The organism is Bacillus sp. PS217, assembly GCF_037963535.1.
Taxonomy (GTDB): Bacteria; Bacillota; Bacilli; order Bacillales; family Bacillaceae; genus Bacillus; species Bacillus subtilis.
In genome coordinates this window covers 2,300,052-2,526,924 of sequence record NZ_CP150157.1, presented here as the reverse complement: position 1 = coordinate 2,526,924, position 226,873 = coordinate 2,300,052, and the positions used below count along the sequence as shown (strand labels likewise).

The following is a 226,873-nucleotide window of genomic DNA, read 5'->3' as shown; positions in this document are numbered from 1 at the left end:
CAAGCAGCTGCTTTTGAACCAAAAGGCGGAGCAAGGAAATGGCACAACTCATATAACGATATTACAAGAGATGTGTCGAAGCGCCTGGATGTCCCTCTTGTAGATAACTGGAAGCATTTTATAGAAGCAGACGGCGGAAAAGCAACTGATGAAGCGCTTATCCAATCTGGTTTAATAGATCCTTCTGGAAATCATATGACACCTAAAGGGGCAAGGATCGTATATGAAGGAATACAAGATGGGCAGATCCTGCAGCGTTGAGCCGGACAACCGCCTAGTCCGATTTATTTCTCCTACATAGGCTGTTATAAAACCTTATTAAGGAGGCGCTTCACATGTATGGCGCAGGCAGAGCATATGGATACGCTTTTATTGTTGTTTTAGTTGTTGTTCTCCTGGTTGTGGGCGGCATATACTGGTTAGCATAATAACCGGCCCTTTAAAACACCTCTTTTTAGGGGTGTTTTTTGCTGAAAATAGTAGTAAAGCGCGCAGCCAAAGTGATATAATATCAGTCATCTGAGTAAAAAAAGGAAATACGCCCGGAAAAAATAGACAAATTCCTATTAAGAAGATACGGAAATAATATGTCCGAGCGATCTTCTTTTTATTTCGTTTTCAATTAACTCGATAAAGTCACGGTTTAAATTCATTTCGGTGGCTTTGAAATAAGATTCTATTAGTAATTCATCAGACAGTTTTCTCATGCTAGGAACCCAATTAATGGGAGAGGCACCTCCTTAAAAGTTGGAATCATTCATGATTTTAACGCATACAATGATAAGTTGCGTTCATCTGAGGTTGAAGTTATCTTTAATCTACCATGAAATGCATATAAGAACAATCGTTCTGTTATCCACACCAAAAAGTGGATAACTTGTGAGTATCGTGTTTATAATTTGTCTAAAGAGTGATGTAATAAGAGTGGATAGTGTGTGTAAATTTATCCACACCTGGTGAAGAAACCCAATTTTTGTCGAAATTTTTTTGCTCAGTTTTTCTTTAGGCGCAAGTTCGATTTTTTTCGACAATCATTTTGAAAGAAAGAAAAAGGGAAGGGTGCGGGTTTTGTTAAAAAAGTTTTTTTTACCTGACGAGTTTGTAAAAAATATTTTTCATATTACACCTGAGAAATTAAAGGAACGAAATGTAAAAGGAATTATTACTGACCTGGATAATACGCTTGTTGAATGGGACAGGCCGAACGCGACGCCGCGATTGATCGAGTGGTTTGAAGAAATGAAGGAACACGGCATTAAAGTGACAATTGTCTCTAATAATAACGAAAGAAGAGTGAAACTTTTCTCAGAACCGCTTGGAATCCCATTCATCTATAAAGCCAGAAAACCGATGGGTAAAGCCTTTAATAGAGCGGTGCGCAATATGGAGCTGAAAAAAGAGGACTGCGTTGTCATCGGAGACCAGCTGCTGACCGATGTACTCGGGGGAAACCGAAACGGCTACCATACGATTTTGGTCGTGCCAGTCGCTTCCTCTGACGGATTCATTACGCGCTTTAACCGCCAGGTCGAACGCAGAATACTGAGTGCTCTCAAACGAAAAGGGCACATTCAGTGGGAGGAGTAAGAAATGGAAAAGGTTGTTTGTATCGGGTGCGGAGTTACGATCCAAACCGAGGACAAAACAGGTTTGGGGTACGCGCCGCCTGCATCGCTTACGAAAGAAAATGTGATTTGCCAGCGGTGCTTCAGACTGAAAAACTATAATGAAATACAAGATGTCTCCTTAACTGATGATGATTTTTTGAACATTCTTCACGGTATTGGAGAAACGGACTCTCTTGTCGTAAAAATTGTTGATATTTTTGATTTTAACGGCAGCTGGATTAATGGGCTGCAGCGCTTGGTGGGGGGAAACCCTATCTTATTAGTTGGCAATAAAGCGGATATTTTGCCTAAGTCACTGAAAAGAGAGCGTCTGATCCAATGGATGAAGCGTGAAGCGAAAGAGCTTGGCTTAAAACCGGTTGACGTATTTTTGGTCAGTGCGGGACGCGGCCAGGGAATCAGAGAAGTAATTGACGCGATTGAGCATTACCGCAACGGAAAAGACGTCTATGTTGTCGGATGTACAAATGTAGGAAAGTCAACCTTTATTAACCGGATTATTAAAGAAGTGTCAGGTGAAGAAGATATTATTACAACATCCCAATTTCCTGGCACAACCCTTGATGCGATTGAAATCCCGCTGGATGACGGTTCATCGCTTTATGATACACCGGGAATTATCAACAACCATCAAATGGCGCATTATGTCAATAAAAAGGATCTGAAAATATTATCTCCTAAAAAGGAGCTGAAGCCTCGCACATTCCAGCTTAATGATCAGCAAACACTGTATTTTGGCGGACTTGCAAGGTTTGATTATGTGTCTGGGGAAAGATCTCCTTTTATTTGCTATATGCCGAATGAACTGATGATTCATAGAACAAAACTTGAAAATGCAGACGCGCTTTATGAAAAGCATGCAGGGGAATTGCTCACACCTCCGGGTAAAGATGAAATGGATGAGTTTCCGGAATTGGTCGCCCATACGTTTACGATAAAAGACAAAAAGACAGATATCGTTTTCTCTGGGTTAGGCTGGGTTACTGTCCATGACGCCGATAAAAAGGTAACTGCATACGCGCCAAAAGGCGTTCATGTATTTGTTCGGCGTTCATTAATTTAAGAAAAGGGGAGAGGAGTATGAAAAAGCTGTACGGGGTTATCGGAAATCCGATTGGCCATTCTATGTCACCTGATATTCATAACGCATCATTGAAAGACCTCGGGCTTGACGGACATTATCATGCCTTCAAGGTAGAAGAGAATGATCTGGAGGATGCGGTAAAAGGAATAAGAGCTCTAGGCGTACAAGGAATCAATGTGACTGTTCCGCACAAGGTTTCCATTATGGATTATCTGGATCATATTGATGAGAGTGCAAAAGTGCTCGGTGCCGTAAACACGGTCAGAAGAGAGGGAGATAAGCTTGTCGGATACAATACCGATGGGGAAGGCTTCGTGAAGTCATTAATGAAGGTATTAGACAAGCCCATCTCTGAACTGTCATTCTTAATGATCGGCGCTGGCGGAGCGGCGAGAGCCATTTTTACAACAATTGTCCGAAATACCCCGAAAAAATTTGACATTTGCAACCGGACGTTAGAAAAAGCAAAGCGGCTTACAGAAGCTACTCCCTCGTTTCACAATAAAGAAGTATTAAGCATAAAAGAAGCAGAAGAACGTCTTGAGCAGTATGATGTTATCATCCATACAACGTCTGTGGGCATGTATCCGAACGTGGACGATGTGCCGCTTTCATTACAGCGTGCCGCGAGCAGTGCCGTCGTATGTGATATCGTGTATAATCCAATACAGACGGCCCTTTTAAAGGAAGCAAGCCAAAAAGGCTTGAAAACACTCGACGGTGTGGGCATGTTTGTTGAACAGGCAGCATTGTCTTTCCAATTGTGGACTGGACAAGAGCCTGATATTGAAAAAATGAGATCCATTGTAATAGGAAAATTAGGAGGAACAGAATGTTAACAGGTAAACAAAAACGTTTTTTGCGTTCAAAAGCGCATCATTTAACGCCGATTTTTCAAGTAGGTAAAGGCGGAGTAAACGACAACATGATTAAACAAATTGCTGAGGCGCTTGAAGCGAGAGAGCTGATTAAAGTCAGCGTGCTTCAGAATTGCGAAGAGGATAAAAACGATGTAGCGGAAGCTCTTGTAAAAGGAAGCCGCTCTCAATTGGTGCAGACAATCGGCAATACGATTGTGTTATATAAGGAATCAAAGGAAAATAAACAAATCGAGCTTCCTTAAAGGTGGTTGAAATGAAGAAAATCGGAATTTTCGGAGGCACGTTTGATCCTCCGCATAATGGTCACCTCTTAATGGCGAATGAGGTGCTGTACCAGGCGGGGCTTGATGAAATTTGGTTTATGCCTAATCAAATTCCGCCGCATAAACAGAACGAAGACTATACCGACAGCTTTCATCGCGTGGAAATGCTAAAGCTTGCAATTCAATCTAATCCGTCCTTTAAGCTGGAGCTTGTTGAAATGGAAAGAGAAGGGCCATCATATACCTTTGATACCGTTTCTTTACTGAAGCAGCGTTATCCAAATGATCAGCTGTTCTTTATTATCGGCGCTGATATGATTGAATATTTGCCGAAATGGTATAAGCTGGACGAGCTGCTGAACCTCATTCAATTTATTGGAGTAAAGCGCCCCGGTTTTCATGTTGAAACCCCTTATCCGCTTCTCTTTGCAGACGTTCCGGAATTTGAGGTATCATCAACTATGATAAGGGAACGGTTTAAAAGCAAGAAGCCCACTGACTACTTAATCCCTGATAAAGTGAAGAAGTATGTAGAGGAGAATGGTTTATATGAATCGTGAGGAGGCACTTGCATGCGTGAAGCAGCAATTGACCGAACACCGATATATCCATACGGTTGGCGTGATGAACACGGCGATCGAACTTGCGGAGCGTTTTGGAGCCGATTCTAAAAAAGCGGAAACAGCGGCAATCTTTCATGATTACGCCAAATTCCGCCCGAAAGAAGAAATGAAACAAATTATTGCGCGTGAAAAAATGCCTGCGCATTTATTGGATCATAATCCGGAGCTCTGGCACGCTCCGGTCGGCGCTTATTTGGTCCAAAGAGAGGCAGGGGTTCAAGATGAAGACATTCTTGACGCCATTAGGTATCATACCTCAGGGCGCCCCGGCATGACACTTTTAGAAAAAGTCATTTACGTTGCCGATTACATTGAGCCAAACCGGGCATTTCCCGGTGTCGATGAGGTGCGTAAGCTTGCTGAGACAGATTTGAATCAAGCGCTGATTCAGTCCATTAAAAATACAATGGTTTTTCTTATGAAAAAAAATCAACCGGTTTTTCCAGACACATTTTTAACGTATAACTGGCTTGTGTCTGGCAGCTGAACAGGAGGAATTTGTGAATGAACCAAAAGTCCATTTTAAAGATCGCAGCTGCGGCTTGCGATGATAAACGGGCAGAGGATATTTTAGCACTGGATATGGAAGGTATTTCTCTGGTTGCTGATTATTTTCTGATCTGCCACGGAAATTCAGATAAACAGGTACAGGCTATTGCCCGTGAAATCAAGGATCAAGCTGATGAAAACGGCATTCAAGTCAAAAAGATGGAAGGCTTTGATGAAGCAAGATGGGTTCTCGTTGATCTAGGCGATGTGATTGTCCATGTCTTCCACAAGGACGAAAGAAGCTACTACAACCTTGAAAAGCTGTGGGGAGACGCTCCACTCGCAGATCTTGATCTTGGAATGAATCAATGATTTATCAAGGCTTTGCAAGCGTGTATGACGAGTTAATGTCACACGCGCCTTACGATCAATGGACAAAATGGATTGAAGCATCTCTCCCGGAAAAAGGCCGTATTCTCGATCTGGCATGCGGCACGGGGGAAATCTCCATCCGGCTTGCCGAAAAAGGCTTCGAGGTTACAGGCATCGATCTCAGCGAAGAGATGCTTTCTTTCGCCCAGCAAAAGGTATCGAGTAGCCAGCCTATTTTATTTCTTCAGCAGGATATGAGAGAGATTACCGGTTTTGACGGTCAGTTTGACGCTGTTGTGATATGCTGTGACTCATTAAATTATTTAAAAACAAAAAATGATGTGATCGAAACCTTTAAAAGTGTATTTCGGGTATTAAAGCCTGAAGGCATTTTGTTGTTTGATGTTCATTCATCTTATAAAATTGCGGAAGTCTTTCCGGATAGCACATTTGCTGACCAGGACGAAGATATCAGCTATATTTGGCAGAGCTTTGCCGGAAGTGGCGATCTTTCTGTCATTCATGATATGTCGTTTTTTGTGTGGAACGGAGAAGCGTATGATCGTTTTGATGAGACACACGAGCAAAGAACGTTCCCGGTGGAAGAATACGAAGAAATGCTTAAGAACTGCGGCTTTCAGCTCCATCGCGTGACAGCTGATTTTACGGATACCGAGCCATCAGCACAATCAGAACGCCTCTTTTTCAAGGCGCAGAAATCAAAAACCATCGTTTCCTAAAACGATGGTTTTTTAAAATGCTTTTTTATGCTTTTGCAGTACAGACGAACGTATGACATACTCGTCTACACATGAAACTGCTTTTTCACTGCGGAAATATCCTCCTCGTACTTCATATGAGTATTTTGAAATACCCGGTGAAACATATCCTGCACACCGCTTTCCAGCGCTTTAATGCCTTCTCCTGTTACACCGCCTTTAACGCAAACCTTTTCCTGTAATGCAGGCAGGGTATACAATTCGGTTTCTAACAGTTTTCCCATTCCGACAAGCATTTCCTTACACATCAAAATCGCGTCCTGTTTAGACACTGATGTTTCCGAAACAGCTGCATCTATAAACCGCTGAATCAGATAGCTCATAAAAGCGGGGCCGCAGCTTACGATGTCTGATGCAACCCTGGTGATGTCACTTTCAATTTGCAGCGGATGAGAGATATGCTGCATCAGCTCATTGATTTTCGTTTTTGCAGATTCGCCGCAGCTTGTGCCGAAAGTGACGAGAGAAACACCTGCCAGCGCTCTGTTCGTAATACTTGGGATCACTCGAGCCACTTGACACGGCACATATTGTTCGAGCTGTTCGGTTTGAACGGGGCTTGTAATTGAGATGAGAATATGATCTTTTCTTAAATAAGGTAACGCTCTTGCCAGTAAAGGATATATATCAAGCGGCTTAACACAAATAAAAATCATCTCGTTTTCAGAAACGAGCTTTTCGAGACTTTCGGTAACGTTTATGCTGTTGTAGCGGTTTTTTATGTGCAACGCTTTTTCAATTGTGCGGTTTGTGATTGTCATGTTTGAGGGATCGGCTGCTTTTGATTCAATAAATGATTCGATAAGGATCGTGCCCATATTTCCTGTGCCGATAAAGCCTATCTTCAATGGTTTCCCCTCCTTTGAGCTATTATCCTCTAAACCATATGTGTTATGAAAATAAAATATGACGAAAGCGGGGAACATGCACGATGAATTGGTTGAATCAGCATAAGAAAGCAATTATTTTAGCGGCTTCTGCGGCTGTTTTCACAGCGATTATGATCTTTCTGGCCACAGGGAAAAATAAAGAGCCGGTGAAGCAAGCTGTACCAACAGAGACAGAAAATACAGTGGTAAAGCAGGAAGCAAACAACGACGAGTCAAGCGAAACAATTGTGATAGACATCAAAGGTGCTGTTAAGCATCCAGGCGTTTATGAAATGCGTACAGGGGACAGAGTATCTCAGGCAATTGAGAAAGCAGGCGGGACCAAAGAACAAGCAGACGAAGCGCAAGTAAATTTGGCCGAGATTCTGCAGGACGGGACAGTGGTGTACATCCCGAAAAAGGGAGAGGAAACAGCAGTGCAGCAAGGTACCGGAGGGTCTGTCCAAAGCGATGGAGGGAAGGGACCGCTGGTGAATATCAATACAGCAACCTTAGAGGAGTTACAAGGCATCTCGGGGGTGGGGCCATCCAAAGCTGAAGCTATTGTTGCATACCGGGAAGAAAACGGGCGTTTCCAAACAATTGAAGATATCACTAAGGTTTCAGGAATAGGTGAAAAGTCATTTGAGAAAATAAAGTCTTCCATTACAGTAAAGTGATTTGACGGTTATGCATTATGATAGGTAAACTAAAGGTCAGGCAACACAACATTTGGAGGGAACAACGTGGAACGAATTTCATGGAATCAATACTTTATGGCTCAAAGCCATTTATTGGCGCTGCGCAGCACATGTCCGAGATTATCTGTCGGCGCTACTATAGTCAGAGACAAACGCATGATAGCAGGAGGCTACAACGGGTCAATCGCGGGCGGTGTACATTGTGCAGATGAAGGATGCTTAATGATAGATGATCATTGCGCAAGAACGATTCACGCTGAAATGAATGCGATTCTTCAATGCTCTAAGTTTGGGGTGCCGACTGATGGAGCCGAGATTTATGTGACGCATTATCCGTGCATTCAATGCTGCAAATCTATTATTCAAGCTGGTATCAAAACGGTTTATTATGCTGAGGATTACAAAACACATCCGTATGCGCAGGAATTATTTGAACAGGCGGGTGTAACTGTTGAACAGGTTGAACTCGATGAAATGATCGTTGATCTGAAAAACAGAGAAAAGCTTTCATTTGTAGCGGGTCTTATAGGGAAATTGGCCGATGCCGGTTTAGCGGAGGAAGAATTGAAAAAGATACATGAACAGGCGAATACACTTTTCACGAGCTACGTGTGATGAATGCGTAATTCGCGTTTGTTATTGCCTATGGCGGCAGCTTCGGCAACGGCTGGAATTACTGCCGCCGCTTATTTCCCCGCTATTTTTCTTTTCATCCTCTTTCTCCTCATCATTTTAATCAAAACGAGGCACGCTTTTCTTATTATTGTTTGTTTCTTCTCTTTTATATTGTTTTTTGTACTGTATGCAGTCACAGATTCTCAGAATGTCTCTTCCTATCGGCAGGGAACCTATCAATTCAAGGCAGTGATTGACACTATTCCCAAAATTGACGGCGACCGTATGTCTATGATGGTTAAGACACCTGATAAGGAAAAATGGGCTGCTGCGTATCGCATTCAGTCTGCTGGTGAAAAAGAACAGCTGTTATACATAGAACCAGGAATGTCATGTGAGTTGACTGGTACATTGGAAGAACCGAATCACGCAACTGTGCCGGGTGCATTTGATTATAACGAGTATCTTTATCGGCAGCATATTCATTGGAACTACTCTGTCACGTCTATCCAAAACTGCAGCGAACCTGAAAATTTTAAGTACAAGGTGCTCAGCTTGAGAAAACATATCATATCATTCACAAACAGCCTTTTGCCTCCTGATTCGGCAGGGATTGTACAGGCACTTACAGTTGGTGACAGATTTTATGTGGAGGATGAAGTGCTTACCGCGTATCAAAAGCTTGGTGTTGTCCATCTCTTGGCAATATCAGGACTCCACGTGGGGATTTTGACAGCAGGTTTGTTTTATATCATGATTCGCCTTGGTATAACTAGAGAAAAGGCGTCAATTCTGTTGCTGTTATTTCTGCCGCTCTATGTGATGTTGACCGGCGCTGCTCCTTCAGTGCTACGCGCCGCTCTCATGTCGGGTGTTTACTTAGCTGGAAGCCTTGTCAAATGGCGTGTCCACTCTGCAACTGCAATTTGTCTTTCATACATCGTCCTTCTGCTCTTCAATCCTTATCATCTCTTTGAAGCTGGTTTTCAGCTATCGTTCGCCGTCAGTTTTTCTTTAATTCTATCCTCTTCTATTTTTCAGCAGGTTAAAACCTCCTTGGGGCAGCTGACAATTGTATCACTCATCGCTCAGCTGGGCTCGCTTCCGATTCTCCTGTATCATTTTCATCAGTTTTCTATCATCAGCGTACCGATGAATATGTTGATGGTACCATTTTATACCTTCTGTATTTTGCCGGGAGCTGTAGCAGGTGTTCTTCTATTAAGTCTTTCCGCTTCGTTTGGGAGATTGTTTTTCAGCTGGTTTGATTTATTGATAAGTTGGACCAATAGGTTAATCACAAAAATTGCAGATGTTGATGTGTTCACGATTATGATCGCACATCCTGCACCTGTTCTGCTTTTTTTATTCACGGTCACGATCATCCTATTGCTTATGGCGATTGAAAAACGCTCCTTGTCGCAGTTGATGGTAACCGGCGGCATTTGCTGCACGGTGATGTTTCTGCTCTTTATATATCCGTGTCTTAGTTCCGAAGGAGAAGTGGATATGATAGATATTGGACAGGGTGACAGCATGTTTGTAGGTGCTCCGCATCAGCGGGGTCGTGTCTTAATTGATACCGGCGGCACTTTGTCTTACTCGTCAGAGCCTTGGCGCGAAAAACAGCATCCGTTTTCACTGGGGGAAAAGGTGCTGATTCCGTTTTTAACTGCTAAGGGAATCAAACAGCTTGACGCTTTAATTCTGACGCACGCTGACCAAGATCATATCGGAGAGGCGGAGACTCTGCTGAAGCATCATAAAGTAAAGCGCCTCGTGATTCCGAAGGGGTTCGTTTCTGAACCTAAAGATGAGAAAGTGCTGCAGACAGCCAGAGAAGAGGGAGTGACAATTGAAGAGGTGAAGCGAGGCGATGTATTGCAAATAAAGGATTTGCAGTTCCATGTACTGTCACCTGAAACACCTGATCCGGCAAGCAAAAATAATTCCTCTCTCGTTCTGTGGATGGAGACGGGCGTTCTGAGCTGGATTTTGACGGGTGATCTGGAGAAAGAAGGGGAACAGGAGGTGATGGACGTGTTTCCAAATATTAAAGCAGATGTCTTAAAGGTGGGGCACCATGGGAGCAAAGGCTCTACCGGTGAAGAATTCATCCAACAGCTTCAGCCGAAAACGGCCATTATCTCAGCCGGGAAAAACAATCGGTACCATCATCCTCATCAAAAAGTTCTGCAACTATTACAGAGACATTCTATCCGCGTGCTGCGAACAGATCAAAACGGAACGATCCAATATAGATACAAAAACAGAGTTGGAACCTTTTCTGTCTATCCTCCATATGATACATCAGATATAACAGAGACGAACTAAAAAAGACTGCCGAGAAATCAGCAGCCCGGGCAGTCGCTGTTATGAACCAACTAGGTGAATAACCGTTGCCATGACAAACAAGAAGGCGAAAAATCCGAAGGACACAACAAAACCAACAGCTGAATCTACAGCATCATTTCGTTTGCTTTGAACGTTTTTTTCAAAATCATTCAACTTTATCCCTCCTGACTGACTTAAGTATAATGGAATTGTTTTGAAAAATCTAGAAGCTAAGGTAACGTTTTCTGTTCTGGTGATTATCGCCTTTTTACAAGCTGTCCCGGGGGCTTGCGAACAGGCGTTTAATATAAATGGGGAAGCAGCAGTCAGGCTTCCTCTTTACTATTTTGCAAACTCAATTTAGGATAGAGGGGGATGATGAAAGAGAGGAAGTCGTACAACAATGGTATTTGATGTGTGGAAAAGCCTGAAAAAAGGAGAGGTCCATCCAGTTTATTGTTTATACGGAAAAGAGACATATCTGCTGCAAGAAACCGTCAGCAGGATCAGACAGACGGTCGTTGATCAGGAGACAAAGGATTTCAATCTATCCGTTTTTGATCTGGAAGAGGACCCGCTGGATCAAGCGATTGCAGATGCTGAAACGTTTCCGTTTATGGGGGAGCGGCGTCTTGTCATTGTGAAAAATCCATATTTTTTAACAGGTGAAAAGAAAAAAGAAAAAATTGAGCACAACGTCAGTGCGCTTGAATCATATATACAATCACCTGCGCCTTACACAGTCTTTGTCCTGCTTGCTCCGTATGAAAAGCTTGATGAGCGGAAAAAGCTGACGAAAGCGTTAAAGAAGCACGCGTTTATGATGGAGGCGAAGGAATTAAACGCAAAGGAAACGACGGACTTTACTGTCAACCTTGCAAAAACAGAGCAGAAAACAATCGGCACGGAAGCGGCGGAGCATTTGGTTCTGCTTGTGAACGGGCATCTGTCATCGATTTTTCAGGAGATTCAAAAGCTCTGCACGTTTATTGGAGATCGTGAAGAAATTACGCTGGATGATGTGAAAATGCTTGTTGCTAGAAGCCTTGAACAAAATATTTTTGAGCTGATCAATAAAATCGTCAACCGAAAACGAACAGAGAGTCTGCAAATTTTTTATGATTTGCTTAAACAAAATGAAGAACCGATCAAAATTATGGCGCTTATTTCGAACCAGTTCCGGCTGATTCTGCAGACGAAGTACTTCGCGGAACAGGGATACGGACAAAAACAAATCGCTTCTAATCTAAAAGTTCACCCATTTCGGGTAAAGCTGGCGATGGATCAAGCAAGGCTTTTTTCAGAGGAGGAGCTCCGTTTAATTATTGAACAGCTTGCCGTCATGGACTATGAGATGAAAACCGGGAAAAAGGACAAGCAGCTCCTGCTCGAACTGTTCCTTTTACAGCTGTTAAAAAGAAATGAAAAAAACGATCCCCATTATTGAGGATCGTTTTTATATTATGCAGAAAGTCCGTTCACTTTTTTCGCTAGTCTTGATTTGTATCGAGCTGCGGTATTTTTGTGTACAAGACCTGTTTTCACTGCTTTATCAATACGTTTAGCTGCTTCAGTAAGAGCAGTTTTCGCTTTGTCAGCTTCGTTGTTGGCAACAGAAGCTTCAACTTGTTTGATTGCAGTACGCATAGCAGATTTGATTGTCGCGTTATGAACGCGGCGTTCGTTGTTTGTTTTTGTACGTTTAATCGCTGATTTAATGTTTGGCATGTGTTTCACCTCCTAAGATACAACCTGTAGCACAGTGTCTTAAGGTTAAATCTTCTTCACAATAGAACAAATTGTATTCTATCAAACACACCTTTAGATTGCAATATAAATGTAAAGTATTTTTCATTGAAGGTTCTCTTTTTAGCATGATTCATTCAGCAAATGGCAACAATATAGGTACTTAATGTGAAGGAGGCCCCTGTATGAAAAAGAGTGAGCTGGATGTGAATCAGTATTTGATACGTACCGATTTGGCAGTGGAAACGAAGGAAGCAATGGCCAATCAGCAGGCTGTGCCGACAAAAGAAATTAAAGGCTTTATTGAAAAAGAGCGTGATCACGGCGGCATTAAAATCCGCACAGTTGATGTTACAAAGGAAGGCGCAGAGCTTTCGGGAAAAAAAGAAGGGCGCTATTTAACGCTTGAAGCACAGGGAATCAGGGAGAATGATTCGGAAATGCAGGAGAAGGTCTCTGCTGTCTTTGCGGAGGAATTCTCAGCTTTTCTTGAAAACCTTAATATCTCAAAAGATGCGAGCTGTTTGATCGTTGGGCTCGGCAACTGGAACGTGACACCTGATGCGCTTGGGCCGATGGCAGTAGAAAATCTGTTGGTAACAAGGCACTTGTTTAAGCTTCAGCCGGAAAACGTACAGGAGGGTTACAGGCCTGTCAGTGCTTTTGCACCGGGTGTAATGGGGATAACAGGAATCGAAACAAGTGACATTATTAAAGGTGTGATTGAGCAATCGAAGCCTGATTTTGTCATCGCCATTGATGCGTTGGCGGCGCGGGCGGTGGAAAGGGTCAACACAACCATTCAAATATCGGATACAGGCATTCACCCGGGGTCTGGAGTGGGGAATAAACGAAAAGATTTAAGCAAAGACACGCTTGGTGTTCCGGTGATTGCTATCGGTGTTCCGACAGTAGTTGATGCCGTGACAATTGCCAGCGACACGGTGGACTACATATTAAAACATTTTGGCAGAGAAATGAAGGATAACAGGCCATCAAGATCGCTTGTTCCGGCAGGCATGACGTTTGGGAAAAAGAAAGTGCTCACTGAAGACGATCTTCCCGATCAAAAGCAGCGCCAATCGTTCCTAGGTATTGTCGGAACCCTTCAAGAAGATGAAAAACGGCAGCTCATTCACGAGGTGCTTTCGCCTTTAGGGCACAACTTAATGGTTACACCGAAGGAAGTCGATTCATTTATTGACGATATGGCAAATGTTTTAGCGAACGGATTAAACACAGCGCTTCATGAAAAAGTGTCACAAGAAAACAAAGGCTCCTACAATCACTAAACAGTTCTACTTCCTCTAGCTTGTTCATAGAGTAATTACTAGACAAGCGCTGGAGGGATTCAATGAGAAATAAACGCAGAAACAGACAGATTGTTGTTGCGGTAAATGGAGGGAAAGCGGTAAAAGCCATCTTTCTATTTATCGTAAGCCTTATCGTGATTTTTGTTCTATCCGGTGTGCTGACGTCTCTCCGGCCGGAACTTAGGCCGTCGTCTGACTCTTTTTATGGGATTGCTGAAGAATTGCCGGGTGACGTATTTGCACATTTGCTGCGGATGGAAAACCATTATTTCGCTTCTGACCTCTCTCAAACAGACAGCTCATTTCATCTTTCTCGTCTTTCTTTAAAGCTGGCGACGAGCATTAACCTCGAAGATCCGCGGAGCTTTCTCGGTCGGGAGCTGCCGGGATTTGCACAATTTGATACCGAGATTTTGTTAGCTGGACAAGGAACGGATTATACGAATATGCCTGCGGAATCGCCGCCGCCGTCTAAGGTGATGGAGGAAGAAAGAGAAGCGAATTTGGCAGAGATTGAAAAACAGCAAACGCAATCAGATAATGCGCAAAAAGATCCGCCCAAACAAACAACAGGTGATAAAAAGGTCGTGTTTATCTATCACACGCACAATACGGAATCATATCTCCCTCTATTAAAAGGCGAGACCGATCCTGACATGGCGCGCCATTCTAAAGCCAACGTCACGCTTGTAGGAGATATGTTCGGACAAGCGCTTGAATCCCAGGGAATCGGAGCCACAGTGAATAAAACCGATATACAGTCAAAATTAAATAAAAAAGGCCTAAACTATGCCAGGTCCTATGATGAATCAAGGCCGGTTGTGAAAGACGCCCTTGCTTCAAACAAAAATCTGCAATATATCATTGACATCCACAGAGACTCACGGCGCAAAAAAGACACAACCGCAACGATTAAAGGGAAAAGCTATGCCAGGGTAGCCTTTGTCGTCGGGAAAAAAAGCAAAAACTTCGAAGAAAACTATAAAATTGCGAGTGAGCTTCATAAACTGATGGAGAAAAAATACCCCGGACTTAGCACAGGTGTCTTTTCCAAAGGCTCGCCAGGCGATAATGGTGTTTACAATCAGGATTTAACCGATAGAGCGCTTTTGCTCGAGTTTGGCGGAGTAGATAATAATCTCGAAGAGCTGCAGCGTGCGGCTAACGCGGCCGCGGACGTATTCAGCGAAATGTACTGGGATGCTGAAAAGGTCAACGCAGCGAGCGGGGAGACGAAAAAACAATAAGAAATAGGTGGTTGATTTGATTGCATACTTTGGGAAATGCTTACTGCTTGTCACGATCATGTTTTTAGGCGTTCTGTTCGGCATGCAGCAGGCAAACAACGGGATGCTGAGTATGAAAGGCTATCATGACCCTTCACTGAAGGGGGCGTTTACGCTCACCGACGGAAAAGATAATGAAAAAGAAGCCTCAATCCTAGGAGAAACAGTCACGGCAAAAGATTTAGAAGAAAAACAAAAAGAGCTGGAAAAGGTGGAGACATTCAATATGTTTTCAAAAGCCGGAAAAGCGCTTTCGGACACCGTAACCAATACTGCCCAGTCAATGTATGAATGGATACGGGATATGAATCAATAAGTACGTGAAAGAGAAAAGCAGCCCAGATATGATAGGGAACTTTTCTCTTTCTTGTTTTACATTGAATCTTTACAATCCTATTGATATAATCTAAGCTAGTGTATTTTGCGTTTAATAGTAGGAGTGATAGATTGTGACAGATAAAGAAAAGCGTTTAGAGAGGCAATCGAGAATACGGAATTTCTCTATCATTGCCCATATTGACCACGGAAAATCGACCTTAGCGGATCGTATTTTAGAAAAAACGTCGGCAATCACTCAACGAGAAATGAAAGAACAATTGCTCGATTCTATGGATCTTGAACGTGAGCGGGGCATAACCATTAAATTAAACTCTGTTCAGCTTAAATATAAAGCAAAAGACGGAGAAGAATATATCTTTCATCTAATCGATACGCCGGGACACGTCGACTTCACGTATGAAGTATCCCGAAGCCTTGCTGCCTGCGAGGGAGCGATTCTTGTCGTGGATGCAGCCCAGGGGATTGAAGCGCAGACGCTCGCCAATGTCTACTTAGCGCTTGACAACGATCTTGAAATCCTTCCGGTCATCAATAAAATCGACCTTCCGAGCGCCGAGCCCGAACGTGTGCGCCAAGAGGTAGAAGACGTTATCGGCCTTGACGCATCAGAAGCCGTGCTTGCTTCAGCAAAAGCCGGTATCGGGATTGAGGAGATTTTAGAACAAATCGTAGAAAAGGTGCCAGCTCCGACCGGAGATCCGGAGGCGCCGCTCAAAGCGCTGATCTTCGACTCGCTTTATGACGCCTACCGCGGTGTCGTGGCTTATATCAGAGTCGTTGAAGGAACGGTAAAGCCGGGACAAAAAATCAAAATGATGGCAACCGGCAAAGAATTCGAAGTAACAGAGGTGGGCGTGTTCACGCCGAAAGCAACTCCGACAAATGAACTGACGGTCGGTGATGTAGGCTTCCTGACTGCCTCAATCAAAAATGTTGGTGACACACGTGTCGGTGATACAATAACGAGCGCTGCCAATCCTGCAGAAGAAGCGCTGCCGGGATACCGCAAGCTAAACCCGATGGTGTACTGTGGTTTGTATCCGATTGATACAGCGAAGTATAATGATTTAAGGGAAGCTCTTGAAAAGCTTGAGCTGAATGATTCCTCCCTTCAATATGAAGCGGAAACTTCGCAAGCGCTTGGATTCGGGTTCCGCTGCGGATTTTTAGGCATGCTTCACATGGAGATCATTCAGGAGCGAATTGAGCGTGAGTTCAACATCGACCTGATTACGACAGCGCCAAGCGTTATCTATGACGTGTATATGACAGACGGCGAAAAGGTCGTTGTCGACAACCCGTCCAACATGCCGGATCCTCAAAAGATCGAAAGGGTTGAGGAGCCATACGTAAAAGCGACGATGATGGTGCCGAATGACTATGTCGGCGCTGTAATGGAGCTTTGCCAAGGAAAACGCGGCAATTTCATTGATATGCAGTATTTAGACGCAAACCGTGTCAGCATCATTTATGATATGCCATTAGCGGAAATCGTATATGAGTTTTTTGATCAGCTGAAATCAAGCACTAAAGGCTATGCGTCCTTTGATTATGAACTGATCGGCTACAAACCGTCCAAGCTTGTGAAAATGGACATTATGCTGAATGGTGAAAAAATCGATGCCCTTTCCTTTATCGTGCATCGTGATTACGCATATGAACGCGGAAAAGTGATCGTTGAAAAACTGAAAGAACTCATTCCGCGCCAGCAGTTTGAAGTTCCGGTACAAGCCGCAATCGGCCAGAAAATCGTGGCCCGCTCCACCATAAAAGCAATGCGTAAAAACGTATTGGCTAAATGTTACGGAGGGGACATCTCGCGTAAACGGAAACTTCTTGAAAAACAAAAAGAAGGAAAGCGCCGTATGAAGCAGGTCGGCTCAGTTGAAGTGCCGCAAGAAGCATTTATGGCAGTTCTGAAAATGGACGACAGTCCGAAAAAACAATAGAAGCCGCCGCAGTCTTGTACTGCGGCTTCTTTCTGTAAAGAAGGTGAATCCGTTGAAATCAGCTTATATCCATATCCCATTTTGTGAGCATATTTGCCACTACTGCGATTTCAATAAATATTTTATTCAAAGTCAGCCAGTCGACGAGTATTTAAACGCACTCGAACAGGAAATGATAAATACAATAGCAAAAACTGGGCAGCCTGATCTTAAAACAATCTTTATCGGAGGAGGCACGCCGACCTCCCTGTCTGAGGAACAGCTTAAAAAGCTGATGGACATGATCAACCGCGTGCTGAAGCCCTCAAGCGAATTATCGGAATTTGCGGTTGAAGCGAATCCGGACGACTTGTCCGCAGAGAAATTAAAAATATTAAAAGAAGCAGGCGTAAATCGCCTCAGCTTTGGTGTGCAAACGTTCGAAGACGATCTGTTAGAAAAAATCGGCCGAGTGCACAAGCAAAAAGATGTATTCACCTCTTTTGAAAGAGCGCGGGAAATCGGTTTTGAGAATATCAGTCTTGATCTCATGTTCGGGCTTCCGGGGCAAACCCTCAAGCATCTGGAACATTCCATAAACACTGCTTTATCACTGGATGCCGAGCATTATTCCGTTTACTCCCTTATTGTAGAACCGAAAACGGTATTTTATAATTTGATGCAAAAAGGGCGGCTTCATCTTCCGCCGCAGGAGCAGGAAGCTGAAATGTATGAAATGGTGATGAGCCAGATGGAAGCTCACGGCATTCATCAATATGAAATCAGCAACTTTGCTAAGGCAGGCATGGAATCTAAGCACAATCTAACGTATTGGAGCAACGAACAATATTTCGGTTTCGGAGCCGGCGCTCACGGATATATCGGCGGCACACGAACAGTGAACGTCGGACCTGTTAAGCATTACATTGACCTGATAGCTGAAAAGGGTTTTCCGTACAGAGATACACATGAAGTAACAACAGAAGAACAGATTGAGGAAGAAATGTTTTTAGGTTTGAGAAAAACAGCCGGTGTCAGCAAAAAACGATTCGCAGAAAAATACGGCCGTTCCCTGGATGGACTTTTCCCAAGCGTGTTAAAAGACCTCGCTGAAAAAGGGCTGATTCACAATTCGGAGTCTGCCGTTTATTTGACTCATCAAGGGAAATTATTAGGCAATGAAGTTTTTGGCGCTTTTTTGGGTGAGTTATAATTGACATTTTTCTTGTGGTTTGATACTTTTGTTATAGAATTAGCACTCGCTTATTGAGAGTGCTAACAGAGGTGATGATGATGTTAACAAATCGTCAGCTGCTGATCCTTCAGGTTATAATCAACGATTTTATTAAATCGGCACAGCCGGTGGGATCAAGAACTCTTTCGAAAAAAGATGAAATCACATTTAGCTCTGCAACAATAAGAAACGAGATGGCTGACTTGGAGGAATTGGGCTTTATTGAAAAAACCCATTCATCCTCAGGACGTGTTCCGTCAGAAAAAGGGTATCGGTACTATGTTGACCATTTGCTGTCACCCGTCAAATTGACGAAAAGCGACCTGGACCAAATCCACTCGATCTTCAAAGAGAAAATTTTCGAGCTGGAGAAGACAGTTCAAAAATCAGCGCAAATTTTGTCCGATCTGACGAATTACACATCCATCGTACTCGGGCCGAAGTTGAGTGAGAATTACCTTAAACAGATTCAAATCATTCCGATTCAGCCTGATATGGCGGTAGCGATTCTCGTTACCAATACGGGGCATGTGGAAAACAAAACGATTAACTTTCCGACCAAAATGGATCTGTCTGATATTGAAAAACTGGTAAATATACTGAACGACCGTTTAAGCGGCGTTCCAATGGATGAACTGAATGAGCGCATATTTAAGGAAGTTGTCATGTACCTAAGACAGCACATTAAGAACTATGACAATATACTCGACGCGCTTCGTTCAACCTTTCATTCCACAAATCATGTTGAAAAGTTGTTTTTTGGCGGGAAAATCAATATGCTGAACCAGCCTGAGTTCCATGATATCACCCGAGTTCGGTCGCTCCTTTCATTAATTGAGAAGGAACAGGATGTTTTAAAGCTGGTTCAATCCCCGCACACGGGAATTTCGATTAAAATCGGAAAAGAAAACGACTATGAAGAGATGGAAAATTGCAGTCTGATAACGGCTTCTTATTCCGTAGACCAGAAGCAGATCGGCTCAATTGCGATCATCGGCCCGACCCGCATGAATTATTCCAGGGTTGTCAGCCTGCTTCAGCATGTGACTTCGGACTTGTCAAAAGCATTAACAAGTCTGTATGATGAATAAGGGAATTTTGGCAAATTTTATCGAAGGGCAGCATCTGTCCTTCTCCTTACACTTTGAGGGAGGTGAACACAATGTCAGAAGAAAAACAAACCGTTGAACAAAACGAAACAGAAGAGCAAGAAATCATTGAAGAACAAGCTGCCGCTGATGAACAGCAGGAAGAAACAAATGAAAGCGAACTTCTTCAAAACCAAATTAACGAATTGCAAGGTTTGCTTGAGGAAAAAGAAAACAAACTTTTGCGTGTTCAAGCAGACTTTGAAAACTATAAACGACGCAGCCGTTTAGAGATGGAAGCGTCCCAAAAATACCGTTCTCAAAATATCGTGACTGATTTACTGCCGGCTCTTGACAGCTTTGAACGAGCGCTTCAGGTTGAAGCCGACAATGAACAGACGAAAAGTTTGCTCCAGGGAATGGAAATGGTCCACCGTCAGCTCGTAGAAGCCTTGAAAAAAGAAGGCGTCGAAGCCATCGAAGCTGTAGGGCAGGAATTTGATCCTAATCTGCACCAAGCTGTTATGCAGGCTGAAGACGAAAACTACGGCTCCAACATTGTTGTTGAGGAAATGCAAAAAGGCTATAAGCTGAAGGATCGCGTCATTCGCCCTTCCATGGTCAAAGTGAATCAATAATTACATAGCAGGAGGTTATTCAAGTGAGTAAAGTTATCGGAATCGACTTAGGAACAACAAACTCATGTGTGGCAGTGCTTGAAGGCGGCGAGCCTAAAGTTATTGCTAACGCTGAAGGAAACCGCACAACGCCATCAGTTGTTGCATTTAAAAACGGCGAACGTCAAGTAGGGGAAGTGGCTAAACGCCAATCTATTACAAACCCTAACACAATTATGTCTATCAAACGTCATATGGGTACTGATTATAAAGTTGAAATTGAAGGAAAGGATTACACTCCACAAGAAGTGTCTGCTATCATCCTTCAACACCTTAAATCATACGCTGAAAGCTATCTTGGCGAAACAGTATCAAAAGCAGTTATCACAGTTCCTGCATACTTTAACGATGCTGAGCGTCAAGCAACAAAAGACGCTGGTAAAATTGCAGGTCTTGAAGTAGAACGTATCATCAACGAGCCGACTGCAGCAGCGCTTGCATACGGACTTGATAAAACAGATGAAGATCAAACGATCCTAGTATACGACCTTGGCGGCGGTACATTCGACGTTTCCATCCTTGAGCTTGGCGACGGTGTATTCGAAGTTCGTTCAACTGCCGGCGACAACCGTCTGGGTGGGGACGATTTTGACCAAGTTATCATCGATCATCTTGTGTCTGAATTCAAAAAAGAAAACGGCATTGATTTGTCAAAAGACAAAATGGCGCTTCAGCGTTTGAAAGACGCAGCTGAAAAAGCGAAAAAAGATCTTTCCGGCGTATCTTCTACGCAAATTTCTTTACCGTTTATCACAGCTGGAGAAGCAGGACCGCTTCACCTTGAACTTACATTAACTCGCGCTAAATTCGAAGAGCTTTCTTCTCATTTAGTAGAGCGCACAATGGGTCCTGTCCGTCAAGCGCTTCAAGATGCAGGACTTTCTGCAAGCGAAATCGACAAAGTCATCCTTGTCGGCGGATCAACTCGTATCCCTGCCGTACAAGAAGCAATCAAAAAAGAAACTGGAAAAGAAGCGCATAAAGGCGTAAACCCGGATGAAGTTGTAGCGCTTGGTGCTGCGATTCAGGGCGGCGTTATCACAGGTGACGTAAAAGATGTTGTTCTTCTTGACGTTACACCGCTTTCTCTCGGTATCGAAACAATGGGCGGCGTGTTTACAAAACTGATCGACCGCAACACGACGATCCCAACAAGCAAATCTCAAGTGTTCTCAACTGCTGCTGATAACCAAACAGCTGTTGATATCCATGTTCTTCAAGGTGAGCGCCCAATGTCTGCCGACAACAAAACACTCGGCCGCTTCCAGCTTACTGATATCCCGCCAGCACCGCGCGGCGTGCCTCAAATCGAAGTTTCTTTCGATATTGACAAAAACGGTATCGTAAACGTAAGAGCAAAAGACTTAGGCACAGGAAAAGAACAAAACATTACAATTAAATCTTCTTCAGGTCTTTCTGATGAAGAGATCGAACGTATGGTAAAAGAAGCGGAAGAAAATGCTGACGCTGATGCGAAGAAAAAAGAAGAAATCGAAGTCCGCAACGAAGCAGATCAGCTTGTTTTCCAAACTGAGAAAACATTAAAAGATCTTGAAGGCAAAGTGGACGAAGAACAAGTGAAAAAAGCCAACGATGCCAAAGATGCTTTAAAAGCAGCGATTGAGAAAAACGAATTTGAAGAGATCAAAGCGAAAAAAGATGAGCTTCAAACAATCGTTCAAGAGCTTTCTATGAAGCTTTATGAAGAAGCTGCTAAAGCACAGCAAGCTCAAGGCGGAGCAAACGCTGAAGGCAAAGCGGATGACAACGTTGTCGACGCTGAATACGAAGAAGTAAACGACGACCAAAACAAAAAATAAGTTCTTTTTAGTGTCAGCCCCGCTTCCGGAGCTGACCGAAAAGAACACATTTCATAATCTGATTCAATGATTAGAAAGTCAAAGTCAGGCATCTCTTGGCTTTGACTTTTTTTCTTGCCCGGGATAAAAGGAATTGAAAAATCATAATTCAAAATGATACAATCTAATTTATGTGAGAAATTCGGGAGAGTGAAGCGAGATGAGTAAGCGTGATTACTATGAAGTGCTGGGAGTAAGTAAGAGCGCTTCAAAGGATGAAATTAAAAAAGCTTATCGGAAGCTGTCAAAAAAATATCATCCTGATATTAACAAAGAAGCCGGATCAGATGAAAAATTTAAAGAGGTAAAAGAAGCATACGAAACGCTGTCAGATGACCAAAAACGTGCGCATTACGATCAATTTGGTCACACTGATCCTAACCAAGGCTTCGGCGGCGGAGGTTTTGGCGGCGGCGATTTCGGCGGTTTTGGTTTCGATGATATTTTCTCAAGTATATTCGGCGGAGGCACAAGACGAAGAGATCCCAACGCTCCGCGCCAGGGTGCTGATTTACAGTATACGATGACCCTGTCGTTTGAGGATGCGGCTTTCGGTAAAGAAACAACCATCGAAATTCCCCGCGAGGAAACGTGCGAAACATGTAAAGGCTCAGGTGCGAAACCTGGAACAAATCCAGAAACATGCTCCCACTGCGGAGGCTCCGGCCAGTTAAACGTGGAGCAAAATACACCGTTTGGAAAAGTCGTTAACAGACGGGTCTGCCACCACTGTGAAGGTACAGGCAAAATCATTAAAAACAAATGTGCGGACTGCGGCGGCAAAGGAAAAATCAAAAAACGCAAGAAAATTAATGTGACAATTCCAGCCGGTGTAGATGACGGGCAGCAGCTTCGTCTCTCGGGACAGGGTGAACCAGGAATAAACGGCGGCCCTGCCGGGGATTTATTTGTCGTGTTCCATGTACGCGCACACGAGTTCTTCGAGCGTGACGGCGATGATATTTACTGTGAAATGCCGTTAACGTTTGCTCAGGCTGCTCTTGGAGATGAGGTAGAAGTGCCGACGCTGCATGGAAAAGTGAAATTGAAAATTCCGGCCGGTACACAAACAGGAACGAAATTCAGATTAAGAGGCAAAGGCGTTCAAAATGTCAGAGGCTATGGACAGGGTGACCAGCATATCGTCGTCCGCGTCGTTACGCCGACAAATCTGACTGATAAACAAAAAGACATTATCCGCGAATTTGCCGAAGTCAGCGGAAACCTGCCTGACGAACAGGAAATGAGTTTCTTTGACAAGGTAAAACGCGCGTTTAAAGGCGATTAATTATTGGATGAGGAGTTGGTAGTTTTGAAATGGTCCGAATTAAGCATTCACACAACACATGAAGCGGTCGAACCTATCTCAAATATATTGCATGAAGCTGGTGCAAGTGGGGTTGTGATAGAGGACCCGCTTGATTTAATTAAAGAACGTGAGAATGTGTACGGGGAAATCTACCAGCTCGACCCCAATGATTACCCAGATGAGGGTGTCATTGTCAAAGCATATCTGCCGGTTAACAGTTTTCTGGGCGAAACTGTAGACGGCATTAAAGAAACGATTAATAATCTCCTTCTTTACAATATTGATTTGGGCAGAAACCACATCACTATTTCTGAAGTAAATGAAGAAGAGTGGGCGACTGCCTGGAAAAAATATTATCATCCTGTGAAAATTTCTGAAAAGTTTACAATTGTGCCGACGTGGGAGGAATATACGCCGGTCCATACTGATGAACTGATTATTGAAATGGACCCGGGAATGGCTTTCGGCACAGGGACACATCCCACAACCGTACTCTGCATTCAGGCGCTTGAACGCTTTGTGCAAAAGGGTGATAAGGTGATTGATGTCGGCACTGGTTCGGGAATTTTAAGTATTGCGGCTGCAATGCTTGAGGCTGAATCGGTTCATGCCTACGATCTTGATCCCGTGGCTGTAGAAAGTGCACGCCTTAATCTCAAGCTGAACAAAGTCAGCGATATTGCTCAAGTGAAGCAAAACAATTTGTTAGACGGGATTGAAGGGGAACATGATGTGATTGTGGCCAACATTTTGGCTGAAGTCATTCTTCGCTTTACTTCACAAGCGTACAGCCTGTTAAAAGAAGGCGGCCACTTTATTACGTCAGGAATCATCGGTCATAAAAAACAAGAAGTAAAAGAAGCACTGGAACAAGCTGGCTTTACCATTGTAGAAATCCTTTCAATGGAAGATTGGGTCAGCATTATTGCGAAAAAATAACAGTTAGTAGGTGTCACAGCGTATGCAACGATATTTTATCGAGCTCACGAAGCAGCAAATAGAGGAAGCGCCGGCTTTTTCGATTACCGGCGAAGATGTTCATCATATTGTGAACGTGATGAGAATGAATGAGGGAGATCAGATTATCTGCTGCTCTCAAGACGGCTTCGAGGCAAAATGTGAACTTCAATCTGTTTCCAAAGATAAAGTGTCCTGCCTTGTGATAGAATGGACGAATGAAAACAGAGAGCTTCCGATAAAGGTCTATATTGCGAGCGGCCTTCCGAAAGGAGATAAGCTTGAATGGATTATCCAAAAGGGGACTGAGCTCGGAGCTCATGCCTTTATTCCTTTCCAAGCCGCGCGTTCTGTTGTCAAGCTGGATGACAAAAAGGCAAAGAAAAAGCGGGAAAGATGGACGAAAATTGCGAAGGAAGCGGCTGAACAATCGTACCGTAACGAAGTGCCGCGAGTGATGGATGTCCATTCTTTTCAGCAGCTTCTTCAAAGGATGCAGGATTTCGATAAATGTGTCGTTGCATACGAGGAGTCATCGAAGCAAGGGGAAATAAGCGCATTCAGCGCGATTGTAAGCAGCCTTCCGAAAGGATCATCTCTATTGATCGTATTTGGTCCCGAAGGCGGTTTAACAGAAGCGGAGGTTGAACGGCTCACAGAGCAAGACGGTGTGCCGTGCGGCCTTGGACCGAGAATTTTAAGGACAGAAACCGCTCCGCTATACGCGTTGAGTGCGATTTCTTATCAAACAGAGTTATTAAGAGGTGATCAGTAATGGCAACTGTTGCTTTCCATACGCTTGGCTGTAAAGTCAACCATTATGAAACAGAAGCAATCTGGCAGCTTTTCAAAGAAGCGGGCTATGAAAGAAGAGACTTTGAACAAACAGCTGATGTATATGTCATTAATACATGTACGGTTACAAATACGGGAGATAAAAAAAGCCGCCAAGTGATCAGACGCGCCATTCGTCAAAATCCTGACGGTGTCATCTGTGTCACAGGCTGCTACGCGCAAACCTCACCTGCTGAGATTATGGCGATCCCCGGTGTCGACATTGTAGTCGGAACACAGGACCGTGAAAAAATGCTTGGCTACATTGACCAATACCGAGAAGAACGCCAGCCGATTAATGGCGTCAGCAACATCATGAAAGCAAGAGTCTATGAAGAGCTAGATGTGCCTGCTTTCACGGACCGGACAAGAGCGTCATTGAAAATACAGGAGGGCTGCAATAATTTCTGCACATTCTGTATCATTCCGTGGGCGCGCGGCCTGCTCCGCTCCCGCGACCCTGAAGAAGTCATTAAACAAGCGCAGCAGCTTGTTGATGCCGGATATAAGGAAATTGTTCTTACGGGTATTCATACAGGCGGCTACGGCGAAGATATGAAAGATTACAACTTCGCGAAGCTTTTGAGCGAATTAGACACCCGTGTGGAAGGCGTGAAACGGATCAGAATTTCTTCAATCGAAGCCAGCCAAATCACTGACGAAGTGATCGAGGTCTTAGACCGCTCAGATAAGATAGTGAATCATCTGCATATTCCTATCCAATCCGGATCAAACACAGTGCTTAAACGGATGAGACGCAAATATACAATGGAATTCTTTGCAGACCGTTTAAATAAATTGAAAAAAGCACTGCCAGGCTTAGCTGTTACTTCTGATGTCATCGTCGGGTTCCCTGGAGAAACAGAAGAAGAATTTATGGAAACCTATAACTTTATTAAAGAACATAAATTCTCTGAGCTGCATGTTTTCCCTTACAGTAAACGTACAGGAACACCAGCTGCACGAATGGAAGACCAAGTGGATGAAAACGTGAAAAACGAACGTGTGCATCGCCTGATTGCTCTTTCTGACCAGCTTGCAAAAGAATACGCTTCTCAGTATGAAAATGAAGTGCTTGAGATTATCCCTGAGGAAGCGTTTAAGGAAACAGAAGAAGAAAATATGTTTGTTGGTTACACAGACAATTATATGAAGGTTGTTTTCAAAGGTACGGAAGATATGATCGGCAAAATCGTAAAAGTCAAAATCCTAAAAGCAGGTTATCCTTACAACGACGGACAGTTTGTCCGTGTGGTTGAGGATGAAATAACTGAACACATGCGTTTGTCTTCTTAACCTAAAAAATCGGTGCATTAAAATGTACCGGTTTTTTATTTAGCCGGGATAAGAAGGTGAATCAATCGGTAAAACAAGTTTGTTAGCGGAAGAAATAAAAGAGCTGTTACTACATTAAATAAAAGACTGAAATGAGCAATCCTTTGGGCGGGATCGGGTGATAACTGCTCTACAAAGCCGGTCGCTGCGGTCAGAAAAGGCAATACTAGAGCCACCCCTAGCACGTTAAATACCACATGCGCATACGCTGTCTGTTTCGCCGCATATCCCCCGGATACAGCAGCCATGACAGCTGTAATGCATGTCCCGATATTTGATCCGAGTACGACGCTCATCGCCTGTGTCAGTCCGATAATCCCTTCATTCATAAAACTCATCAAAATGCCGATACAGACAGAACTGGAGTGAATGATGGCAGTTAACACCATCCCGATGAGCAAAGCGGACCAGTTTGAATCGTTAACATGGTATAGAACGTCGGCTCCCGTTTTCAGCTTTGTCAGCGGCCCGGCAAGATGGCTGAATCCGCTGATGCAAAAGAAGATGATGCCCAGTCCAAGGAAGCTTGTTCCCAGCTGTTTCAAAGGATACCTGCCAGTCAGAAAAAACAATAAACCTCCTATTAAAAGAACCCAGATCAAAATATCCATTTTGATAGCAATAAATTCAGTTGTAAAAGTAGAGCCAACATTCGTCCCCAGAATCATTGGTATCGTCCGCTTAAAAGAAAGAACGCCCGCACTTACAAAGCCGATGACAATGACCATAAAAGCTGAACTGCTCTGAAGTATTCCCGTAAATACAATGCTGATAAGAAACGCTTTTAACGGATGGTCCGTAAATAAAAGCAAACGTTCTTCAATTTTTGAGTACGCCATAGAAATTAAGCCTTTTCGAAGCATGTTCATGCCTGCGAGAAAGAATAATATAAGAGCAGTAAAGCTAATCAGAATTAACATCCTATTCACCAACCCCTTTCTATCATTATATAGACAGGCAGTCGCACTCATGACGGAAAAGTGAACTCACTTAGTTGACCTGACTGATGGCTTATATTATAATGTCAAAGTACATGTTTATATGTGTAACTTAAAGGTAGTCGATTGGTGTATTCGGAGGGAGGGAAAGAGAATGTCAAAAACGGTCGTTAGAAAAAACGAATCGCTTGAAGATGCTCTTCGTCGCTTCAAACGCAGTGTATCAAAGACAGGTACTTTGCAAGAAGCAAGAAAGCGTGAATTTTATGAAAAACCTAGCGTAAAGCGCAAGAAAAAGTCTGAAGCTGCTAGAAAACGCAAATTCTAAAAGAGGGTGGATTTATGAGTCTTCTTGAGCGTCTCAACCAGGATATGAAGCTGTATATGAAAAACCGTGAGAAAGACAAACTGACTGTCGTTCGAATGGTTAAGGCTTCACTTCAAAATGAAGCAATTAAGCTTAAGAAAGACAGTTTGACCGAGGATGAGGAACTCACTGTCCTTTCTCGTGAACTTAAGCAACGTAAAGACTCCCTCCAGGAATTTTCAAACGCTAATCGTTTAGATTTAGTAGATAAAGTTCAAAAAGAGCTGGACATTTTAGAAGTTTATTTACCTGAGCAGCTGTCAGAAGAAGAGCTGCGTACAATCGTAAATGAAACCATCGCGGAGGTCGGTGCGAGCTCAAAAGCGGACATGGGCAAAGTGATGGGGGCAATTATGCCTAAAGTAAAAGGTAAAGCTGACGGAAGTTTAATTAATAAGCTTGTGAGCAGTCAACTGTCTTAAATGGCAAAGAAAAGGACATCTTTCTAAGAGAGATGTCTTTTTTTATACATAAAAAAATGAAACCTTTGATACATTTGTTACGTATGAAGAGAAGGCACTTATTATAAAAGGAAGGAGGGATACACCGCCCTTGCTTCAAATCAAAGGATTCCGTGCTGCTCTTTTGAGTATATTTTTGCTTTCTTTATTAGGCGTACAACTGAACGCAAAAGCAGAAAAACAAACTGTTTATGTGATTCCGGTTGAAAAAAATGTCGAACAGGGTCTTGCTTCGTTTTTGTCCCGTTCGTTACAAGACGCAAAGGATGCACATGCAGACCATATTATTCTTGATATCAATACCCCGGGGGGATTGGTCAAATCTGCTATTGATATGGCCGATTTGATAACGGAAAGCGAGATCCCCGTAACTGCATATGTCAACAAACGCGCGTTGTCTGCTGGTGCATATATTGCACTTCAAGCAGGTCACATTTATATGGCGCCTGGCGGAAAAATGGGAGCCGCCGCGATTGTTGATGGCCAAGGCAATGCCGCTGACCAAAAAGCTCAATCACTTTGGCTGGCAGAGATGGAAGATGCCGCAGTGAAAAATAACCGCGATCCAAAATATGCGCTCGCAATGGCTGACCCAGATATAGATGCCAAGGAAGTCGGCGCGCCTAAGGGAGATCTGCTGACACTTAACGCAGACAAGGCAATTGAGGTAGGCTATTCAGAAGGCACTGCTGACAATTTGTCCACGCTCGTAAAGAAGCTTGGGTTCGAAAAAGCGCAGATCAGCTACGCAAAGGAGAGCTTTGCGGAAAAGACGGCAAGGTGGCTGACGAATCCGGTCATTGTCCCTATTCTGCTGACAATCGCTTTTTTAGGTCTGACGGTGGAGCTTTTTTCACCGGGTGTCGGCCTCCCTGGAACGGCTGGACTCATTGCGTTATTGCTGTTCTTTTACGGGCATCTTGCAGCCGGCCTTGCCGGGTATGAGACGGTTCTCCTCTTTATAGCAGGGGTGATCCTCATCCTGCTTGAGATTTTTCTTCCCGGAGGAATCATTGGATTACTGGGCTTGGGAGCGATTATTGCGAGCCTGTTTTTAGCCGCGGGGAGCTTCACTGTAATGGCGGTTTCTCTCTTGATCGCCTCAGCTGTTTCGATTACAGCTTTTATTTTACTGACAAGGGTGTTGGGAAAGCGTATGAAATTCTTTAAGAAATTGATATTAAATGATTCTACAAACACGGAGAGCGGCTACGTTTCAAATCAAACGCGCACGGACTTAATGGGAAAAGTGGGTATAACCTTTACACCGCTGCGTCCTTCCGGTACCGTGATTATTGATGATGAACGCCTTGACGTTGTTTCGGAGGGATCGTTTACAGAAAAAGATAAAAAAGTAAAAGTGATTAAAGTAGAAGGCTCACGCATTGTCGTGAGAGAAATTTAAATAGAAACGAGGAGAAGTTATATGGATCCGTCAACACTTATGATTCTGGCAATTGTCGCAGTAGCGATCATTGTTTTGGCAGTATTTTTTACATTTGTGCCTGTAATGCTTTGGATTTCAGCTTTGGCAGCCGGAGTGAAAATCAGCATTTTCACTCTAGTTGGGATGAGGCTTCGCCGTGTCATTCCGAATCGGGTTGTTAACCCGCTGATTAAAGCCCATAAAGCGGGACTTAATGTTGGAACAAACCAGCTTGAAAGCCACTACCTGGCTGGAGGTAATGTTGACAGAGTCGTCAACGCGCTTATCGCCGCTCAGCGAGCTAACATTGAACTCACATTCGAGCGCTGTGCTGCCATTGATCTTGCAGGCCGGGACGTGTTGGAAGCTGTTCAAATGAGCGTTAATCCTAAGGTGATTGAAACACCGTTCATAGCCGGTGTCGCAATGGACGGGATTGAAGTCAAAGCGAAAGCGAGAATCACAGTAAGAGCGAATATCGAGCGCCTCGTTGGGGGAGCAGGGGAAGAAACCATTGTAGCTCGTGTAGGTGAGGGGATCGTTTCTACAATCGGTTCATCTGATAATCATAAAAAAGTGCTTGAAAACCCTGACATGATTTCTCAGACAGTCCTTGGAAAAGGATTGGACTCAGGAACTGCGTTTGAAATTCTCTCAATTGATATTGCAGATGTAGATATCGGCAAAAACATCGGTGCAATTTTACAAACCGATCAGGCTGAGGCTGATAAAAACATCGCGCAGGCAAAAGCGGAAGAACGACGTGCGATGGCTGTCGCTCAAGAACAGGAAATGCGTGCCCGCGTAGAAGAAATGCGCGCGAAAGTAGTAGAAGCCGAGGCGGAAGTGCCGCTTGCGATGGCAGAAGCTTTGCGTGAAGGGAATATTGGCGTCATGGATTACATGAATATCAAGAACATCGATGCTGACACAGAAATGCGTGATTCATTCGGCAAGCTGACGAAAGACCCTTCGGATGAAGACCGCAAATCATAATCTCTCTAAGAAGGGAGAACGCTGATGGAAGATTTACTGACCAATCCGCTTATTATTGCAGCGATCATCGGAATCATTTCTGCGATTTTCGGCAAAAAGAGCAAAGAAGAAAAGCAAAACAGCCAAAAAAGAAAAAAACCTCAACACGTGCAATCTGCTTCTCCTCAAAAGAAGCAGTCAAAAGAAGATGCCCCTGCACCTATCCCTAACCGTATGGAACAGGCAAGACGGGAAGCGGAAGAAAGACGCAGGGAAACAGCAAGAAACCTGAAAGGGCTGGAACGAGATCTTGCTGCTGCGAAACAAAAAACAGTATACACAAAACAAAAAATGCTTCAGGTGAATAAAGACACCGTCGTACAGGGGATCGTTCTAGGAGAGGTGTTCGGACCTCCACGGGCGAAAAAACCACACCGTACGATGCGCCCGGCCCGTAAAAATTAAAGTGTTAGAACCTCCTTTCAAATCATACATATGAGATGAAAGGGGGTTCTTTTTGTATGGGGCAAAGAAAGAATCGTATGAAAGCTTGGCTGACAAGAGCATTGGAAATTCCCCCGGACGTTATGATGGATCTGCCGAGGATTACAATGGTTGGCAGACTTCATATCTACATAGAAAACCACAGAGGCCTTTTGCTTTTCAGTGAGAATGAAGTGCGGCTGATGCTGAAGCAGGGCCAGTGCATCATATCTGGTAAAAATTTTGTCATCAAGGCGATTCTTCCGGAAGAGATACTTTTGGAGGGTACGATTGATGTCGTTCGATATGTTGAGTCATAAAGCCGAGGGGGAAATGTTGTGAAAAATAAATGGCTGTCTTTTTTTTCGGGTAAGGTCCAGCTTGAATTGACGGGAAGAGGGATTGAGCGGCTCCTTAATGAATGCACAAGACAGGGGATTCCGGTCTTTCATGTCAAAAAAAAGAAAGAAGCCGTATCGTTATATATACAGCTTCAGGATGTACATGCCTTTCGGCGGGTTAGAAGTAAATTTAAATGTAAAGCCCGATTTATCAATCGGAAGGGATTTCCCTTCCTGTTGCTGAAATCAAAGCTGAATATAGGGTTTACGATCGGTTTTGCGATTTTTTTCATCCTTTTGTTTTTGCTGTCCAATATGGTGTGGAAAATTGATGTGACAGGCGCTAAGCCTGAAACAGAACATCAAATGAGGCAGCATCTTAATGAAATCGGCGTCAAAAAGGGCCGTCTGCAGTTTTTAATGATGTCGCCCGAAAAAATACAGAAATCATTAACCAATGGAATAGACAATATCACTTGGGTCGGAGTTGATCTGAAGGGGACGACCATTCACATGAAAGTTGTGGAGAAAAATGAGCCCGAAAAAGAAAAATATGTTAGCCCGCGCAATATTGTCGCCAAAAAGAAAGCAACCATTACGAGAATGTTTGTGCAAAAAGGACAGCCCATGGCCGCCATACACGATCACGTTGAAAAGGGGCAGCTGCTTGTTTCGGGACTGATCGGCAGCGAAGACCATCAGCAGGAAGTCGCCTCAAAAGCAGAAATTTACGGAGAAACCTGGTATAGATCAGAAGTGACAGTCCCGCTTGAAACATTATTTAACGTCTATACGGGCAAAGTAAGGACAAAGCACAAGCTTTCTTTTGGTTCTTTGGCAATCCCGATCTGGGGGATGACTTTTAAAAAAGAGGAATTGAAGCATCCAAAAACAGAACAAGAAAAACATTCGCTTCATTTTCTCGGATTTAAGCTCCCTGTATCTTATGTCAAAGAGCAAACGAGAGAAAGTGAAGAGGCTTTGCGAAAATATACAAAAGAAGAAGCAGTTCAAGAAGGCATTAAATTGGGTAAACAGGATGTAGAGGATAAAATAGGCGAAAACGGCGAGGTGAAAAGTGAAAAAGTTTTGCACCAGACTGTTGAGAATGGTAAAGTAAAGTTGATTATTCTCTACCAAGTTATAGAAGATATCGTTCAAACCACACCTATTGTCAGGGAGACTGAAGAATGACAGAACATTTACTTGCGATGAATCAAAAACTGAAAAACCCGGACGAGGCGCTTTCACTCTTCGGGAACCAAGATTCTTTTTTGAAATTGATGGAGAAAGATCTGAATGTAAATATCATTACGCGCGGCGAGACGATTTATGTTTCAGGCGATGATGAATCGTTTCAGATTGCAGACAGGCTGCTGGGATCGCTCCTCGCTTTAATTCGCAAGGGGATAGAGATCTCTGAACGTGATGTGATTTACGCCATCAAAATGGCAAAGAAGAATGAACTTGAATACTTTGAAAGCATGTATGAAGAAGAAATTACAAAAAACGCAAAAGGCAAATCAATCCGTGTAAAAACAATGGGACAGCGGGAATACGTGGCCGCTATGAAGCGGAATGACCTTGTATTCGGCATTGGTCCGGCGGGAACCGGGAAAACGTACCTGGCTGTCGTAAAAGCAGTCCATGCTTTAAAAAATGGACATATCAAAAAAATCATTTTAACAAGACCTGCCGTGGAAGCTGGTGAAAGCCTTGGTTTTCTCCCAGGTGACCTAAAAGAAAAAGTAGATCCTTATTTGCGCCCGCTGTATGACGCTCTCCATGATGTGCTTGGGGCAGATCATACAGAACGTTTGATGGAAAGAGGCATCATTGAAATTGCTCCGCTCGCATATATGAGGGGACGGACGCTCGATGATGCTTATGTTATACTTGATGAAGCACAGAATACCACGCCTGCTCAAATGAAAATGTTTTTGACGAGACTGGGTTTTGGCTCTAAAATGATCATTACAGGTGACGTTAGCCAAATTGATCTGCCGAAAGGCGTCAAATCGGGACTTGCAGTAGCGAAGGAGATGCTGAAAGGAATAGACGGCATTTCTATGATTGAGCTAGACCAGACAGACGTGGTCAGACATCCGCTTGTTGCGAAAATTATTGAAGCATACGATAAGCAAAATTAATGCTGAATGACCCGATCGCGCGTTATCGGGTCATTTTTATGATTGCTTATGGGCTTGATGTTTCAAGAGGAGGTTCTTGTGTTGAAAAAGAAGGCTAAGACCAAAAGCAGCTCAAAAAAATGGAGCAGTTTTAAAAATGCCCGCTCCATGCATGTACTGCTGTATCTTCTGCTGGCTGCCATTATGTTTGCTTTGCTCTTTGTACATGTTAAGCCGGAAACACTTGATTTAGACCTGTTTTCAGTCAGCGACAAGACCATTTACGCTCCGGCAACCGTAGAAGATCAAAAAGCCACAGAGGAAAAAAAGCAAGCCGCTGAGGACGCGGTTGAAGATCAATATACATTAAAAAAAGAATACACAGATAATCGGATAGACCTAGTGTCATCAATATTCGACAGTATTAGTGAAGTGAAAAAATCATCGGAAGAAGGCAGCAAATCACCATCGGAAAAATCAATGGTCAAATCCGTAAAGGATAAATTGACGTCAGATGTGAATGATTCCATATCCGAGGATTCCATCAAGACATTGCTGAAAGCAGACAGTGAAGACTTTTCTTTTGTCAGAGATACGGTCATTACCGCGGTAAATACGGTTATGAGCAGTGAAATCCCTTCGGATAAACTATCTGATGCAAAGGATAAAGTAGAAAAAGAGCTAAAGAGCAATTCTATTCCGTCTAAATACTTGGGAGCCGCGACAGAAATCGGGCGTTTTGCTATTATTCCGAATTACGTCTTCGATCCGAAAGCAACAGAGGCAAAACGGCAGGAAGCCTCAGATAATGTCCAGCAGGTTCAAATCAAACAGGGGCAAGTGCTCGTGGAAGAAAATGACCTCATTGATCGGGAAGTGTACAGGAAACTTGAGCTGACCGGGTTATTAAATAACTCAAATCTCTTTAAACCGATCAGCGGGCTATTGATTATGATCGGACTTTTCATTGCAACACTTGTATATTATTTTGAAAAACAGAAACAAAATCTGAAGTTTAAAAACCAATCCATTCTGTTATTCTCCATAATCACAACACTTTTGCTTGTGATCATGGAGGTTGTCAGTTTGTTTCAGAAGATGGAGTATAATAATATCGGCTATCTGGTCCCCATTGCGGCCGGCGCCATCTTAATCAAACTGCTGATGAATGAACGCATTGCCATTTTGGGAAGTATCATTCTTGCGATTTGCGGAAGTATGATGTTTAATCAGGGTGTGACAGGAACATTCAATTATGTCATAGGGATTTATTATTTGATCAGCGGCATTTCAGGTGTATTATTTTTAGGAAAACACAATGCAAGATCAAAGATTTTGCAGACCGGACTTTTCGTGGCGTTTATTAATATGGTTGTCGTTCTATCCTTATTATTGATCCAGAACACTGCGCTGTCGGGTCTTGAAATCGGCACTTTAATGCTCATGGGGGTTGTGTCGGGGTTTGCTTCATCTGTATTGATCATCGGCCTGATGCCGTTTTTTGAGACGGGCTTTGGCATTTTATCCACCATGAGGCTGCTCGAGCTGTCTAATCCTAACCATCCGCTATTGCGCAAAATACTGACAGAAACACCAGGTACATATCATCACAGTGTAATGGTTGCCAATTTATCAGAGGCAGCCTGTGAAGCGGTTGGGGCTAATGGTTTGCTTGCAAGAGTCGGCGCATATTATCACGATCTCGGAAAAACAAAGCGCCCGCAATATTTTATTGAAAACCAAATGAATATTGACAATCCGCATGACAAGCTGTCACCTCAGTTAAGTAAAAATATTATTATCTCGCATACGACAGACGGTGCGAATATGCTGAGAAGCTATAAATTTCCGAAAGAGCTTGTCGATATTGCTGAGCAGCATCATGGAACCTCGCTTTTAAAGTTTTTTTACTATAAAGCGAAGGAAAAAGGCGACCAGATTACAGAGGAAGAGTTCCGTTATCCGGGGCCGAAGCCGCAGTCAAAGGAAGCCGCAATTATATCAGTGGCCGACAGTGTTGAAGCGGCCGTCAGATCCATGCACAATCCAAATCCTGAACGAATTGAAAAGCTTGTCCGGGGTATTATATCCGATAAGCTTCAGGACGGACAGTTCAGTGAATGCGATTTGACATTTAAAGAGCTGGATACAATCGCAAAAACGCTCTGTGCAACATTAAAAGGAATTTTCCACTCCCGGATTGAATATCCGGAGGCTACTAAGAAGGTGAAATAGATGAGTTTACTGATTGATATCGTTGATGAAACGGGAAGCGTCTCAGAAGAGATGCTCAAAGAAGTAGAAAATCTGCTTCAATTTTCCGCTGAGCGTGAAGGCGTTCAGGATCAGGCTGAAGTTTCTGTCACGATTGTTTCCAATGATGACATACATCAGATTAACAAAGAATACCGGGGAAAGGATGCTCCGACAGATGTCATCTCATTTGCTCTTGAAGAAGAGGGAGAAGGCGAGATCGAAATCGTGGGCGCCGAAATGCCTCCGGTTTTAGGTGATATTATCATCAGTGCCGATCGCACAAGAGAGCAGGCAGAGGAGTATAATCATTCTTTTAAAAGAGAGCTCGGATTTCTAGCTGTACACGGATTTCTGCACCTTTTAGGATATGACCATATGACGAAAGAGGAAGAAGAGGAGATGTTTACTAAGCAAAAGGAATTGCTGGACGCTTATGGACTCAAAAGATCATAGAAATGAGCTGAATCGATTCTTCAAAAGCTTCGTGCATGCAGGCCGGGGCATATGGGAAACAGCGCGGACGGAGCGGAATTTCCAATTTCATGCCGCAGCCGCCTGCGCTGTTCTCATTTGCGGCTTCCTTGTAGAGCTCAGCATGATTGAGTGGATGATTATATTCCTTTTGATAGGCGGTATGTTTTCGCTTGAACTTTTAAATACAGCCATTGAACATACGGTTGATTTAATAACTGACAAACATCACCCTCTTGCTAAAGCGGCCAAGGACGCTGCCGCCGGGGCTGTTTGCGTTTTTGCCGTGATTTCGTGTATCATTGGTTTACTTATTTTTTTGCCAAAGCTGTAATGGCTGAAAATTCTTACATTTATTTTACATTTTTAGAAATGGGCGTGAAAAAAAGCGCGCGATTATGTAAAATATAAAGTGATAGCGGTACCATTATAGGTAAGAGAGGAATGTACACATGAACAGACAAGAATTAATAACAGAAGCTTTAAAAGCGCGTGATATGGCATATGCGCCGTATTCCAAATTCCAAGTAGGAGCCGCTCTTCTTACCAAGGATGGAAAAGTGTACAGAGGCTGCAACATTGAGAACGCGGCATACAGCATGTGCAATTGCGCCGAGCGTACCGCTTTATTTAAAGCTGTTTCTGAAGGGGAAACAGAGTTTCAGATGCTGGCCGTTGCGGCTGACACCCCTGGACCGGTATCTCCGTGCGGAGCCTGCCGCCAGGTGATTTCTGAGCTTTGCACAAAAGACGTTATTGTCGTACTGACTAATTTACAAGGACAAATAAAAGAAATGACTGTGGAAGAATTATTGCCAGGCGCATTTTCATCGGAGGATTTACATGACGAACGAAAGCTTTAAATCAGGATTTGTATCCATTATTGGAAGACCAAACGTAGGAAAATCTACATTTTTGAACAGAGTCATTGGACAAAAAATCGCGATCATGAGCGATAAGCCCCAAACGACGAGAAACAAGGTGCAAGGAGTACTGACGACAGGCACATCACAAACCATTTTTATTGACACACCAGGGATTCATAAACCTAAGCATAAGCTTGGGGACTTTATGATGAAAGTGGCGCAAAATACATTAAAAGAAGTCGATTTGATCTTGTTTATGATCAATGCTGAGGAAGGCTACGGGAAGGGCGACGAATTCATCATTGAGAAATTGCAGACGATGTCTACGCCTGTATTCTTAATCGTAAACAAAATCGATAAAATTCATCCCGACCAATTGCTTCTGCTAATTGACGAATACCGCAAACGCTATCCTTTTAAGGAAATTGTTCCGATTTCTGCTTTAGAAGGAAATAACATCGAAACCTTGCTCGCGCAGATCGAAGCGTATTTGCCGGAAGGGCCGCAATTCTATCCGAGTGACCAGGTAACTGACCACCCTGAACGATTTATCATTTCTGAATTAATCAGGGAAAAGGTGCTGCATTTGACGAGAGAAGAAATCCCGCACAGCATTGCGGTGGCCATCGAATCCATCAAAGGGCAGGACAACGGTTCTGTGCACGTAGCGGCAACGATTGTGGTCGAGCGGGATTCCCAGAAAGGCATCGTGATCGGTAAAAAAGGAAGCCTTCTAAAAGAGGTTGGAAAAAGAGCGAGAGCGGATATTGAAGCACTGTTGGGCTCCCGTGTCTACCTTGAATTGTGGGTGAAAGTGCAGAAAGACTGGCGTAATAAAATGTCCCAGCTTCGCGATTTTGGCTTTAAAGAGGACGAATATTAATCTCTTCCCGTGTGTGTCATTATCTCACAGGAACAGGGATACATTAGCAAATTTTGTTTAACATGAAATGGAGGACATCTGGTCAAGATAAAGGTAAGAATTTGGAGTTTAGGTAAGCTAGTTTAACTACAGAAAGGTGGGTTTCTTGTGTTGAATTTTACCTGGAACGTATTTTCTCAAACAGGAAATGTTGATACGTATCTTCTTTTTAAAGAACTGGAAAAAGAGAACATGGAAAGACCCGAAGAACTAGAAGATGAGCTAGCCCGATTTGATTTTCCAATTTTATAAACCTCTTGGCCGCTCCTGCTTGAGGAAGGTGCGGAAATGCTGACAAAATGTGAAGGGATCGTTCTTCGCACAAATGATTACGGAGAGACGAATAAAATCGTAACATTACTGACAAGAGAACACGGAAAAATAGGTGTTATGGCACGAGGCGCCAAAAAACCGAACAGCCGTTTATCAGCAGTCAGCCAGCCCTTTTTGTATGGTTCTTTCTTAATGCAAAAAACATCGGGCCTCGGAACGCTTCAGCAGGGGGAAATGATCCTCAGCATGAGAGGCATCAGGGAAGACTTGTTTTTAACAGCATATGCTGCCTATGTTGCTGAGTTAGTCGACAGAGGCACAGAAGAAAAAAAGCCAAATCCTTATTTATTTGAATTCATATTAGAATCATTAAAACAGTTGAATGAAGGAACAGATCCGGATGTTATCACCTTCATTGTTCAAATGAAGATGCTCGGTGTCATGGGCCTGTATCCTGAGCTGAATCATTGTGTACATTGTAAAAGCCAAGACGGAACCTTTCATTTCTCTGTTCGTGATAATGGTTTTATATGCCACCGCTGTTTTGAAAAAGATCCTTACAGGATACCGATTAAACCGCAAACGGCAAGGCTGTTAAGGCTCTTTTACTATTTTGATCTGTCGAGACTCGGCAATGTGTCCTTAAAAGAGGAAACAAAAGCTGAATTAAAGCAAGTGATTGATTTATATTACGAAGAATATTCGGGATTGTATTTAAAATCAAAGCGCTTTTTAGATCAAATGGAAAGCATGAAACATCTTATGGGTGAAAACAAAAGTTGACATTTGGTCCATCTTTTTATATGATCATTTATTATAAAATATGTTGCAGTGAGAGAAAGAAGTACTTGCGTTTACCTCATGAAAGCGACCTTAGGGCGGTGTAAGCTAAGGATGAGCACGCAACGAAAGGCATTCTTGAGCAATTTTAAAAAAAGAGGCTGGGGTTTTGTTCTCAGCAACTAGGGTGGAACCGCGGGAGAACTCTCGTCCCTATGTTTGCGGCTGGCAAGCATAGAGACGGGAGTTTTTTGGTTGCTGCCGCAGTCAACTTATGAAAGAAAAGTGGAGGTGCTTGAAATGAATATTCAAGACATGATTCTAACCTTGCAAAAGCATTGGTCCAGTCAGGGCTGTGTGCTTATGCAGGCTTACGATGTAGAAAAAGGAGCCGGCACGATGAGCCCGTATACATTTTTGCGCAGTATCGGCCCTGAGCCGTGGAAAGTGGCTTATGTAGAGCCTTCCAGACGTCCTGCAGACGGCCGCTACGGGGAGAACCCGAACAGACTGTATCAGCATCATCAGTTCCAGGTCATTATTAAACCGTCACCTGATAACATTCAAGAGCTGTATTTGGATTCCTTGCGTGCTCTTGGAATTGATCCGCTTGAGCACGATATTCGCTTTGTTGAAGACAACTGGGAGAATCCGTCTTTAGGCTGCGCGGGTCTAGGCTGGGAAGTTTGGCTTGACGGAATGGAAATAACACAATTTACGTATTTCCAGCAGGTCGGGGGATTAGAGTGTAAACCCGTTTCTGTAGAGATTACGTATGGAATTGAGCGTCTCGCGTCTTATATCCAGGATAAAGAAAACGTGTTTGACTTGGAATGGACGTCAGGGTTTACAGTAAAAGATTTATTCATGATGGCTGAATATGAGCATTCTGTTTATACGTTTGAAACATCAGACGTCGATATGCTGTTCCAATTGTTCAGCACATATGAAAAAGAAGCGATCAAGCAAATGGACAACGGACTTGTTCATCCAGCATATGACTATGTGCTGAAATGCTCGCACACTTTCAACCTGCTTGATGCCAAAGGTGCGATCTCTGTTACCGAGCGGACGGGCTATATCGCAAGAGTGCGGAATTTAGCTAGAAAAGTAGCAAAAACCTACTATGAGGAACGAGAAAAACTAGGGTTCCCAATGCTTAAAGGGGAGGGTTCTTCTCATGAGTAAACAGGATTTACTTTTAGAGATCGGATTAGAGGAAATGCCGGCGCGCTTTTTGAATGAAAGCATGGTTCAGCTTGGCGACAAGCTGACAGGCTGGCTTAAAGAAAAAAATATTACTCACGGTGAAGTGAAACTCTTCAATACACCGAGACGTCTTGCTGTGTTCGTTAAGGATGTCGCAGAAAAGCAGGATGATATAAAAGAAGAAGCAAAAGGGCCTGCGAAAAAAATTGCCCTTGATGCGGACGGGAACTGGACAAAAGCGGCAATCGGCTTTTCAAAAGGCCAAGGCGCGAATGTGGAAGACCTGTACATCAAAGAAGTAAAAGGCATAGAGTATGTATTCGTGCAAAAATTCCAAGCCGGCCAAGAAACGAAGTCGCTTCTGCCAGAATTGAGCGGTTTAATTACAAGCTTGCATTTCCCGAAAAACATGCGCTGGGGAAATGAAGATTTGCGTTATATCCGACCGATCAAATGGATTGTCGCATTATTTGGACAGGATGTCATTCCATTTTCGATCACAAACATTGAGTCTGGACGGACAACACAGGGACACCGTTTCCTCGGACATGAAGTGTCAATTGAATCACCTTCAGCTTATGAAGAGCAGCTCAAAGGACAGCATGTTATTGCTGATCCTAGCGTCCGAAAGCAAATGATTCAATCTCAGCTGGAAGCAATGGCTGCTGAAAACGATTGGAGCATTCCAGTTGACGAAGACCTTCTTGATGAAGTGAATCATTTAGTAGAATACCCGACAGCTCTTTACGGTTCATTTGAATCCGAGTTTCTGTCAATTCCTGAAGAAGTGCTTGTCACAACAATGAAAGAGCATCAGCGCTACTTCCCTGTCAAAGACAAAAACGGTGACCTGCTGCCTCACTTTATCACAGTCCGAAACGGCAACAGCCACGCGATTGAAAATGTGGCCCGAGGCAATGAAAAAGTGCTGCGCGCACGTTTATCTGATGCTTCATTCTTCTACAAAGAAGATCAGAAACTAAACATTGATGCAAATGTGAAGAAGCTTGAAAATATCGTTTTCCATGAAGAGCTTGGTTCTCTTGCTGATAAGGTTAGAAGAGTCACATCAATCGCAGAGAAACTTGCCGTTCGCCTTCAGGCTGATGAAGATACATTAAAACATGTGAAGCGGGCTGCTGAAATTTCTAAATTCGACCTTGTGACGCATATGATATATGAATTCCCTGAACTTCAAGGAATTATGGGCGAAAAGTATGCGAGAATGCTTGGCGAAGATGAAGCTGTGGCGGCGGCAGTTAATGAACATTATATGCCTAGATCAGCGGGCGGAGAAACGCCTTCTACTTTCACCGGAGCTGTTGTAGCAATGGCGGATAAGCTTGACACAATCGCTTCATTCTTCTCTATCGGCGTAATTCCGACTGGTTCCCAGGACCCTTACGGACTGCGCCGCCAAGCAAGCGGTATTGTTGCGATTCTTCTTGACCGCAACTGGGGAATTTCATTTGAAGAGCTGCTTACTTTCGTACAAACCGATAAAGAAATTGAACTGCTGGATTTCTTCACTCAGCGCTTGAAATATGTCTTGAATGCTGAACAAATCAGACATGATGTCATTGACGCCGTGCTGGAAAGCTCTGAGCTTGAGCCGTACTCTGCGCTGCATAAAGCACAAGTACTGGAGCAAAAGCTTGGTGCACCTGGCTTTAAGGAAACAGCCGAAGCGTTAGGCCGAGTGATCTCTATCAGCAAAAAAGGAGTCCGCGGAGACATTCAGCCTGATCTGTTTGAAAATGAATACGAAGCAAAACTGTTTGATGCCTACCAAACAGCGAAGCAAAATCTGCAGGAAAACTTCAGCAAAAAAGATTATGAGGCGGCGCTTGCTTCACTTGCAGCCTTAAAAGAACCGATCGATGCTTACTTCAATCATACAATGGTTATAGCGGATAATGAGTCATTAAAGGCAAATCGTTTAGCGCAAATGGTAAGCTTGGCGGATGAGATCAAGTCCTTTGCGAATATGAATGCCCTTATTGTAAAATAAAGAGAGAAAAGGCGGTTGCTGTGTGATCGGTAATCGTCTTTTCCCCATTTATAAGTTTTTTGTTTGATTACAAGATATTTACGTTATAATATGGATTATTATTTCTTTACATAGCTATGAAGTGAAAAGGTGGTGAGTACGATCGAACTAAATAAACGGCAAGAACATATTTTGCAGATTGTAAAAGAAAACGGGCCGATTACAGGGGAGCATATTGCAGAAAAGCTGAACCTAACCAGGGCGACATTGCGCCCGGATTTAGCCATACTCACCATGTCAGGATTCCTCGAGGCGCGCCCGAGAGTCGGTTATTTCTATACGGGAAAAACCGGCACACAGCTTTTGGCGGATAAACTCAAAAAGCTTCAGGTGAAAGACTTTCAATCTATCCCCGTAGTGATTCACGAAAACGTTTCTGTGTACGATGCGATTTGCACCATGTTTTTAGAAGATGTAGGTACTCTGTTTGTGGTGGACCGCGATGCTATTTTAGTCGGGGTGCTTTCACGAAAAGACTTGCTCAGAGCGAGCATTGGCCAGCAGGAGCTTACATCGGTCCCTGTTCACATCATCATGACAAGGATGCCGAACATTACGGTGTGCAGACGCGAGGATTATGTGATGGACATTGCAAAGCACTTAATAGAAAAACAAATTGATGCACTGCCTGTCATCAAAGACACCGATAAAGGCTTTGAAGTGATCGGCAGAGTGACAAAAACAAATATGACCAAAATACTTGTCAGTTTATCTGAAAATGAAATCCTATAAGATTGCAAACTAACGGGGGGATAATATGAATAACCGCATCATCTATGTTGTATCGGATTCCGTCGGTGAAACGGCTGAATTGGTAGTAAAAGCAGCACTCAGCCAATTTAACGGATCGGCGGATGATACTCATGTAAGAAGAATTCCTTATGTTGAAGATATAGGCACTATCAATGAAGTGATTTCACTTGCAAAGGCAGACGGCGGCATTATCTGTTTTACACTCGTGGTGCCGGAAATCAGAGAATATTTGATAGCCGAAGCGGAAAAAGCAAATGTTTTATATTATGATATTATCGGCCCGTTGATTGATAAAATGGAAACAGCCTACGGTTTAACAGCGAAATACGAACCGGGGCGGGTGCGCCAGCTTGATGAAGATTATTTCAAAAAAGTGGAGGCCATCGAGTTTGCAGTTAAATACGATGATGGGCGTGATCCAAGAGGGATTTTAAAAGCTGATATTGTTTTGATCGGCGTGTCAAGAACGTCTAAAACACCGCTGTCTCAATATCTCGCACACAAACGCCTGAAGGTTGCCAATGTTCCGATTGTACCGGAGGTTGATCCGCCGGAAGAACTCTTTAACGTTGATCCGAAAAAATGCATCGGTTTAAAGATTAGCCCTGATAAACTGAATCATATCAGAAAAGAACGTTTAAAATCACTCGGGCTTAATGATAAAGCGATTTATGCAAATATCAACAGAATCAAAGAGGAACTCGAGTATTTCGAAAAGATTGTGGATCGGATCGGCTGCCAGGTTGTTGATGTTTCAAATAAAGCGGTTGAGGAAACAGCAAATATTATCCATCATCTCAAAACAAAAAACATATAACTCAGGACGCTCTATCCTGGGTTTTTGGCTGTGCCAAAAGGGAATAATGAAAAACAATAGCATCTTTGTGAAGTTTGTATTATAATAAAAAATTGTGATAAAATGATTAATTTTAGGTTTAAGGATCGTGTGATACGAATAAACTATTATGGGTAAGATGTCAAGAATTTCTCCCGGAAATTTTTCGACAAATTCATATACATCCACAATAATAAAGGATGTGCGATTTTGCTTGCTTTTATGCAGGAGTTTAATGGAGGGATGGAGAATTACTCTTCTTAATGAACAAGAAAAGACGATTTTTGTCGATGCTGATGCTTGTCCGGTAAAAGATGAAATTTTACAAACAGCATCCGAGTATGAAGTTCAAGTTCTTTTTGTCGCTTCATTTGAACATTATCAGCTTTCCAGAAGCAATGAAGAAAAATGGAAGTATGTTGATCCTCATAAAGAAGCTGCTGATTTATATATCGCAAATCACGTGAAACCGGGAGATATTGTTGTGACGCAGGACATCGGATTAGCATCTCTGCTGTTGAACAGAAATGTCTCCGTTATGTCGGAAAGGGGTCGTCTTTACAAAGAAGACACGATTGATTTTGCCCTAGAGGGCCGTCATTTTTCCGGCAAACAAAGAAGAAAAGGCGTATATGCCAAAGGGCCTAAAAAATTGAATAAAGAAGATCGAGAACGATTTATTACACTGCTGCAAAAAATCCTGTCGAACGATGAAGGGATTTTGCACTAAAGCATCGAATAATGTACGACGGAGTGTTATAAGATGGGAAATCGGATACCAGATGAAATTGTGGATCAGGTGCAAAAGTCGGCAGATATCGTTGAAGTCATAGGTGATTATGTTCAAATAAAGAAGCAAGGCCGAAACTACTTTGGACTCTGTCCTTTTCATGGAGAAAGCACACCTTCGTTTTCCGTATCGCCCGACAAACAGATTTTTCATTGCTTTGGCTGCGGAGCGGGCGGCAATGTTTTCTCTTTTTTAAGGCAGATGGAAGGCTACTCATTTGCCGAGTCGGTTTCTCACCTTGCTGACAAATACCAAATTGATTTTCCAGATGATATAACAGTCCATTCCGGAGCCCGGCCAGAGTCTTCTGGAGAACAAAAAATGGCTGAGGCCCATGAGCTCCTGAAGAAATTTTACCATCATTTGTTAATAAATACAAAAGAAGGTCAAGAGGCACTGGATTATCTGCTTTCTAGGGGCTTTACGAAAGAGCTGATTGATGAATTTCAGATTGGCTATGCTCTTGATTCTTGGGACTTTATCACGAAATTCCTTGTAAAGAGGGGATTTAGTGAGGCGCAAATGGAAAAAGCAGGTCTCCTGATCAGACGCGAAGACGGAAGCGGATATTTCGACCGCTTCAGAAACCGTGTCATGTTTCCGATCCATGATCATCACGGGGCTGTTGTTGCTTTCTCAGGCAGGGCTCTTGGCAGCCAGCAGCCTAAGTATATGAACAGTCCTGAAACCCCGCTCTTTCATAAAAGCAAACTGCTTTACAATTTTTATAAGGCCCGCCTTCATATCAGAAAGCAGGAAAGAGCAGTCTTATTTGAAGGTTTTGCTGATGTCATATCGGCCGTAAGCTCGGGTGTAAAAGAAAGCATAGCCACGATGGGAACATCTCTTACAGATGATCATGTCAAGATCCTGAGAAGAAACGTCGAAGAAATCATTCTTTGCTATGACTCTGATAAAGCCGGTTATGAAGCCACCTTAAAAGCTTCGGAGCTTCTGCAAAAAAAAGGCTGCAAAGTCAGAGTTGCAATGATTCCTGACGGATTGGACCCTGATGATTACATCAAAAAATTCGGCGGGGAAAAATTTAAAAACGACATTATTGATGCCAGTGTCACCGTAATGGCGTTCAAAATGCAATATTTCCGAAAAGGAAAGAACCTGTCCGATGAAGGCGACCGACTAGCTTACATTAAAGACGTACTGAAAGAAATCAGCACGCTTTCAGGGTCTCTAGAGCAGGAAGTCTATGTAAAGCAGCTTGCTTCAGAGTTTTCGCTTTCACAGGAGTCTTTAACTGAGCAGCTGTCTGTTTTCAGCAAGCAAAACAAACCTGCTGACAATAGCGGTGAAACAAAAACGCGGCGAGCGCATCTGACGACAAAAGCAAGGCAAAAACGTTTGCGTCCGGCGTATGAAAATGCAGAAAGGCTGTTACTCGCTCACATGCTTCGAGATCGGAGCGTCATCAAAAAAGTGATTGACCGGGTAGGGTTTCAATTTAATATTGATGAGCACCGGGCATTAGCCGCCTATCTTTATGCTTTTTATGAAGAGGGAGCCGAGCTGACGCCTCAGCATCTGATGGCCAGGGTGACGGATGATCATATAAGCCAGCTCTTGTCTGATATATTAATGCTTCAGGTTAATCAAGAGCTTAGCGAAGCCGAGTTATCAGATTATGTAAAAAAAGTGTTGAATCAAAGAAATTGGTCAATGATAAAAGAAAAAGAGGCGGAAAGAGCCGAAGCCGAAAGGCAAAAAGATTTTTTAAGAGCTGCTTCTCTGGCTCAAGAAATCGTTACATTGAACCGATCTTTAAAATAACTGGAGAACTGATGAGGAGCATGTATTGGCAATGATTCCTTGCGGAGGAGCAAATAGATCGCTTAACCTCATCATGAATTGTCATTTCATTATTCGCACATTGTTAAAGGCAGTTCACATAGAAAACGCCTGAATGGACCGAATAAGAATCATACCGCTTATAGAATTCGTTGCAAGCTTTGGAAGGAGGGATCCATAATGGCTGATAAACAAACCCACGAGACAGAATTAACATTCGACCAAGTAAAAGAGCAATTAACAGAGTCTGGTAAAAAACGTGGCGTTTTGACATATGAAGAAATTGCTGAGCGTATGTCCAGCTTTGAAATTGAATCAGACCAAATGGATGAGTATTATGAATTTTTAGGTGAACAAGGTGTTGAATTAATTAGTGAGAATGAAGAAACAGAAGATCCTAATATTCAGCAGCTTGCCAAAGCCGAAGAAGAATTTGACCTTAATGACCTAAGTGTACCGCCTGGCGTTAAAATCAATGACCCAGTTCGTATGTATTTAAAGGAAATCGGTCGGGTTAACCTTCTTTCTGCAAAAGAAGAAATCGCCTACGCTCAAAAGATTGAAGAAGGTGACGAAGAATCTAAACGCAGATTGGCTGAAGCGAACCTGCGGCTTGTTGTCAGTATCGCAAAACGGTATGTCGGACGTGGTATGCTGTTCCTTGATCTGATCCAGGAAGGAAACATGGGTCTGATGAAAGCCGTTGAAAAATTTGATTATCGCAAAGGTTATAAATTCAGTACGTATGCTACGTGGTGGATCAGACAGGCGATTACACGCGCCATTGCCGATCAGGCGAGAACGATCCGGATTCCCGTTCATATGGTTGAAACCATTAATAAATTAATCCGTGTGCAGCGTCAATTACTGCAAGACTTAGGCAGAGAACCAACACCTGAAGAAATTGCGGAAGATATGGATTTAACGCCTGAAAAAGTACGCGAAATCTTAAAGATTGCTCAAGAGCCGGTATCTCTGGAAACACCGATCGGTGAAGAGGATGACTCGCACCTTGGTGATTTCATTGAAGACCAAGAAGCAACTTCACCTTCTGACCACGCCGCATACGAGCTATTGAAAGAGCAGCTGGAAGATGTGCTTGATACGTTAACTGATCGTGAAGAAAATGTATTGCGTCTTCGATTCGGTCTTGATGACGGCCGTACAAGAACATTAGAAGAGGTCGGCAAAGTATTTGGAGTAACGAGAGAGCGTATTCGACAAATCGAAGCCAAAGCGTTGCGGAAACTAAGACATCCTAGCAGAAGTAAACGTTTGAAAGATTTCCTCGAATAAGATGGAACGGGTCTTGAAGATCCGTTCTTCTTTTTTTTAAAAGATATATGGATAATATGCCTTTATTTTACTGAAAAATGATGTCATTTGCAAATGAACATTGTGGTGAAAAATTTCAAAATCTAATTCCATATTTTCTATTGTAAGCGTATACAATACATTATACAATAGAATAAAAAGGATATTAGAGATTTAGGCATGTTTCTATTCAATTTTGTATAAAGTGTGAATAAAAAACTTTTGTATAGCAATCCATTTACTTTTTGTAAAAATAAGTTAGAATTAGAAGTGTTTACATAGGGGGAAGGAACAAAAAGGGGGAAGGGAAATGAAATGGAACCCGCTTATTCCATTTTTGCTGATCGCTGTTTTAGGAATTGGTCTAACTTTCTTTTTATCAGTAAAAGGACTTGATGACTCTCGGGAGATTGCGAGCGGAGGAGAAAGCAAATCTGCTGAAAAGAAAGATGCAAACGCTTCACCAGAAGAAATTTACAAGGCAAACTGCATCGCATGCCACGGTGAAAATTATGAAGGTGTTTCGGGTCCGAGCTTAAAAGGTGTAGGGGATAAGAAAGATGTCGCTGAAATTAAAACAAAGATCGAAAAAGGCGGTAATGGAATGCCTTCCGGTCTTGTTCCGGCCGATAAGCTGGATGATATGGCAGAGTGGGTGTCAAAAATTAAATAAAAGAACTATTTTTCTCTTTATACATTCACAGGCCGCCGAGATGTTCTCGACAGCCTTTTATTTTTGACTGCCGCGTGCAGACCCGCATCAAAAGAAATAATTTCAAAATCATTTGCTTCAGCTTGGATTCCGGGCTGATTTTTTATATGATAGTAAAGGAAAAAATGATTGAGAAAAGTTGTGATGACAAGTGAACGAATTAAAATTATCTAAACGATTGCAAACAGTAGCGGAGTACATACCGAATGGAGCGGTGATGGCCGATATCGGCTCTGACCACGCCTACCTTCCTTGTTATGCGGTGCTGAATCATAAAGCCAGCGGGGCGATTGCCGGAGAAATAACAGACGGCCCATTTTTGTCTGCAAAGCGGCAGGTTGAAAAATCAGGCTTAAACTCGCACATTTCTGTAAGGCAGGGAGACGGACTGGAAGTGATTAAAAAAGGTGAAGCTGATGCCATTACGATTGCCGGAATGGGCGGGGCTTTGATCGCTCACATTTTAGAAGCGGGCAAAGACAAATTAACGGGGAAGGAACGGCTCATTTTACAGCCGAATATTCATGCTGTTCATATCAGGGAGTGGCTTTATAAAGAAAGATATGCGCTGATAGATGAGGTAATCCTTGAAGAGGACGGAAAGTGCTATGAGGTGCTGGTGGCAGAAGCGGGAGACAGGGATGCGGCTTATGACGGTATTTCTTTATCAGCCGGGATGCTCGTCGGCCCTTTCTTAGCAAAAGAAAAAAATGCTGTCTTTTTGAAAAAGTGGACACAAGAGCTTCAGCACACTCAAAGCATTTATGAACAGATCAGCCAAGCGGCGGATACAGAGCAAAACAAACAAAAATTAAAGGAGCTCGCCGATCGAATGGAGCTGTTAAAGGAGGTAATCGATCATGGCTAAAAGTGTAAATGGGCAGCAGATCATCCAGCTGTTTGAACAATTTTCCCCGAAAGCCTATGCGGTTGAAGGAGATAAAATCGGCCTGCAAATCGGCACTTTAAACAAACCAATTAAAAATGTGATGGTTACACTTGATGTGTTAGAGAGCGTTATCGATGAAGCGATTGAAAAAGAGGTTGACTTGATTATTGCACACCATCCTCCTATTTTCCGGCCGCTAAAGCATATTTCAACAGATCAGCCTGCCGGAAGGTTAATTGAAAAGTGTTTGAAGCATGATATTGCTGTTTATGCAGCTCATACAAATTTAGACGTTGCGGACGGCGGCGTGAATGATTTGCTTGCTGAAGCATTAGAGCTGAGTGAGATGGAAGTGCTGGCACCTACTTATACGGATCCTTTGAAAAAGCTGGCAGTATACGTGCCGAAGGAATATGAAGAGCAGGTCAGAGCCGCGGTCGGAAATGCGGGGGCCGGCCATATCGGTGAATACAGCCATTGCGCGTTTTCATCTGAAGGAATCGGCAGCTTTAAGCCATTGGACGGAGCTAAGCCTTTTATCGGTGAAGTGGGAGAGCTTGAGCTTGTTCATGAAGTAAGGCTTGAGACTGTATTTCCTAAAAGCGTCGAAAAAGCTGTTATCAATGCAATGATAAAAAGCCATCCATATGAAGAAGTTGCTTACGATATCTATCCTGTCGAACAGACTCCCGCCGAAAAAGGGCTCGGCCGTGTCGGAACCCTTAAAAATGAGATGACGCTTAAGGAATTCGCTTTATTTGTGAAAGACAAGCTTGACGTCAATGGTGTCAGAATGGTGGGAGATGCAGACAGCATGGTGAAAAAGGTAGCTGTTCTTGGTGGAGATGGAAACAAGTATATTCATCATGCAAAACGAAAGGGAGCCGATGTTTACGTCACAGGGGATTTATACTTCCATGTGGCCCATGATGCGATGATGCTTGGCCTAAATGTGGTTGATCCGGGCCATTACGCGGAAAAAATCATGAAAGAAGGCGTCACGAGAAAACTGACATCAATGTGTAACGATAAAAAGTTTGACGTGAATATCTTTGTTTCTGAAACAGATACAAATCCATTTACATTTCTATAAAAAAACTGAGGCTTTTACAGCCTCAGTTTTTTGCTTTTACTTTTGGAAGTATTTTTTTGAGCGGTATATTATGTTCAGTTGTCCAAGTTGATGGATCTTCGTGATCAAACTGCTCTAAAAAGCGAATGACTTCTTTTGTGATCGGCGTCGGTGTTGAAGCTCCCGCTGTAACTGCAACGGTATTAACGCCTTTCAGCCATTCGAGCTTCAATTCGCTTAAGTCGCCGATCCGGTATGCTTTTGTCCCGGCTATTTCCTCTGACACTTGAGCAAGCCTATTTGAATTGTTGCTTTTCGGGTCTCCGACAACGATTGTTAAGTCCGCTTTTTTTGCCTGCTCTGATACAGCTTCCTGCCGCACTTGAGTAGCGAGGCAAATCTCTTGGTGATATTCGACATGAGGATATTTTTCTTTGACAAGCTCCATAATGTCGTGAACATCCCATTGAGACATTGTTGTTTGATTCGTCACGATTAACTTCTCGGCTTGGATATCAAGGTTCTTTACATCTTCTTCTGTTTCAACTAAGTGAACGATCTCCGGCGCTACGCCAACGGCTCCCTCAGGCTCTGGATGCCCTTTTTTGCCGATATAGATCACGTGATATCCTTTTTCTTTCATCTCTAAGATTAGATTATGAGTTTTCGTCACATCCGGACATGTAGCATCAATTGCGACTAACCCTTTTTCTTCTGCGATTCTTCTGACTTCGGGAGAAACACCGTGCGCAGTGAAAATGACAGTTCCTTTGTCAACCTGCTTTAAGATGTCCAGACGGTTAGAGCCGTCCAATGTAAAAATCCCTTCCTCTTCAAACGCATCAGTGACGTGTTTATTATGAACAATCATCCCGAGTATATAGATGGGTCTTGGCAAGCTTTTATCTAGTGACGCATTTTTGGCAATGACCATAGCATCAACAACACCATAGCAATAGCCGCGCGGTGAAATTTTAATTACGTCCATTTTCGGTTGTCCTCCAATACTGAAGTGAGTAAAGGCAATATAAAAAGCCGTAATCAAACGGCTCTATTCTTGCATTCTTCTGATCTCATTATAGCCAATCTCACTTCAGATATCAAAGAATGTTAAATATATAATCTCGGTTTTGAACTGCCTGATGTTCTTTTCGGAGCAGGAGAGGCAGCTTCCTTTTTCTTCGGGGCAGATGTTTTTGATTCTTGTTCTTTATTGTCAGTTGTTTTAGATTTCTTTGGGAGAGAAGAACTTTTTGGTTTTGATTTTTTGTTCCCATCTGAGGTTTTTGTTTCAGTCTCTTTTTCTTTTTCTGATGATTCTTCTGAAACGGATTGTTTTTCACTTTCCTCATTGGTCTCTGTCTCAGTATCATCACTTTTACTTAATTGGCTGTACAGCTTCATCATTGCTGGCAGATTGCGGACTAATGGGCCGTACTGCTGGATCATAGGGGTGACTTGCTGCGCCATGCCGAGTACTTTTTGCACATTTCCAAGCATACTGGATAATGATGCAGGATTGGCGATATTTTGAATGCCTTGCAGGCCAGCACCTCCGCTCGCTGCGGCACCTGCTCCTGGAACTCCGGCGCTGCCAGCGCCTCCTCCGCCGGGTAGGAATCTTGACAGCATTCCTTTTAAGCCTCCGCCTGCACCTGCACTATTTCTCGCTCCGGCATTTGCCTGAGGAAGAAATTGTCCGGCTTGCTGAAAACCTTGCTGCTGTGCTCCAAATGAAGGTCCTCGCATATTAGGCGGTCTTCTGCCCATCATTCGCTGATTTGGCATGGGGCGGGGCGGTCCGGGCTGTGGGTAACTTCTCATTGGCTGCTGCGGTGAAAACATACTTGTACCTCCTTTCAGCTCTCTCTGCTATTAGAATATGCATGGGCTGCGGTATTTGCTTTACATAACTGAATAAAACAAACGCCTTGCAAACGTGGTGTTTTTAAGCAAAATCGGGTATAATGTGATGATGGACACATAATGTGCCGCTTTAAGGAGCTGGGAAAAATGAAAGAAACGAAATTTGAACTTTATGAATTGAAACCATTTATTATAGATGCAGTACATCGCCTTGGTTTTTACGAACCGACTGATATCCAGAAAAGGCTGATTCCTGCAGTGTTAAAAAAAGAAAGCGTCATCGGCCAGTCTCAGACGGGTACTGGAAAGACTCACGCTTATTTACTGCCTTTATTAAACAAAATCGATCCTGCTAAGGATGTCGTTCAGGTAGTCATTACGGCTCCGACAAGAGAGCTTGCCAACCAGATTTATCAGGAAGCGCTTAAAATCACGCAGGGTGAAGAAGGAAGTCAGATTCGCTCGAAATGTTTTATCGGAGGCACTGATAAACAAAAATCAATTGATAAATTGAAAATACAGCCGCATCTTGTTGTCGGTACACCTGGACGGATTGCTGACTTAATCAAAGAACAGGCGTTAAGTGTTCATAAAGCGGAATCTCTTGTTATTGATGAAGCGGATTTAATGCTGGACATGGGATTCCTTGCAGATGTAGATTACATCGGTTCCCGCATGCCTGAGGATCTGCAAATGCTTGTGTTCTCAGCGACCATACCGGAAAAGCTGAAACCATTCTTGAAGAAATACATGGAAAATCCGAAATACGCCCATGTGGAGCCAAAACAGGTGACTGCTGCGAAAATCGAGCATATCCTCATTCCTTCGAAACATCGTGACAAGGACAAGCTCCTTTTTGACATCATGTCGCATCTGAATCCATACCTGGGGATTGTGTTTGCCAACACGAAAAATACGGCTGACCATATTGCCCAGTATCTGACTGGCAAAGGCATGAAAATCGGCTTGCTGCACGGCGGATTAACACCACGTGAGCGGAAAAAAGTCATGAAGCAGATCAATGATTTGGAATTCACATATATCATTGCAACTGACCTTGCCGCAAGAGGTATTGATATTAAAGGTGTCAGCCATGTTATCAACTATGAGCTGCCGGATGATCTCGATTTCTATGTTCACCGTGTGGGCAGAACGGCTCGTGCCGGCTCATCAGGACAAGCGATGACCATTTATGAGCTTACTGATGAGGATGCATTAGTAAGACTTGAAAAAATGGGCATCGAATTTGAGTACTTAGAGCTTGAAAAGGGCGAATGGAAAAAAGGCGATGACCGTCAGCGCCGCAAAAAACGTAAAAAAACGCCGAATGAAGCGGATGAAATTGCTCATCGTCTCGTGAAAAAGCCGAAGAAGGTTAAGCCTGGGTATAAAAAGAAAATGAGCTATGAGATGGAGAAAATCAAGAAAAAACAGAGAAGAAACCAATCTAAGAAAAGAAAGTAGGGGAACCTGTTGCTGAGAATAGGCTCACACGTCTCTATGAGCGGAAAACATATGCTTCTGGCTGCAAGCCAGGAAGCAGTCTCTTATGGGGCGAATACGTTTATGATCTATACAGGCGCACCGCAAAATACGCGCCGAAAGAAAATTGAAGACTTAAATATAGAAGCAGGCCGGGCACATATGCAAGAAAACGGCATTGACGAGATTATCGTACACGCGCCTTATATTATTAATATTGGCAACACGACAAATCCGTCCACTTTTGAGCTGGGTGTTGATTTTCTTCGTTCAGAAATTGAACGGACAGCGGCCATCGGAGCGAAGCAAATTGTCCTTCATCCTGGCGCTCACGTAGGGGCAGGAGCTGAAGCCGGCATCAAAAAAATTATTGAAGGCTTAAATGAAGTGATTGATCCGAATCAAAATGTCCAGATTGCATTAGAAACAATGGCTGGAAAAGGATCAGAATGCGGCAGAAGCTTTGAGGAGCTTGCGCAGATTATCGAAGGCGTTACACACAATGAGCAGCTGTCAGTGTGCTTTGACACGTGCCATACACATGATGCCGGGTATAACATTGTCGAAGACTTTGACGGAGTGCTAAATGAGTTCGATAAAATCATTGGCATTGACCGTATTAAAGTGCTTCATATCAATGACAGCAAAAATGTCAAAGGTGCGAGAAAAGACCGCCATGAAAATATTGGCTTTGGTGAAATAGGTTTTGACGCACTGCAATATGTTGTTCACCATGAGCAGTTAAAAGACATTCCAAAAATTCTTGAAACACCATACGTCGGTGAAGATAAAAAGAACAAAAAACCGCCATACCGTTTTGAGATTGAAATGCTGAAAGAAAAACAATTTGATGATACATTGCTTGAAAAGATTTTACAGCAATAAAAAATGGGGGATAACACCCCCATTTTTTAGCTTGTAAATTGTTTGAATAGTTCATTAACTGTTTGAGCTGTTTCTTTCGATGTAATCGTCTCTACTTGTTTCAGCAGCCGCATTCGTTCACTCTCATTAAAGATGTTTACATTTTTCCCGTATAACAGGTTCGCTACTTCAACGGCCTGCGATCTTGTTAAGCTGATTCCGTATTGTTTTGAGTACTTCAGCAAATCATCAGCAGTAGCCTGATTAAGCCGCTGCAAAATAATTCTTTGAAATAAAATCATCGGTCATTCCACCTCCAGACTTAATGTATGGGCAAATCAGTAAAATGTGTCAGTGTTTAATGGTAAAATAGATTTATAATGTATTTAAAATAGTTATTGCAGGAAAGGAGATTTTATGACCCCAACAAAACAACATAAGAAAGAAACATTTACCCATTTTATTTTCAGGGTCTTTATGATTCTGGTAGGAGCTGCATCTGCGGCTGTAAGTATTGAATTATTTTTAATCCCCAATGATTTTATTGATGGCGGGATTATCGGTGTATCACTTATTTTAGACCACCTCTTTATGTCAAACCCCTTTCTGAATTTCGCTTTTTTCGTTGTCATATTAAATATTCCTTTTATGATCTTCGGATATAAATATATCGGTAAGACCTTTCTAGTCTCTACGTTTATAGGGATTGTCGGGCTTGCCGTTATTGAATCCTCACTTCACCATGTAGAAGCCATTACAACCCAGCCTATTTTGGCTACTGTGTTCGGAGGTCTTTTACTCGGCTTTGGCGTCGGGCTTGTTATTCGAAATGGAGGTTCAATGGATGGTACAGAAATTCTCGGTATTTTGCTGACCAAAAAACTCCCGTTTTCTGTAGGTGAGTTCGTTATGTTCATCAATGTGTTCATTTTCATTTGGGCAGTTTTTGTGTTCGGTCCTGAGCAAGCGATGTACTCATTCATGACTTATTATATTGCGATGAAAACGATTGATGCCGTGATCCAAGGGCTTGATGAAACAAAAGCTGTCATTATTGTGTCTGAGCAGTATGATGAGATTTCCGACGCGATTTTGCACCGTCTCGGTCGGGGCACAACGAAGCTGAAGGGGAAAGGCGGATATACGGACGAAGAAAAAGACGTAATTTACGCGGTTGTCACAAGGCTGGAAGTGACAAAGCTCAAATCGATCGTGTTTGAAGTTGATCAAAATGCATTCATAACAATTATGAATACTCATGAAACGAGAGGCGGAAAATTCAAAAACGCAATCCACTAGGCTTTCATTTACTTTTATTCATTTTATGGGTATAATTTTATCTGCAGTAAAGAAAATGGCTTGCTGGACAGACAGCTGCCATTTTCTTTTTCATACATGTAATACGTTCTTAAGCAAAGCGAAAAGGGGGACCCTTCATGAACGTACAAGAAGCGCTGAACCTACTAAAAGAAAACGGATATAAATATACAAACAAACGGGAGGATATGCTGCAGCTTTTTGCTGATTCAGACAGATATCTTACCGCTAAAAACGTACTGTCTGCACTGAATGATGATTATCCAGGCTTAAGCTTTGATACAATCTACAGAAATCTTTCTTTATATGAAGAACTTGGGATTTTGGAAACAACTGAGCTGTCCGGTGAAAAGCTCTTCCGATTTAAGTGTTCATTCACCCATCACCACCATCATTTTATTTGTCTTGCCTGCGGCAAAACAAAGGAAATTGAATCATGTCCGATGGACAAGCTTTGTGATGATTTGGATGGCTATCAGGTCAGTGGGCATAAATTTGAGATTTATGGCACATGCCCTGATTGTACAGCGGAAAACCAAGAAAACACTACTGCGTAAAATGCGTATATATGAAAAAGGGGCCCGGTTTGGGCTCCTTTTTCAGTTATTGACACGTATTAAGTGATGCTTATTGTTGTTCATCCATTGAACGGCTTCTAGCCAGTTGTTTACTCTGATGATGTTTGAATCAATCGGAAGCTGATTATAAGGGGAATTGAACAAAATCACCGGTATCCCGGCTTCTTTCGCAATCATCATGGCGTTCCCGTGATGATCCTCAAAAAACAGGTCGATGTTATGATTCTTGACCGCTTCAACTTTGTGATGACCGCCAACGAGTTCGATGTGGTCATAATGAATGTTTTGTCTGTCAAACCATTCATAGGTAATATCAGTTAAATGAGTCCGTCTCGCTGTAATATAAATAAGCTTGTGCTCCTCTTTGAGAAGATCAAGTGACTGTTTCGCATGCTGTGCAAGCAATGCTTCCTTATATATGATCGCTTCATTTTGATTCATCCAATCCCAAAATTCTTCCTGGGTAATGTTTAACAGCTTTGTTAAATCATAATCCGTCATATCGTTTAATGAAATGGAAAGATTAAACGAACGGTTCAAATAAGGGACGAATGTATCCTGAGCCGTGATTGTGCCGTCAATATCTATTCCTAAGCGTAACATGCCCACACTCCTTCAGTTTCATCCCTTCAAGTGTAACATAAACAATTGACATTAACAGAAAAGTTTAGCAAACATGAATCAGGCAAAATGGATCAAACTATAAAAGCTCCTTTAATAAAACAGAAGGGGGAATTGAAGGTGGCAAACGATTACGAAAAGCGTGATAACAACAGTTACTATGTTGATCATGGATCTGAAGGGACAAATATTAACCGCGACAATGACGGTTTTTTTGAGGAAACAGCTGCTGAAATCGCAGAGCCTTATCGTGCTGCTGACCGCAGCAATGACCAAGACAATGATCGCAGCGGCGGCAATGTCAATGAAGGACGGGGAATAGGATATATCGCTTTAGCCTTGTCTATTATTTCATTGTTTGTACTGCCTGTTTTATTGGGAGCTGCCGGTATTATTGTCGGCTATATCGCAAGAAGAAGAGGTGCTCAAGGCCTTGGCGCCTGGGCAATGGGTATCGGTGTCGTTTCATTAGTGCTTGGAATATTTATTATTCCATTTTTCTAACACAAAAAAGCTTGACGGGTTCCCGTCAAGCTTTTTGTGTTTCTTCTTTTAATTTTGCTTTTTCAGCTTCAAGTTTTGCGTAGTGTTCCTCAGCAAGAATGTCAATTTCTTTTTTGAGTTCTTCTACCATCGTTTCCTCTGGAACCTTACGGACAATTTTCCCTTTCCGGAACAGCAGTCCTTCACCGCGTGCGCCGGCGATTCCGATATCAGCTTCTCTCGCTTCACCAGGTCCGTTTACAGCGCAGCCGAGAACAGCAACTTTAATCGGCGCTTTTATCTTAGAAATATACTCTTCCACTTCATTGGCAATGCTGATTAGATCAATCTCAATACGGCCGCAAGTCGGACATGAGATGAGCGTGGCAGCATTGGAGGCTAAGCCGAAAGATTTCAGAAGCTCCCTTGCTACTTTTACCTCTTCTACAGGGTCTGCGCTTAGTGAAATGCGCATGGTGTTCCCGATGCCTTTGCTTAAAATGGCGCCGAGTCCTGCTGCGCTCTTTACTGTGCCGGCAAACAGCGTTCCTGACTCGGTGATCCCGAGGTGAAGCGGGTAGTCAAACGCTTTCGCCGCTTTTTCATAAGCCTCGATTGCAAGGTTCACGTCAGAGGCCTTCATGCTGACAATAATATCGTGAAAATCAAGATCCTCAAGAATTTTAATGTGATGAAGTGCGCTTTCTACCATTCCATCGGCAGTCGGATAACCGTATTTTTCTAAAATGCGTTTTTCCAATGAACCGGCGTTTACTCCGATTCTGATCGGAATGCCTTTGTCTTTGGCTGCTTTAACAACCGCTTCAACTTTTTCGCGCCGGCCGATGTTGCCGGGGTTGATTCGGATTTTATCTGCGCCGCCTTCAATGGCTTTCAACGCAAGTTTATAATCGAAATGTATGTCAACAACGAGAGGAATGGAAATGCGCTTTTTAATATCCGCAATGGCGTTTGCTGCCCGTTCATCCGGACATGCTACCCGAACGATTTGGCATCCGGCTTCAGCCAAACGGTTAATTTCCGCAACCGTTGCTTCTACATCATGTGTTTTCGTTGTTGTCATGCTTTGGATGACAACTTCATTGTTGCCGCCTATTGTTAAAGGTCCCACTTTGACGGGACGCGTTTTTGTACGATGTGTGATTTCACTCACTTGCAATCGCTCCTTAATTGTAGTTGCCGCTTCTAGATATAACAATTCTAGTATGGTTTATGTGAATTTATTTTACAAATTACATTGTAACAGTGTCTTCGCCGAACTGACAAGAAATTAACGTTAAATTAAGGGTAGACCGGGAATTTATACGCTGTTCCCGCTTGAATGGCATTGGCTTTCACATTTGGATTCAGTGCTTCAAAATCCTTTACAATGTCATCCGGAGAACCTGCTGATCCGACTATCGACATAACCGTATCACCCGGCTTTACCTTCACCGTTTTATAAGCCGGTTCTTGTACAGCCGTTTTTGCTGATGCTTCATAGACAGGGAGGTCCTGAATGGGTATGGTTCCAATTTTAAGGTCATAAAAAAGAATAAAAAGTATAAAAACAATGCTGCATACTAAGGTGAGACGCTTCATCGCTTTTCCTCCCGCATACGAAATTTTATACCATAGTATGCTTGTCCATTTCGATTCATGACAAAAGAAAAGAGACTTCGAATGCAGCCTCGGTTTATACAGCAGCTTTTTTGGACGGAATCTCTTTTAAAACGAGAAACAGGATGACAAAATTGACAAACCAGTTCAGCAAAAATTCACTTGGTACGGTTGCTTCTAGTGCCCGCATGATTGTAAAGAATACAGTTGAAAGGGTGATGGAATAAGCAGAAAGCTTCCAGAGCTGATGATAGGATAAATGTTTTTTCTGCGAATTCTTAATGATTAACCCGATAAGCGCTAAAAACGATACTTCAATAAATTTTCCCGCTGCTGTTACGAGAAAAATAAGAGCTGAGAGAACAGTTACAATCATCGCTTTATTTTGGTTTAACCCTGCAATGACATCTTTTTTCTGTAACTCTGATGGCATCATTGAGTAAGACATTTCTTGGGCTTGTCCGTCAATGGCCAAAACAAATTTGTTCTGAAGGATGCCGATCGCGTTTTGCTTTGCTTCAATTTGTTCAGTGCCATAGGAGTCTGTAGGATCGAACACGATAACGAAACCATTTGCTTGAGATTCCGTGGCTTTTTTCTCATCCGTTTGAAGTTTGCCGTTTGAAATTGTGAAATCAGGGAAATCTTTGTTTAAAACAGTTTTAAAACCGTTCATTGATTTTACGGTCCCTGTACTTACATAATAAGCGGTAGGGATTGCAAACAGGACAGAGAGCAAAAATACATAAAGAATCGCTTTTCCGATTCCTTGAAATCTTGTTTTTGCAATATCACGGGGAGAGTATGTACTTTTAATGAAAAGCTGAAACACATTCACTATCTTCACTTCCTAGCTAAACTAATATATGTTGCTTATTGTATCGTTGCATGCGTGTGAATACAAGGAAGACATGAAGAAGACAGAGTAAAATGGGAGGATGGAAGCTATGGATATGTTGTATTGGCTGTTGATTGCAGCGGTTTTTATCATTGCCTTTATCGGGCTGGTGTATCCTGTTATTCCGAGCGTAGTATTTATTGTTGCCGGATTTGTATTGTACGGATTTTTATTTTCATTCAGTCCGTATTCATATATGTTCTGGCTTGTTGAGGCAGTTTTTGCCGCAGTATTATTCGCAGCAGATTACGTGTCGAATCTGCTTGGAGTAAAAAGGTTCGGAGGAAGCAAAGCTGCCATATGGGGAAGCACGATCGGTTTATTAATCGGGCCTTTTGTCATTCCGGTTGCAGGGATCATATTGGGGCCGTTTATCGGGGCTGTTTGCGCAGAACTTATCGTTCATCAGAAGGACTTAAAGTCAGCGTTTAAAATTGGCCTCGGCTCACTCATTGGTTTTTTAACAGGGGTTATTGCAAAGGGCATCATACAGCTTTTGATGATCGGATACTTTTTATGGACAGTCCTATAAGAAATGCTGGCGGCAGGTTTAATGGGGCGGATTATCGGTTAAAGTGAAATATGTCGCTGAAATGAGCCAAATCGTGAGCTTTTTCATTGATTACAAAGCATTCTTTTGTTACATTGAATGAAGAAAGGCTCGCTGTGAAGCGGCATTTCAGTACATATATACTAAGGAGGAATTATCATGGCTTACGAACTTCCAGAATTACCTTATGCGTACGATGCTTTAGAACCGCATATCGACAAGGAAACTATGACTATTCACCATACGAAACACCACAACACATACGTGACAAATTTAAACAAAGCGGTTGAAGGAAACACTGCTCTTGCCAACAAATCAGTTGAAGAGCTTGTTGCAGATCTTGATTCTGTTCCTGAAAACATCCGCACTGCAGTCCGCAACAACGGCGGCGGACACGCGAACCACAAATTATTCTGGACACTTTTATCTCCAAACGGCGGAGGCGAACCGACTGGCGCGCTTGCTGAAGAGATCAACAGTGTATTTGGAAGCTTTGACAAATTCAAAGAGCAATTCGCAGCAGCAGCAGCTGGACGCTTCGGTTCTGGCTGGGCATGGCTTGTTGTGAACAACGGGAAACTTGAAATCACAAGCACGCCAAACCAAGATTCTCCGCTTTCAGAAGGCAAAACGCCTATCTTAGGTCTTGACGTTTGGGAGCATGCTTACTACCTTAACTATCAAAACCGCCGTCCTGATTACATTTCAGCTTTCTGGAATGTTGTAAACTGGGACGAAGTGGCTCGTCTATACAGCGAAGCAAAATAATGGCACAAACAAGGTCCTCATTATGGGACCTTGTTTTTTTATGTCTTCTTTTTACATATCTCGGTTTGAGTGAGACAGACTAAGGGATAGTAAAGGGGAGTCAGTAATGAGCAAACTAAAAAAAGTGATAGGCGATGTAGACGTAAACAAAGGGTTACTCTTTCTGCTGACCATTGGCGGGCTTTACTCGCTGGGAATTGCACTGTCCAATACATTTGTTAATGTGTATCTTTGGAAGCAGTCAGGGAAATTTATTGATTTGGCGATATATAATTTATCCATTGTGACAATGCAGCCGATAACCTTTTATTTGGCTGGACGGTTAGCCAAAAAAATAGACAGGGTATTCATTTTAAGGTTCGGCGTCATTTTTTTAGCTGCCTTTTATTTAAGTGTGCTTTTAGCCGGAGAAACGGCGGCCAGCCGCCTCGTGCTAATCGGCGCGGTGCTCGGAGTTGGCTATGGCTTTTATTGGCTAGCGTTTAACGTACTGACCTTTGAAATAACAGAGCCGGATACGCGAGACTTTTTCAACGGGTTTATGGGCATTCTGTCTTCCTCTGCAGGAATGATCGGCCCGATTGTAGCCGGATTCGTGATCTCAAGGCTTGAAAATAATACGGGTTATACAGTGATTTTCAGTCTCTCCCTCAGTTTATTTGCCCTGGCTGTCGTGATGAGCTTTTTCTTAAAACGGAGAGAATCAAAGGGCCGTTTTATGCTGAGCAAAGTATTTGGAGAGCGCCATAGCAATATGAATTGGCGGAGAATCACGAATGCGCATTTTTTTCAGGGTTTGAGAGAAGGGATTTTTGTCTTTTTAATCAGTGTGTTTGTATTTATTGAGACAAACAGCGAACTTGCTCTCGGCACATTCGGTCTTGTCAATTCAGCTGTTTCCTTCTTTGCCTACTACTTTGCATCCAGGCTGATTAAGAAAAAGGCGAGAAAAAAATCGATTTTGCTGGGCGGACTTATTTTGTATGGCGCGCTGTTTTTGATTCTGTTCCATATGAGCTTTTCGACATTATTAACGTACGGCGTTTTTATTGCCATCGGCTATCCTCTGTTGCTTGTGCCATATGTATCACTTACATATGATGTGATAGGGCGCGCGAGGCATGCCAGAAAAGCAAGAATTGAATATATCGTGCTTAGAGAAATGTTCTTGAACGCCGGCAGAATTGTTTCCATTTTGTGCTTTCTCCTGATTGTGGCTCTTCTGAAAGAGGATGTGGGAATTCCTTTGTCACTTGCGATATTGGGTATAGGACATCCTTTGATTTATTACTTTGTCAAGGATATCCGTTTTAAGGAGAAAGAAGGGGAAAATGAAACCATGGAAGAAGACGGCCAAAAACGGGTAACAGAACCGCCCCTGTTAAAAGGCGAGAGATAATTTTTTTGCCAAAAAGGGGTTATCTGTAGAAAAAAGTCGAAAAAACCTTTAAAATGAAAACTGGCACTCTTACTTGAGTGTCTTTTCTTTCTGTAAATAGAAAAGGTGATGTTATGAGGAGAAATAAACCAAAAAAGCAAAATCATAAAGAGAAAAAGAAGTCGCTTCCGATCAGGCTGAATATTTTATTTTTAGCTGCCTTTGTTATATTTACCTGGATTATTGTGGAACTGGGCATCAAGCAGATCGTGCAAGGCGATGATTACAAAAACCAAGCGAATAAGCAGGAACAAAGTGAAGTCAGCTCAGCGGTACCACGCGGGAAAATTTATGATCGAAACTTTAATGCCATTGTGACAAATAAGGCTTTAAATGCAATCACATACACGAGATCTAAATCGACCACGCAAGAACAGCGCTTAAAGATCGCAAAAAAGCTGTCTGACATGATCAAAGTCGATACAAAAAAAGTAACAGAACGGGATAAAAAAGATTATTGGATTTTGACTAGACCGAAAGAAGCGAAAAAGCTCATTAGCTCTAAAGAAAGACAGCAGGTTGAAGACAAAAAAATATCCGATGACGATTTATACCAGCTTCAGCTAAAACGGATTACTGATAAGCAGCTGAATGAATTGACGGATAAAGATATGCAGATCCTTGCTATCAAAAGACAGATGGATTCGGGCTATGCATTAACCCCTCAATATATCAAAAACGAAGATGTATCAGCGAAGGAAATGGCAGTGGTAAGTGAACATTTAGACGAACTGCCAGGTGTTGATGTCACGTCCGATTGGGAACGTGAATATCCGTATAAAAACCTTCTTCGCTCAGTGCTCGGAAGTGTTTCCAGCTCTGATGAAGGATTGCCGTCCAACTTGCTTGAGCATTACCTGTCGCTTGGCTACAGCCGAAATGACAGGGTCGGAAAAAGTTATCTGGAATACCAATATGAAAGCCTTCTGCAGGGCCAAAAAGCCAAAGTCGAAAATATCACAGATTCAAACGGCAATGTCACGGGAACAAAAACGGTATCTGAAGGCAAAGCCGGTAAGGATCTCGTGCTTACGATTGACATTGATTTGCAAAAAGAAGTGGAAAAAATCATTGAGAAGAACCTCAAATCTGCTAAAGCAAGACCAAGCACGCAATTGTTAGACCGGGCATTCGTTGTTATGATGGACCCAAGAAACGGTGAAGTGCTTACAATGGCGGGCAAGCAGATTAAACAAGAAAATGGGAAATATAAAATTGATGATTACGCTTTAGGTACAATGACGTCATCTTACGCCATGGGTTCAGCAGTCAAAGGCGCAACAGTCTTGACAGGCCTTCAAACCGGAGCTATCAATCTGAATACTGTTTTTCAAGATGAACCTTTATATATTGGTCAGGATAAACGCGGTAAAAAGTCATGGACTAACTTAGGACCGGTCAATATTCAAAGAGCCTTAGAGCAGTCTTCTAACGTATTTATGTTTAAAACAGCGATCGCGCTCGGAAAAGGTGAGTATAAACCGCACCAAGCTTTACCGATTGATACGACGGCCTTTGATACGTTCCGTAATTACTTCAGCCAATTTGGACTGGGTGTCAAAACTGGAATTGATCTTCCGAATGAAATGACAGGCTATAAAGGAACAGACAGATTGACGGGATTCTTGCTTGACTATGCGATCGGCCAATACGACACGTATACACCGCTGGAACTCGCGCAATACGTATCAACGATTGCAAACGGCGGGTATCGCTTAAAACCTCAGCTTGTGAAAGAAGTCAGGGATCCTAATCCTGAAAAAGGGATCGGTGCTGTCGTACAATCCGTTCAGCCGGAAGTGCTGAATAAAATCGACATGAAGAGTGAATATATTAAAGAGGTTCAGGCCGGATTCAGACGGGTGATGACAAAAGGGACAGCCGCCAGCCAATTTGCTTCAGCGTCATATCAGCCTGCCGGTAAAACAGGAACAGCACAATCGTTCTATGATGGACCTGATAAATCAAAAACAGGAACATCGACTTATAATACGACACTTGTTGCCTATGCACCGGCTGATAATCCTGAGATTGCGATCTCTGTAGTGGTCCCTTGGGCTTATATTGATTACAGCGCTAAATATACCATTACAAACGAAATCGGCAGGGAAGTAATGGATAAATATTTTGAGCTGAAATCGAAGCAGGACAAAGAAGATACTCAGCAAAAGAATAAAGACAAAATTGAAGAAAATGCAGAAAACACAACGTCTTCTGATAATTAAAAAGAAACGCTCACATGATGTGGGCGTTTTTTTTATACAAAAAAACGCACTGATTTACAAAACCTTAACATTCGGTTCAAACCCTTTTTACATAGAACCTTTACTCTATACGTGTAGGACAAATTACACATTATACGCAGGGGGAATTCAGGAAATGAAAAAAAACAAATTGGTGCTTATGCTTCTGATGGCTGCTTTTATGATGATTGCAGCTGCATGCGGAAATGCAGGAGAAAGTAAAAAATCGAATAGCGATTCTGCAAAAGGAGAAGAAAAGGCATCAGGTTCTTTAACCATTTCTGGTTCATCAGCAATGCAGCCACTAGTACTTGCAGCCGCGGAAAAATTTATGGAAGAAAACCCTGATGCTGATATACAGGTACAAGCTGGCGGTTCTGGAACAGGGCTTTCTCAAGTCTCTGAAGGAGCTGTTCAGATCGGGAATTCAGACGTTTTTGCTGAAGAAAAAGAAGGCATCGATGCAAAAGCGCTTGTCGATCATCAAGTCGCTGTAGTTGGTATGGCAGCAGCTGTAAACCCTGATGCTGGTGTAAAGGATATTTCAAAAGATGAATTGAAAAAAATCTTCACTGGCAAAATCAAAAACTGGAAAGAGCTCGGCGGCAAAGACCAAAAGATTACACTTGTAAACCGTCCTGATTCTTCTGGCACACGTGCTACATTTGTGAAATATGCGCTTGACGGTGCGGAGCCTGCAGAAGGCATTACTGAAGATTCCTCCAACACGGTGAAAAAGATCATTGCTGATACTCCGGGAGCGATTGGATATCTTGCATTCTCATATTTAACAGATGACAAAGTAACTGCTCTATCTATTGACGGTGTTAAACCTGAAGCGAAAAATGTAGCAACTGGCGAGTATCCGATCTGGGCTTATCAGCATTCTTATACAAAAGGTGAAGCGACAGGTTTAGCTAAAGAATTTCTTGATTATCTAAAGAGTGAAGACATTCAAAAAAGCATTGTTACTGACCAAGGCTACATTCCGGTTACTGATATGAAAGTGACACGCGATGCCAAAGGGAAGCAAAGCTGATCTTAATAAAAAGAGGAGTGCGGGGACAACCGTTTCTCCTCTTAACACATTCATAGGAGTGTAAAACAATGATAAACAATAGAGAAAATATGTCTGTGAGCGAGCGTTTAATCAGCTCAAGGCAAAATCGGCAATTGGATGAAGTTCGGGGAAGAATGATTGTGACAGCGTGTGCCCTGATTATGATTGCGGCATCTGTTGCGATCACCATTTTCCTCGGCGTGAAGGGGCTGCAATCTTTTCTTGTAAATGGTGTAAGCCCAATTGAATTCTTAACGAGCTTAAATTGGAATCCTACAGATACTGATCCGAAATACGGAGTGCTGCCATTTATTTTTGGCTCATTTGCAGTAACGATTCTTTCTGCTCTAATCGCTGCGCCGCTTGGCATTGCAGGTGCGATTTTTATGACAGAGATTGCCCCGAATTGGGGAAAGAAAGTGTTGCAGCCGGTGATTGAGCTTTTAGTCGGTATTCCATCTGTTGTTTATGGATTCATAGGTCTTACAGTATTGGTGCCGTTTATCGCCCAGTTCAAATCGAGCGGAACAGGGCACAGTTTATTGGCGGGAACGATTGTCCTTTCCGTCATGATTCTGCCGACGATCACATCGATTTCTGCTGATGCAATGGCTTCTCTTCCGAAGAGTTTACGAGAGGGTTCTTACGCGCTTGGTGCGACAAGATGGCAGACGATCAGAAAAGTACTTGTGCCTGCAGCTTTTCCAACATTGATGACAGCTGTTGTGTTAGGCATGGCTCGGGCGTTCGGTGAAGCTTTGGCTGTTCAGATGGTCATTGGAAATACAAGAGTATTGCCGGAAAGCCTGTTTGACACTGCGGGAACGCTGACAACGATCATCACGCTGAATATGGGCCACACCACATACGGAAGCGTTGAAAACAATACGCTGTGGTCAATGGGGCTTGTGCTTCTGGTGATGTCATTCTTGTTCATCCTGCTTATTCGCTACTTGTCATCTAGGAGGAAAGTGTAATGAACCGCAAAATAACAGATAAACTGGCGACCGGAATGTTTGGTTTGTGTGCAGCCATTATCGCTGCCATTTTAGTAGGTTTGTTTTCCTATATTATTATAAACGGTGTTTCTCAGCTCAGTTTTCAATTTATTACAACAAAATCGAGCGCCATTGCAGCTGGAGGAGGCATACGAGATCAGCTGTTTAACTCCTTTTATATTTTGTTTATTACAATGCTGATTACAATCCCGCTCGGTGTGGGCGGCGGAGTCTTCATGGCTGAATACGCGCCTAATAACAAAGTAACTGACTTCATCAGAACATGTATAGAGGTGCTTTCATCTCTTCCGTCTATTGTCATTGGGATGTTTGGATTATTGATGTTTGTCAACTTAACAGGCTGGGGATATACGATCATAGGCGGAGCGCTTGCGTTAACTGTTTTTAACCTTCCTGTCATGGTGCGTGTGACAGAAGACGCGATCCGTTCAGTCCCTAAAGATCTGAAGGAAGCCTCTCTCGCTTTAGGTGTATCACGCTGGCATACCGTAAAAACAGTTTTAATTCCAAGTGCGATTCCTTCTATCATCACAGGAGCAATTTTAGCGTCAGGAAGGGTGTTCGGGGAAGCGGCCGCATTATTATTTACGGCAGGCCTGACAACACCGCGTCTTAATTTTACGGAGTGGAACCCGTTTTCGGAAACATCACCGCTTAATATTTTCAGGCCCGCTGAAACACTTGCGGTCCACATTTGGAACGTCAATACACAAGGAATGATTCCGGATGCTGAAGCGATTGCCAACGGTGGTTCTGCCGTGCTGGTGATTTCTGTTCTTGTGTTTAATCTCGCGGCGAGATGGCTTGGCACGATGATCTACAAAAAGCTTACGGCAAATTAGAACGGAAAGAGGCGAAAAACATGTCTGAACAAATGGTAAAAGAAAAACCTGAGCGAGCTGTTATTGTTCCGAAGCAGAATCACGTGCTTGAGGTCAAAGATCTGTCTATTTTTTACGGAAATAAACAAGCCGTTCATCATGTAAACATGGATATTGAAAAAAATGCGGTGACTGCTTTAATTGGGCCGTCGGGATGCGGAAAATCTACTTTTTTGAGAAATATTAACCGAATGAACGATTTAATTCCATCTGCAAGAGCGGAAGGTGAAATCCTTTATGAAGGATTAAATATATTGGGCGGCAATATTAACGTTGTCAGCTTGAGAAGAGAAATCGGAATGGTTTTTCAAAAACCAAATCCATTTCCGAAATCGATCTATGCGAATATCACACATGCATTGAAATATGCCGGAGAGCGGAATAAAGCTGTTTTAGATGAAATTGTGGAAGAAAGTTTAACAAAAGCGGCCCTCTGGGATGAGGTGAAGGATCGTTTACATTCATCCGCACTCTCGTTATCCGGCGGCCAGCAGCAGCGTTTATGCATCGCGAGAACACTTGCGATGAAGCCGGCTGTTCTTCTGCTTGATGAACCAGCTTCAGCGCTTGATCCGATTTCAAATGCGAAAATAGAGGAATTAATTACAGGATTGAAAAGAGAATACTCAATTATTATTGTCACGCACAATATGCAGCAGGCTCTGCGGGTTTCTGACCGGACGGCATTCTTTTTAAACGGCGAGCTTGTAGAATACGGACAGACCGAACAGATTTTCACGAGTCCGAAAAAGCAAAAGACAGAGGATTATATTAACGGGAAATTCGGATAGGAGGGCGGCAATGAGTATTGCTACCGAAGCTGTAATGAAACAGGAAGTCTATCAAGTCAATGGAATGAACTTATGGTATGGACGGCATCATGCTTTAAAAAATATCAATTTGAGCATTTATGAAAATGAGGTTACGGCGATTATCGGTCCATCCGGATGCGGGAAATCGACCTTTATCAAGACATTGAATTTAATGATTCAAATGACGCCGAATGTAAAGCTTGCAGGTGAGCTGAACTATAATGGCAGCAACATTTTAAAGGATAAAGTGGACATCGTGGATTTGCGAAAAAATATCGGCATGGTATTCCAAAAAGGGAATCCGTTTCCGCAATCTATTTTTGATAATGTGGCTTACGGACCGAGAGTCCACGGCACCAAAAATAAGAAGAAGCTTCAGGAAATTGTGGAAAAGTCATTAAAAGACGTGGCGTTATGGGATGAGGTGAAGGATCGATTGCATACGTCCGCTCTTTCGCTGTCAGGGGGCCAGCAGCAGCGTCTTTGCATCGCCAGAGCACTTGCGACCAATCCTGATATTTTGCTGATGGATGAACCGACATCTGCACTAGATCCAATCTCAACGAGAAAAATTGAAGAACTCATTCTAGAGCTGAAAAATAAATACACAATTGTCATTGTCACGCATAACATGCAGCAGGCAGCAAGGGTTTCTGATCAAACCGCCTTTTTCTACATGGGCGAGCTTGTTGAATGCGACAATACGAATAAAATGTTCTCTAACCCGAAGGACCAAAGAACGCTCGATTACATTTCAGGAAAGTTTGGATGAAAAAAACAGGCTGAGTCAGCCTGTTTTTTTATCGTGTTAACGTTTTTACGATCTTTTTGAAACTCATGTCTGATTTTACTTTAAACTCGCCGGCACGAATTTCTTTGTGATAGCCGGCATCAATGACATAGTCATTAAAGTCTTGAGCCGAAGAGATAATGCCCTCTTTTTCAAGAATAGCAGATACATCCGCAGTGCTCATGCCATCTTTAATTTTGAGCTTGTACGTTTTGACTTTGTCTGTTTTCGTGTCTGAGCTGCTGTCATCGGTCAACGATTTCTCTTTTGAATCAAGAAGTTTTTGATATTCATCACGGTTCACAGAAACCATTTTTTTAGAATCAAGGTAATTGTTCACGTCTTGTTCAGTTACTGTTTTATTATCTTTTACAGCAGCGACCTGGTCTTCGTCTGTCAGATAAAAAACAGCTGCAAGAACGGCTGTCGCTAAAATGATGCCGCCAGCAAATGCCTGAATGCCCCGTTTTGTCATACGAGCACCTTCTCATTATCTTTGATAATCGTATTCACGTCTTCCACTGATACATGCTCAGCTTTAGCAATCGCTTCAGCTGACATACCGTTATTATATTTAGAAAGTATTTGTTTAGCGATTTTTTGATTGATATCGTTCTGCTTTGATTTGCGAATGACAAGGTTTGTTTCCAGTAATTCTTCCTCAAGCACTGTCATTTTCTTTTTGAGCTTGTAAATTTCCTGCATCGCAGAAAGCTGCAGTGTTTCGAGCTCCTGTTCTACATCTTTCATCGGGTCTCTTTGAGAATATGAGAATGCAATTAGCGCTATACTGACGATAAACAACGCAATAATAGCAATTTCCACGTTTCATCACCTTCTATTCTTTTTTTATCCTTCTTTTTTATACCATAAAACCAATAGTTTCTAAAGGAATTCGCGAAAAAAACGAGATTTTGTCGAGAAATCTTTCTTCGCTTCTTCTTCATGTAATGGTTTAATAGGAACACGAAGTGAACGATTGGAAAGGAGAATGTTAGGAGTCCATGGATAAACACCCATTTCCCTATAATATACGACATAAGCTTTCCTTTTTTAGGGACACATTCGACATAATCATTCAAAACGCTCACACCTTGACCGTAAGCTGGGAAATCTCAGAAGAAACAATGCGGCTGGCTGAAGCGGTCCTTTTCGAAAAAACGCAGGATATGATAAAAGAATTGCGCATTGTCATCAAAAGAAAAGACATTGAAGCTGTCAGGACAAAACGCACAACTTATGATAAAGGAGAATGGACGATTAGACAGGCGGCTGGTGATGCTGTATATCGGGCTGAATACAGAATTGTGAATTCAATGAATGTCTCTCTCAAGCTTGCCGGTACAGACGACATCTATCTTGATGAAAATGGGATTCGTCATATAAACAGTTTTCAGATTGAAGAAGCGCACACCAGGTGGGAGGCGCAATTTTCTGCATACACCTGTTATGGGAGAGGGGAAAAAGAACGGTGAACATTCTCATGCTTTCACCCGAACATCCCGATGAGCCGAAAAGCGGGCTCGGTGTCCATTTAAACCGCCTCATTTCCTATTTAAAGCCTCATATCAACATTACAGTTTGTACTCCGAGCGGGCAGCTGTTTTCGTATGCGAAGTTTGAAGATTACATAGCTGATGCTAGCTTTACAATGGTTCGCCATGTGTTATCACACAATAAACGCTTTGATCTGATTCATGCCCATGATGACACAACTGCCCCTGCCGCCCAGTATTTGAAACAACGGCTTGGCCTTCCGCTTGCTGCGACAATCCACGGTCTTGAAAGCGAAAGGAAGAAGGTGTGCCGAGAAGCCCCACACCCATACAGGCTCAAGACCGAACGGCTCCTTATAGAATCCGCTGATGCATTGATCGTATTAAGCACATTTATGAAGCGGTCTCTTGATAAGGCGGCACATAAAAAAATAACCGTTATCCCAAGCCCTGCTTCTATGGAGAAAGAGAAGGGGAAAATCCAAAGAAGCATCAATAGAAGATTCCTCTTTTCATATGGAAGGTTTGTTCCGGAAAAAGGATTTTCGCAGCTGTTAAAGGTGTTTGCCATATTGAAGCAGCGTCAGCCAGACCTCTATCTAGTGCTGGCTGGGGAGGGGCCGTCTCTGTCCTGCTATGAGAAATTAGCTGCGGCATATAACCTGAAGGATCGCGTCATATTCCTGCCGTTTCTCAATTGGAAAGACATCAGAACGTTACTGTCTCACTGTGAAATGGCTGTTTTCCCTAGTTCTTATGAACCGTTTGGGCTTGCCGCGCAAGAAAGCATGGAACAAGGTGTGCTGACTGTCGTTTCTCAGTCGGGTGGTTTTTGTGACTATGCCGTTCATGACAAAACGGCAGTCATCGCTGATTTTACGCTCGTACAGGACGCGGCTGATCTGCTGGACAGCTTTTTAAAAGACCGGGAAAAAGCCCGCCGGATAAAAGAAGCTGGCAGACAACAAGTGTTCAAGCTCCACCACCCCCGACTCATTATGTCATCATATTTGCAGCTTTATGAGCGTATCTTCAATAATTCAGCAATTCATTGAAAAACAGCCTAGCATTCCGTCCATTATAGTGGTATTATATATAAGTCTGAATAAGTAAATGATTTTAGTTTGGAGGGAAAATAATGCGCGTTAATATTACTTTGGCTTGCACTGAATGTGGTGAGCGTAACTATATTTCTAAAAAGAACAAACGCAACAATCCAGACCGCGTTGAATTTAAAAAATATTGCCCACGTGATAAAAAATCTACGTTACACCGTGAAACAAAATAACAGCCTTGCTGTTTGAGGTGTAAGAAAAAAGCCAGAGCTTTGAAAAAGGTTCTGGCTTTTTTTCTATTCCGAGGGGGGATGAGAGATGAAATCACAATTAAGAAAAAAGACGCTGGAGGCACTGTCTGCTTTATCAAATGAAGATCTGCTTCAAAAAACGGAACGTATGTATAAGTACTTGTTTTCTCTGCCGGAGTGGCAAAATGCCGGCACCATTGCGGTCACCATCTCCAGAGGATTAGAGATACCGACGCGTCCTGTCATTGAGCAGGCTTGGGAAGAAGGGAAACAAGTTTGCATCCCAAAATGCCATCCGGACACGAAGAAAATGCAATTTCGGACATATAAGACCGATGATCAGCTCGAAACCGTTTACGCCGGACTGCTCGAGCCGGTAATTGAAAAAACAAAAGAAGTAAACCCATCACAAATTGACTTGGTGATCGTTCCAGGTGTTTGTTTTGATGTTAACGGGTTTAGGGTCGGCTTTGGAGGCGGCTATTATGATCGCTATTTAAGTGCATATGAAGGGAAGACAGTCTCTTTGCTTTTGGAGTGCCAGCTGTTTGCGCACGTACCCAGTCTGCCGCATGACATCCCGGTACATAAGCTGATAACAGAGGATCGGATCATTTCTTGTTTTTCATAACTTTCCTGCCCCTGATTCGAGAATAAATAAGGCAGAATAACAAATCCTATTGGCAGGAGGGATATCATGAAAAAACTTTTGATATATGCCATTTTCGCTGTTTCTGCCGTCATGTTTTATCAAAATCGCTACCGTCTTATGAATACTGTACTCAGCCAGCCAGGAATCAGGCGGTCTTTTATCCATTTGTTTTTAAGAATTCCATTTATCCGCAATAAGTTTATACAACAAGCTTTCTAAAATCCCGTGAAAAACGGGATTTTTTGCTTTCAGTAGGCGTTTCGGAGCGCTAGCTGTTATAATGAAAAAAAACTATTGGAGCGGTAAACATGTTTTTGCTGGAGTATACATATTGGAAAATTGCGGCGCACCTGGTGAATAACGGGTATGGCGTCATACAAGCCGGTGAGTCAGATGAAATATGGCTGGAAGCGCCGGACAAGTCCTCTCATGATCTAGTTCGTCTTTATAAGCACGATCTTGATTTCCGTCAAGAAATGGTTAGAGACATCGAAGAGCAGGCCGAACGAGTAGAACGAGTCAGACATCAATTGGGCAGACGAAGGATGAAGCTGCTGAATGTGTTTTTTTCAACGGAAGCCCCTGTTGATGACTGGGAAGAGATTGCAAAAAAAACTTTTGAGAAGGGAACTGTGTCAGTTGAGCCGGCGATCGTTAGAGGAACGATGCTTCGAGATGATCTTCAAGCGGTTTTTCCATCATTTCGTCCAGAAGATTGTACAGAGGAACACGCTTCGTTTGAAGACGCGCAAATGGCGCGAGAACGCTTCCTTTCGCTAGTGCTGAAACAAGAAGAACAGAGAAAAACTGAAGCGGCGGTTTTTCAAAACGGAAAACCGATTTTTACATATTTATTTATTGCGCTTCAGATCCTGATGTTTTTCTTGCTCGAAATAAACGGAGGCAGCACTAATACGGAGACGCTGGTCGCTTTTGGAGCAAAAGAAAACAGCCTGATTGCAGCAGGAGAATGGTGGCGGCTTCTGACACCGATCGTGCTTCACATCGGCATAGCGCATTTAGCTTTTAATACGCTGGCTTTATGGTCGGTTGGTACAGCGGTTGAGCGGATGTATGGATCGGGCAGGTTTTTGCTGATTTACCTGGCTGCTGGCATTACGGGTTCGATTGCGAGTTTTGTGTTCAGCCCGTATCCTTCGGCAGGCGCATCAGGAGCCATATTCGGATGCTTAGGCGCATTACTGTATGTTGCTTTGTCCAATCGAAAAATGTTTTTAAGAACCATAGGAACCAATATTATTGTCATTATTATCATCAATCTGGGCTTTGGTTTTGCGGTTTCGAATATTGATAATTCAGGACATATCGGCGGCTTGATTGGCGGCTTTTTCGCTGCAGCGGCATTGGGGTTGCCCAAAGCCAGAGCCTTTGGAAAAAGATTGTTGTCAGCGGTTTTGCTGATTGCTTTGGCTGCCGGATTTTTATATTACGGATTGCATTCGCCTTCACACCAGGAGTCAGCGCTGATTCAGCAGGCAAGCGAGCTGTATCAGGAAGGAAAGTATGAAGAAGTAACAGAATTGCTGAACGGAGAAGCAGCGCAAAAAGATGCCTCTGCCGATCTTTTGAAAATTCTTGCTGTATCTGATATTCAAATCGGCGAATATGATCAGGCGGTTTTCCTTTTGGAACGAGCGGTGAAAAAAGAACCTAAAGACCATGCTTCCTATTACAATTTAGCCTTATTGTATGCGGAAAAAAATGAGCTTGCACAAGCAGAAAAGGCCATCAGGCTGGCTTTAAAATTGGAGCCGAAGGAGCAGCGCTACAAGGAGCTGCAGCAACAAATTGAAAACAATAAAGAATCATAAAGGTGGAATATGGAAAGGAGGCTGGCTTTTTTGTCAGCGTTTTCTTCTTGACTGACCGCTTCCTTATGAATACGCTTATGGTAGTTAAGTTCAAGAAATGGTGAGGAAAATGAATACATTTTATGATGTGCAGCAGCTGTTAAAAACGTTTGGCCACATTGTTTATTTTGGAGACAGAGAGCTTGAAATTGAGTTTATGCTGGATGAATTAAAGGAATTATACATGAACCACATGATTGAAAAGGAGCAGTGGGCCAGAGCGGCAGCTGTCCTTCGAAAAGAATTAGAACAAACAAAAAACGGAAGAGATTTTTATAAAGGCTAAGGTGATAAAAATGGACGAGATATGGTTTGCGGGCATTGACCTGGGAGGAACGACGATTAAACTCGCTTTTATTAATCAATATGGCGAAATTCAGCATAAGTGGGAAGTTCCGACTGATAAAACCGGCGACACGATTACTGTCACAATTGCAAAAACTATCGACAGCAAGCTGGATGAGCTGCAAAAACCGAAGCACATCATCAAATACATCGGAATGGGTGCACCAGGCCCTGTAGATATGGCGGCAGGAGTTGTTTACGAAACAGTAAATCTAGGGTGGAAAAATTATGCTTTGAAAAACCATCTGGAGACAGAAACCGGCATCCCAGCTGTTATAGAAAATGACGCGAATATTGCTGCGCTCGGGGAAATGTGGAAGGGAGCGGGTGATGGCGCAAAAGACGTCATTCTCGTGACGCTTGGCACAGGAGTTGGCGGCGGCATCATTGCAAATGGTGAAATTGTACATGGCATAAATGGCGCCGGCGGAGAAATCGGCCATATTTGCAGCATCCCTGAAGGCGGAGCGCCCTGCAACTGCGGCAAAACGGGCTGTATCGAAACAATTGCGTCAGCAACCGGAATTGTAAGAATTGCAAAAGAAAAAATAGCAAATGCTAAAAAGACGACACGTTTAAAAGCAACCGAACAATTGTCAGCGCGGGATGTATTTGAAGCGGCCGGTGAAAACGATGAAATTGCCCTTGAGGTGGTTGATTATGTAGCCAAGCACCTTGGTTTGGTGCTCGGAAATTTGGCAAGCTCGCTTAATCCGTCCAAAATCGTTCTTGGCGGCGGCGTATCGAGAGCCGGAGAATTGCTGAGATCAAAAGTCGAGAAAACATTCCGCAAATGCGCGTTTCCGCGGGCAGCCCAAGCTGCTGATATTTCAATCGCAGCACTTGGAAATGATGCCGGCGTTATCGGAGGCGCTTGGATCGCTAAAAATGAATGGCTGAAACATCAAAATTGTTAAATTTGTGTAAATGAAATTGATTTTTTGTTGTGCTCAGGTTAAGATTTAATTTGATGTGTTAATGAGAATGTTGGGAATAGACTGATTTTTTTGAGCGTGCTGCATAGGAGGTTGAAATGCGAAAAACGTTTTTTTCGAAGATTTCATTTATGCTGATTGCCATTTTATTGATGTGGCTGAAAACGTATGCTGTTTACAAAACCAGTTTTCATATTAAAATCGACAATCTAACACAGGAATTTATTCTGTTTATCAACCCATTGAGTTTTTTGTTGCTTATTTTTGGCCTCAGCCTGTTTTTAAAAGGCAAAAACAGAAATCGCTACATTATCGCGATGAGCTGTCTTGTCACGTTTGTATTGCTGGCAAATATGGTTTTTTACCGTTTTTACAATGATTTCTTAACAATCCCTGTTCTTTTTCAAACGAGCAATATGGGTGATCTCGGAAGCAGCATCGGAACACTTCTTGAGCCGACAGACCTCCTATTAGCTGTGGATATTGCGGTTTTAATATGGCTTCACATCCGGCAAAAAGCTTTTCAATCGGACATTCCCTCAACGAAAAATGAACGGGCGGCTTATTTTTTGTTCGTTGCTTCTGTTTATTTCTTCAACCTGGGCTTGTCTGAGGCGGAAAGACCCCAGCTATTGACACGCTCATTTGACAGAGAAATGCTTGTTAAAAACATTAGCCTGTTTAATTTTCATATTTACGATGGCGTTCTTCAGTCAAAGCAATCCGCACAGAGAGCGTTGGCAGACAGCAACAGCCTAACGGAAATTGAAAACTACGTAACCGCTAATGCGAAGGATGCCAACAAACGCTTATTCGGCGCTGCAAAAGGAAGGAACGTCATTCTCGTATCCTTAGAGTCGACGCAAAGCTTCGTGATTAATGAAAAATTGAATGGAGAAGAAATCACGCCTTTTCTGAATGACTTTATAAAACAGAGCTACAACTTTAATAATGTTTACCACCAAACAGGCCAGGGGAAAACCTCGGATTCTGAATTTATCGTGGACAATTCACTGTATCCGCTTGGACGAGGTGCCGTGTTTTTTACGAATGCGGGCAATCAATATATGGCCGCTCCTGAAATTTTGAAAAACAGCGGATACTATTCAGCGGTCCTCCACGCTAATAATAAGAGCTTTTGGAATCGTGATTTAATGTACGACTCATTTGGATATGATTCGTTTTTTGATATTAACTCGTATGATGTAACTGACGAAAATTCAGTCGGCTGGGGACTTAAGGATAAAGAATTTTTTGAGCAGTCTTCAGAGCTGATGAAAAATCTGCCTCAGCCGTTTTACTCGAGGCTGATTACACTGACGAACCACTTCCCGTTTGATCTTGATGAAGAGGATCAATTGATTGATGAATATGATTCAAGCAGCCAGACGCTAAATAAATATTTTCCGACAGTGCGTTATCAGGATGAGGCGCTAAAACGGTTTATCGAAAAGCTGAAGGAAGACGGGTTATACGACAACTCTGTTATTGTATTATATGGTGACCATTATGGTATATCAGAAAACCATAATGAAGCGATGGGGCAGTTTTTAGGAAAAGAAATAACTCCATTTGAAGAGGTACAGCTCCAAAAAGTGCCGCTGGTCATTCATATTCCGGGTATTACTGATAAAAAGCCGCAAACCATTGAAACAGTAGGCGGGCAGATTGATATTAGGCCGACGCTGATGAATCTTTTAGGGATTGATACGAAAGATCAAATTCAATTCGGCAACGATCTGCTTTCAGACGAAAAACTGGACTTTGCGGTGCTCCGGGACGGGAGCTTTATCACAGATCAGGTTGTTTATACAGACGGTGCGTGTTATGACAAAGAGACGGGAAAACCGTTAGAAGAGACAAAACAATGTGAAGCATTTGCTGATAAAGCAAAACAGGAGCTATCACTTTCTGATGAAATCATTTATGGGGATTTGTTGCGATTTTATGATCAGAAAAGGCTGGACAATTCGTCAAAACGGAAAGAAAAACAAATGCTTGATCAGGCATCGTAATCACAATGTCTCCCGCGTCAAAGTGAGCGGGAGGCTTTCTTTTTTTAAATACGCTGTCATATAGTAACAAAAAGGGGGATGATGATGGCGTTTATTACTGTGAAACCTGAGATCAAGAACAATTTGGCCAATGTGGCGAAAGAACTGAAGATAGACGAGGAATTGCTTAAAAGTGCAAATCGCTCCGCACAAAAACATCAATTGTATTGCCCTGGTTATGTGATAGAGGAGCATAGCGGCAAAGAGCTTCAAACCATTCAGGACATAAAGGGCTTTTTACAGCCTCGGCAGCTGAAACTTTCAGATAGCTGGATTGAGCAAGAGAAAATCTATGATGATTCAGCTGTTGAAAAGGAAATAAAGAAGATTATTGATGTTTTTCCGTTTGTCTCATGCCGGGAAATTGGCCGTTCTGTACTCGGCAGGCCTATCTGGGAGCTGAAGGCTGGTGGGGAGCATGCCGTAAAAAAGGTCCATATGAACGCGTCATTTCATGCGAATGAGTGGATTACAACGTCTGTCCTGCTAAAATGGTTTAAGGAATACTGTATGTCATTATGCTGCAATTCGCCTTTCTTTGGCTTTTCTCCCATGAAGCTGTTTAACAGCACATCCTTATCCCTCGTTCCTCTTGTCAATCCGGATGGCGTTGATCTTGTTTTAAACGGATCAGAAGTCATGGGAGCCAGAAGAGATGAGCTCGAAAGGCTAAATGAACATCGTCCGAATTTTAATGAATGGAAGGCGAATATAAACGGGGTTGATTTAAATAAACAATTTCCATCATTATGGGAAATTGAAAAATACCGAAAACCGACAGCACCCAGCTACCGCGATTTTCCGGGAATCTCTCCGCTTACGGAGCCGGAATCTATTGCGATGTACCGGCTGATCACGGAGAATCCGCCTGACAGACTGCTGGCTCTTCATACTCAAGGAGAAGAAATTTATTGGGGCTATAAAGGCCTTGAGCCTGAGGAATCTGCTGCCGTCATAAAGGATTTTGAGGAGTTAAGCGGGAACATTTATAAGGGAGTAAGGGATATAGACAGCTATGCTGGATTTCGAGATTGGTTTATTCACTATTATTTTAAGGAAGGGTATACGGTGGAACTTGGAAAAGGCCAAAATCCTTTGCCGTTTCAGCAGTTTTCACACATATATAACGCAACAAGCGGCATCTTGTGGAGGGCGTTATTTTTTCATGAGTAACTGAAACTTTTTATTTTTTCTGCCGAAGCAAATATGAGAGAATAAAGATGATCGGAGGGGAATGCTGATGAGATCAGTTTGTTTTATTCTGCTGGCGGTATTGCTGTTTAGTTTATCGGCATGCGAACCATCTCATCAGCAGCAAAAACAGGCATCGGCGGCAAAAGATGAGAAAAAAGACATCATACCGCTTTCCGCGGAAAAAGCGGATGGGGCGGAAGGCTGGCTGAATAACAGCACAATATTATATACTGCGTCTAATCCGACGAAAACAGAGCTTTTTGCGTACCGCATCTTTACAGGCAAAGCGAAAAAGCTCTATCAAACGGATGGTCAAATCGTTGATGTTCAAATCAATGCGAGGGAGCAGATGATTCTGCTGCAAATCACACATAGCCAAAAGACGGCAGTGGTTTTGCTTAATGCAGAAGGAGAGACGCTTTACGAAAAAGATTACGAAACGTATGAGCTTGAAGCTGCTTGGAATCAGTATGATCCTTATCAAATGATGGTGACGGAATTCAATGAAAACTGGAATTTCCATACATATCAGGTGAATGCTAAAAAAGACGAATCTTTCTTAAGCCCAGTACAGGTTCCGTTCATTCATTGGACATCCAAAAATACATTTGATTATGTAAAAGAGGGAAGAGACGATAAAACAGGGCCTTTATATACGTTCGATACAGCTTCTAAGACGGAACAGAAGCTTGAGGATAACGTTCTATTCTTCGATTCTTTCCATCAAATGAGTTTTACTGTCAAATCAGCTTCCGGAGGAAAAGGGACGTATCAGTTTAAAACGCCGCAATCAACATCACCTGTTACAGCGAAATGGCCGCTCCAAGCGAAATATACAAGTTTGGCTCCAATGGAGTATGACTATGATGAAGCAGGAGGCCTGTTTTATACATTCAAACAAAGCGGCGATGCATATAAGCTCGCAGCAATCAATGTAGCATCGGGAGAGACAAAAGATCTTGTGTCTCTGCGGGAAATGGAGCCGATTCAAATATCTCCGAACGGGAAATATGCGTTATACGGCTTTCATTTTGAGCAAATTATTTTATTGAAATCACATGAAACGAAGCAACTCATCATTGATCAAAAGGAGATGGAATAACGATGGCTATCGCAGATGTAACCATTATCCCAATCGGTACGGAAACACCCAGTGTCAGTGCTTACGTAGCCGATGTGCAAAAGATATTAGAAGGATATCAAGCAGAAGGGAAAATCAAATATCAGCTGACACCGATGAATACGCTGATCGAGGGAGAACTCAGTGACCTTTTTGCAGTCATTCAGGCAATTCACGAAGCGCCATTTCAAAAAGGATTGCACAGAGTGGCAACGAATATCCGTATCGATGACAGGCGTGACAAAAAAACGACGCTTGAGAGCAAAATAGAAAGTGTCAATAAACATTTACAGCCATAAAAATAAACCTGTATCCGATCGGATACAGGTTTTAATGTGCGGTTGGATACCCGCTGTTTATTACGGTCATCACGGTAAACCATCCAAAGACAAATAAGGTGGCACCGGCTAATAAAAACCCGAGTATATTTTTATTTCTAACAGAACGCAAGACTCCCCATAAAGCGAAAAGAGCGACAAGGCCGAAAATCACGACAAGTAACATAACACAGCCCCCTTTACATTGAAAAACCTGCAATTCTTTCCAGTTTTATTCTACCTGTTTTTTATAGGTTTGTCGATAGCGTTTTCATTGCGATTGTTTGAATCTTTTTTTAAAAACCCTCATAATAAGAGCATAAAAAAGAAAGAGGTGATAATAGTGAAATGGAGACGAATGCCAGTAGGGCCGATTCAAGCGAACGCATATTTTCTCATCAGTGATGATCAATGCCTGATTTTTGATCCGGGCGGCGAGGGACATAAAATCAATCAATACATAAAAGAAAAAGGGCTGACGCCTTTAGCCATTTTGCTTACACATGCCCATTTTGACCATATTGGGGCGCTTGATGAAGTGAGAGAAAAATGGGATATTCCTGTTTACCTGCATCAAAATGAAAAAAATTGGCTTACGGATGCTTCTTTAAACGGCTCCGGCATGCTGCGAGGGATAGAAGTGACAGCTAAGCCTGCAGATCATCTAATTGAAGGCGACGGTGAGTTGAATATCGGGCCGTTTCATTTGGAAACATTATTTACGCCGGGACATTCACCAGGCAGTGTGTCTTACTACGTGAAAGATGCAGACTTGGTTATCTCCGGAGATGTCTTGTTCCAAGGCGGTATAGGACGTACGGATTTAATAGGCGGCAATCAAGAGACGCTGCTGACGTCCATTCATGAAAAACTGCTTACGCTTCCGGAACACACGCTGGTGTTAAGCGGCCATGGACCTGAAACAGACGTACTGACTGAGCAGGACCAAAATCCGTTTTTAAATGGGTTTTCATTGTAAAAAAAGAGACAAACCGATAAGGTTTGTCTCTTTCTGCATTTAATGGCCTCCGCCGCCGGGCACCATAATAAAAATTGAGTAATATGTAAAGCCGGCGAAGAAAATTGTTAAATAAGCGCCAAAAATATAAATATACATGCGTTCGGTTAAGTTCAAATACGATAGAAACACAAATAAGATCGTCTGTCCAAAAAATAAAAGGGAAGCATCTTTCATATCACCTAAATAAAACATGACTGCAAAAATTCCCGTCCAAAATCCTAACACCCGGAACATGCGATTCATTTTTATCCCCTCCCGAGAGTCCCTCTGACTGTTATTATAATAGATCACACCTAGAAATGTAAACATTTTCATTATTGATATACAAATGGAATTTGTCCCTTTGATTGTGTTTTCTATTGTATGAATGTTTTTTAAAAAATAATCCGAAAAAAGTTCTGTAAATGGTTTAAATGAAAAATGATCCGGGTAGTTATTCTACAAAGAGATGGTTAACTGAGGAGGAAAAAACGAATGGAACAACAATTAACTTTTTACTCATATCCAAGCTGCACGTCATGCCGAAAAACAAAACATTGGCTTAAAGCACATCAAATTGAATTTAACGAACGGCACTTATTCAGAGAAACCCCGACAAGAGAAGAATTAAAGTACATTTTATCGTTAACGACAGAAGGAATTGATGAAATTTTGGCGACAAGAAGCCAGACTTTCAAAAATTTAAATTTAAACATTGAAGAAATGACGGTAAATGAGGTGCTGGAACTTTTAATCGAGAAGCCGAAGCTTTTGCGACGCCCGATTCTAGTAGACAACAAAAAGCTGGTGATTGGTTATAACCCGGGAGAACTGTTGAAGTTATCGAAGAAGAAAACGGTTCATCAATCTGCATGATGAAAAACCGAAGATCCGCTGATTTATTCGAATCAGCTTGTCTTCGGTTTTTCACCTGTTCAGAAACTGGGCTAGCTGGATTCGAACCAACGATCACGGAGTCAAAGTCCATTGCCTTACCGCTTGGCTATAGCCCATTGAATCTAAACATAGTATGTGTAAAGGCAGACGCGTTATACATATATAGCGTACATTTTTCAAAAACAGGAGGTAGCTCATTAAGATGATAGCTCTTGATCAGCACTTAACAGAGCACAAAGAAGATATCACACAACAATGGCTGGAAGTTTGCACATCAACAGGCAGCTGGCTGTATTCAGCGAAAGATCAGCAAAAACTAGAACAAAAGTTAAAAGACCAGCATGAATTATTGGTGACCATCGTAGCAAAATCCCTTAGAAAAGAAGACGTAGAGGATGAGCTCAACAGGTGGTCTCTTCAATGCGCCAGAGACCGTGCCGTTCATGAAGTGACGGTTACACAAAGTGTCGGCCAGTTTAACACTTTCAGGCACATCATGTTTGAATGGATTCATAAATTCAGCGAAGCTTCTTCTCAAGACATCAGCATTCAGGAATTTTATGAGTGGAGCCGGATCTTGAATCAAAACATTGATGAGATCATCGAAGTATTTACGGAAGAATATCACCAGGTGACCATGATACAATTAAACGCGCAAAAAGAAATGATTAATGAATTGAGTGCGCCGATTATGCCGATTACTGATGGAATTGGGATTCTTCCGCTTGTCGGTGAAATTGATACGCACAGAGCGAGGACGATTTTGGAGTCTGTGCTGGAGCAGTGCTCAGCGTTAAAGCTCTCGTATTTATTTTTAGATATTTCGGGCGTTCCTATCGTTGATACCATGGTAGCCTATCAAATTTTTAAAGTGATTGACAGCACCAAATTGCTCGGCATTGAGACGATTATTTCAGGAATCAGGCCGGAAATTGCCCAAACTGTCGTGAAGCTGGGTCTGGATTTTTCGAATGTGAAAACCGAGCAAAGTCTTGCTAAAGCCCTGGCCAATAAAGGGTTTAAAATAAAAGAGTGTTGATGCCTTTGCCATGTTTATCTTGAAAGATAGCAGCTGAACAGCCTTTCACGGGCTATTCAGCTTTTTTTAACTTCTATAAATAAAATGTGATGGCTGTTGATGTCTTTTACCTTAAAAGAGTAGCCATCATATTCTATGGTACTTTCAGGCTCAGCGTCTATGTTTTGTGTCAAAAACCAGCCGCCCAAGGTGTCTACTTCAGCGTCTGATAAATCAGTTCCAAGCAGGCTGTTAACATCGCTGATTAATAATTTTGCATTTAACAAGTAATGATCCTTTCCAAGTTCGCGGATATGAGGCACTTCATCCGCATCAAATTCATCACGGATTTCTCCTACAATTTCTTCGATAATATCCTCGACAGTGACCAAACCGGACGTTCCGCCATATTCATCTATGAGGATCGCCATATGAGTGCGTTCCTTTTGCATTTTCAGCAATAGTTTATAAATAGGAATCGTCTCAATGACATGGATAACGGGCTGTACGAAAGGTTCAATTTGATGCTTCTTGATTGAAAAATCTTTCGTCAGCATGGAAAACAGCACTTCTTTCATATTAATCACGCCAATAACGTTATCTTTATCCTCTCTTACAACTGGGTACCGTGTATATTTTGTTTGCTTGACTGTTTCCTGAAGATTTGAAATGGAGTCTTCATCTAGTGACAAACTGACCATTTCATTTCGCGGCACCATAATTTCCTTTGCCATTCGTTTATCAAAGGTGAAGATATTATTCATGTACTTTAATTCACTTTTTCTGATCTCGCCGCTTTTATAGCTTTCAGCCAAGAGGACCCGAAGTTCTTCCTCTGTATATGCCAGCTCGTGCTCTGATGCCGGCTTCAGCCCAAACACTCCTGTAATCAATCGGGCAGAGTGGTTCAACAGCCAAATGAATGGAAACATGATCTTATAAAACCAAATAAGCGGTTTAGCGAACAACAAGGTAATGCTTTCTGCTTTTTGAATGGCGAAACTCTTTGGAGCCAGCTCCCCAATAACGACATTTAAATACGTAACCACTAAAAATGCGATGACGAGTGAAAGTAGGTGGGTAAGCGATTCATTTAAGCCTGCTTTATGAAAAAGCGGTCGAAGCAGAGTTTGCACAGTCGGTTCCCCAAGCCATCCCAGTCCTAAAGCTGCGACTGTGATGCCCAGCTGACAGGCTGATAAATATTCATCAAGGTGAGTGATGACATGCTTTGCCGCTTTAGCACCTTTCTTTCCTTTTGCGACAAGCTGATCAATTTTGGATCGCCGCACTTTTACGATTGAAAATTCTACGGCAACAAAAAATCCTGTTAACAAAATGAGAATAGCGACTGCTAGTAAATTGACAAATTCCAAAACAACTGCCTTCTCCAAGGAAGGCATGCACCTCCCTTTTCCGATGTCTTTCTACATTCCATACCACCTGAAAATGCTCATAAAACATGTGTTGAAGCGGCAGATTGGTTTAGTGACGCGGTTATTGGGCAATTAAAGAATAAAGAACAAAAGTTTGGAGGAGCTTGATATGAAGGCACATACGGGAAAGGATTGGTTTTGGTACCAAATGGGGCCTCAAGAAAGAAGTAAGGCAAGGGATCTAATCCATTTTTCTCACTGGCCTCAGTGTGAAAAGTGGTTTGAAAATAACCATCACGTTAATTTTTTGCGAGTAGATACAACTGAAACGGAAAATGAAGCGGTATTTGGGTCGATTGTTTATGATCAGGGGCTTGGTGAAGAAAAAGATCATACTGTTTTTCACTTTTATATCACCAGACAATATTTTTTTACAATCAACTTTGATTTTTCGATTTTGAGAGAGATTAAAGGAAAAGAAGTTGTTCGGCAAATGGAAAGAGCGGACAATGCGATAGAGGGGTTTTTAATTCTTCTCGGCGAACTAATGAATGCGTATTTAATCGGTGTTGATGAATTTGAAGTAAAGCTGAGAAAGCTCAGATGGCAAATTAAAGACGACAATAGCAAAAGCATTTTAAACCGCGTCCATCTCCTGCGCCATGAACTGATGATTTGGAAAAATTTAATATTAAGCGCCAAAAAAATTGAAATGGCGTTGAAAGAAACCTTTTTACCTCAAAATGAAGGGAAAAAGGATTATCAGCGGACACAACTGAAAATTGACAGGGGATTTACATACATCAGCGAATTTGAAGGGGAGCTTAACAATCTGCTGCATTCAGAGGAAGTCATTACCTCACACAGGGGGAATGAAATTGTAAAAGCACTGACCATTTTCACGACGCTTTTTACGCCGATTACAGCTCTGGGTGCCTTATGGGGGATGAACTTTTCAGTGATGCCGGAACTGAATTGGAAATACGGATATCTTTTTTCTCTCTTATTGATTGTCGCATCTACAGTCCTGATCTATCTCTATTTGAGGAAAAAAGGCTGGACGGGAGATATGCTGCAGGAGCGGAAGAAGAAAAAGAAACCTCGAAAAAGGCGGACTCTATAGGATGTTTCATATTTTGTGCAGCGTGCCCCGCTTTTTCACCAGACATATCAGGGTGACCGGATACGATGTCAAGGCGCTTATGACAGAGCATCAAATCCACAGTTTATCGATTCTTGAAAATGACCAAATGACCGGTATTGTTGCATTAGGCGACCTTTCCGTTGAGAAAGATACTGGTCAAAAAGCGAAAACAGCATAATGAAAATGGAATCAAGCAGGCATGGTGACCATGTCTGCTTTTTTATTATTGGGAAAATCATAATGAAAGGGGCACATTCAGTTGAAAGTTTTTTTTCTTGCCAGAAAGAATTGGTTTTTCAGCATATAACATCTCACAAAATCACGTTTTCCCTGTTTGATTACCTTTTCTTCTTTTTCTACAATATGCGTTGAAAGGAGAGGGAATCAAATTGGATTCAATAGAAAAGGTAAGCAAAAACTTGATTGAAGAGGCATATCTAACAAAGGCTTCTGATATTCACATCGTGCCGAGGGAGCGGGACGCTATCATTCATTTTCGGGTCGATCATGCCTTGCTGAAAAAAAGGGACATGAAAAAAGAAGAGAGCGTAAGACTGATTTCACATTTTAAATTTCTTTCAGCAATGGATATAGGTGAAAGGCGAAAGCCGCAAAACGGTTCGCTTACGTTAAAGCTGAAAGAGGGAAATGTTCATTTAAGAATGTCAACGCTGCCCACAATTAATGAAGAAAGCCTCGTGATCAGAGTGATGCCCCAATACAATATCCCTTCGATTGATAAATTGTCGCTATTTCCGAAGACAGGAGCCACATTACTCTCGTTTTTAAAACATTCCCATGGCATGCTCATTTTTACCGGGCCAACTGGTTCAGGGAAGACTACCACATTATACTCTCTCGTTCAATATGCAAAAAAACACTTTAATCGAAATATTGTCACATTAGAGGACCCTGTTGAAACAAGGGACGAAGATGTTCTTCAGGTTCAGGTGAATGAAAAAGCCGGTGTAACTTATTCCGCAGGTCTGAAAGCAATTTTGCGCCATGACCCCGATATGATTATTTTAGGTGAGATCAGAGACGCGGAAACAGCTGAAATTGCGGTGCGGGCAGCGATGACGGGACATCTGGTACTAACGAGCCTTCATACGAGAGACGCAAAGGGCGCAATTTACAGACTGCTTGAATTCGGTATCAATATGAATGAAATCGAACAGACTGTCATTGCAATAGCGGCTCAGCGCTTGGTTGATTTGGCTTGCCCGTTTTGTGAAAACGGATGTTCATCAGTGTATTGCCGACAGTCACGAAATACTAGGAGAGCTAGCGTTTATGAGCTTCTATACGGGAAAAATCTTCAGCAATGTATCCAGGAGGCAAAAGGAAATCATGCAAATTACCAATATCAAACGCTTCGTCAAATTATCAGAAAAGGAATTGCGCTCGGCTATTTAACGACAAACAACTATGACCGGTGGGTTTATCATGAAAAAGATTAGAAAAGTCTGGTTGTTAAAGGATCAAGCGAGGTTATTAAAGAGGCTCGGTGAAATGACTGCGGGCGGATATACACTTCTGGATGGATTACGCCTGATGGAACTTCAGATGAATAAGAGGCAGGCTGCTGACTTGACTGATTCGGTCACTTGTTTGAGGGAAGGGGCTCCGTTTTATCAAGTACTAAAGAGTTTGTCATTTCATAAGGAAGCCGTAGGTATTTGTTATTTTGCTGAAACACATGGTGAACTGCCTGCTTCAATGATCCAGAGCGGAGAGCTGCTGGAACGAAAAATTGCACAGGCAGACCAGCTGAAAAGAGTGCTGCGCTATCCGCTTTTCCTCATCTTTACGGTCGCTGTCATGTTTTATATGTTACAGTCCATCATCATTCCTCAGTTTTCCGGTATCTATCAATCGATGAATATGGAAACCTCACGTTCAACCGATATGCTTTTTGCTTTTTTTCAGCATATTGATCTTGTGATCATTTTGCTTGTTCTTTTTACAGCAGGTATCGGGATTTATTATTGGCTTGTGTTTAAGAAAAAATCACCTGCCCGGCAAATGCTGATTTGTATCAGGATTCCTTTGGTTGGAAAGCTTGTCAAGCTGTTTAACAGCTACTTTTTTTCTTTGCAGCTAAGCAGTCTTTTAAAATCAGGCCTCTCAATTTATGACAGCCTTAATGCATTTAAACATCAAACGTTTCTCCCTTTCTACCGCTGCGAGGCTGAACAATTGATTGAACGGCTAAAAGCCGGTGAGTCAATTGAATCCGCTATTTGTGGAAGCCCTTTTTATGAAACTGATTTATCAAAAGTCATATCTCACGGCCAGCTGAGCGGCCGATTGGATCGGGAGCTTTTCACATACAGCCAATTCATATTACAGCGGCTGGAACACAAAGCGCAAAAATGGACAGGCATCCTTCAGCCAATGATTTATGGATTTGTTGCAGCGATGATCTTACTTGTGTATTTATCTATGCTTGTGCCTATGTATCAGATGATGAATCAAATGTGAAAGGAAGAGGCTGATGAATGAGAAAGGATTTACACTTGTTGAAATGTTAATCGTGCTCTTTATTATTTCGATTTTGCTTTTAATTACGATACCGAACGTCACGAAACATAACCAAACCATTCAAAAAAAGGGCTGTGAAGGCTTACAAAACATGGTTAAGGCACAAATGACTGCATTTGAGCTTGATCATGAAGGACAAACTCCGAGCCTTGCCGATTTACAGTCAGAGGGCTATGTGAAAAAGGATGCTGTCTGTCCAAATGGTAAGCGCATTATCATCACCGGCGGAGAAGTTAAGGTTGAACATTAAATTAAACGAGGAGGAGGGGTTTACCCTTTTAGAAAGTTTGCTTGTGTTAAGCCTTGCCTCTATCCTCCTGGTGGCCGTCTTCACTACACTTCCTCCTGCTTATGACAATACAGCTGTCCGACAGGCAGCAAGGCAGCTGAAAAATGATATTATGCTCACACAGCAGACTGCTATTTCCCGTCAACAAAGAACAAAAATTCTCTTTCATAAAAAAGAATATCAATTAGTCATTGGTGATACGGTCATTGAACGTCCGTATGCAACGGGACTTTCTATAGAACTGCTGACATTAAAAGACCGTTTGGAATTTAATGAGAAAGGGCACCCGAATGCAGGCGGAAAAATACGAGTAATAGGCCATGACGCTTATGACATAACAGTTTATCTAGGGAGCGGGAGAGTCAATGTGGAGAGAAAATAAAGGTTTTTCTACAATAGAAACAATGTCTGCGCTAAGCCTGTGGCTGTTTGTGCTGCTGACAGTCGTCCCCTTGTGGGACAAGCTGATGTCTGATGAAAAAATGGCGGAATCACGAGAAATTGGCTATCAGATGATGAATGAGAGCATTAGCAAATATGTCATGAGTGGTGAAGGAGCCGCGTCAAAAACGATTACAAAGAACAATCATATCTATGCAATGAAGTGGGAGGAGGAGGGCGAATATCAAAACGTATGTATCAAAGCCGCAGCTTATAAAGAAAAATCATTTTGCCTCAGCATTTTGCAGACAGAATGGCTACACCCTTCTTAACGTATTATTTTCGCTCTCAGTCTTTTTGCTCATATCAGGATCGTTAGCTGCGATTTTCCATCTGTTTTTGTCTCGACAGCAGGAACATGACGGTTTCACACAGCAAGAATGGATGATTTCTATAGAACAGATGATGAATGAATGCAAGGAGTCACAGGCAGTTAAGACAGCCGAGCATGGGAGCGTGTTAATCTGCACCAATCTTTCCGGACAAGACATCCGTTTTGACATTTATCATTCAATGATAAGAAAAAGAGTGGATGGCAAAGGGCATGTTCCGATTTTAGATCATATTACTGCCATGAAAGCTGATATTGAAAATGGTGTTGTTTTGCTGAAAATTGAGAGTGAGGACCAAAAAGTGTATCAAACTGCTTTTCCAGTCTATTCGTATTTAGGAGGGGGGTGAATGTATCGTACAAGAGGGTTTATTTATCCAGCTGTTCTTTTTGTGTCAGCGCTTGTGCTGTTAATCGTGAACTTTGCTGCTGCTCAATATATTTCACGCTGCATGTTTGAGAAGGAAACAAAAGAGTTATACATAGGAGAGAATTTGCTTCAAAATGGGGTGCTTCTTTCGATTCGGCATGTTCTAGAAGAACGGAAAGGCCAGGAGGGTACGGAGCAATTTCCATATGGACGGGTTTCTTATTACATTCATGATACATCGATAAAAGAACAAAAAGAAATCAACTTAAGAGTGTCAACGGAGTCGGGAACAGAAAGAACTGCACAGATCGTGTTTGACCAAAAACAGAAAAAGCTGCTGAGATGGACAGAATAAAACAGTGTAAAGGGTATAAAAAAAGTCATGTGAGACAACACTCATAATAATTGAATGATGAGGTGATCACGTGAAAACGAATGATTATGTTAAATATATGACGCAGCAATTTGTCAAATATATAGATACTCCGAGAGATGAGCGAAAAGAACGAAAAGAGGTGCGGAAAGAAACAAGAACGCCTGTTTCCCAGCAGTGGTTCGGTATTTTACCCTATGGCTTCCGACTTTGGCTGAAACGGAAAAAATAACCGCAAATAAACGAATAAGGTCCTTCAAAAAATGGAGGACCTTATTGATATTCTTCTAATATGGCGATTTTATTGACCTTTTGGCTATAAGGATCAAATGAAATCGTCACAAAAACGCCGAATTCTTTTGACCCTTCCCTCAGAGTTAAATGGTATTGCTTCACTGCTTCATCTTTTCTTTTACGGTCCCATACTTTTTGTTTGAACAGTACCTGTGCGAGCGGGTACCTTTTTTTTGCTTCTTTTACAGCAATCTCTTCCCATTTGGACATGTGGCGGGCGGTTACAAGCGGTGTTTCTTCTGCGTGAGCGGCTGTGGTGCCAAAGACGAGAAGAGATAGACAAATCACACATTGTTTGATCATCATGCTGTCACCCTTTCTTTGTTTATTATTACCAAATAATAATGGGATATGCATTTAAATTCTCACATAACAATCCCAAAAATTTCTAAAAAATTGAAAAAATGAGCAATACTGAGCAAGACTTTGTAATATGATGAAAACATTCTTTTAAACGAACGAAATGAGCGATTTCGGTGTTTTTAAATCTATAAATCGTTGATTATACTCTATTTGTGAAGTTCTTTAAAGAGAACGATTGTCATATCAAGTTACAGTGTTTTACAGGAGGTAAGATATGTTTCGATTGTTTCACAATCAGCAAAAGGCGAAGACGAAACTGAAAGTTCTGCTTATCTTTCAGCTTTCAGTCATTTTCAGTCTGACTGCCGCAATATGCTTACAATTTTCCGATGATACAAGCGCTGCTTTTCATGATATTGAAACATTTGATGTCTCACTTCAAACGTGTAAAGACTTTCAGCATACAGATAAAAACTGCCATTATGATAAACGCTGGGATCAAAGTGATTTGCACATATCAGATCAAACGGATACGAAAGGCACTGTATGCTCACCTTTCGCCTTATTTGCTGTGCTCGAAAATACAGGTGAGAAACTTAAGAAATCAAAGTGGAAGTGGGAGCTTCATAAACTTGAAAATGCCCGCAAACCGTTAAAGGATGGGAACGTGATCGAAAAAGGATTTGTCTCCAATCAATTCGGCGATTCACTTTATAAAATTGAGACCAAGAAAAAAATGAAACCCGGCATTTATGCATTTAAAGTATATAAACCGGCAGGCTACCCGGCAAACGGCAGTACATTTGAGTGGTCGGAGCCTATGACGCTTGCAAAATGCAATGAAAAACCGACAGTCCCTAAAAAAGAAACAAAGTCGGACGTCAAAAAGGAGAATGAAACAACACAAAAGGATATACAGGAAAAAACAATGAAAGAAGAAACATCTCAAGAAGCTGTAACCAAAGAAAATGAAACTCAATCAGACCAGAAGGAAAGCGGGGAAGAGGATGAAAAAAGCAATGAAGCTGATCAGTAATATTTTATACGTGATCATCTTTACTCTTATTATTGTGCTGACACTTGTCGTGATTTCAACACGTTCATCCGGGGGAGAGCCGGCGGTGTTTGGGTATACGCTGAAATCAGTTCTGTCAGGTTCGATGGAGCCGGAGTTCAATACAGGTTCCTTAATATTGGTCAAAGAAATCACTGATGTGAAAGAGCTCCAAAAAGGTGACGTTATTACATTTATGCAGGATGCAAATACGGCGGTCACCCACAGAATTGTTGACATAACAAAGCAAGGAGACCATTTGTTATTTAAAACACAAGGTGATAATAATGCAGCAGCTGATTCAGCGCCTGTATCGGACGAAAATGTTCGCGCGCAATACACAGGTTTTCAGCTTCCATATGCCGGCTATATGCTTCATTTTGCCAGTCAGCCGATTGGAACGGCTGTATTATTGATTGTTCCCGGCGTGATGCTGTTAGTGTACGCTTTTGTGACGATCAGCAGCGCCATTAGAGAAATTGAAAGAAAGACAAAAGCCTTGGAAACAGATACAAAGGACAGCACCATGTCTACTTAACTTCAGTTGTAAACCTGGCAACAGGTTTCGATATAAAATCATTCAATAAAAGGGGAGTTTACCATGGGTATGAAAAAGAAATTGAGTTTAGGAGTTGCTTCTGCAGCACTAGGATTAGCTTTAGTTGGAGGAGGAACATGGGCAGCATTTAACGACATTAAATCAAAGGATGCTACTTTTGCATCAGGTACGCTTGATTTATCTGCTAAAGAGAATTCAGCGAGTGTGAACTTATCAAATCTAAAGCCGGGAGATAAGTTGACAAAGGATTTCCAATTTGAAAATAACGGATCACTTGCGATCAAAGAAGTTTTAATGGCGCTTAATTATGGAGATTTTAAAGCAAACGGCGGCAGCAATACATCTCCAGAAGATTTCCTCAGCCAGTTTGAAGTGACATTGTTGACAGTTGGAAAAGAGGGCGGCAATGGTTACCCGAAAAACATTATTTTAGATGATGCGAACCTTAAAGACTTGTATTTGATGTCTGCTAAAAATGATGCAGCGGCTGCTGAAAAAATCAAAAAACAAATAGACCCTAAATTCTTACATGCAAGCGGTAAAGTCAATGTAGCAACAATTGACGGTAAAACCGCTCCTGAATATGATGGTGTTCCAAAAACACCAACTGACTTCGATCAGGTTCAAATGGAAATCCAATTCAAAGATGATAAAACAAAAGATGAAAACGGGCTTATGGTTCAAAATAAATATCAAGGCAACTCCATTAAGCTTCAATTCTCGTTCGAAGCTACACAGTGGAACGGCTTGACAATCAAAAAGGACCATACTGATAAAGACGGTTATGTGAAAGAAAATGAAAAAGCGCACAGCGAGGATAAAAATTAATAACAGCCATAAAAAGAGACGGCCCAGTATTCATATACTGGGCCGTCTCGATGGTTATTGACAAAAGAGGAGTTAGTGCCTCTGCTCAGGCACTACTCCTCTTTTTGGGATTTTCTCCATTTTTGATAATCTAAAAATTCACGAAATTGTTTTTTCGATACCCCGGATGTCATCGCATCGCGAACCAATTTCTCCCATTCACTATCTAATTGACCATCGTATTCGGTTTCATGTTTCTCATCGAGCAAAGTATGAACCGAGACGTCCAGAACAGCGGAGACTTTTTCGAGAAATTGAATGGAGGGGTTCGTTTGTAGATTTCGTTCTATTGAGCTTAAATAAGACTTCGCTACCCCAGCTTTTTCAGCTAGTTCTGATAGTGAGTAGCCTTTTTCTTTACGGTATTGTTTAATACGCTGGCCAATCAATGTCATCACCTTCCTTGTGATATTATAGCACATTCAGAAAGGATTTACGGTATGACTTCTGGCTGCCGGACCAGGATGAGCAGACTTTTTGTTTAAAAGTAAATATTTTCGTATTTCTTCCGGGCTGATATTTGCCTCTTTGGCTTCCACCATTAATTCAACCCATTCTTGATCCAATTCAAAGTGCTCTTGTTTTGCATTCTTCATGCAGTTTCTCCTCCTAAAATACTTGTTTATGTATTTCAGCCAGTCCGGCCATGACTTATTGTATGCTTCATTAGTCTCTGGAAGTCATTTGCCATTAAATCACCAGAATTTTTTTCCAATATACCTTTATTATAATCGTATTTTCTCAAAAAAAACGAGAATGATGTCGAATGGTAAAAAAGTTAGCTTGAAATATTATTTTGCAGATAAAACAATCCGCCATTTTCAATTTCAACTGATATCTTTGGTTGATACAAGGTTTTCAGCGCCTGTTTTTCTAGATGGTATTCTTCTGGTTTTTCTTCTATATGCTCGTAAAACTTATCAAGCAATGTCATATCATTCTTCCACCTGTTAACCGCCTGTTCCGCCCAGTCGGACGGCTCCTGCATAGCGGATTTGGAAATATAGTTTTCCATACGCTTAAGTCCGCTTTCTGGTTTGATCATAGGTGAAATGGTGAAGCAATAGTCACATATTTGAGACGTCAGTGAAAACTGGGTCAGCTTGCTTTGAAAATCTTCAATTATCGTTCCAGAGACTAGGTGAAGACCTAGTGACAATAACTTATCCTTTTTCATGTCGGACTGGTATGAAATCGTGACATTTATACCAAGCCAAGGCTGAAGTGGGACTTTAGCTCCGGCTGATTCAATTTTCTCATACATTCTGGTAAATCTCCCATTTTGTTTAACAGCTTTAAATATTTGAAAAAGACGCGGGGCCCCAAAATATATAAATTCACCATCTAGGTCTTTTGGCGCATTTTCTTTATCTGTAATAAAAGTGATTTTCATTGGATTCGGATCACCGCCTGTCTTCTCGCGCCAATGCCAGTAGAAAGGGCGGTTCATGATTTGTTTGTCCATTTCAACTGTAAGCTGCACTGTCATATAGCCTAAGCCTTGATCGACGATTTGGCAGCTGTTTGCTTGAAAAAAACGCAGCAGAAAATCGTGAACCTCTTGCTGTCTCACTAATAAAACCTCCTTACAGGCTAAGATCCTCTTTTTTCAGCAGGCAGCTGTTTTTTATAAGACAAAAATGAGGTTAAGTTATCCATTTTTATTTTCATTTCTTCTTCTGTTGCTGAGTGATACAAAATGTCATGAAGGTGCTCTTCAAAATTGTTCACTTGAATTTTCGTTAAAATATCATCAAGTTCACCGACCACTTTTTCAAACAAATGAATTTTTTCATATAAAAGCTTTAGAATATGCTCTTCCACCGTATGTTTTGTCGCCATGTTATAAATATGGACGTCACGCTCCTGCCCGAGTCTGTGAATTCTTCCGATTCTTTGCTCAAGCCGCATCGGGTTCCATGGCAGGTCATAGTTGATCATGTGATTGCAAAATTGCAGGTTAATTCCCTCACCGCCTGCTTCAGTTGCAATAAGGACTTGGATTTTTCCGCGGAAAAGATCCTTCATCCAGTCTTTTTTCCCACGTTTAAATCCGCCTCTAAACGGCACAGAACTGATGCCGTTTTGCTGAAGAAACCACTGCAGATAAATCTGGGTTGCACGGTATTCTGTAAAAATGATGACCTTATCGTCGATCTTTTTGATCAAATCAACAACTTGAAGCGCTTTAGAATTTTGTGTCACTTGATTGATGCGCTCTATTAAAACTGAAATCGTATCCTCATCAATGGCAGGTGCTTGTTTCTCTTTTTGATCAAGCATCTTTTTCAGCGTCATATACACCGCTTCTCTGCTCGAACAGCATTCTCTTTGCAAGGTCATAATCGAGAACATGCTGGCTGGTTTATTGATACTTTCCTTCAAGCGAGAAATTTCATCATAAAGCGCCTGCTCTGATGGAGAAAATTGAATCGGCACTGTTTCAACATGGCGCTGTTTCCAATTCAGCCCTGTATCATGCCGCCTGTTACGGATCATGACTTTATTCACAAGATCTTTTAAATGTTCATGCGCTTCTAAACTGGATTTCTTCTTGGCGAACTCCTCCTGAAAGTGATTCTGACTGCCTAAATGGCCGGGTTTTAATAAGGACACCAAATTGAAAATCTCTTCGATACGGTTCTGGATTGGCGTCGCGGTAAGAAGCAGGCAATATTTTTTTACGAGATTCCGGACAAATTCATAGTTCTTCGTTTTGCTATTTTTCAGTTTGTGTGCCTCATCAATAATGACAAGATCATATGGGATAGACAGAACGATTTCTCGATGGGGCGAGCGCTTCGCGGTGTCTATTGATGAGACGACAATATCGCATTGCTCCCACACATAGCTTTTCTTTTGTTCAACAGCCGGAATCAAAAATTTTTCCTGAAGCTCTTTGACCCACTGTGACACAAGGGAAGCGGGCACAAGGATCAAAATTTTTTTTGCTAACCCGCGAATCATATATTCTTTTAGAATCAGTCCAGCTTCAACCGTTTTCCCGAGACCAACCTCATCTGCTAAAATCGCTTTCCCGTTCATTTTTTCAACCACTTTTTGCGCCACTTCAAGCTGGTGGGGGAGCGGCGTAAAGGAAGGCAGATATAAAGGAGCCCGTAAGCCTTCAAAATCTGGAATTGCTAATGTTTTCTGGATTTCTGCAGAGAGCTTGTACAGTTCCCAGTTTGCCCAAGGGCCATCGTTTTTCAGTCTTTCAGCAAATTCTTCAGGCCATTTTGCATCGTAGATCATTTCTGTATTCATTGCTTTGAAACCGCCTTTCTTATTCTTCGATTCTTAAGATGAATAATATAAGAAAAATCTGCCCAAATTGCTGTTGCCCAGCATATAGTGATGATGGTAGGATATGAGTATGTATTTGATGTAAGATATTGCTATAGTATGTCCATAACAGCATGAAAATATGAGCGAATGACAGCAAGGGGAGAGACCTGACCGAAAACCTCGGGATACAGGCGCCGAAGGAGCAAACTGCGGAGTGAATCTCTCAGGCAAAAGAACTCTTGCTCGACGCAACTCTGGAGAGTGTTTGTGCGGATGCGCAAACCACCAAAGGGGACGTCTTTGCGTATGCAAAGTAAACTTTCAGGTGCCAGGACAGAGAACCTTCATTTTACATGAGGTGTTTCTCTGTCCTTTTTTGTATGTTTTTTAGCTGCGCCGTTGATAAAGGGGAGGAATTAGATGCTGAAAAGAACGCCGTTATTTGACCTGTATAAGGAATATGGAGGAAAAACGATTGATTTCGGAGGTTGGGAGCTTCCTGTTCAATTTTCTTCTATAAAAAAAGAACACGAGGCTGTCCGAACTGCAGCCGGTTTGTTTGATGTATCTCATATGGGAGAAGTCGAAGTGTCAGGGAACGACAGTCTGTCTTTTTTGCAAAGATTGATGACAAATGATGTTTCCGCGTTAACGCCAGGCCGTGCTCAATATACAGCGATGTGTTACCCGGATGGCGGAACCGTCGATGATTTGCTTATCTATCAAAAAGAAGAGAACCGCTATCTGCTTGTCATTAATGCTTCTAATATAGATAAAGACTTGGCTTGGATGAAAGAACATGCAGCAGGTGATGTACAGATTGACAACCAGTCAGATCAAATCGCGCTCTTGGCTGTACAGGGACCGAAAGCAGAAGCGGTCTTAAAAAATCTGACAGATGCAGATGTGTCTGCATTAAAGCCGTTTGCGTTTATTGATGAAGCCGATATCAGCGGCCGCAAAGCACTTATTTCACGCACTGGCTATACGGGAGAAGACGGATATGAAATTTACTGCCGCAGTGATGATGCTATGCATATTTGGAAAAAAATCATCGATGCAGGGGATGCATACGGATTGATTCCATGCGGTCTTGGTGCACGTGATACACTCCGGTTTGAAGCGAAGCTCCCGCTCTACGGTCAGGAGCTGACCCGGGATATTACACCGATTGAAGCAGGTATAGGCTTTGCTGTAAAGCACAATAAGGAGTCTGACTTTTTCGGTAAGTCAGTATTGAGTGAACAAAAAGAAAACGGAGCGAAGCGCAAACTTGTCGGTCTCGAAATGATTGAAAAAGGGATACCGCGGCACGGATATGAGGTTTTCCAAAATGGCAAGTCTGTCGGAAAGGTGACAACCGGCACGCAGTCACCGACATTAGGAAAAAACGTCGGCCTTGCCTTAATTGATTCGGAAACGAGTGAGATCGGGACTGTTGTAGATGTAGAAATACGCAAAAAATTAGTGAAAGCAAAGGTTGTCAAAACACCATTTTATAAACGCTAATATTTTTTCTTGGAGAGAGGAGACAACACATGAAGCACCGTTATTTGCCCGCAACAGAAAAGGATAAACAGGAGATGCTTGCTACTATCGGCGTAAGCAGCATCGATGATTTATTTGCTGATATACCGGAAAACGTCAAATATAAAAAAGAGTATCAAATCAAAAAAGCGAAATCAGAGACAGAATTAACAAGGGAACTGACAAAGCTGGCCTCTAAAAATCGTGATACCGTACAATACGCTTCTTTCTTAGGAGCGGGTGTATATGACCACTATCAGCCTGTCATTGTGGATCATGTCATTTCGCGCTCTGAGTTTTATACCGCATATACGCCTTATCAGCCAGAGATTTCACAAGGAGAGCTCCAGGCTATTTTTGAATTCCAAACGATGATCTGTGAACTGACAGGCATGGATATCGCCAACTCCTCGATGTATGACGGCGGAACAGCCTTGGCAGAAGCAGCAATGCTTGCTTCAGGCCACACGAAAAAGAAAAAAATTGTTGTGTCAAAAACCGTGCATCCTGAATCGCGAGAGGTGCTGAAAACGTACGCAAAAGGTCAGTATATTGATGTTGTTGAAGTACCCGCTGCGGATGGCGTTACGGATCTTGATGCATTGCGCCAAACCGTTTGCGAGAACACAGCCGCAGTGATCGTTCAGTACCCGAATTTTTTCGGCCGGATCGAGCCGCTAAAGGATATTGAGCCTATCGCTCATCAAGGGAAATCCATGTTTATTGTTTCAGCCAACCCGCTGGCGCTAGGTCTTCTCACTCCGCCGGGCAAGTTTCAGTCTGATATCGTCGTCGGTGATGCGCAGCCTTTCGGCATTCCTTCAGCATACGGCGGCCCGCATTGCGGCTTTTTTGCCGTTACTAAAAAATTAATGAGAAAGGTGCCGGGCCGTCTCGTCGGACAAACGGAAGACGAAAACGGAAAAAGAGGCTTTGTGCTTACCCTGCAAGCCAGGGAGCAGCATATCCGCCGGGATAAAGCAACATCAAATATATGCTCCAACCAAGCTTTAAATGCGCTGGCAGCATCAGTAGCCATGACTGCTCTCGGAAAAAACGGCGTAAAAGATATAGCCCGCCAAAATCTCTTAAAAGCCAACTATGCAAAGCAAGAAGCAAAAAAAGCAGGCCTTACCGTTATGTTTGACGGGCCGATGTTTAATGAATTTGTCATCAAACTGGATGAGCCGGTGAGAGCTGTGAACAAGCGTTTGCTGGCAAAAGGCATGATTGGCGGATATGATCTTGGGTTGACGTATCCGGAGCTGGACTGCCATATGCTGATTGCTGTAACGGAGCTGAGAACAAAAGAAGAAATTGACGCACTCATTCAGGAATTGGGGGATCGCCATGAGTAATCAGGACCAGGCACTTATTTTTGAACTATCAAGAGAAGGCCGAATCGGCTATAGTCTGCCGGAGCTCGATGTACCGGAAATCGAATTGGGGGACCTCTTGTCAGACACCTATATTCGTGACGAAGACGCAGCGCTGCCGGAGGTTTCAGAGCTGGACATCATGCGCCATTATACAGCGCTGTCCAAACGCAATCACGGGGTGGATTCCGGTTTTTATCCTCTCGGTTCTTGCACGATGAAATATAATCCGAAAATCAATGAAAAAATCGCACGTATTCCTGGTTTTGCTGCGATTCATCCTCTTCAGGATGAAGACACGGTGCAAGGCGCATTAGAGCTTTTATATGATTTAAGCAAGCACCTTGAAGAAATAACGGGAATGGATGAGGTTACGCTTCAGCCTGCTGCCGGAGCGCACGGCGAATGGACAGGGCTGATGATGATCCGTGCCTATCATGAAGCTCGCGGGGATTTCAAGCGGACGAAGGTCATTGTCCCTGATTCCGCGCATGGGACGAATCCTGCATCAGCAACAGTAGCAGGCTTTGAAACCGTTACGGTGAAATCGAATAAAAAAGGGCTTGTTGATTTAGAGGATTTAAAAAGAGCAGTGAATGAAGAAACTGCAGCTCTTATGCTGACGAATCCGAACACGCTCGGCTTGTTTGAGGAGCAGATTACAGAGATGGCGGAAATTGTACACCAAGCGGGGGGGAAACTGTATTATGACGGCGCTAATTTAAATGCCGTTTTAAGTAAAGCGAGACCTGGTGATATGGGATTTGACGTGGTGCACCTCAACCTGCATAAAACATTCACAGGCCCTCATGGCGGCGGAGGCCCCGGCTCAGGCCCTGTCGGCGTAAAAAAAGATCTGATTCCTTATTTGCCAAAGCCAGTTTTAGTCAAAAAAGAAGGGCGCTTTACGTTTGATTATGACCGCCCTCATGCGATTGGCCGTGTGAAGCCGTATTACGGCAACTTTGGCATTAATGTGAGAGCGTATACGTATATTCGCTCCATGGGGCCTGACGGATTAAAGGCTGTTACTGAGAACGCAGTGTTAAACGCCAACTATATGATGAGAAAGCTCGCGCCTTATTACGATCTTCCGTTTGACCGCCATTGCAAGCATGAATTTGTATTATCAGGGAAGCGGCAGAAAAAGCTGGGAGTGCGTACGCTTGATATAGCAAAACGGCTTCTTGATTTCGGCTATCATCCGCCGACGATTTATTTCCCGCTTAATGTTGAAGAATGCATCATGATCGAGCCGACAGAGACCGAATCAAAGGAAACACTGGACGCGTTTATTGATGCTATGATTCAAATCGCAAAAGAAGCGGAGGAGAATCCGGAGCTTGTTCAGGAGGCCCCGCACACAACGATTGTAAAAAGAATGGATGAAACAAAAGCGGCGAGACACCCGGTGCTCAGATACGAGGCGGTAGAAAGATAAATAAAAACAGCTGTCTACCAGACAGCTGTTTGCTTTATTTCTTCGCTTTAATCTTTCCGCCCCATTTTTTAAAGCCGCCTTTTAGGTTGTAAATCTCAGTGCAGCCGTTTTTGCGCAGGGTTTGTGCCGCGCGTCCGCTGCGGACACTGTTTTGGCAGTACAGGTAAACAGGCTTGTCCGTACGGATCTCATTTTTTCTCTGTTTCAGCTGGGAAAGCGGGATGTTGCGGGCGCCTAAAATATGTCCGCCCTCAAACTCATTTGGCTCACGAACATCAATAAGCTGCGCTTTGCGGTAACCCGCGCGGAATTCTTCTTCGGTAAGTGTTTTCATAATTCGCTGCTGATAGACATATGAAGCAATCATATAGATGATAAACGCAGCAAAAATAATCAAAACGATCATATTAGACAATGTGATTCTACTCCTTTAGCATATAAAATCAAAACCCTGCTTCATAAAACAAGGTCATAGAGCCGTTTTCGACAAATACTATTATAGTAAAGCACAGCGTGATTGTCATCTATAATGGAACTAAAATATTTTTCATTTTCCCGACAGTTTGATAAACTGATTCTATTAAAACGGTAAGGAAGGTCTTAAAATGCAAAAAGAAACTTGGCGGTTTATAGACTCAGGCAATGCAAGTCCTGCATTCAATATGGCGCTTGATGAAGCGCTTTTATATTGGCACAGCGAAAAGAAAATCCCCCCGGTTATCCGTTTTTACGGCTGGAATCCGGCGACACTTTCTGTAGGGTATTTTCAAAATATTAAAAAGGAAATCAATTTTGAAGCAGTACATAAATATAATCTCGGATTCGTCAGACGCCCGACCGGCGGGAGAGGTGTGCTGCACGATCAGGAACTGACATACAGCGTAATTGTTTCGGAAGAGCACCCCGAGATGCCGGCGACTGTTACTGAGGCTTACCGGGTTATTTCAGAAGGCATACTTCAAGGCTTTAGAAATCTCGGTCTGGACGCTTACTTTGCCATCCCGAGAACTGAAAAAGAAAAAGAAAGCTTAAAAAATCCGCGGTCATCTGTTTGTTTTGACGCGCCTTCGTGGTATGAACTAGTGGTTGAGGGGCGCAAGGTGGCGGGAAGCGCGCAAACGAGACAAAAAGGCGTGATTCTTCAGCATGGCTCCATTCTTCTTGATTTAGATGAGGACAAGCTGTTCGATCTGTTCTTATATCCAAGTGAAAGAGTAAGAGAGCGGATGCAGCGCAATTTCAAAAATAAAGCGGTTGCCATTAATGAACTCACCGAAAAGCGGGTGACGATGGATGAGGCTCGTAAAGCCTTTAAAGAAGGATTTGAAACAGGTCTTAACATTCATTTGGAGCCATATGAACTTTCTCAGGAAGAGCTTGATTTTGTTCATCACTTGGCTGAAACAAAGTACGCTTCAGATGAATGGAATTATAAGCGGTAAACAGGGCTTTTGACCCGCGGAGCATCCTTGTTTTTTCAAGTTCATTAGTGTAAACTTGTAATGGTTTATAAAGTTAAGGTGCTTTTTGGGAGGGTTTCGATGACAACACCAAGTATGGAAGATTATATTGAACAGATTTATATGCTGATTGAAGAAAAAGGATATGCACGAGTTTCCGATATCGCGGAAGCATTGGCAGTCCATCCCTCCTCTGTAACAAAAATGGTTCAAAAACTAGATAAAGACGAATATTTAATTTATGAAAAATATCGCGGTCTCGTGTTAACGTCTAAAGGGAAAAAAATAGGCAAACGGCTGGTATACAGACATGAATTGCTTGAGCAGTTTTTAAGAATCATTGGTGTTGATGAAGAGAAAATATATAACGATGTCGAAGGAATCGAACATCATTTAAGCTGGAACAGTATTGATCGCATCGGGGATCTTGTTCAATATTTTGAAGAAGATGATGCCCGTAAAAAAGATCTGAAATCAATCCAAAAGAAAACAGAACATCATAATCAGTAAAAAGGCGGTCTCGAAGGAGGCCGTCTTTTTTGATACGCTGACGCCACCCGTCATTCGTTGGTCTATTTCTTCGCGTGTTTTCTTAAAATGGTAATAAACGATCTGATGGAGGGGGAGGGAATGAGATGTATATTGACGGTGTGTTTTCCGGCGGAGGAGTAAAAGGCATTGCGCTCGCAGGCGCTTATGAAGTGCTTGAGGAAAAAGGCTTCCGCTTTAAAAGAGTTGCGGGTACAAGCGCCGGCGCCATTATTGCCGCTTTCATTGCGTCAGGTTACACCAGTAAGGAAATCCACGCTTTAATTGAAGAAGTGGACGGAGAGAAATTGCTGGATCAGAGGTACTCATTTCTCCCCTTAAAGATGCTCCAGTGGGTGTCCATCTACTGGCGTCTTGGCTTATACAAAGGCGATACGATAGAAAAATGGATTGCTGATCTGTTAAGAGCGAAAGGCATAAGGGTTTTCGGCGATTTGCAGAAAGGGTCTCTGCGCCTTATTGCTTCTGATCTGACAAACGGCACCATGATTGTTTTGCCGGACGATTTGGCCCGTTACGGGTTAAATCCAGATATGTTCCCGGTTGCCAGAGCGGTCAGAATGAGCTGCAGCATCCCGTATTTCTTTGAACCGATAAAATTAAAAACGGACACAGGCACCGCCACGGTTGTCGACGGAGGCGTGTTAAGCAATTTTCCCATCTGGCTGTTCTCAAAGGAAAGAAAGCGCCCTGTGATCGGTGTCACGCTTGCGCCACGTGAAAGAGAGCGTCCGAAAAAAAATATCCACAACGCTTTTGAACTGTTCGGCGCCCTGTTTGAAACGATGAAGGATGCCCATGACGCAAGGCACATTGCGTCACGCTATGAACAAAATATCATTTTTCTTCCTGTCGATGACGTAATGGCCACTGATTTTCATTTAACACAACAAAAAAAACTAGCTCTGATTGAGCTAGGTAAAAGACGGACAGAGCTGTTTTTAAAGCAGTGGACCTATTAAAAAAGCGCTCTGTTTTTCTTTTTATTTTTTTTCCCTTCTATAACAGTCAGCTGAGTCTGGCTTTTTTTCTTGAGAATCATCGGCTTAGGCTTGCTGGCGCTCGGAACGCTTCGCAGGTGGCTGACACGTCCCTTATGTCCGGCGCGGTGTTTTGCTTTTTGTTCTTTCATCCGGCGCCGCGATTGTTTCGCCGCTTTTTTGAAGGCTGCTCCTTCGCTGCCCGCATTTCGATTCATTACATATTTCACAATAAAATAAATAATGATACCTGCCACGATGACGGTTACCGCCATTTTTGCCATTTCTCCGGGATTGGTTACCAGCACATAGAGGAAACCGAACGCTCCCAGCGCAATTAATACAGCAATAATAGGTTGTACACGATGATTCATAACTGTCCACCTCCGAAAGTAATAGCAGGGCAACGGATTTTAGATGACGTTGTGAGAAGGCTTCTGATTTTGCTCAGACAATGCTTCGAGTCTGAGAAGTTCGTTAAAGCTTTCGATGGCAACTTCAACCTGGTCATCCTTAGGTTCCTTTGTGGTTAACAGCTGAAGCCAAAGTCCCGGGTACCCAAGTAATTTCAGACCGGGAATGTCACGCACTTTGTTGGTCAGCTGCAGAACTTCAAAGGATATACCAAGCACGACCGGTATCAGTGCGACACGATCTATAACACGCAGCCAAAGCGGATCTGTCGGAACGAGTAAATAAACAAACATGCCGACAATAATCGTAAATAAAATAAAGCTTGATCCGCAGCGGTAATGAAGCCGAGATTGGTTTTGGACATTCCTCACAGTAATTGGCAAATTCTGTTCATAACAGTTTATGACTTTATGTTCGGCTCCATGATATTGAAACACTCTTTTAATAAGCGGTGTCATGGACAAAAAATAGATGTAACCGAGCAGCAAAATCAACTTAAACAGGCTTTCAACCGCGATTTGCGCCGTGTCCGAGGAAAAAATCGGCCTTGTCAGTTCCGCTAAGAAAACTGGAACCAATGTAAATACGAATTTACTGAACAAAAATGATAGGACGCCTATAACTGCGAGGCTGAGATACATAGACAGCCCGGAGGATTTTTTTTCTTCCTGCTCAAGTGTCTCGTCTTCAGATGGATCGAGCCCGTAACGTTCGCTTGAAAAATTCAGATGCTTTGTGCCGTTTGCACTCGCTTCGATAATGGCCGCGATCCCCCGTAAAAACGGGATCTTTTTCACGATGTTCAGTTTCGGGTTGTGTTTGCGTGGAAGCTTAAAAAAGTCAATGCTTCCATCCGTTCTTCTGATGGCTGTAACGTAATGATGCTTTCCGCCAAACATAACGCCTTCCACAACAGCCTGCCCGCCGTAAGCGGGCGGAACTTTATGTTTTGACATATTATCAACCTGCCTATTTCTTTAGGATTGCTAACCATTTCCTTTCACTCTATTGTACAGGAAACAGCGCTAAACCTCTAGATTGACAGGCTGAAAAAATTGCCATAGCCTTGCTTTTTCTACATGCATTATACCCGGTATTTTCAAATTTTACTCGCAGCTGTCAAAAAGTGTGAGCTTTTTTATTGACATTTCATTTTTTGGGCACACTTTAACTGGAGGTGCCATGATGACAAGCGAAAAAGATACAGAACAAAATGAAGAATTGAATGAGAAGCAAAAGCCGCCTGTTTCAATGGCCGGCAGGGTGGCGGCAACAGGTTTTTGCGGAGGCGTACTTTGGAGTTTCGTTGCTTATATCGCATATTTGTTTCATTTTTCCGAAATCAGCCCGAATATGATATTGCAGCCGTTTGTGCTCGGAGAGTGGAAAAAACATGGGCTGGGAACGGTAATCAGCATCATTTTGATTGGAGTAATTTCAATTGGCGCAGCATTTCTTTATTTTCTTCTATTGAAACGTTTAAAAACAATGTGGCCGGGTATTTTATACGGCTTGGTGCTTTGGCTGCTCGTGTTTTTTGTTTTTAATCCGATTTTTCCAGATGTGCGCACGGTGACCGAACTGACATCAGATACAATTATTACGACCATTTGCATTTATTTGCTTTACGGGCTGTTTGTCGGGTATTCTATTTCATTTGAATACAATGAGCTGAATTCGGAAAAGCTTGCACGTGCGCTGGGAATGCATAGAGAATAGTGTATAATCCTTTTCCAGTATGATAAAATGTTCACGAGAAGTGAACATTTTTTACATGAGAAACCCTCGCGAAAAGGAGAGATTATGTGCCTCATTTTTTGATTTTGAACGGACCGAATGTTAACCGGCTTGGAAGTCGTGAGCCTGAAGTATTCGGCCGCCAGACACTGACCGATATTGAAACAGATCTTTTTCAGTTTGCTGAAGCCTTACATATCCAGCTCACTTTCTTCCAGTCTAATCACGAAGGTGATTTGATAGATGCGATACATGAGGCTGAGGAGCAATACAGCGGGATTGTTCTGAACCCCGGCGCCCTGAGTCATTACAGCTATGCGATCAGGGATGCTGTTTCAAGCATCAGTCTTCCTGTGGTAGAGGTGCATTTATCAAACTTATACGCCAGGGAAGAATTCAGGCATCAGTCGGTTATCGCTCCTGTTGCGAAAGGGCAGATTGTCGGTCTTGGAGCTGAAGGCTACAAGCTTGCTGTTCGCTACTTATTAAGCCAGCAAGGGGGAGAATCAAGATGAAGCTAGAGAAATTAAGAAACCTGTTTGGACAGCTGGGAATTGACGGCATGCTGATTACAAGCAGCACGAATGTACGCTATATGACAGGGTTTACAGGTTCGGCGGGTTTGGCTGTGATATCGGGTGACAAAGCAGCGTTTATTACGGATTTTCGTTATACTGAGCAGGCGAAGGTTCAGGTAAAGGGTTTTGAGATCATTGAACATGGCGGCAGCTTGATTCAGACCACTGCCGACACTGTTGAATCGTTTGGCATCAAGCGTCTCGGTTTTGAACAGAACAGCATGACATATGGCACTTACGCTTCATACAGCGCCGTTATCAGTGATGCCGAATTAGTGCCTGTGGCTGAATCCGTGGAAAAGTTGCGCTTGATTAAGTCTAGTGAAGAGATTAAGATATTAGAGGAAGCTGCGAAGATTGCAGATGATGCCTTCAGACATATCTTGACGTTTATGAAACCCGGCATTTCTGAAATCGCTGTTGCCAATGAGCTGGAGTTTTATATGAGAAGCCAGGGAGCAGACAGCTCTTCTTTTGATATGATTGTCGCCTCAGGCCTTCGTTCAAGCCTTCCGCACGGTGTGGCCAGTGACAAACTGATTGAAAGCGGAGACCTTGTTACGCTTGATTTTGGCGCTTATTATAAAGGATATTGTTCTGATATTACCCGGACGGTCGCTGTAGGTCAGCCCAGTGATCAATTGAAGGAGATCTATCAGGTTGTATTTGATGCTCAGGCGCTTGGCGTCGCACATATTAAGCCGGGAATGACAGGAAAAGAGGCTGACGCCCTCACAAGGGATCATATTGCTGCAAAAGGCTACGGTGACTATTTCGGCCATTCAACCGGGCACGGGCTCGGCATGGAAGTTCATGAATCGCCGGGATTATCCGTCAGATCTTCAGCTATCCTTGAACCGGGTATGGTGGTCACAGTGGAGCCGGGCATTTACATACCAGAAACAGGCGGTGTCCGCATTGAAGATGACATCGTGATTACAGAAAACGGCAACCGGACAATCACCCATTCCCCAAAAGAACTTATTATTTTGTGATTGGAATATAGGAGGACATTAAACATGATTTCAGTTAACGATTTCCGTACAGGATTAACAATTGAAGTAGATGGCGGCATTTGGCGCGTCGTTGACTTCCAGCACGTAAAACCTGGAAAAGGTGCGGCATTTGTCCGCTCTAAACTCCGCAACCTTCGCACTGGCGCCATTCAGGAAAAAACATTCCGCGCTGGTGAAAAAGTAGCGAAAGCGCAAATCGAAACCAAAACAATGCAATATCTATATGCAAACGGAGATCAGCACGTATTTATGGATACTTCTTCTTATGAGCAGCTTGAACTGAGCGCAACTCAAATCGAAGAAGAATTAAAATACCTGCTAGAAAACATGTCTGTGCATATCATGATGTACCAGGATGAAACACTTGGTATCGAACTTCCAAACACAGTTGAGCTGAAAGTTGTTGAAACTGAACCTGGTATTAAAGGTGATACAGCGTCAGGCGGTACAAAACCTGCGAAAACTGAAACCGGGCTTGTTGTAAACGTGCCGTTCTTTGTGAATGAAGGCGACACACTTGTTGTTAATACATCAGACGGTTCTTACGTTTCAAGAGCATAGAAAGAAAAAAAGAAGTCTGTTCCCAAATGGGAGCAGGCTTTTTTTGTGCCCAAAAACAGAATCTTTCTTTTATACGAAAATGACAAGACTACTTCAGCAAGCTAGAGCATATCATATAAAAAAATGGGAGGTTGGGAGAGTGCTATGAAATTTTTACTTGGAAATATCAATTCTACTGTTTTAACAATGGCGGGATTACGAGTTTTATCCTCTATGATTGAGCTGACGGCAGCAATTGTCATGCTTGTGACCAACGATGTCCGGAAGGCGGTTGTGGTTAACAGCATTCTCGCTATTGTCGGTCCGTTGATTTTTATCATTACGATGACTGTCGGAATCTACCAAATTGCCGGGCAGCTTTCGTATGCAAAGCTGATTCTGATTTTTACGGGTGTTGTTTTGATTTTGGCGGGTGTTCATAAATAAAGAGAGGCTTGTCATAAAGTCTGCCTCACATCATACATTTTAAAGAAGCCAATCGGTAGAAAGGAGGAGGCTCTGTTGAATGAAATCGCTGAGGTTCTCCCTGAATCCATGAAAAACGCCCTTTCTGAAATACCGGAACAACAATGGCTGGAAATCGAAGAAGTCAGAATTCGGATCAACCGCCCTGTTGAATTGATTCGAAGAGGACAACCTGTTTATTTGTCCTATGCGGGCACGGCCGAGGATGCCCATCTGATCCTGAGCCGGCTCAGCAACTATAGTATGTATACATTAGAAGAAGAGCTGAAGAAAGGGTATGTCACGATCAGAGGCGGCCACAGAGTCGGACTGGCGGGCAGAGTCATTACGGAAAACGGAGGTGTGAAAGGCCTCCGTGACATCGCATCTTTTAATATACGAATTGCCCGGCAAAAGCTGGGGATTGCGGAGCCGCTGCTTCCATACTTATATCAAGACAGCTGGCTGAATACGCTGATTATCGGACCGCCCCAAACAGGCAAAACAACACTTCTCCGGGACCTTGCGAGGCTCTCAAGCACCGGCAAAAAACCCATGCTGCCCGTTAAGACAGGAATCGTCGATGAACGGTCAGAAATTGCCGGATGTCTTCGCGGCATTCCGCAGCATCAATTTGGTCAGAGAATTGACGTGTTAGACGCCTGTCCAAAAGCTGAAGGGCTGATGATGATGATTCGATCCATGAGCCCTGAGGTGATGATTGTCGATGAAATCGGGCGTATGGAAGATACAGATGCACTTCTGGAGGCACTGCATGCTGGTGTTTCAGTAATCGTATCGGCGCATGGCTGGAGCATATCCGACCTGATGAAGCGGCCTTCATTGAAGCGTTTGTGGGAAGAAAGAGCCTTTGACCGCTATTTGGAATTATCAAGAGCAAAAGGGCCGGGCACAGTGAGCCAAATTTATGACAAAGACGGAAATGTGCTGTCTAGGACGACGGGCGTGAAAACATGCTGAAGCTGCTGGGCGCTGTATTTATTGTGGTAGCGACAACATGGACAGGTTTTGAGATGGCGAAGATTTATACAGAACGGCCGCGGCAAATCCGCCAGCTGCGTGCGGCGCTTCAATCCCTCGAGGCTGAAATCATGTACGGCCATACACCGCTTCATACTGCTTCACAGCAGATTGCCAAACAGCTCACACAGCCTGTTTCAGCTCTTTTTTCCGCATTCAGTGATCAGCTGGACAAGGGAAGTGATTCCGCGAAAACGGCGTGGGAGCAAAGCTTAAAGAAGGTATGGGACACCCTGTCTTTGAAAAAAAGCGAATACGAAGTGCTGAAGCAGTTTGGCGAGACGCTCGGGATTCATGATCGAATCTCTCAGCAAAAGCACATCAAGCTGGCGCTGACACATTTGGAAGCCTCTGAAGCGGATGCTGAGCAGGCGCAAGCGAAAAATGAAAAGATGATAAAAAGTTTGGGCTTTTTAGCGGGCTTGTTACTCATTCTTCTATTGATGTAAACGTGAGGGGAGCAAAAATAAAATGGGAGTAGACGTGAATGTCATATTTCAAATTGCCGGAGTGGGAATCGTGGTCGCTTTTTTACACACGATATTGGATCAGATGGGCAAGAAAGAATACGCTCAGTGGGTGACGCTGTTAGGTTTTATCTATATTTTATTTATGGTCGCCACGATTGTAGATGACCTATTTAAAAAGATAAAAGCTGTGTTTTTATTCCAAGGATAGGGGGGCTTGCAGATTGACATTGTTCAAATTGTAGGTTTAGGGCTGATCGCCACCTTCCTTTCTTTAATTGTAAAAGAACAAAAGCCGACTTTTGCGTTTTTAATCGTCGTTTTTGCCGGATGTGCCATTTTTCTTTATTTGGTAGACCAAATCTACGACATTATTCGAATGATAGAAAAAATTGCGATTAATGCAAATGTCAACATGGTCTATGTTGAAACCATTTTAAAGATTATCGGAATCGCCTATATTGCTGAATTCGGGGCACAGCTCACAAAAGATGCCGGTCAAGGAGCCATCGCCTCGAAAATAGAATTGGCGGGGAAAATTTTAATACTCGTAATGGCTGTGCCTATTTTAACCGTCATTATCGAAACGATTCTCGGACTTATACCTTCTATGTCATAACCGAAAGGAGGCGGTAGATTGAAGCGCTTTCAATGGGTTTTGCTTTTGGCCGTGCTGATCATAGCAGGCCGTGCAGAAATTGTACAAGCAGCTGGTAATGCAGAACAAACGGAAGACCATGCTGAAACAGCCGAGCAATTAGCGGAAAGGACAGCAGCCTCGCTTGAAACAGATAAGATCGGGGAATTTTGGAATGACATTATGACAGAATACGGCGGACTGCTGCCGGAAAGCCAAAAAGGCAGCTTAATGGAGTTTATCAATGGCGATAAATCATTCTCACCGCAAGAATGGCTGAAAGCTCTCTTTTCTTATTTGTTTCATGAAGTGCTTGCCAACGGAAAGCTGCTGGGCACATTGATTTTGCTCACGATTTTTTGCGTCATTCTGCAGCTTTTGCAAAATGCTTTTCAGCAAAGCACCGTCAGTAAGGTCGCTTACTCAATTGTGTACATGGTGCTGATTATCCTTGCGCTTAATAGCTTTCATGTGGCGATTAACTATGCAACTGAGGCGATTCAGACGATGACCAGCTTTATCCTGGCGCTCATTCCGCTCCTCTTGGCGCTTTTGGCTTCCTCAGGCGGAGCTGTATCTGCTGCCTTCTTTCATCCTGTTATCCTCTTCCTGATGAACACGAGCGGTCTCTTGATTCAGAATATCGTCATGCCGCTGATTTTTTTATCAGCGATTCTGAGCATTGTCAGCACGATGACTGAACAATACAAAGTAACGCAGCTGGCTAACCTGCTCAGAAATATCGCCATCGGAGCACTGGCTGTTTTTCTTACCATCTTTCTCGGCGTCATCTCTGTTCAGGGAGCCTCAGCTGCAGTGACAGACGGCATTACGCTCAGGACGGCTAAATTTATAACCGGAAATTTTATTCCTGTGCTTGGCCGAATGTTTACAGACGCAACAGATACAGTAATCAGCGCCTCTTTACTGCTGAAAAATACGGTAGGGATTCTCGGTGTCGCTATTTTGATCTGTATCGCGGCATTTCCGGCAATCAAAGTGCTTTCCCTCGCTTTTATTTATAAGCTGGCAGCCGCGATTCTTCAGCCACTAGGAGGAGGGCCCGTCATCACCTGCCTCGACGTCATCAGCAAAAGCGTCATTTATATTTTTGCAGCTCTGGCCATTGTGTCTCTCATGTTTTTTTTAAGCCTTACTGTCATAATCACAGCCGGAAACCTCACGATGATGATGAAATGAAGGAGGCAGGCGAATGAGTTTTTTAACGGAATGGCTTACCACCATCGTGTTGTTTATCCTATTTGCAATTGTGATTGATATGCTGCTGCCGAGCTCCAGCATGCAAAAGTACGCAAAAATGGTAGTCAGCCTGCTCTTGATTGTCGTCATGCTTACGCCGATTTTTAAACTTTTCAAGACAGACCCCGAAATCATCTTTGAATATCTCACAAAAAACGGGCAGTCAGAGTCTGCCGACATAAAAAATCAAATCAATTCAAAAAAAATAGAAATACAAGCTTCCCAGCGCGCATATATTCTAGAAGAAATGGCTGTCCAACTAAAAAAGAAAGCGGAGGAGAGATTCAGTCATGATGAATATAAAGTAGGCCGCATCAAACTCACGGCAGGAGAAAAGGTAGATTCAGAAGAGGATATTAAAACAATCAGCGTGTATATGGCCCCGTCTTCTGAAAAAACGGTCCAAACGGTCGCGCCGGTCCACATTGATACAGATCATGCATACGTAACGAAAGAAGCAGCCGAACAAAAAGAAGCCAAACAGATAAAAACGCAGCTCGCGGACATTTGGGAAATCGGAAGTGAGAAAATTACGGTTCATATGGAAGGCGGGGAGAGTGTCGGCAATGAATAAAAACGGATTATGGAATGTATTGAAAAAGCAGTTTCTTCCGGGACAAACGAAGGACGGCGAAAAGCCGAAGCTGACCAAATATCATTACTTTCTATTCGTTTTTGTTCTCGGAGTTTCCTTTATGCTTGTCAGCCAGCTGTTTTCTTCACCTGAGAAAACAGAAAACGCCAAAACGATAACGGCCGTATCATCACAACATTCCGCAGACAGCAAAGAGAAAACAGCCGAAGTGTTTAAAGCCTCAAAATCTGATAAACCTAAAGACTCGATCGATGACTATGAAAAAGAATACGAAAATCAGCTGAAAGAAATTCTTGAAACAATCATTGGTGTGGACGATGTCTCGGTTGTCGTGAATGTAGATGCAACGTCGCTGAAAGTATACGAAAAAAACAAATCAAACAAAAATACAACCACTGAAGAAACTGACAAAGAAGGCGGAACAAGAAGCGTTACAGACCAAACATCGGAGGAAGAAATCGTCATGATCAAAAACGGCGATAAAGAAACACCTGTCGTCGTCCAAACGAAAAAACCTGATATACGCGGTGTACTCGTTGTTGCTCAGGGAGTGGACAACGTTCAAATAAAACAAACCATTATCGAAGCGGTGACACGGGTCCTGGATGTTCCAAGCCACCGGGTTGCGGTTGCCCCTAAAAAAATAAAGGAGGATTCATAAATGCTTAAAAAACAAACCGTTTGGCTATTAACAATGCTTAGTCTTGTCGTGGTGTTAAGCGTCTACTATATCATGTCGCCGGAAAGCAAAAACGCCGTGCAGATGCAAAGTGAAAAAAGCGCGTCTGACAGCGGAGAGGTCGCAACTGAAAAAGCGCCTGCCAAGCAAGACACGAAGGAAAAAAGCGGTGCAGAAACTGAAAAAGGAAAAGAAGATGGAACAAAGGGAACGAAAGATTCATCAGCAGACAAGGAAACATCCGCTGAAGCCAGTGAAAAAGGAACTGTTGTTACGGAAACAGCCGATGATGATTTGTTTACAACGTACCGTCTTGATTTAGAAGATGCCAGAAGCAAAGAAAGAGAAGAGCTGAACGCCATTGTATCAAGCGATGATGCAACAGCCAAGGAGAAAAGCGAAGCATACGATAAAATGACGGCTCTCAGTGAAGTGGAAGGAACAGAAAAACAGCTGGAAACGCTGATTAAAACACAAGGTTACGAGGATGCGCTTGTTAATGCTGAAGGAGATAAAATCAATATTACAGTCAAATCAGACAAACACTCCAAATCGAAGGCGACAGCCATTATAGACCTTGTGGCAAAAGAAATCAAAACAATGAAAGATGTCGCTGTCACATTTGAACCATCCAAGTAAGAAAGAGGAAAAAGAAGCCCGCTAAACAAGCGGGCTTTTTGCGTTGCTGTCATATTAGAGTTGAATTCAAAAGTCCGCTCCTGTAAGATGAACATAGTATGTACTTTTAGTAGTAACCTATAAAAAAGAAATTTCATACATAGGAGTGCGATTGAATGTTAAATATCAAAGAAATCAACGAGCTGATTAAAGCAATTGACGAGTCTACAATTGACGAATTCGTATATGAAAATGAAGGTGTATCCTTAAAACTGAAAAAACACGAAGCAGGCACGGTTCAAGTCATGCAGCAGGCACCGGCAGCACCTGTACAAGCACAGGCTCCGCAGGCAGTTCAGCCGCAAGCGCAGCAAGCAGCGGCACCTGCCCAAGAAGCACCAAAGCAAGATGAGAATCTGCATAAAATCACTTCACCAATGGTAGGAACATTTTATGCTTCTTCATCACCGGAAGCTGGCCCGTATGTAACAGCCGGTTCAAAAGTAAATGAAAACACAGTTGTCTGCATTGTAGAAGCGATGAAGCTTTTCAACGAAATCGAAGCAGAAGTGAAAGGCGAAATCGTTGAAGTATTAGTAGAAAACGGCCAGCTGGTCGAATACGGACAACCTCTATTTCTTGTAAAAGCGGAGTAAGGAGACTGAACATGATTAAAAAGCTATTGATCGCCAACAGAGGAGAAATTGCTGTCAGAATCATCAGAGCCTGCAGAGAGCTCGGAATTGAGACTGTCGCTGTTTATTCAGAAGCTGATAAAGATGCCCTTCATGTTCAAATGGCCGATGAAGCTTTTTGTATCGGACCGAAAGCATCAAAAGACAGCTATTTAAACGTTACAAATATTGTGAGTGTTGCAAAGCTGACTGGCACGGACGCCATTCATCCGGGATACGGATTTTTAGCTGAAAATGCTGATTTCGCTGAATTATGTGAAGAAGTTAATGTCACGTTTGTCGGCCCGAGCGCTGACGCCATTTCAAAAATGGGAACAAAAGACGTTGCGCGGGAAACGATGAAACAGGCCGGCGTGCCAATCGTACCGGGTTCACAGGGAATTATAGAAAATGTGGAAGAAGCGGTTTCGCTTGCTAATGAAATTGGGTATCCTGTAATTATAAAAGCCACCGCAGGCGGAGGCGGAAAAGGAATTAGGGTTGCCCGCACGGAAGAGGAACTGATTAATGGCATTAAGATTACACAGCAGGAAGCGGCAACTGCATTTGGGAATCCAGGTGTATACATCGAAAAATACATAGAAGATTTTCGCCACGTTGAGATCCAAGTGCTTGCTGATAACTACGGAAATACGATCCATTTGGGCGAACGCGACTGCTCGATCCAAAGACGCCTGCAAAAGCTTTTGGAAGAATCACCATCTCCTGCCCTTGACTCAGAAATCAGGGAGCAAATGGGAGATGCAGCGGTAAAGGCTGCAAAAGCGGTTGGCTATACAGGCGCTGGAACAGTTGAATTTATCTATGACTACAATGAACAGCGCTATTACTTCATGGAAATGAACACGAGAATTCAGGTGGAGCACCCAGTCACAGAAATGGTGACGGGAACTGACCTGATCAAGGAACAAATCAAAGTGGCATCAGGAATGGAACTGAGCCTCAAGCAAGAGGATGTTGAATTTGAAGGCTGGGCCATCGAATGCCGAATCAACGCAGAAAACCCAAGCAAAAATTTCATGCCGTCACCTGGTGAAATTAAAATGTACCTGCCTCCTGGCGGTCTTGGTGTCCGTGTCGATTCAGCTGCGTACCCTGGCTATTCCATCCCACCGTACTATGACAGCATGATTGCAAAGGTCATCACATACGGAAAAACGAGGGATGAAGCGATTGCCCGCATGAAGCGCGCATTGAGCGAATTCGTCATCGAAGGCATTGAGACAACAATCCCTTTCCATTTAAAACTGCTTGAACACGAAACATTTGTGAGCGGAGAGTTTAATACGAAATTTTTAGAAACATATGATGTAATGGGCTCATAATTTTTACGGAGGTGAATTGAATGAAAGACAACAGCTTGCTTAAAATGGATCACGAAGATACGCATTTGGGTAAGGTTGAGATTGCACCGGAGGTCATTGAGGTCATTGCCGGCATTGCAGCATCAGAAGTTGATGGGGTTGCCGAAATGCGCGGAAACTTTGCGACAGGCGTCGTTGAGCGCTTTGGCAAAGTGAATCATGGCAAAGGTGTCAAAGTCGACCTAGCGGATGACGGAATTACGATCGATGTATACTGTGTCGTTACATTTGGCGTTTCGATTCCGAAAGTTGCAGCATCCGTTCAGGAAAACATTCGTCAAACCTTATTAAATATGACGTCTCTTTCGATTAACGAGATCAATATTCACATCGTCGGCATTCAATTTGACACAAAAGCCCAAGAAGTCCAAATCGACGAAGAAATGTAAATGGCTTAACACGAAACCAAGGGGAGGGCGGCCCTTTGGTTTTTTTACACGTTACCCTTTATTTCAAAGCATGAAGAAAGCCGGCTTACATAGCCGAGTTTCTTCATGAACGTGAAATCCGAATAATCATATTAAGGTGTGTGAAAATATTCGGTAATAGGGTAAAAAAACCTTGATTTCAATATGCGGATACGAAAAAAATATGTTATGATCTCTTTGTGGCTTAACGACAAGCGGATAAAGAGGATCAAAGGAGAAAGAAAATGAAAAGAAGAACAGCAAGAGAAAAAGCTTTGCAGGCACTATTTCAAATTGATGTCAGCGATATTGCAGTGAATGAAGCCATAGAACACGCACTGGATGAAGAAAAAACAGATCCTTTCTTTGAACAGCTTGTACACGGGGTATTGGAACACCAAGACCAGCTGGATGAAATGATCTCCAAGCATCTGGTGAATTGGAAGCTCGATCGGATTGCCAATGTTGACCGTGCGATTTTGCGCCTGGCAGCATATGAAATGGCATATGCCGAAGACATTCCGGTGAATGTCTCCATGAACGAAGCGATTGAGCTGGCAAAACGGTTTGGTGATGACAAAGCGACAAAGTTTGTAAACGGGGTTCTTTCTAACATTAAATCTGATATTGAACAATCATAGGAGGAAAGAAAATGACTGCAACAATCATCGACGGAAAAGAAACGGCTAGAGAAAAACGCGAACAATTGGCAAAAGAGGTAGAAGAGCTCAAAAAGCAAGGCGTCACTCCCGGACTGGCGGTTATTTTGATTGGAGATGATCCTGCTTCTCACTCTTACGTGCGAGGAAAGAAAAAAGCGGCAGAAACAATGGGAATGAATTTCAAGCTCGATCAATTTGACAGCAGCCTCACAGAAGCTGAACTGCTTTCCATTATTGATCAATATAACCAAGACCCTGAGTTTCATGGCATTCTCGTTCAGCTTCCGCTCCCAGACCATATTTCTGAAAAAGCGGTGATCGAACGTATCTCTCCTGATAAAGATGTAGACGGTTTTCATCCGTTAAACGTAGGGAAAATGCTGCTTGGCGAAGATACGTTTCTTCCTTGCACGCCTCATGGAATTGTTGAGCTTTTGAAGAAAACCAATATTGACCTTTCCGGTAAAGAGGTTGTTGTAGTCGGCCGAAGCAACATTGTCGGCAAACCTGTCGGCCAGCTTTTATTAAATGAAAACGCGACGGTTACTTACTGTCATTCAAGAACAGAAAATATTACTGAACATACGAAAAAAGCGGACATCCTGGTGGTGGCAGTCGGCAGAGCCAACTTCATCAGTGCAGACCAGATCAAAGAGGGCGCTGTTGTCATTGACGTCGGCGTTAACCGTCTGGAAAACGGAAAGCTTTGCGGAGACGTTGAATTTGAAGGGGCAAAGGAAAAAGCGTCCTTCATCACGCCGGTTCCGGGCGGAGTAGGTCCGATGACCATCACGATGCTTGCGCATAATACTGTTAAATCTGCGAAACGTACGTTATCATAGATAATTGGAGATATTCACAGGCGAAATGTTTACCCGCCTTGAATATGAGCACGATACCCGCTTCTTCAGGCTCCTAAAGCCAGGGCGGGTTTTCTTTAGTTATGGTGCAGGAATGCTTAGGAGAGGAGTTTTTAGACATGGGTGAAGCAGCGTATGTGACCGTCTCAGCGCTGACAAAGTATATAAAACGAAAATTCGATGTAGATCCTCACCTTGAAAATATTTGGATTAAAGGCGAATTGTCGAATGTAAAGATACACACACGAGGGCATATTTATTTCACTTTAAAAGACGAAAACGCAAGAATGCAGTCGGTGATGTTCGCGAGACAAAGCGAGCGTCTGCCTTTTAAACCTGAAAACGGAATGAAAGTGCTGGTCAGAGGCGGAATTTCCGTATATGAACCGAGCGGAAACTATCAATTATATGCCAAAGAAATGCAGCCTGACGGGGTTGGAGCGCTTTATTTAGCGTACGAAGAATTAAAAAAGAAGCTTGCCGGAGAAGGTTTATTTGACGACCGCTACAAAAAACAAATCCCCGCATTTCCAGCCACAATCGGGGTTGTGACATCTCCAACGGGTGCCGCTGTCAGAGACGTTATTACAACTCTAAAAAGAAGATATCCCCTTGTAAAAGTCATTGTTCTTCCAGCGCTCGTACAAGGTGAAAATGCGAGCAGATCCATCGTTACGCGCATTGAAGAGGCAAATGAAAAAGAGATTTGCGACGTATTAATTGTCGGGAGAGGCGGCGGTTCGATAGAAGAACTGTGGGCATTCAATGAAGAAATTGTAGCACGCGCCATCTTTGCTTCCAATATTCCGATTATATCGGCAGTCGGACATGAGACGGATTTTACGATCAGTGATTTTGTCGCCGATATCAGAGCCGCGACGCCGACAGGAGCAGCTGAGATTGCTGTGCCTCATACCACTGATTTAATCGAACGCACAAAAACAGCGGAAGTCAGAATGACAAGAGCGATGCAGCAGCACCTCGGCCAGAAAAAAGAACGGATTCAAACGCTGCAATCGTCCTATGCCTTTCGTTTTCCAAAGCGTTTGTATGCGCAAAAAGAGCAGCAGTTTGACCTCGCGTACCAGCAGTTTCAAGCACAGCTGACCGCTCTTTTAGATCGGAAAAGCAGACAGCTGGAGCGTGAAACGTACAGATTAGAGGCACTGCATCCTCATGAACAGCTGAAACAAGCGAGAACACGATACCAGGAACAAACAAATCAGCTGAGAAAAAATATGAATATCCAAATGAAGCAGCTGCATTCCCAATTTCAAACCGTTCTTGGCAAGCTGAATGCACTAAGTCCTCTTCAAGTGATGGAAAGAGGATACAGCTTGGCTTATAAAGAAGATAAACTCATTAAAAGTGTCAGTCAAATAGAAGAGCAGGACCAGCTTGAAGTCAAGCTGAAGGATGGCGTGCTGACCTGTGAAGTATTAGAAAAGAGAGGGGAAGAAAAATGACAGACGTGAAAAAAAATGAAAACATGACATTTGAAGAAGCGATGAAAGGGCTTGAGAGCATTGTATCAAAGCTTGAAGAGGGAGATGTGCCTCTAGAGCAAGCCATTAACTATTTCCAAGAAGGCATGGCTCTGTCAAAAATGTGCCATGAAAAGCTGCAAAAAGTCGAAAAGCAAATGGACTTCATTTTAAAAGAAGACGGCGAACTGGCACCTTTCAGTGTTCAGGAGGAAGACGAAGGTGACAAATAAATTAACGAGCTTTCTGGCGGATCGGAAAAAAACAATTGAAAATCAGCTTTCTGTCTATACAGAAAAGCTTGATATGCCGGACTCATTAAAGAAATCTATGCTGTATTCTCTACAGGCCGGCGGAAAGCGGTTGCGGCCTCTGATTGTACTGGCTGTTTTAAACGCATATGGAAAAAGCGAAAAAGACGGCATTCCGGTGGGCTGTGCTGTCGAAATGATTCACACGTATTCGTTAATTCATGATGATCTTCCATGCATGGATGATGACGATTTACGCCGCGGGAAGCCGACAAACCATAAAGTGTTTGGTGAAGCGACAGCAGTATTAGCGGGTGACGGGCTGCTCACAGAAAGCTTTAAGCTGATTACCTCCCACGTGTCAGACGAGGTGTCAGCAGAAAAGCGCCTGCGCCTTGTGAATGAACTGATTTCAGCGGCAGGCACCGAAGGCATGGTCGGTGGGCAAGTAGCTGATATGGAAGCGGAAAACCGACAAGTCACGCTTGAAGAGCTCGAATCCATTCATGAACGGAAAACTGCCAAGCTCCTTGGCTTTTGTGTAATCGCCGGTGCTATTTTGGCTGATGCGCCTGAGGAAGACATTGAAACACTGCGTACCTTCAGCAGCCACATTGGAATCGGATTTCAAATCAGAGACGATATTTTAGATTTAGAAGGCAGTGAAGAGAAAATCGGCAAACGTGTCGGCTCGGATACCACAAATGACAAATCGACATACCCGTCGCTTCTTTCATTGGAAGGGGCCAAACATAAATTGGATGTTCATATAAAAGAGGCGAAGCGATTGATCGGCGGACTCTCTCTTCAAAAAGACCTTTTATATGAGCTTTGTGATTTAATTGCGGCAAGAGATCACTAAAACGATCCTAATTTGAAGCGGCTGCACGAGGTATGGTAAAATGTAAGCAGTTTATATGAAAAATGAAAAGGAAAAGCGCGTTTGTCTTTTTTTATGTCTGAGATTAATGTCAGCTCGGCATGCAAAAGACATGTATCATTGCAGAAATTCATGCTGAAAGTGAGTTGATCCGCTTTGGATCTTTTATCAATACAGGACCCGTCGTTTTTAAAAAACATGTCCATTGATGAATTAGAGAAATTAAGTGATGAAATCCGTCAGTTTTTAATTACAAGTTTATCCGCTTCCGGCGGCCACATCGGCCCAAACTTAGGTGTCGTAGAGCTTACTGTTGCCCTGCATAAGGAATTTAACAGCCCGAAAGACAAATTTTTATGGGATGTAGGCCATCAGTCGTATGTCCATAAGCTGCTGACAGGACGCGGAAAAGAATTTGCGACGCTTCGCCAGTACAAAGGGCTTTGCGGATTTCCAAAGCGGAGTGAAAGCGAGCACGATGTTTGGGAAACCGGGCACAGCTCGACTTCTCTGTCAGGCGCGATGGGAATGGCAGCTGCCCGTGATATTAAAGGAACGGATGAATATATTATTCCGATCATTGGTGACGGCGCGCTGACTGGCGGTATGGCGCTCGAAGCCCTTAACCACATCGGCGACGAGAAAAAAGACATGATTGTCATCCTTAATGATAATGAAATGAGTATTGCGCCAAACGTCGGTGCCATTCACTCTATGCTCGGACGGCTTCGCACTGCGGGGAAATACCAGTGGGTCAAAGATGAGCTTGAATACTTATTTAAAAAGATTCCGGCAGTTGGGGGCAAGCTTGCCGCCACGGCGGAACGGGTCAAAGACAGCCTGAAATACATGCTCGTCTCCGGAATGTTTTTCGAGGAGCTCGGTTTTACGTATTTGGGCCCAGTGGACGGACATTCTTATCATGAGCTGATTGAGAATCTTCAATACGCCAAAAAAACGAAAGGCCCTGTTCTTCTGCACGTCATTACGAAAAAAGGGAAGGGGTACAAACCGGCTGAGACCGATACGATTGGGACATGGCATGGTACCGGACCATATAAAATTAATACCGGTGACTTTGTAAAGCCGAAAGCCGCAGCTCCTTCGTGGAGCGGTCTTGTCAGCGGAACTGTGCAGCGAATGGCGCGCGAGGACGGACGCATTGTAGCCATTACGCCGGCTATGCCTGTCGGTTCAAAGCTTGAAGGCTTCGCAAAGGAATTCCCTGACCGGATGTTCGACGTAGGAATCGCAGAACAGCATGCCGCAACGATGGCGGCAGCTATGGCAATGCAGGGTATGAAGCCGTTTTTGGCGATTTACTCAACCTTCCTGCAAAGGGCATATGACCAAGTTGTCCATGACATCTGCCGCCAAAACGCCAATGTGTTTATTGGAATTGACCGTGCAGGACTCGTTGGCGCTGATGGAGAGACACATCAAGGCGTGTTTGATATTGCGTTTATGCGCCACATTCCAAACATGGTCTTAATGATGCCGAAAGACGAAAATGAAGGCCAGCACATGGTTCATACAGCACTTAGCTATGACGAAGGCCCGATAGCGATGCGTTTTCCGCGCGGAAACGGACTCGGCGTAAAAATGGATGAACAGTTGAAAACGATTCCGATCGGTACGTGGGAGGTGCTGCGTCCGGGGAACGATGCTGTCATCTTAACATTCGGCACAACAATCGAAATGGCGATTGAAGCAGCCGAAGAGCTGCAGAAAGAAGGCCTTTCCGTGCGCGTTGTGAATGCGCGTTTTATTAAGCCGATTGATGAAAAGATGATGAAGAGTATCCTAAAAGAAGGCTTGCCAATTTTAACAATTGAAGAAGCGGTCTTAGAAGGCGGTTTCGGAAGCTCGATTTTAGAATTCGCTCATGATCAAGGTGAATATCATACTCCGATTGACAGAATGGGTATACCTGATCGGTTTATTGAACACGGAAGTGTAACAGCGCTTCTTGAGGAAATTGGACTGACAAAACAGCAGGTGGCAAATCGTATTAGATTACTGATGCCGCCAAAGACACACAAAGGAATTGGATCATGACGTCAAAGAAAGAACGATTAGATGTATTATTAGTGGAAAGAGGGCTGGCGGAAACGCGTGAAAAAGCCAAAAGAGCCATTATGGCGGGGATCGTCTATTCAAACGAAAACCGCTTGGACAAGCCTGGAGAAAAAATTGACCGCGACCTTCCGTTAACCGTCAAAGGAAACCCGCTGAGGTATGTGAGCAGGGGCGGCTTAAAGCTCGAAAAAGCGTTGAAGGAATTTCCCGTCTCTGTCAAAGATAAAATTATGATTGATATTGGCTCCTCCACCGGCGGTTTTACGGACTGCGCTTTGCAAAATGGAGCTAAACAGTCATACGCTGTGGATGTAGGCTATAATCAGCTTGCATGGAAGCTTAGACAGGATGAACGGGTCGTCGTGATGGAACGGACGAACTTTCGTTATGCAACACCGGCAGACTTTACAAAGGGCATGCCGGAGTTTGCCACAATTGATGTGTCCTTTATTTCACTGCGGCTCATCCTGCCTGTCCTAAGGACTTTGCTCGTACCGGGCAGCGACTGCATGGCTTTAGTTAAGCCTCAGTTTGAAGCGGGACGGGAATCCGTCGGCAAAAAAGGGATTGTTAGAGATCCTAAAGTGCATGCTGATGTGCTCAAGCGAATGATCAGTTTTTCTGCCGCTGAAGGCTATATCTGTAAAGGCTTGTCATTTTCTCCAATCACGGGAGGAGACGGAAATATTGAGTTTCTCCTTCATTTGCATTGGCCGGGAGAGGGACAGGAAGGCCAGGAACTGCCGGAAGAAGCGATCATGCGCGTTGTAGAAGAAGCACATAAGACGTTAAAAGAAAAAAAAGCAGATGTACCGGAATAATAGGGCGCTATTATTCCTTTTTTCTGCATTCATGTACAATGTGCAGAGAATCATATAACATAAAAGAACAGATAAGCTTGGAAATAGAGGTGCTTACATGAACAAAGGCCAGAGGCATATTAAAATCAGAGAGATCATTACAAGCAATGAAATCGAAACGCAGGATGAATTGGTCGACATGCTAAAGCAGGATGGATACAAAGTAACGCAGGCCACGGTATCACGGGATATTAAAGAACTTCACCTTGTAAAAGTGCCTACAAATAATGGTTCTTACAAATACAGTCTTCCGGCGGACCAGCGTTTCAATCCGCTGTCAAAGCTAAAGCGGGCATTGATGGACGCATTTGTGAAAATAGACTCAGCAAGCCATATGATTGTGCTGAAAACGATGCCGGGCAATGCCCAGGCAATCGGGGCGCTGATGGACAATTTGGACTGGGATGAAATGATGGGGACCATTTGCGGAGATGATACGATTTTAATTATTTGCCGGACTCCTGAAGATACAGAAGGCGTAAAAAACAGGCTCCTTGAACTGCTGTAACAGAAAATCTAACAAAGATAAGAGGTGTAATGCTGTTTGTTAGCTGAACTATCGATTAAAAACTTTGCCATTATTGAGGAACTGACGGTTTCTTTTGAACGCGGGCTTACGGTTTTAACAGGAGAAACCGGAGCCGGCAAATCCATCATCATAGATGCCATTTCTCTTTTAGTCGGAGGCCGCGGATCATCTGAATTTGTTAGATATGGGGAAGCAAAAGCCGAACTTGAAGGGCTGTTTCTGTTGGAGAGCGGCCATCCTGTTTTAGGCGTATGCGCTGAGCAGGGAATCGACGTTTCAGACGAAATGATCGTCATGAGAAGGGATATCAGCACGAGCGGGAAAAGCGTTTGCCGTGTCAATGGCAAGCTTGTCACGATTGCTTCGCTAAGAGAGATCGGCAGGCTTTTATTAGATATTCACGGGCAGCACGATAACCAGCTGTTAATGGAAGACGAAAATCATCTCCAGCTTTTGGACAAGTTTGCCGGGGCCGAAGTGGAAAGCGCGCTTAAAACGTATCAGGAAGGGTACCAGCGGTATATGAAGCTGCTCAAAAAGCTTAAGCAGCTTTCTGAAAGCGAACAGGAAATGGCCCATCGTCTTGATCTTATTCAATTTCAGCTCGAAGAAATCGAATCGGCAAAGCTTGAGCTTAACGAAGATGAACAGCTCCAAGAAGAGCGCCAGCAAATTTCAAACTTTGAGAAGATATATGAGTCGCTGCAAAATGCATATAACGCGCTTCGCAGTGAGCAGGGCGGATTGGACTGGGTTGGAATGGCATCAGCGCAGCTTGAAGATATATCTGATATTAATGAACCGCTGAAAAAAATGTCTGAAAGTGTTTCGAACTCCTACTATTTGCTTGAGGATGCCACATTTCAGATGAGAAATATGCTGGATGAGCTTGAATTTGATCCGGAACGCCTGAACTATATTGAGATGCGACTTAATGAAATCAAACAGCTGAAACGAAAATACGGTGCCACTGTTGAAGACATTTTGGAATATGCTTCTAAAATTGAAGAAGAGATTGACCAAATTGAAAACAGGGACAGCCACCTTCAAAGCTTGAAAAAGGAGCTTGACTCCGTCGGCAAAGATGTCGCAGTGGAAGCGGCAAATGTGTCACAAATCCGAAAAACATGGGCGAAAAAGCTGGCTGATGAGATTCATCGGGAATTAAAAAGCCTGTACATGGAAAAATCAACTTTTGATACGGAATTTAAGGTCAGAACAGCGTCACGCAATGAAGAAGCTCCGCTTGTAAACGGCCAGCCCGTTCAGCTGACTGAACAAGGGATTGACCTGGTGAAGTTTTTAATTTCGACCAATACAGGCGAGCCGCTGAAATCCCTTTCGAAAGTCGCTTCAGGTGGAGAGCTGTCACGGGTGATGCTTGCCATAAAAAGCATTTTTTCCTCACAACAGGATGTGACATCGATCATTTTTGATGAGGTTGATACCGGTGTAAGCGGCAGGGTCGCACAGGCAATTGCTGAGAAGATCCATAAGGTGTCAATAGGATCACAAGTGCTGTGCATTACACACCTGCCTCAGGTGGCTGCCATGGCCGATACGCATCTTTATATTGCGAAGGAGTTAAAAGACGGCAGAACGACGACACGTGTCAAGCCGCTCTCTAAGCAGGAAAAGGTAGCGGAAATCGGGCGCATGATTGCAGGTGTCGAAGTAACCGATTTAACGAAACGCCATGCGAAAGAACTTTTAAAACAAGCGGATCAAGTCAAAACAACTGGGTAAGCTGCGCGAGAAGCGCAGCTTATTTTTTTCGTGCACATCCATTCGTTCATCAGTATATCCAATGTTTTTCTTCATATGACAGTTATAAATAAGCCGTCAGAAGGCAAAATTAAATGATGTAGCAACAAGTCATAAAGAAGGTGTGGGATAGGAGCGAGGAGAGTGAAGTAGTGAATGCCCGATAATATCAGAAAAGCAGTAGGTTTAATTCTCCTTGTTTCGTTATTAAGTGTAGGTTTATGCAAACCGCTAAAAGAATATTTACTGATTCCAACGCAAATGAGAGTATTTGAAACCCAAACACAAGCGATTGAAACGAGTTTATCGGTAAACGCTCAGACATCAGAATCCTCAGAAGCGTTTACAGTAAAGAAAGATCCGCATGAAATCAAGGTGACGGGCAAAAAATCAGGTGAGTCAGAATTAGTATATGATCTTGCCGGATTTCCAATTAAAAAAACAAAAGTGCATGTTCTTCCTGATTTAAAGGTTATACCTGGCGGACAATCAATCGGTGTAAAACTTCATTCCGTCGGTGTTCTTGTCGTCGGATTTCATCAAATCAATACAAGTGAAGGCAAAAAATCTCCGGGAGAAACGGCAGGAATTGAAGCGGGCGACATCATTATTGAGATGAATGGACAGAAAATTGAAAAAATGAATGATGTAGCCCCATTTATTCAAAAGGCTGGGAAAACTGGTGAATCTTTAGACTTACTGATCAAACGTGACAAACAGAAAATCAAAACGAAGCTGATCCCAGAAAAGGATGAAGGAGAAGGCAAATACAGAATCGGGTTATATATCAGAGATTCTGCTGCCGGCATCGGCACTATGACCTTTTATGAACCGAAAACAAAAAAATACGGAGCACTTGGCCACGTGATTTCCGATATGGACACAAAGAAACCAATTGTAGTGGAGAATGGAGAAATCGTTAAATCCACTGTAACATCAATTGAAAAAGGGACAGGCGGTAATCCGGGAGAAAAACTGGCGCGATTTTCCTCAGAACGCAAAACGATCGGGGATATTAACAGAAACAGCCCGTTTGGGATTTTCGGCACGCTGCATCAGCCGATTCAAAACAACATATCAGATCAAGCATTGCCGGTTGCGTTTTCTACCGAAGTCAAAAAAGGGCCGGCTGAAATTTTAACCGTTATTGATGATGACAAAGTAGAAAAATTCGATATTGAAATCGTCAGCACAACGCCGCAAAAATTCCCTGCGACAAAAGGAATGGTGTTGAAAATTACCGATCCAAGGCTGTTGAAAGAAACAGGAGGCATCGTACAGGGGATGAGCGGAAGCCCGATTATTCAAAATGGAAAAGTGATCGGTGCTGTCACCCATGTATTTGTAAATGACCCGACAAGCGGCTACGGTGTTCATATTGAATGGATGCTGTCAGAAGCAGGAATCGATATTTATGGAAAAGAAAAAGCAAGCTGACTGCCGGAGTTTCCGGCAGTTTTTTTATTTTGATCCCTCTTCACTTCTCAGAATACATACGGTAAAATATACAAAAGAAGATTTTTCGACAAATTCACGTTTCCTTGTTTGTCAAATTTCATTTTTAGTCGAAAAACAGAGAAAAACATAGAATAACAAAGATATGCCACTAATATTGGTGATTATGATTTTTTTAGAGGGTATATAGCGGTTTTGTCGAATGTAAACATGTAGCAAGGGTGAATCCTGTTAACTACATTTGGGGAGGAAGAAACGTGGAGAAAATTAAAGTTTGTGTTGCTGATGATAATCGAGAGCTGGTAAGCCTGTTAAGTGAATATATAGAAGGACAGGAAGACATGGAAGTGATCGGCGTTGCTTATAACGGACAGGAATGCCTGTCGCTGTTTAAAGAAAAAGATCCCGATGTGCTCGTATTAGATATTATTATGCCGCATTTAGACGGACTTGCGGTTTTAGAGAGGCTGAGGGAATCAGATCTGAAAAAACAGCCGAATGTCATTATGCTGACAGCCTTTGGGCAGGAAGATGTCACGAAAAAGGCCGTCGATTTAGGCGCGTCCTACTTTATTCTCAAACCGTTTGATATGGAAAACCTTGTCGGTCATATCCGCCAGGTCAGCGGAAATGCCAGCAGTGTGACGCATCGTGCGCCATCATCGCAAAGCAGTATTATACGCAACAGCCAGCCTGAACCAAAGAAGAAAAATCTCGACGCGAGCATCACAAGCATTATCCATGAAATCGGCGTCCCAGCCCATATTAAAGGCTATCTCTATCTGCGCGAAGCAATCTCAATGGTATACAATGACATCGAATTGCTCGGCAGCATTACAAAAGTTCTCTATCCGGACATCGCCAAAAAATTCAACACAACCGCAAGCCGTGTAGAAAGAGCGATCCGCCATGCAATTGAAGTGGCATGGAGCAGAGGAAACATTGATTCCATTTCCTCGTTGTTCGGTTATACTGTCAGCATGACAAAAGCTAAACCGACAAATTCGGAGTTCATTGCAATGGTTGCGGATAAGCTGAGGTTAGAGCATAAGGCTTCTTAAACATGAGCTTATTAAGTGGTCATTAAATCAAACGTCTTTTATTTATTAGTTTGCGCTGATAAATAGGAGGCGTTTTGTTTTGGGGACATTTGTTAGTATGGGAGAAGAATATTAAGTATCCGCACATAGTAAAGGATGGGTTTGAAAAGTAAGGAAAGCAAATGGCGGTATTACCTGCACTCTTGGTCCATTCATACATCTTATAGGATCACGAAGCATGATCGACTCTAGATGTGTCCGTTATAAAATGAAACCTTTCTCCTGCAAAATCGTAAGTAAGGCGTATTAATGTTAAAAGGAGACGTACGAATGAAAAAGAAAAAAGCAAGAAAGCGTGAGGGGTTTTTCCTAGATTTTCTTTTCGAAGTTGGTGGGGAGCTCTTTCTTTTGCTGTTTAGATGTGTACACAAACTATTTATATAAAGGGAAAAAGACTGCCGAATCGTTTCGGCAGTCTTTTGCACATTAATCTTTATAAGGCACCCAGCCTGGCGTGTTCACAATTGCTTTCCAAAGCGGTTCAGGCAAATGATATTTTTCTTTATCTGTGCCTTTGATCACTGTTTCGATTTGCTTTTCACGGCCTTCTTTTACTTTTACCGTCCAGTTAGGGTCAACTAGAATTTCGCGTCCCATAGCGACTAACGGAATACCGTTTTCGATGACGGCAAGCGCGTCATCAGCGGAATGGATGGAACCGACGGCGATCAGCGGCACTTTGTTTCCGACGCGTTCATTCAATAAGTCCATGCGTGTGCGAGTCGGATCTGCACCGCGGCGCGCTTTTGAGTTCACGTCCATCAGTGAGATATGAAGATAATCCAATTCTTTATCCCCTAAAGCATCAACAAGCGTATAAGTTTCAGTCATTGTCAATCCCGGTGTCTCAGGTTCTTCCGGAGACAGACGGTAGCCGACTAAGAACGCACCCTTCGCATGTTCTGAAGCGGCTTTTTTCACTTCATCGACAATAGCGAGCGGGAAGGCTAATCGTTTTTCATGGCTTCCTCCCCAGCGATCCGTGCGCTGGTTGGTTTTCGGAGAATAAAACTGCTGAATTAAGTAGCCGTTTGCACCGTGAATTTCGACACCGTCAAAGCCGGCTTCAATGGCGCGTCTTGTCGCTTCTCCAAACGCCTTCACAATGTTTTCCACTTCTTCTTCTTTTAATGCGCGAGCAATTTGTTTGCCGTTATCAAACACGTCACTTGGCCCCACAACATCCTGTTGAGGAACGAGCTCAGACGGGCATTCGATGCCGCCGTGATGAATTTGTACAACAGCTTTAGCGCCTTGTGCCTGAATGGCTTGTGCTAACTTTTTTAAACCTGGAATGTTGGAATCGTCATGGATGGCCGGCTGCCCGGGGAATGCTTTTCCGTCCGGTGTAACATTTGCGCAGGCTGTAATCACCATTCCCATCTCTTTTGAACGGGGGATGATGTAGTCGAGCTCCGCTTCAGATATTGTACCGTCTTCATTAGAAGCGTAATGAGTCATCGGTGCTACTGCGATCCGGTTGTTGATTGTAACGCCGCTTTTAAACGTAAATGGTTCAAAAAGTGGCTTATACTTATGATTCATTTGATCATCTTCTTTCGTTTGGATTCGCACATATTCTAGCCTATATGTAAAAATTAATGCAATTGATCTGCTTTACCGACTGAATATCTTGAGTGCAGAGTGATGTTTTCGCCGCTCTTTTTCGGGGCCTTTGTAGCCGCCGCTGATTTGGTGGCCGATGGAGCATGTGATGACAGCTGCCGCCAGCAGCAGAACGAATTTTTTCATGGCTTTAACTTCTTTCAATAAAGTAAATATCCTTTAAAAGGTTACGCTTGGCTGACCCACCCGTCAAACGATTTGCTCACCCTATTCTCAAATTTTTTAAAATGAATAAAAAGTTGCTTCTTTCCGCTAATTTTTTCTAATTGGCGCCTCAATTAGAGCCATCCTCATAGACAAATCTGCTTGTTATCTTTCTAACAACAGGAAATGATCGGGTCGTATAGCCCTTTTGAAAATCATGGAACTTGCTCGCCTGCATTCGCGTTGTCTTTACAAATTTGCCATTCTGGTCAAAGATAAAAGCCAAACATCAGGAAGAGGTGGTCATGTGAAACAAACGGTTCTTTTGCTGTTTACTGCGCTCTTTCTTTCGGGGTGCAGTGTCGCAAGTGCGGATGACTCAGTGCCAAGGTTTACCGAAGAGGGAAAATACATTGGCTCGGCTGATCCTCATACGATTGCGGTTTCTCTTAATGGAGAAGAAACCATGATACAAGTTCCGAAGGATAAACGTGATGAATGTGAATCACTGCCAGATCAGACACATGTCCTGGTGAAATATACAAAGAAGGATAATGGAACTTTACAGCTGGAAGATATTCAGCTGCGAAAGAACTCGTCATAAAAAGACCGGAGGGAGTAAGTTGAGAATGTTATGGAGGAGCTTGGCGCTGTGCGGATTGGCTTTGACGCTCGCGCCTTGTGCACAGGCAGCAGAGCCGATAGAAGGGAAAACAGTGTATATTGATGCCGGACACGGCGGTGAAGACAGTGGAGCGGTCGGAAACGGGCTCTTTGAAAAGGATATTAATTTGGCTGTCTCAGAGCATGTGACAGACAAACTAAAAGAGGAGGGAGCCAATCCTGTTGCATCCCGGTCTGACGATCATTTTCTGACCTTGGAGGAAAGAGTGGCTAAGGCAAGTGCCAATCAGGCTGACCTTTTTGTCAGCATTCATGTGAATTCAGGGGTTGCTTCAGCTTCAGGAACAGAAACGTATTTTCAATCTGATTATGAAGGGAAGAACAGCCGGCGTCTCGCATCCGATATTCAGTCAGAGCTCGTTTCTTCCTTACAAACGAGAGACAGGGGCGTGAAAGAATCAGACTTTTACGTCATTACATATTCACAAATGCCAAGTGTGTTGGCGGAGCTTGGGTTTATCACGAACAGCTCTGACGCGGACAAGCTGGGAAGTGAAGAATACCAGCAAAAGGCCGCAGATGCGATTGTCAACGGCATTGATTCTTATTATGATCAGTAGATTGATACAGCCTTAATCCTAGAGTGGAACCGACAAAATAAGTATAATGGAGAAAACTTTAGGGTTTGAGGTGAAACGATGACAAAGATTTTTGCCCACCGGGGGGCATCAGGTCAATTTCCCGAAAATACAATGCTTGCATTTGAAAAAGGAATTGAAGCCGGAGCGGATGGGATAGAGCTTGATGTACAGCTGACGAAAGACGGACGCATTGTTGTAATTCATGATGAAAGACTTAATCGCACGACATCACTTAAAGGATTCGTGAAGGATACAGCCTATGATGAGGTAAAGACTGCAAATGCGGCCGCTGGTCACGATCAAGCGTACAGCGATATAAAAGTGCCGCTGCTAGAAGATGTGCTCTCGTGGGCGGTAAAAAAGGATTTTCTCATCAACATTGAATTAAAAAACAGCGTGATCCGCTATGAGGGAATGGAAGAAAAAGTGCTGGAGGCAGTGAAGCGATTTAATGTAGAGGACAGAGTCATCCTATCCACGTTTAATCATGACAGCTTGGCGCTATGCGCCCGGCTTGCACCGCATATCGAACGGGCAGTATTAACTTCAGATGTGCTTTATCAGGCAGATCGATATATCGCGTCTATTCCGGCTTCCGGCTATCACCCGAAGTTAAACAGCCCAGGGGTCACAGATGAAGTACTGAAGAAAATGAGGAACGGTTTGATTAAGGTAAGGCCGTATACAGTCAATCGTCCGGAAGATATGAAGCGTCTCATTGAAGCGGGAGCAGACGGCATGTTTACCGACTTTCCAGAAAAGGCTTCGGCATTGCTGAAAAATGAATAGTTGTTAGAAGGAGGCTGTTTGACGCAGCCTTCTTTTTTCATTCATTCATGCCCGTTTCAAAGCATACATTCATAGAAGACAACTAGAAATTGTAAGCGCTGTCTATCTTCTGAATGAGGTGAAACCATGAGGAAAACAGTCATTGTAAGTGCTGCAAGAACGCCATTTGGCAAATTCGGCGGAGTATTGAAAGAGGTGAAAGCTGCTGAGCTTGGGGGCATTGTGATGAAGGAGGCGCTGCAACGGGCTGGAGTCTCTGGAGATGATGTAGAAGGAAACGTCATGGGCATGGTTGTCCAGGCCGGCTCAGGGCAGATACCTTCCCGTCAAGCTGCCCGTCTGGCGGGAATGCCTTGGAGTGTGCCGTCAGAAACACTGAATAAAGTCTGTGCTTCCGGCCTTCGCGCTGTCACTTTATGTGATCAAATGATTCGGGCGCAGGATGCGGACATACTTGTTGCCGGGGGGATGGAAAGCATGAGCAATATTCCGTATGCCGTTCCCGCCGGGCGCTGGGGAGCACGGATGGGGGACGGCGAGCTTAGGGACTTAATGGTGTATGACGGATTAACGTGCGCATTTGACGAGGTGCACATGGCTGTTCACGGAAATACAGCTGCCAAGGAATATGCAATCTCACGAAGAGAGCAGGACGAATGGGCGTTGAGAAGTCATGCAAGGGCAGCTAAGGCCGCCGATGAAGGGAAGTTTCAGGATGAAATTGTTCCCGTCAACTGGATCGGTCGAAAAGGAAAACCAAACGTTGTTGATAAAGATGAAGCGATTCGCCGTGACACAAGTCTGGATCAGCTCGCAAAACTTGCTCCGATTTATGCAAGTGACGGTTCTATCACAGCCGGCAATGCTCCTGGAGTCAATGACGGAGCCGGCGCGTTCGTGCTGATGTCTGAGGAAAAAGCTGCTGAGCTTGGCAAACGGCCTCTGGCTACAATTCTTGGTTTTTCAACTACGGGAATGCCAGCGCACGAGCTGGCGGCAGCGCCGGGGTTTGCTATTAACAAGCTCCTGAAAAAGAACGGTTTAACTGTCCAAGATATTGACTTGTTTGAAGTAAATGAAGCTTTTGCTTCAGTTGTTTTGACATGTGAAAAAATCGTAGGTTTCGATCTTGAAAAAGTAAATGTGAATGGCGGTGCGATCGCGCTCGGCCACCCGATCGGCGCGAGCGGTGCGAGAATTCTCATGACGCTTGTTTATGAATTAAAGCGACGGGGAGGCGGTCTGGGCGTTGCCGCTATTTGCAGCGGGGCAGCACAGGGAGACGCCGTCTTAGTGCAGGTTCATTAAAACATGATGAAAAAGGGGATTTGAATGGAAATCAAACAAATCATGGTAGCTGGCGCAGGTCAGATGGGAAGCGGAATTGCTCAAACAGCTGCCGACGCGGGCTTTTATGTGCGGATGTATGATGTGAATCCAGAGGCCGCGGAGGCAGGATTGAAACGGCTGAAGAAACAGCTGGCCCGTGATGCTGAGAAAGGAAAAAGGACCGAGACGGAAGTGAAGAGTGTAATCAGCCGCATTTCGATTTCTCAAACGCTTGAGGAGGCAGAGCATGCGGACATTGTGATTGAGGCTATCGCAGAAAACATGGCGGCAAAAACTGAGATGTTTAAAACGCTTGATCGCATGTGCCCGCCTCATACGATTTTGGCCAGCAATACATCTTCCTTGCCTATTACAGAAATCGCTGCTGTAACAAACCGGCCTCAACGGGTTATTGGCATGCATTTTATGAATCCCGTCCCTGTAATGAAGCTGGTAGAAGTGATTCGCGGCTTGGCTACATCAGAAGAAACGGCCTTAGATGTTATGGCATTAGCGGAAAAGATGGGGAAAACAGCGGTAGAAGTCAATGATTTTCCTGGGTTTGTTTCCAACCGTGTGCTTCTTCCAATGATTAATGAAGCCATCTATTGCGTGTATGAGGGAGTGGCGAAGCCGGAGGCAATAGATGAAGTGATGAAGCTGGGCATGAATCATCCGATGGGTCCGCTTGCATTAGCGGATTTTATCGGACTGGATACGTGTTTATCAATTATGGAAGTCCTTCACTCAGGCCTTGGCGATTCCAAATACCGTCCTTGCCCGCTGCTCCGCAAGTATGTCAAAGCAGGCTGGCTTGGCAAAAAGAGCGGACGCGGTTTTTATGACTATGAGGAGAAGACTTCCTGAAGTCTATTCCATCCGGGGGTGGCCGAGTTGCATGTAACCCAAGAGCAAGTCATGATGCGAAAAATGGTGCGTGATTTTGCACGAAAAGAAATTGCTCCCGCTGCGGAAATCATGGAGAAAACGGACGAATTTCCCTTTCAGCTGATCAAAAAAATGGGTAAACACGGACTGATGGGAATACCGGTGCCGGAACAATACGGCGGTGCTGGAGCGGACGTTGTTTCTTATATTTTGGCGATTCATGAGATTTCTAGAATCAGCGCGGCTGTCGGCGTGATTCTCTCCGTTCATACCTCAGTCGGCACGAATCCGATTCTGTATTTCGGCAACGAAGAACAGAAGATGAAATATATACCAAAGCTCGCGTCAGGAGACCATTTGGGCGCATTTGCACTAACGGAGCCTCACTCGGGGTCGGATGCCGGGAGCCTCCGCACAACAGCAATCAAAAAGAACGGCAAATACCTATTAAACGGATCGAAAATATTCATAACGAATGGCGGAGCAGCTGATATCTATATCACATTTGCTTTAACAGCTCCAGATCAAGGCAGGCACGGGATTTCGGCTTTTATTGTTGAAAAAAACACACCCGGTTTTACCGTTGGAAAAAAAGAAAGAAAGCTGGGGCTTTATGGCTCCAATACTACGGAACTGATTTTTGATAATGCAGAAGTGCCTGAAGCCAATTTGCTTGGCAAAGAGGGGGATGGCTTTCACATTGCCATGGCGAATTTAAATGTCGGTCGGATCGGCATTGCGGCACAGGCCCTCGGAATTGCAGAGGCGGCTCTTGAGCATGCCGTTGATTATGCGAAGCAGCGAGTGCAATTTGGAAGGCCGATTGCAGCCAATCAAGGCATATCATTTAAGCTGGCTGATATGGCGACTAGAGCTGAGGCGGCAAGACATCTTGTCTACCACGCTGCAGACCTTCATAACCGCGGCCTAAACTGTGGAAAAGAAGCGTCTATGGCTAAACAATTTGCTTCCGATGCAGCCGTAAAGGCGGCGTTAGACGCCGTTCAAATTTATGGGGGATATGGCTATATGAAGGATTATCCAGTTGAGCGCTTGCTTCGCGATGCAAAGGTGACGCAAATTTATGAAGGGACGAACGAGATTCAAAGACTGATTATTTCCAAGTATTTGCTTGGCGGAACCTGATAGACAAAAAACGCAAAAACGGAGGTTGAGGATATGGAGGAGAAACAGCATTATTCTCCAGGGTTGGACGGTGTAATTGCGGCAGAAACTCATATTTCTTATCTTGACACGCAGTCCAGCCAGATTTTGATAAGAGGCTATGATTTAATAGAACTTTCTGAAACAAAAAGCTATCTGGAGCTTGTCCATTTATTGCTGGAGGGCAGGCTGCCAGAAGAAAGTGAAATGGAGACGCTGGAACGTAAAATAATCAGTGCCTCAAGCCTGCCTGCTGATCATCTCCGTCTGCTTGAGCTGCTCCCTGAGGACACTCATCCAATGGATAGTCTGCGTACCGGCCTGTCGGCACTTGCTGGCTATGATCGGCAAATTGATGATCGGTCTCCTTCCGCAAACAAAGAACGCGCCTATCAGCTTCTTGGGAAAATGCCTGCCCTCACTGCTGCCAGCTACAGGATCATTAATAAGAAAGAACCGATTCTTCCGCTTCAAACCCTATCCTACAGTGCGAATTTTCTCTACATGATGACAGGGAAATTGCCGTCTGCATTGGAAGAACAGATTTTTGACCGGTCGCTCGTCCTGTACAGTGAGCATGAGATGCCGAATTCAACCTTTGCGGCCAGGGTCATTGCATCTACACATTCAGATCTTTATGGGGCTTTGACTGGGGCTGTCGCTTCCCTGAAAGGGAATCTCCACGGAGGAGCAAACGAAGCTGTGATGTATTTGCTTTTGGAGGCAAAAACGACATCTGATTTTGAGCAGCTTCTGCAAACAAAACTGAAAAGAAAAGAAAAAATCATGGGCTTCGGCCACCGGGTGTATATGAAAAAAATGGACCCGAGAGCACTCATGATGAAAGAGGCACTGCAGCAATTATGCGATAAAGCCGGTGACCATCGTTTATATGAGATGTGCGAAGCGGGTGAGCGGCTGATGGAGAAGGAAAAAGGGCTTTACCCGAATTTGGATTACTATGCTGCCCCAGTGTATTGGATGCTCGGCATACCGATTCCTTTATATACGCCGATCTTTTTCAGCGCAAGAACGTCCGGTTTATGCGCCCATGTGATCGAACAGCATGCCAATAATCGGCTCTTCCGTCCCCGTGTCAGTTACATGGGCCCGCGATATCAAACAAAATCATGAAAGGAGCTGGTAGAATGCCGAAAACGGATCGTGTTATCGAAGAAATCACAGACTATGTGCTTGAAAAAGAGATTACAAGTGCCGAAGCGTATACAACAGCGGGGCATGTATTGCTGGATACCCTGGGCTGCGGGATCTTGGCGCTACGGTATCCGGAATGCGCAAAGCTGCTTGGCCCGATTGTTCCAGGAACGACTGTGCCCAATGGAAGCAAAGTGCCGGGAACGTCATATGTTCTCGATCCTGTGAGGGCAGCGTTTAATATCGGCTGCATGATTCGCTGGCTCGATTACAACGATACGTGGCTGGCGGCGGAGTGGGGGCATCCATCCGATAACTTGGGAGGAATCCTTGCCGCTGCTGATTATGTATCAAGAGTGAGGCTGTCTGAAGGAAAAGAGCCGTTAACAGTACGCGACGTACTTGAGATGATGATCAAAGCACACGAGATCCAAGGTGTGCTGGCGTTAGAAAACAGCTTAAATCGAGTTGGCCTTGACCATGTGCTGTTTGTCAAAGTTGCGACAACTGCTGTTGCAGCAAAGCTTTTGGGCGGCGGAAGAGAAGAAATCAAAAATGCGCTTTCGAATGCATGGATTGACAATGCAGCATTGAGGACATACCGCCATTCACCGAATACGGGCTCGCGTAAATCATGGGCGGCAGGAGATGCAACGAGCAGAGGTGTTCATTTGGCGCTGATGTCGTTAAAAGGGGAAATGGGTTATCCGACAGCCCTGAGTGCACCGGGTTGGGGGTTCCAAGACGTTTTATTCAATAAGAAAGAGATCGAGCTTGCCCGTCCGCTCGACGCTTATGTCATGGAAAATGTGTTATTTAAAGTGTCTTATCCTGCGGAATTTCACGCCCAGACAGCGGCGGAGTGCGCCGTCATTCTTCACCCGCAGGTAAAGAACCGGATTGACGAGATAGACCGAGTTGTCATCAGAACGCATGAATCCGCTATCCGTATCATTGATAAAAAAGGCCCGCTCCACAATCCGGCAGACCGTGATCACTGTCTCCAATACATTACAGCAATCGGTTTGCTTTTTGGTGATATCACCGCACAGCATTATGAAGCTGAAACAGCGAATGATCCGAGAATAGATAAACTTCGTGATAAAATGGAAGTGACTGAAAATAAAACATATACCGAGGATTATTTGAAGCCTGATAAACGCTCCATCTCAAATGCCGTTCAGGTTCATTTTAAAGATGGAACGAGCACGGAAATGGTGGAATGTGAGTTTCCCCTCGGCCATCGTTTTCGAAGAGAGGAAGCAGTGCCGAAACTGCTGGAAAAGTTTTCTGACAATCTCAAAACCCATTTTCCTGATAAACAGCACAAACACATTTATGAGCGCTGTACCAGCTATGAGACATTACAAACGATGCGCGTAAATGAATTCGTAGACATGTTCTGCATGTAAAAGGGGGATTTGTTTCATGTCGTGGATCGTCAATAAGCAATCGTCACAAGAGGAGCTTGCCGGGCGTTTCCGCAAGCTGATGTCAGCACCGGACATTCTTCAAATTCCCGGCGCCCATGACGGGATGGCCGCTTTGCTTGCGAAAGAAGCCGGTTTTTCTGCTATTTATTTGTCCGGTGCTGCCTATACAGCCAGCAGGGGGCTGCCTGATTTAGGGATCATCACATCGGCAGAGATAGCTGAACGGGCCAAAGATCTTGTACGTGCAGCTGATCTGCCTCTGCTTGTGGATATCGATACGGGATTTGGCGGTGTCTTAAATGCCGCCCGAACAGCCCGGGAGATGCTTGAAGCAAGGGTAGCAGCCGTTCAAATAGAAGACCAGCAGCTCCCAAAAAAATGCGGACATTTAAATGGCAAACAGCTAGTTCCGATAAAGGAAATGGCGCAAAAAATAAAAGCCATTAAACAAGCGGCACCCTCCCTTATTGTTGTTGCCCGTACTGATGCCAGGGCGCAGGAAGGGCTTGCTGCCGCAATAAAACGTTCAGAGGCTTACATTGAGGCGGGAGCGGACGCAATTTTCCCGGAAGCGCTACAGGCGGAGAATGAATTCCGCCAGTTTGCTGAGCGTATCCCCGTTCCGCTCCTTGCGAATATGACTGAATTTGGGAAAACGCCATATTATCGTGCCGATGAATTCGAAGATATGGGGTTTCACATGGTGATATATCCTGTCACCTCGCTTCGAGCGGCGGCAAAAGCTTGTGAGCGGATGTTTGGTTTGATGAAGGAGCACGGCTCACAAAAAGAAGGACTTCATGATATGCAGACACGAAAAGAACTGTACGATACGATTTCTTATTATGACTATGAAGCGTTAGACAAAACGATTGCCAAGACCGTTTTGCCTGACGAATAATGCAACAAAAAAAGCCGGAGCATTCTCCGGCTTTTTTTCAGCTATCGTTTTCTGAATCGCGGGCTGACTTGATTGCGTTTTCTGTCTCTGTATAAAATGAACCCGGCCAGCACATAGAGGCCGATCGCAAAAAAGATGAATCCTGACAACCCTTGGAGCCAAAGAGCTGAAAATGGCTTGATTGTATGGCCGAAAAGTGTATCTCTCATCAGTTTAATGCCTAAAGCAGAAATAGCCCCGGGGATGACTAATATTAAAAGCGCAAGAAGTCGGCTCATCTTCAGAAAACCCCTTTATCTTTTCATTTCCTTTATTGTCCAGCGGAAAAAATATTTTGTCAAGAGAAGAAAACGTGGTAACATAGGGTTGTGCAAATTATTGCAACGGAATAAATAGGTGTGCAAATTTTTTCATACAAAGGGGTATCGGGATGCAAAAGGTACTGATAGTAGGTGCCGGCAAAAGGGGAACGGCGTTATTACATATTCTGATTAAAACAGCCATCATAGATATCATTGCCGTAGTTGACAAAGACCCCGAGGCGCCGGGATTGAAAGAAGCAGAACAGTATGGGATTGCCGTTTCATCTGATTGGAAACCTTACATACAACAAAAACCGGATATCGTCATTCATACTACCGGCGATCAAGCCGTGTTTGACAAGCTCCTTCAAAGAAAGCATGAAGATACCATTGTCATGCCGGGAAAAATGGCATACATCGTTTTTCAGCTGATGGAAGAAAAGCAGCACCTGATTCAAATGCTAAAAGAGCAAACCTATAAATATGACAGAATTTTTAATTCCACCCATGATGGAATGATTTTTATTGATATCAATGAAGAAATCATTCTCTTTAACCATATGGCCGAAAAAATGGTCGGGAAAAAACGTGAGGAAGTCATTGGGCGCCCAATAAAAGAAGTGATTCCGAGCACGAAGATGCCGCGGATTTTAAAAACAAGAGTGCCTGAATACAACCAGAAGCAACTGTTAGGCGATCATTTGCAAATTGTGACCACAAGACTGCCGATTATTGATGAAGGCGGACGTCTGCTCGGGGCTCTTTGTGTGTTTAAAGATATCACTGATGCGGTCGAGCTGGCAGAGGAAGTGACCAACTTAAAGCAGGTCCGTACGATGCTGGAGGCGATTATTCAATCCTCCGATGAGGCGATTTCTGTCGTTGATGAAAACGGCATCGGCCTGCTAATCAATAAAGCGTATACGAAAATGACGGGGCTTTCTGAAAAAGAAGTCATCGGCAAGCCTGCAAACACTGATATTTCCGAAGGCGAAAGCATGCATTTAAAGGTGCTTGAAACAAGACGTCCTGTCCGCGGTGTTAGAATGAAGGTCGGCCCGAATGAAAAAGAGGTCATCGTTAATGTAGCACCGGTGATTGTGGACGGGATTTTGAAAGGCAGCGTCGGCGTGATTCACGATGTTTCCGAAATTAAAATGCTGACAGCGGAGCTTAATCGCGCCAGACAAATTATTCGCACGCTTGAAGCGAAATACACGTTTGACGACATTATTGGCAAAAGCGAGCAAATGCTGGTTGCGCTTGAGCAGGCGAAGCTCGGTGCGAAAACACCGGCAACCATCTTGCTGCGCGGGGAATCAGGAACAGGAAAAGAACTGTTCGCCCATGCCATCCATAACGAAAGTGACCGGAAATACAATAAATTTATTCGCGTGAATTGTGCAGCCCTTTCTGAAAACCTGCTCGAATCAGAATTGTTCGGCTATGAGGATGGTGCATTTTCAGGAGCGAAACGCGGCGGTAAAAAGGGTTTATTTGAGGAAGCAAATAACGGCAGTATTTTCTTAGATGAAATCGGTGAGCTGACACAAAATATGCAGGCCAAATTGCTACGCGTCCTTCAAGAAAAGGAAATCGTCAGAGTGGGCGGCACGAAAGCGATCCCTGTCAATGTCAGAGTGATCGCGGCGACAAATGTAAATATTGAAAAGGCGATGGCGGACGGAACATTCCGGGAAGACCTGTATTACCGGATCAACCGCTATCCGATCTCCATCCCGCCTTTGCGGCAGCGGTTGGAGGACATTGAAGCATTGAGCGTCAGACTTATCCAAAAGATCAACCGGGATTACGGCAGGAATGTAAAAGGGCTCTCACAGCAAGCCTTGCGCGCCTTATCTGCCTACCATTGGCCTGGGAATGTCCGGGAGCTTGAAAATGTCCTTGGACGAGCCATGATTTTTCTGAATCCGCATATGGAATGGATTGAAAAAGATCACTTGCCTGTATTCGAACTTGAGCAAAAAGAAAATGACACAGACCAGGGAACAGGTTTTGATTTTCCGGATATTGAAGGCGAAAAGCTGTCTGTCGCAGTAGAAAAATTTGAAGCACATTTGATCCAGCAAACGCTTGAAAAGCATCATTTTAACCGGACAAAAACAGCAAAAGCTCTCGGTGTCAGCATTCGGAACTTATATTACAAAATGGATAAATATGGCCTTGCAAATGAAGGCATGCAATAATTTGCAGAATAAACGCAAACATCTGCACGAATGTTTCGATATATCTGGTATGACAGCACCCTTAAGAGCTGGCATGGAACTTGCATAATAAAAGGCGGAGTCGAAACAAGAAAGGTGGTAACAGATGAAGCTGAAAGATTTAATCGACAAAGCGTCGATACACAAAAATAAGACCATTGCGGTTGCTCATGCTGAGGATGAGGAAGTGATCCGGGCTGTAAAGCTGGCAGCCGAGCACCTATCCGCCCGTTTCTTGTTAACGGGCGACAGCACAAAACTGAACGAGCTGACATCATCCATGCAAGGGCATCAAGTGGAAATCGTCCATGCTGATACTCCTGAGGAATCGGCGAAATTAGCGGTTCGTGCTGTACACCATAAAACAGCGGACGTTTTAATGAAAGGCAATGTGCCGACTTCTGTTTTGCTTAAAGCGGTATTGAACAGACAGGAGGGACTTCGGTCAGCAAGTGTCCTTTCCCACGTGGCTGTCTTCGATATACCGGATTTTGACCGGCTGATGTTTGTGACAGATTCGGCAATGAATATTGCTCCTTCGCTGGAAGAGCTCCGGCAGATTTTGCAAAATGCCGTTCATGTGGCCCATGCAGTGGGGAACAATATGCCAAAAGCAGCTGCTCTTGCAGCGGTCGAAACGGTGAACCCAAAAATGGAAGCAACCGTGAATGCAGCTGCTCTAGCTCAAATGTACAAAAGGGGCCAGATCAAAGGCTGCATTGTTGATGGACCGCTTGCTTTGGATAACGCAGTTTCACAAATTGCCGCGGCTCAGAAAAAAATTTCGGGAGACGTAGCGGGCAACGTAGATATCCTTCTCGTCCCAACAATTGAGGCCGGCAATATTTTATATAAATCACTGATTTATTTTGCCAAGGCCAGCGTGGCGGCTGTCATTACAGGAGCAAAAGCACCGATTGCCTTAACAAGCAGAGCGGACTCTGCTGAAAATAAACTGTATTCCATTGCGCTGGCAATATGCGCATCTGAAGAATACACACATTAGGAGGAACGAACATGGAACTTTTTAAATATATGGAGAAATACGATTACGAACAATTGGTATTCTGCCAGGATGAACAATCTGGATTAAAAGCGATTATCGCCATTCATGATACAACGCTTGGTCCGGCGCTTGGCGGAACGAGAATGTGGACATATGAAAATGAAGAAGCGGCAATTGAAGATGCGCTCAGATTGGCTAGAGGCATGACCTATAAGAACGCGGCGGCAGGCTTAAACCTTGGCGGCGGAAAAACAGTCATTATCGGCGATCCGCGCAAAGACAAAAATGAAGAAATGTTCCGCGCGTTTGGCCGCTATATTCAAGGGCTGAACGGCAGATACATCACGGCTGAAGATGTGGGCACAACGGTCGAGGATATGGATATCATTCATGATGAAACAGACTACGTTACAGGGATTTCTCCTGCTTTCGGTTCTTCTGGAAATCCGTCCCCAGTCACAGCGTACGGGGTGTACAGAGGAATGAAGGCAGCAGCTAAAGCTGCTTTCGGAACCGACTCTCTTGAAGGAAAAACCATTGCTGTACAGGGTGTTGGGAACGTAGCCTATAACCTTTGCCGCCACCTGCATGAAGAAGGAGCAAACTTAATCGTTACGGATATCAACAAACAATCTGTACAGCGTGCAGTTGAAGATTTTGGCGCCCGTGCGGTAGACCCTGATGATATTTATTCACAAGACTGCGATATTTATGCGCCGTGTGCCCTTGGTGCGACTATTAACGACGACACCATTAAACAGCTGAAGGCGAAAGTGATCGCAGGTGCGGCTAACAACCAATTAAAAGAGACACGCCATGGTGATCAAATTCACGAAATGGGCATCGTTTATGCACCGGATTACGTGATTAACGCGGGCGGTGTCATCAACGTGGCAGATGAGCTTTACGGCTATAATGCAGAACGTGCATTGAAAAAAGTTGAAGGCATTTACGGCAATATCGAGCGTGTACTTGAGATTTCTCAACGTGACGGCATTCCTGCATATTTAGCGGCTGACCGCTTAGCAGAGGAACGGATTGAACGCATGCGCCGCTCAAGAAGCCAGTTTTTGCAAAACGGCCACAGTGTATTAAGCAGACGTTAAGAAATTGATCTGGAGGTTATGAAAGTGCTACACGAAAAACGCATTCTCACAATTAATCCAGGCTCAACTTCAACGAAAATCGGTGTTTTTCATAACGAAAGAAGCATTTTTGAAAAAACATTGAGACACAACATAGAAGAGCTGCAGCGATTTGACCGAATTATTGATCAGTATGAATTTCGTAAAAACCATATTCTCGAAACGCTTCATGAACAGGGAATCAATATTTCAAAGTTTGATGCAGTCTGCGCAAGAGGCGGCCTTCTCCGGCCAATTGAAGGCGGGACCTACGTGGTGAATGATGACATGATTGAGGATTTGAAAAGCGGCTACGCCGGTCAGCATGCTTCTAATCTCGGCGGCATTATCGCGCGGGAAATCGCTGATGGCCTGAATATCCCTTCGTATATCGTCGACCCTGTTGTCGTAGACGAAATGTCAGTGCTTGCGAAAGTGTCAGGCATGCCTGAAATTGAACGAAAAAGCATTTTTCACGCATTAAATCAAAAAGCTGTCGCTCGTAAAGCGGCAGCCTCCCTTGGCAAACGATATGAGAACATGAAAATGATTATTACCCATATGGGCGGAGGTATTACAATTGGCGTCCATGACCGCGGGCGAGTGGTAGATGTCAATAACGGCCTGCACGGCGAGGGGCCATTCAGTCCTGAACGAGCAGGAACAGTGCCTGCGGGAGATCTTGTTGATCTATGTTTTTCAGGGGAATATACAAAAGAAGAAATCATGAAAAAGCTTGTTGGCACCGGCGGACTTTTAGGCTATCTCGGTACAAATGATGCAGTAAAAGTGGAACAGATGATTCAGGGGGGCGATGAAAAAGCCCGCTTCATTTATGATGCCATGGCATATCAGGTAGCAAAGGAAATCGGGGCAGCCAGCGCGGCGTTAAAAGGCGAAGTTGAAGCGATTGTGCTGACGGGAGGCCTTGCGTACGGCAAAAGCTTTGTTTCTGCTATCAGATCATACATAGATTGGATTTCAGACGTTTTAGTCTATCCGGGTGAAAATGAACTGCAGTCTCTTGCCCAAGGGGCGCTCAGAGTATTGCAGGGCGAAGAGCAATCCAAACAATATCGTATTGAATAGACAGACAGGAGTGAGTCACCATGGCAACTGAGTATGACGTAGTCATTCTGGGCGGCGGTACCGGCGGTTATGTTGCGGCCATCAGAGCCGCTCAGCTCGGCTTAAAAACAGCCGTTGTGGAAAAGGAAAAACTCGGAGGAACATGTCTGCATAAAGGCTGTATCCCGAGTAAAGCGCTGCTTAGAAGCGCAGAGGTATACCGGACAGCTCGTGAAGCCGATCAATTCGGGGTGGAAACGGCTGGCGTGTCCCTCAACTTTGAAAAAGTGCAGCAGCGTAAGCAAGCCGTTGTTGATAAGCTTGCAGCGGGTGTAAATCATTTAATGAAAAAAGGAAAAATTGACGTGTACACCGGATATGGACGTATCCTTGGACCGTCAATCTTCTCTCCGCTGCCGGGAACAATTTCGGTTGAGCGGGGAAATGGCGAAGAAAATGACATGCTGATCCCGAAACAAGTGATCATTGCAACAGGATCAAGACCGAGAATGCTTCCGGGCCTTGAAGCGGACGGTAAGTCTGTACTGACTTCAGATGAGGCGCTCCAAATGGAGGAGCTGCCACAATCAATCATCATTGTCGGCGGAGGGGTTATCGGTATCGAATGGGCGTCTATGCTTCATGATTTTGGTGTGAAGGTAACGGTTATTGAATACGCGGATCGCATATTGCCGACTGAAGATCTAGAGATTTCAAAAGAAATGGAAAGTCTTCTTAAGAAAAAAGGCATCCAGTTCATAACAGGGACAAAAGTGCTGCCTGACACAATGACAAAAACATCAGATGATATCAGCATACAAGCGGAAAAAGACGGAGAAACCGTTACCTACTCTGCTGAGAAAATGCTTGTTTCCATCGGCAGACAGGCAAATATCGAAGGCATCGGCCTAGAGAACACCGATATTGTTACTGAAAATGGCATGATTTCAGTCAATGAAAGCTGCCAAACGAAGGAATCTCATATTTATGCAATCGGAGACGTAATCGGTGGCCTGCAGTTAGCTCACGTTGCTTCACATGAGGGAATTATTGCTGTTGAGCATTTTGCAGGTCTCAATCCGCATCCGCTTGATCCGACGCTTGTGCCGAAGTGCATTTACTCAAGCCCTGAAGCTGCCAGTGTCGGCTTAACCGAAGACGAAGCAAAGGCGAACGGGCATAATGTCAAAATCGGCAAGTTCCCATTTATGGCGATTGGAAAAGCGCTTGTATACGGTGAAAGCGACGGTTTTGTCAAAATCGTGGCGGACCGAGATACAGATGATATTCTCGGCGTTCATATGATCGGCCCGCATGTCACCGACATGATTTCTGAAGCGGGTCTTGCCAAAGTGATGGACGCAACGCCGTGGGAGGTCGGGCAAACGATTCACCCGCATCCAACGCTTTCTGAAGCAATTGGAGAAGCAGCGCTTGCCGCAGATGGCAAAGCCATTCATTTTTAAAAGCATAAAGGAGGGGCTTGAATGAGTACAAACCGACATCAAGCACTAGGGCTGACTGATCAGGAAGCCGTTGATATGTATAGAACCATGCTGTTAGCAAGAAAAATCGATGAAAGAATGTGGCTCTTAAACCGTTCTGGCAAAATTCCATTTGTAATCTCTTGTCAAGGACAGGAAGCAGCACAGGTAGGAGCGGCTTTCGCACTTGACCGTGAAATGGATTATGTATTGCCGTACTACAGAGACATGGGTGTCGTGCTCGCGTTTGGCATGACAGCAAAGGACTTAATGATGTCCGGGTTTGCAAAAGCAGCAGATCCGAACTCAGGAGGCCGCCAGATGCCAGGACATTTCGGACAAAAGAAAAACCGCATTGTGACGGGATCATCTCCAGTTACAACGCAAGTGCCGCACGCAGTCGGTATTGCGCTTGCGGGACGTATGGAGAAAAAGGATATCGCAGCCTTTGTTACATTTGGGGAAGGGTCTTCAAACCAAGGCGATTTCCATGAAGGGGCGAACTTTGCCGCTGTCCATAAGCTGCCGGTTATTTTCATGTGTGAAAACAACAAATACGCAATCTCAGTGCCTTACGATAAGCAAGTCGCATGTGAGAACATTTCCGACCGTGCCATAGGCTATGGGATGCCTGGCGTAACTGTGAATGGAAATGACCCGCTGGAAGTTTATCAAGCGGTTAAAGAAGCACGCGAAAGGGCACGCAGAGGAGAAGGCCCGACATTAATTGAAACGATTTCTTACCGCCTTACACCACATTCCAGTGATGACGATGACAGCAGCTACAGAGGGCGTGAAGAAGTAGAGGAAGCGAAAAAAAGTGATCCCCTGCTTACTTATCAAGCTTACTTAAAGGAAACAGGCCTGCTGTCCGATGAGATAGAACAAACCATGCTGGATGAAATTATGGCAATCGTAAATGAAGCGACGGATGAAGCGGAGAACGCCCCTTATGCAGCTCCTGAGTCAGCGCTTGATTATGTGTATGCGAAGTAGGGAGGAAGAACAAATGTCAGTAATGTCATATATTGATGCAATCAATTTGGCGATGAAAGAAGAAATGGAACGAGATTCTCGCGTCTTCGTCCTTGGGGAAGATGTAGGAAGAAAAGGCGGTGTGTTTAAAGCGACAGCCGGACTCTATGAACAATTTGGGGAAGAGCGCGTTATGGATACGCCGCTTGCTGAATCTGCGATCGCAGGAGTCGGTATCGGAGCGGCAATGTACGGAATGAGACCGATTGCTGAAATGCAGTTTGCTGATTTCATTATGCCGGCAGTCAACCAAATTATTTCTGAAGCGGCTAAAATCCGCTACCGCAGCAACAATGACTGGAGCTGTCCGATTGTCGTCAGAGCGCCATACGGCGGAGGCGTGCACGGAGCCTTGTATCATTCTCAATCAGTCGAAGCAATTTTCGCCAACCAGCCCGGACTGAAAATTGTCATGCCATCAACACCATATGACGCCAAGGGTCTATTAAAAGCCGCAGTTCGTGACGAAGACCCGGTGCTGTTTTTTGAGCACAAGCGGGCATACCGTCTGATAAAGGGAGAGGTTCCGGCTGATGATTATGTCCTGCCAATCGGCAAAGCGGACGTAAAAAGGGAAGGTGACGACATCACAGTGATCACATACGGTCTGTGTGTCCACTTTGCCTTACAAGCTGCAGAACGTCTCGAAAAAGATGGCATTTCAGCGCATGTGGTGGATTTAAGAACAGTTTACCCGCTTGATAAAGAAGCGATTATCGAAGCTGCGTCCAAAACTGGAAAGGTTCTTTTGGTCACAGAAGATACAAAAGAAGGCAGCATCATGAGCGAAGTAGCCGCAATTATATCCGAGCATTGTCTGTTCGACTTAGACGCGCCGATCAAACGGCTTGCAGGTCCTGATATTCCGGCTATGCCTTATGCGCCGACAATGGAAAAATACTTTATGGTCAACCCTGATAAAGTGGAAGCGGCGATGAGAGAATTAGCGGAGTTTTAAAGACGTAAGGGAGGATACAATCATGGCAATTGAACAAATGACGATGCCGCAGCTTGGAGAAAGCGTAACAGAGGGGACGATCAGCAAATGGCTTGTCGCCCCCGGTGATAAAGTGAACAAATACGATCCGATCGCGGAAGTCATGACAGATAAGGTAAATGCAGAGGTTCCGTCTTCTTTTACTGGTACGATAACAGAGCTTGTGGGAGAAGAAGGCCAAACCCTGCAAGTCGGAGAAGTGATTTGCAAAATTGAAACAGAAGGCGCGAATCCGGCTGAACAAAAACAAGAACAGCCAGCTGCTTCAAAAGCCGCTGAGACTCCTGCTGCAAAAAGTACCGAAGCAGCTGATCAGCCCAATAAAAAGCGCTACTCGCCAGCTGTACTCCGTTTGGCCGGAGAGCACAGCATTGATCTTGAACAAGTAACAGGAACAGGTGCAGGCGGGCGCATCACACGAAAAGATATTCAGCGCTTAATTGAAACAGGCGGCGTGCAAGAACAGAATCCTGAGGAGCTGAAAACAGCAGCTCCTGCACCGAAGTCTGCATCAAAACCTGAGCCAAAAGAAGAGACGTCATATCCTGCGTCTGCAGCCGGTGATAAAGAAATCCCTGTCACAGGTGTAAGAAAAGCAATTGCTTCCAATATGAAGCGAAGCAAAACAGAAATTCCGCATGCTTGGACGATGATGGAAGTCGACGTCACAAATATGGTTGCATATCGCAACAGTATAAAAGATTCTTTTAAGAAGACAGAAGGCTTTAATTTAACGTTCTTCGCCTTTTTTGTAAAAGCGGTCGCTCAGGCGTTAAAAGAATTCCCGCAAATGAATAGCATGTGGGCGGGGGACAAAATTATTCAGAAAAAGGATATCAATATTTCAATTGCAGTTGCCACAGAGGATTCTTTATTTGTTCCGGTGATTAAAAACGCTGATGAAAAAACAATTAAAGGCATTGCGAAAGACATTACCGGCCTAGCTAAAAAAGTAAGAGACGGAAAACTCACTGCAGATGACATGCAGGGAGGCACGTTTACCGTCAACAACACAGGTTCGTTCGGGTCTGTTCAGTCGATGGGCATTATCAACTACCCTCAGGCTGCGATTCTTCAAGTAGAATCCATCGTCAAACGCCCGGTTGTCATGGACAATGGCATGATTGCTGTCAGAGACATGGTTAATCTGTGCCTGTCATTAGATCACAGAGTGCTTGACGGTCTCGTGTGCGGACGATTCCTCGGACGAGTGAAACAAATTTTAGAATCGATTGACGAGAAGACATCTGTTTACTAAATAAGAAAAAAGAGCATTTTTTGAAGTTTTGTTTCAAAAAATGCTCTTTTTCTATTATTCAGCGATTCGTATTTTCATTTCGACACGATATTCTTCTTGTTTTTTCGGGGAGTAATGAATCGGTATGATTAACTCGTATACATCACTGACAACTGTTAATTGGCGGTCTGCGATATACTTGATAAGCTTCTGTAAGTTGAGAAAATAATGTTCAGGCGAAAAATTATACGCGATACACGCATACCTCCCTTTAGGGATCGTTGTGATTTTCATATCCGGCGTAATTGATGAAATCTGTTTATTCGTCAATACAGGCGTGAAAATATGACGGTAAGTCATTTCATCAATGCTGGTGTAGGGCTGAAAAGAGAAAGTAGCGCCGTAGCTATTGTTCGTAAATCCATCTGCTGACTCGATAAATTTTTTTAATTTGCTGTAGGAAGCGTTGAGCACGTTTTCAGGCCCGATTCCTTCTGCCTCTGTCTGAATGATCCGTATTTCTTCTTCATCTAAAACAAACACCTCACCGAGCGCGGGATATTCCATCTGCCGTTTCATCCGCTTTTTCACCAATGAAATGGTTTGCTCCAGTGCTGATAAAAAGTCTAATTTCTCCCTGATTTGCCTCTCCTGCTCTGTGTAAAAAGCAAACAGTTCTTCCATCTCTAAGTCCTGTGCTTTTTTCATTTCCTCTAAAGGTGTGCCGATATATTTCAATGATTTGATCAAATCCAGATGAATGAGCTGAGAATCTGTATAATAGCGGTAGCTGGTATCCGGGTCGACGTAGGCTGGTTTAAATAAATCAATTTTATCGTAATAACGGAGCGCTTTAATCGACACGTTTGCCAGTTTTGAAACTTCCCCAATTGAGTAATATGATTCCTTCATGCCATCACTCCTTCTGTCATCAGTATAAAGAAGAAGCGCATTCTTTGCAGTACACAAAGAATACGCTTCTTATCACGTGCTGGCTTTAAGATGTGCAGGCGCTTTCCAAGCAATGGTCAGTGCAATCCCTATGGCTAAGGTGACCGTTGCAAAGTAGAAAGGATAGTTTACATCAATATCGAACAGCATTCCGCCGATAATAGGCCCGAATACATTGCCGATACTTGTAAACATTGAATTCATACCGCCGGCAAACCCCTGTTCATTTCCCGCAATCTTTGACAGGTAAGTCGTTACCGCAGGCCGCATGAGATCAAATCCGACAAATACGGTGACTGTCACCAACAGAATCGCAACATATGAATGTACTGTTGTCAGCAAGAATACCAGACTCGTCGAGAGAATTAAGCTGTACCGAATTAAATGGATTTCACCAAACCATCTTGTGAAGCGGTCGAATAAGACGACTTGCGTAATGGCGCCAACAATCGCTCCTCCTGTAATCATAATGGCAATGTCGCTGGCCGTAAATCCGAATTTATGATCTACGAATAATGCAAATAAAGATTCAAATGATGCTAAACCAAAAGACGAAATTAAGATAATGAGAAAAGCTATGAAATACATGGGGGCAAAAATTCGTTTAAAGCCTGTCTTCTGCCCTTTTATTTCCTGATTTTCAGGGTTTCGTTCCGGCTCGCGCAGCGTGAGGATTGATAAAATGGCTGCTAACAGTGCAAAAGCTGCCGCAAAGAAAAAAGGCAGCCGGGAATGGACTTCTGCTAAAAATCCCCCGATGCCGGGGCCGATAATAAATCCTGTTGAAATAGCGGCTGACATATAACCGAGCGCTTTCGGCCGTGTTTTAATGGTCGTGATATCTGCGATAAAAGCCGTGACCCCAGGCATAATGAAGGCTGCGCTGATACCGCCCAGCATACGGGAGATAAATAACATCTCAACTGTTTTTCCAATGCCGAATAAAAACTCCGACACACTAAAGAACAACAGGCCGATTACGATCATGATCTTGCGCCCGAAGCGATCAACCCATCGTCCGGCTATTGGCGAGACAATGAGCTGTGTAATAGCGAAGCAGGCAACCATATAGCCGACCGCGGTCCCCGATAAATGCAATTCATTCATAATGGTCGGCGTTACTGGAATCACAAGCCCGATCCCCAAAAAAGCAATAAATAAATTGGTTAATAATATAGTTAAGGTAATATTTTTCTTCTCCATATGACTTCCCCTTTTTCAAGTGTGTATCCCTTATACTGTAAGACCTCCTCCTAGGGGAGAGTCAACGGATTTGCAAAATCTTTCTAAAGCCTTATGACAGTTATTCATTTGCGGGAACAAGCATGTCGATATGCTGCGGCAGGACCTGAATGACTGCGGGTGTATGTGTATAAACTTCTCCATCCATATCCGCCTTTTTGGCAGTGTCTGTTTCAATTTCGATACGGGAGGCCTGGACATAGGACAGCTCTCCGGTAAAACGATCAATTGAGCCCTGTTCCATGCTCATCAGCTCCCGCAGCGCGGTGAGGTTGGTGTTGCGGCATATGAGAACATCAAGTAAGCCGTCTTCAATACTGGCATCGGGCAGAGGAATTCGATTCGTTCCAATGTATTGGCCATTCATCACAAGCAGCATAACGGCTTCTTCTTTAATTTCTTCTCCATCAATTTTTAATGTCATCGGAAACGATGCAGCGGATGAGACGGTTCGCAAGGCACTTGTAAAATAGCTGATTTTTCCCAATAATGCTTTTTCCGTTTCGTTGATTTGATTCGACGTTTCTGCAATTAAGCCGATCCCCCAGAAATTCAAAAAATAACGGTCATTCATCTGACATACGTCTACGCTGGTTTTTTTTCCTGCCATAAGTGCTTCCGCGGCCTTTGCAAGATTTTGAGGGATGCCAAGCACTCTTGAAAAGTCATTGCACGTGCCGCCGGGCAAAATTCCGACCGCGGGTTTTCTTTCTAGAGCGCTGATAGCATTTATGCATTGATGGATCGTGCCGTCGCCGCCGAGAATGAAGACGGTGTCGACAGAATCATCAATGGATTGGCAAAAATGATACGCATCATCCTTTTTCTTTGTCTGCTTAATAATCACCTCATCTAAATCGTGAGATAAAACCGGCACCACAGCACCAAGTGCTTTTTCTATATTTTTGTTGCCGGCATTTCCGTTATGAATCAGTAACGCTTTCCTGTGGCTCATATACAACTGCTCCTTTATTTTACTTCTGGTTATATAATCCCCTTTTTCTGTAAGCAGTAAACGAAGAGCAAAAAAAGTGCACGGCGAAGCAAAGTCATTTGCCGATATGGACGTTTCCTTGCTATCATAAGAACAGATGATGAAAAAGGAGAGGTCTTCATTGAACATGGACTTTAATTTATTTATGAATGATATTGTCCGCCAAGCGAGACAAGAAATAACAGCTGCCGGATACACCGAGCTTAAAACAGCCGAAGAGGTGGATGAGGCACTTACGAAAAAAGGAACGACGCTCGTCATGGTAAACTCTGTTTGCGGATGCGCCGGAGGAATTGCAAGACCCGCAGCCTACCATTCCGTTCACTATGATAAAAGACCTGATCAGCTCGTCACCGTTTTTGCCGGACAGGATAAAGAAGCGACAGCGCGTGCGCGTGACTATTTTGAAGGTTATCCGCCATCTTCTCCGTCCTTTGCGATTTTGAAAGACGGAAAGATCATGAAAATGGTAGAGCGTCATGAAATTGAAGGCCATGAGCCGATGGCCGTAGTGGCAAAGCTGCAGGAAGCCTTTGAAGAATATTGTGAAGAAGTATAAGACGAACAACCCGGATGCTTAAAGCAGCCCGGGTTTTTTTGTGCATAAATTTCCAAGGATATATGAATAAATATTAAGGGATTATTCAATCGGATTGTACAGCGATTTAATTTTTATCTAGTAATATCAGAAGAGATCACTGGAAAGATAAGCTTAAAGATAATTTTTAAAAATAGTATTGCATAAAAATGAGAAACTGTTTAAAATACAAATTAACGAATAAATATTCAAACACACCAAAAGTAATGAATACGGGGGAAATGGATCATGAAAAAATGGCTCTTATTACTTGTAGCTGCTTGCATCACCTTTGCATTAACTGCGTGCGGCTCAAGCAATTCAGGTTCAGAAAGCGGAAAGAAAAAATTAATTATGGGTACTTCGGCGGATTACAAACCGTTTGAATATAAAGAAGGAGATAATATTGTCGGCTTTGATGTAGAGCTGGCAAAAGCTCTGGCAAAGAAGGCAGGCTATGAAATTGAAGTGCAGGATATGGACTTCAACAGCTTAATTACAGCGCTTAAATCAAAACAGGTGGATCTCGTTCTGTCAGGAATGACACCAACGCCTGAGCGTAAAAAACAAGTTGATTTTTCCGATGTGTATTACACAGCGAACCATATGATTGTCAGCAAAAAAGACAGCGGCATTCAATCTTTGAAAGACCTGAAAGGAAAAACAGTTGGCGTTCAGCTTGGCTCTATTCAGGAAGAGAAGGGGAAAGAGCTTTCTCCGGAATATGGTTTTAAAACAGAAGACCGCAACAGAATTTCTGATTTGGTGCAGGAAATCAAATCTGACCGTTTCGATGCCGCGATTATTGAAGACATTGTTGCAGAAGGGTATTTCAAATCAAATGATGACCTGCAAGGCTTTGTGATTCCTGATGCGAAAGCGGAAGAAGCCGGTTCAGCAATTGCTTTCAGAAAGGACAGTGAACTGACAGACAAATTCAATAAAGCGCTCAAGGAAATGGAAGATAACGGAGAGCTTGAGAAATTGAAGAAAAAATGGTTCACTGGCGAGAAGTAAAAAAAAGCGGCTCAACTTTTTCGTTGAGCCTTTTTATTGAATAGGAAACTTTTTTCCTGTAAGAAAAGGAGACAAAGGCTATGAATTTGGATTTTTCAGCAACGATCCCCCAAATTCCTTTTATATTAGAAGGCTTGGCAATTACATTAAAAATTGTTGTTGTATCTGCTATTATCGGACTTATACTCGGTATTGTGCTAAGCTTATGTAAGATCAGCACATTCCGCCCGTTTATCTGGATCGCTGATTTTTATACATCAGTGTTCCGAGGCACGCCTTTAGTGCTGCAGCTTATGATTGTCTATTTTGGCCTTCCTCAGCTGCTCGGATTTCAAATTGACCAGTTTTGGGCTGCGGTTGTCGCATTGTCTTTGAATTCCGCCGCTTATGTATCGGAAATTATCAGAGCCGGAATCAATGCCATTGATAAAGGGCAAAAAGAAGCTGCTGTTGCACTCGGTGTCCCGTATGGAAAAATGATGAAGGATCTGCTGCTGCCGCAGGCCTTCAAAAATATATCACCTGCAATTGTGAATGAATTAATTACGTTAACAAAAGAATCGGCGATCGTTACCGTCATCGGGCTTGGTGATGTCATGAGACGCGCATATCAAGCTGGCGCCGCCACTTACAATTACCTTGAGCCGCTCATTATCGCGGGATTGATTTATTATGTGCTTGTCCTGATTTTAACGTTTATCGGCAAGGCTGTAGAAAGGAAGCTGAAATCCAATGATTAAGGTTGAAAAGCTGTCAAAATCATTTGGGAAACACGAAGTATTAAAAAACATTTCAACAACAATCGCTGAGGGTGAGGTTGTTGCCGTGATCGGTCCTTCAGGCTCAGGCAAATCAACGTTCTTACGCTGTTTAAACCTGTTGGAAAAGCCTAACGGCGGAACCATTACAATAAAAGACACAGAGATTACGAAGCCAAAAACCAACACATTAAAGGTCCGGGAAAACATCGGGATGGTTTTTCAGCATTTTCATCTCTTTCCGCACAAAACGGTTCTCGAAAACATCATGTACGCGCCTATCAATGTGAAAAAAGAAACAAAACAGGCTGCACAGGAGAAAGCTGAGGACCTGCTCCGCAAAGTCGGTTTGTTTGAAAAGCGAAATGACTATCCAAACCGTTTGTCTGGCGGACAAAAACAGCGTGTCGCGATTGCCAGGGCTCTTGCGATGAATCCGGACATCATGCTGTTTGACGAGCCGACCTCCGCCCTTGATCCAGAGATGGTTAAAGAAGTGCTACAGGTGATGAAAGAGCTGGTCGAAACCGGCATGACCATGGTGATTGTCACACATGAAATGGGCTTCGCAAAAGAAGTGGCAGACCGTGTGCTATTTATGGACCAAGGAATGATTGTCGAAGACGGCAATCCGAAGGAATTTTTTATGTCGCCAAAATCCAAAAGAGCGCAGGACTTTTTAGAGAAAATATTATAGAATATAAAAAAGAAGAAGGCTGGCCGCCTCTTCTTTTTTATTGAAGAAACAAATAGAAATGGAGTCCGACATGTTTAAAATTGGTTACCGCACAATAAAGACCGCGCTTGGAACAGCTTTGGCTATTTATATAAGCCAGTTATTGCATTTGCAAAACTTCGCATCAGCAGGAATCATCACCATTTTGTGCATACAAATCACACAAAAACGGTCGCTTCAGGCCTCATGGGCCCGCTTTGCGGCATGCTGTCTGGCAATTGTTTTTTCTTATCTCTTTTTCGAGCTTATTGGCTACCACCCGTTTGTTATCGGAGCGCTTCTTTTGATATTCATTCCGATAACGGTTCTGTTAAAAATTAACGAGGGTATCGTCACCAGTTCTGTTATTATCCTTCATTTATACATGTCCGGTGGCATTACGCCTACTTTCATCTGGAATGAAGTTCAGCTGATTACGGTCGGCATCGGCGTCGCTCTATTGATGAACTTGTATATGCCGAGTCTTGATCGGAAGCTGATTGCTTACCGTAAAAAGATAGAGGATAACTTTGCTGTCATTTTTGCAGAAATCGAACGGTATTTGTTAACTGGTGAGCAAGATTGGTCAGGAAAAGAAATTCCGGAAACGCACCAGCTTATTACGGAGGCTAAAAACCTGGCATATCGAGATGTGCAAAACCACATTTTACGTTACGAAAATCTGCATTATCATTATTTTAAAATGAGAGAAAAGCAATTTGAAATTATTGAACGCCTTCTCCCTAAAGTGACATCGATCTCCATCACGGTAGATCAGGGAAAAATGATCGCTGAATTTATTCATGATTTGCGGGAGGCGATACACCCTGGGAATACAGCGTACAAATTTCTGAAAAGACTTGCTGACATGAGAAAAGAATTTGAGGAGATGCCGCTTCCTGCGACTAGAGAGGAATTTGAAGCGAGGGCCGCTCTCTTCCATCTTCTCGGCGAAATGGAACAATATTTAGTGATTAAAAGTTATTTTAAAGGAATAAAAGCGCAAAAATCACTCGGATGATTCGCATGAGCTCTTCCTTCATTGGTCAACCTAATGAAAAAGGAGGAGCTTATGCGTTTTTTCTTATGTTCGATTTTCATGATGATTTCACCGATTTGGCCGCTCGGCGAAAATCCGCTGCCGGGTGATCCGTATGTTATTGTCAACAAGCGAACAAATGAACTTGCTGTTATCCTCGACAACAGAGTAGAAGGCGTGTATAGTGTGGCGACTGGAAAAACAGATGATTTGACGCCTGAAGGAGAGTTTTCGGTAACGGTAAAAGCGGAAAATCCTTACTACAGAAAGAAAAATATTGAAGGGGGATCTCCTGACAACCCGCTTGGGGCCAGATGGATCGGATTTGACGCGAAAGGAACGGACGGGCGGATTTATGGAATTCATGGGACAAACCGAGAGGAATCAGTAGGAAAATTTGTGTCTAACGGCTGTATACGTATGCATAACGATGAGGTTGTTCATTTGTTTCAAACGATACCAGTAGGAACGAGAGTGCTGATCACGGACGACAACCGCTCTTTTGAGGAGATTGCCATCGAGCATAAAGCTCTGATAAAAAAGCAGGATATTCCCATTGAATAAGGCGCCTGCTTTTTTATCGTTATAGAAACATGACGATTCCTGAGAGTACAGTTGAAAGAATAAAAACTCCCAAAATCACGATCAAAACGCTTTTCATCAGTTTTTGAGACATGATTTTCACTCCTTAAACAATCTGTCTATATTTTAGCGTGTTTTGAATGGGCGGACAAGCGAAATCTATTAGCGAAAGCAGGGATGCAAATGAACAGGCTTGACCATATCGGGATAGCCGTTTTTTCGATAAAAGATGCTAGAAGCTTTTATGAAAATGTATTGGGGCTTGCATTTCTTCATCAAGAAACGGTTAAAGAGCAAAAGGTGAATGTTGCTTTTTTTCAAGCTGGTAGCGTCAAACTTGAGCTGATAGAGCCGTTGACAGCTGACAGCCCCGTCCGTTTATTTTTGGAGAAGAAAGGGCAGGGACTGCATCATATTGCGTTTTTGTGCAACGGCCTATCTGAACAGCTTCAAGCATTGTCTGATCGGCATGTTCAATTGATTGACAGGTTTCCAAGACAGGGAGCGAACGGGAAAAAGATCGCGTTTATTTCCCCTCGGGAAACAAACGGTGTTCTTGTAGAGCTTTGTGAACCGAAAGGAGACCAACACAATGAGCATGAATGAGCACATGGATCATTTATACACGAAACGCAAGCAGGCAGAAGAAGGCGGAGGACGGGAAAAGCTGGCTCAGCAGCGGCAAAAGGGCAAGCTCACTGCTCGGGAAAGGATCATATTTCTTCTAGATCAGGACAGCTTTATCGAATTACACCCCTTCATGGAAAGTCAAGTGTTAACAAGAGAACAGCGCATGTTAGGGGATGGGGTCGTGACAGGGTACGGCACAATTGACGGTCGCTCAGTTTATGTATTTGCGCAAGACTTCACAGTGTACGGAGGGGCGCTTGGCGAAACCCATGCCAGGAAAATCTGCGCTTTGATGGATCTGGCAGCAAAAAATAAGGCGCCGATTATCGGGCTGAATGACTCAGGTGGTGCGAGAATTCAAGAGGGTGTGTTATCATTAGATGGATACGGTCACATATTTTACCGAAACGTCTTATATTCCGGAGTCATTCCGCAAATATCGGTTATTTTAGGGCCGTGCGCTGGAGGCGCTGTATATTCTCCGGCACTCACAGATTTTATATTTATGGCTGAACAGACCGGCCGGATGTTTATTACCGGCCCGAAGGTGATTGAAAAAGTGACAGGGGAACAGGTTGATGCGGAGAGCTTAGGCGGAGCGGGGATACATAATGCCGTCAGCGGAAACGCCCACTTTTCCGGGCATACGGAGAAGGAGGTTCTGACAGGGGTGAGAAAACTGCTGTCTTATTTGCCGCTGAATGGCCGGACAACAGAGCCGAAGCTAGAGAAAGAGGCGTCCAGACCGTTATTAAACCGTCTTGTCCCTGCTGATACGACAAAGCCTTATGATGTTCGGAAGGTAATCAGGGAGCTGGCCGACCCGCAGTCTTTTTTTGAGATTCAGCCATTTTTTGCGAAGAACATTGTCATTGGGTTTGCAAGGCTGGGTGAAAAAGCAATCGGCATCGTGGCGAGCCAGCCGAAGCATCTGGCGGGAAGCCTGACGATTGACGCTGCTGATAAAGCAGCAAGGTTCATCCGTTTTTGTGACGCATTTGATATCCCGCTATTGACTGTCGAAGATGTCCCGGGGTTTCTGCCGGGTATTCAGCAAGAGCACAATGGAATCATCAGGCATGGAGCAAAATTATTGTTTGCTTATGCAGAAGCGACTGTCCCAAAAGTCACACTCATCATTAGAAAAGCGTACGGCGGCGCCTATGTGGCCATGAACAGCAAAGCAATCGGAGCGGACCTTGTGTTTGCATGGCCGAATGCTGAAATCGCAGTGATGGGTCCAGAAGGTGCGGCATCGATTTTGTATGAAAAGGAAATCAAAGCTTCAGCTGACCCGCAAAAGACGAAACGCGAAAAAACAGCTGAATACAAAAAGCAAAACGCCGGCCCATACAAAGCGGCCGCTTGTGGAATGGTCGATGACATCATTTTGCCGGAAGAATCAAGGGGAAAACTGATTCAAGCTTTTCATATGCTTGCACATAAGACAGAAGAGAGACCGAAAAAAAAGCACGGTAACATACCGCTTTAATATGGAGGGACTTACAAATGGTGAATGAAAAACGCCTGCTGGAAGAATTTTTAGAGCTTGTCCAAATTGACTCAGAAACAAAGCACGAAGCTGAAATCTGCAAAGTGCTGAAACGAAAATTTTCTGATTTAGGTGTGGACGTTAAAGAAGACGATACAATGGATATCACGGGCCACGGAGCCGGTAACCTGATTTGCACGCTAAAAGGGACAAAACAAACAGATACGATCTATTTTACATCTCATATGGACACAGTTGTACCCGGAAACGGCGTAAAACCAGTTGTAGAGAACGGTTACGTCAAAACTGACGGCACGACGATTTTAGGCGCTGATGATAAAGCGGGATTGGCTGCAATGTTTGAGGCGATTAAGGTGCTGAAAGAAGAAAACATTGAACACGGCACGATTGAATTCATCATCACAGTAGGGGAAGAATCGGGTCTGATCGGAGCGAAGGCTCTTGACCGTTCTATGATCACTGCATCCTACGGCTATGCTCTTGATTCAGACGGAAAAGTCGGAAATATCATTGTGGCCGCGCCGACACAGGCGAAGGTAAGAGCGGCAATTTTCGGGAAAACCGCTCACGCCGGGGTTGAACCTGAAAAAGGCATTTCAGCGATTACAATCGCTAGCAAAGCCATTTCAAAAATGCCATTGGGCCGTATCGATGAAGAAACAACAGCTAATATCGGCCGGTTTGAAGGCGGCACACAAACAAACATTGTGTGCGACGAAGTTCATATTCTTGCTGAAGCGCGCTCTTTAGTTCCTGAGAAAATGGAAGCTCAGGTTCAAAAAATGAAAGCTGCTTTTGAAGAGGCAGCTGCTGATATGGGCGGACGCGCAGAAGTCGAAATTGAGGTTATGTATCCGGGCTTTAAATATCAAGACGGCGACCAAGTTGTTGAAATCGCGAAAAAAGCGGCTGCTAAAATCGGACGTCCAAGCGAGCTGCAAACGAGCGGCGGCGGAAGCGACGCGAACGTAATCGCTGGTCATGGCATCCCGACGGTCAATCTTGCTGTCGGTTATGAGCAAATCCATACAAAAAATGAAAAAATGCCGATCGAAGAGCTCGTTAAAACTGCAGAAATGGTTGTTGCCATTATTGAAGAGGCGGCAAAATAAAAAAAAGAAAACCCGAGTGCGATTTCCCGCATCGGGTTTTTTTAGCTCCATTTCCTAAGCGGCCAAAATAACACATCCTGTTTTTTAGCGTAATGAAGCAAGGGGTCTGACTCGGGCAATGTAATACCGTGAGCATCAGTCACCGTATTGACTGAAATTTCTGCTTCGGCGTTTTGCAGCAGCCACGGATGATGATGGATGTCTTCGTAATAGAGCTTATTGCGATAAGTGGTGTAGAGCCTGTATCGTTCTGTCAGCCAGTAATCGAGCGAATCCTTTTCTGCTGTAAAAGGCGCTGAAATGGGCCGGTATGCGGCGTGGAATGCTGCTTCTTTGTCATTTTTCCGCTTGCTGACATAGTCAATGGCATCACCGTTTTTTTCGGCCTTCATATCCGCGTAAAAATAAGGCAGATGAAAGAATGTGCGAGCGCCAAGGACCGCCAGACGATGATCGGCATCTAAGCTGAAAAAATAAATGCCAGGCTTGCCTTTATACGTGACATAGGTGCGGAGGTTAAGCTCAGGAAATGCACGCGCACCGGGAATGGCAGGAAGATAACGCGCCCTTAGGTTCGTGAGCATAAAGGGAAGCATGCTGATCCAAGCTTGCCCGTTATATGTATCTAATTCTAAAACGGACGGTACCAAAGCGCGAAGGATAGAAACATCAACAGGCCAGTGAGCAAATAAGACATCATTCCAGGTTTGTCTCATGATCCAGATTCCATCAGGTACAGAAATGTTTTTTTGCTGAAAGTGTTCCGTCAACGTATATGCTCCTTTCGTTTGGAGGTGAGTAAAGGTATTCCCTATTTCCTTCTTTTTAAACGATACGGCTATTTTTTGGATGGCCATTTCTGCTTCAGCTATGATAAACAAGACTGTTTGGCGCGGTATGCTTTGCAAGTAACAAAAAACAACCCCGGCTTTTCGCGCGGGGTTGCTTTTTTATTTCACCGACTCAGTAAGAGCGGCTGTTTTTTTACTTTTATGATGCGTCATCTGAAGGACGATGTTTTGCACTGTCAAAAACAGTCCGCTTGTAAACCAGTACAGCGGAAGGGCTGCCGGGACATTAAGCGAGAAAATCGTCATCATCACTGGGAAGATGAACACCATCAATTTTGCGGATTGCTGCGCCGCAGGGTTTTGCGGGACAGCGGAATATTTCGCGCTCAGTTTTTGAGCGATATAGGCTTGGACAAAATACATAATCCCTGCACTAAGGGACATGAGAATATCAGATTGCCCTAAACTGAACCATAGAAACGAGTGTGACGCAATTTCAGGTGTTGAGCGAATCGCGTAATAAAGCCCAATCATAATCGGAGACTGAATCAGCATTGGAAGACAGCCCATCGCAAGCGGGTTGATATTATGCTCCTGATACAGCTTCATCATTTCCATTTGCAGTTCTTTTTGTTTTTCAGGGTCCTTCGTCTTTTTCAACTTAACCTGGATACTGTCAACCTGAGGTTTAATAACGGCCATTTTCTCTTGGAAGATGCGCTGTTTTTTGAACTGATTGACAAACAAAGGCAATACAACTATACGCACAATAATGGTTACGAGGATAATAGAGAGTCCGTATTCTCCGTGAAACAGCCCGGCAACACCCTTAAGCAGAGCGGAAAACGGTTCGATTAAATAATCGTGGAAAAAACCTACGTTGCTGAGGCCCCCCACCTGATTAGTCGCTGCAAATGCAGCATTGCCCGAGCATAATACGATCAAAAAGATACCCATAGCCAAAAGTTTTTGATATGTTTTTAACAATTTTGTTCTCCTCCTTTTTATAAATGCGGTTTATAAAAGAAGAGAACCGGCGTCTTCCTCATCGTTCACAGGCGAATTCATGCGGAAGACTTTACGTATCCAAGTTGTAATGCGATGATATATAATAATAAGAAAGTCTGTTCGGTTAATGTGAAAGACCGTCTGATGTTCATCTGTTCGTTTTGATTTCCATTGCTCGCCCGCACGGCACTCCCGTAAGAGAAATGCAATCCCGATTGCCGTTAGAGCAGGAAGAATAATTGTGAAAAAATCGACTAAGAATAAAACGTCATTTATCGATTCCACAAACATTGTCATCACATCCATTCAATAGCTTCATTTTACTATATGTACAAGCTGTTGTCTAATGACCGAAAAGGAGATTTGTTTATGCTGGGAAAGAGCCGAATTATTTTCCATATTGATATGAATAGCTTTTATGCGTCGGTTGAAATGGCATATGATCCGGCTCTCCGGGGAAAGCCGGTCGCAGTTGCCGGAAACGTAAAGGAGCGAAAGGGCATTGTGGTAACATGCAGCTACGAAGCAAGAGCGCGCGGCGTCAAAACAACGATGCCGGTTTGGCAAGCGAAGCGCCATTGCCCTGAGCTCATCGTTCTTCCGCCGAACTTTGACCGCTATAGAAACTCTTCACGAGCGATGTTTACCATTCTCCGTGAATATACTGACCTGGTGGAGCCTGTCTCCATCGACGAAGGCTATATGGACATGACCGATACACCATACAGCAGCCGCGCGCTAGAGACGGCAAAAGAAATCCAAAGCAGGCTGCAAAAAGAGCTGCTGCTCCCGTCAAGCATAGGGATCGCGCCGAATAAATTTCTCGCTAAGATGGCGTCTGATATGAAAAAACCGCTTGGAATTACGATTTTAAGAAAGAGGCAAGTGCCTGATATCCTGTGGCCGCTTCCTGTTGGAGAGATGCACGGAGTCGGCAAAAAGACAGCGGAAAAACTGAAGGGACTCGGCATCCATACAATCGGAGAGCTAGCTGCAGCTGATGAACACTCCCTGAAACGCCTGCTTGGCATAAACGGTCCGCGCCTTAAAAATAAAGCAAATGGCATTCACCATGCGCCGGTTGACCCGGAGCGCATTTACGAATTTAAAAGCGTCGGCAACTCATCGACACTTTCCCATGATTCCAGTGATGAAGAAGAGCTGTTAGGCGTCTTTAGAAAGCTTGCTGCTTCTGTGAGTGCCCGTTTACAGCGCAAGGAAGTCATGGCTTCGAAGCTTTTTATTATGATTAGATATGCGGATTGGAAAACCATCACAAGAAGCACCACGCTGAGAAACCCGATTGATCAAAAAAATGACATTTTGAAAGAAGCGGAGCACCTCTTTTTTAAACATTGGAATAAAAATCCTGTCAGGCTACTTGGCATTACCGGAACGGATTTAGTAGAAAAAGAGCAGGCCTATAAACAGCTCGATTTGTTCAGCTTTAATGAAGATGCGAAGGATGAGCCTATTCAGCAGATGATGGAAAAGCTGAATAAAAAGTACGGTACCAAACTGATCAGAAAAGGGGCAACGTTAAAAAAAGAGGAGAGCAAAACAAAGGGAACAAGCTTTAATAAAGATTTTTTTCATGATGAAAAGAAAAGCTGAATCGCTTGAAAAAAAGGGTGAATGTATGGTAATTTCTTTATTATAAATATCATTTTATTTTAATTTAAATTTTAAAATGATTAAACGTTTGCAGAAGGGACGTTAGAATATGTCAAAACAACAAATCGGCGTTATCGGACTTGCGGTCATGGGTAAAAATCTGGCTTTAAATATCGAAAGCCGGGGATTTTCTGTTTCTGTCTACAACAGATCAAGCAGTAAAACTGAGGAGTTTTTACAGGAGGCAAAAGGAAAAAATGTTGTTGGCACATACAGCATTGAAGAATTTGTCCAATCCTTGGAAACACCGCGCAAAATCTTATTAATGGTTAAAGCGGGAACTGCAACAGATGCGACAATTCAATCTCTTCTTCCTCATCTAGAGAAGGATGATATTTTAATTGACGGCGGTAATACATACTATAAAGATACACAGCGCCGTAACAAAGAACTCGCTGAAAGCGGCATTCATTTTATCGGAACAGGTGTTTCCGGCGGAGAAGAAGGGGCACTTAAAGGGCCTTCTATTATGCCTGGCGGACAAAAAGAAGCACATGAGCTTGTAAAACCGATTCTTGAAGCCATTTCTGCAAAAGTTGACGGAGAACCTTGTACGACATATATCGGTCCGGACGGCGCCGGCCATTACGTAAAAATGGTGCACAACGGAATTGAATACGGAGATATGCAGCTGATCTCTGAATCATATTTCATTCTGAAACAGGTGCTGGGCCTTTCTGCTGATGAGCTTCATGAAGTTTTCGCTGAATGGAATAAAGGCGAGCTTGACAGCTACCTGATTGAGATTACGGCTGACATCTTCACAAAAAAAGACGAAGAGACAGGCAAACCGCTTGTTGATGTGATTCTTGATAAAGCAGGGCAAAAAGGAACAGGAAAATGGACAAGCCAAAGCGCACTTGACTTAGGCGTTCCGCTTCCGATTATTACTGAATCTGTATTCGCACGCTTTATCTCAGCTATGAAGGAAGAGCGTGTGAAAGCGAGCGGACTTCTTTCAGGACCAGAAGTGAAGCCTGTTACAGAAAATAAAGAAGAGCTGATTGAAGCGGTCAGAAAAGCGTTGTTCATGAGTAAAATCTGCTCATACGCGCAAGGATTTGCCCAAATGAAAGCTGCTTCTGAAGAATACAACTGGGATCTGAAATATGGTGAAATCGCTATGATCTTCCGCGGTGGCTGCATCATTCGCGCGGCATTCCTTCAGAAGATCAAAGAAGCTTACGATCGCGAGCCTGAGCTTGACAACCTGCTTCTTGACAGCTATTTCAAGAATATTGTAGAAAGCTATCAAGGAGCGCTTCGCCAAGTGATTTCACTTGCAGTTGCCCAAGGTGTGCCGGTGCCATCATTCTCAAGCGCATTAGCCTACTATGACAGCTACCGCACAGCCGTACTGCCTGCAAACTTAATCCAAGCACAGCGCGACTACTTTGGCGCTCATACTTATGAGCGTACTGACAAAGAAGGCATCTTCCATACTGAATGGATGAAGTAATCAATAGAAACCCCCGAAGCTCTTAAGCTTTGGGGGTTTTGTTATTAAGGAGATTGTTATACCTTTGTTCAGCGTAAAAAAGCCGAAAATGCTTGTAAACATTTTCGGCTTTTTTCTTCTTATTATATATTCCACCAGTGTAAGCCGTCTTTCGCCAAAAGATCATCAGATTCTTTCGGTCCCATTGAGCCTGATTCGTAGTTAGGAGATAAGGTTTTGTTTGCTGCCCATGTTTCAGAAATAGAGTCGACAAAGCTCCAAGAAAGGGCAACTTCATCCCAGTGTGCAAAGTTTGTTGCATCGCCAAGAAGACAGTCGTGAATGAGTTTTTCATATGCTTCAGGGGTGTTCAACTCGTCATTGCAATTGCTGCAATAATCGAGTTTGATTGGCTGTGCGTGTGCTGCTCCGCCAAGCTTTTTAGCATTTAAGTAAAGCGTAATGCCTTCGTCAGGCTGAATATGAATGACAAGCAAGTTCGGATTCATGTTGTTTTCATTACCGTAGTACAGGTTCATCGGAATGTCCTTAAATTGAACGACAATTTTTGTGGACTTTTCTTTCATTCGTTTTCCGGTTCTGATGTAGAATGGAACACCAGCCCATCTGAAGTTGTCGATCAAGAGCTTGCCGGCAACAAAGGTTTCTGTATTGGAGTCAGGAGCGACATTATCTTCATCTGTATAAGCAGGAACCGGTACACCGTCAATTTCACCAGCTTGATATTGTCCGCGCACAAAGTATTCATCCACTTCGTCTTTTGCAATAGGACGCAGTGCTCTCAGAACCTTCACTTTTTCGCTGCGGATTTCTTCTGTGTTCAATTTGATAGGCGGCTCCATTGCAAGAAGGGCAACCATCTGCATAATATGGTTTTGCACCATGTCGCGAAGGGCGCCTGATTTTTCGTAATATCTTGCGCGGTCTTCAACGCCTAGTGATTCGCTAGATGTGATTTGAATGTTTGAAATGTAGCGGTTTGTCCAAAGCGGTTCGAAAATCGCATTGGCAAATCGAATCACTTCAATGTTCTGAACCATTTGTTTGCCTAGATAATGGTCGATTCTGTAAATTTGATCTTCCGTAAATGCTTCGCGGATTTCTTTATTCAATGCCTGTGCGCTTGGCAGATCATGGCCGAACGGTTTTTCGATGACAAGGCGGGACCAGCCGGTTGTAGCTGTTACACCCTCTGATTTTAATGTTTTTGCAATCGTTCCGAAGAATTCAGGAGCCATTGCCAAGTAGAACATTCTGTTGTTAGGAATTTGATATGTATCTTCCAGCTGGTTAAGCAATACGTTAAGCTCTTGATAAGAACCAGGGTTTGTCACGTCAAACGGGTGATAGTAAAAATGAGACGTGAAATCATCTATATGCTTATCTGCAGATGAGGAAATGGATGTTTTAACAGTTTGGCGAAGATCCTCATTAGACCAAGGTCTTCTTCCAACTCCTACTACTGCAAACTCTTCTCCGATTTGTCCGTTTTGATATAAACGGTGAATAGACGGATACAATTTTCGTTTTGCTAAATCTCCAGTTGCACCGAATATGACAATTACTGCTTTTGGTTGTTGGTTTGTTTTCACTAAAAGTACCTCACTTTATTCGAAGCTTTATTTTAGTACACCCCGTATATTTCCTTCATTTTAAATCTAAAATTCAACGAAAGCAAACATTTAAGCCCTTTTTTAAGCAGAATGCTGAAAAAATGTTTTTAGCACGAAAGGATTGTTCTTTTCAGAGGCAAGATTCACATTTTCCGCTTGATCCTGTATTCTTGTAGGTATCTGGTTCTAGTAGGAGGAAGGAAACGTGGAATTACTTTTTTTAGGGACGGGAGCCGGCATTCCCGCCAAGGCGAGAAACGTCACCTCTGTAGCATTGAAATTGCTTGAAGAAAGGCGTTCGGTATGGCTTTTTGACTGCGGGGAAGCCACACAGCATCAAATTTTACATACAACGATTAAACCTCGTAAAATAGAGAAAATCTTTATTACACACATGCACGGCGATCATGTATACGGACTTCCGGGGCTTCTGGGGAGCCGTTCCTTTCAAGGCGGAGAGGACGAGCTGACAGTGTACGGACCTAAAGGGATCAAGGCGTTTATTGAAACAAGCCTTGCCGTCACGAAGACCCATTTGACATATCCGCTTGCGATCCAGGAAATTGAAGAAGGAATCGTGTTTGAGGACGATCAGTTTATTGTCACAGCGGTATCTGTTATTCATGGAGTGGAAGCCTTCGGGTACCGTGTGCAGGAAAAAGACGTACCGGGTTCCTTGAAGGCTGATGTATTAAAAGAAATGAACATCCCGCCCGGACCTGTATATCAGAAAATCAAAAAAGGCGAAACGGTAACGCTTGAAGACAGACGAATCATCAATGGGAATGATTTTCTGGAGCCTCCTAAAAAGGGAAGATCTGTTGTGTTCTCCGGTGATACGAGAGTAAGTGACAAACTAAAAGAGCTTGCGAGGGATTGTGATGTGCTTGTTCATGAAGCAACCTTTGCTAAGGAAGACCGTAAACTTGCTTATGATTATTATCACAGTACAACGGAACAAGCGGCTGTAACAGCGAAAGAAGCAAGAGCGAAGCAGCTCATTTTAACCCATATCAGCGCAAGATATCAGGGAGATGCTTCTTTGGAGCTTCAAAAAGAAGCGGTTGACGTTTTCCCCAATAGCGTGGCGGCATATGATTTCTTAGAGGTAAACGTCCCGCGAGGCTGAAGGCGGAGCTCTTATTTGACAATTTGTGATGACGTTGTATAATAAAACGTAATCATTACGCTTTATAAGGAGATGTTAATTATGAGAGTAAATGTTACTTTAGCCTGCACTGAAACGGGAGACCGAAATTACATCACAACAAAAAATAAACGCACCAATCCAGACCGTTTGGAGCTGAAAAAATATTCACCGCGTTTAAAGAAATATACCCTTCACCGTGAAACAAAATAATATAAAAGACCGGGAATCCCTTACGGCCCGGTCTTTTTTTACGTTAATTGACTGCCTGGTAAAGAGGAGCGGCCTGCTGGCACGCTGCGCACCATACGTCATAAATAGCCAAGTGAACGATATGAGGTTCATCATGATGGATGTTGTGGGAGCTGTTTTTAGCTTGAATCCAGCCGCTTTGGTTAGATAGAGACAATATGCTGCTGTGCAAGTTTTGCCACTCCTGTTCAGCAGCGAATTTCTCAGTCCGTTCTCCTGATGACAACACAAGAAGAGGCATGTTTCCTAAGTGGACTTGCCGCTTTTTGAGCTCCTGCAGACTTTTTGAAAACTCTGCATGTGTGCCCTCAAGCATCATCTTTCTCGTATGTGATCTGTGCATTTCTTCGGGTATAAAGGTAAAGCTGGCGCAATCGCCTAAAGCTGGGTCAAGAAGGACCATGCCGATAATATCATACTTGTTTTTGCAGGCCCATAAACCGGTGATGACAGCTCCGTATGAGTGTGAAACAGCCAAATAAGGAGGTTTTACATCAGCTGCTTTAAGCAAACTCTCCAATTCTTTCACTTGTTGATCAGCTGTTCGTTTAGCTCTGCTTTGCCCGCTTTTTCCTATGCCTGCCCGATCATATGTGAAAATGCCAAATTCATCATCAATGTCCGCCATTAATGGTTTCCACGTCTCAGAAGAAGTACCATAGCCGGCCTCAAAGACAATCGTTACACCGCTTGATCCTTTCCGGTGCTGTGTATGAAACGCACATCCGTCAATTGTATATGTCTTTTCCATCCAAGCTGATTTCATTGGAGTCATCTCCTCTAATTGGTTCTACTAGGGAGACGGAGAACCTTAGCCGATCGTTTCTCTAAAAATAAAAAAAGAGATATCCTCTACAGGATATCTCTTATGGGCATTACCAGCCTCTTTCGTATTGAACAGGGGCCGGAATCTCTGTATTGAGCTGTTTCGCAGCAGTTCTTGCAAAGAATGGATCCCGCAAAAGCTCTCTGCCGATAAAGATGAGGTCGGCACGTCCGTTTTGCAGAATTTCTTCAGCCATTGAACCGTCTGTAATCATGCCGACGGCACCAGTAGCCATGTCCGCCTGTTCACGGATTTTCTCAGCGAAGCTGACCTGATAGCCAGGGAATACGTTAATGTCTGCGTGAACAAGGGCGCCTGAGCTGCAGTCAATTAAGTCAACACCCTGCTCCTTCATCCATTTTGCAAAACCGATGTGATCGGCAATGTCTAAGCCTTTATCAGTGTAGTCAGAAGCAGATACACGGACAAATAAAGGACCGTCCCATACTTGTTTGACTTCATCAATGATCTCTCTCAAGAAACGATAGCGGTTTTCAGGTGAGCCGCCATATTCATCTGTGCGATGGTTGGAAAGCGGAGACAAAAATTCATGAATTAAATATCCGTGCGCCGCATGAATTTCAATCACATCAAAGCCGGCTTCTTTTGCGCGGGCAGCCGCTTGCTTGAACTCCTGGACCGTTTCTTTTACTTTTTCTGCTGACATTTCTACAGGTGTTGCTGATTGTTCGTCAAACGCAATCGCCGATGGAGCGAAGATATCTCCTTCAAGCTCTGCTTTACGTCCAGCATGGGCAAGCTGAATGCCGATTTTTGAGCCTTGTTCTTTGACCTGCTCAGTCAGTTTGGCAAAGCCTTCAATATGCTCGTCGCTCCAAATGCCTAAGTCTTGGTCAGTGATTCGTCCTTGAGGGTTAACCGCTGACGCCTCTACAATAATCAGTCCGACCTGGCCGATTGCGCGCGATATGTAATGTGCCATGTGGAACGGTGTTAATTTTCCGTCCTTTTCATGAGAAGAATACATGCACATTGGCGACATGACAATGCGGTTTTTTAACGTCATATCTTTAATTGTAATAGGTGTAAATAATTTTCTGGCCATTTCTTTCGCCTCCCGTAAGGTTTTTAGAGATTGATTATATCAAGTCATTTCTTTCCCGTCATATAAACTGCTCAAATGAACCGCTTTTGTCAAACATTTCTGTATAATAGACGAGAAATCAGTTTATTTTTCAGTATAGAAGCATTTTTATTCATAGGAGGGGCGGAATCAATGAATTGGCAGACGAAGGACGAATTGCTGGCACTTTTAACTTCTCTTGTGCAATACGAAAGCATCACCGGTTCAAAGGGCGAGGCAGCGCTTGCAGAGTATCTTTATTTTATTTTGAAGGACAAGCCCTATTTTCAAAAGCACCCTGATGATGTAACACTTCATCCGATGGACGATGGCAGATCTTTTCTTACGGCTCTAGTCAAAAAGAAGAATGTCAAAAAGAAGAATGTCAAAAAGACAGTGCTTCTGCTGAGTCATTTTGATGTCGTTGACATAGAAGATTACGGCGAATTTAAACATATGGCTTGCAAGCCTGCTGAGCTTTTGAGCTCCTTTTTAGAGAAAAAAGAGCTGCTCCCGGAACGGGTGAGAAGAGATGCCGAAAGCGGAGACTGGCTGTTCGGAAGAGGGACGATGGATATGAAAGCGGGGCTTTGTGTTCAACTGTCGATGCTGGAGAGGGCAATGAACGGACATTTTGAGGGCAATCTGCTGTTGATAACGGTTCCGGACGAGGAAGTGAATTCAAGAGGCATGATTGAAGCGGTTCCTGCATTGAAGGAGATGGAGAAAAAGCATGATATCACATTAACCGCTTGCCTGAATGCCGAACCGATGTTTGAAAAATTTCCCGGCGATCAGCAGCAATATTTTTATACAGGAAGCATTGGCAAGGTGCTTGCGGGTTTTTTCTGCAAGGGGATTGAGACACATGTTGGAGAGCCGTTTTCAGGTCTAAACGCAAATTTAATGGTATCTGAGATTAACCGTTTGCTTGAACTGAATGCTGATTATTGCGAAAAGGTTGATGGCGAGGTCACTCCGCCGCCGGTAAACTTAATGCAAAAGGACTTGAAAGAGGCATATTCAGTCCAGACACCGCATACAGCCGTCACATTATTTAATGTGCTGTCAATGAAACGCTCAGCTAGTGAGCTGCATCAGATGCTGCTTAAAACAGCAGAACAGGCGGCGGAGGAAATCATGTCGAACGTTCGGAAGAAAACACAGGATTTTCAACAATTTGAGCCATTTCAGCCGATTGAGCGGGACGTCACTGTTTTGACATTTGATGAGCTGGTCTCGCGTGCAAAAAAGCGTGCGGGGATCTCGGAAACAGAGCGGGCTCTAAATTATGCCTTTGCTAACAGGGGGGAGCTTGGAGACAGGGATTTTTCGACGAAAATTGTTTCTGAGCTTGCTTCGCTTTGTAAGGAGGATGCGCCGCTCATCGTTCTGTTTTATAGTCCGCCGCTTTATCCAGCTGTTTCTTCAAAGGATGATCAATTGATCAGAAATACAGCAGATCAGATAAAGCATTATGCGGCTGAGCGATACGGCATTGCATTACGGGAGGTTCAGTACTTCCCCGGACTTTCGGACTTGAGTTATCTTCAGCTGGAAAAACAGGAGGTTGATGCATACACAAGCAATATGCCGCTCTTTAACAGAGGATATTCATTGCCAAGCGGTAAAAATCAGGCTTTATATGTTCCGGTTTTAAATGTCGGTCCGGCTGGTAAAGACCCGCATAAATGGACGGAAAGATTGTATATGCCTTATTCCTTTGAAGTGCTTCCCGATTTGCTTTCATTTACGATCTCCGCGCTATTAAAGCAATCAGAATCTGCCGGCCAGCTGCTGCGGGAAAAATAAAAAACAGAAGGCACAGTGCCTTCTGTTTTTGTCTTACATCTAAGAATGTCTCTCTAAGGCGGCAACGGCAAACTGTTCTTTGATTTCTGCGCTCCGTTTAGCTGTTTCTTCAATACAGTGAATAATTGCTTCTTCAAAGCGGGAGTCCTGTAAAGCGCGAAGACCTGCCTCTGTAGTGCCCCCAGGACTGGTGATTTCTTTACGCAGCTTTTCCGGCTGTTTGCCGCTTTGAAGGAGCATATCTGTTGCCCCTGCCATTGTCTGCAAAATGAGTGCTTTTGCCGTTTCTTTATCTAATCCTACTTTTTGTGCCGCTTTTTCCATCGCCTCAATATAACGATACACATAGGCCGGGCCGCTGCCTGCGATTGCAGTGACAGCGTCAAGATCTCGCTCCTCAACCAGTGTTGCATCACCGATTGTTTTCAATAGAGCTTTTGCGGCACTAATATCATTCTGGCTTGCTTCAGCGCTTACGGAAAATCCGGTTGCTGATTTTCTGATTGCCGCTGATGTATTCGGCATGACGCGAATGACCGGGAGCTTTCTGCCAAAATAATGCTGAATGGTTTCGATGGTAAGGCCTGCAAGTACTGAAATGACAAGCTGGTCCTTGATATACGGTCGTATGCTGTCGATGCTTTCCGCCGCGTCTTTCGGTTTGAAAGCGAGGATAATGATATCGGTGTGAGTGAAAAACTCATTTTTATCTCTGCATGGACGCACGCCGTACGTTTCCTTTAATTCAATCAGACGCTCGTCATTTGAGCGATTTGTAATATAGATATGTTCTGGTTTTGTGATGCCGCTTTGCAAAATGCCGTTGATCATTGCTTCTGCCATTGACCCGGCGCCGACAAATCCTATCTTTTTCATTGATATCCTCCTTCTATCAGAACAACAAAAAACCTTTTCATCACGTAAAGGACGAAAAGGTTCGCGGTACCACCCTCATTAGCACAAATTGTGCTCAGCTCAAATCCCGTAACGCGGGAAACGTTTAGGTTTTCCTAACCGCGACTTGAGGGCAGGTTCTACAAACAAGCGGGCCGCAACACCTTTCAGCCGGGGGTATCGCTCTCTTAGGCCATTGCCTTGTATACTATTCCTCGTCATAGCGTTCCAATGGTTCTCGTTTTAGTTTGTTGTTCATTATGCAATGGCGGATAAGCTAATGTCAATAGCTTTTTCAAAAAGGTTTGTTCTCATTCAGCAATAATGACACAAGACCGAGAAAAAGCTAAAATATGAATAATGAATGAAGACAAGGAGCGAAAGGATGACAACTGAAGATGTAATTACGATCCGCGTCCCGACGCCGTTTGCTGTCGGCGATGTTATCGTTTACCTCGTAAAAGGTGATGCACTGACACTTATTGATGCAGGGCCGAATACAAAAGAGGCTGCCAGAGCCTTACAAGAGCAGCTTGCCGCTGTAAATGTGAAATTGTCAGATATCGAGCAGGTTGTCCTGACTCACCATCATGCTGACCATGCAGGCTTGCTTGATGTCTTTTCAGATGAAATCGAAGTGATTGGGCATGCGTTCAACGAACCTTATATCAGCCGAAATCAAGCCTTTATGGATTGGCAAAAACGTTTTTTTCAAAAGCTGCTGCCTGAATTAGGCGTTCCATTTGATACGGGGAAGGCGGAAAAGCTGATTCGATCAGCGTACGCATTTTCCTGTACGAGATCTCTGACAAAATCAATCAGAGAAGGTATGGGCATAGATGGGCTTGAGGGCTGGTCTGTGTTGGAGATGCCTGGACATGCTGAATCGCATATCGTTCTGTTCCATGAAAAAAGCGGAAGGATGCTTGGCGGCGATCTACTGCTGGCAAACAGCTCGTCTAATCCGATTTTGGAAGCGCCGAAAGCGGGAGACGTTAGGTCAAAGCCTTTAGTGGATTATCAGCGGTCATTGCGAAGGCTGTCTCAACTTGATCCAACAATCGTATTTCCTGGTCACGGCGAGCCTATCACCAGTGTACAAGCGCTGATTGAGAAGCGTTTTGACAAGCAGAGGAACAGGACGGAGGATGTGCGTCGCATGCTGGATGAAAAGCCGATGACCGCTTTTCAGGTCTGTCAGCAGCTTTTTCCTGCTGTATATGAAAAGGAATTGTTTTTAACGATGTCAGAAACGGCAGGTCACCTTGATGTGTTGGAGGCTGAAGAAGCCATCACGTCATATTGGGAAGGAAATACCGCATACTTTAAAACAATGAAGAGGTGAAATGGGTGAAACATATAGCGGGAAAAAGGATTTGGATAACCGGCGCTTCAGGAGGGCTTGGAGAAAGAATCGCATACTTATGCGCGGCTGAGGGAGCCCATGTCCTGCTGTCTGCTAGACGCGAGGATCGTTTGATAGAAATCAAAAGGAAAATAACCGAGGAATGGAGCGGACAGTGTGAGATTTTTCCTCTGGATGTCGGCCGCCTAGAGGATATCGCCCGGGTCCGCGATCAGATCGGCTCGATTGATGTACTGATTAACAATGCAGGCTTCGGTATATTTGAAACGGTTTTAGACTCTACATTGGATGACATGAAAGCGATGTTTGATGTGAATGTCTTCGGCCTGATCGCCTGTACAAAAGCGGTGCTTCCGCAAATGCTTGAGCAAAAAAAGGGCCATATCATCAATATCGCCTCTCAAGCGGGGAAAATCGCAACACCGAAGTCGAGCCTGTATTCCGCGACCAAGCATGCCGTGTTAGGTTACTCAAACGCTTTGCGGATGGAGCTTTCGGGAACCGGCATTTATGTGACAACAGTCAACCCGGGACCGATTCAGACGGACTTTTTTTCCATTGCTGATAAAGGCGGGGACTACGCCAAAAATGTCGGCCGCTGGATGCTTGATCCTGATGACGTAGCAGCTCAAATTACAGCTGCAATTTTTACGAACAAGCGGGAGATCAATCTTCCGCGTTTAATGAATGCCGGCACTAAGCTGTATCAGCTGTTTCCAGCTCTTGTAGAAAAGCTGGCAGGACGCGCGCTCATGAAAAAATAATGATGGAACTGCCTGTAGTGGAGTGGCTTGTTTCTCACGGGGCAGTTTTTGATAGTGGAAGGGAGAGATTGTTGAATGTCAGTTCATTCAGAAGTCCTTCATGCTCTGCTTAAAGATCCGTTTATTCAGAAACTGATTGATGCAGAGCCTGTATTCTGGGCAAATTCAGGCAAGAAAGAGGGGCCAATACCCCGTGCAGATGAGTGGGCAACCGAGATAGCGGAAGCGGAAAAAAGAATGCGGCGGTTTGCACCTTACATTGCCGAGGTGTTTCCTGAGACGAAAGGCGCTAAAGGAATCATCGAGTCTCCGCTTTTTGAGGTGCAGCATATGAAGGGAAAGCTGGAAGCGGCATATCAGCAGCCATTTCCCGGAAGATGGCTTTTAAAGTGCGACCATGAGCTTCCGATTTCAGGATCGATTAAAGCGAGGGGCGGGATTTATGAAGTGTTAAAGCATGCTGAAAATCTCGCGCTTCAAGAAGGAATGCTTCGGGAAACCGATGATTACCGCATCTTACAGGAAGAGCGGTTTGCCGGGTTTTTCTCCCGCTATTCGATTGCTGTCGGTTCGACAGGAAATCTGGGTTTAAGCATCGGCATCATCGGCGCGGCACTCGGGTTTCGCGTGACAGTGCATATGTCCGCCGATGCTAAGCAGTGGAAAAAGGATCTCCTCCGCCAAAAGGGAGTCACTGTTATGGAGTACGAAACAGATTACAGCGAAGCGGTGAACGAAGGGAGACAGCAGGCGGAACAAGATCCATTCTGTTATTTTATTGATGATGAACATTCTCGTCAGCTGTTCTTAGGATATGCTGTTGCTGCAAGCCGATTAAAAACACAGCTTGACTGTATGAATATAAAGCCAAGTCTTGAGACGCCCTTGTTTGTGTATCTGCCGTGCGGAGTCGGCGGAGGACCGAGCGGTGTAGCATTTGGGCTGAAGCTTTTATACGGAGATCATGTTCATGTGTTTTTCGCAGAACCAACTCATTCACCTTGTATGCTGTTAGGGCTTTATTCAGGACTTCACGAAAAGATCTCCGTCCAGGATATCGGCCTGGATAATCAGACTGCTGCTGACGGACTTGCCGTAGGGAGACCGTCAGGATTTGTCGGCAAGCTGATTGAACCGCTTCTGAGCGGCTGTTATACGGTAGAGGACAATACGCTTTATACTTTGCTTCATATGTTGGCTGTATCTGAAGATAAATATTTAGAGCCCTCTGCTCTTGCCGGCATGTTCGGGCCGGTTCAGCTTCTTACGACAGAAGAGGGAAGGCACTATGCTCAGAAATATAAGATGGAACATGCCGTACATGTCGTCTGGGGAACGGGAGGAAGCATGGTTCCAAAAGATGAAATGGCTGCGTATAACCGAATCGGTGCTGATTTGCTAAAAAAACGAAATGAAAAATAAGCAGACAGTGAAAAGGTTTTCCGTTACAATCTTTGTAAGGGTTTTAACCTACAGAGAGTCAGGTGTAAACAGTGAAAAATAAAGAACTTAACCTACATACTTTATATACACAGCACAATCGGGAGTCTTGGTCTGGTTTTGGGGGGCATTTGTCGATTGCTGTATCTGAAGAAGAGGCAAAAGCTGTGGAAGGATTGAATGATTATCTATCTGTTGAAGAAGTGGAGACGATCTATATTCCGCTTGTTCGCTTGCTTCATTTACATGTCAAGTCTGCGGCTGAACGCAATAAGCATGTCAATGTTTTTTTGAAGCACCCACATTCAGCCAAAATTCCGTTTATTATCGGCATTGCCGGCAGTGTCGCAGTCGGAAAAAGCACGACGGCGCGGATCTTGCAGAAGCTGCTTTCGCGTTTGCCTGACCGTCCAAAAGTGAGCCTTATCACGACAGATGGTTTTTTATTTCCTACTGCCGAGCTGAAAAAGAAAAATATGATGTCTAGAAAAGGGTTTCCTGAAAGCTATGATGTAAAGGCGCTGCTCGAATTTTTGAATGACTTAAAATCAGGAAAGGACAGCGTAAAGGCCCCGGTGTATTCCCATCTAACCTATGACCGCGAGGAAGGTGTGTTCGAGGTTGTAGAACAGGCGGATATTGTGATTATTGAAGGCATTAATGTTCTTCAGTCGCCCACCTTGGAGGATGACCGGGAAAACCCGCGTATTTTTGTTTCCGATTTCTTTGATTTTTCGATTTATGTGGATGCGGAGGAAAGCCGGATTTTCACTTGGTATTTAGAGCGTTTTCGCCTGCTTCGGGAAACAGCTTTTCAAAATCCTGATTCATATTTTCATAAATTCAAAGACTTGTCCGATCAGGAGGCTGACGAGATGGCAGCCTCGATTTGGGAGAGTGTCAACCGGCCAAATTTATATGAAAATATCCTGCCGACTAAATTCAGGTCAGATCTCATTTTGCGCAAGGGAGACGGGCATAAGGTCGAGGAAGTGCTGGTAAGGAGGGTATGAAATTGTGCATCATATTGAACTGTATGTCTCTGATTTGGAGGCGTCTAGGCGGTTTTGGGGCTGGTTCTTAAAAGAACTTGGTTATAAAGAGTATCAAAAATGGAGCTCAGGCATCAGCTGGAAGAAAGATCGTTTTTACCTAGTGATTGTGCAGGCGAAAGAGTCATTTCTAGAGCCGAAATACCATAGATGCCGAGTCGGTCTGAACCATCTCGCATTTCATGCTGAATCCAAGCTTCAAGTCGATCAGATGACTGAAAAATTGACGGCAAAAGGTTATCGTGTGTTGTACCGAGACAGGCATCCTTTTGCCGGAGGAGACGGGCATTATGCAGTCTTTTGTGAGGATCCAGACCGGATTAAGGTAGAGCTCGTTGCCCTAAGCTGTTAATCGTGATCTTCGGACAGGCTGTTCAGCTTTTTCTCAATGCGATCCAGCTGCGCTTTTCGGTTTTTCGCATACTTGAAGCCTGTAACAGCCGCAAAGACGACAGCGGCAAATATAATAAATACAAACAGCTGAAACATCACATCACCTATATTCATGTTCTTCACCTCATGTTTGCGGGAGAGATTCATTCTCTTCCGTTTTTTATGTAAAGCGGCTTTTCCAGACGGGAACGGTGTTTTGTGGTCTCCATTTTCATTTGCCGATAGGCGAACGCTAAAAATGGCAGGCCGAGCAGGGTAATGCCGCTCAGGACAGAAAAAATATAAATCGGCCGGCCAGCGCCAAACAGGTCTATACATATCCCCCCGACCCAAGGGCCGATGACGTTTCCGAGCTGTGAAAAACCGATTGCCCCGAAATAAGTGCCTTTTAATCCTGGTTTTGCAATCTGGTCTACATACAAATCCATCATAGAGAATAAAAGCACTTCGCCGATTGTAAATGTGATGACAATCATCACAATTGATGGAACACCGTGTGATACGGTGAAAATGGCCATGCTGATGCTAACCATCACATTACCGAGCATCAGAGAACAAAGCGGCGAAAACCGTTTTGCAAAATGGACAATGGGAAATTGCGTCGCCAACACAACGATTGCGTTTAATGTCAGCATCAGCCCATACAGCTTCGTTCCATTGCCGATCAAGGGGTTCTGCGCCATATACTGAGGGAATGTGGAACTGAATTGTGAGTAGCCGAAGGTGCATAGCGTAATGCCGACCAAAGCAATGGTAAAAAGATAATCCTTTTGCGTGACCATAAACGCTTCCCGCACGCTCATATTTCGGGACTGGGCTGGTGCTGATAAGGATGGATGTTTTTTAAATTGGAGGGCAAGCACAATTCCGTATAGTCCGTAAATGACTGCAGGCACCAAAAAGGGCGTAGTCGATTGCGATGAGCCGAAATATAGGCCAAGCACAGGTCCGAAGACAACGCCGATATTAATAGCCGCATAGCGTAAATTAAAAACTAGCAGTCTCGTTTTTTCTTCTGTCATATCAGACAGCAAGGCCTTTGAAGCGGGCTCAAACAGTGATTTGCAAAGACCGTTTAATGCGTTTACTACAAAAAACACCCAGAGATTAGATGCTGCCGCAAAGCCTGCAAATACCAGCATCCATCCGAAAATCGATACAAGCATCATGTTTTTTCTGCCGAATTTATCTGAGATATATCCGCCGTAAAAGCTTGCGAGGATGCCGACTGATGAGCTCGCGGCGATGACCAGCCCTGCATAGGAAGCTGATGCGCCTTGGACGGCTGTCAAATAAATCGCTAAAAAAGGAATGCTCATCGATGTTGCCATTCTGCCGAAAATGGTTCCGATTATAATTGTCCAGCTGATCGGGTGGATATCTTTCCATTTCTTCATGAATTATATTCTCTCCTGTATGTATGATCTTTCTCTATCATATATGAAAAAATTTCCTTCTCCAATAGATCGTTCAAAATATTTCGTTATTGACATGTAGTATGCCTGATTGTATGGATGGCAATATACTATGCGTTGAGGATGCGTGTGGCGGGGGTTACATCTTGAAATTGAAGGTGATGACAGAAGGAAAATGACGGTATGTCCGAATTCAGTGAGGGTGTGTTTGAAACATTAAAAGAGTTTAAGCCGCCAGGACGTAGATCATATCGGCAGTGAAACTGGATATGAGATCAAGATGTAAGCTGAAAACCGATGGACCGCATGACAGAACAAGAGAGCACATCTCTTCGAAAAAGTGTATACGCGTGATCATGGACAGCTTATTCCGTTTTGCGCGAGTTCTGAGGGGGAATTTTACGCCAGGCCATATGAATCTATGGAGCGTGAGAAAATCCTGCTTTTTTCTGTAAGCCTGAGACTGTTTATTTGTTTCAGGCGGTGTTTTCAAAGGGAAGCCGCATCAGCGGCTGAAAGAACTGACAGTCATGCGTTTAAGAGAACAGGCCTTGGTTTGTGACATAGTCATAAATGATATCTTCTATATGCGCATGCAAATTCTCATCCGGTTCTTCATTCCGTCTCTCTTGTAGAGCCGCTTTCAGGCTTTGTTTTTCATACGGGCTTAACGGATCTATAGCAACGTTTCTGCCGTATTGACGCAATGCCTGTTCCATCATTTTTTCGACAAATTTCTCCATCATGACTCTCCTATCCTTATGTTCGCTTTTATTCTACTAAATGTTTTTCTTCTCTCAAACCCTTGGATCATATTTTCTGTCAGACAAGAATCATTTACCAGTATAAAACGAACATACTTTCGCATATAATGAAAAACGAACATAAGTTCTTTTTAGAGGTGTGTATGATGAAAGAAAAAGTGATTTTTCTCGTTGACATGCAATCGTTTTATGCATCTGTAGAGAAAGCGGAAAATCCATATTTGAAAAATAAGCCCGTCATTGTTTCGGGTGACCCTGAAAAAAGGGGCGGAGTCGTATTGGCTGCCTGCCCGCTGGCGAAACAAAAAGGTGTGGTGAATGCTTCACGGCTGTGGGAGGCGCAGGAAAAGTGTCCTGAGGCTGTTGTGCTCCGGCCGCGTATGCAACGGTATATTGATGTATCACTGCAAATTACGGCCATTCTCGAGGAGTATACAGACCTTGTGGAGCCTTATTCTATCGATGAACAGTTCATGGACATTACAGGCAGCCAGAAGCTGTTTGGGACGCCGATGGAGATCGCGAAAAGCATTCAGAGCAGAATCATGCGGGAGATCGGCGTTTATGCACGGGTCGGAATCGGCCCTAACAAAGCGCTGGCCAAAATTGCGTGTGACAATTTTGCCAAAAAGAATAAGAACGGTATTTTTACCTTAACGAAAGAAAATATGAAAACCGAAATGTGGCCGCTCCCGGTGGGCAGCATGTTTGGCGTCGGGAGCCGCATGAAGCATCATTTAAATCGAATGGGCATCAGCACGATCGGCGGGCTCGCGGCTTTTCCGCTCGATCTTTTAAAAAAGAAATGGGGCATTAACGGCCACGTGCTGTGGATGACGGCAAACGGAATCGACTATTCCCCTGTGTCAACTTCGTCTCTGGACGGGCAAAAGGCGATAGGCCATGGAATGACTCTCCCGAGAGACTACGAACACTTTGACAAAGAAATCAAGGTCGTATTGCTTGAGCTGAGTGAAGAGGTGTGCAGGCGAAGCCGAAACGCCGGGGTCATGGGGCAGACGGTGTCAGTGAGCTGCCGGGGTGCTGATTTTGATTGGCCGACGGGCTTCAACCGGCAAGTGAAGCTGGCAGAGCCGACTAATTCTACGCAGGATGTATATGAGGCTGTACGCCGGCTGTTTCTTACATTTTGGGACGGGAAACCTGTCCGCCGTCTCGGTGTCAATCTGTCTCAGCTCTCATCTGATGACATATGGCAGCTCAATTTATTTCAGGATTATGCAAAGAAAATGAGCCTAGGCTATGTGATGGATGGCATTAAAAATCGATTCGGCGATACAGCAATCATCAGGGCGGCGTCACTGACAGCGGCAGGCCAGGCATTTGAACGTGCGGCTAAAATAGGGGGGCATTATAAATGAACGACCATTTAAAAAGGGGCAACCTGCTGTGGGAAGGGAGCAGGATGTTTCTGCCGGAACATAAGCAAAGCCTGCTGGAGAGAAAGCGGCTTAAACAGAAGCTGCAAAAGCCGATCCTTGACCCCGATAAGCTGGAAGAGATGAATCAAACGCTTTGCGCCGCGATGGAGTTCGCTCAGGATATCACTGTCAGCTGCTTTCAGGACGGTGAGATTGTCCGCTGCACCGGGAAGATCTGCCGGTATGAAGAGTTTGAAAAAGCAGTATGGATAAAAGGAGACGAGGATCAGCTTTATAAGCTGAAACTTGATCAAGTGCTTGATATTGTGCTGTAAAGTCTCTCCTCCTGCTTGGGGGAGATAGGCGTAAAATGATCAAACATTGTTCCCTCGGCAGTCTGGAAACGTATGATAAAGGAAAGAAGGCATTTACAATTCCAGCCAGGCAAAATATAATTTTTATATTGTGAGAAAAAGAGCTGACATTCGTTTTGCCAGACGGAGGGAGATCAAATCGTAATGGATATTCGAACAATCACGTCTTCAGATTATGAAATGGTAACGTCTGTACTGAATGAATGGTGGGGCGGCAGACAGCTGAAAGAAAAATTGCCGAGACTATTTTTTGAGCATTTTCAGGACACAAGCTTTATTACATCCGAACATAACAGCATGACGGGATTTTTAATCGGATTTCAATCGCAATCGGATCCTGAAACGGCGTACATTCATTTTTCCGGTGTGCATCCAGATTTCAGAAAAATGCAAATAGGTAAACAATTGTATGATGTATTTATCGAAACAGTAAAACAAAGAGGCTGCACCCGGGTAAAGTGCGTCACTTCACCTGTGAATAAGGTATCAATCGCATATCACACAAAATTGGGGTTTGATATTGAAAAGGGCACCAAGACGGTAAATGGCATCTCAGTGTTTGCAAACTATGATGGACCGGGCCAAGACAGGGTACTGTTTGTCAAAAACATATGAGGGGGAAATATGATGGATTTTTTATCAAAAACACCTGAGCCTCCTTACTATGCAGTCATTTTTTCTTCTGTCAAAAGCGAAAATGACACAGGATATGGAGAAACAGCGGAGCGGATGGTATCACTTGCGGCGGATCAACCTGGATTTTTAGGCGTGGAAAGCGTACGTGAAGCGGATGGAAGGGGCATCACAGTTTCCTATTGGGACAGTATGGACGCAATTAACCATTGGAGGCATCACACTGAACATCAAGCGGCAAAAGAAAAAGGAAAAAGCGTTTGGTACGAGTCGTATGCAGTCCGCGTCGCAAAAGTCGACAGACAGCGGCTGTTTCAGGAGAACACGAATGATTGAATTTCTCCAGCATAAGGAAGCCACTATAGCGCGTGAGATTTTAGCCGTACAGATCCCCGCCTACATAAAGGAAACAGAGATTATCGGTTTTGACGGTATTCCCGCTTTACAAGAGAAGGTGAAGGATATTCAAGCATCCCATGAACGGTTTGCGGGATATCGGAAAAACGGCAAGCTGATCGGTGTCATTTCATATGAGAAAAACATGCATCATCTCACCATTTGCAGGCTTGTTGTGCATCCTGACGGTTTCAGAAAAGGAATTGGACGAGCACTTCTGCAATTTGTCATTGATCATAATAAAGACGCTGAGAAAATCGAAGTAGTCACAGCCGAGAACAATACCCCGGCCGTGTCACTCTATACACAGGCTGGATTCCAAAAGGCAGAAACCGTCAAAGCAGCGCAGGGTCTATTGCTGTCGGTCTTTCATTTGTATCCGAAAAGAAAAGTTGAGGTCATTCTCTACAACGAAAAATGGGCAGAATGTTTCGATGAAGAAAAAGAACGGCTGAAACTTGTGTTCGGGCCGGAGATTATCGCTGTTCATCACATCGGAAGCACATCGATACCGAACATGGCAGCGAAGCCAATCATTGATATGTTAATTGAAGTCAGAAGCATTGAAGCCGTGAGCCAATTTGATGAACAAATGAAGGCTAACGGCTATACACCAAAAGGTGAGAACGGCATAGCGGGCAGGCGTTATTTCCAAAAGGGCGGAAATAAACGCACTCATCATGTCCATATGTACGAACAGGGAAACCCTGCTATTGAAAGGCATCTGTTATTCAGAGATTATCTCAGAGCTCATCCAAACATAGCGAAAGAATACGCCGTTCTCAAAAAACGGCTGGCGGCCCAGCATCCTGACAGCATCAATCAGTACATACAAGGGAAAGATGAGTGGATCAAGACTGCAGAAGAAAATGCGAAGCGGTGGAAAAAAGGCAGAAACAATGCGAATGGCAGTGTTGTATGCTACAATAGCGAAAATGATGAAAACGGGGGTTTCACCTTATGAACATACATGTGACAGATGCAGCAAAACAGGCACTGCAGCAGGCGTTTGACGCCAACCCGGGAAAAAAAGCCCAGCTTCGTTACGATGCAGAAGGATGCGGCTGCGCTGTAAGCGGTGTCCCGACAATCTGGCTGGCAGAAGAATTAACGGGACAGTGCGAGCAGCTGGAAACGAACGGCATTCCGCTGTATATCCAATCGTCGCAAAAAGTGTTTTTTGACGATCAAATGACGATCGATTACAATGAAAAAGCCAAAACATTGGCGCTGAAAAGCCCGGCTGAAATGCTCAGCCCCAGAATGAGCATATTAGTAAAGTAGGAGACGCGAAACGTGGAACAAAAGCTGAAGGCAATGAAGAACACAGCACAAAATAAAACGTGGGTATCCTTCCTGAATCAAAACCATCCCTATACCTTGCTTCACTGGTCAATCGGAGGAGCAGAGTCCATCAAGAAAGATGTCTGGCTATTGCAGGATGAAATGACCTTCGAGACGCAGGAGTTTACAACGATAGATCTTGCGATTGAATGGATCAGAGAAAATATGGATGGCATTACCGACGTTCTGTAACATAAAAAAGCGAAAGAGCCGAAGAGGCCTTTCGCTTTTTTATTCTGTTGAATCATTCATGTTGTCTAAAAACTCCTGCACTGTTTTTCGGTACGTATCCCGATTTTTGGTATATGACATGGCGTGTTCACCGTTCTCGGCAATGTACAGCGCTTTTGGACCGCGTTTCTTTTCATAAAGCCGCTCGGTTGAAGAAACAGGAATGTAGTCATCATCCTTACTGTGAATAAAGAGGACCGGCTTTTCAATTTTATCAATGACAGCAAGCGGAGATACTTCGCGTGCGCGATAGCCGCCCCTCAGCTTCAAAAAGAAGTCGGCGATAGGGAGCAGGGGCCAAGACGGGAGCCTGTATTCCGCTCTCAGCCGGTAGGCAAGCTGTTCATCAAAACAAGCGAACGGACAATCGGCAATATAAAAATCAGCGCCATCGCTGCAGTGTGCACCAGCATAAAGCAGGGCGGTCACAGCCCCCATCGACTCACCATGAATTCCGATCAATCCGCGATGATTTGTTTTGTTTTTGAGCCAGCTGACAACCTTATTGAGATCATCCTTTTCGTAAAACCCGTAGCTGGTCGTCTTTCCGCCGCTTTGGCCATGCCGGCGGTGGTCATAAATGAGCACATTCCAGCCGAGATCAAGAAATAAATGCATATACTTAAGAGAATTCAGCACATTCATGGTTACCCCGTGGCAGATGATGATGGTATTTGGTGTGTCATGCGGTGCGACATGGTATCCTTTTATGTCGTACCCGTAAGCGGAGGGTATCACAAAAGCGGTTTTCTCCATTTGCTCAAATGATTCAAACACATCATGTCCGTTGTCTGTCTCTCTTTTGATAATGTCTTCATCCGTTTTTCTCTTGATGAATAGAATCATATTCGAAAAAACAATTCCGATTGCGATGACAGCTGTTACGAGCGCGCCAATGGCCAAAAGGATTTTCTTCAAAAGTCACAGCACCTTTCAACGAAATATATAGGCAATTCGTGTTTAAGATCATTATACCTAAACACTGCTACGCTGAGAAAGTGATCAGAAGAGAGTCTGCTTGTTCAGTTTATATGCTCCGTGATAAACTGGCTTCAAAACAAAACATGGGGGAAGTCTGAATGAAAAAACAAAAATCCGCTGACAAACACCAGCTAAAAGACGGCCTTCAATCCGATATCAAAGCAAAGCTTATGGAGATGAAGAGCCAATTGAAGGAAGAGGATGAAAAGAGGCAGGAAAGAGAAAAAGCAGAACAGATCAGAAAGAAAAAAGAGATCGAAAAAAATAAGAGCTTTGAAGAACTCCTAAATGAAAGCCAAATGGATTGGCATCAATATAAATAAACCAGCACCTGTACGGGTGCTGGTTTTTCTGCTATGAGCGATGAGCTTTGTAAATGTCTTGTTTCGTATGAGATTGGAGCGCTTTGATTTCCTCCTCGGTTAAACGCCGTGCATTTGCTGCCTGAATATTTTCCCGTAACTGCTCAATCTTACTGGCGCCTGTAATCACTGAAGCGACAGCCGGCTGTGCTAGCAGATACTGCAGCGACTTTTCTGTCATGGAAAGATCGGGAGCCACTTCCTCCATTGCCTTGCGTGCATTTGTCAGTTCCTCGAATGAATAGGACAAGTACCCGTTTTGTTTCATACTGTCTGAAGCTTGATCAAGCGGTTTTTCAGTTAAGAGCCCTTTGGCAACAGGACCTCTGGCGACTACGCTGATTTGATGTTCCTCTAAAAGCGGGAGCCATTCCTCAGGGCGTCTGTCAAACAGGCTGAATTGCATCATAATGCTGACGATGTTTGATTTTTTTACATATTCTTTAATCACATTCGGGCGGATGGAAGAAATGCCGTAGTAGCGGACGACACCTTCTTGTTTTAATTCCTCAAACGCTTCAATCGTTTCATCAATGTTGTCCTCTATCGTGCCGCCGTGAAGCTGATAAAGGTCGATATAATCTGTTTTCAGCCGTGTAAGGCTCTTTTTTACAGCCTCTTTTATGTAAGCTTTTGAAGGGTCCCAATACCAGCCCTCGCTTCCGTCATCCCAACGGTTTCCCGCTTTTGTTGCCAGTATAATATCCTGGCGTCTGTTTTGGATCGCATCACCGACAATTTCTTCGTTGCGTCCCCGGTCATACAAATCCGCTGTGTCCAAATAGTTGATGCCAAGCTCGATCGCTTCATCCAAAATGGACAATGCTTTGTTTTTTTCAGTTCCAAGAGACATACAGCCGAGTCCGACTTCACTAATGTCTAAATCAGATGTACCCAATTTGCGCTTTCTCATGTGCACACTCCTTTTTTAGGCTTTGTATTGACCGTAATATAAAGGAGCTAAAGTTTCAACTTTTATGGCTTTGAGATCCAATCTTTCACATATTGAAATGTGCGTCCATACTCTTTTAACTTCGCCCGAATTTCCCAAGCTTTTCCGACTAAGACAACACCTTTTGGCATGCGGTGCACTTTCACGAAGAAGCCCCCTTTTGCTCTAGTATGATAAAATGTATGGGGCATCATATAGAGACAGAACGGGAGATGAAGAAATGAAATCATTAGAAGAAAAAACAATTGCCAAAGAACAGATCTTTTCGGGTAAAGTCATTGATCTTTATGTCGAGGATGTAGAGCTGCCAAACGGCAAAGCCAGTAAACGTGAAATTGTGAAACACCCTGGAGCTGTAGCGGTACTAGCCGTCACAGATGAAGGGAAAATCATCATGGTCAAACAATTCCGTAAGCCGCTTGAGCGGACGATCGTTGAAATTCCGGCCGGTAAGCTTGAAAAAGGTGAGGAGCCGGAGTATACGGCACTTCGGGAACTTGAAGAGGAGACCGGTTATACAGCAAAAAAACTGACAAAAATAACTGCGTTTTATACATCACCCGGATTTGCAGATGAAATCGTTCACGTTTTTCTTGCTGAGGAGCTTTCTGTGCTTGAAGAAAAACGGGAGCTTGATGAGGACGAGTTTGTTGAAGTGATGGAGGTGACGCTTGAAGATGCGCTAAAGCTGGTTGAATTGCGTGAAGTATATGATGCTAAAACAGCCTACGCGATTCAGTATCTTCAACTGAAAGAAGCGCTCCAAGCACAAAAATGAAAAAGATTTACGCGGATTTGCACATTCATATCGGCCGAACCTTTACAGGAAGGGCTGTCAAAATAACAGGCGCCAAAACATTAACGCTGGACAGAATTTTGGTTGAAGCCAGTGAACATAAAGGAATTGAACTCCTCGGCATTATCGACTGTCATTCTCCGGAAGTCATTCTAGAGCTTGAGGAAGGCATTTCATCTGGAAAATATCGCGAGCTTGACGGGGGAGGAATCCGTTATCGCAGCACGACTCTTTTATTGGGGAGCGAGCTGGAGATTTATGATGAAGCCTGCAGCGGACCGATCCATGTGCTCGTATTTATGCCGACGCTGGCTGATATGAAACAGTTTTCAAACTGGCTGTCAGCCCGGCTGAAAAATATTCATTTGAGCTCGCAGCGGATTTATGAAACGGGCTTAAACCTGCAAAAAAAAGTGCAGGATATGGGCGGCCTGTTTATCCCCGCCCATATCTTTACGCCGCATAAAAGCTTATATGGAAAAGGGGTTAAATCAAGCTTAACTGAGGTTTTTGATCCATCTATGATAGACGCGGTGGAGCTTGGATTAAGCTGTGATACAGACATGGCATCACACGTATCGCAATTGAATCCGTATCCTTTTTTAACAAATTCTGATGCGCATTCGTTGGGGAAAATCGGCAGAGAATATAATGAATTATATGTGCAGTCAGCTGATTTTACTGAATTTGCTCTTGCATTAAAGGGACAAGATGACAGGAAAATTATCGCAAATTATGGCTTGGACCCGTTATTGGGGAAATATTATCAGACGGCTTGCGAAGCGTGCGGAGAGCCTGCTGTAAGCGGGGAAACAGCGTGCGCGAATTGCGGAAATGCCAGATTTACCAAAGGAGTCAGCGAAAGATTGCGTGAATTGAGTGATCAGCTTGAAGATCGCGTCCCGCGTCCGCGATATGTACATCAGATCCCGCTGCAATTTGTTCCGGGTGTAGGCCCGAAAACGCTGGACAAACTAAAAAAAGCCTTCGGAACAGAAATGGCTGTTCTTCATGAGGCTGCAGAAGAAGATTTGGCTCGCGTTGTCCCGCCGAAAACCGCGGCGCTTATCGTAAAAGCGAGATCCGGAAAATTGGAATTGAAAGCCGGAGGAGGAGGAACCTACGGTAAAATTAAACCGTGAGCTAAAGATTAACTCAGTTCCTCCTGTACTTTTCTTTTTGTGCGTATAAAGGTAATCAGCTGGATGATTTCATCTTCACTCAGCGGCTTGCCATCAACAGAAATGGTAAAGTCAAGGCTGCTCCACGTGGCCAATTCTATGGCCTGAGGAGCAGTCTGCTTTTGTTTCTCGCGGCCTAAAAGTTCATCGCAGGTTGTGTCAAAGAGGTCAGCCAGCATGGCAAGCGCTTCAAGTGAAGGCCGTCGGTAGCCTGACTCGTAGCCGGCATATGTGCTTTTTGCGATACCGAGAAGGTCAGCTGTATATTGAAGCGACCAATTTTTCTTTTTTCTCAATTCAGTTAAACGATCTAGATTCATGAACTTCCGCTCCTTTTTCACCTTGAGCTGATTATATCATATAGGTATTAGGAAGTGTACGCGAATTGAATAATAATGTCTTGCGTATTTTATTTTCCGTGTCTATAATTGCATTAAAAGTATGCGAAAAGCGAATACCTTCTCGCAACCCATCTTTAGATACAGTGAAGAGGTGCATGGTATGAAAAAATTATTGATGTTGACAACTGGGGGAACGATTGCTTCAGTTGAAGGGGAAAATGGGCTGGCTCCCGGAGTCAAGGCTGATGAATTATTAAGTTACGTATCAAAACTTGATAACGATTACACAATGGAAACTCAGTCGCTTATGAATATAGACAGCACCAATATGCAGCCTGAATACTGGGTGGAAATAGCAGAAGCCGTTAAGGAAAATTATGATGCCTATGACGGGTTTGTTATTACTCACGGTACAGATACAATGGCCTATACATCTGCCGCACTATCGTATATGCTGCAGCATGCCAAAAAGCCGATTGTCATCACCGGCTCGCAGATTCCGATCACGTTCCAAAAAACCGATGCCAAAAAAAATATTACAGATGCCATTCGATTTGCCTGTGAAGGCGTGGGCGGCGTTTATGTTGTGTTTGACGGCAGAGTCATTCAGGGAACACGTGCGATCAAATTAAGAACGAAAAGCTACGACGCATTTGAAAGCATCAATTACCCATATATCGCTTTTATCAATGAAGACGGGATCGAATACAACAAACAAGTAACGGAACCTGAGAACGACACCTTCACAGTTGACACTTCACTATGCACAGATGTATGTCTGCTGAAGCTGCATCCAGGCTTAAAGCCCGAAATGTTTGATGCCCTGAAAAGCATGTACAAAGGAATTGTCATTGAGAGTTATGGCAGCGGAGGGGTGCCGTTTGAAGGCAGAGACATTTTGTCAAAAGTGAATGAACTGATCGAAAGCGGCATTGTCGTCGTCATTACGACTCAATGTCTTGAAGAAGGCGAAGACATGAGCATTTACGAGGTTGGCCGCAGAGTCAACCAAGACTTAATTATCCGATCAAGAAATATGAACACAGAAGCAATTGTGCCAAAGTTGATGTGGGCACTAGGTCAGTCTTCGGATCTTCCTGTCGTCAAGAGAATTATGGAAACGCCGATAGCTGATGACGTTGTCCTGTAAAATGTAAAAACGATAACCAGCAAAGAGAAAGAAGGTTAAAGATTATGTTAAACGGCCAAAAAGAATATCGCGTGGAAAAAGACTTCCTTGGGGAAAAACAAATTGAAGCAGATGTTTATTACGGAATTCAGACGCTCCGTGCTTCTGAAAATTTTCCGATCACAGGATACAAAATCCATGAGGAAATGATTAACGCACTGGCGATTGTGAAAAAAGCTGCGGCTCTTGCCAACATGGACGTGAAACGGCTGTATGAAGGAATTGGCCAAGCTATCGTACAAGCCGCTGACGAGATTCTGGAAGGCAAGTGGCACGATCAGTTTATCGTCGATCCGATTCAGGGCGGTGCCGGAACTTCTATGAACATGAACGCGAATGAGGTTATCGGAAACCGGGCGCTTGAAATCATGGGCCATAAAAAGGGAGATTATATCCATTTAAGTCCAAACACACATGTGAACATGTCACAGTCTACGAACGATGTGTTCCCGACTGCTATTCATATTTCCACATTGAAGCTCTTGGAAAAACTGCTGAAAACAATGGAAGATATGCATAGTGTGTTTAAGCAAAAAGCACAGGAGTTTGACTCTGTTATTAAAATGGGCCGGACACACCTTCAAGATGCGGTTCCGATCCGTCTTGGCCAGGAATTCGAAGCTTACAGCCGTGTTCTCGAGCGTGATATCAAACGAATCAAGCAATCGCGCCAGCACCTGTATGAAGTCAACATGGGCGCAACTGCTGTTGGTACAGGGCTGAACGCTGATCCTGAATATATCAAACAGGTAGTAAAGCACCTTGCTGATATTAGTGGGCTTCCTCTTGTCGGCGCTGACCATCTTGTTGATGCGACACAAAATACAGATGCCTATACAGAGGTATCAGCTTCATTAAAAGTCTGCATGATGAACATGTCGAAGATCGCAAACGACCTGCGCTTAATGGCGTCGGGACCGCGCGCCGGACTTGCGGAAATTTCTCTGCCTGCACGTCAGCCGGGTTCATCTATTATGCCGGGGAAAGTCAATCCAGTTATGGCGGAGCTGATCAACCAAATTGCGTTCCAGGTTATCGGAAACGACAATACAATCTGCCTTGCTTCAGAAGCCGGCCAGCTTGAGTTGAACGTCATGGAGCCCGTGCTTGTCTTTAATTTGCTTCAATCCATCAGCATCATGAACAACGGCTTCCGTTCGTTCACTGACAACTGCTTAAAAGGCATTGAAGCCAACGAAAAGCGGTTGAAGCAATACGTAGAAAAAAGCGCAGGCGTGATCACAGCTGTCAATCCGCATCTTGGATATGAAGCGGCTGCCAGAATTGCCAGGGAAGCGATTATGACAGGGCAATCTGTCCGTGACCTTTGCCTGCAGCATGATGTGCTGACAGAAGAAGAATTGGATATTATTTTAAATCCATATGAAATGACAAAACCAGGGATTGCAGGAAAAGAACTCTTAGAAAAATAAAATTTGAACAAAATGCAGCTTATTCATCTCCGAATAGTCGGATGAATAAGCTGTTTACAACATAGGGATGAGGAAGTATAGTATACGTGTTGCACTATATATTGAAAGCGTTTTAGCTTTTACATGAAGGGGGACTTCTTTTGAAGGATGTAAGATTGCCAACACTATTTGAAATTATTATTGTACTAGGAGTATTTTTAGCACTTGTTCTATCGTTTACAGTCTTTCTCGACTTGCCGATACAGCTGGCGCTTTTTGTTTCATGGTTTATTGCAATGCTTTTAGGTATAAGACTCGGTTATTCTTATAAAGATTTACAAAATGCGATTGTACATGGAATATCAAATGGCCTTGAAGCCGTACTGATTCTCGTTTCAGTTGGAGCGCTCATCGGAACATGGATTGCCGGAGGCGTTGTGCCGACTTTGATTTATTACGGACTGGAATTTATTCACCCAAGTATCTTTTTACTGGCAACGTTAATTATTTGTTCCATTATGTCTGTGGCAACAGGAACGTCATGGGGAACAGTCGGAACTGCCGGCATTGCCATGATCGCAATTGGAGAGGGTTTAGGGATTCCGCTTCCTCTTGTAGCGGGAGCTATTCTTTCAGGTGCTTATTTCGGGGACAAGCTGTCTCCGCTGTCTGACAGTACAGTTCTAGCTTCTTCACTATCAAAAGTCGATGTATTGGCTCACGTGAGAGCAATGCTTTATTTATCAATACCTGCTTATGTCATTACAGCTATACTCTTTACAGTTGTTGGATTTAGGTACGGCGGGAAAAATATTGATCTTGATAAAGTTGAATTCTTAAAATCATCTTTGCAAAACACGTTTGACATTCATATTTGGATGCTGATCCCGGCAGTTGTCGTCATAGTCTTATTGGCGATGAAAAAGCCATCTATGCCGGTTATCGTAATTGGCGCTTTACTCGGTGCAATCTGGGCTGTTGTTTTCCAAGGAATGGATATTGCCCATGCGATTGCAACTGCGTACAACGGCTTCTCTATTAAAACTGATGTTGAATTTTTGAACGGCTTGTTAAACCGCGGTGGAATTGTCGGTATGCTTGATTCTCTCGTCGTCATCATCTTTGGCCTTGGTTTTGGCGGTCTGCTTGAGAAACTCGGCGTGTTAAAAGTCATTGTTTCAACGTTTGAAAAGAAATTAACATCTGCCGGCAATGTCACTTTATCTACGCTGATTGTAGCGTTTTTAGCGAACATCTTCGGCTGTGCAATGTATGTATCCCTTATTTTGACTCCGAAAATTATGGAAGACAGCTATGATCGCTTACATCTGGACAGAAGAGTATTATCACGTAACTCAGAGGTCGGGGGAACATTGACTTCGGGGATGGTACCTTGGTCTGATAATGGGATTTACATGGCTGGTATTTTAGGTGTTTCTACCTTCTCTTATCTGCCGTTTATGTGGCTCAGTTTTGTAGCAATAGGTCTTGCAATTATCTATGGTTATACAGGAAAATTTATATGGTATACGAAAAACAATACAGTTAAAGCCGAAAAACTAGGCTAATAGGGGAGGATCACTGAATGATAGCGAAACACATGATTCGGACACTGATGATCGAAACGCCTTCGGTTCCCGGAAATCTTGGAAGGGTGGCTACGGCAATCGGCCTTCTGGGCGGAGATATTGGTGAAGTGGAGACGGTAAAAGTCGGACCCAATTACACAATGCGGAATATTACCGTTCAAGTGGAGAATGAAGAACAGCTTCAGGAAGTGATCGCGGCTGTACAGGCCCTCGGAGAAGGGATCAGGCTTCACACCGTATCTGACGAAGTCCTGTCCGCACATGAAGGCGGAAAAATCCAAATGAAAAGCAAAATGCCGATCCGTTCACTGGCAGAGCTGGGACGTGTCTATACACCAGGTGTTGCGGACGTGTGCCGACTGATCGAAAAAGAACCTGAAAAAGCTTCTATTTATACAACGATCAGCAATTCTGTTGCAATTGTAACGGATGGAACCGCAATTTTAGGCCTGGGGAATATCGGCTCTGTGGCTGGCATGCCTGTCATGGAAGGAAAGGCTGCTTTGTTTGATCAGCTGGCGGGTATTAGCGGCATTCCGATACTTCTTGATACGAGTGATCCTGAAGAAATCATCAAAACAGTAAAACATATTTCTCCGGGCTTTAGCGGCATCCTTCTTGAGGATATCGGTTCGCCGCATTGTTTTGAAATCGAGGATCGCCTAAAAGAGGAGCTGAACATCCCTGTTATGCACGATGACCAGCATGGTACAGCTGTAGTGACGCTGGCAGCTGCCATTTCGGCATGCAGGAGTGCGGGGGTTGACCTGAAGGAAGCGAAAGTGGGGCAAATCGGCCTTGGCGCAGCAGGCGTGGCCATCTGCCGGATGTTCATGGCTTATGGTGTGAATGCTGTGTACGGAACAGACAAATCAGAGTCAGCAATGAACCGTCTCGAACAATACGGCGGACAGGCAGTTTCCAGTATTGAGGAGCTTATGGAAACATGTGATATTGTCATTGCTACAACGGGCGTTCCGGGTTTAATAAAACCTGCATTTGTACGTTCTGGTCAAGTGATTTTGGCTTTATCGAATCCGAAGCCGGAAATTGAGCCGGAGGCCGCACTGCAGGCTGGCGCCGCATATGCAGCTGACGGGCGTTCTGTTAATAATGTACTCGGTTTTCCGGGGATTTTTAGAGGAGCGCTTAACGCAAAAAGCACGGAGATTAATCATGATATGCTTGTCGCAGCAGCAGAGGCCATCGCAGCCTGCACTAAACAAGGTGATGTTGTCCCTCAGCCGCTTGATTCAAAAGTCCATCATGCGGTAGCAGCAGCTGTCGAGCATGCAGCTCTTACAGCAGTGAAATAAATGTAGCTAAACAGCACCTGTCGTAGCAGGTGCTGTTTTTTTTCTTATCAGTGTTCAATTTTGTTATCATTACAAAAAAGGGAGTGATCACATGGCAAAAAGCCAAGCGAAAAAGAAGCGGGAGCATCGATTGAGAAACGGCGGACGTGACGTCTTATTATCAAGAGGCAGCACACCATCTTTCAGCACACATGAAAGAATGACAAAAAGCAAAAAAGAGATTTTGAATAAACGGAAGCATAAGAATCCTTATGATCATACAGCAGTTGATGATAAGGATTTTTTTGTGCCCCAAAAAGTCGCCTAGCATTCGTCTCTATCGTTTCTTTTTGAAAAAGGGCATGTTTTTCCGTTTCTTTCATACAATCTATTAAATCAAATCACTAGAACGGGCGGGAGGAAACGGTATGCGAAAAATCTCTTATAAGGACATGTTTCTCAGGCATGTCAAAGATCATCTCTCTCTTTATATATTTGTGTCAGTGCTGTTTTTCATGGGTGTCATCTTTGGCGCGATTATTGTCAACAGTATGACCATCAGCCAGAAAGAAGATTTATACTACTACTTAAGTCAATTTTTTGGACAGCTTTCGGATGGAAAACAGGCAAGTTCAGCTGATATGTTTGGGCAAAGTATCTTTCATAATGCAAAGTATTTAGGCCTGATGTGGGTACTGGGAATTTCTGTCATTGGGATGCCGATTATTTTCATCATGATCTTTCTGAAAGGGATCGTCGTCGGCTTTACTGTCGGGTTTTTAGTCAATCAGATGGGAGTAAGCGGGTTTTTCCTATCATTTGTCTCCGTTTTACCGCAAAATGTGCTGCTGATTCCGGCTTATCTCATTATGGGCACATGTGCAATTGCGTTTTCTTTAAAGTTAATCAGACAGCTGTTCGTGAAACGAAGCCTCCATGACGCGCCGATTCAATGGTTCGGGCGGTATGCCTTTGTGCTGCTGGTCATTCTGTTTTTAGCGCTGATCTCATCTCTCTTTGAAGCATACTTATCTCCTGTTTTAATGGAAAAGCTTACATCTAGACTTTTTTAAAATTATTATTAAAAGAAAACCGTTTTATTTATCAGTTTATAATAATTATAGTTGGAACTCTGCGCGTATTTTGTTATAATGAGTCATGGAATGCGGCGTAGGAGGGAAAGACATGGAAAACCGTATTGATCGAATTAAGAAACAACTGCACTCATCCAGCTATAAACTTACGCCACAGCGTGAAGCGACAGTAAGAGTGCTGCTTGAAAACGAAGAAGACCATTTAAGCGCAGAAGATGTATACCTCCTCGTAAAAGAGAAATCTCCTGAGATCGGTCTCGCTACAGTATACCGTACGCTTGAATTATTAACTGAATTAAAAGTCGTAGATAAAATTAACTTTGGAGACGGCGTGTCCCGTTACGACCTTCGGAAAGAGGGCGCAGCTCACTTTCATCACCACTTGGTGTGCATGGAGTGCGGAGCCGTTGATGAAATTGAAGAAGATTTGCTTGAAGACGTGGAAGAAATCATTGAACGTGATTGGAAATTTAAGATTAAAGATCATAGATTGACGTTTCACGGCATTTGCCACCGCTGTAATGGAAAAGAAACTGAATAGATGGTGCCGAGCGCGAACCTTTTCTCATGGGGAAAGGGTTTTTTGCTGTTTCTATGTATAAAACCTTTCTGATTTGGCATATGGTTTATATAACTGGAACCATAGGAAAGGATCGATTAGGACATGGGAAGATTCCTGAAAACAGCTGTCGATGCATTGAAAGTTTTCATCCTGTTTACCGGTTTTACCGCTTTGTTCTATTATGCTATGATATGGGTGAATCAAGAGTATGAAAACTATCATCGGTATGATAAACCGGAAGGCTCCGCTGTAAAAGTTGTTGAAATGGATCAGGATGAAAAAGGCGGATGGCTCGACCGGTTGATCTTTTTTTACCAAAACGGGGAGTAGATCAAGAGTGAAAGATCAAATAAAGGATTTCATCCACTACGTCATGGTAGAGAGAGGGCTCTCTCAAAATACGATCGTATCCTATGAACGTGACTTGAAAAGCTATTCTCTCTACTTAACAGAAACCCTTCATGTGACGGATTGGAACCACGTTACCCGCATACATATTATCCAATACTTAAAGTATTTGAAGGACTCGGGGAAATCCGGTAAGACATCGGCGCGGCATTTGGCATCCATTCGCTCTTTTCATCAATTTCTGCTCAGGGAAAAAGTAACGGATAAGGACCCTTCCGTTCATATCGAAACACAAAAGACGGAACGGGCGCTTCCGAAGGTGCTCGCACTCAATGAAGTCGAGCGGTTATTGGACACGCCTAAGCTGACGAGCCCATTCGGCTATCGGGATAAAGCAATGCTGGAGCTGCTTTATGCGACAGGCATACGAGTCAGTGAAATGATTGAGTTGAAAACGGCAGATGTTCATTTATCTATGGGGTTTATCCGATGCTTCGGCAAAGGAAGAAAAGAACGAATTGTGCCAATTGGTGAAGCCGCTGCTTCCGCCATTGAGGAATATATGACAAAAGCCAGGGAAAAACTGTTAAAGAACAATGTGTCTGACGCCCTCTTTTTAAATCATCACGGCAAACAGATCAGCCGCCAGGGATTTTGGAAGAACCTGAAGAAAATCGCGTTGGAAGCCGGGATCAAAAAAGAGCTGACTCCGCATACGCTCAGGCATTCCTTTGCGACGCATCTGCTTGAGAACGGGGCAGATTTAAGAGCGGTGCAGGAAATGCTCGGTCATGCGGATATATCCACGACGCAAATTTATACGCATGTGACGAAAACAAGGCTGAAGGATGTGTACAAGCAGTTTCATCCGCGAGCATAGCCGCAGGTGGCTGCGGCTTTTTTGTTTAGAGCGACAGAAAATATTGAAGTTTCTCATTATTTCCAAATACATTGTCAACGGGAATGAAAACGGTTTATACTTGAGTTGTCAGACCTCTTAGCGATACAATAGACGTATAGAAAAAAAGGAGGCTTTCAAGATGCCTGCATACAAATATAATCGTGTGTTTTTAATTGTGATGGACTCAGTCGGAATCGGCGAAGCGCCTGATGCCGCTGACTTTAATGACGAAGGCGCTCATACGCTCGGTCATATTGCCGAGCATATGAACGGATTACATATGCCGAATATGGCAAAGCTCGGCCTTGGTCTTATCGAAGATATCAAAGGTGTAGAAAAAACAGAACATCCGCTTGCCTATTATGGAAAAATGCAAGAAGCGTCAAACGGAAAAGATACGATGACCGGCCATTGGGAGATTATGGGTTTATACATTGATAAACCATTTAAAGTGTTCCCGGAAGGCTTTCCTGATGAATTGCTTCAAGAGCTGGAAAAGAGATCTGGCCGCAAAATTATTGGAAACAAGCCGGCTTCCGGCACAGCGATTTTGGATGAGCTTGGTCAGGAGCACATGGAGACAGGGGCTTTAATTGTTTACACGTCTGCTGACTCTGTTCTGCAAATTGCCGCTCACGAAGAGGTTGTGCCGCTTGAGGAGCTGTATCGCATTTGCGAAACGGCGAGAGAGCTGACGCTTGATCCGAAATATATGGTTGGCCGCATTATTGCACGGCCGTTCGTCGGAGAGCCGGGTCAATTCAAACGGACGCCAAACCGCCATGATTATGCCCTTAAACCGTTTGATCGCACTGTCATGAATGAATTGAAAGACAGCGGCTTAGATGTGATTTCAATCGGTAAAATCTCTGATATTTACGACGGAGAAGGCATTACTTCTTCACGCAGAACGGTTTCCAATATGGACGGAATGGACAAGGTGATCGATACGCTGGGAGAAGACTTTACGGGTCTGAGCTTTGCGAACCTTGTTGATTTTGACGCGTTATTCGGACACCGCCGTGACCCTGAAGGCTACGGACGCGCGCTTGAAGAATTTGATGCGCGGCTTCCGGAAGTGTTTGAAAAAATGAGAGAAGACGATCTGTTAATGATTACAGCCGACCACGGCAATGATCCGATTCATCATGGGACTGACCATACACGCGAGTATGTGCCGATTCTCGCTTACAGCAAAAAACATAAGAAAGCGCAAATGCTGCCGCTTGCAGATACATTTGCCGATATTGGCGCAACGATCGCTGATAATTTCCAAACGAATAAACCGAAATACGGGAAAAGCTTTTTATCTTTATTACAATAGGGGGACTGTTTCTTGAAGGACAGAATTGAACGCGCAGCCGCTTTTATTAAACAAAACCTGCCGGAATCTCCGAAGATCGGCCTTATTTTAGGCTCAGGTCTTGGCATTTTGGCGGACGAAATCGAAAATCCGGTCAAGCTGAAATATGAAGACATACCTGAATTCCCGGTATCTACTGTTGAAGGGCATGCCGGACAACTTGTGCTTGGCACTCTTGAAGGAGTTTCCGTCATTGCAATGCAGGGCCGCTTTCATTTTTATGAAGGCTACTCAATGGAGAAAGTCACATTCCCTGTACGCGTGATGAAAGCGCTCGGTGTGGAAGCGTTGATCGTGACAAATGCCGCAGGCGGTGTCAACACTGAATTCCGTGCGGGAGACTTAATGATTATTACCGATCATATCAACTTTATGGGAACAAACCCGTTAATCGGGCCAAACGAAGCAGATTTCGGCGCCAGATTTCCAGATATGTCTTCAGCCTATGACAAAGATCTGTCCAGCCTGGCTGAAAAGATTGCGAAAGACCTTAATATCCCAATTCAAAAAGGCGTGTACACTGCTGTGACAGGACCTTCTTACGAAACACCGGCAGAAGTCCGGTTCTTAAGAACGATGGGCTCTGATGCAGTCGGCATGTCTACTGTTCCGGAAGTCATTGTAGCGAATCATGCGGGAATGCGGGTTCTTGGCATTTCCTGCATCTCTAACGCGGCAGCCGGAATTCTGGATCAGCCTTTAAGTCACGATGAAGTTATGGAAGTGACCGAAAAAGTAAAAGCTGGATTCTTAAAGCTTGTTAAAGCGATCGTCGCTCAGTACGAATAAAAATGAATCAATGCAGGACCAAAAGACAGCTGTGTCTGATTCACACAGCTGTCTTTTTTTACGCCCAAAATTCGAAAGATTTTCCATCAGTGGCGTATAAAACCATCCCGCTTGGAAAAAATAAAAAGGATTATGAAATGGAGGGCTTTTGAGATGAAACGTCTTTTATCCACTTTGTTGATTGGTATAATGCTGCTTACATTTGCACCGTCTGCATTTGCAAAACAAGACGGAAAACGTACATCGGAGCTTGCTCATGAAGCGAAGTCTGCGGTGCTGATAGAACGTGACACAGGAAAAGTGCTTTACAACAAGAACAGCAATGAGAGACTGGCGCCTGCAAGCATGACGAAAATTATGACGATGCTTTTGATTATGGAAGCTTTAGATAAAGGCAAAATCAAAATGAGTGATAAAGTCCGTACAAGCGAGCATGCGGCGTCAATGGGCGGCTCACAGATATTCCTTGAGCCCGGCGAAGAAATGACTGTCAAAGAAATGCTGAAAGGCATCGCAATCGCTTCGGGAAATGACGCTTCCGTCGCCATGGCTGAATTTATTTCCGGCTCTGAAGAAGAATTTGTGAAGAAAATGAATAAAAAAGCAAAAGAGCTGGGATTGAAAAATACATCCTTTAAAAACCCAACAGGACTGACCGAGGAAGGACACTACAGCTCTGCTTATGACATGGCAATCATGGCTAAGGAATTATTGAAATACGAATCAATTACGAAGTTTACCGGCACGTATGAAGATTATCTGCGTGAAAATACAGATAAAAAGTTTTGGCTTGTAAATACAAATCGCCTTATCAAATTTTATCCTGGTGTAGACGGCGTAAAAACAGGCTATACAGGCGAAGCGAAATATTGTCTGACTGCTTCGGCTAAAAAAGGAAACATGCGGGCCATAGCGGTTGTATTCGGAGCGAGCACGCCTAAAGAAAGAAACGCGCAAGTGACAAAAATGCTTGACTTCGCCTTTAGCCAATATGAAACGCATCCTTTATATAAACGAAATCAAACAGTAGCAAAAGTAAAGGTCAAAAAAGGGAAACAAAAATTGATCGAACTCACTACATCTGAGCCGATTTCAATATTGACGAAAAAAGGCGAGGATATGAACGATGTGAAAAAAGAAATCAAGATGAAGGACAATATTAGTGCTCCGATTCAAAAAGGCCAAGAGCTTGGCACTCTTGTTCTGAAAAAGGATGGGGAAGTACTCGCTGAAAGTCCTGTTGCTGCAAAAGAAGATATGAAGAAAGCCGGGTTTATCACATTCTTAAAGCGGACGATGGGAGACTGGACAAAATTTAAGTAATTATGCCGAATGACCACTAGTTTTGTCACGGTGAAGGAATTCATTCCGTCGAAATCGAAACACTCATTATCCGATCATATCAAGGAGGAATGAGCATGAGCCTTGGAATTGACATGAATGTCAAAGAATCTGTGCTTTGTATTCGATTAACAGGCGAACTCGATCACCATACGGCTGAAACCCTGAAGCAAAAAGTGACTCAATCATTGGAGAAGGATGATATTCGCCATATCGTGCTGAACTTGGAGGACCTTTCCTTTATGGACAGCTCGGGGCTTGGCGTTATTTTAGGAAGATACAAGCAAATTAAGCAAATTGGCGGAGAAATGGTTGTTTGCGCTATCTCTCCTGCGGTGAAGCGATTGTTTGATATGTCGGGTCTGTTTAAAATTATCCGATTTGAACAATCTGAACAGCAGGCACTCCTGACACTGGGGGTGGCATCATGAAAAATGAAATGCACCTTGAGTTTTCTGCCCTCAGTCAGAATGAATCGTTCGCCCGTGTGACAGTTGCTTCATTTATAGCTCAGCTGGACCCGACAATGGATGAACTGACTGAAATCAAAACAGTCGTGTCAGAGGCTGTCACGAATGCGATTATCCATGGATATGAAGAGAACTGTGAAGGGAAAGTTTACATTTCAGTGACGCTGGAAGATCATGTCGTATATATGACTATTCGTGATGAAGGCTTAGGCATTACAGATCTTGAAGAAGCCCGTCAGCCTCTATTTACGACTAAGCCTGAGCTTGAGCGCTCTGGAATGGGCTTTACCATTATGGAAAATTTCATGGATGATGTCAGTATCGATTCATCGCCTGAAATGGGAACAACGATTCGCTTAACAAAGCACTTATCAAAAAGCAAAGCGCTTTGTAATTAAGGAGATTTGTTATGGATGTGGAGGTTAAGAAAAACGGCAAAAACGCTCAGCTGAAGGATCATGAAGTAAAGGAATTAATCAAACAAAGCCAAAATGGCGACCAGCAGGCAAGAGACCTCCTCATAGAAAAAAACATGCGTCTTGTTTGGTCTGTCGTACAGCGGTTTTTAAACAGAGGATATGAGCCTGACGATCTCTTCCAGATCGGCTGCATCGGGCTGTTAAAATCTGTTGACAAATTTGATTTAACCTATGATGTGCGTTTTTCAACGTATGCAGTGCCGATGATTATCGGAGAAATCCAACGATTTATCCGTGATGACGGAACCGTAAAGGTATCAAGGTCATTAAAAGAGCTTGGAAACAAAATCCGGCGCGCGAAGGATGAGCTTTCGAAAACACTGGGCAGAGTGCCGACGGTGCAGGAGATCGCTGACCATTTGGAGATTGAAGCTGAGGATGTTGTACTGGCCCAGGAGGCGGTAAGGGCTCCATCTTCGATTCACGAAACCGTTTATGAAAATGACGGAGATCCGATTACCCTGCTTGATCAAATCGCTGACAACTCAGAAGAAAAATGGTTTGACAAAATTGCGCTGAAAGAAGCGATCAGCGATTTGGAGGAAAGGGAAAAACTAATCGTCTATCTCAGATATTATAAAGACCAGACACAGTCCGAGGTGGCTGAGCGGCTCGGGATCTCTCAGGTGCAGGTTTCCAGGCTTGAAAAGAAAATATTAAAACAGATCAAGGTTCAAATGGATCATACGGATGGCTAGTCTGCAGTGCAGGCTAGCTTTTTTGTGTGCAAAAGCGTGGTAATTTATGGTCTTTTCGAGCGGATGAATGAGAACAAAATCGAACCACATACTACATATATAACCACCGAAAGATGGTGATCAATGATGGAACGACGAATATTTATCCGGCTTCGCCACCGGGTGCTGGCACATCCAGGGGATATTATTACCGTTGGAGATGCCGCGCAAATAGAAGGGCAGCTTCAGCTGAAAAAGAAACTTTCGGCTATGCCGCTTTATCAGGTGAGCGAAAAAGATAAAAATATCGTAATTCTGGATATCATACAAGTCCTCAGAGCCATTCATTTACAAGATCCGACACTTGATGTTCAAACCGTAGGCGGAGCAGAAACCATTGTTGAAATTCAATATCGAAAGCGAAATTTATCAACGGTTCTATTTATCGGTGTCTGGCTGCTTCTGTTTATTGGATCGTGTCTTGCCATCATGAACTTTCATGAGGATGTAAGCATGAGAGATGTTCATATCGCACTATATGAAATCATAACCGGAGAGAGGAATGACTATCCATATTTGCTTCAAATCCCATACAGCATCGGTTTGGGACTGGGGATGATCGTGTTTTTTAACCACATATTTAAAAAGCGCCTAAATGAAGAGCCCAGCCCGCTGGAGGTTGAGATGTTTAACTATCAGCTTGATCTCGATCAATATGTGGCCATGCATGAGAATCAAGAAACCATAAAGGATCTGCATGATCGTTAGTGTATTGTTCATTATTTTTGTCGGGCTCGGCGGAGGCATAACGGTGGGGGCGGGTTTCGTTGCTTTTTTAACCGTAATGGGAATCATTCCGCGGCTGATGCAGCTCACCAAAACAATGAGATTTGTTCAGGCTTATGAAGCGGCTGTTATTCTTGGCGCGGTTTGCGGGGGATGGGAGACGCTTCATATGAATCATCTTTATCTAACAAAATGGATAGCTGTGCCGGTCGGGCTTCTGGCAGGTTTGTTCGTCGGGATGCTAGCGGCTGCTCTTACAGAGGTTTTAAATGTCCTGCCGATTTTGGCAAAACGAATCGGGCTCAGAAGTAAAATCATTATTCTGTTAATGGCCATCGTGATTGGGAAAATCGCGGGATCCTTATTTCATTGGCTGTACTTTATTGACCATTCATAAGGAGGTTTCAAGATGACAAACATAAAAGAAAATTACAAATCAAAAGTGAAAACATATCAGCCTAAGCCGCCTTACGTCTGGAACTGTGTAAAAGCCTTTTTAGTGGGCGGACTGATTTGTGCAATCGGGCAAGGTCTGCAAAATTTTTATATCCATTTTTTTGATTTCAATGAAAAAACTGCGGGGAATCCAACAGCTGCAACGCTGATATTAATTTCCGCCCTGCTTACAGGGTTCGGCATCTATGACAGAATCGGACAATTCGCAGGCGCAGGTTCAGCCGTACCTGTCACAGGTTTTGCCAACAGTATGGCAAGCGCGGCTCTTGAATATAAAAGTGAAGGATTAGTGCTTGGAGTAGCGACAAATATGTTTAAACTGGCAGGAAATGTTATTGTTTTCGGAGTTGTAGCTGCATACATCGTTGGAATGATTCGGTTTGCTTTTGAGAAACTGATGTCATAGGAGGAGAAGAAAATGAAATTAACAGGAAAGCAAACCTGGGTATTTGAACATCCCATATTTGTCAACTCAGCGGGAACAGCAGCAGGACCAAAGGAAAAAGACGGACCGCTCGGCTCTTTATTTGATAAAACCTATGACGAAATGCATTGTAATCAAAAAAGCTGGGAAATGGCGGAACGGCAGCTGATGGAAGACGCTGTTAATGTTGCACTTCAAAAAAACAATCTGACAAAAGATGATATTGACCTATTGCTGGCAGGCGACTTGCTGAACCAAAACGTGACGGCTAACTATGTCGCAAGACACTTGAAAATCCCATTTCTTTGTATGTTTGGCGCCTGTTCAACATCAATGGAAACAGTGGCTGTCGCATCAGCCTTAGTTGATGGCGGGTTTGCCAAAAGGGCACTCGCTGCCACTAGCAGTCACAATGCAACTGCGGAAAGACAGTTTCGCTATCCGACAGAATACGGAGGCCAAAAACCGGACACTGCTACCTCCACTGTAACCGGAAGCGGTGCAGTTGTCATCAGTCAGACACCGGGTGATATCCAAATCACAAGTGCGACTGTCGGGAAGGTTTCTGATTTAGGAATTACAGATCCTTTTGATATGGGATCGGCTATGGCTCCGGCTGCAGCTGATACGATTAAGCAGCACTTTAAAGATCTCAACCGGACAGCGGATGACTATGATCTAATCCTGACAGGTGACCTGTCAGGCGTCGGTTCTCCAATCGTAAAAGACATTTTAAAAGAAGATGGATATCCAGTCGGCACAAAGCATGATGATTGCGGGCTTCTGATTTACACTCCGGATCAGCAGGTCTTTGCCGGGGGGAGCGGCTGTGCTTGTTCAGCGGTTGTCACCTACTCTCATATTTTTAAGCAGCTGAGAGAAGGAAAACTAAACCGTGTATTTGTCGTGGCGACCGGGGCGCTATTAAGCCCGACGATGATCCAGCAAAAAGAAACCATCCCGACTATCGCCCACGGGGTTGTATTTGAGCGTGCAGGAGGTGCATCTTAATATGGACTACCTTTTGGCTTTTGTCTGCGGCGGGGCCATCTGTATCGTCGGCCAGCTGCTCTTGGATATTTTTAAATTGACGCCAGCTCATGTCATGACATCATTTGTTGTAATCGGTGCAATATTAGATGGTTTCGGCATTTACGATAAATTTATTGAATTTGCCGGAGGAGGCGCCACCGTTCCGATCGTCAGCTTCGGTCACAGTCTTCTGCACGGCGCCATGCATCAGGCGCATATACACGGATTTATAGGAATCGGCATGGGGATTTTTGAGCTGACCTCGGCCGGTATCTCAGCCGCTATTCTTTTCGCCTTTATCGTAGCTGTTATTTTCAAACCGAAAGGATAATGCCGACATGACGACAAAACGCAAGGTCATACTGGTAACAGACGGGGATGTTTATGCCGCTAAAACAATTGAATACGCCGCAAGCAAAGTGGGAGGTCGATGTATTTCACAATCAAAAGGGAATCCTTCCACCCGCAGCGGCGCCGAGCTTGTCAAGCTGATCGCCTCAGCACCGTATGATCCTGTATTTGTCATGTTTGACGACTCCGGCCTTCAAGGAGAGGGTCCGGGAGAAGCCGCTCTGACCTATGTCGCAACCCATCCGTCTATTGAAGTGCTCGGTGTGATTGCGGTCGCGTCAAAAACACATCAGGCTGAATGGACCAGGGTTGATGTAAGCATTGACCGCAATGGAGAAATAACTGAATACGGCGTCGATAAAGTCGGGGAAAGGGAATTTGATGACCACAGAATGAGTGGAGATACAGTCTACTGCCTTGATAAACTTGATCTCCCGCTTATTGTCGGTATCGGGGATATCGGCAAAATGGGCAGAAAAGACGATATCTCAAAAGGGTCGCCAATCACCATGAAAGCGGTCGAGTTTATTTTAGAAAGGAGCGGGTATCATGCCGGACCACAAGGAAGAGAAAATTCGGGTTTATCGGAATCCAGCTAAAAATGAAGAGTATTTCAAAAACCGTGTTGGGATGGGGACGAGCTATGATGTAGGTGTTCGCAAGCTCACGATTTTAGATAAAGAGATCCAGCTTTACTATCTAAATGGATTATGCGATACAGCCTATATTATTCATTTAATGAGAGAGCTTGTTGCCATTAACAATCGGAAAGAAGACCCTGATGAGCTGGTCGACATCGTCGAAAACAGGCTGCTTAACGCCCAGGTCGAAAAAGTAAAAACCTTGGATGAAACCACCGACCAAGTGCTGTCCGGGCTCGTCGCTGTCATTGTTGAAGGTGCAGGCTTCGCATTTATAATTGATGTCAGAAGCTATCCGGGCAGAAACCCGGAAGAACCTGATACGGAAAAGGTGGTCAGGGGAGCCAGAGACGGATTTGTTGAAAATATCGTCGTCAATACGGCCCTTCTCAGAAGGCGGATCAGAGACGAGCGCCTTCGAGTCAAGATGACTAAAGTTGGTGAGCGGTCAAAGACGGATTTAAGCATTTGTTATATAGAAGATATAGCTGATCCGGATCTGGTTGAGATCGTAGAAAAAGAAATTGCATCCATTGATGTCGATGGATTAACAATGGCAGACAAAACTGTCGAGGAATTCATTGTTAATCAAAGCTATAATCCTTTTCCGCTCGTGCGCTATACAGAAAGACCGGATGTGGCCGCAAATCATGTTCTAGAAGGCCATGTTATCATTATAGTGGACACATCGCCGAGTGTGATCATTACCCCGACGACTTTATTTCACCATGTGCAGCATGCTGAAGAATATAGGCAGGCGCCTTCAGTCGGGACCTTTTTAAGATGGGTAAGATTTTTCGGTATTCTTGCTTCTACTTTATTTCTTCCGATCTGGTTTCTCTTTGTGCTTCAGCCTGATCTGCTCCCGGACAACATGAAATTTATCGGTTTAAATAAAGATACGCATATCCCGATCATCCTGCAGATATTTTTAGCTGACTTAGGAATCGAGTTTCTCAGAATGGCTGCCATTCACACACCGACGGCTTTATCGACAGCAATGGGTTTAATTGCCGCTGTTCTGATCGGGCAGATTGCGATTGAGGTCGGCCTTTTTTCTCCTGAGGTGATTCTGTACGTCTCACTTGCGGCGATTGGAACCTTTACGACGCCTAGTTATGAATTAAGCTTGGCAAACAAAATGAGCCGTCTTGTCCTCATGATACTCGTTGCTTTATTTCATATAAAAGGGCTCGTCATCGGATTTACAGTGCTAATTATTGCCATGGCAAGCATCAAATCCCTTCAGACACCGTACTTATGGCCGCTGATTCCCTTTAACGGAAAGGCGCTGTGGCAGGTTCTTGTCCGCACAGCGAAACCTGGCGCAAAAGTAAGACCCAGCATCGTTCACCCCAAAAATCGCTTAAGGCAGCCTACCAATTCATAATCGCATTGAAACTGACTGAAGAGTATGATAATGTATGTCTTAATTATGAAGGGACAGTCCATAAAACTGTCCTTTCATCCATAAGCGGAGAAAGAGGGAATGACATTGTTCTTACACGGCACAAGCAGACAAAATCAACATGGTCATTTAGAAATCGGAGGTGTGGATGCTCTCTATTTAGCGGAGAAATATGGTACACCTCTTTACGTATATGATGTGGCTTTAATACGTGAGCGTGCTAAAAGCTTTAAGCAGGCGTTTATTTCTGCAGGGCTGAAAGCACAGGTGGCATATGCGAGCAAAGCATTCTCATCAGTCGCAATGATTCAGCTCGCTGAGGAAGAGGGACTTTCTTTAGATGTCGTATCCGGAGGAGAGCTATATACGGCTGTTGCAGCAGGCTTTCCGGCAGAACGCATCCACTTTCATGGAAACAATAAGAGCAGGGAAGAACTGCGGATGGCGCTTGAGCACCGCATCGGCTGCATTGTGGTGGATAATTTCTATGAAATCGCGCTTCTTGAAGACCTATGTAAAGAAACGGGTCACTCCATCGATGTTCTTCTTCGGATCACGCCCGGAGTAGAAGCGCATACGCATGACTACATTACAACGGGCCAGGAAGATTCAAAGTTTGGTTTCGATCTTCATAACGGACAAACTGAACGGGCCATTGAACAAGTATTACAATCGGAACACATTCAGCTGCTGGGTGTCCATTGCCATATCGGCTCGCAAATCTTTGATACGGCCGGTTTTGTGTTAGCAGCGGAAAAAATCTTCAAAAAACTAGACGAATGGAGAGATTCATATTCATTTGTATCCAAGGTGCTGAATCTTGGAGGAGGTTTCGGCATTCGTTATACGGAAGATGATGAACCGCTTCATGCCACTGAATACGTTGAAAAAATTATCGAAGCTGTGAAAGAAAATGCTTCCCGTTACGGTTTTGACATCCCGGAAATTTGGATCGAACCGGGCCGTTCTCTCGTGGGAGACGCAGGCACAACTCTTTATACGGTTGGCTCTCAAAAAGAAGTGCCGGGTGTCCGCCAATATGTGGCTGTAGACGGAGGCATGAACGACAATATTCGTCCTGCGCTTTACCAAGCTAAATATGAAGCTGCGGCAGCCAACAGGATCGGAGAAGCGCATGACAAAACGGTATCAATTGCCGGAAAGTGCTGTGAAAGCGGAGATATGCTGATTTGGGATATTGACCTGCCGGAAGTAAAAGAAGGCGATCTTCTTGCCGTTTTTTGTACAGGCGCTTATGGATACAGCATGGCCAACAATTATAACCGTATTCCGAGACCCGCCGTTGTATTTGTCGAAAACGGTGAGGCTCATTTAGTCGTGAAGCGAGAAACATACGAAGATATTGTAAAACTTGATCTGCCATTTAAAACGGGTGTAAAGCAATAAAAGAAAGCGCCGATTTTTCGGCGCTTTTCTTATTTGAATATAGATACAATCGCATTCCAGATAGATACGAAGAAATCAATGACTTTCTGGATGAAGTTTTTGCCTTCATCTGATTCTATGAATTTCGTAATCTTATCTTTCGCTTTATCTAGCTGGTCACTGACCTGTCCCCAGTCAATGTCAGCGTTTTTCATCTTATTGAATAGGGAGACAAGCTGATTCTTTTGGCTGTCTGTAAGTGTGACGTTTAAATCAGAAGCTGCGTCATCCACTTGTTTTTCGATGTCAGCTTTATTATCAGGCACCCCGTTTTTAGCAAACTCTTCTTTGATTTTTGCAATCAGGGCTGCCGCATTTTCGTTACCGATTTTGTCTCCAAGCTCTGATGTCGTGACAAGCTCTTGGTTGGCGACCTGCTTAACATCCTCCGAGATCGCTTCGTCAGAAGAAACTTCATACGCCTTAATCAATCCAGTTAAAGCGGCAGTCCCGGATACTTCAAACGGTGCTGTAACATACACCTTCGCATCTTTAACACCGGCTGTCATCAGTGCATTCAGGTACATTTCATCTGTGATGCCGCTGATATTATGGGTCTCAACATTCAATCCGGAGCCTTTTTTGGCAATGGTGATTGACGATGAAGAAATCGCTCTCGATCCGATTTGCGCGTTCGATATATATTTTCCTAAATATTCATGTTCTTCCTTATTGGTCACGGTTACCGTTGTGGCATTATCAGGGACATTCATTTCATCAAGCACTTTTTGTTTGTCAGATTCTGACAAATCAGCACCCAGTGTTACAATGACATCTCCAACTGCGGCATCCGCGAGACTGACCTTCGGAACCATCAGCAGCAAAACGGCCGCTGCCAGCATTCCAATCCAAATTTTCTTCAAAGCAGTTTGACCTCCTTCAATTTCACAAGCAGCTGGATAGTGCTGCTTTGTGAGGACCTGAATCATGAAAAATACAGTTCCGTTAGGTTAGACGGAGATAAAGAGATTCAGGTTTCATTTTTATTTTTTAGTAAAGCTCGGGAGATTCGTTTTCCCCCGAAAGGTGTGGTATAATAGCCGCGACAAGGAGAGACAGGCTATAACCTATCATACATAATCTCCTTTGAAAATTAAAATAAAGAAAGTAGGCATACAATTGAAAACAGGTTACTTTTTATTAGAAGACGGGAACAAAATTGAATTTGAACTTTATCCTGAAGCTGCACCTGGAACTGTTGCAAACTTTGAAAAGCTTGCGAACGAAGGCTTTTATGACGGGCTTACATTCCACCGAGTGATCCCTGGCTTCGTCAGCCAAGGCGGATGCCCGCACGGAACTGGTACTGGCGGTCCGGGATACACAATCAAATGTGAAACAGAAGGAAACCCGCATACACATGAGGCGGGCGCACTTTCTATGGCACATGCCGGAAAAGACACTGGCGGCAGCCAATTTTTCATCGTTCATGAGCCACAGCCTCATTTGAACGGTGTTCACACTGTATTCGGTAAAGTAACAAGCGGATTAGAATTCGCGAAAAACATGTCTAACGGCGATGTCATGAAAGAAGTTCGCGTAGAAGGCTAATTGGCAGGCAAAAGGCTTCCTCATATAGAGGGAGCTTTTTTATTGGGTAAAAATGTTCAATAAAAAACCGCCGAGTGCTGATGGCGGTTGGCAAAACCAGGTGTTTAGTTAGTGAGACATCGCAAGCCCCCGTAATGAATAGATTAAAAAGTTTTGGTGACGTTCTGATCAGTAAATTGATGATTAATCATTTTAGCCTTGCTTACAAAGTTATTTTCAAAAACAATTCCTGTGTTTAAACCTCCGGAGCCAAACACAGATTTCGACAAAGTTAAAGGCCTGATCATAAAAGCGCCGCCTACGTTAATTACACTGTTCCCGGAAACGTTGTTTATATTAATAGGATAATCAATCATACTATCAAGTCTCCTTTCATATCATTCTATTTTTTATATGTATTAGTGCTAGAGTTGATTAGCGTAAACTTATCGGCAAAAATATTTAGGAGATGCCTGTTTTCATTGATTTAAAAAAACTCGAAAAAAGCGCCTCCTTTAAAGCTTCCGGAAGACTAGCTATCTGTCTATTCTTTTAACTACTCTGAATGCGGCAGCTGCTTTTCTGGCGAATGTAATAGGATCATCCTGTGCTGACTCAAAATGCATATACATTGCACCCGGCTCACTAAATAACTAGTGGTTATGCAATGCAGTAATCGTCATGCGCCGCTATCCTAGTTCGGTGAGCAAAGAATTTACCTCTTCATGTACGAAACTAAGTGAAATACTTTATCATTGCGAACATCAAACGGGGAAAATGGGGAATGGCCAAGGAATGAGGTAGGCAAACAAACACCTGACTCGGTGGCAGAACGAACTGCCCAAAATTTTGGCAAACTCCCTGTGTATCTTTTGTTTCCTCCCATTTCATGCTATTGCTCCTCCTATGTCAAAAAAGAATGTATGAGTGACGAGTATAGGAGAGAAGATCCCGCCATAGACAATGTTGTTGGACGACTGAAGGTGAAATTGTGCTGATTATACAAAAAGTGGATTGGGAATGATAAAAGAACAAAAAAGTTTAAGGAGAATCACATGCAAGTTTTGACGGGGTTGCTCGAACAGTACGGATATGCCGTCTTGTTTATTGTCTTGATGTTAGAGTTTCTATCTTTACTTGGACCAGGAGAGTTTGCCGGTGTTCTCGTGTTTCAAGAAAAGTTAAACTGGGTGCTAAGCATGTTAGCGGCCGGATTGGGGAGCTGTGCGGGAGTGAGCATGTCGTATTGGATCGGGTATAGACTGGGCCCAGCTGCAATTCAGAAAGCTTTTGCGTCGAGAGGTGTTCTGTTAGCCGTTATTGTTCTAACTTTTTTTTGGACGGTATTCAGAGGGCAAGATCGGAAAATCGAACTATCTTTCTTATTTTTCCTAGTCATTGGTGGGGAGCTTTATGAAGAGGGAATCAGACGGCTCTTTCATTCCCTTCATCCTGTTCACGCTCCTTTGGAAAGTCATGTATTATATCCATTCCCAAGCGAACAGACGTTAACGGCATTTGTCATTTTTGGTTTTTGTGCTTATCTTTTTGTTCGTCATTCTCACAAGGCGTGTCTGCAAACTGTTGCGTTTTTTTGTTTATTATCGTTTTATTCTTCATCGGGCTGAGCCGTGTGTACGTTAATGAGCAGTATCCGAGTGATGTTGCTGCGGGTTACGCCTTCGGCGGTGTTTGGCTTGGTTTAAATGTTTTGGTCATGGAGCTTTTCCGTTTCTCCAGAAGATTTACCAAGCTGAGAAACGAACTCAATTAGTATGTAAAGAACGGGTGATCAAAATTAAGAAAACTTTAAAGTAGTACGGTTCATTGGGATTGGTATTTTGTAGTAAAATAAATCAAACAAACGTGATGTAATGAAAAGGAGAACGCGATATGGACAACAAAGGCTGTATAAAATGCGGCAGTACTGAAGCCGGACAAAAAGAAATAGCCACAACCGGCACGGGATTATCAAAGCTGTTTGACGTGCAGCATAACCGATTTCTAGTGGTTTACTGTAAGAACTGCGGATATTCAGAGTTTTATAATAAAGAGTCTTCAACTGCTGGGAATATATTGGATTTATTTTTTGGAGGCTGATCCATGTTTTCGAGCTTGAATGATTTTAAACATATTATGAAAGCAAAAAACGTGGTGCGGTTATCACCTGTGAAATAGGCTGCCGCAAACATTCCAGTAACCTTCATGACGTGAATTGTTTTGTCAAGTGCCATGGGTATCATGGACTGGGAGATCAATGGAATGCAGTAAATGAACAAACTGCCCGTAACCTCATGCTTTATATACGATCTAAAGATTTAGCATATGAGAACTCTCTTTCTTCTGAGTCCATCGCTTCTGAATTATGCGATTCATTTCTTTCAATATTTGCAGGCTTAGTTATGATCGACAAGAAAAATAGGCATGATGTGGGTAGAAGATGTGTTTGTAAAATCACTTCAATGGTCCTAATGGGATTTTTTTTCGATTCGTGATAACATAAATTGAAGACCGTTGTTTATTGGAGGAAATCAGTTGAAATCAGAAAATGTTTCGAAGAAAAAATCAATATTAGAATGGGCAAAAGCAATTGTGATTGCTGTCGTTCTTGCTTTGCTCATCCGCAACTTTATTTTTGCGCCGTATGTCGTTGATGGTGACTCTATGTATCCTACACTTCACAACCGTGAAAGGGTCTTTGTTAATATGACAGTCAAATACATCGGCGAGTTTGATAGAGGAGACATCGTCGTGTTAAACGGAGATGATGTTCACTATGTCAAACGTATTATCGGCCTTCCCGGCGATACGGTTGAGATGAAAAATGACCAGCTCTATATCAACGGGAAAAAGGTGGACGAACCTTATTTGGCGGCTAATAAAAAGAGAGCGAAACAGGACGGTTTTGACCATTTGACCGATGATTTCGGCCCGGTTAAAGTGCCTGATAACAAGTATTTTGTGATGGGTGACAATCGTCGCAATTCCATGGACAGCCGTAACGGCCTTGGCCTCTTCACGAAAAAACAAATTGCGGGTACGTCAAAGTTTGTTTTCTACCCGTTTAACGAAATGCGCAAAACAAATTAGGATCAAGCAGCTTCCCGAGAGGCTGCTTTTTTATATCTTTTTTGCGGTCATCCCCTTAAAACAGAACATAAATTCGTATATCTATAGAAAAGAAATTTTTGCAGAAATGTGAAACATATTCCCGTTATGCATCGTTATATTAATAATTTACGAGAATTTACGGTTTTTTATTCATGAAAAAAAGGAATAACTCATATGAATGAATAGATTCATATTGGCTGGAGGTTTAGAAATGGGAAGAATAAAAACCAAGATTACCATTCTGTTAGTGCTTTTGCTTTTACTTGCAGGCGGTTATATGTACATAAATGATGTTGAGCTGAAGGATGTTCCGACAGCAATTGGACAAACCTTGTCCTCGGAAGAAGAGGAATACACCATCCAGGAATATAAAGTGACGAAAATTGACGGCTCAGAGTATCATGGAGTAGCAGAAAACGGAACGAAAATCATCTTCAACGGAAAAAAATTAAATCAGGATTTATCTGATATAAAAGAAGGTGACAAGATTAAGGCTTACTTCAGCAAATCAAAGCGGATCGACGGATTAATCAAGGTTGCAAAAGTGAATGATTAACAAAACATCACCTTTCGGATCGAAGGGTGATGTTTTGTTTTTCTCAAATTGTAAGTTTATTTCATTGCGTACTTTAAAAAGGATCGCTATAATAGCCAATAAGGACAAATGAATAAAGATTGTATCCTTCGGGGCAGGGTGGAAATCCCGACCGGCGGTAGTAAAGCACATTTGCTTTAGAGCCCGTGACCCGTGTGCATAAGCACGCGGTGGATTCAGTTTAAGCTGAAGCCGACAGTGAAAGTCTGGATGGGAGAAGGATGATGAACCGCTATGCAAATGGTTCAAAAATGCATAGTGTTATTTCCTATTGCGTAAAATACCTAAAGCCCCGGATTTTTTATAAAAATTCGGGGCTTTTTTGACGGTAAATAACAAAAGAGGGGAGGGAAACAAATGGAAGAGTATTATATGAAGCTGGCCTTAGATCTTGCGAAGCAGGGCGAAGGACAGACCGAATCCAATCCGCTTGTCGGCGCTGTTGTCGTAAAGGACGGACAAATTGTCGGAATGGGCGCCCATTTAAAATATGGGGAAGCTCATGCAGAAGTTCATGCCATCCATATGGCTGGAGCACATGCAGAGGGTGCCGACATTTACGTTACACTCGAACCGTGCAGCCATTACGGAAAAACACCGCCATGTGCAGAATTGATTATCAACTCTGGCATCAAAAGAGTGTTCGTGGCGATGAGAGATCCTAATCCGCTTGTGGCTGGAAGAGGGATCAGCATGATGAAAGAAGCCTGCATTGAGGTAAGGGAAGGCATCCTGGCAGACCAGGCGGAGAGGCTGAATGAAAAATTTCTGCACTTTATGAGGACAGGCCTTCCGTACGTCACGCTAAAAGCGGCTGCCAGCCTTGACGGCAAGATAGCTACCAGCACGGGTGACAGCAAATGGATCACGTCAGAGGCTGCAAGACAGGATGCTCAGCAATACAGGAAAACACACCAAAGCATTTTAGTCGGAGTTGGCACAGTGAAAGCCGACAATCCGAGCTTAACCTGCAGACTGCCGAATGTAACAAAACAGCCGGTTCGGGTCATACTTGATACCGTACTCTCGATTCCTGAGGACGCTAAAGTGATTTGTGATCAAATAGCGCCGACATGGATTTTTACGACGGCACGCGCAGAAGAGGAAAAGAAAAAACGGCTTTCAGCTTTCGGAGTGAACATATTTACACTTGAAACCGAGCGCATTCAAATTCCCGATGTTTTGAAGATCCTAGCGGAGGAAGGCATCATGTCGGTGTATGTGGAAGGCGGTTCAGCTGTTCACGGAAGCTTTGTCAAAGAAGGCTGTTTTCAAGAAATCATCTTCTATTATGCCCCTAAACTAATCGGAGGAACGCATGCTCCCAGCTTAATCTCCGGTGAAGGTTTTCAATCAATGAAAGATGTCCCCTTATTACAATTCACTGATATAACCCAAATCGGCCGTGATATCAAACTGACGGCAAAACCGACAAAGGAATAGGATGGTGACCATGTTTACAGGAATTATCGAAGAAACAGGCACAATCGAATCCATGAAAAAAGCAGGGCATGCAATGGCCTTAACTATTAAATGCTCAAAGATTTTAGAGGATGTTCATCTTGGCGACAGCATTGCAGTGAACGGCATTTGTTTAACTGTCACTGATTTTACAAAAAATCAATTCACAGTGGATGTTATGCCTGAAACAGTCAAAGCTACGTCACTGAATGATTTAACAAAAGGAAGCAAAGTAAATCTGGAAAGAGCGATGGCGGCAAACGGCCGTTTCGGAGGCCATTTCGTCTCAGGCCATGTCGACGGAACTGCGGAAATCACACGAATTGAAGAGAAAAGCAACGCAGTTTACTATGATTTAAAAATGGACCCATCATTAACAAAAACATTGGTTTTAAAGGGATCAATTACGGTGGATGGCGTGAGCTTAACCATATTCGGCCTGACAGAAGACACAGTGACGATCTCCTTAATACCGCATACGATCAGCGAAACGATTTTTTCAGAAAAAACGATCGGCTCTAAAGTGAATATCGAATGCGATATGATCGGAAAATATATGTATCGATTTTTGCATAAAGCCAATGAAAATAAGACCCAACAAACCATTACAAAAGCCTTCTTAAGCGAAAACGGCTTTTAGAGAGGAAGATTAGCATGTTTCATCCGATAGAAGAAGCACTGGACGCTTTAAAAAAAGGCGAAGTCATCATCGTTGTAGATGATGAAGACAGAGAAAATGAAGGAGACTTTGTGGCTCTTGCCGAGCATGCAACGCCGGAAGTCATTAACTTTATGGCGACACATGGGAGAGGACTGATCTGCACGCCGCTCAGTGAGGAAATCGCAGACAGGCTTGATCTTCACCCTATGGTTGAGCATAATACAGACTCTCACCACACTGCATTTACCGTAAGCATAGACCATCGTGAAACGAAGACAGGTATCAGCGCTCAAGAAAGATCTTTTACCGTTCAAGCATTGCTGGACAGCAAATCCGTGCCATCTGATTTTCAGCGTCCGGGGCACATTTTTCCACTGATTGCGAAAAAAGGAGGTGTCCTGAAAAGAGCGGGCCATACAGAAGCTGCTGTTGATCTTGCTGAAGCTTGCGGATCTCCAGGAGCCGGCGTCATTTGTGAAATTATGAATGAAGACGGAACGATGGCGAGAGTGCCTGAGCTCATTGAAATTGCGAAAAAGCATCAATTAAAAATGATCACCATTAAGGATTTGATTCAATACCGTTACAATCTGACAACACTTGTCGAGCGTGAAGTTGACATTACGCTGCCTACTGATTTTGGGACATTTAAGGTTTATGGATACACAAATGAGGTAGATGGAAAAGAGCATGTCGCATTTGTGATGGGAGAGGTGCCGTTCGGAGAAGAACCGGTATTGGTCCGGGTACATTCAGAATGTCTCACAGGTGACGTGTTTGGCTCTCATCGCTGTGATTGTGGACCGCAGCTGCACGCTGCGCTGAACCAAATTGCCGCAGAAGGCCGTGGAGTGCTTCTGTACTTGCGCCAAGAAGGACGAGGCATCGGTTTAATCAATAAATTAAAAGCTTATAAGCTTCAGGAACAAGGCTATGACACCGTAGAAGCCAATGAGGCGCTTGGATTCTTGCCGGATCTTCGCAACTATGGCATCGGAGCACAAATTTTACGCGACCTCGGTGTCCGGAATATGAAGCTTTTGACGAATAATCCGCGAAAAATCGCAGGCCTTGAAGGCTACGGACTCAGTATTTCAGAAAGAGTGCCGCTTCAAATGGAGGCGAAAGAACACAATAAAAAATATTTGCAAACCAAAATGAACAAGCTAGGTCATTTACTTCATTTCTAACCACAAATATCACAAAAAAGGATGGGAATCATATGAATATCATACAAGGAAATTTAGTTGGTACAGGTCTTAAAATCGGAATCGTAGTAGGAAGATTTAATGATTTTATTACGAGCAAGCTGCTGAGCGGAGCAGAAGATGCGCTGCTCAGACATGGCGTAGACACAAATGACATTGATGTGGCTTGGGTTCCAGGCGCATTTGAAATACCGTTTGCTGCGAAAAAAATGGCGGAAACAAAAAAATATGATGCTATTATCACATTGGGCACTGTCATCAGAGGCGCAACGACACATTACGATTATGTCTGCAATGAAGCTGCAAAAGGCATCGCGCAAGCAGCAAACACTACTGGTGTACCTGTCATCTTTGGAATTGTAACAACTGAAAACATCGAACAGGCTATCGAGCGTGCCGGCACAAAAGCGGGCAACAAAGGTGTAGATTGTGCTGTTTCTGCCATTGAAATGGCAAATTTAAACCGCTCATTTGAATAATTTGCTGAAAACAGTTTAAAAATATGGCGAAAATGATATAATGTGAGAAAACGGATCACCTATTCGTATCCGTTAATAGCAGACTGGACATTTTGGATATAGAGGGGTTTTTATGTTAATTCGTTATAAAAAATCGTTTGAAAAGATTGCGATGGGGCTTCTTTCGTTTATGCCGAATGAAAAAGACCTTAAGCAGCTTCAGCAGACAATTAAGGACTACGAAACGGATACAGACCGCCAGCTCTTTCTTTGGAAAGAGGACGAGGATATCGTCGGAGCAATCGGAGTCGAAAAAAAGGATTCTGAGGTTGAGATCCGGCATATCAGTGTGAATCCTTCTCATCGCCATCAAGGAATCGGAAAACAGATGATGGATGCTTTAAAGCATTTATTCAAAACGCAAGTACTGGTTCCAAATGAATTAACGCAGAGCTTTTTCGAACGTTGTCAAGGTCAGCAGGATCAAGACATTTCATACAATAATTAAGCAGAGGCTGTCATCAGCCTCTGCTTTTTTTTCTGCGTTCTATTTCTCTTTCACGTTCACGGATGACGTCAGTCCGATCCCGCAAACGGTGTTTGTCGATCAGAAATATGTTCCTGAGTGCACTGGGCTGCCCCCATGTATACTTTTTTTTCCTGCATTCGATCCTGCATGCTTCCTCCAGTTTCTCATCTTTGATTGGCAGCATAATGCTTTTATAGGCAGAGCCGGTTTCGATTTGTTCGTAAACCGATTGCATAAGTTCGAGCAAACGGCCATGATCGAGCCCTAAGTCTTCGACTGCCCGGTGTTCTGCTTGAAGAATCCGGATGCTGTTCGCCATCAGTCTTTTTGCCCCGGCTGTATTCTGCCTTCTGTGATGATATAAAGCAACTGCAAGCTGAATAAAGCCGACCCAATAGCGTTTTCGTTTCTTTGGCGGATCTTCCTTCCAATATTCTTCTAATATTTCATGGCATTCAAAATAATCCCGTGTCGCGTGAAACTCAACGAGATAATCTATATAAGCTTTCGGATACAAGGTGTTTCCTCCTTTAATGTGCTTTTAGTGTACCATAGAAGGGATAAAAGGAAAAAAGAACGCTCGGCCTCTATTGCTTCTTAGAAAGGAAAACCAGAAGCTAAGGCTTTTTCTCCCGCTTCTGCGCTCCGAGCAAATACCTCTCGTGTTTTGAATATTCTGTATAAACTTGTTCAAAACAGGAAATGAAATAGTATTGGACGAGAGCTTTTTGGTGGCTTATACTATAGGGTAGCCAGTTTTTCCGGCAATGAGAGTGATACTTGAAAATGGTGAGATGATGGAAGAATATCAAGTGAAAATTGATACGTTTGAGGGCCCATTGGACCTGCTGCTTCATTTAATCAATCGTCTTGAAATTGACATATATGATATACCTGTGGCGAAGATCACTGAACAATATTTATTATATGTACATACGATGCGTGTGCTTGAGCTCGATATGGCCAGCGAGTATTTGGTTATGGCTGCCACGCTGCTCAGCATTAAAAGCAGAATGCTGCTCCCGAAGCAAGAGGAGGAGCTTTTTGAAGATGAATTACTTGAAGAAGAAGATCCGCGGGAGGAACTGATTGAAAAGCTGATTGAGTATCGAAAATATAAAGATGCGGCGAAGGATTTAAAAGAACGGGAAGAAGAAAGACAAAAATCGTTCACGAAACCGCCGAGTGATTTGAGTGAATACGCAAAAGAAGTAAAACAGTCTGAGCAAAAGCTCTCTGTCACGGTCTATGATATGATCGGAGCTTTTCAAAAAGTGCTGAAACGCAAAAAAATAAACAGGCCGATGGAAACAACAATTACAAGACAGGACATACCAATCGAAGCCAGAATGAACGAAATCGTGCACAGCTTGAAATCTAGAGGAACGAGAATCAACTTTATGGATCTGTTTCCATATGAGCAAAAAGAACATTTAGTAGTGACCTTTCTAGCTGTTCTCGAGCTGATGAAAAATCAGCTGGTCCTCATTGAACAGGAACACAATTTTTCAGATATTTACATTACGGGGAGTGAATCCATTCATGGGGCTTGATATCGTGAATTGGAAAGCTATTGTGGAAGCCCTTCTTTATGCGGCAGGCGATGAAGGGCTTACAAAAAAGCAGCTGTTAACAGTGCTTGAAATCGAAGAGCCTGAACTGAACACGATCATGGCGGATGTGGCGGACGAATACCGCGGAGATACACGAGGGATTGAACTTATTGAGTATGCAGATACGTACATGCTCTCTACCAAAAAAGACTTTGCGCCTTACTTGAAAAAACTGATTGAAGTGCCGTCAAAGGGCCTTTCTCAGGCATCTTTAGAAGTACTGGCCATTGTTTCATACAAACAGCCAATTACGAGAGCAGAAATTGAAGAAATCAGAGGAGTAAAATCAGAGCGGATTTTACACAGTCTTGTCGCGAAGGCGCTATTGTGTGAAGTAGGGCGTGCCGATGGTCCGGGGCGGGCCATTTTATACGGTACTACGCCGACTTTTCTTGAACAATTCGGTCTGAAAACGCTGGACGAGCTTCCGCCGCTGCCTGAAAATGCGGAAGAAGACGTTCTTCAAGAAGAAGCAGATTTATTTTTTGAAAACTTTAACCAAACCTTCGAAGATATAAAATAGAAGTTTAATGAATCGCGCTTTTTCATCATCATAAGATATAAGGAAGAAGCTATCATGAAAGAAGCAAAATGTGAGAGACAAAGACATGAGGGGAAGATACCAAACGAAATGGGACATTCGATTGTGCGAGCGCAGACTCAAAAAACAGGCGAATTCTTATCAATGGTTGTCAATACCGTGAACGATTACCTAAATCAAACGACGCTTGAGTCCTTACAGGCTGAATTGCCTATTGAAAAAGGGTACTGCTGTGATGTGCTTAGCACTCTGAGAAGAATGGCAGTATTTTGTGAAGGAGGCGCAGAAGCGTGCCGTCGTCTCCTGATGCAGGAGCCTTTTCAGGAAGCCAGAGCGGAAAAAACACTTTATAATGTGTATCACCAATGCATTGAAGAGTTCTTTATGCCGAAAAAAGACACGTGGTGTGAAAATAGCCGGGCGTCTTATACCGGGGTCAGCGCAATTGAGTTTTATCATGCTGTTCCTGCGTCGCTTGAGCAATTATTATTGCCGTTGAGCGCGGCCTTTCTGAAGATGAGGGAAGAGCTGGCTCATTACGAAGCGTCCGGATCAAGCATGGCGCCAATCAGATAACGTTTACTCTCCCTTTTTCAGGGAGAGTTTTTTTATGTTTGCTTCCAGAAATATAATTGTTATTCATAACTGATGGACATGCGCATAAACTTGTACAAACCACCACAAGGACGTGAGCAAACATGCGCATTTTCAAAAAAGCAGTATTCGTGATCATGATTTCTTTTCTTATTGCAACCGTAAATGTGAATACAGCACATGCTGCTATAGATGTCAGTGCAAAAAGCGCGATCATTATTGACGGTGCGTCAGGCAGAGTGTTATATGCCAAGGATGAGCATCAAAAAAGGCGGATCGCGAGCATCACAAAAATTATGACCGCCGTCCTCGCCATCGAATCCGGCAAAATGGATCAAACGGTGACGGTTTCGGCAAATGCTGTCAGAACAGAAGGCTCCGCCATTTATTTAACAGAAGGTCAAAAAGTGAAGCTAAAAGATCTTGTGTATGGCCTGATGCTAAGATCAGGAAACGACGCCGCTGTCGCGATTGCTGAGCATGTCGGTGGGAGCCTCGATGGGTTTGTTTATATGATGAATCAAAAAGCCGAGCAGCTTGGTATGAAAAACACCCGTTTTCAAAACCCGCACGGATTGGACGACCATGAAAATCATTATTCAACAGCCTATGACATGGCCATTTTAACTAAGTATGCTATGAAGCTGAAAGACTATCAAAAGATTTCAGGCACAAAAATATACAAAGCGGAAACGATGGAAAGCGTATGGAAAAACAAAAATAAACTGCTGACCATGCTATATCCGTACAGCACAGGAGGAAAAACAGGCTATACAAAACTTGCAAAACGGACACTGGTCTCTACGGCTTCAAAGGACGGCATTGACCTGATAGCCGTCACCATTAATGACCCTAATGATTGGGATGACCATATGAAGATGTTTAACTATGTGTTTGAGCATTATCAAACCTATTTAATTGCAAAAAAAGGGGATATTCCAAAGCTGAAAGGCACATTTTATGAATCGAAGGCTTTTATCAAACGTGATATCACCTATTTGCTGACTGAAGAGGAAAAAGAAGATGTGAAAATTAATACCACACTGCTCAAGCCGAAAAAAGCATGGGAAAAAGATGCCTCGAAAATCCCTGACATCGTAGGGCACATGGAGATCATGTTCAACAATGCAACCATCGCAAAAGTGCCGATCTATTATGAAAATGAGCGGCATCAAAAACCGAAGAAACAATTTTTTGAAACGTTTAAATCAATCTTTCTGAATGCGGCAGGCGGAGCAAAATGGTCAATATAATTTGGGTCAGTTTAACCGTGATCGGACTCGTTTTTGCGATGTGCAACGGAACTCTGCAAGATGTAAATGAAGCCGTGTTTAAGGGTGCGAAAGAAGCGATTACGATTTCATTTGGATTGATGAGCGTGCTTGTTTTCTGGCTTGGCTTAATGAAAATCGCCGAGCAGTCAGGTCTTTTGGATATTTTCAGCCGGATGTGCAGGCCTTTTATATCTAAACTGTTCCCTGATATACCGCCGGATCACCCGGCGATGGGCTATATTTTATCTAATCTTATGGCGAATTTCTTCGGCCTCGGAAATGCAGCAACTCCGCTTGGCATTAAAGCAATGGAACAAATGAAAAAGCTGAATGGAAACCGATCGGAAGCAAGCCGGTCAATGATTACTTTTTTAGCTGTTAATACGTCCTGCATCACACTCATCCCGACAACGGTGATCGCTGTCCGAATGGCTTATTCCTCCAAAACGCCGACAGATATCGTCGGGCCAAGCATTTTGGCAACGCTTATTTCCGGAATCGGTGCCATTATCATTGATCGGTATTTTTATTACCGCCGCAAAAAGAAGGGAAGGTGAGCGGATGGAAATCATCAACTGGCTGTCTTTAGCCATGATTCCAATCATTATTGCCGGAATTCTTCTTTATGGAACGATCAAAAAGGTTCCGACATATGAATCGTTTGTCGAAGGCGGAAAAGAGGGGATAGAAATCGCCTTTTCCATTATCCCCTATTTAGTCGGAATGCTTGTCGCTATAACTGTTTTCAGATCATCAGGCGCGCTTGATTTTATAATGGATCTTTTAAAACCGGCTTTCTCCGCTATCGGCATCCCTGCTGAAGTAGTGCCGCTTGCTCTGATCCGCCCGATCTCCGGTACGGCCGCACTCGGAATGACGACCGATTTAATTGCAGTATACGGGCCCGATTCCTTTATCGGCAGGCTTGCTTCCGTCATGCAGGGATCTACAGATACAACGCTTTACGTACTGACTGTGTATTTCGGAGCAGTCGGCATTAAAAAAATGGGTGATGCATTAAAGGTGGGACTTCTTGCAGATTTAATCGGCGTAGTTGCATCTATCATCATCGTTACGTTATTATTTGGGAGCGCCTGAAAACGGCGTTTTTTTTAGATTTGGCATAGGAATTTGAAAAAGCTTGTTTGTTAAGGTTTAAAAAAGTAAGATAATACTTGAGGTGAAAGACATGGAAAGACTGCAAAAAGTGATTGCTCATGCTGGAGTTGCGTCGCGCAGAAAGGCAGAAGAGCTGATTAAAGAAGGAAAAGTAAAGGTGAATGGCAAAGTAGTAACAGAGCTAGGTGTTAAGGTCACCGGTTCTGATCAGATTGAGGTAAACGGGTTAAAGGTTGAACGCGAAGAGCCGGTTTACTTTCTCTTATATAAACCAAGAGGCGTTATTTCCGCAGCGCAAGATGATAAAGGACGCAAAGTGGTGACGGACTTTTTTAAAAATATTCCGCAGCGCATTTATCCGATTGGGCGTCTGGACTATGATACGAGCGGTCTTTTGCTTTTAACCAATGACGGCGAATTCGCCAATAAGCTGATGCACCCTAAGTATGAAATAGACAAAACATACGTGGCGAAGGTGAAAGGAATCCCGCCTAAAGAGCTGCTCAGAAAGCTGGAGCGCGGAATTAGGCTGGAAGAAGGCAAAACAGCGCCTGCTAAAGCGAAGCTGCTGTCCTTGGATAAGAAAAAGCAGACAAGCATTATTCAGCTGACGATCCATGAGGGACGCAACAGACAGGTGCGCCGCATGTTTGAAGCGATCGGACATGAGGTAATCAAGCTGAAGCGTGAGGAATACGCGTTTTTAAACCTGCGAGGCCTGCACACGGGCGATGCCAGAGAGCTTACGCCTCACGAAGTAAAAAGGCTCAGAGCACTGGCGGATCATGGTAAAAACGCTTTCTAAATTTCACATAACCTTCAAAAAGTAAGAAATGTGAAATGAACGTGCAATGATATAATTGAATGGATCTGCAATAGGGGGAAGGGGGCAGTGGACAATGAAGAAAAAAAGGCGTTTATTCATTCGGACCGGCATCCTTCTCGTTTTAATCTGCGCACTCGGCTATACCATTTACAATGCTGTATTTGCCGGCAAAGAGAGTATATCCGAAGGGTCCGACGCACCGAATTTTGTCCTTGAGGATACGAATGGGAAACGTATCGAGCTCAGTGACTTAAAAGGGAAAGGTGTTTTTTTGAATTTCTGGGGTACATGGTGTGAACCGTGCAAAAAAGAGTTTCCTTATATGGCAAACCAATATAAGCATTTTAAAAGCCAAGGTGTTGAAATTGTCGCTGTAAATGTTGGGGAGTCAAAGATAGCAGTACATAATTTTATGAAATCCTACGGAGTCAATTTCCCGGTTGTTCTGGATACAGATCGCCAAGTGCTTGATGCCTATGACGTATCTCCGCTTCCGACAACCTTTTTGATCAATCCGGAAGGAAAAGTTGTCAAGGTGGTGACCGGCACTATGACAGAAAGCATGATACACGATTATATGAATCTCATAAAACCCGGAGAGACTTCGGGATGAAGCAAGTCAAATGTGAATGCGGACATATAAACCCGGTCGGAACCGTTTTATGCGAATCGTGCGGAAGAGCTCTTCAGGAAACTCAACCTCCGCTCGCTGATATGAGATATGACGGAAGCGCAAGACGTTCGCAAACCTATAACAAAACGATCATCGACAAAATTTGGAATTTCTTTTCCTCGGTTAAGGTGGGAATATGGCTTATCGTCATAACCCTTGCCGCATCAGCGTTCGGCACCATTTTTCCCCAGGAAGCCTATCTGCCTCCGGGCGCACAGGCTGATACTTATTACAAGGAGCAGTACGGCACGTTCGGCCAGCTTTATTATTTGCTCGGGTTTCATCACTTATATGGTTCTTGGTGGTATTTGCTGCTCATTGCCTCGATCGGCATTTCACTCGTGATTTGCAGCCTTGATCGGGTCATTCCGTTGTACAGAGCGTTAAAAAACCAAGGCGTCAGAAGGAGCCCAGCTTTTTTAAGAAGGCAGCGCTTGTTCAG

The 226,873-nt window shown here is 43.6% G+C and carries 264 protein-coding genes, 1 tRNA gene, 1 pseudogene and 2 riboswitches (2 of these 268 only partly in view); of the genes and pseudogenes, 215 read left to right on the top strand and 51 right to left on the bottom strand.

The annotated features are described in order from the left end of the window. Positions 1-261 carry the final stretch of an SGNH/GDSL hydrolase family protein gene (locus NSQ83_RS13020; protein WP_029317882.1) on the top strand. 471 nt of this gene lie to the left of the window's left edge, so 261 of the gene's 732 nt are visible here — the last part of the coding sequence; its start codon lies beyond the left edge, outside the window; it ends in the stop codon at positions 259-261. Positions 262-566: 305 nt separating this feature from the next. Here NSQ83_RS13020 and NSQ83_RS13015 read toward each other — a convergent pair whose 3' ends face one another. Beyond that, positions 567-707 (bottom strand): sporulation histidine kinase inhibitor Sda, encoded by a 141-nt coding sequence (locus NSQ83_RS13015; protein WP_003226124.1) that lies wholly within the window; start codon positions 705-707, stop codon positions 567-569. Positions 708-1,068: 361 nt separating this feature from the next. On the opposite strand from NSQ83_RS13015, the gene NSQ83_RS13010 reads away from it, so the two are divergent. The 8 genes from NSQ83_RS13010 to NSQ83_RS12975 are packed head-to-tail and all read left to right on the top strand — an operon-like array spanning position 1,069 to position 6,080. Further along, positions 1,069-1,587 (top strand): YqeG family HAD IIIA-type phosphatase, encoded by a 519-nt coding sequence (locus NSQ83_RS13010; protein WP_003226126.1) that lies wholly within the window; start codon positions 1,069-1,071, stop codon positions 1,585-1,587. Between the two features lie 3 nt (positions 1,588-1,590). Beyond that, entirely contained in the window at positions 1,591-2,691 is a 1,101-nt protein-coding gene (gene yqeH, locus NSQ83_RS13005) for a ribosome biogenesis GTPase YqeH (protein WP_003229966.1), read from the top strand. Between the two features lie 17 nt (positions 2,692-2,708). Next, the gene (aroE, locus tag NSQ83_RS13000) at positions 2,709-3,551 is read left to right on the top strand and encodes a shikimate dehydrogenase (protein WP_076458133.1); all 843 of its coding nucleotides are present in this window, start codon (positions 2,709-2,711) and stop codon (positions 3,549-3,551) included. Next, entirely contained in the window at positions 3,545-3,835 is a 291-nt protein-coding gene (gene yhbY / locus NSQ83_RS12995; protein WP_003226133.1) for a ribosome assembly RNA-binding protein YhbY, read from the top strand. The genes aroE and yhbY overlap by 7 nt, the downstream gene beginning before the upstream one ends. Before the next feature lie 11 nt (positions 3,836-3,846). Continuing rightward, positions 3,847-4,416: a nicotinate-nucleotide adenylyltransferase gene (locus NSQ83_RS12990; protein WP_004398676.1), complete on the top strand. Its 570-nt coding sequence runs from the start codon at positions 3,847-3,849 to the stop codon at positions 4,414-4,416. Beyond that, the gene (gene yqeK, locus NSQ83_RS12985; RefSeq protein ID WP_014480316.1) at positions 4,406-4,966 is read left to right on the top strand and encodes a bis(5'-nucleosyl)-tetraphosphatase (symmetrical) YqeK; all 561 of its coding nucleotides are present in this window, start codon (positions 4,406-4,408) and stop codon (positions 4,964-4,966) included. The genes NSQ83_RS12990 and yqeK overlap by 11 nt, the downstream gene beginning before the upstream one ends. A 17-nt stretch (positions 4,967-4,983) precedes the next feature. Then, a complete protein-coding gene (gene rsfS / locus NSQ83_RS12980; protein ID WP_014480315.1) occupies positions 4,984-5,340 on the top strand; it encodes a ribosome silencing factor in 357 nt (118 codons plus the stop codon). Continuing rightward, positions 5,337-6,080, top strand: a complete 744-nt coding sequence (locus NSQ83_RS12975; protein WP_198878616.1) for a class I SAM-dependent methyltransferase — start codon at positions 5,337-5,339, stop codon at positions 6,078-6,080. The genes rsfS and NSQ83_RS12975 overlap by 4 nt, the downstream gene beginning before the upstream one ends. Before the next feature lie 65 nt (positions 6,081-6,145). On the opposite strand, the gene comER is transcribed toward NSQ83_RS12975, so the two are convergent. After that, positions 6,146-6,967, bottom strand: a complete 822-nt coding sequence (gene comER / locus NSQ83_RS12970) for a late competence protein ComER (protein ID WP_014480313.1) — start codon at positions 6,965-6,967, stop codon at positions 6,146-6,148. 83 nt (positions 6,968-7,050) lie between these two features. Here comER and comEA point away from each other — a divergent pair, with 83 nt between their 5' ends. The 3 genes from comEA to NSQ83_RS12955 all read left to right on the top strand — a co-directional run bounded on the left by comEA (position 7,051) and on the right by NSQ83_RS12955 (position 10,638). Continuing rightward, complete coding sequence (gene comEA, locus NSQ83_RS12965; protein WP_198878617.1) at positions 7,051-7,668, top strand: competence protein ComEA; 618 nt, start codon at positions 7,051-7,053, stop codon at positions 7,666-7,668. A 66-nt stretch (positions 7,669-7,734) separates the two neighbouring features. After that, positions 7,735-8,304, top strand: a complete 570-nt coding sequence (locus tag NSQ83_RS12960) for a ComE operon protein 2 (RefSeq protein ID WP_003229978.1) — start codon at positions 7,735-7,737, stop codon at positions 8,302-8,304. Positions 8,305-8,307: 3 nt separating this feature from the next. Continuing rightward, positions 8,308-10,638: a DNA internalization-related competence protein ComEC/Rec2 gene (locus NSQ83_RS12955; RefSeq protein ID WP_198878618.1), complete on the top strand. Its 2,331-nt coding sequence runs from the start codon at positions 8,308-8,310 to the stop codon at positions 10,636-10,638. A 39-nt stretch (positions 10,639-10,677) separates the two neighbouring features. Here NSQ83_RS12955 and NSQ83_RS12950 read toward each other — a convergent pair whose 3' ends face one another. Continuing rightward, complete coding sequence (locus NSQ83_RS12950) at positions 10,678-10,812, bottom strand: YqzM family protein (RefSeq protein WP_003229983.1); 135 nt, start codon at positions 10,810-10,812, stop codon at positions 10,678-10,680. Between the two features lie 40 nt (positions 10,813-10,852). On the opposite strand from NSQ83_RS12950, the gene NSQ83_RS12945 reads away from it, so the two are divergent. Both NSQ83_RS12945 and holA read left to right on the top strand, forming a co-directional pair. Beyond that, complete coding sequence (locus NSQ83_RS12945; RefSeq protein ID WP_003229985.1) at positions 10,853-11,002, top strand: hypothetical protein; 150 nt, start codon at positions 10,853-10,855, stop codon at positions 11,000-11,002. A gap of 39 nt (positions 11,003-11,041) precedes the next feature. Beyond that, positions 11,042-12,085, top strand: coding sequence for a DNA polymerase III subunit delta (gene holA, locus NSQ83_RS12940; protein WP_003229987.1), 1,044 nt, complete (start codon positions 11,042-11,044; stop codon positions 12,083-12,085). 14 nt (positions 12,086-12,099) lie between these two features. On the opposite strand, the gene rpsT is transcribed toward holA, so the two are convergent. Continuing rightward, the gene (rpsT, locus tag NSQ83_RS12935) at positions 12,100-12,366 is read right to left on the bottom strand and encodes a 30S ribosomal protein S20 (RefSeq protein ID WP_003229989.1); all 267 of its coding nucleotides are present in this window, start codon (positions 12,364-12,366) and stop codon (positions 12,100-12,102) included. A gap of 203 nt (positions 12,367-12,569) precedes the next feature. On the opposite strand from rpsT, the gene gpr reads away from it, so the two are divergent. From gpr to mtaB, 12 genes are all read left to right on the top strand, one after another. Further along, a complete protein-coding gene (gene gpr, locus NSQ83_RS12930) occupies positions 12,570-13,676 on the top strand; it encodes a GPR endopeptidase (RefSeq protein ID WP_003229991.1) in 1,107 nt (368 codons plus the stop codon). A 62-nt stretch (positions 13,677-13,738) separates the two neighbouring features. After that, entirely contained in the window at positions 13,739-14,944 is a 1,206-nt protein-coding gene (gene spoIIP, locus NSQ83_RS12925; protein ID WP_014477383.1) for a spore autolysin SpoIIP, read from the top strand. Positions 14,945-14,960: 16 nt separating this feature from the next. Next, positions 14,961-15,299 (top strand): YqxA family protein, encoded by a 339-nt coding sequence (locus tag NSQ83_RS12920; RefSeq protein ID WP_014477382.1) that lies wholly within the window; start codon positions 14,961-14,963, stop codon positions 15,297-15,299. Between the two features lie 133 nt (positions 15,300-15,432). After that, the gene (gene lepA / locus NSQ83_RS12915; RefSeq protein WP_003229999.1) at positions 15,433-17,271 is read left to right on the top strand and encodes a translation elongation factor 4; all 1,839 of its coding nucleotides are present in this window, start codon (positions 15,433-15,435) and stop codon (positions 17,269-17,271) included. A gap of 52 nt (positions 17,272-17,323) precedes the next feature. Further along, positions 17,324-18,463, top strand: coding sequence for a radical SAM family heme chaperone HemW (gene hemW / locus NSQ83_RS12910; RefSeq protein WP_029317890.1), 1,140 nt, complete (start codon positions 17,324-17,326; stop codon positions 18,461-18,463). Between the two features lie 80 nt (positions 18,464-18,543). Beyond that, positions 18,544-19,575 carry a heat-inducible transcriptional repressor HrcA gene (gene hrcA, locus NSQ83_RS12905; RefSeq protein WP_003246126.1) on the top strand — a complete coding sequence of 344 codons (1,032 nt, stop codon included), beginning with the start codon at positions 18,544-18,546 and terminating at the stop codon, positions 19,573-19,575. Between the two features lie 71 nt (positions 19,576-19,646). Beyond that, a complete protein-coding gene (gene grpE / locus NSQ83_RS12900) occupies positions 19,647-20,210 on the top strand; it encodes a nucleotide exchange factor GrpE (protein ID WP_003230005.1) in 564 nt (187 codons plus the stop codon). Between the two features lie 23 nt (positions 20,211-20,233). Beyond that, positions 20,234-22,069, top strand: a complete 1,836-nt coding sequence (gene dnaK / locus NSQ83_RS12895; RefSeq protein WP_004398786.1) for a molecular chaperone DnaK — start codon at positions 20,234-20,236, stop codon at positions 22,067-22,069. 199 nt (positions 22,070-22,268) lie between these two features. Then, positions 22,269-23,396, top strand: coding sequence for a molecular chaperone DnaJ (gene dnaJ / locus NSQ83_RS12890; protein WP_003230010.1), 1,128 nt, complete (start codon positions 22,269-22,271; stop codon positions 23,394-23,396). A gap of 24 nt (positions 23,397-23,420) precedes the next feature. Then, positions 23,421-24,356, top strand: a complete 936-nt coding sequence (gene prmA / locus NSQ83_RS12885) for a 50S ribosomal protein L11 methyltransferase (protein ID WP_004398884.1) — start codon at positions 23,421-23,423, stop codon at positions 24,354-24,356. Positions 24,357-24,378: 22 nt separating this feature from the next. Next, on the top strand, positions 24,379-25,149 hold the full coding sequence (locus tag NSQ83_RS12880) for a 16S rRNA (uracil(1498)-N(3))-methyltransferase (protein ID WP_015251679.1): 771 nt from the start codon (positions 24,379-24,381) through the stop codon (positions 25,147-25,149). Further along, on the top strand, positions 25,149-26,504 hold the full coding sequence (gene mtaB, locus NSQ83_RS12875; protein ID WP_198878619.1) for a tRNA (N(6)-L-threonylcarbamoyladenosine(37)-C(2))-methylthiotransferase MtaB: 1,356 nt from the start codon (positions 25,149-25,151) through the stop codon (positions 26,502-26,504). The genes NSQ83_RS12880 and mtaB overlap by 1 nt, the downstream gene beginning before the upstream one ends. 35 nt (positions 26,505-26,539) lie before the next feature. Here the strand turns inward: mtaB and NSQ83_RS12870 are convergent, their stop codons facing one another. Further along, on the bottom strand, positions 26,540-27,463 hold the full coding sequence (locus NSQ83_RS12870) for a Na/Pi symporter (protein ID WP_015714282.1): 924 nt from the start codon (positions 27,461-27,463) through the stop codon (positions 26,540-26,542). Between the two features lie 172 nt (positions 27,464-27,635). Here NSQ83_RS12870 and rpsU point away from each other — a divergent pair, with 172 nt between their 5' ends. The 25 genes from rpsU to NSQ83_RS12745 all read left to right on the top strand — a co-directional run bounded on the left by rpsU (position 27,636) and on the right by NSQ83_RS12745 (position 50,679). Further along, positions 27,636-27,809 (top strand): 30S ribosomal protein S21, encoded by a 174-nt coding sequence (gene rpsU / locus NSQ83_RS12865; protein WP_003152957.1) that lies wholly within the window; start codon positions 27,636-27,638, stop codon positions 27,807-27,809. Between the two features lie 14 nt (positions 27,810-27,823). After that, positions 27,824-28,270 carry a GatB/YqeY domain-containing protein gene (locus tag NSQ83_RS12860; RefSeq protein WP_003230022.1) on the top strand — a complete coding sequence of 149 codons (447 nt, stop codon included), beginning with the start codon at positions 27,824-27,826 and terminating at the stop codon, positions 28,268-28,270. Between the two features lie 130 nt (positions 28,271-28,400). Continuing rightward, positions 28,401-29,714, top strand: a complete 1,314-nt coding sequence (locus NSQ83_RS12855) for a nodulation protein NfeD (RefSeq protein ID WP_198878620.1) — start codon at positions 28,401-28,403, stop codon at positions 29,712-29,714. 21 nt (positions 29,715-29,735) lie between these two features. Next, positions 29,736-30,731, top strand: coding sequence for a flotillin-like protein FloA (gene floA, locus NSQ83_RS12850; protein WP_003230026.1), 996 nt, complete (start codon positions 29,736-29,738; stop codon positions 30,729-30,731). Between the two features lie 24 nt (positions 30,732-30,755). After that, on the top strand, positions 30,756-31,175 hold the full coding sequence (locus NSQ83_RS12845; protein WP_003230029.1) for a hypothetical protein: 420 nt from the start codon (positions 30,756-30,758) through the stop codon (positions 31,173-31,175). Between the two features lie 56 nt (positions 31,176-31,231). Then, a complete protein-coding gene (gene yqfC / locus NSQ83_RS12840; protein ID WP_003226191.1) occupies positions 31,232-31,513 on the top strand; it encodes a sporulation protein YqfC in 282 nt (93 codons plus the stop codon). Positions 31,514-31,531: 18 nt separating this feature from the next. After that, positions 31,532-32,728 carry a sporulation protein YqfD gene (gene yqfD, locus NSQ83_RS12835; protein WP_003230033.1) on the top strand — a complete coding sequence of 399 codons (1,197 nt, stop codon included), beginning with the start codon at positions 31,532-31,534 and terminating at the stop codon, positions 32,726-32,728. Further along, on the top strand, positions 32,725-33,684 hold the full coding sequence (locus NSQ83_RS12830; RefSeq protein WP_014477373.1) for a PhoH family protein: 960 nt from the start codon (positions 32,725-32,727) through the stop codon (positions 33,682-33,684). Before yqfD ends, NSQ83_RS12830 begins: the two co-directional genes overlap by 4 nt. 78 nt (positions 33,685-33,762) lie before the next feature. Next, entirely contained in the window at positions 33,763-35,898 is a 2,136-nt protein-coding gene (gene pgpH, locus NSQ83_RS12825) for a cyclic-di-AMP phosphodiesterase PgpH (protein ID WP_010886570.1), read from the top strand. Next, entirely contained in the window at positions 35,899-36,372 is a 474-nt protein-coding gene (gene ybeY / locus NSQ83_RS12820; RefSeq protein ID WP_128993163.1) for an rRNA maturation RNase YbeY, read from the top strand. After that, positions 36,353-36,724: a diacylglycerol kinase family protein gene (locus NSQ83_RS12815; RefSeq protein ID WP_080529555.1), complete on the top strand. Its 372-nt coding sequence runs from the start codon at positions 36,353-36,355 to the stop codon at positions 36,722-36,724. The genes ybeY and NSQ83_RS12815 overlap by 20 nt, the downstream gene beginning before the upstream one ends. 118 nt (positions 36,725-36,842) lie before the next feature. Next, complete coding sequence (locus NSQ83_RS12810) at positions 36,843-37,253, top strand: cytidine deaminase (RefSeq protein WP_032722130.1); 411 nt, start codon at positions 36,843-36,845, stop codon at positions 37,251-37,253. Beyond that, on the top strand, positions 37,234-38,139 hold the full coding sequence (gene era, locus NSQ83_RS12805; protein WP_003230051.1) for a GTPase Era: 906 nt from the start codon (positions 37,234-37,236) through the stop codon (positions 38,137-38,139). Before NSQ83_RS12810 ends, era begins: the two co-directional genes overlap by 20 nt. Before the next feature lie 147 nt (positions 38,140-38,286). After that, positions 38,287-38,430, top strand: a complete 144-nt coding sequence (locus NSQ83_RS12800) for a YqzL family protein (RefSeq protein WP_024122087.1) — start codon at positions 38,287-38,289, stop codon at positions 38,428-38,430. Positions 38,431-38,466: 36 nt separating this feature from the next. After that, positions 38,467-39,234, top strand: coding sequence for a DNA repair protein RecO (gene recO, locus NSQ83_RS12795; RefSeq protein ID WP_003230055.1), 768 nt, complete (start codon positions 38,467-38,469; stop codon positions 39,232-39,234). A 297-nt stretch (positions 39,235-39,531) separates the two neighbouring features. Next, the gene (glyQ, locus tag NSQ83_RS12790) at positions 39,532-40,419 is read left to right on the top strand and encodes a glycine--tRNA ligase subunit alpha (RefSeq protein WP_003226213.1); all 888 of its coding nucleotides are present in this window, start codon (positions 39,532-39,534) and stop codon (positions 40,417-40,419) included. Then, positions 40,412-42,451: a glycine--tRNA ligase subunit beta gene (gene glyS, locus NSQ83_RS12785; RefSeq protein WP_198878621.1), complete on the top strand. Its 2,040-nt coding sequence runs from the start codon at positions 40,412-40,414 to the stop codon at positions 42,449-42,451. The genes glyQ and glyS overlap by 8 nt, the downstream gene beginning before the upstream one ends. Before the next feature lie 132 nt (positions 42,452-42,583). Beyond that, the gene (ccpN, locus tag NSQ83_RS12780) at positions 42,584-43,222 is read left to right on the top strand and encodes a transcriptional regulator CcpN (protein ID WP_198878622.1); all 639 of its coding nucleotides are present in this window, start codon (positions 42,584-42,586) and stop codon (positions 43,220-43,222) included. A gap of 25 nt (positions 43,223-43,247) precedes the next feature. Then, positions 43,248-44,060: a pyruvate, water dikinase regulatory protein gene (locus tag NSQ83_RS12775; protein WP_003230064.1), complete on the top strand. Its 813-nt coding sequence runs from the start codon at positions 43,248-43,250 to the stop codon at positions 44,058-44,060. Positions 44,061-44,313: 253 nt separating this feature from the next. Beyond that, positions 44,314-44,808 carry a YaiI/YqxD family protein gene (locus NSQ83_RS12770; protein ID WP_003230065.1) on the top strand — a complete coding sequence of 165 codons (495 nt, stop codon included), beginning with the start codon at positions 44,314-44,316 and terminating at the stop codon, positions 44,806-44,808. 33 nt (positions 44,809-44,841) lie between these two features. After that, positions 44,842-46,653: a DNA primase gene (dnaG, locus tag NSQ83_RS12765; protein ID WP_198878623.1), complete on the top strand. Its 1,812-nt coding sequence runs from the start codon at positions 44,842-44,844 to the stop codon at positions 46,651-46,653. Positions 46,654-46,851: 198 nt separating this feature from the next. Then, a complete protein-coding gene (gene rpoD / locus NSQ83_RS12760) occupies positions 46,852-47,967 on the top strand; it encodes an RNA polymerase sigma factor RpoD (protein WP_003226225.1) in 1,116 nt (371 codons plus the stop codon). Positions 47,968-48,295: 328 nt separating this feature from the next. Then, positions 48,296-48,658 carry a cytochrome c550 gene (gene cccA / locus NSQ83_RS12755; RefSeq protein WP_003230068.1) on the top strand — a complete coding sequence of 121 codons (363 nt, stop codon included), beginning with the start codon at positions 48,296-48,298 and terminating at the stop codon, positions 48,656-48,658. A gap of 256 nt (positions 48,659-48,914) precedes the next feature. Continuing rightward, entirely contained in the window at positions 48,915-49,565 is a 651-nt protein-coding gene (gene trmK / locus NSQ83_RS12750) for a tRNA (adenine(22)-N(1))-methyltransferase TrmK (RefSeq protein WP_003246178.1), read from the top strand. Beyond that, positions 49,558-50,679, top strand: a complete 1,122-nt coding sequence (locus NSQ83_RS12745; RefSeq protein WP_198878624.1) for a Nif3-like dinuclear metal center hexameric protein — start codon at positions 49,558-49,560, stop codon at positions 50,677-50,679. Before trmK ends, NSQ83_RS12745 begins: the two co-directional genes overlap by 8 nt. A 22-nt stretch (positions 50,680-50,701) precedes the next feature. Here NSQ83_RS12745 and NSQ83_RS12740 read toward each other — a convergent pair whose 3' ends face one another. Beyond that, positions 50,702-51,646 carry a 4-hydroxy-3-methylbut-2-enyl diphosphate reductase gene (locus tag NSQ83_RS12740; RefSeq protein ID WP_014477361.1) on the bottom strand — a complete coding sequence of 315 codons (945 nt, stop codon included), beginning with the start codon at positions 51,644-51,646 and terminating at the stop codon, positions 50,702-50,704. 122 nt (positions 51,647-51,768) lie between these two features. After that, positions 51,769-52,503 carry a VrrA/YqfQ family protein gene (vrrA, locus tag NSQ83_RS12735; RefSeq protein WP_198878625.1) on the bottom strand — a complete coding sequence of 245 codons (735 nt, stop codon included), beginning with the start codon at positions 52,501-52,503 and terminating at the stop codon, positions 51,769-51,771. A 168-nt stretch (positions 52,504-52,671) separates the two neighbouring features. Between vrrA and cshB the strand changes: the two genes are divergently transcribed. Further along, on the top strand, positions 52,672-53,988 hold the full coding sequence (gene cshB / locus NSQ83_RS12730) for a DEAD-box ATP-dependent RNA helicase CshB (protein ID WP_004399101.1): 1,317 nt from the start codon (positions 52,672-52,674) through the stop codon (positions 53,986-53,988). Positions 53,989-53,997: 9 nt separating this feature from the next. Further along, positions 53,998-54,891: a deoxyribonuclease IV gene (locus NSQ83_RS12725; RefSeq protein WP_009967756.1), complete on the top strand. Its 894-nt coding sequence runs from the start codon at positions 53,998-54,000 to the stop codon at positions 54,889-54,891. 26 nt (positions 54,892-54,917) lie between these two features. On the opposite strand, the gene NSQ83_RS12720 is transcribed toward NSQ83_RS12725, so the two are convergent. Next, the gene (locus tag NSQ83_RS12720) at positions 54,918-55,172 is read right to left on the bottom strand and encodes a DUF2624 domain-containing protein (RefSeq protein WP_003230076.1); all 255 of its coding nucleotides are present in this window, start codon (positions 55,170-55,172) and stop codon (positions 54,918-54,920) included. 115 nt (positions 55,173-55,287) lie between these two features. On the opposite strand from NSQ83_RS12720, the gene NSQ83_RS12715 reads away from it, so the two are divergent. Together NSQ83_RS12715 and zur are read left to right on the top strand one after the other, a co-directional pair. Then, positions 55,288-56,169: a YitT family protein gene (locus NSQ83_RS12715; protein ID WP_003230077.1), complete on the top strand. Its 882-nt coding sequence runs from the start codon at positions 55,288-55,290 to the stop codon at positions 56,167-56,169. A gap of 137 nt (positions 56,170-56,306) precedes the next feature. Beyond that, the gene (zur, locus tag NSQ83_RS12710) at positions 56,307-56,744 is read left to right on the top strand and encodes a zinc uptake transcriptional repressor Zur (RefSeq protein WP_004398578.1); all 438 of its coding nucleotides are present in this window, start codon (positions 56,307-56,309) and stop codon (positions 56,742-56,744) included. Positions 56,745-56,786: 42 nt separating this feature from the next. Here the strand turns inward: zur and NSQ83_RS12705 are convergent, their stop codons facing one another. After that, positions 56,787-57,368 (bottom strand): nucleotidase, encoded by a 582-nt coding sequence (locus tag NSQ83_RS12705; protein ID WP_003246215.1) that lies wholly within the window; start codon positions 57,366-57,368, stop codon positions 56,787-56,789. 132 nt (positions 57,369-57,500) lie between these two features. Here NSQ83_RS12705 and NSQ83_RS12700 point away from each other — a divergent pair, with 132 nt between their 5' ends. Continuing rightward, complete coding sequence (locus tag NSQ83_RS12700) at positions 57,501-57,890, top strand: DUF308 domain-containing protein (RefSeq protein ID WP_074794481.1); 390 nt, start codon at positions 57,501-57,503, stop codon at positions 57,888-57,890. Between the two features lie 25 nt (positions 57,891-57,915). On the opposite strand, the gene ispG is transcribed toward NSQ83_RS12700, so the two are convergent. The 3 genes from ispG to NSQ83_RS12685 all read right to left on the bottom strand — a co-directional run bounded on the left by ispG (position 57,916) and on the right by NSQ83_RS12685 (position 60,327). Continuing rightward, positions 57,916-59,049, bottom strand: coding sequence for a flavodoxin-dependent (E)-4-hydroxy-3-methylbut-2-enyl-diphosphate synthase (gene ispG / locus NSQ83_RS12695; protein WP_010886567.1), 1,134 nt, complete (start codon positions 59,047-59,049; stop codon positions 57,916-57,918). A gap of 122 nt (positions 59,050-59,171) precedes the next feature. Beyond that, complete coding sequence (locus tag NSQ83_RS12690; RefSeq protein WP_003230087.1) at positions 59,172-59,471, bottom strand: LysM domain-containing protein; 300 nt, start codon at positions 59,469-59,471, stop codon at positions 59,172-59,174. 94 nt (positions 59,472-59,565) lie between these two features. Continuing rightward, positions 59,566-60,327 (bottom strand): DUF1189 domain-containing protein, encoded by a 762-nt coding sequence (locus NSQ83_RS12685; protein WP_015384107.1) that lies wholly within the window; start codon positions 60,325-60,327, stop codon positions 59,566-59,568. A 109-nt stretch (positions 60,328-60,436) separates the two neighbouring features. Between NSQ83_RS12685 and NSQ83_RS12680 the strand changes: the two genes are divergently transcribed. The 9 genes from NSQ83_RS12680 to pstB (NSQ83_RS12640) all read left to right on the top strand — a co-directional run bounded on the left by NSQ83_RS12680 (position 60,437) and on the right by pstB (NSQ83_RS12640) (position 69,930). After that, a complete protein-coding gene (locus NSQ83_RS12680) occupies positions 60,437-60,919 on the top strand; it encodes a DUF456 domain-containing protein (protein ID WP_004398518.1) in 483 nt (160 codons plus the stop codon). 177 nt (positions 60,920-61,096) lie between these two features. Continuing rightward, the gene (sodA, locus tag NSQ83_RS12675) at positions 61,097-61,705 is read left to right on the top strand and encodes a superoxide dismutase SodA (RefSeq protein WP_004398583.1); all 609 of its coding nucleotides are present in this window, start codon (positions 61,097-61,099) and stop codon (positions 61,703-61,705) included. 106 nt (positions 61,706-61,811) lie between these two features. Then, a complete protein-coding gene (locus NSQ83_RS12670; protein ID WP_128993158.1) occupies positions 61,812-63,104 on the top strand; it encodes an MFS transporter in 1,293 nt (430 codons plus the stop codon). Positions 63,105-63,217: 113 nt separating this feature from the next. After that, on the top strand, positions 63,218-65,368 hold the full coding sequence (gene pbpA, locus NSQ83_RS12665; RefSeq protein WP_198878627.1) for a penicillin-binding protein 2A: 2,151 nt from the start codon (positions 63,218-63,220) through the stop codon (positions 65,366-65,368). 154 nt (positions 65,369-65,522) lie between these two features. Then, complete coding sequence (locus NSQ83_RS12660; RefSeq protein WP_015714269.1) at positions 65,523-66,425, top strand: phosphate ABC transporter substrate-binding protein; 903 nt, start codon at positions 65,523-65,525, stop codon at positions 66,423-66,425. Between the two features lie 68 nt (positions 66,426-66,493). Further along, the gene (gene pstC, locus NSQ83_RS12655) at positions 66,494-67,423 is read left to right on the top strand and encodes a phosphate ABC transporter permease subunit PstC (RefSeq protein WP_015714268.1); all 930 of its coding nucleotides are present in this window, start codon (positions 66,494-66,496) and stop codon (positions 67,421-67,423) included. After that, positions 67,423-68,307, top strand: a complete 885-nt coding sequence (gene pstA / locus NSQ83_RS12650; RefSeq protein WP_003230103.1) for a phosphate ABC transporter permease PstA — start codon at positions 67,423-67,425, stop codon at positions 68,305-68,307. Before pstC ends, pstA begins: the two co-directional genes overlap by 1 nt. 20 nt (positions 68,308-68,327) lie before the next feature. Beyond that, complete coding sequence (gene pstB / locus NSQ83_RS12645) at positions 68,328-69,137, top strand: phosphate ABC transporter ATP-binding protein PstB (protein ID WP_015384102.1); 810 nt, start codon at positions 68,328-68,330, stop codon at positions 69,135-69,137. A 10-nt stretch (positions 69,138-69,147) separates the two neighbouring features. Beyond that, the gene (pstB, locus tag NSQ83_RS12640; protein ID WP_198878628.1) at positions 69,148-69,930 is read left to right on the top strand and encodes a phosphate ABC transporter ATP-binding protein PstB; all 783 of its coding nucleotides are present in this window, start codon (positions 69,148-69,150) and stop codon (positions 69,928-69,930) included. A gap of 28 nt (positions 69,931-69,958) precedes the next feature. Here the strand turns inward: pstB (NSQ83_RS12640) and NSQ83_RS12635 are convergent, their stop codons facing one another. Continuing rightward, positions 69,959-70,423: an endolytic transglycosylase MltG gene (locus tag NSQ83_RS12635; protein ID WP_015251702.1), complete on the bottom strand. Its 465-nt coding sequence runs from the start codon at positions 70,421-70,423 to the stop codon at positions 69,959-69,961. Then, complete coding sequence (locus NSQ83_RS12630; RefSeq protein WP_003245993.1) at positions 70,420-70,773, bottom strand: hypothetical protein; 354 nt, start codon at positions 70,771-70,773, stop codon at positions 70,420-70,422. Before NSQ83_RS12630 ends, NSQ83_RS12635 begins: the two co-directional genes overlap by 4 nt. 179 nt (positions 70,774-70,952) lie before the next feature. On the opposite strand from NSQ83_RS12630, the gene NSQ83_RS12625 reads away from it, so the two are divergent. From NSQ83_RS12625 to NSQ83_RS12570, 12 genes are all read left to right on the top strand, one after another. Next, complete coding sequence (locus NSQ83_RS12625) at positions 70,953-71,423, top strand: hypothetical protein (RefSeq protein ID WP_009967744.1); 471 nt, start codon at positions 70,953-70,955, stop codon at positions 71,421-71,423. Further along, the gene (locus tag NSQ83_RS12620; protein WP_198878629.1) at positions 71,420-72,499 is read left to right on the top strand and encodes a glycosyltransferase family 4 protein; all 1,080 of its coding nucleotides are present in this window, start codon (positions 71,420-71,422) and stop codon (positions 72,497-72,499) included. Before NSQ83_RS12625 ends, NSQ83_RS12620 begins: the two co-directional genes overlap by 4 nt. A gap of 83 nt (positions 72,500-72,582) precedes the next feature. Beyond that, positions 72,583-72,732, top strand: a complete 150-nt coding sequence (gene rpmG / locus NSQ83_RS12615; protein ID WP_003153056.1) for a 50S ribosomal protein L33 — start codon at positions 72,583-72,585, stop codon at positions 72,730-72,732. Between the two features lie 85 nt (positions 72,733-72,817). Next, the gene (locus NSQ83_RS12610) at positions 72,818-73,381 is read left to right on the top strand and encodes a 5-formyltetrahydrofolate cyclo-ligase (protein ID WP_046160591.1); all 564 of its coding nucleotides are present in this window, start codon (positions 72,818-72,820) and stop codon (positions 73,379-73,381) included. A gap of 66 nt (positions 73,382-73,447) precedes the next feature. Next, positions 73,448-73,621: a hypothetical protein gene (locus NSQ83_RS12605; RefSeq protein WP_003230126.1), complete on the top strand. Its 174-nt coding sequence runs from the start codon at positions 73,448-73,450 to the stop codon at positions 73,619-73,621. 89 nt (positions 73,622-73,710) lie between these two features. Next, a complete protein-coding gene (yqgP, locus tag NSQ83_RS12600) occupies positions 73,711-75,234 on the top strand; it encodes a rhomboid protease YqgP (RefSeq protein ID WP_198878630.1) in 1,524 nt (507 codons plus the stop codon). A gap of 109 nt (positions 75,235-75,343) precedes the next feature. Then, positions 75,344-75,559 carry a YqgQ family protein gene (locus tag NSQ83_RS12595; protein WP_004399107.1) on the top strand — a complete coding sequence of 72 codons (216 nt, stop codon included), beginning with the start codon at positions 75,344-75,346 and terminating at the stop codon, positions 75,557-75,559. Positions 75,560-75,569: 10 nt separating this feature from the next. Next, positions 75,570-76,535 (top strand): glucose kinase GlcK, encoded by a 966-nt coding sequence (gene glcK / locus NSQ83_RS12590; RefSeq protein ID WP_003230132.1) that lies wholly within the window; start codon positions 75,570-75,572, stop codon positions 76,533-76,535. A gap of 116 nt (positions 76,536-76,651) precedes the next feature. Beyond that, complete coding sequence (locus tag NSQ83_RS12585) at positions 76,652-78,568, top strand: LTA synthase family protein (protein WP_072175544.1); 1,917 nt, start codon at positions 76,652-76,654, stop codon at positions 78,566-78,568. A gap of 81 nt (positions 78,569-78,649) precedes the next feature. Next, positions 78,650-79,780, top strand: a complete 1,131-nt coding sequence (locus NSQ83_RS12580; RefSeq protein WP_198878707.1) for a M14 family metallocarboxypeptidase — start codon at positions 78,650-78,652, stop codon at positions 79,778-79,780. A 61-nt stretch (positions 79,781-79,841) separates the two neighbouring features. Further along, a complete protein-coding gene (locus tag NSQ83_RS12575; RefSeq protein ID WP_198878631.1) occupies positions 79,842-80,903 on the top strand; it encodes a hypothetical protein in 1,062 nt (353 codons plus the stop codon). A gap of 2 nt (positions 80,904-80,905) precedes the next feature. Beyond that, positions 80,906-81,220 carry an MTH1187 family thiamine-binding protein gene (locus NSQ83_RS12570; protein ID WP_003230139.1) on the top strand — a complete coding sequence of 105 codons (315 nt, stop codon included), beginning with the start codon at positions 80,906-80,908 and terminating at the stop codon, positions 81,218-81,220. A gap of 31 nt (positions 81,221-81,251) precedes the next feature. Here the strand turns inward: NSQ83_RS12570 and NSQ83_RS12565 are convergent, their stop codons facing one another. Beyond that, entirely contained in the window at positions 81,252-81,425 is a 174-nt protein-coding gene (locus tag NSQ83_RS12565) for a DUF2759 family protein (RefSeq protein WP_003230141.1), read from the bottom strand. Positions 81,426-81,581: 156 nt separating this feature from the next. On the opposite strand from NSQ83_RS12565, the gene NSQ83_RS12560 reads away from it, so the two are divergent. Further along, entirely contained in the window at positions 81,582-82,217 is a 636-nt protein-coding gene (locus NSQ83_RS12560; RefSeq protein WP_088467263.1) for an MBL fold metallo-hydrolase, read from the top strand. A gap of 39 nt (positions 82,218-82,256) precedes the next feature. Here NSQ83_RS12560 and NSQ83_RS12555 read toward each other — a convergent pair whose 3' ends face one another. Then, positions 82,257-82,502, bottom strand: coding sequence for a DUF2626 domain-containing protein (locus NSQ83_RS12555; protein WP_003226300.1), 246 nt, complete (start codon positions 82,500-82,502; stop codon positions 82,257-82,259). 231 nt (positions 82,503-82,733) lie between these two features. On the opposite strand from NSQ83_RS12555, the gene mgsR reads away from it, so the two are divergent. Next, positions 82,734-83,114, top strand: coding sequence for a transcriptional regulator MgsR (gene mgsR / locus NSQ83_RS12550; RefSeq protein WP_003230147.1), 381 nt, complete (start codon positions 82,734-82,736; stop codon positions 83,112-83,114). 66 nt (positions 83,115-83,180) lie between these two features. On the opposite strand, the gene NSQ83_RS12545 is transcribed toward mgsR, so the two are convergent. Then, positions 83,181-83,251: transfer RNA gene (locus tag NSQ83_RS12545), tRNA-Gln, on the bottom strand. Between the two features lie 86 nt (positions 83,252-83,337). On the opposite strand from NSQ83_RS12545, the gene rsbRD reads away from it, so the two are divergent. Continuing rightward, positions 83,338-84,174: an RsbT co-antagonist protein RsbRD gene (gene rsbRD, locus NSQ83_RS12540; protein ID WP_015714260.1), complete on the top strand. Its 837-nt coding sequence runs from the start codon at positions 83,338-83,340 to the stop codon at positions 84,172-84,174. Positions 84,175-84,230: 56 nt separating this feature from the next. Here rsbRD and NSQ83_RS12535 read toward each other — a convergent pair whose 3' ends face one another. Then, the gene (locus NSQ83_RS12535; protein WP_198878632.1) at positions 84,231-85,556 is read right to left on the bottom strand and encodes a hemolysin family protein; all 1,326 of its coding nucleotides are present in this window, start codon (positions 85,554-85,556) and stop codon (positions 84,231-84,233) included. A 142-nt stretch (positions 85,557-85,698) separates the two neighbouring features. Between NSQ83_RS12535 and corA the strand changes: the two genes are divergently transcribed. From corA to NSQ83_RS12485, 10 genes are all read left to right on the top strand, one after another. After that, entirely contained in the window at positions 85,699-86,652 is a 954-nt protein-coding gene (gene corA, locus NSQ83_RS12530) for a magnesium transporter CorA (RefSeq protein WP_198878633.1), read from the top strand. 1 nt (position 86,653) lies between these two features. Then, the gene (locus NSQ83_RS12525; RefSeq protein WP_129134319.1) at positions 86,654-86,851 is read left to right on the top strand and encodes a hypothetical protein; all 198 of its coding nucleotides are present in this window, start codon (positions 86,654-86,656) and stop codon (positions 86,849-86,851) included. Positions 86,852-87,062: 211 nt separating this feature from the next. Beyond that, the gene (gene comGA, locus NSQ83_RS12520) at positions 87,063-88,133 is read left to right on the top strand and encodes a competence protein ComGA (RefSeq protein ID WP_129134318.1); all 1,071 of its coding nucleotides are present in this window, start codon (positions 87,063-87,065) and stop codon (positions 88,131-88,133) included. After that, the gene (gene comGB / locus NSQ83_RS12515; RefSeq protein WP_044052501.1) at positions 88,120-89,157 is read left to right on the top strand and encodes a comG operon protein ComGB; all 1,038 of its coding nucleotides are present in this window, start codon (positions 88,120-88,122) and stop codon (positions 89,155-89,157) included. The genes comGA and comGB overlap by 14 nt, the downstream gene beginning before the upstream one ends. A 13-nt stretch (positions 89,158-89,170) precedes the next feature. Continuing rightward, positions 89,171-89,467 carry a comG operon protein ComGC gene (gene comGC / locus NSQ83_RS12510; protein ID WP_003230162.1) on the top strand — a complete coding sequence of 99 codons (297 nt, stop codon included), beginning with the start codon at positions 89,171-89,173 and terminating at the stop codon, positions 89,465-89,467. Further along, positions 89,457-89,888, top strand: a complete 432-nt coding sequence (comGD, locus tag NSQ83_RS12505) for a comG operon protein ComGD (protein WP_080529538.1) — start codon at positions 89,457-89,459, stop codon at positions 89,886-89,888. Before comGC ends, comGD begins: the two co-directional genes overlap by 11 nt. Beyond that, positions 89,872-90,219, top strand: coding sequence for a ComG operon protein 5 (comGE, locus tag NSQ83_RS12500; protein ID WP_080529537.1), 348 nt, complete (start codon positions 89,872-89,874; stop codon positions 90,217-90,219). Before comGD ends, comGE begins: the two co-directional genes overlap by 17 nt. Positions 90,220-90,244: 25 nt before the next feature. Then, the gene (comGF, locus tag NSQ83_RS12495) at positions 90,245-90,628 is read left to right on the top strand and encodes a ComG operon protein ComGF (protein WP_032726158.1); all 384 of its coding nucleotides are present in this window, start codon (positions 90,245-90,247) and stop codon (positions 90,626-90,628) included. Then, the gene (gene comGG / locus NSQ83_RS12490; RefSeq protein WP_133953114.1) at positions 90,629-91,003 is read left to right on the top strand and encodes a ComG operon protein ComGG; all 375 of its coding nucleotides are present in this window, start codon (positions 90,629-90,631) and stop codon (positions 91,001-91,003) included. A 70-nt stretch (positions 91,004-91,073) separates the two neighbouring features. Continuing rightward, positions 91,074-91,253 (top strand): YqzE family protein, encoded by a 180-nt coding sequence (locus NSQ83_RS12485; RefSeq protein WP_072175549.1) that lies wholly within the window; start codon positions 91,074-91,076, stop codon positions 91,251-91,253. 41 nt (positions 91,254-91,294) lie between these two features. On the opposite strand, the gene NSQ83_RS12480 is transcribed toward NSQ83_RS12485, so the two are convergent. After that, complete coding sequence (locus NSQ83_RS12480) at positions 91,295-91,621, bottom strand: YqzG/YhdC family protein (RefSeq protein ID WP_003246051.1); 327 nt, start codon at positions 91,619-91,621, stop codon at positions 91,295-91,297. Positions 91,622-91,892: 271 nt separating this feature from the next. Here NSQ83_RS12480 and tapA point away from each other — a divergent pair, with 271 nt between their 5' ends. From tapA to tasA, 3 genes are all read left to right on the top strand, one after another. Next, positions 91,893-92,654, top strand: coding sequence for an amyloid fiber anchoring/assembly protein TapA (gene tapA, locus NSQ83_RS12475; protein WP_198878634.1), 762 nt, complete (start codon positions 91,893-91,895; stop codon positions 92,652-92,654). Then, positions 92,638-93,210 (top strand): signal peptidase I, encoded by a 573-nt coding sequence (locus NSQ83_RS12470; protein ID WP_072692741.1) that lies wholly within the window; start codon positions 92,638-92,640, stop codon positions 93,208-93,210. The genes tapA and NSQ83_RS12470 overlap by 17 nt, the downstream gene beginning before the upstream one ends. 63 nt (positions 93,211-93,273) lie before the next feature. Then, complete coding sequence (tasA, locus tag NSQ83_RS12465; protein WP_014664586.1) at positions 93,274-94,059, top strand: biofilm matrix protein TasA; 786 nt, start codon at positions 93,274-93,276, stop codon at positions 94,057-94,059. Positions 94,060-94,151: 92 nt separating this feature from the next. On the opposite strand, the gene sinR is transcribed toward tasA, so the two are convergent. The 4 genes from sinR to NSQ83_RS12445 all read right to left on the bottom strand — a co-directional run bounded on the left by sinR (position 94,152) and on the right by NSQ83_RS12445 (position 97,365). After that, positions 94,152-94,487, bottom strand: coding sequence for a transcriptional regulator SinR (sinR, locus tag NSQ83_RS12460; RefSeq protein ID WP_003226345.1), 336 nt, complete (start codon positions 94,485-94,487; stop codon positions 94,152-94,154). Between the two features lie 33 nt (positions 94,488-94,520). Beyond that, the gene (locus NSQ83_RS12455; protein WP_003230187.1) at positions 94,521-94,694 is read right to left on the bottom strand and encodes an anti-repressor SinI family protein; all 174 of its coding nucleotides are present in this window, start codon (positions 94,692-94,694) and stop codon (positions 94,521-94,523) included. Positions 94,695-94,876: 182 nt separating this feature from the next. Further along, positions 94,877-95,671: a YqhG family protein gene (locus tag NSQ83_RS12450; RefSeq protein WP_003230200.1), complete on the bottom strand. Its 795-nt coding sequence runs from the start codon at positions 95,669-95,671 to the stop codon at positions 94,877-94,879. A gap of 20 nt (positions 95,672-95,691) precedes the next feature. After that, positions 95,692-97,365 (bottom strand): SNF2-related protein, encoded by a 1,674-nt coding sequence (locus tag NSQ83_RS12445; RefSeq protein WP_198878635.1) that lies wholly within the window; start codon positions 97,363-97,365, stop codon positions 95,692-95,694. 168 nt (positions 97,366-97,533) lie between these two features. Then, positions 97,534-97,635: riboswitch (glycine riboswitch) on the top strand. Positions 97,636-97,806: 171 nt separating this feature from the next. On the opposite strand from NSQ83_RS12445, the gene gcvT reads away from it, so the two are divergent. The 3 genes from gcvT to gcvPB are packed head-to-tail and all read left to right on the top strand — an operon-like array spanning position 97,807 to position 101,730. Continuing rightward, entirely contained in the window at positions 97,807-98,895 is a 1,089-nt protein-coding gene (gcvT, locus tag NSQ83_RS12440) for a glycine cleavage system aminomethyltransferase GcvT (protein ID WP_015714248.1), read from the top strand. 29 nt (positions 98,896-98,924) lie between these two features. Further along, complete coding sequence (gene gcvPA / locus NSQ83_RS12435) at positions 98,925-100,271, top strand: aminomethyl-transferring glycine dehydrogenase subunit GcvPA (protein WP_029317920.1); 1,347 nt, start codon at positions 98,925-98,927, stop codon at positions 100,269-100,271. Continuing rightward, entirely contained in the window at positions 100,264-101,730 is a 1,467-nt protein-coding gene (gene gcvPB / locus NSQ83_RS12430) for an aminomethyl-transferring glycine dehydrogenase subunit GcvPB (protein WP_198878636.1), read from the top strand. The genes gcvPA and gcvPB overlap by 8 nt, the downstream gene beginning before the upstream one ends. A 34-nt stretch (positions 101,731-101,764) precedes the next feature. Here gcvPB and NSQ83_RS12425 read toward each other — a convergent pair whose 3' ends face one another. Beyond that, the gene (locus tag NSQ83_RS12425; RefSeq protein ID WP_004398485.1) at positions 101,765-102,145 is read right to left on the bottom strand and encodes a rhodanese-like domain-containing protein; all 381 of its coding nucleotides are present in this window, start codon (positions 102,143-102,145) and stop codon (positions 101,765-101,767) included. Positions 102,146-102,335: 190 nt separating this feature from the next. Here NSQ83_RS12425 and lipM point away from each other — a divergent pair, with 190 nt between their 5' ends. The 3 genes from lipM to NSQ83_RS12410 all read left to right on the top strand — a co-directional run bounded on the left by lipM (position 102,336) and on the right by NSQ83_RS12410 (position 104,701). After that, on the top strand, positions 102,336-103,172 hold the full coding sequence (lipM, locus tag NSQ83_RS12420; RefSeq protein ID WP_014664579.1) for an octanoyltransferase LipM: 837 nt from the start codon (positions 102,336-102,338) through the stop codon (positions 103,170-103,172). A gap of 99 nt (positions 103,173-103,271) precedes the next feature. Then, a complete protein-coding gene (gene mntR, locus NSQ83_RS12415) occupies positions 103,272-103,700 on the top strand; it encodes a transcriptional regulator MntR (protein WP_003236923.1) in 429 nt (142 codons plus the stop codon). A gap of 125 nt (positions 103,701-103,825) precedes the next feature. Further along, positions 103,826-104,701, top strand: coding sequence for a patatin-like phospholipase family protein (locus NSQ83_RS12410; RefSeq protein ID WP_198878637.1), 876 nt, complete (start codon positions 103,826-103,828; stop codon positions 104,699-104,701). Here NSQ83_RS12410 and NSQ83_RS12405 read toward each other — a convergent pair. Both NSQ83_RS12405 and NSQ83_RS12400 read right to left on the bottom strand, forming a co-directional pair. Continuing rightward, positions 104,698-105,093, bottom strand: coding sequence for an SA1362 family protein (locus tag NSQ83_RS12405; RefSeq protein WP_003226367.1), 396 nt, complete (start codon positions 105,091-105,093; stop codon positions 104,698-104,700). The genes NSQ83_RS12410 and NSQ83_RS12405 overlap by 4 nt on opposite strands. 39 nt (positions 105,094-105,132) lie before the next feature. After that, complete coding sequence (locus tag NSQ83_RS12400) at positions 105,133-106,089, bottom strand: DUF1385 domain-containing protein (protein ID WP_204551335.1); 957 nt, start codon at positions 106,087-106,089, stop codon at positions 105,133-105,135. Positions 106,090-106,315: 226 nt separating this feature from the next. On the opposite strand from NSQ83_RS12400, the gene NSQ83_RS12395 reads away from it, so the two are divergent. The 27 genes from NSQ83_RS12395 to spo0A all read left to right on the top strand — a co-directional run bounded on the left by NSQ83_RS12395 (position 106,316) and on the right by spo0A (position 129,117). Then, positions 106,316-106,852, top strand: coding sequence for a YqhR family membrane protein (locus tag NSQ83_RS12395; RefSeq protein WP_003230222.1), 537 nt, complete (start codon positions 106,316-106,318; stop codon positions 106,850-106,852). Between the two features lie 86 nt (positions 106,853-106,938). After that, positions 106,939-107,385 carry a type II 3-dehydroquinate dehydratase gene (gene aroQ / locus NSQ83_RS12390; RefSeq protein ID WP_003230223.1) on the top strand — a complete coding sequence of 149 codons (447 nt, stop codon included), beginning with the start codon at positions 106,939-106,941 and terminating at the stop codon, positions 107,383-107,385. After that, positions 107,382-108,443: an aminopeptidase PapA gene (gene papA, locus NSQ83_RS12385; RefSeq protein WP_015251726.1), complete on the top strand. Its 1,062-nt coding sequence runs from the start codon at positions 107,382-107,384 to the stop codon at positions 108,441-108,443. Before aroQ ends, papA begins: the two co-directional genes overlap by 4 nt. Positions 108,444-108,467: 24 nt before the next feature. Continuing rightward, the gene (efp, locus tag NSQ83_RS12380) at positions 108,468-109,025 is read left to right on the top strand and encodes an elongation factor P (RefSeq protein ID WP_003226377.1); all 558 of its coding nucleotides are present in this window, start codon (positions 108,468-108,470) and stop codon (positions 109,023-109,025) included. 144 nt (positions 109,026-109,169) lie between these two features. Further along, positions 109,170-109,451, top strand: coding sequence for a YqhV family protein (locus tag NSQ83_RS12375; protein WP_004398639.1), 282 nt, complete (start codon positions 109,170-109,172; stop codon positions 109,449-109,451). Between the two features lie 75 nt (positions 109,452-109,526). Further along, positions 109,527-110,450, top strand: a complete 924-nt coding sequence (gene spoIIIAA, locus NSQ83_RS12370; RefSeq protein WP_043857806.1) for a stage III sporulation protein AA — start codon at positions 109,527-109,529, stop codon at positions 110,448-110,450. Beyond that, positions 110,444-110,959, top strand: coding sequence for a stage III sporulation protein SpoIIIAB (spoIIIAB, locus tag NSQ83_RS12365; protein WP_032722102.1), 516 nt, complete (start codon positions 110,444-110,446; stop codon positions 110,957-110,959). Before spoIIIAA ends, spoIIIAB begins: the two co-directional genes overlap by 7 nt. 22 nt (positions 110,960-110,981) lie before the next feature. Then, complete coding sequence (spoIIIAC, locus tag NSQ83_RS12360; RefSeq protein ID WP_003153142.1) at positions 110,982-111,188, top strand: stage III sporulation protein AC; 207 nt, start codon at positions 110,982-110,984, stop codon at positions 111,186-111,188. Positions 111,189-111,194: 6 nt separating this feature from the next. Then, positions 111,195-111,596, top strand: a complete 402-nt coding sequence (gene spoIIIAD, locus NSQ83_RS12355; protein WP_003230228.1) for a stage III sporulation protein AD — start codon at positions 111,195-111,197, stop codon at positions 111,594-111,596. An 18-nt stretch (positions 111,597-111,614) separates the two neighbouring features. Next, a complete protein-coding gene (spoIIIAE, locus tag NSQ83_RS12350) occupies positions 111,615-112,814 on the top strand; it encodes a stage III sporulation protein AE (protein WP_003230230.1) in 1,200 nt (399 codons plus the stop codon). Between the two features lie 13 nt (positions 112,815-112,827). Further along, on the top strand, positions 112,828-113,448 hold the full coding sequence (gene spoIIIAF, locus NSQ83_RS12345; protein ID WP_015251730.1) for a stage III sporulation protein AF: 621 nt from the start codon (positions 112,828-112,830) through the stop codon (positions 113,446-113,448). Further along, positions 113,441-114,130 carry a stage III sporulation protein AG gene (gene spoIIIAG, locus NSQ83_RS12340; RefSeq protein ID WP_014477307.1) on the top strand — a complete coding sequence of 230 codons (690 nt, stop codon included), beginning with the start codon at positions 113,441-113,443 and terminating at the stop codon, positions 114,128-114,130. Before spoIIIAF ends, spoIIIAG begins: the two co-directional genes overlap by 8 nt. Continuing rightward, positions 114,131-114,787: a stage III sporulation ratchet engulfment protein SpoIIIAH gene (gene spoIIIAH / locus NSQ83_RS12335; RefSeq protein ID WP_029946099.1), complete on the top strand. Its 657-nt coding sequence runs from the start codon at positions 114,131-114,133 to the stop codon at positions 114,785-114,787. A 155-nt stretch (positions 114,788-114,942) separates the two neighbouring features. Next, positions 114,943-115,422, top strand: coding sequence for an acetyl-CoA carboxylase biotin carboxyl carrier protein (accB, locus tag NSQ83_RS12330; RefSeq protein ID WP_198878639.1), 480 nt, complete (start codon positions 114,943-114,945; stop codon positions 115,420-115,422). Positions 115,423-115,433: 11 nt separating this feature from the next. Next, positions 115,434-116,786, top strand: a complete 1,353-nt coding sequence (gene accC / locus NSQ83_RS12325) for an acetyl-CoA carboxylase biotin carboxylase subunit (protein ID WP_003230253.1) — start codon at positions 115,434-115,436, stop codon at positions 116,784-116,786. Between the two features lie 20 nt (positions 116,787-116,806). Then, positions 116,807-117,214 (top strand): fatty acid biosynthesis protein YqhY, encoded by a 408-nt coding sequence (gene yqhY, locus NSQ83_RS12320; protein WP_003230254.1) that lies wholly within the window; start codon positions 116,807-116,809, stop codon positions 117,212-117,214. Between the two features lie 263 nt (positions 117,215-117,477). Further along, positions 117,478-117,873: a transcription antitermination factor NusB gene (gene nusB, locus NSQ83_RS12315; protein WP_003230256.1), complete on the top strand. Its 396-nt coding sequence runs from the start codon at positions 117,478-117,480 to the stop codon at positions 117,871-117,873. An 11-nt stretch (positions 117,874-117,884) separates the two neighbouring features. Then, on the top strand, positions 117,885-118,736 hold the full coding sequence (gene folD, locus NSQ83_RS12310; RefSeq protein WP_003230259.1) for a bifunctional methylenetetrahydrofolate dehydrogenase/methenyltetrahydrofolate cyclohydrolase FolD: 852 nt from the start codon (positions 117,885-117,887) through the stop codon (positions 118,734-118,736). Between the two features lie 137 nt (positions 118,737-118,873). Next, on the top strand, positions 118,874-120,220 hold the full coding sequence (gene xseA, locus NSQ83_RS12305) for an exodeoxyribonuclease VII large subunit (RefSeq protein ID WP_198878640.1): 1,347 nt from the start codon (positions 118,874-118,876) through the stop codon (positions 120,218-120,220). Beyond that, entirely contained in the window at positions 120,217-120,471 is a 255-nt protein-coding gene (locus NSQ83_RS12300) for an exodeoxyribonuclease VII small subunit (protein ID WP_003226409.1), read from the top strand. The genes xseA and NSQ83_RS12300 overlap by 4 nt, the downstream gene beginning before the upstream one ends. After that, positions 120,461-121,351 carry a polyprenyl synthetase family protein gene (locus NSQ83_RS12295; protein ID WP_003230262.1) on the top strand — a complete coding sequence of 297 codons (891 nt, stop codon included), beginning with the start codon at positions 120,461-120,463 and terminating at the stop codon, positions 121,349-121,351. The genes NSQ83_RS12300 and NSQ83_RS12295 overlap by 11 nt, the downstream gene beginning before the upstream one ends. A 174-nt stretch (positions 121,352-121,525) precedes the next feature. Continuing rightward, entirely contained in the window at positions 121,526-123,427 is a 1,902-nt protein-coding gene (gene dxs / locus NSQ83_RS12290; protein ID WP_003245985.1) for a 1-deoxy-D-xylulose-5-phosphate synthase, read from the top strand. Next, positions 123,424-124,269: a TlyA family RNA methyltransferase gene (locus NSQ83_RS12285; RefSeq protein WP_128441715.1), complete on the top strand. Its 846-nt coding sequence runs from the start codon at positions 123,424-123,426 to the stop codon at positions 124,267-124,269. The genes dxs and NSQ83_RS12285 overlap by 4 nt, the downstream gene beginning before the upstream one ends. A 97-nt stretch (positions 124,270-124,366) precedes the next feature. Then, complete coding sequence (gene argR, locus NSQ83_RS12280) at positions 124,367-124,816, top strand: arginine repressor ArgR (protein ID WP_003230265.1); 450 nt, start codon at positions 124,367-124,369, stop codon at positions 124,814-124,816. A 36-nt stretch (positions 124,817-124,852) separates the two neighbouring features. Further along, entirely contained in the window at positions 124,853-126,583 is a 1,731-nt protein-coding gene (gene recN, locus NSQ83_RS12275; RefSeq protein WP_029726732.1) for a DNA repair protein RecN, read from the top strand. Positions 126,584-126,757: 174 nt separating this feature from the next. Beyond that, positions 126,758-128,038: a SpoIVB peptidase gene (spoIVB, locus tag NSQ83_RS12270; protein WP_004398697.1), complete on the top strand. Its 1,281-nt coding sequence runs from the start codon at positions 126,758-126,760 to the stop codon at positions 128,036-128,038. Between the two features lie 275 nt (positions 128,039-128,313). Then, complete coding sequence (gene spo0A, locus NSQ83_RS12265; RefSeq protein WP_128441713.1) at positions 128,314-129,117, top strand: sporulation transcription factor Spo0A; 804 nt, start codon at positions 128,314-128,316, stop codon at positions 129,115-129,117. A 465-nt stretch (positions 129,118-129,582) separates the two neighbouring features. Here spo0A and NSQ83_RS12260 read toward each other — a convergent pair whose 3' ends face one another. Together NSQ83_RS12260 and NSQ83_RS12255 are read right to left on the bottom strand one after the other, a co-directional pair. Beyond that, complete coding sequence (locus tag NSQ83_RS12260; protein ID WP_198878641.1) at positions 129,583-130,701, bottom strand: NADH-dependent flavin oxidoreductase; 1,119 nt, start codon at positions 130,699-130,701, stop codon at positions 129,583-129,585. 72 nt (positions 130,702-130,773) lie between these two features. Further along, positions 130,774-130,926 carry a hypothetical protein gene (locus NSQ83_RS12255; protein WP_014480226.1) on the bottom strand — a complete coding sequence of 51 codons (153 nt, stop codon included), beginning with the start codon at positions 130,924-130,926 and terminating at the stop codon, positions 130,774-130,776. Positions 130,927-131,233: 307 nt separating this feature from the next. Between NSQ83_RS12255 and NSQ83_RS12250 the strand changes: the two genes are divergently transcribed. From NSQ83_RS12250 to prpB, 9 genes are all read left to right on the top strand, one after another. Further along, complete coding sequence (locus NSQ83_RS12250) at positions 131,234-131,530, top strand: hypothetical protein (protein ID WP_014480225.1); 297 nt, start codon at positions 131,234-131,236, stop codon at positions 131,528-131,530. 19 nt (positions 131,531-131,549) lie between these two features. Beyond that, on the top strand, positions 131,550-132,170 hold the full coding sequence (locus tag NSQ83_RS12245; protein ID WP_198878642.1) for an N-acetylmuramoyl-L-alanine amidase: 621 nt from the start codon (positions 131,550-131,552) through the stop codon (positions 132,168-132,170). 78 nt (positions 132,171-132,248) lie between these two features. Beyond that, complete coding sequence (locus NSQ83_RS12240) at positions 132,249-132,980, top strand: glycerophosphodiester phosphodiesterase (RefSeq protein WP_015714234.1); 732 nt, start codon at positions 132,249-132,251, stop codon at positions 132,978-132,980. Between the two features lie 126 nt (positions 132,981-133,106). Next, a complete protein-coding gene (locus NSQ83_RS12235; RefSeq protein ID WP_015714233.1) occupies positions 133,107-134,288 on the top strand; it encodes an acetyl-CoA C-acetyltransferase in 1,182 nt (393 codons plus the stop codon). A 24-nt stretch (positions 134,289-134,312) separates the two neighbouring features. Next, the gene (locus NSQ83_RS12230) at positions 134,313-135,176 is read left to right on the top strand and encodes a 3-hydroxybutyryl-CoA dehydrogenase (RefSeq protein WP_163259850.1); all 864 of its coding nucleotides are present in this window, start codon (positions 134,313-134,315) and stop codon (positions 135,174-135,176) included. A gap of 27 nt (positions 135,177-135,203) precedes the next feature. Continuing rightward, positions 135,204-136,343: an acyl-CoA dehydrogenase gene (locus tag NSQ83_RS12225; RefSeq protein ID WP_088326451.1), complete on the top strand. Its 1,140-nt coding sequence runs from the start codon at positions 135,204-135,206 to the stop codon at positions 136,341-136,343. A gap of 33 nt (positions 136,344-136,376) precedes the next feature. Next, positions 136,377-137,495, top strand: coding sequence for a citrate synthase (mmgD, locus tag NSQ83_RS12220; protein ID WP_195727816.1), 1,119 nt, complete (start codon positions 136,377-136,379; stop codon positions 137,493-137,495). Between the two features lie 14 nt (positions 137,496-137,509). Then, positions 137,510-138,928, top strand: a complete 1,419-nt coding sequence (locus NSQ83_RS12215; RefSeq protein ID WP_198878643.1) for a bifunctional 2-methylcitrate dehydratase/aconitate hydratase — start codon at positions 137,510-137,512, stop codon at positions 138,926-138,928. A 16-nt stretch (positions 138,929-138,944) separates the two neighbouring features. Next, entirely contained in the window at positions 138,945-139,850 is a 906-nt protein-coding gene (gene prpB, locus NSQ83_RS12210) for a methylisocitrate lyase (protein ID WP_003230302.1), read from the top strand. 41 nt (positions 139,851-139,891) lie between these two features. Here prpB and NSQ83_RS12205 read toward each other — a convergent pair whose 3' ends face one another. Beyond that, positions 139,892-140,128: a DUF2627 domain-containing protein gene (locus NSQ83_RS12205; protein ID WP_003230304.1), complete on the bottom strand. Its 237-nt coding sequence runs from the start codon at positions 140,126-140,128 to the stop codon at positions 139,892-139,894. A 152-nt stretch (positions 140,129-140,280) separates the two neighbouring features. Between NSQ83_RS12205 and NSQ83_RS12200 the strand changes: the two genes are divergently transcribed. From NSQ83_RS12200 to bfmBB, 8 genes are all read left to right on the top strand, one after another. Further along, complete coding sequence (locus tag NSQ83_RS12200) at positions 140,281-142,359, top strand: sigma-54-dependent Fis family transcriptional regulator (protein WP_069703870.1); 2,079 nt, start codon at positions 140,281-140,283, stop codon at positions 142,357-142,359. A gap of 124 nt (positions 142,360-142,483) precedes the next feature. After that, the gene (gene yqiS, locus NSQ83_RS12195) at positions 142,484-143,383 is read left to right on the top strand and encodes a phosphate butyryltransferase (RefSeq protein ID WP_198878644.1); all 900 of its coding nucleotides are present in this window, start codon (positions 142,484-142,486) and stop codon (positions 143,381-143,383) included. Positions 143,384-143,394: 11 nt separating this feature from the next. After that, positions 143,395-144,489, top strand: coding sequence for a branched-chain amino acid dehydrogenase (bcd, locus tag NSQ83_RS12190; RefSeq protein WP_003230309.1), 1,095 nt, complete (start codon positions 143,395-143,397; stop codon positions 144,487-144,489). Positions 144,490-144,507: 18 nt separating this feature from the next. After that, on the top strand, positions 144,508-145,596 hold the full coding sequence (gene buk, locus NSQ83_RS12185; RefSeq protein WP_198878645.1) for a butyrate kinase: 1,089 nt from the start codon (positions 144,508-144,510) through the stop codon (positions 145,594-145,596). 20 nt (positions 145,597-145,616) lie between these two features. Then, on the top strand, positions 145,617-147,041 hold the full coding sequence (gene lpdA, locus NSQ83_RS12180; protein WP_198878646.1) for a dihydrolipoyl dehydrogenase: 1,425 nt from the start codon (positions 145,617-145,619) through the stop codon (positions 147,039-147,041). A 21-nt stretch (positions 147,042-147,062) separates the two neighbouring features. After that, the gene (bfmBAA, locus tag NSQ83_RS12175; protein ID WP_004398565.1) at positions 147,063-148,055 is read left to right on the top strand and encodes a 3-methyl-2-oxobutanoate dehydrogenase subunit alpha; all 993 of its coding nucleotides are present in this window, start codon (positions 147,063-147,065) and stop codon (positions 148,053-148,055) included. A gap of 13 nt (positions 148,056-148,068) precedes the next feature. Beyond that, the gene (gene bfmBAB, locus NSQ83_RS12170; RefSeq protein ID WP_004398638.1) at positions 148,069-149,052 is read left to right on the top strand and encodes a 3-methyl-2-oxobutanoate dehydrogenase subunit beta; all 984 of its coding nucleotides are present in this window, start codon (positions 148,069-148,071) and stop codon (positions 149,050-149,052) included. 22 nt (positions 149,053-149,074) lie between these two features. Beyond that, the gene (gene bfmBB / locus NSQ83_RS12165) at positions 149,075-150,349 is read left to right on the top strand and encodes a branched-chain alpha-keto dehydrogenase complex dihydrolipoyllysine-residue (2-methylpropanoyl)transferase (RefSeq protein WP_015251749.1); all 1,275 of its coding nucleotides are present in this window, start codon (positions 149,075-149,077) and stop codon (positions 150,347-150,349) included. 54 nt (positions 150,350-150,403) lie between these two features. On the opposite strand, the gene bmrR is transcribed toward bfmBB, so the two are convergent. The 3 genes from bmrR to NSQ83_RS12150 form a co-directional block, all read right to left on the bottom strand. Beyond that, positions 150,404-151,240: a multidrug efflux transcriptional regulator BmrR gene (gene bmrR, locus NSQ83_RS12160; RefSeq protein ID WP_160221674.1), complete on the bottom strand. Its 837-nt coding sequence runs from the start codon at positions 151,238-151,240 to the stop codon at positions 150,404-150,406. 72 nt (positions 151,241-151,312) lie between these two features. Then, the gene (gene bmr / locus NSQ83_RS12155; RefSeq protein WP_003230328.1) at positions 151,313-152,482 is read right to left on the bottom strand and encodes a multidrug efflux MFS transporter Bmr; all 1,170 of its coding nucleotides are present in this window, start codon (positions 152,480-152,482) and stop codon (positions 151,313-151,315) included. Positions 152,483-152,582: 100 nt separating this feature from the next. Further along, entirely contained in the window at positions 152,583-153,476 is an 894-nt protein-coding gene (locus tag NSQ83_RS12150; RefSeq protein WP_015714225.1) for a diacylglycerol kinase family lipid kinase, read from the bottom strand. A 160-nt stretch (positions 153,477-153,636) separates the two neighbouring features. Here NSQ83_RS12150 and brxB point away from each other — a divergent pair, with 160 nt between their 5' ends. From brxB to NSQ83_RS12120, 6 genes are all read left to right on the top strand, one after another. Next, complete coding sequence (brxB, locus tag NSQ83_RS12145) at positions 153,637-154,074, top strand: bacilliredoxin BrxB (RefSeq protein ID WP_003226477.1); 438 nt, start codon at positions 153,637-153,639, stop codon at positions 154,072-154,074. A gap of 267 nt (positions 154,075-154,341) precedes the next feature. Then, positions 154,342-155,109 carry an arginine ABC transporter substrate-binding protein ArtP gene (gene artP, locus NSQ83_RS12140; protein ID WP_004398706.1) on the top strand — a complete coding sequence of 256 codons (768 nt, stop codon included), beginning with the start codon at positions 154,342-154,344 and terminating at the stop codon, positions 155,107-155,109. Positions 155,110-155,189: 80 nt separating this feature from the next. Continuing rightward, positions 155,190-155,849: an arginine ABC transporter permease ArtQ gene (gene artQ / locus NSQ83_RS12135; RefSeq protein ID WP_003230340.1), complete on the top strand. Its 660-nt coding sequence runs from the start codon at positions 155,190-155,192 to the stop codon at positions 155,847-155,849. Further along, entirely contained in the window at positions 155,842-156,564 is a 723-nt protein-coding gene (gene artR / locus NSQ83_RS12130) for an arginine ABC transporter ATP-binding protein ArtR (protein ID WP_147772213.1), read from the top strand. The genes artQ and artR overlap by 8 nt, the downstream gene beginning before the upstream one ends. Positions 156,565-156,634: 70 nt before the next feature. Next, positions 156,635-157,603, top strand: coding sequence for an aromatic acid exporter family protein (locus NSQ83_RS12125; RefSeq protein ID WP_029317941.1), 969 nt, complete (start codon positions 156,635-156,637; stop codon positions 157,601-157,603). A gap of 51 nt (positions 157,604-157,654) precedes the next feature. Beyond that, positions 157,655-158,185 carry a L,D-transpeptidase gene (locus tag NSQ83_RS12120; protein ID WP_014480206.1) on the top strand — a complete coding sequence of 177 codons (531 nt, stop codon included), beginning with the start codon at positions 157,655-157,657 and terminating at the stop codon, positions 158,183-158,185. 19 nt (positions 158,186-158,204) lie between these two features. On the opposite strand, the gene prli42 is transcribed toward NSQ83_RS12120, so the two are convergent. After that, entirely contained in the window at positions 158,205-158,297 is a 93-nt protein-coding gene (prli42, locus tag NSQ83_RS12115) for a stressosome-associated protein Prli42 (RefSeq protein WP_003226489.1), read from the bottom strand. 89 nt (positions 158,298-158,386) lie between these two features. Here prli42 and mce point away from each other — a divergent pair, with 89 nt between their 5' ends. The 3 genes from mce to NSQ83_RS12100 are packed head-to-tail and all read left to right on the top strand — an operon-like array spanning position 158,387 to position 161,458. Beyond that, positions 158,387-158,809 carry a methylmalonyl-CoA epimerase gene (gene mce / locus NSQ83_RS12110; protein ID WP_120028350.1) on the top strand — a complete coding sequence of 141 codons (423 nt, stop codon included), beginning with the start codon at positions 158,387-158,389 and terminating at the stop codon, positions 158,807-158,809. After that, positions 158,802-160,325: an acyl-CoA carboxylase subunit beta gene (locus NSQ83_RS12105; protein WP_198878708.1), complete on the top strand. Its 1,524-nt coding sequence runs from the start codon at positions 158,802-158,804 to the stop codon at positions 160,323-160,325. The genes mce and NSQ83_RS12105 overlap by 8 nt, the downstream gene beginning before the upstream one ends. A 17-nt stretch (positions 160,326-160,342) precedes the next feature. Next, positions 160,343-161,458: a tripeptidase T gene (locus tag NSQ83_RS12100; RefSeq protein WP_003230352.1), complete on the top strand. Its 1,116-nt coding sequence runs from the start codon at positions 160,343-160,345 to the stop codon at positions 161,456-161,458. Positions 161,459-161,499: 41 nt separating this feature from the next. Here NSQ83_RS12100 and NSQ83_RS12095 read toward each other — a convergent pair whose 3' ends face one another. The 3 genes from NSQ83_RS12095 to mifM form a co-directional block, all read right to left on the bottom strand. Further along, a complete protein-coding gene (locus tag NSQ83_RS12095; RefSeq protein WP_198878648.1) occupies positions 161,500-162,228 on the bottom strand; it encodes a DUF2071 domain-containing protein in 729 nt (242 codons plus the stop codon). A 180-nt stretch (positions 162,229-162,408) separates the two neighbouring features. Beyond that, complete coding sequence (locus NSQ83_RS12090; protein WP_003230359.1) at positions 162,409-163,236, bottom strand: membrane protein insertase YidC; 828 nt, start codon at positions 163,234-163,236, stop codon at positions 162,409-162,411. Positions 163,237-163,266: 30 nt separating this feature from the next. Next, the gene (mifM, locus tag NSQ83_RS12085) at positions 163,267-163,554 is read right to left on the bottom strand and encodes a membrane protein insertion/folding monitor MifM (RefSeq protein WP_010886563.1); all 288 of its coding nucleotides are present in this window, start codon (positions 163,552-163,554) and stop codon (positions 163,267-163,269) included. A gap of 72 nt (positions 163,555-163,626) precedes the next feature. On the opposite strand from mifM, the gene NSQ83_RS12080 reads away from it, so the two are divergent. After that, complete coding sequence (locus NSQ83_RS12080) at positions 163,627-164,871, top strand: DNA polymerase IV (RefSeq protein WP_198878649.1); 1,245 nt, start codon at positions 163,627-163,629, stop codon at positions 164,869-164,871. Positions 164,872-164,980: 109 nt separating this feature from the next. Continuing rightward, entirely contained in the window at positions 164,981-166,390 is a 1,410-nt protein-coding gene (gene gndA, locus NSQ83_RS12075; protein WP_003230365.1) for an NADP-dependent phosphogluconate dehydrogenase, read from the top strand. 122 nt (positions 166,391-166,512) lie between these two features. Here gndA and zwf read toward each other — a convergent pair whose 3' ends face one another. After that, entirely contained in the window at positions 166,513-167,982 is a 1,470-nt protein-coding gene (gene zwf / locus NSQ83_RS12070) for a glucose-6-phosphate dehydrogenase (RefSeq protein WP_014114310.1), read from the bottom strand. A gap of 226 nt (positions 167,983-168,208) precedes the next feature. On the opposite strand from zwf, the gene rnz reads away from it, so the two are divergent. Both rnz and rpmG (NSQ83_RS12060) read left to right on the top strand, forming a co-directional pair. Continuing rightward, positions 168,209-169,132, top strand: coding sequence for a ribonuclease Z (gene rnz / locus NSQ83_RS12065; protein WP_198878650.1), 924 nt, complete (start codon positions 168,209-168,211; stop codon positions 169,130-169,132). Positions 169,133-169,213: 81 nt separating this feature from the next. Continuing rightward, positions 169,214-169,363 carry a 50S ribosomal protein L33 gene (gene rpmG, locus NSQ83_RS12060; RefSeq protein ID WP_003226511.1) on the top strand — a complete coding sequence of 50 codons (150 nt, stop codon included), beginning with the start codon at positions 169,214-169,216 and terminating at the stop codon, positions 169,361-169,363. 43 nt (positions 169,364-169,406) lie between these two features. Here rpmG (NSQ83_RS12060) and NSQ83_RS12055 read toward each other — a convergent pair whose 3' ends face one another. Both NSQ83_RS12055 and namA read right to left on the bottom strand, forming a co-directional pair. Further along, complete coding sequence (locus NSQ83_RS12055; protein ID WP_014480195.1) at positions 169,407-170,168, bottom strand: alpha/beta hydrolase; 762 nt, start codon at positions 170,166-170,168, stop codon at positions 169,407-169,409. A 109-nt stretch (positions 170,169-170,277) separates the two neighbouring features. After that, positions 170,278-171,294: an NADPH dehydrogenase NamA gene (gene namA, locus NSQ83_RS12050; protein WP_003230377.1), complete on the bottom strand. Its 1,017-nt coding sequence runs from the start codon at positions 171,292-171,294 to the stop codon at positions 170,278-170,280. A 171-nt stretch (positions 171,295-171,465) separates the two neighbouring features. Here namA and NSQ83_RS12045 point away from each other — a divergent pair, with 171 nt between their 5' ends. Beyond that, positions 171,466-173,124: a M20/M25/M40 family metallo-hydrolase gene (locus tag NSQ83_RS12045; protein ID WP_339238441.1), complete on the top strand. Its 1,659-nt coding sequence runs from the start codon at positions 171,466-171,468 to the stop codon at positions 173,122-173,124. 39 nt (positions 173,125-173,163) lie between these two features. Here the strand turns inward: NSQ83_RS12045 and proC are convergent, their stop codons facing one another. Beyond that, a complete protein-coding gene (proC, locus tag NSQ83_RS12040; protein ID WP_033884672.1) occupies positions 173,164-174,000 on the bottom strand; it encodes a pyrroline-5-carboxylate reductase in 837 nt (278 codons plus the stop codon). 403 nt (positions 174,001-174,403) lie between these two features. Between proC and NSQ83_RS12035 the strand changes: the two genes are divergently transcribed. From NSQ83_RS12035 to NSQ83_RS12015, 5 genes are all read left to right on the top strand, one after another. Further along, positions 174,404-175,363 (top strand): MBL fold metallo-hydrolase, encoded by a 960-nt coding sequence (locus NSQ83_RS12035; protein ID WP_069703878.1) that lies wholly within the window; start codon positions 174,404-174,406, stop codon positions 175,361-175,363. Between the two features lie 5 nt (positions 175,364-175,368). Next, positions 175,369-176,148, top strand: a complete 780-nt coding sequence (locus NSQ83_RS12030; protein ID WP_032722073.1) for an SDR family oxidoreductase — start codon at positions 175,369-175,371, stop codon at positions 176,146-176,148. 75 nt (positions 176,149-176,223) lie between these two features. Continuing rightward, complete coding sequence (gene dsdA / locus NSQ83_RS12025; protein WP_069703879.1) at positions 176,224-177,570, top strand: D-serine ammonia-lyase; 1,347 nt, start codon at positions 176,224-176,226, stop codon at positions 177,568-177,570. A gap of 71 nt (positions 177,571-177,641) precedes the next feature. Next, a complete protein-coding gene (coaA, locus tag NSQ83_RS12020; protein ID WP_003245966.1) occupies positions 177,642-178,601 on the top strand; it encodes a type I pantothenate kinase in 960 nt (319 codons plus the stop codon). A gap of 4 nt (positions 178,602-178,605) precedes the next feature. After that, the gene (locus tag NSQ83_RS12015) at positions 178,606-178,992 is read left to right on the top strand and encodes a VOC family protein (protein WP_080477817.1); all 387 of its coding nucleotides are present in this window, start codon (positions 178,606-178,608) and stop codon (positions 178,990-178,992) included. On the opposite strand, the gene NSQ83_RS12010 is transcribed toward NSQ83_RS12015, so the two are convergent. The 3 genes from NSQ83_RS12010 to NSQ83_RS12000 all read right to left on the bottom strand — a co-directional run bounded on the left by NSQ83_RS12010 (position 178,989) and on the right by NSQ83_RS12000 (position 181,191). Beyond that, entirely contained in the window at positions 178,989-179,147 is a 159-nt protein-coding gene (locus NSQ83_RS12010) for a hypothetical protein (RefSeq protein WP_004398585.1), read from the bottom strand. The genes NSQ83_RS12015 and NSQ83_RS12010 overlap by 4 nt on opposite strands. Before the next feature lie 29 nt (positions 179,148-179,176). After that, a complete protein-coding gene (locus NSQ83_RS12005) occupies positions 179,177-180,430 on the bottom strand; it encodes an MFS transporter (RefSeq protein ID WP_015714218.1) in 1,254 nt (417 codons plus the stop codon). A 554-nt stretch (positions 180,431-180,984) separates the two neighbouring features. Then, positions 180,985-181,191 carry a YqzH family protein gene (locus tag NSQ83_RS12000; protein WP_128422558.1) on the bottom strand — a complete coding sequence of 69 codons (207 nt, stop codon included), beginning with the start codon at positions 181,189-181,191 and terminating at the stop codon, positions 180,985-180,987. Positions 181,192-181,355: 164 nt separating this feature from the next. Here NSQ83_RS12000 and NSQ83_RS11995 point away from each other — a divergent pair, with 164 nt between their 5' ends. From NSQ83_RS11995 to NSQ83_RS11965, 7 genes are all read left to right on the top strand, one after another. Continuing rightward, positions 181,356-182,594 carry a DNA polymerase IV gene (locus tag NSQ83_RS11995; protein ID WP_128422303.1) on the top strand — a complete coding sequence of 413 codons (1,239 nt, stop codon included), beginning with the start codon at positions 181,356-181,358 and terminating at the stop codon, positions 182,592-182,594. Continuing rightward, positions 182,591-182,929, top strand: a complete 339-nt coding sequence (locus NSQ83_RS11990; protein WP_014477255.1) for a YolD-like family protein — start codon at positions 182,591-182,593, stop codon at positions 182,927-182,929. Before NSQ83_RS11995 ends, NSQ83_RS11990 begins: the two co-directional genes overlap by 4 nt. Before the next feature lie 183 nt (positions 182,930-183,112). Further along, a complete protein-coding gene (locus NSQ83_RS11985; RefSeq protein WP_004398668.1) occupies positions 183,113-183,583 on the top strand; it encodes a GNAT family N-acetyltransferase in 471 nt (156 codons plus the stop codon). 9 nt (positions 183,584-183,592) lie between these two features. Continuing rightward, positions 183,593-183,937: an antibiotic biosynthesis monooxygenase gene (locus tag NSQ83_RS11980; RefSeq protein ID WP_041053294.1), complete on the top strand. Its 345-nt coding sequence runs from the start codon at positions 183,593-183,595 to the stop codon at positions 183,935-183,937. Then, positions 183,930-184,961, top strand: coding sequence for a bifunctional GNAT family N-acetyltransferase/GrpB family protein (locus tag NSQ83_RS11975; protein WP_160221670.1), 1,032 nt, complete (start codon positions 183,930-183,932; stop codon positions 184,959-184,961). Before NSQ83_RS11980 ends, NSQ83_RS11975 begins: the two co-directional genes overlap by 8 nt. Further along, positions 184,958-185,281, top strand: a complete 324-nt coding sequence (locus NSQ83_RS11970; RefSeq protein ID WP_003226552.1) for an iron-sulfur cluster biosynthesis family protein — start codon at positions 184,958-184,960, stop codon at positions 185,279-185,281. Before NSQ83_RS11975 ends, NSQ83_RS11970 begins: the two co-directional genes overlap by 4 nt. Positions 185,282-185,293: 12 nt before the next feature. After that, entirely contained in the window at positions 185,294-185,533 is a 240-nt protein-coding gene (locus NSQ83_RS11965) for a YqkC family protein (RefSeq protein WP_003230411.1), read from the top strand. A gap of 39 nt (positions 185,534-185,572) precedes the next feature. Here NSQ83_RS11965 and NSQ83_RS11960 read toward each other — a convergent pair whose 3' ends face one another. Then, on the bottom strand, positions 185,573-186,490 hold the full coding sequence (locus tag NSQ83_RS11960) for an alpha/beta hydrolase (RefSeq protein WP_160221669.1): 918 nt from the start codon (positions 186,488-186,490) through the stop codon (positions 185,573-185,575). A gap of 161 nt (positions 186,491-186,651) precedes the next feature. Between NSQ83_RS11960 and NSQ83_RS11955 the strand changes: the two genes are divergently transcribed. Continuing rightward, a complete protein-coding gene (locus tag NSQ83_RS11955) occupies positions 186,652-186,876 on the top strand; it encodes a YqkE family protein (protein ID WP_003230416.1) in 225 nt (74 codons plus the stop codon). 31 nt (positions 186,877-186,907) lie between these two features. Here the strand turns inward: NSQ83_RS11955 and NSQ83_RS11950 are convergent, their stop codons facing one another. Together NSQ83_RS11950 and mciZ are read right to left on the bottom strand one after the other, a co-directional pair. Next, on the bottom strand, positions 186,908-187,828 hold the full coding sequence (locus NSQ83_RS11950; RefSeq protein WP_069703881.1) for an aldo/keto reductase: 921 nt from the start codon (positions 187,826-187,828) through the stop codon (positions 186,908-186,910). A 62-nt stretch (positions 187,829-187,890) separates the two neighbouring features. Then, the gene (gene mciZ / locus NSQ83_RS11945; protein WP_003230420.1) at positions 187,891-188,013 is read right to left on the bottom strand and encodes a Z-ring formation inhibitor MciZ; all 123 of its coding nucleotides are present in this window, start codon (positions 188,011-188,013) and stop codon (positions 187,891-187,893) included. A gap of 74 nt (positions 188,014-188,087) precedes the next feature. On the opposite strand from mciZ, the gene nudF reads away from it, so the two are divergent. Both nudF and NSQ83_RS11935 read left to right on the top strand, forming a co-directional pair. Next, on the top strand, positions 188,088-188,645 hold the full coding sequence (nudF, locus tag NSQ83_RS11940; RefSeq protein WP_024572751.1) for an ADP-ribose pyrophosphatase: 558 nt from the start codon (positions 188,088-188,090) through the stop codon (positions 188,643-188,645). After that, on the top strand, positions 188,642-189,805 hold the full coding sequence (locus tag NSQ83_RS11935) for a TIGR00375 family protein (RefSeq protein ID WP_160221668.1): 1,164 nt from the start codon (positions 188,642-188,644) through the stop codon (positions 189,803-189,805). The genes nudF and NSQ83_RS11935 overlap by 4 nt, the downstream gene beginning before the upstream one ends. 8 nt (positions 189,806-189,813) lie before the next feature. Here NSQ83_RS11935 and ansR read toward each other — a convergent pair whose 3' ends face one another. Further along, positions 189,814-190,164, bottom strand: a complete 351-nt coding sequence (gene ansR, locus NSQ83_RS11930) for an HTH-type transcriptional regulator AnsR (RefSeq protein WP_017695932.1) — start codon at positions 190,162-190,164, stop codon at positions 189,814-189,816. Between the two features lie 181 nt (positions 190,165-190,345). Here ansR and ansA point away from each other — a divergent pair, with 181 nt between their 5' ends. The 23 genes from ansA to lysA all read left to right on the top strand — a co-directional run bounded on the left by ansA (position 190,346) and on the right by lysA (position 210,199). Next, on the top strand, positions 190,346-191,335 hold the full coding sequence (ansA, locus tag NSQ83_RS11925; RefSeq protein ID WP_004399032.1) for an asparaginase: 990 nt from the start codon (positions 190,346-190,348) through the stop codon (positions 191,333-191,335). A gap of 44 nt (positions 191,336-191,379) precedes the next feature. After that, entirely contained in the window at positions 191,380-192,807 is a 1,428-nt protein-coding gene (gene aspA, locus NSQ83_RS11920; RefSeq protein ID WP_014477246.1) for an aspartate ammonia-lyase, read from the top strand. A 140-nt stretch (positions 192,808-192,947) separates the two neighbouring features. After that, complete coding sequence (gene mleN / locus NSQ83_RS11915) at positions 192,948-194,354, top strand: malate-H+/Na+-lactate antiporter MleN (protein WP_024572753.1); 1,407 nt, start codon at positions 192,948-192,950, stop codon at positions 194,352-194,354. Positions 194,355-194,371: 17 nt separating this feature from the next. Next, entirely contained in the window at positions 194,372-195,691 is a 1,320-nt protein-coding gene (locus NSQ83_RS11910) for an NAD-dependent malic enzyme (RefSeq protein ID WP_004398731.1), read from the top strand. Positions 195,692-195,782: 91 nt separating this feature from the next. Then, the gene (locus NSQ83_RS11905; RefSeq protein ID WP_029317958.1) at positions 195,783-195,998 is read left to right on the top strand and encodes a hypothetical protein; all 216 of its coding nucleotides are present in this window, start codon (positions 195,783-195,785) and stop codon (positions 195,996-195,998) included. Positions 195,999-196,098: 100 nt separating this feature from the next. Then, the gene (gene spoIIM, locus NSQ83_RS11900; protein WP_029317959.1) at positions 196,099-196,743 is read left to right on the top strand and encodes a stage II sporulation protein M; all 645 of its coding nucleotides are present in this window, start codon (positions 196,099-196,101) and stop codon (positions 196,741-196,743) included. A gap of 112 nt (positions 196,744-196,855) precedes the next feature. Beyond that, a complete protein-coding gene (fur, locus tag NSQ83_RS11895) occupies positions 196,856-197,305 on the top strand; it encodes a ferric iron uptake transcriptional regulator (RefSeq protein WP_003223972.1) in 450 nt (149 codons plus the stop codon). 123 nt (positions 197,306-197,428) lie between these two features. Next, positions 197,429-197,656 carry a YqzK family protein gene (locus NSQ83_RS11890; RefSeq protein WP_014477240.1) on the top strand — a complete coding sequence of 76 codons (228 nt, stop codon included), beginning with the start codon at positions 197,429-197,431 and terminating at the stop codon, positions 197,654-197,656. A 7-nt stretch (positions 197,657-197,663) separates the two neighbouring features. After that, on the top strand, positions 197,664-198,554 hold the full coding sequence (gene xerD, locus NSQ83_RS11885; protein WP_198878659.1) for a site-specific tyrosine recombinase XerD: 891 nt from the start codon (positions 197,664-197,666) through the stop codon (positions 198,552-198,554). Positions 198,555-198,714: 160 nt separating this feature from the next. Continuing rightward, the gene (deoB, locus tag NSQ83_RS11880) at positions 198,715-199,899 is read left to right on the top strand and encodes a phosphopentomutase (RefSeq protein WP_041336326.1); all 1,185 of its coding nucleotides are present in this window, start codon (positions 198,715-198,717) and stop codon (positions 199,897-199,899) included. A gap of 12 nt (positions 199,900-199,911) precedes the next feature. After that, entirely contained in the window at positions 199,912-200,727 is an 816-nt protein-coding gene (locus tag NSQ83_RS11875) for a purine nucleoside phosphorylase I, inosine and guanosine-specific (protein WP_003230447.1), read from the top strand. A 153-nt stretch (positions 200,728-200,880) separates the two neighbouring features. Beyond that, complete coding sequence (dacF, locus tag NSQ83_RS11870) at positions 200,881-202,050, top strand: D-alanyl-D-alanine carboxypeptidase DacF (RefSeq protein ID WP_014480174.1); 1,170 nt, start codon at positions 200,881-200,883, stop codon at positions 202,048-202,050. Between the two features lie 95 nt (positions 202,051-202,145). Further along, the gene (gene spoIIAA / locus NSQ83_RS11865; RefSeq protein WP_004398633.1) at positions 202,146-202,499 is read left to right on the top strand and encodes an anti-sigma F factor antagonist; all 354 of its coding nucleotides are present in this window, start codon (positions 202,146-202,148) and stop codon (positions 202,497-202,499) included. Next, complete coding sequence (gene spoIIAB, locus NSQ83_RS11860; RefSeq protein WP_003230452.1) at positions 202,496-202,936, top strand: anti-sigma F factor; 441 nt, start codon at positions 202,496-202,498, stop codon at positions 202,934-202,936. The genes spoIIAA and spoIIAB overlap by 4 nt, the downstream gene beginning before the upstream one ends. Positions 202,937-202,947: 11 nt before the next feature. Continuing rightward, positions 202,948-203,715 carry an RNA polymerase sporulation sigma factor SigF gene (gene sigF, locus NSQ83_RS11855; RefSeq protein ID WP_003230458.1) on the top strand — a complete coding sequence of 256 codons (768 nt, stop codon included), beginning with the start codon at positions 202,948-202,950 and terminating at the stop codon, positions 203,713-203,715. Positions 203,716-203,841: 126 nt separating this feature from the next. Continuing rightward, the gene (spoVAA, locus tag NSQ83_RS11850; protein WP_015714205.1) at positions 203,842-204,462 is read left to right on the top strand and encodes a stage V sporulation protein SpoVAA; all 621 of its coding nucleotides are present in this window, start codon (positions 203,842-203,844) and stop codon (positions 204,460-204,462) included. Then, complete coding sequence (spoVAB, locus tag NSQ83_RS11845; RefSeq protein ID WP_003230463.1) at positions 204,452-204,877, top strand: stage V sporulation protein SpoVAB; 426 nt, start codon at positions 204,452-204,454, stop codon at positions 204,875-204,877. Before spoVAA ends, spoVAB begins: the two co-directional genes overlap by 11 nt. Positions 204,878-204,889: 12 nt before the next feature. Beyond that, on the top strand, positions 204,890-205,342 hold the full coding sequence (spoVAC, locus tag NSQ83_RS11840; protein ID WP_003223947.1) for a stage V sporulation protein AC: 453 nt from the start codon (positions 204,890-204,892) through the stop codon (positions 205,340-205,342). 12 nt (positions 205,343-205,354) lie between these two features. Beyond that, on the top strand, positions 205,355-206,371 hold the full coding sequence (gene spoVAD, locus NSQ83_RS11835; protein WP_003230465.1) for a stage V sporulation protein AD: 1,017 nt from the start codon (positions 205,355-205,357) through the stop codon (positions 206,369-206,371). 1 nt (position 206,372) lies between these two features. Continuing rightward, entirely contained in the window at positions 206,373-206,723 is a 351-nt protein-coding gene (gene spoVAE, locus NSQ83_RS11830) for a stage V sporulation protein AE (RefSeq protein ID WP_003230467.1), read from the top strand. 7 nt (positions 206,724-206,730) lie between these two features. Then, positions 206,731-207,342, top strand: coding sequence for a stage V sporulation protein SpoVABEA (gene spoVAEA / locus NSQ83_RS11825; protein WP_003230469.1), 612 nt, complete (start codon positions 206,731-206,733; stop codon positions 207,340-207,342). Further along, complete coding sequence (gene spoVAF / locus NSQ83_RS11820; protein WP_003230471.1) at positions 207,293-208,774, top strand: spore germination protein SpoVAF; 1,482 nt, start codon at positions 207,293-207,295, stop codon at positions 208,772-208,774. Before spoVAEA ends, spoVAF begins: the two co-directional genes overlap by 50 nt. Before the next feature lie 105 nt (positions 208,775-208,879). Beyond that, positions 208,880-210,199, top strand: a complete 1,320-nt coding sequence (gene lysA, locus NSQ83_RS11815; protein ID WP_004398851.1) for a diaminopimelate decarboxylase — start codon at positions 208,880-208,882, stop codon at positions 210,197-210,199. A 29-nt stretch (positions 210,200-210,228) separates the two neighbouring features. Here lysA and NSQ83_RS11810 read toward each other — a convergent pair whose 3' ends face one another. Further along, a complete protein-coding gene (locus NSQ83_RS11810) occupies positions 210,229-211,101 on the bottom strand; it encodes a DUF1002 domain-containing protein (RefSeq protein ID WP_009967658.1) in 873 nt (290 codons plus the stop codon). Positions 211,102-211,357: 256 nt separating this feature from the next. Here NSQ83_RS11810 and NSQ83_RS11805 point away from each other — a divergent pair, with 256 nt between their 5' ends. Next, a complete protein-coding gene (locus tag NSQ83_RS11805) occupies positions 211,358-211,789 on the top strand; it encodes a peptidylprolyl isomerase (protein ID WP_003223931.1) in 432 nt (143 codons plus the stop codon). A gap of 143 nt (positions 211,790-211,932) precedes the next feature. Here NSQ83_RS11805 and NSQ83_RS11800 read toward each other — a convergent pair whose 3' ends face one another. Next, a complete protein-coding gene (locus NSQ83_RS11800; RefSeq protein WP_003230479.1) occupies positions 211,933-212,145 on the bottom strand; it encodes a spore germination protein in 213 nt (70 codons plus the stop codon). 678 nt (positions 212,146-212,823) lie between these two features. On the opposite strand from NSQ83_RS11800, the pseudogene NSQ83_RS11795 reads away from it, so the two are divergent. The 3 genes and pseudogenes from NSQ83_RS11795 to NSQ83_RS11785 all read left to right on the top strand — a co-directional run bounded on the left by NSQ83_RS11795 (position 212,824) and on the right by NSQ83_RS11785 (position 213,868). Further along, positions 212,824-213,029: pseudogene (locus NSQ83_RS11795) on the top strand (hypothetical protein). 309 nt (positions 213,030-213,338) lie between these two features. Next, on the top strand, positions 213,339-213,542 hold the full coding sequence (locus NSQ83_RS11790) for a phosphatase PAP2 family protein (RefSeq protein ID WP_250629421.1): 204 nt from the start codon (positions 213,339-213,341) through the stop codon (positions 213,540-213,542). A 119-nt stretch (positions 213,543-213,661) separates the two neighbouring features. Beyond that, positions 213,662-213,868 carry a zinc ribbon domain-containing protein gene (locus tag NSQ83_RS11785; protein WP_003230483.1) on the top strand — a complete coding sequence of 69 codons (207 nt, stop codon included), beginning with the start codon at positions 213,662-213,664 and terminating at the stop codon, positions 213,866-213,868. On the opposite strand, the gene NSQ83_RS11780 is transcribed toward NSQ83_RS11785, so the two are convergent. Then, positions 213,811-214,047, bottom strand: a complete 237-nt coding sequence (locus tag NSQ83_RS11780) for a hypothetical protein (protein ID WP_082200955.1) — start codon at positions 214,045-214,047, stop codon at positions 213,811-213,813. The genes NSQ83_RS11785 and NSQ83_RS11780 overlap by 58 nt on opposite strands. A gap of 256 nt (positions 214,048-214,303) precedes the next feature. On the opposite strand from NSQ83_RS11780, the gene lepB reads away from it, so the two are divergent. The 7 genes from lepB (at position 214,304) to ribT (ending at position 219,770) form a co-directional block, all read left to right on the top strand. Beyond that, positions 214,304-214,858: a signal peptidase I gene (lepB, locus tag NSQ83_RS11775; protein ID WP_003246166.1), complete on the top strand. Its 555-nt coding sequence runs from the start codon at positions 214,304-214,306 to the stop codon at positions 214,856-214,858. A 232-nt stretch (positions 214,859-215,090) separates the two neighbouring features. After that, positions 215,091-215,435 carry a hypothetical protein gene (locus NSQ83_RS11770; protein ID WP_003230488.1) on the top strand — a complete coding sequence of 115 codons (345 nt, stop codon included), beginning with the start codon at positions 215,091-215,093 and terminating at the stop codon, positions 215,433-215,435. Between the two features lie 120 nt (positions 215,436-215,555). Continuing rightward, a riboswitch (FMN riboswitch) is annotated at positions 215,556-215,700 on the top strand. 131 nt (positions 215,701-215,831) lie between these two features. Then, on the top strand, positions 215,832-216,917 hold the full coding sequence (gene ribD / locus NSQ83_RS11765) for a bifunctional diaminohydroxyphosphoribosylaminopyrimidine deaminase/5-amino-6-(5-phosphoribosylamino)uracil reductase RibD (RefSeq protein ID WP_198878661.1): 1,086 nt from the start codon (positions 215,832-215,834) through the stop codon (positions 216,915-216,917). Positions 216,918-216,927: 10 nt separating this feature from the next. Further along, entirely contained in the window at positions 216,928-217,575 is a 648-nt protein-coding gene (ribE, locus tag NSQ83_RS11760) for a riboflavin synthase subunit alpha (protein WP_004398505.1), read from the top strand. A 14-nt stretch (positions 217,576-217,589) separates the two neighbouring features. Next, positions 217,590-218,786, top strand: a complete 1,197-nt coding sequence (locus NSQ83_RS11755; RefSeq protein WP_003230496.1) for a bifunctional 3,4-dihydroxy-2-butanone-4-phosphate synthase/GTP cyclohydrolase II — start codon at positions 217,590-217,592, stop codon at positions 218,784-218,786. A 32-nt stretch (positions 218,787-218,818) separates the two neighbouring features. Next, complete coding sequence (gene ribH, locus NSQ83_RS11750; protein WP_003223915.1) at positions 218,819-219,283, top strand: 6,7-dimethyl-8-ribityllumazine synthase; 465 nt, start codon at positions 218,819-218,821, stop codon at positions 219,281-219,283. Between the two features lie 112 nt (positions 219,284-219,395). Then, positions 219,396-219,770: a GNAT family N-acetyltransferase RibT gene (gene ribT, locus NSQ83_RS11745; protein ID WP_003223910.1), complete on the top strand. Its 375-nt coding sequence runs from the start codon at positions 219,396-219,398 to the stop codon at positions 219,768-219,770. A 13-nt stretch (positions 219,771-219,783) separates the two neighbouring features. Here the strand turns inward: ribT and NSQ83_RS11740 are convergent, their stop codons facing one another. Further along, positions 219,784-220,308 (bottom strand): DUF309 domain-containing protein, encoded by a 525-nt coding sequence (locus NSQ83_RS11740; protein ID WP_032722049.1) that lies wholly within the window; start codon positions 220,306-220,308, stop codon positions 219,784-219,786. Positions 220,309-220,588: 280 nt separating this feature from the next. Here NSQ83_RS11740 and scpA point away from each other — a divergent pair, with 280 nt between their 5' ends. From scpA to resB, 9 genes are all read left to right on the top strand, one after another. Continuing rightward, positions 220,589-221,344 carry a segregation/condensation protein A gene (scpA, locus tag NSQ83_RS11735; RefSeq protein ID WP_014477220.1) on the top strand — a complete coding sequence of 252 codons (756 nt, stop codon included), beginning with the start codon at positions 220,589-220,591 and terminating at the stop codon, positions 221,342-221,344. Further along, entirely contained in the window at positions 221,334-221,927 is a 594-nt protein-coding gene (gene scpB, locus NSQ83_RS11730) for an SMC-Scp complex subunit ScpB (RefSeq protein WP_003223904.1), read from the top strand. Before scpA ends, scpB begins: the two co-directional genes overlap by 11 nt. Positions 221,928-221,981: 54 nt before the next feature. Beyond that, positions 221,982-222,521: a YpuI family protein gene (locus tag NSQ83_RS11725; RefSeq protein WP_014477219.1), complete on the top strand. Its 540-nt coding sequence runs from the start codon at positions 221,982-221,984 to the stop codon at positions 222,519-222,521. A 122-nt stretch (positions 222,522-222,643) separates the two neighbouring features. Further along, the gene (gene dacB / locus NSQ83_RS11720; protein WP_128993082.1) at positions 222,644-223,792 is read left to right on the top strand and encodes a D-alanyl-D-alanine carboxypeptidase DacB; all 1,149 of its coding nucleotides are present in this window, start codon (positions 222,644-222,646) and stop codon (positions 223,790-223,792) included. Next, positions 223,780-224,370, top strand: a complete 591-nt coding sequence (gene spmA, locus NSQ83_RS11715) for a spore maturation protein SpmA (RefSeq protein WP_004398980.1) — start codon at positions 223,780-223,782, stop codon at positions 224,368-224,370. Before dacB ends, spmA begins: the two co-directional genes overlap by 13 nt. A 4-nt stretch (positions 224,371-224,374) precedes the next feature. After that, positions 224,375-224,911: a spore maturation protein SpmB gene (gene spmB / locus NSQ83_RS11710; protein WP_003230509.1), complete on the top strand. Its 537-nt coding sequence runs from the start codon at positions 224,375-224,377 to the stop codon at positions 224,909-224,911. 91 nt (positions 224,912-225,002) lie between these two features. After that, the gene (gene rluB, locus NSQ83_RS11705; protein WP_004398815.1) at positions 225,003-225,737 is read left to right on the top strand and encodes a 23S rRNA pseudouridine(2605) synthase RluB; all 735 of its coding nucleotides are present in this window, start codon (positions 225,003-225,005) and stop codon (positions 225,735-225,737) included. A gap of 94 nt (positions 225,738-225,831) precedes the next feature. Next, positions 225,832-226,371: a thiol-disulfide oxidoreductase ResA gene (gene resA, locus NSQ83_RS11700; protein WP_003230513.1), complete on the top strand. Its 540-nt coding sequence runs from the start codon at positions 225,832-225,834 to the stop codon at positions 226,369-226,371. Then, positions 226,368-226,873, top strand: partial view of a cytochrome c biogenesis protein ResB gene (gene resB, locus NSQ83_RS11695; protein WP_086344030.1) — the start only. 1,123 nt of this gene lie beyond the right edge of the window; only the first 506 of its 1,629 coding nucleotides appear in the window; its start codon is at positions 226,368-226,370; its stop codon lies beyond the right edge, outside the window. The genes resA and resB overlap by 4 nt, the downstream gene beginning before the upstream one ends.

Bases quoted from the DNA above. Each gene is read 5' to 3' on its own strand.
- NSQ83_RS13015 (WP_003226124.1), bottom strand. From the start codon at position 707: ATGAGAAAACTGTCTGATGAATTACTAATAGAATCTTATTTCAAAGCC.
- yqeH (WP_003229966.1), top strand. From the start codon at position 1,591: ATGGAAAAGGTTGTTTGTATCGGGTGCGGAGTTACGATCCAAACCGAG.
- aroE (WP_076458133.1), top strand. From the start codon at position 2,709: ATGAAAAAGCTGTACGGGGTTATCGGAAATCCGATTGGCCATTCTATG.
- yhbY (WP_003226133.1), top strand. From the start codon at position 3,545: ATGTTAACAGGTAAACAAAAACGTTTTTTGCGTTCAAAAGCGCATCAT.
- NSQ83_RS12990 (WP_004398676.1), top strand. From the start codon at position 3,847: ATGAAGAAAATCGGAATTTTCGGAGGCACGTTTGATCCTCCGCATAAT.
- yqeK (WP_014480316.1), top strand. From the start codon at position 4,406: ATGAATCGTGAGGAGGCACTTGCATGCGTGAAGCAGCAATTGACCGAA.
- rsfS (WP_014480315.1), top strand. From the start codon at position 4,984: ATGAACCAAAAGTCCATTTTAAAGATCGCAGCTGCGGCTTGCGATGAT.
- NSQ83_RS12975 (WP_198878616.1), top strand. From the start codon at position 5,337: ATGATTTATCAAGGCTTTGCAAGCGTGTATGACGAGTTAATGTCACAC.
- comEA (WP_198878617.1), top strand. From the start codon at position 7,051: ATGAATTGGTTGAATCAGCATAAGAAAGCAATTATTTTAGCGGCTTCT.
- NSQ83_RS12955 (WP_198878618.1), top strand. From the start codon at position 8,308: ATGCGTAATTCGCGTTTGTTATTGCCTATGGCGGCAGCTTCGGCAACG.
- holA (WP_003229987.1), top strand. From the start codon at position 11,042: ATGGTATTTGATGTGTGGAAAAGCCTGAAAAAAGGAGAGGTCCATCCA.
- rpsT (WP_003229989.1), bottom strand. From the start codon at position 12,366: ATGCCAAACATTAAATCAGCGATTAAACGTACAAAAACAAACAACGAA.
- gpr (WP_003229991.1), top strand. From the start codon at position 12,570: ATGAAAAAGAGTGAGCTGGATGTGAATCAGTATTTGATACGTACCGAT.
- spoIIP (WP_014477383.1), top strand. From the start codon at position 13,739: ATGAGAAATAAACGCAGAAACAGACAGATTGTTGTTGCGGTAAATGGA.
- hrcA (WP_003246126.1), top strand. From the start codon at position 18,544: ATGTTAACAAATCGTCAGCTGCTGATCCTTCAGGTTATAATCAACGAT.
- grpE (WP_003230005.1), top strand. From the start codon at position 19,647: ATGTCAGAAGAAAAACAAACCGTTGAACAAAACGAAACAGAAGAGCAA.
- dnaJ (WP_003230010.1), top strand. From the start codon at position 22,269: ATGAGTAAGCGTGATTACTATGAAGTGCTGGGAGTAAGTAAGAGCGCT.
- NSQ83_RS12880 (WP_015251679.1), top strand. From the start codon at position 24,379: ATGCAACGATATTTTATCGAGCTCACGAAGCAGCAAATAGAGGAAGCG.
- mtaB (WP_198878619.1), top strand. From the start codon at position 25,149: ATGGCAACTGTTGCTTTCCATACGCTTGGCTGTAAAGTCAACCATTAT.
- NSQ83_RS12870 (WP_015714282.1), bottom strand. From the start codon at position 27,463: ATGTTAATTCTGATTAGCTTTACTGCTCTTATATTATTCTTTCTCGCA.
- rpsU (WP_003152957.1), top strand. From the start codon at position 27,636: ATGTCAAAAACGGTCGTTAGAAAAAACGAATCGCTTGAAGATGCTCTT.
- NSQ83_RS12860 (WP_003230022.1), top strand. From the start codon at position 27,824: ATGAGTCTTCTTGAGCGTCTCAACCAGGATATGAAGCTGTATATGAAA.
- floA (WP_003230026.1), top strand. From the start codon at position 29,736: ATGGATCCGTCAACACTTATGATTCTGGCAATTGTCGCAGTAGCGATC.
- NSQ83_RS12845 (WP_003230029.1), top strand. From the start codon at position 30,756: ATGGAAGATTTACTGACCAATCCGCTTATTATTGCAGCGATCATCGGA.
- yqfC (WP_003226191.1), top strand. From the start codon at position 31,232: ATGGGGCAAAGAAAGAATCGTATGAAAGCTTGGCTGACAAGAGCATTG.
- NSQ83_RS12830 (WP_014477373.1), top strand. From the start codon at position 32,725: ATGACAGAACATTTACTTGCGATGAATCAAAAACTGAAAAACCCGGAC.
- ybeY (WP_128993163.1), top strand. From the start codon at position 35,899: ATGAGTTTACTGATTGATATCGTTGATGAAACGGGAAGCGTCTCAGAA.
- NSQ83_RS12815 (WP_080529555.1), top strand. From the start codon at position 36,353: ATGGACTCAAAAGATCATAGAAATGAGCTGAATCGATTCTTCAAAAGC.
- NSQ83_RS12810 (WP_032722130.1), top strand. From the start codon at position 36,843: ATGAACAGACAAGAATTAATAACAGAAGCTTTAAAAGCGCGTGATATG.
- era (WP_003230051.1), top strand. From the start codon at position 37,234: ATGACGAACGAAAGCTTTAAATCAGGATTTGTATCCATTATTGGAAGA.
- recO (WP_003230055.1), top strand. From the start codon at position 38,467: ATGCTGACAAAATGTGAAGGGATCGTTCTTCGCACAAATGATTACGGA.
- glyQ (WP_003226213.1), top strand. From the start codon at position 39,532: ATGAATATTCAAGACATGATTCTAACCTTGCAAAAGCATTGGTCCAGT.
- glyS (WP_198878621.1), top strand. From the start codon at position 40,412: ATGAGTAAACAGGATTTACTTTTAGAGATCGGATTAGAGGAAATGCCG.
- NSQ83_RS12775 (WP_003230064.1), top strand. From the start codon at position 43,248: ATGAATAACCGCATCATCTATGTTGTATCGGATTCCGTCGGTGAAACG.
- NSQ83_RS12770 (WP_003230065.1), top strand. From the start codon at position 44,314: ATGGAGGGATGGAGAATTACTCTTCTTAATGAACAAGAAAAGACGATT.
- dnaG (WP_198878623.1), top strand. From the start codon at position 44,842: ATGGGAAATCGGATACCAGATGAAATTGTGGATCAGGTGCAAAAGTCG.
- rpoD (WP_003226225.1), top strand. From the start codon at position 46,852: ATGGCTGATAAACAAACCCACGAGACAGAATTAACATTCGACCAAGTA.
- cccA (WP_003230068.1), top strand. From the start codon at position 48,296: ATGAAATGGAACCCGCTTATTCCATTTTTGCTGATCGCTGTTTTAGGA.
- trmK (WP_003246178.1), top strand. From the start codon at position 48,915: ATGGCCGATATCGGCTCTGACCACGCCTACCTTCCTTGTTATGCGGTG.
- NSQ83_RS12745 (WP_198878624.1), top strand. From the start codon at position 49,558: ATGGCTAAAAGTGTAAATGGGCAGCAGATCATCCAGCTGTTTGAACAA.
- NSQ83_RS12740 (WP_014477361.1), bottom strand. From the start codon at position 51,646: ATGGACGTAATTAAAATTTCACCGCGCGGCTATTGCTATGGTGTTGTT.
- vrrA (WP_198878625.1), bottom strand. From the start codon at position 52,503: ATGTTTTCACCGCAGCAGCCAATGAGAAGTTACCCACAGCCCGGACCG.
- cshB (WP_004399101.1), top strand. From the start codon at position 52,672: ATGAAAGAAACGAAATTTGAACTTTATGAATTGAAACCATTTATTATA.
- NSQ83_RS12720 (WP_003230076.1), bottom strand. From the start codon at position 55,172: ATGATTTTATTTCAAAGAATTATTTTGCAGCGGCTTAATCAGGCTACT.
- NSQ83_RS12715 (WP_003230077.1), top strand. From the start codon at position 55,288: ATGACCCCAACAAAACAACATAAGAAAGAAACATTTACCCATTTTATT.
- zur (WP_004398578.1), top strand. From the start codon at position 56,307: ATGAACGTACAAGAAGCGCTGAACCTACTAAAAGAAAACGGATATAAA.
- NSQ83_RS12705 (WP_003246215.1), bottom strand. From the start codon at position 57,368: ATGTTACGCTTAGGAATAGATATTGACGGCACAATCACGGCTCAGGAT.
- NSQ83_RS12690 (WP_003230087.1), bottom strand. From the start codon at position 59,471: ATGAAGCGTCTCACCTTAGTATGCAGCATTGTTTTTATACTTTTTATT.
- NSQ83_RS12680 (WP_004398518.1), top strand. From the start codon at position 60,437: ATGGATATGTTGTATTGGCTGTTGATTGCAGCGGTTTTTATCATTGCC.
- sodA (WP_004398583.1), top strand. From the start codon at position 61,097: ATGGCTTACGAACTTCCAGAATTACCTTATGCGTACGATGCTTTAGAA.
- NSQ83_RS12670 (WP_128993158.1), top strand. From the start codon at position 61,812: ATGAGCAAACTAAAAAAAGTGATAGGCGATGTAGACGTAAACAAAGGG.
- pbpA (WP_198878627.1), top strand. From the start codon at position 63,218: ATGAGGAGAAATAAACCAAAAAAGCAAAATCATAAAGAGAAAAAGAAG.
- NSQ83_RS12660 (WP_015714269.1), top strand. From the start codon at position 65,523: ATGAAAAAAAACAAATTGGTGCTTATGCTTCTGATGGCTGCTTTTATG.
- pstC (WP_015714268.1), top strand. From the start codon at position 66,494: ATGATAAACAATAGAGAAAATATGTCTGTGAGCGAGCGTTTAATCAGC.
- pstA (WP_003230103.1), top strand. From the start codon at position 67,423: ATGAACCGCAAAATAACAGATAAACTGGCGACCGGAATGTTTGGTTTG.
- pstB (WP_015384102.1), top strand. From the start codon at position 68,328: ATGTCTGAACAAATGGTAAAAGAAAAACCTGAGCGAGCTGTTATTGTT.
- pstB (WP_198878628.1), top strand. From the start codon at position 69,148: ATGAGTATTGCTACCGAAGCTGTAATGAAACAGGAAGTCTATCAAGTC.
- NSQ83_RS12635 (WP_015251702.1), bottom strand. From the start codon at position 70,423: ATGACAAAACGGGGCATTCAGGCATTTGCTGGCGGCATCATTTTAGCG.
- NSQ83_RS12625 (WP_009967744.1), top strand. From the start codon at position 70,953: ATGGATAAACACCCATTTCCCTATAATATACGACATAAGCTTTCCTTT.
- rpmG (WP_003153056.1), top strand. From the start codon at position 72,583: ATGCGCGTTAATATTACTTTGGCTTGCACTGAATGTGGTGAGCGTAAC.
- NSQ83_RS12610 (WP_046160591.1), top strand. From the start codon at position 72,818: ATGAAATCACAATTAAGAAAAAAGACGCTGGAGGCACTGTCTGCTTTA.
- NSQ83_RS12605 (WP_003230126.1), top strand. From the start codon at position 73,448: ATGAAAAAACTTTTGATATATGCCATTTTCGCTGTTTCTGCCGTCATG.
- yqgP (WP_198878630.1), top strand. From the start codon at position 73,711: ATGTTTTTGCTGGAGTATACATATTGGAAAATTGCGGCGCACCTGGTG.
- NSQ83_RS12595 (WP_004399107.1), top strand. From the start codon at position 75,344: ATGAATACATTTTATGATGTGCAGCAGCTGTTAAAAACGTTTGGCCAC.
- glcK (WP_003230132.1), top strand. From the start codon at position 75,570: ATGGACGAGATATGGTTTGCGGGCATTGACCTGGGAGGAACGACGATT.
- NSQ83_RS12585 (WP_072175544.1), top strand. From the start codon at position 76,652: ATGCGAAAAACGTTTTTTTCGAAGATTTCATTTATGCTGATTGCCATT.
- NSQ83_RS12580 (WP_198878707.1), top strand. From the start codon at position 78,650: ATGATGGCGTTTATTACTGTGAAACCTGAGATCAAGAACAATTTGGCC.
- NSQ83_RS12575 (WP_198878631.1), top strand. From the start codon at position 79,842: ATGCTGATGAGATCAGTTTGTTTTATTCTGCTGGCGGTATTGCTGTTT.
- NSQ83_RS12570 (WP_003230139.1), top strand. From the start codon at position 80,906: ATGGCTATCGCAGATGTAACCATTATCCCAATCGGTACGGAAACACCC.
- NSQ83_RS12565 (WP_003230141.1), bottom strand. From the start codon at position 81,425: ATGTTACTTGTCGTGATTTTCGGCCTTGTCGCTCTTTTCGCTTTATGG.
- NSQ83_RS12555 (WP_003226300.1), bottom strand. From the start codon at position 82,502: ATGAATCGCATGTTCCGGGTGTTAGGATTTTGGACGGGAATTTTTGCA.
- mgsR (WP_003230147.1), top strand. From the start codon at position 82,734: ATGGAACAACAATTAACTTTTTACTCATATCCAAGCTGCACGTCATGC.
- rsbRD (WP_015714260.1), top strand. From the start codon at position 83,338: ATGATAGCTCTTGATCAGCACTTAACAGAGCACAAAGAAGATATCACA.
- NSQ83_RS12535 (WP_198878632.1), bottom strand. From the start codon at position 85,556: ATGCCTTCCTTGGAGAAGGCAGTTGTTTTGGAATTTGTCAATTTACTA.
- corA (WP_198878633.1), top strand. From the start codon at position 85,699: ATGAAGGCACATACGGGAAAGGATTGGTTTTGGTACCAAATGGGGCCT.
- NSQ83_RS12525 (WP_129134319.1), top strand. From the start codon at position 86,654: ATGTTTCATATTTTGTGCAGCGTGCCCCGCTTTTTCACCAGACATATC.
- comGB (WP_044052501.1), top strand. From the start codon at position 88,120: ATGAAAAAGATTAGAAAAGTCTGGTTGTTAAAGGATCAAGCGAGGTTA.
- comGC (WP_003230162.1), top strand. From the start codon at position 89,171: ATGAATGAGAAAGGATTTACACTTGTTGAAATGTTAATCGTGCTCTTT.
- comGE (WP_080529537.1), top strand. From the start codon at position 89,872: ATGTGGAGAGAAAATAAAGGTTTTTCTACAATAGAAACAATGTCTGCG.
- comGG (WP_133953114.1), top strand. From the start codon at position 90,629: ATGTATCGTACAAGAGGGTTTATTTATCCAGCTGTTCTTTTTGTGTCA.
- NSQ83_RS12480 (WP_003246051.1), bottom strand. From the start codon at position 91,621: ATGATGATCAAACAATGTGTGATTTGTCTATCTCTTCTCGTCTTTGGC.
- tapA (WP_198878634.1), top strand. From the start codon at position 91,893: ATGTTTCGATTGTTTCACAATCAGCAAAAGGCGAAGACGAAACTGAAA.
- NSQ83_RS12470 (WP_072692741.1), top strand. From the start codon at position 92,638: ATGAAGCTGATCAGTAATATTTTATACGTGATCATCTTTACTCTTATT.
- tasA (WP_014664586.1), top strand. From the start codon at position 93,274: ATGGGTATGAAAAAGAAATTGAGTTTAGGAGTTGCTTCTGCAGCACTA.
- NSQ83_RS12455 (WP_003230187.1), bottom strand. From the start codon at position 94,694: ATGAAGAATGCAAAACAAGAGCACTTTGAATTGGATCAAGAATGGGTT.
- NSQ83_RS12445 (WP_198878635.1), bottom strand. From the start codon at position 97,365: ATGAATACAGAAATGATCTACGATGCAAAATGGCCTGAAGAATTTGCT.
- gcvT (WP_015714248.1), top strand. From the start codon at position 97,807: ATGCTGAAAAGAACGCCGTTATTTGACCTGTATAAGGAATATGGAGGA.
- gcvPA (WP_029317920.1), top strand. From the start codon at position 98,925: ATGAAGCACCGTTATTTGCCCGCAACAGAAAAGGATAAACAGGAGATG.
- gcvPB (WP_198878636.1), top strand. From the start codon at position 100,264: ATGAGTAATCAGGACCAGGCACTTATTTTTGAACTATCAAGAGAAGGC.
- lipM (WP_014664579.1), top strand. From the start codon at position 102,336: ATGCAAAAAGAAACTTGGCGGTTTATAGACTCAGGCAATGCAAGTCCT.
- mntR (WP_003236923.1), top strand. From the start codon at position 103,272: ATGACAACACCAAGTATGGAAGATTATATTGAACAGATTTATATGCTG.
- NSQ83_RS12410 (WP_198878637.1), top strand. From the start codon at position 103,826: ATGTATATTGACGGTGTGTTTTCCGGCGGAGGAGTAAAAGGCATTGCG.
- NSQ83_RS12405 (WP_003226367.1), bottom strand. From the start codon at position 105,093: ATGAATCATCGTGTACAACCTATTATTGCTGTATTAATTGCGCTGGGA.
- NSQ83_RS12400 (WP_204551335.1), bottom strand. From the start codon at position 106,089: ATGTCAAAACATAAAGTTCCGCCCGCTTACGGCGGGCAGGCTGTTGTG.
- NSQ83_RS12395 (WP_003230222.1), top strand. From the start codon at position 106,316: ATGATGACAAGCGAAAAAGATACAGAACAAAATGAAGAATTGAATGAG.
- papA (WP_015251726.1), top strand. From the start codon at position 107,382: ATGAAGCTAGAGAAATTAAGAAACCTGTTTGGACAGCTGGGAATTGAC.
- efp (WP_003226377.1), top strand. From the start codon at position 108,468: ATGATTTCAGTTAACGATTTCCGTACAGGATTAACAATTGAAGTAGAT.
- NSQ83_RS12375 (WP_004398639.1), top strand. From the start codon at position 109,170: ATGAAATTTTTACTTGGAAATATCAATTCTACTGTTTTAACAATGGCG.
- spoIIIAB (WP_032722102.1), top strand. From the start codon at position 110,444: ATGCTGAAGCTGCTGGGCGCTGTATTTATTGTGGTAGCGACAACATGG.
- spoIIIAC (WP_003153142.1), top strand. From the start codon at position 110,982: ATGGGAGTAGACGTGAATGTCATATTTCAAATTGCCGGAGTGGGAATC.
- spoIIIAF (WP_015251730.1), top strand. From the start codon at position 112,828: ATGAGTTTTTTAACGGAATGGCTTACCACCATCGTGTTGTTTATCCTA.
- spoIIIAG (WP_014477307.1), top strand. From the start codon at position 113,441: ATGAATAAAAACGGATTATGGAATGTATTGAAAAAGCAGTTTCTTCCG.
- spoIIIAH (WP_029946099.1), top strand. From the start codon at position 114,131: ATGCTTAAAAAACAAACCGTTTGGCTATTAACAATGCTTAGTCTTGTC.
- accB (WP_198878639.1), top strand. From the start codon at position 114,943: ATGTTAAATATCAAAGAAATCAACGAGCTGATTAAAGCAATTGACGAG.
- accC (WP_003230253.1), top strand. From the start codon at position 115,434: ATGATTAAAAAGCTATTGATCGCCAACAGAGGAGAAATTGCTGTCAGA.
- yqhY (WP_003230254.1), top strand. From the start codon at position 116,807: ATGAAAGACAACAGCTTGCTTAAAATGGATCACGAAGATACGCATTTG.
- nusB (WP_003230256.1), top strand. From the start codon at position 117,478: ATGAAAAGAAGAACAGCAAGAGAAAAAGCTTTGCAGGCACTATTTCAA.
- folD (WP_003230259.1), top strand. From the start codon at position 117,885: ATGACTGCAACAATCATCGACGGAAAAGAAACGGCTAGAGAAAAACGC.
- xseA (WP_198878640.1), top strand. From the start codon at position 118,874: ATGGGTGAAGCAGCGTATGTGACCGTCTCAGCGCTGACAAAGTATATA.
- NSQ83_RS12300 (WP_003226409.1), top strand. From the start codon at position 120,217: ATGACAGACGTGAAAAAAAATGAAAACATGACATTTGAAGAAGCGATG.
- NSQ83_RS12285 (WP_128441715.1), top strand. From the start codon at position 123,424: ATGACGTCAAAGAAAGAACGATTAGATGTATTATTAGTGGAAAGAGGG.
- argR (WP_003230265.1), top strand. From the start codon at position 124,367: ATGAACAAAGGCCAGAGGCATATTAAAATCAGAGAGATCATTACAAGC.
- spoIVB (WP_004398697.1), top strand. From the start codon at position 126,758: ATGCCCGATAATATCAGAAAAGCAGTAGGTTTAATTCTCCTTGTTTCG.
- NSQ83_RS12260 (WP_198878641.1), bottom strand. From the start codon at position 130,701: ATGAATCATAAGTATAAGCCACTTTTTGAACCATTTACGTTTAAAAGC.
- NSQ83_RS12240 (WP_015714234.1), top strand. From the start codon at position 132,249: ATGACAAAGATTTTTGCCCACCGGGGGGCATCAGGTCAATTTCCCGAA.
- NSQ83_RS12235 (WP_015714233.1), top strand. From the start codon at position 133,107: ATGAGGAAAACAGTCATTGTAAGTGCTGCAAGAACGCCATTTGGCAAA.
- NSQ83_RS12230 (WP_163259850.1), top strand. From the start codon at position 134,313: ATGGAAATCAAACAAATCATGGTAGCTGGCGCAGGTCAGATGGGAAGC.
- mmgD (WP_195727816.1), top strand. From the start codon at position 136,377: ATGGAGGAGAAACAGCATTATTCTCCAGGGTTGGACGGTGTAATTGCG.
- NSQ83_RS12215 (WP_198878643.1), top strand. From the start codon at position 137,510: ATGCCGAAAACGGATCGTGTTATCGAAGAAATCACAGACTATGTGCTT.
- prpB (WP_003230302.1), top strand. From the start codon at position 138,945: ATGTCGTGGATCGTCAATAAGCAATCGTCACAAGAGGAGCTTGCCGGG.
- NSQ83_RS12205 (WP_003230304.1), bottom strand. From the start codon at position 140,128: ATGAGCCGACTTCTTGCGCTTTTAATATTAGTCATCCCCGGGGCTATT.
- NSQ83_RS12200 (WP_069703870.1), top strand. From the start codon at position 140,281: ATGCAAAAGGTACTGATAGTAGGTGCCGGCAAAAGGGGAACGGCGTTA.
- yqiS (WP_198878644.1), top strand. From the start codon at position 142,484: ATGAAGCTGAAAGATTTAATCGACAAAGCGTCGATACACAAAAATAAG.
- bcd (WP_003230309.1), top strand. From the start codon at position 143,395: ATGGAACTTTTTAAATATATGGAGAAATACGATTACGAACAATTGGTA.
- buk (WP_198878645.1), top strand. From the start codon at position 144,508: ATGAAAGTGCTACACGAAAAACGCATTCTCACAATTAATCCAGGCTCA.
- lpdA (WP_198878646.1), top strand. From the start codon at position 145,617: ATGGCAACTGAGTATGACGTAGTCATTCTGGGCGGCGGTACCGGCGGT.
- bfmBAA (WP_004398565.1), top strand. From the start codon at position 147,063: ATGAGTACAAACCGACATCAAGCACTAGGGCTGACTGATCAGGAAGCC.
- bfmBAB (WP_004398638.1), top strand. From the start codon at position 148,069: ATGTCAGTAATGTCATATATTGATGCAATCAATTTGGCGATGAAAGAA.
- bfmBB (WP_015251749.1), top strand. From the start codon at position 149,075: ATGGCAATTGAACAAATGACGATGCCGCAGCTTGGAGAAAGCGTAACA.
- bmrR (WP_160221674.1), bottom strand. From the start codon at position 151,240: ATGAAGGAATCATATTACTCAATTGGGGAAGTTTCAAAACTGGCAAAC.
- bmr (WP_003230328.1), bottom strand. From the start codon at position 152,482: ATGGAGAAGAAAAATATTACCTTAACTATATTATTAACCAATTTATTT.
- NSQ83_RS12150 (WP_015714225.1), bottom strand. From the start codon at position 153,476: ATGAGCCACAGGAAAGCGTTACTGATTCATAACGGAAATGCCGGCAAC.
- artP (WP_004398706.1), top strand. From the start codon at position 154,342: ATGAAAAAATGGCTCTTATTACTTGTAGCTGCTTGCATCACCTTTGCA.
- artQ (WP_003230340.1), top strand. From the start codon at position 155,190: ATGAATTTGGATTTTTCAGCAACGATCCCCCAAATTCCTTTTATATTA.
- artR (WP_147772213.1), top strand. From the start codon at position 155,842: ATGATTAAGGTTGAAAAGCTGTCAAAATCATTTGGGAAACACGAAGTA.
- NSQ83_RS12125 (WP_029317941.1), top strand. From the start codon at position 156,635: ATGTTTAAAATTGGTTACCGCACAATAAAGACCGCGCTTGGAACAGCT.
- NSQ83_RS12120 (WP_014480206.1), top strand. From the start codon at position 157,655: ATGCGTTTTTTCTTATGTTCGATTTTCATGATGATTTCACCGATTTGG.
- prli42 (WP_003226489.1), bottom strand. From the start codon at position 158,297: ATGTCTCAAAAACTGATGAAAAGCGTTTTGATCGTGATTTTGGGAGTT.
- mce (WP_120028350.1), top strand. From the start codon at position 158,387: ATGAACAGGCTTGACCATATCGGGATAGCCGTTTTTTCGATAAAAGAT.
- NSQ83_RS12105 (WP_198878708.1), top strand. From the start codon at position 158,802: ATGAATGAGCACATGGATCATTTATACACGAAACGCAAGCAGGCAGAA.
- NSQ83_RS12100 (WP_003230352.1), top strand. From the start codon at position 160,343: ATGGTGAATGAAAAACGCCTGCTGGAAGAATTTTTAGAGCTTGTCCAA.
- mifM (WP_010886563.1), bottom strand. From the start codon at position 163,554: ATGACAATGTTTGTGGAATCGATAAATGACGTTTTATTCTTAGTCGAT.
- NSQ83_RS12080 (WP_198878649.1), top strand. From the start codon at position 163,627: ATGCTGGGAAAGAGCCGAATTATTTTCCATATTGATATGAATAGCTTT.
- gndA (WP_003230365.1), top strand. From the start codon at position 164,981: ATGTCAAAACAACAAATCGGCGTTATCGGACTTGCGGTCATGGGTAAA.
- rpmG (WP_003226511.1), top strand. From the start codon at position 169,214: ATGAGAGTAAATGTTACTTTAGCCTGCACTGAAACGGGAGACCGAAAT.
- NSQ83_RS12055 (WP_014480195.1), bottom strand. From the start codon at position 170,168: ATGAAATCAGCTTGGATGGAAAAGACATATACAATTGACGGATGTGCG.
- namA (WP_003230377.1), bottom strand. From the start codon at position 171,294: ATGGCCAGAAAATTATTTACACCTATTACAATTAAAGATATGACGTTA.
- NSQ83_RS12045 (WP_339238441.1), top strand. From the start codon at position 171,466: ATGAATTGGCAGACGAAGGACGAATTGCTGGCACTTTTAACTTCTCTT.
- proC (WP_033884672.1), bottom strand. From the start codon at position 174,000: ATGAAAAAGATAGGATTTGTCGGCGCCGGGTCAATGGCAGAAGCAATG.
- NSQ83_RS12035 (WP_069703878.1), top strand. From the start codon at position 174,404: ATGACAACTGAAGATGTAATTACGATCCGCGTCCCGACGCCGTTTGCT.
- dsdA (WP_069703879.1), top strand. From the start codon at position 176,224: ATGTCAGTTCATTCAGAAGTCCTTCATGCTCTGCTTAAAGATCCGTTT.
- NSQ83_RS12010 (WP_004398585.1), bottom strand. From the start codon at position 179,147: ATGAATATAGGTGATGTGATGTTTCAGCTGTTTGTATTTATTATATTT.
- NSQ83_RS12005 (WP_015714218.1), bottom strand. From the start codon at position 180,430: ATGAAGAAATGGAAAGATATCCACCCGATCAGCTGGACAATTATAATC.
- NSQ83_RS12000 (WP_128422558.1), bottom strand. From the start codon at position 181,191: ATGGAGAAATTTGTCGAAAAAATGATGGAACAGGCATTGCGTCAATAC.
- NSQ83_RS11995 (WP_128422303.1), top strand. From the start codon at position 181,356: ATGATGAAAGAAAAAGTGATTTTTCTCGTTGACATGCAATCGTTTTAT.
- NSQ83_RS11990 (WP_014477255.1), top strand. From the start codon at position 182,591: ATGAACGACCATTTAAAAAGGGGCAACCTGCTGTGGGAAGGGAGCAGG.
- NSQ83_RS11985 (WP_004398668.1), top strand. From the start codon at position 183,113: ATGGATATTCGAACAATCACGTCTTCAGATTATGAAATGGTAACGTCT.
- NSQ83_RS11980 (WP_041053294.1), top strand. From the start codon at position 183,593: ATGATGGATTTTTTATCAAAAACACCTGAGCCTCCTTACTATGCAGTC.
- NSQ83_RS11975 (WP_160221670.1), top strand. From the start codon at position 183,930: ATGATTGAATTTCTCCAGCATAAGGAAGCCACTATAGCGCGTGAGATT.
- NSQ83_RS11970 (WP_003226552.1), top strand. From the start codon at position 184,958: ATGAACATACATGTGACAGATGCAGCAAAACAGGCACTGCAGCAGGCG.
- NSQ83_RS11955 (WP_003230416.1), top strand. From the start codon at position 186,652: ATGAAAAAACAAAAATCCGCTGACAAACACCAGCTAAAAGACGGCCTT.
- NSQ83_RS11950 (WP_069703881.1), bottom strand. From the start codon at position 187,828: ATGAGAAAGCGCAAATTGGGTACATCTGATTTAGACATTAGTGAAGTC.
- nudF (WP_024572751.1), top strand. From the start codon at position 188,088: ATGAAATCATTAGAAGAAAAAACAATTGCCAAAGAACAGATCTTTTCG.
- NSQ83_RS11935 (WP_160221668.1), top strand. From the start codon at position 188,642: ATGAAAAAGATTTACGCGGATTTGCACATTCATATCGGCCGAACCTTT.
- ansR (WP_017695932.1), bottom strand. From the start codon at position 190,164: ATGAATCTAGATCGTTTAACTGAATTGAGAAAAAAGAAAAATTGGTCG.
- ansA (WP_004399032.1), top strand. From the start codon at position 190,346: ATGAAAAAATTATTGATGTTGACAACTGGGGGAACGATTGCTTCAGTT.
- aspA (WP_014477246.1), top strand. From the start codon at position 191,380: ATGTTAAACGGCCAAAAAGAATATCGCGTGGAAAAAGACTTCCTTGGG.
- NSQ83_RS11910 (WP_004398731.1), top strand. From the start codon at position 194,372: ATGATAGCGAAACACATGATTCGGACACTGATGATCGAAACGCCTTCG.
- NSQ83_RS11905 (WP_029317958.1), top strand. From the start codon at position 195,783: ATGGCAAAAAGCCAAGCGAAAAAGAAGCGGGAGCATCGATTGAGAAAC.
- spoIIM (WP_029317959.1), top strand. From the start codon at position 196,099: ATGCGAAAAATCTCTTATAAGGACATGTTTCTCAGGCATGTCAAAGAT.
- fur (WP_003223972.1), top strand. From the start codon at position 196,856: ATGGAAAACCGTATTGATCGAATTAAGAAACAACTGCACTCATCCAGC.
- NSQ83_RS11890 (WP_014477240.1), top strand. From the start codon at position 197,429: ATGGGAAGATTCCTGAAAACAGCTGTCGATGCATTGAAAGTTTTCATC.
- deoB (WP_041336326.1), top strand. From the start codon at position 198,715: ATGCCTGCATACAAATATAATCGTGTGTTTTTAATTGTGATGGACTCA.
- dacF (WP_014480174.1), top strand. From the start codon at position 200,881: ATGAAACGTCTTTTATCCACTTTGTTGATTGGTATAATGCTGCTTACA.
- spoIIAA (WP_004398633.1), top strand. From the start codon at position 202,146: ATGAGCCTTGGAATTGACATGAATGTCAAAGAATCTGTGCTTTGTATT.
- spoIIAB (WP_003230452.1), top strand. From the start codon at position 202,496: ATGAAAAATGAAATGCACCTTGAGTTTTCTGCCCTCAGTCAGAATGAA.
- sigF (WP_003230458.1), top strand. From the start codon at position 202,948: ATGGATGTGGAGGTTAAGAAAAACGGCAAAAACGCTCAGCTGAAGGAT.
- spoVAA (WP_015714205.1), top strand. From the start codon at position 203,842: ATGGAACGACGAATATTTATCCGGCTTCGCCACCGGGTGCTGGCACAT.
- spoVAB (WP_003230463.1), top strand. From the start codon at position 204,452: ATGATCGTTAGTGTATTGTTCATTATTTTTGTCGGGCTCGGCGGAGGC.
- spoVAC (WP_003223947.1), top strand. From the start codon at position 204,890: ATGACAAACATAAAAGAAAATTACAAATCAAAAGTGAAAACATATCAG.
- spoVAD (WP_003230465.1), top strand. From the start codon at position 205,355: ATGAAATTAACAGGAAAGCAAACCTGGGTATTTGAACATCCCATATTT.
- spoVAE (WP_003230467.1), top strand. From the start codon at position 206,373: ATGGACTACCTTTTGGCTTTTGTCTGCGGCGGGGCCATCTGTATCGTC.
- spoVAEA (WP_003230469.1), top strand. From the start codon at position 206,731: ATGACGACAAAACGCAAGGTCATACTGGTAACAGACGGGGATGTTTAT.
- spoVAF (WP_003230471.1), top strand. From the start codon at position 207,293: ATGCCGGACCACAAGGAAGAGAAAATTCGGGTTTATCGGAATCCAGCT.
- NSQ83_RS11800 (WP_003230479.1), bottom strand. From the start codon at position 212,145: ATGATTGATTATCCTATTAATATAAACAACGTTTCCGGGAACAGTGTA.
- NSQ83_RS11785 (WP_003230483.1), top strand. From the start codon at position 213,662: ATGGACAACAAAGGCTGTATAAAATGCGGCAGTACTGAAGCCGGACAA.
- NSQ83_RS11770 (WP_003230488.1), top strand. From the start codon at position 215,091: ATGGGAAGAATAAAAACCAAGATTACCATTCTGTTAGTGCTTTTGCTT.
- ribD (WP_198878661.1), top strand. From the start codon at position 215,832: ATGGAAGAGTATTATATGAAGCTGGCCTTAGATCTTGCGAAGCAGGGC.
- ribE (WP_004398505.1), top strand. From the start codon at position 216,928: ATGTTTACAGGAATTATCGAAGAAACAGGCACAATCGAATCCATGAAA.
- NSQ83_RS11755 (WP_003230496.1), top strand. From the start codon at position 217,590: ATGTTTCATCCGATAGAAGAAGCACTGGACGCTTTAAAAAAAGGCGAA.
- ribH (WP_003223915.1), top strand. From the start codon at position 218,819: ATGAATATCATACAAGGAAATTTAGTTGGTACAGGTCTTAAAATCGGA.
- ribT (WP_003223910.1), top strand. From the start codon at position 219,396: ATGTTAATTCGTTATAAAAAATCGTTTGAAAAGATTGCGATGGGGCTT.
- scpA (WP_014477220.1), top strand. From the start codon at position 220,589: ATGGAAGAATATCAAGTGAAAATTGATACGTTTGAGGGCCCATTGGAC.
- scpB (WP_003223904.1), top strand. From the start codon at position 221,334: ATGGGGCTTGATATCGTGAATTGGAAAGCTATTGTGGAAGCCCTTCTT.
- NSQ83_RS11725 (WP_014477219.1), top strand. From the start codon at position 221,982: ATGAAAGAAGCAAAATGTGAGAGACAAAGACATGAGGGGAAGATACCA.
- dacB (WP_128993082.1), top strand. From the start codon at position 222,644: ATGCGCATTTTCAAAAAAGCAGTATTCGTGATCATGATTTCTTTTCTT.
- spmA (WP_004398980.1), top strand. From the start codon at position 223,780: ATGGTCAATATAATTTGGGTCAGTTTAACCGTGATCGGACTCGTTTTT.
- spmB (WP_003230509.1), top strand. From the start codon at position 224,375: ATGGAAATCATCAACTGGCTGTCTTTAGCCATGATTCCAATCATTATT.
- rluB (WP_004398815.1), top strand. From the start codon at position 225,003: ATGGAAAGACTGCAAAAAGTGATTGCTCATGCTGGAGTTGCGTCGCGC.
- resA (WP_003230513.1), top strand. From the start codon at position 225,832: ATGAAGAAAAAAAGGCGTTTATTCATTCGGACCGGCATCCTTCTCGTT.